Annotated in this window: 205 protein-coding genes, 1 tRNA gene, 1 rRNA gene and 1 pseudogene (1 of these 208 cut by a window edge); 112 read left to right on the forward strand and 96 right to left on the reverse strand. The window is 64.7% G+C overall.

The annotated features are described in order from the left end of the window. A 16S ribosomal RNA gene (locus tag L6D75_RS04835) occupies window positions 1-584 on the reverse strand; the annotation flags it as partial. A 459-nt stretch (window positions 585-1,043) separates the two neighbouring features. Between L6D75_RS04835 and L6D75_RS04840 the strand changes: the two genes are divergently transcribed. Beyond that, window positions 1,044-1,940, forward strand: coding sequence for a formate/nitrite transporter family protein (locus tag L6D75_RS04840; protein WP_176511545.1), 897 nt, complete (start codon window positions 1,044-1,046; stop codon window positions 1,938-1,940). A 3-nt stretch (window positions 1,941-1,943) separates the two neighbouring features. Here the strand turns inward: L6D75_RS04840 and L6D75_RS04845 are convergent, their stop codons facing one another. Next, window positions 1,944-3,038: an MBL fold metallo-hydrolase gene (locus tag L6D75_RS04845; RefSeq protein WP_176511544.1), complete on the reverse strand. Its 1,095-nt coding sequence runs from the start codon at window positions 3,036-3,038 to the stop codon at window positions 1,944-1,946. Window positions 3,039-3,165: 127 nt separating this feature from the next. Here L6D75_RS04845 and L6D75_RS04850 point away from each other — a divergent pair, with 127 nt between their 5' ends. After that, window positions 3,166-4,242: a diguanylate cyclase gene (locus L6D75_RS04850; protein ID WP_176511543.1), complete on the forward strand. Its 1,077-nt coding sequence runs from the start codon at window positions 3,166-3,168 to the stop codon at window positions 4,240-4,242. Window positions 4,243-4,297: 55 nt separating this feature from the next. After that, complete coding sequence (locus L6D75_RS04855; protein ID WP_176511542.1) at window positions 4,298-6,895, forward strand: bifunctional diguanylate cyclase/phosphodiesterase; 2,598 nt, start codon at window positions 4,298-4,300, stop codon at window positions 6,893-6,895. Window positions 6,896-6,904: 9 nt separating this feature from the next. Here L6D75_RS04855 and L6D75_RS04860 read toward each other — a convergent pair whose 3' ends face one another. Then, window positions 6,905-7,225: a DUF2025 family protein gene (locus L6D75_RS04860; protein ID WP_176511541.1), complete on the reverse strand. Its 321-nt coding sequence runs from the start codon at window positions 7,223-7,225 to the stop codon at window positions 6,905-6,907. Window positions 7,226-7,407: 182 nt separating this feature from the next. On the opposite strand from L6D75_RS04860, the gene L6D75_RS04865 reads away from it, so the two are divergent. Next, entirely contained in the window at window positions 7,408-8,634 is a 1,227-nt protein-coding gene (locus L6D75_RS04865; protein ID WP_176511540.1) for a GAF domain-containing sensor histidine kinase, read from the forward strand. On the opposite strand, the gene L6D75_RS04870 is transcribed toward L6D75_RS04865, so the two are convergent. Next, a complete protein-coding gene (locus L6D75_RS04870; RefSeq protein WP_176511539.1) occupies window positions 8,573-9,490 on the reverse strand; it encodes a LysR family transcriptional regulator in 918 nt (305 codons plus the stop codon). The two genes, L6D75_RS04865 and L6D75_RS04870, sit on opposite strands and share 62 nt — an antisense overlap. Window positions 9,491-9,602: 112 nt before the next feature. Between L6D75_RS04870 and L6D75_RS04875 the strand changes: the two genes are divergently transcribed. After that, window positions 9,603-10,361, forward strand: a complete 759-nt coding sequence (locus L6D75_RS04875) for an SDR family NAD(P)-dependent oxidoreductase (RefSeq protein WP_176511538.1) — start codon at window positions 9,603-9,605, stop codon at window positions 10,359-10,361. Between the two features lie 33 nt (window positions 10,362-10,394). On the opposite strand, the gene L6D75_RS04880 is transcribed toward L6D75_RS04875, so the two are convergent. From L6D75_RS04880 to L6D75_RS04910, 7 genes are all read right to left on the reverse strand, one after another. Then, window positions 10,395-11,264 carry an efflux RND transporter periplasmic adaptor subunit gene (locus L6D75_RS04880; protein ID WP_176511537.1) on the reverse strand — a complete coding sequence of 290 codons (870 nt, stop codon included), beginning with the start codon at window positions 11,262-11,264 and terminating at the stop codon, window positions 10,395-10,397. Window positions 11,265-11,275: 11 nt separating this feature from the next. Next, on the reverse strand, window positions 11,276-11,482 hold the full coding sequence (locus tag L6D75_RS04885; RefSeq protein ID WP_176511536.1) for a DUF1656 domain-containing protein: 207 nt from the start codon (window positions 11,480-11,482) through the stop codon (window positions 11,276-11,278). Next, window positions 11,469-13,457, reverse strand: coding sequence for an FUSC family protein (locus L6D75_RS04890; RefSeq protein ID WP_176511535.1), 1,989 nt, complete (start codon window positions 13,455-13,457; stop codon window positions 11,469-11,471). Before L6D75_RS04890 ends, L6D75_RS04885 begins: the two co-directional genes overlap by 14 nt. Window positions 13,458-13,642: 185 nt before the next feature. After that, window positions 13,643-13,759, reverse strand: coding sequence for a cytochrome c oxidase subunit CcoM (gene ccoM, locus L6D75_RS27295; RefSeq protein WP_008097462.1), 117 nt, complete (start codon window positions 13,757-13,759; stop codon window positions 13,643-13,645). A 138-nt stretch (window positions 13,760-13,897) separates the two neighbouring features. Then, window positions 13,898-14,059: a hypothetical protein gene (locus tag L6D75_RS04900; RefSeq protein WP_008097464.1), complete on the reverse strand. Its 162-nt coding sequence runs from the start codon at window positions 14,057-14,059 to the stop codon at window positions 13,898-13,900. A gap of 67 nt (window positions 14,060-14,126) precedes the next feature. Next, the gene (locus L6D75_RS04905) at window positions 14,127-14,456 is read right to left on the reverse strand and encodes an aspartate-semialdehyde dehydrogenase (protein ID WP_176511534.1); all 330 of its coding nucleotides are present in this window, start codon (window positions 14,454-14,456) and stop codon (window positions 14,127-14,129) included. Window positions 14,457-14,564: 108 nt separating this feature from the next. Continuing rightward, on the reverse strand, window positions 14,565-15,260 hold the full coding sequence (locus L6D75_RS04910; protein ID WP_176511533.1) for a M949_RS01915 family surface polysaccharide biosynthesis protein: 696 nt from the start codon (window positions 15,258-15,260) through the stop codon (window positions 14,565-14,567). A 132-nt stretch (window positions 15,261-15,392) separates the two neighbouring features. Here L6D75_RS04910 and rapA point away from each other — a divergent pair, with 132 nt between their 5' ends. After that, on the forward strand, window positions 15,393-18,239 hold the full coding sequence (gene rapA, locus L6D75_RS04915) for an RNA polymerase-associated protein RapA (protein WP_176511532.1): 2,847 nt from the start codon (window positions 15,393-15,395) through the stop codon (window positions 18,237-18,239). A gap of 169 nt (window positions 18,240-18,408) precedes the next feature. Then, window positions 18,409-20,673, forward strand: a complete 2,265-nt coding sequence (locus tag L6D75_RS04920; RefSeq protein WP_176511531.1) for a putative bifunctional diguanylate cyclase/phosphodiesterase — start codon at window positions 18,409-18,411, stop codon at window positions 20,671-20,673. On the opposite strand, the gene L6D75_RS04925 is transcribed toward L6D75_RS04920, so the two are convergent. Then, window positions 20,576-21,460 carry an NAD(P)-dependent oxidoreductase gene (locus L6D75_RS04925; protein WP_176511530.1) on the reverse strand — a complete coding sequence of 295 codons (885 nt, stop codon included), beginning with the start codon at window positions 21,458-21,460 and terminating at the stop codon, window positions 20,576-20,578. The genes L6D75_RS04920 and L6D75_RS04925 overlap by 98 nt on opposite strands. Before the next feature lie 168 nt (window positions 21,461-21,628). Beyond that, the gene (locus tag L6D75_RS04930) at window positions 21,629-21,934 is read right to left on the reverse strand and encodes a DUF2288 domain-containing protein (protein WP_176511529.1); all 306 of its coding nucleotides are present in this window, start codon (window positions 21,932-21,934) and stop codon (window positions 21,629-21,631) included. A gap of 359 nt (window positions 21,935-22,293) precedes the next feature. On the opposite strand from L6D75_RS04930, the gene L6D75_RS04935 reads away from it, so the two are divergent. From L6D75_RS04935 to L6D75_RS04965, 7 genes are all read left to right on the forward strand, one after another. After that, window positions 22,294-23,409, forward strand: a complete 1,116-nt coding sequence (locus L6D75_RS04935; RefSeq protein WP_176511528.1) for a branched-chain amino acid ABC transporter substrate-binding protein — start codon at window positions 22,294-22,296, stop codon at window positions 23,407-23,409. Window positions 23,410-23,596: 187 nt separating this feature from the next. Then, window positions 23,597-24,520 (forward strand): high-affinity branched-chain amino acid ABC transporter permease LivH, encoded by a 924-nt coding sequence (gene livH, locus L6D75_RS04940; protein WP_003254876.1) that lies wholly within the window; start codon window positions 23,597-23,599, stop codon window positions 24,518-24,520. Beyond that, window positions 24,517-25,773 (forward strand): high-affinity branched-chain amino acid ABC transporter permease LivM, encoded by a 1,257-nt coding sequence (locus L6D75_RS04945; RefSeq protein ID WP_176511527.1) that lies wholly within the window; start codon window positions 24,517-24,519, stop codon window positions 25,771-25,773. The genes livH and L6D75_RS04945 overlap by 4 nt, the downstream gene beginning before the upstream one ends. After that, the gene (livG, locus tag L6D75_RS04950) at window positions 25,770-26,537 is read left to right on the forward strand and encodes a high-affinity branched-chain amino acid ABC transporter ATP-binding protein LivG (RefSeq protein ID WP_003254878.1); all 768 of its coding nucleotides are present in this window, start codon (window positions 25,770-25,772) and stop codon (window positions 26,535-26,537) included. The genes L6D75_RS04945 and livG overlap by 4 nt, the downstream gene beginning before the upstream one ends. Continuing rightward, window positions 26,538-27,239: an ABC transporter ATP-binding protein gene (locus tag L6D75_RS04955; protein WP_176511526.1), complete on the forward strand. Its 702-nt coding sequence runs from the start codon at window positions 26,538-26,540 to the stop codon at window positions 27,237-27,239. A 191-nt stretch (window positions 27,240-27,430) separates the two neighbouring features. Beyond that, on the forward strand, window positions 27,431-28,105 hold the full coding sequence (locus L6D75_RS04960; RefSeq protein ID WP_236193438.1) for a COG3650 family protein: 675 nt from the start codon (window positions 27,431-27,433) through the stop codon (window positions 28,103-28,105). Window positions 28,106-28,208: 103 nt separating this feature from the next. After that, on the forward strand, window positions 28,209-29,816 hold the full coding sequence (locus tag L6D75_RS04965) for an NAD(P)/FAD-dependent oxidoreductase (RefSeq protein ID WP_176517957.1): 1,608 nt from the start codon (window positions 28,209-28,211) through the stop codon (window positions 29,814-29,816). An 84-nt stretch (window positions 29,817-29,900) separates the two neighbouring features. Here the strand turns inward: L6D75_RS04965 and L6D75_RS04970 are convergent, their stop codons facing one another. The 6 genes from L6D75_RS04970 to dinG all read right to left on the reverse strand — a co-directional run bounded on the left by L6D75_RS04970 (window position 29,901) and on the right by dinG (window position 38,092). Beyond that, on the reverse strand, window positions 29,901-30,365 hold the full coding sequence (locus tag L6D75_RS04970) for an outer membrane lipoprotein (protein ID WP_054899480.1): 465 nt from the start codon (window positions 30,363-30,365) through the stop codon (window positions 29,901-29,903). A 236-nt stretch (window positions 30,366-30,601) separates the two neighbouring features. Next, the gene (gene pdxH, locus L6D75_RS04975; RefSeq protein WP_176517956.1) at window positions 30,602-31,249 is read right to left on the reverse strand and encodes a pyridoxamine 5'-phosphate oxidase; all 648 of its coding nucleotides are present in this window, start codon (window positions 31,247-31,249) and stop codon (window positions 30,602-30,604) included. Window positions 31,250-31,268: 19 nt separating this feature from the next. Next, window positions 31,269-32,264 carry an OmpA family protein gene (locus tag L6D75_RS04980; RefSeq protein ID WP_176517955.1) on the reverse strand — a complete coding sequence of 332 codons (996 nt, stop codon included), beginning with the start codon at window positions 32,262-32,264 and terminating at the stop codon, window positions 31,269-31,271. A gap of 99 nt (window positions 32,265-32,363) precedes the next feature. Further along, on the reverse strand, window positions 32,364-33,509 hold the full coding sequence (locus L6D75_RS04985) for a serine hydrolase domain-containing protein (protein WP_176517954.1): 1,146 nt from the start codon (window positions 33,507-33,509) through the stop codon (window positions 32,364-32,366). A gap of 122 nt (window positions 33,510-33,631) precedes the next feature. Continuing rightward, the gene (locus L6D75_RS04990) at window positions 33,632-35,866 is read right to left on the reverse strand and encodes a beta-galactosidase (RefSeq protein WP_176517953.1); all 2,235 of its coding nucleotides are present in this window, start codon (window positions 35,864-35,866) and stop codon (window positions 33,632-33,634) included. 81 nt (window positions 35,867-35,947) lie between these two features. Continuing rightward, window positions 35,948-38,092, reverse strand: a complete 2,145-nt coding sequence (gene dinG, locus L6D75_RS04995; protein WP_176517952.1) for an ATP-dependent DNA helicase DinG — start codon at window positions 38,090-38,092, stop codon at window positions 35,948-35,950. Between the two features lie 98 nt (window positions 38,093-38,190). Between dinG and L6D75_RS05000 the strand changes: the two genes are divergently transcribed. Beyond that, the gene (locus tag L6D75_RS05000; RefSeq protein WP_176517951.1) at window positions 38,191-38,655 is read left to right on the forward strand and encodes a CopD family protein; all 465 of its coding nucleotides are present in this window, start codon (window positions 38,191-38,193) and stop codon (window positions 38,653-38,655) included. A 6-nt stretch (window positions 38,656-38,661) separates the two neighbouring features. On the opposite strand, the gene L6D75_RS05005 is transcribed toward L6D75_RS05000, so the two are convergent. The 3 genes from L6D75_RS05005 to L6D75_RS05015 all read right to left on the reverse strand — a co-directional run bounded on the left by L6D75_RS05005 (window position 38,662) and on the right by L6D75_RS05015 (window position 40,456). After that, window positions 38,662-38,937: a DUF1145 domain-containing protein gene (locus L6D75_RS05005; protein ID WP_176517950.1), complete on the reverse strand. Its 276-nt coding sequence runs from the start codon at window positions 38,935-38,937 to the stop codon at window positions 38,662-38,664. A gap of 19 nt (window positions 38,938-38,956) precedes the next feature. After that, the gene (locus tag L6D75_RS05010; protein ID WP_176517949.1) at window positions 38,957-39,676 is read right to left on the reverse strand and encodes a PA1041 family peptidoglycan-binding anchor lipoprotein; all 720 of its coding nucleotides are present in this window, start codon (window positions 39,674-39,676) and stop codon (window positions 38,957-38,959) included. An 87-nt stretch (window positions 39,677-39,763) separates the two neighbouring features. Continuing rightward, complete coding sequence (locus L6D75_RS05015; RefSeq protein ID WP_176517948.1) at window positions 39,764-40,456, reverse strand: PA1041 family peptidoglycan-binding anchor lipoprotein; 693 nt, start codon at window positions 40,454-40,456, stop codon at window positions 39,764-39,766. A gap of 158 nt (window positions 40,457-40,614) precedes the next feature. Here L6D75_RS05015 and L6D75_RS05020 point away from each other — a divergent pair, with 158 nt between their 5' ends. The 10 genes from L6D75_RS05020 (at window position 40,615) to pdeM (ending at window position 52,286) form a co-directional block, all read left to right on the forward strand. Further along, window positions 40,615-41,109 carry a DUF6231 family protein gene (locus L6D75_RS05020; protein WP_176517947.1) on the forward strand — a complete coding sequence of 165 codons (495 nt, stop codon included), beginning with the start codon at window positions 40,615-40,617 and terminating at the stop codon, window positions 41,107-41,109. A 2-nt stretch (window positions 41,110-41,111) separates the two neighbouring features. Continuing rightward, window positions 41,112-41,588 (forward strand): YchJ family protein, encoded by a 477-nt coding sequence (locus L6D75_RS05025; protein ID WP_176517946.1) that lies wholly within the window; start codon window positions 41,112-41,114, stop codon window positions 41,586-41,588. 2 nt (window positions 41,589-41,590) lie between these two features. Next, window positions 41,591-42,067, forward strand: a complete 477-nt coding sequence (locus L6D75_RS05030) for an LEA/WHy family protein (protein ID WP_176517945.1) — start codon at window positions 41,591-41,593, stop codon at window positions 42,065-42,067. 7 nt (window positions 42,068-42,074) lie between these two features. After that, the gene (locus L6D75_RS05035; protein WP_176517944.1) at window positions 42,075-42,278 is read left to right on the forward strand and encodes an SEC-C metal-binding domain-containing protein; all 204 of its coding nucleotides are present in this window, start codon (window positions 42,075-42,077) and stop codon (window positions 42,276-42,278) included. Window positions 42,279-42,424: 146 nt separating this feature from the next. Then, window positions 42,425-44,866, forward strand: a complete 2,442-nt coding sequence (locus tag L6D75_RS05040) for a penicillin acylase family protein (RefSeq protein ID WP_176517943.1) — start codon at window positions 42,425-42,427, stop codon at window positions 44,864-44,866. A 366-nt stretch (window positions 44,867-45,232) separates the two neighbouring features. Then, the gene (locus L6D75_RS05045) at window positions 45,233-46,249 is read left to right on the forward strand and encodes a ligase-associated DNA damage response exonuclease (RefSeq protein ID WP_176511081.1); all 1,017 of its coding nucleotides are present in this window, start codon (window positions 45,233-45,235) and stop codon (window positions 46,247-46,249) included. Beyond that, window positions 46,246-47,904, forward strand: coding sequence for an ATP-dependent DNA ligase (locus L6D75_RS05050; RefSeq protein ID WP_176511080.1), 1,659 nt, complete (start codon window positions 46,246-46,248; stop codon window positions 47,902-47,904). Before L6D75_RS05045 ends, L6D75_RS05050 begins: the two co-directional genes overlap by 4 nt. An 82-nt stretch (window positions 47,905-47,986) precedes the next feature. After that, the gene (locus tag L6D75_RS05055; RefSeq protein ID WP_176511079.1) at window positions 47,987-49,102 is read left to right on the forward strand and encodes a succinylglutamate desuccinylase/aspartoacylase family protein; all 1,116 of its coding nucleotides are present in this window, start codon (window positions 47,987-47,989) and stop codon (window positions 49,100-49,102) included. Between the two features lie 65 nt (window positions 49,103-49,167). After that, window positions 49,168-51,630: a ligase-associated DNA damage response DEXH box helicase gene (locus L6D75_RS05060; RefSeq protein ID WP_176511078.1), complete on the forward strand. Its 2,463-nt coding sequence runs from the start codon at window positions 49,168-49,170 to the stop codon at window positions 51,628-51,630. Beyond that, the gene (gene pdeM / locus L6D75_RS05065) at window positions 51,627-52,286 is read left to right on the forward strand and encodes a ligase-associated DNA damage response endonuclease PdeM (protein ID WP_176511077.1); all 660 of its coding nucleotides are present in this window, start codon (window positions 51,627-51,629) and stop codon (window positions 52,284-52,286) included. The genes L6D75_RS05060 and pdeM overlap by 4 nt, the downstream gene beginning before the upstream one ends. Here the strand turns inward: pdeM and L6D75_RS05070 are convergent, their stop codons facing one another. Together L6D75_RS05070 and dcd are read right to left on the reverse strand one after the other, a co-directional pair. After that, window positions 52,287-52,499 (reverse strand): hypothetical protein, encoded by a 213-nt coding sequence (locus L6D75_RS05070; protein WP_176511076.1) that lies wholly within the window; start codon window positions 52,497-52,499, stop codon window positions 52,287-52,289. A 96-nt stretch (window positions 52,500-52,595) separates the two neighbouring features. Next, complete coding sequence (gene dcd, locus L6D75_RS05075) at window positions 52,596-53,162, reverse strand: dCTP deaminase (RefSeq protein WP_012313046.1); 567 nt, start codon at window positions 53,160-53,162, stop codon at window positions 52,596-52,598. Window positions 53,163-53,490: 328 nt separating this feature from the next. Between dcd and L6D75_RS05080 the strand changes: the two genes are divergently transcribed. Beyond that, window positions 53,491-53,700, forward strand: a complete 210-nt coding sequence (locus tag L6D75_RS05080; RefSeq protein WP_003254922.1) for a cold-shock protein — start codon at window positions 53,491-53,493, stop codon at window positions 53,698-53,700. A gap of 107 nt (window positions 53,701-53,807) precedes the next feature. On the opposite strand, the gene apbC is transcribed toward L6D75_RS05080, so the two are convergent. Beyond that, complete coding sequence (gene apbC / locus L6D75_RS05085; RefSeq protein ID WP_176511075.1) at window positions 53,808-54,902, reverse strand: iron-sulfur cluster carrier protein ApbC; 1,095 nt, start codon at window positions 54,900-54,902, stop codon at window positions 53,808-53,810. A gap of 156 nt (window positions 54,903-55,058) precedes the next feature. Between apbC and metG the strand changes: the two genes are divergently transcribed. From metG to L6D75_RS05120, 7 genes are all read left to right on the forward strand, one after another. Next, window positions 55,059-57,098: a methionine--tRNA ligase gene (gene metG, locus L6D75_RS05090; protein ID WP_176511074.1), complete on the forward strand. Its 2,040-nt coding sequence runs from the start codon at window positions 55,059-55,061 to the stop codon at window positions 57,096-57,098. 89 nt (window positions 57,099-57,187) lie between these two features. Further along, entirely contained in the window at window positions 57,188-57,736 is a 549-nt protein-coding gene (locus L6D75_RS05095; protein ID WP_176511073.1) for an Rnf-Nqr domain containing protein, read from the forward strand. 11 nt (window positions 57,737-57,747) lie between these two features. After that, complete coding sequence (locus L6D75_RS05100) at window positions 57,748-58,719, forward strand: RnfABCDGE type electron transport complex subunit D (RefSeq protein ID WP_176511082.1); 972 nt, start codon at window positions 57,748-57,750, stop codon at window positions 58,717-58,719. Further along, complete coding sequence (locus tag L6D75_RS05105; protein WP_176511072.1) at window positions 58,716-59,318, forward strand: RnfABCDGE type electron transport complex subunit G; 603 nt, start codon at window positions 58,716-58,718, stop codon at window positions 59,316-59,318. Before L6D75_RS05100 ends, L6D75_RS05105 begins: the two co-directional genes overlap by 4 nt. Next, on the forward strand, window positions 59,311-59,835 hold the full coding sequence (locus L6D75_RS05110) for an Rnf-Nqr domain containing protein (RefSeq protein WP_176511071.1): 525 nt from the start codon (window positions 59,311-59,313) through the stop codon (window positions 59,833-59,835). The genes L6D75_RS05105 and L6D75_RS05110 overlap by 8 nt, the downstream gene beginning before the upstream one ends. Before the next feature lie 4 nt (window positions 59,836-59,839). Then, entirely contained in the window at window positions 59,840-60,478 is a 639-nt protein-coding gene (gene nth, locus L6D75_RS05115; protein ID WP_176511070.1) for an endonuclease III, read from the forward strand. A 104-nt stretch (window positions 60,479-60,582) separates the two neighbouring features. Continuing rightward, on the forward strand, window positions 60,583-60,759 hold the full coding sequence (locus L6D75_RS05120; RefSeq protein WP_176511069.1) for a PA3496 family putative envelope integrity protein: 177 nt from the start codon (window positions 60,583-60,585) through the stop codon (window positions 60,757-60,759). A 44-nt stretch (window positions 60,760-60,803) separates the two neighbouring features. On the opposite strand, the gene L6D75_RS05125 is transcribed toward L6D75_RS05120, so the two are convergent. Next, entirely contained in the window at window positions 60,804-61,430 is a 627-nt protein-coding gene (locus L6D75_RS05125; protein WP_176511068.1) for a response regulator transcription factor, read from the reverse strand. 261 nt (window positions 61,431-61,691) lie between these two features. Between L6D75_RS05125 and L6D75_RS05130 the strand changes: the two genes are divergently transcribed. After that, window positions 61,692-62,156 (forward strand): hypothetical protein, encoded by a 465-nt coding sequence (locus L6D75_RS05130; RefSeq protein ID WP_176511067.1) that lies wholly within the window; start codon window positions 61,692-61,694, stop codon window positions 62,154-62,156. Window positions 62,157-62,215: 59 nt separating this feature from the next. Here the strand turns inward: L6D75_RS05130 and L6D75_RS05135 are convergent, their stop codons facing one another. Beyond that, window positions 62,216-63,433 carry an argininosuccinate synthase gene (locus tag L6D75_RS05135; protein ID WP_176511066.1) on the reverse strand — a complete coding sequence of 406 codons (1,218 nt, stop codon included), beginning with the start codon at window positions 63,431-63,433 and terminating at the stop codon, window positions 62,216-62,218. Between the two features lie 130 nt (window positions 63,434-63,563). Continuing rightward, window positions 63,564-64,544, reverse strand: coding sequence for a flagellar protein MotY (locus tag L6D75_RS05140; RefSeq protein WP_176511065.1), 981 nt, complete (start codon window positions 64,542-64,544; stop codon window positions 63,564-63,566). A 130-nt stretch (window positions 64,545-64,674) separates the two neighbouring features. On the opposite strand from L6D75_RS05140, the gene pyrC reads away from it, so the two are divergent. Then, on the forward strand, window positions 64,675-65,721 hold the full coding sequence (gene pyrC / locus L6D75_RS05145) for a dihydroorotase (RefSeq protein ID WP_176511064.1): 1,047 nt from the start codon (window positions 64,675-64,677) through the stop codon (window positions 65,719-65,721). A 59-nt stretch (window positions 65,722-65,780) separates the two neighbouring features. Then, entirely contained in the window at window positions 65,781-66,392 is a 612-nt protein-coding gene (gene rnt, locus L6D75_RS05150; protein ID WP_236409926.1) for a ribonuclease T, read from the forward strand. Window positions 66,393-66,557: 165 nt separating this feature from the next. On the opposite strand, the gene L6D75_RS05155 is transcribed toward rnt, so the two are convergent. Next, window positions 66,558-67,160 carry a peroxiredoxin gene (locus L6D75_RS05155; RefSeq protein WP_023629028.1) on the reverse strand — a complete coding sequence of 201 codons (603 nt, stop codon included), beginning with the start codon at window positions 67,158-67,160 and terminating at the stop codon, window positions 66,558-66,560. 214 nt (window positions 67,161-67,374) lie between these two features. Between L6D75_RS05155 and L6D75_RS05160 the strand changes: the two genes are divergently transcribed. Continuing rightward, a complete protein-coding gene (locus L6D75_RS05160) occupies window positions 67,375-67,596 on the forward strand; it encodes a bacterioferritin-associated ferredoxin (protein WP_008099571.1) in 222 nt (73 codons plus the stop codon). 200 nt (window positions 67,597-67,796) lie between these two features. Then, window positions 67,797-68,270 (forward strand): bacterioferritin, encoded by a 474-nt coding sequence (gene bfr, locus L6D75_RS05165; RefSeq protein WP_054899445.1) that lies wholly within the window; start codon window positions 67,797-67,799, stop codon window positions 68,268-68,270. Between the two features lie 57 nt (window positions 68,271-68,327). Here bfr and grxD read toward each other — a convergent pair whose 3' ends face one another. Then, complete coding sequence (gene grxD, locus L6D75_RS05170) at window positions 68,328-68,663, reverse strand: Grx4 family monothiol glutaredoxin (protein WP_176511062.1); 336 nt, start codon at window positions 68,661-68,663, stop codon at window positions 68,328-68,330. 90 nt (window positions 68,664-68,753) lie between these two features. After that, the gene (locus tag L6D75_RS05175) at window positions 68,754-70,862 is read right to left on the reverse strand and encodes a molybdopterin oxidoreductase family protein (RefSeq protein WP_176511061.1); all 2,109 of its coding nucleotides are present in this window, start codon (window positions 70,860-70,862) and stop codon (window positions 68,754-68,756) included. 375 nt (window positions 70,863-71,237) lie between these two features. On the opposite strand from L6D75_RS05175, the gene argF reads away from it, so the two are divergent. Both argF and L6D75_RS05185 read left to right on the forward strand, forming a co-directional pair. Continuing rightward, window positions 71,238-72,158 carry an ornithine carbamoyltransferase gene (argF, locus tag L6D75_RS05180; RefSeq protein WP_176511060.1) on the forward strand — a complete coding sequence of 307 codons (921 nt, stop codon included), beginning with the start codon at window positions 71,238-71,240 and terminating at the stop codon, window positions 72,156-72,158. Further along, complete coding sequence (locus L6D75_RS05185; protein ID WP_176511059.1) at window positions 72,155-73,264, forward strand: ABC transporter ATP-binding protein; 1,110 nt, start codon at window positions 72,155-72,157, stop codon at window positions 73,262-73,264. Before argF ends, L6D75_RS05185 begins: the two co-directional genes overlap by 4 nt. Window positions 73,265-73,303: 39 nt before the next feature. Here the strand turns inward: L6D75_RS05185 and ybaK are convergent, their stop codons facing one another. After that, a complete protein-coding gene (gene ybaK / locus L6D75_RS05190; RefSeq protein ID WP_176511058.1) occupies window positions 73,304-73,774 on the reverse strand; it encodes a Cys-tRNA(Pro) deacylase in 471 nt (156 codons plus the stop codon). Window positions 73,775-74,076: 302 nt separating this feature from the next. On the opposite strand from ybaK, the gene L6D75_RS05195 reads away from it, so the two are divergent. The 10 genes from L6D75_RS05195 to aauR all read left to right on the forward strand — a co-directional run bounded on the left by L6D75_RS05195 (window position 74,077) and on the right by aauR (window position 85,966). Beyond that, window positions 74,077-74,928, forward strand: a complete 852-nt coding sequence (locus L6D75_RS05195; protein WP_176511057.1) for an MIP/aquaporin family protein — start codon at window positions 74,077-74,079, stop codon at window positions 74,926-74,928. 40 nt (window positions 74,929-74,968) lie between these two features. Then, on the forward strand, window positions 74,969-76,468 hold the full coding sequence (gene glpK, locus L6D75_RS05200; RefSeq protein WP_176511056.1) for a glycerol kinase GlpK: 1,500 nt from the start codon (window positions 74,969-74,971) through the stop codon (window positions 76,466-76,468). Between the two features lie 156 nt (window positions 76,469-76,624). Continuing rightward, window positions 76,625-77,380, forward strand: a complete 756-nt coding sequence (gene glpR, locus L6D75_RS05205) for a DNA-binding transcriptional repressor GlpR (RefSeq protein WP_176511055.1) — start codon at window positions 76,625-76,627, stop codon at window positions 77,378-77,380. Window positions 77,381-77,554: 174 nt separating this feature from the next. Continuing rightward, on the forward strand, window positions 77,555-79,081 hold the full coding sequence (gene glpD, locus L6D75_RS05210; RefSeq protein WP_176511054.1) for a glycerol-3-phosphate dehydrogenase: 1,527 nt from the start codon (window positions 77,555-77,557) through the stop codon (window positions 79,079-79,081). A 376-nt stretch (window positions 79,082-79,457) separates the two neighbouring features. Beyond that, window positions 79,458-80,375, forward strand: coding sequence for a glutamate/aspartate ABC transporter substrate-binding protein (locus L6D75_RS05215; RefSeq protein ID WP_176511053.1), 918 nt, complete (start codon window positions 79,458-79,460; stop codon window positions 80,373-80,375). A 142-nt stretch (window positions 80,376-80,517) separates the two neighbouring features. Continuing rightward, complete coding sequence (locus L6D75_RS05220; RefSeq protein WP_176511052.1) at window positions 80,518-81,264, forward strand: amino acid ABC transporter permease; 747 nt, start codon at window positions 80,518-80,520, stop codon at window positions 81,262-81,264. Beyond that, entirely contained in the window at window positions 81,265-81,936 is a 672-nt protein-coding gene (locus tag L6D75_RS05225; RefSeq protein ID WP_176511051.1) for an amino acid ABC transporter permease, read from the forward strand. Beyond that, on the forward strand, window positions 81,933-82,667 hold the full coding sequence (locus L6D75_RS05230) for an amino acid ABC transporter ATP-binding protein (protein ID WP_176511050.1): 735 nt from the start codon (window positions 81,933-81,935) through the stop codon (window positions 82,665-82,667). The genes L6D75_RS05225 and L6D75_RS05230 overlap by 4 nt, the downstream gene beginning before the upstream one ends. 69 nt (window positions 82,668-82,736) lie before the next feature. Beyond that, window positions 82,737-84,641, forward strand: a complete 1,905-nt coding sequence (gene aauS, locus L6D75_RS05235) for a two-component sensor histidine kinase AauS (protein ID WP_176511049.1) — start codon at window positions 82,737-82,739, stop codon at window positions 84,639-84,641. After that, window positions 84,638-85,966: a two-component response regulator AauR gene (gene aauR, locus L6D75_RS05240; RefSeq protein WP_176511048.1), complete on the forward strand. Its 1,329-nt coding sequence runs from the start codon at window positions 84,638-84,640 to the stop codon at window positions 85,964-85,966. Before aauS ends, aauR begins: the two co-directional genes overlap by 4 nt. A gap of 52 nt (window positions 85,967-86,018) precedes the next feature. Here the strand turns inward: aauR and L6D75_RS05245 are convergent, their stop codons facing one another. Next, window positions 86,019-87,014: an alpha/beta fold hydrolase gene (locus L6D75_RS05245; protein ID WP_176511047.1), complete on the reverse strand. Its 996-nt coding sequence runs from the start codon at window positions 87,012-87,014 to the stop codon at window positions 86,019-86,021. A 196-nt stretch (window positions 87,015-87,210) separates the two neighbouring features. Here L6D75_RS05245 and metR point away from each other — a divergent pair, with 196 nt between their 5' ends. Further along, on the forward strand, window positions 87,211-88,128 hold the full coding sequence (metR, locus tag L6D75_RS05250) for a transcriptional regulator MetR (protein ID WP_176511046.1): 918 nt from the start codon (window positions 87,211-87,213) through the stop codon (window positions 88,126-88,128). Here metR and L6D75_RS05255 read toward each other — a convergent pair. After that, window positions 88,112-88,525 carry an NUDIX hydrolase gene (locus L6D75_RS05255; protein ID WP_176511045.1) on the reverse strand — a complete coding sequence of 138 codons (414 nt, stop codon included), beginning with the start codon at window positions 88,523-88,525 and terminating at the stop codon, window positions 88,112-88,114. The genes metR and L6D75_RS05255 overlap by 17 nt on opposite strands. A 140-nt stretch (window positions 88,526-88,665) precedes the next feature. Here L6D75_RS05255 and L6D75_RS05260 point away from each other — a divergent pair, with 140 nt between their 5' ends. Together L6D75_RS05260 and L6D75_RS05265 are read left to right on the forward strand one after the other, a co-directional pair. Further along, entirely contained in the window at window positions 88,666-92,934 is a 4,269-nt protein-coding gene (locus tag L6D75_RS05260) for a DEAD/DEAH box helicase (RefSeq protein ID WP_176511044.1), read from the forward strand. Between the two features lie 101 nt (window positions 92,935-93,035). Beyond that, on the forward strand, window positions 93,036-94,646 hold the full coding sequence (locus L6D75_RS05265; RefSeq protein WP_176511043.1) for an FMN-binding glutamate synthase family protein: 1,611 nt from the start codon (window positions 93,036-93,038) through the stop codon (window positions 94,644-94,646). Window positions 94,647-94,653: 7 nt separating this feature from the next. Here L6D75_RS05265 and L6D75_RS05270 read toward each other — a convergent pair whose 3' ends face one another. The 4 genes from L6D75_RS05270 to L6D75_RS05285 form a co-directional block, all read right to left on the reverse strand. Continuing rightward, entirely contained in the window at window positions 94,654-96,018 is a 1,365-nt protein-coding gene (locus L6D75_RS05270) for a glycosyltransferase family 39 protein (RefSeq protein WP_176511042.1), read from the reverse strand. 143 nt (window positions 96,019-96,161) lie between these two features. After that, entirely contained in the window at window positions 96,162-97,127 is a 966-nt protein-coding gene (locus L6D75_RS05275) for a glycosyltransferase family 2 protein (RefSeq protein WP_176511041.1), read from the reverse strand. Next, window positions 97,112-97,495: a GtrA family protein gene (locus tag L6D75_RS05280; protein ID WP_176511040.1), complete on the reverse strand. Its 384-nt coding sequence runs from the start codon at window positions 97,493-97,495 to the stop codon at window positions 97,112-97,114. The genes L6D75_RS05275 and L6D75_RS05280 overlap by 16 nt, the downstream gene beginning before the upstream one ends. 147 nt (window positions 97,496-97,642) lie before the next feature. Continuing rightward, entirely contained in the window at window positions 97,643-99,061 is a 1,419-nt protein-coding gene (locus tag L6D75_RS05285; RefSeq protein ID WP_176511039.1) for an amino acid permease, read from the reverse strand. A gap of 390 nt (window positions 99,062-99,451) precedes the next feature. On the opposite strand from L6D75_RS05285, the gene L6D75_RS05290 reads away from it, so the two are divergent. The 3 genes from L6D75_RS05290 (at window position 99,452) to L6D75_RS05300 (ending at window position 103,974) form a co-directional block, all read left to right on the forward strand. Further along, the gene (locus L6D75_RS05290; protein WP_176511038.1) at window positions 99,452-102,589 is read left to right on the forward strand and encodes a transglycosylase domain-containing protein; all 3,138 of its coding nucleotides are present in this window, start codon (window positions 99,452-99,454) and stop codon (window positions 102,587-102,589) included. An 88-nt stretch (window positions 102,590-102,677) separates the two neighbouring features. After that, window positions 102,678-103,223 (forward strand): PadR family transcriptional regulator, encoded by a 546-nt coding sequence (locus L6D75_RS05295; RefSeq protein WP_176511037.1) that lies wholly within the window; start codon window positions 102,678-102,680, stop codon window positions 103,221-103,223. Then, window positions 103,216-103,974 carry a siderophore-interacting protein gene (locus tag L6D75_RS05300; protein WP_176511036.1) on the forward strand — a complete coding sequence of 253 codons (759 nt, stop codon included), beginning with the start codon at window positions 103,216-103,218 and terminating at the stop codon, window positions 103,972-103,974. The genes L6D75_RS05295 and L6D75_RS05300 overlap by 8 nt, the downstream gene beginning before the upstream one ends. Before the next feature lie 118 nt (window positions 103,975-104,092). Here L6D75_RS05300 and L6D75_RS05305 read toward each other — a convergent pair whose 3' ends face one another. Together L6D75_RS05305 and L6D75_RS05310 are read right to left on the reverse strand one after the other, a co-directional pair. After that, window positions 104,093-104,734 carry a Pr6Pr family membrane protein gene (locus L6D75_RS05305; protein WP_176511035.1) on the reverse strand — a complete coding sequence of 214 codons (642 nt, stop codon included), beginning with the start codon at window positions 104,732-104,734 and terminating at the stop codon, window positions 104,093-104,095. A 1-nt stretch (window position 104,735) separates the two neighbouring features. Further along, window positions 104,736-104,957: a VF530 family protein gene (locus L6D75_RS05310; RefSeq protein WP_176511034.1), complete on the reverse strand. Its 222-nt coding sequence runs from the start codon at window positions 104,955-104,957 to the stop codon at window positions 104,736-104,738. Window positions 104,958-105,125: 168 nt separating this feature from the next. Here L6D75_RS05310 and L6D75_RS05315 point away from each other — a divergent pair, with 168 nt between their 5' ends. From L6D75_RS05315 to L6D75_RS05335, 5 genes are all read left to right on the forward strand, one after another. Continuing rightward, entirely contained in the window at window positions 105,126-107,177 is a 2,052-nt protein-coding gene (locus L6D75_RS05315) for a TonB-dependent receptor (protein WP_176511033.1), read from the forward strand. Between the two features lie 277 nt (window positions 107,178-107,454). Continuing rightward, the gene (locus L6D75_RS05320; protein ID WP_176511032.1) at window positions 107,455-108,789 is read left to right on the forward strand and encodes a carbohydrate porin; all 1,335 of its coding nucleotides are present in this window, start codon (window positions 107,455-107,457) and stop codon (window positions 108,787-108,789) included. Between the two features lie 28 nt (window positions 108,790-108,817). Then, window positions 108,818-111,229: a glucose/quinate/shikimate family membrane-bound PQQ-dependent dehydrogenase gene (locus L6D75_RS05325; protein ID WP_176511031.1), complete on the forward strand. Its 2,412-nt coding sequence runs from the start codon at window positions 108,818-108,820 to the stop codon at window positions 111,227-111,229. A 182-nt stretch (window positions 111,230-111,411) separates the two neighbouring features. Next, window positions 111,412-113,832: an endopeptidase La gene (gene lon / locus L6D75_RS05330; RefSeq protein WP_176511030.1), complete on the forward strand. Its 2,421-nt coding sequence runs from the start codon at window positions 111,412-111,414 to the stop codon at window positions 113,830-113,832. 151 nt (window positions 113,833-113,983) lie between these two features. Next, window positions 113,984-114,376, forward strand: coding sequence for a protease inhibitor I42 family protein (locus L6D75_RS05335; RefSeq protein WP_176511029.1), 393 nt, complete (start codon window positions 113,984-113,986; stop codon window positions 114,374-114,376). 7 nt (window positions 114,377-114,383) lie between these two features. Here L6D75_RS05335 and L6D75_RS05340 read toward each other — a convergent pair whose 3' ends face one another. Both L6D75_RS05340 and L6D75_RS05345 read right to left on the reverse strand, forming a co-directional pair. Continuing rightward, entirely contained in the window at window positions 114,384-115,304 is a 921-nt protein-coding gene (locus L6D75_RS05340) for an alpha-xenorhabdolysin family binary toxin subunit B (RefSeq protein WP_176511028.1), read from the reverse strand. Between the two features lie 14 nt (window positions 115,305-115,318). Then, on the reverse strand, window positions 115,319-116,506 hold the full coding sequence (locus L6D75_RS05345; protein WP_176511027.1) for an alpha-xenorhabdolysin family binary toxin subunit A: 1,188 nt from the start codon (window positions 116,504-116,506) through the stop codon (window positions 115,319-115,321). Between the two features lie 258 nt (window positions 116,507-116,764). On the opposite strand from L6D75_RS05345, the gene cmoA reads away from it, so the two are divergent. Continuing rightward, window positions 116,765-117,508 (forward strand): carboxy-S-adenosyl-L-methionine synthase CmoA, encoded by a 744-nt coding sequence (gene cmoA / locus L6D75_RS05350; protein WP_176511026.1) that lies wholly within the window; start codon window positions 116,765-116,767, stop codon window positions 117,506-117,508. Next, complete coding sequence (cmoB, locus tag L6D75_RS05355; RefSeq protein WP_176511025.1) at window positions 117,505-118,461, forward strand: tRNA 5-methoxyuridine(34)/uridine 5-oxyacetic acid(34) synthase CmoB; 957 nt, start codon at window positions 117,505-117,507, stop codon at window positions 118,459-118,461. Before cmoA ends, cmoB begins: the two co-directional genes overlap by 4 nt. A 71-nt stretch (window positions 118,462-118,532) precedes the next feature. Here cmoB and L6D75_RS05360 read toward each other — a convergent pair whose 3' ends face one another. Continuing rightward, window positions 118,533-118,739 (reverse strand): hypothetical protein, encoded by a 207-nt coding sequence (locus L6D75_RS05360; RefSeq protein ID WP_176511024.1) that lies wholly within the window; start codon window positions 118,737-118,739, stop codon window positions 118,533-118,535. 334 nt (window positions 118,740-119,073) lie between these two features. Here L6D75_RS05360 and L6D75_RS05365 point away from each other — a divergent pair, with 334 nt between their 5' ends. Continuing rightward, window positions 119,074-119,745, forward strand: a complete 672-nt coding sequence (locus L6D75_RS05365; RefSeq protein ID WP_176511023.1) for a heavy metal response regulator transcription factor — start codon at window positions 119,074-119,076, stop codon at window positions 119,743-119,745. Further along, window positions 119,745-121,127, forward strand: coding sequence for a heavy metal sensor histidine kinase (locus L6D75_RS05370; RefSeq protein WP_176511022.1), 1,383 nt, complete (start codon window positions 119,745-119,747; stop codon window positions 121,125-121,127). The genes L6D75_RS05365 and L6D75_RS05370 overlap by 1 nt, the downstream gene beginning before the upstream one ends. A 113-nt stretch (window positions 121,128-121,240) precedes the next feature. Here the strand turns inward: L6D75_RS05370 and pdxJ are convergent, their stop codons facing one another. From pdxJ to rpoE, 10 genes are all read right to left on the reverse strand, one after another. Beyond that, window positions 121,241-121,963: a pyridoxine 5'-phosphate synthase gene (gene pdxJ, locus L6D75_RS05375; RefSeq protein ID WP_371871918.1), complete on the reverse strand. Its 723-nt coding sequence runs from the start codon at window positions 121,961-121,963 to the stop codon at window positions 121,241-121,243. Window positions 121,964-122,024: 61 nt separating this feature from the next. After that, on the reverse strand, window positions 122,025-122,708 hold the full coding sequence (recO, locus tag L6D75_RS05380; protein ID WP_176511020.1) for a DNA repair protein RecO: 684 nt from the start codon (window positions 122,706-122,708) through the stop codon (window positions 122,025-122,027). A 53-nt stretch (window positions 122,709-122,761) separates the two neighbouring features. Further along, window positions 122,762-123,664 carry a GTPase Era gene (gene era / locus L6D75_RS05385; protein ID WP_176511019.1) on the reverse strand — a complete coding sequence of 301 codons (903 nt, stop codon included), beginning with the start codon at window positions 123,662-123,664 and terminating at the stop codon, window positions 122,762-122,764. Beyond that, on the reverse strand, window positions 123,657-124,346 hold the full coding sequence (rnc, locus tag L6D75_RS05390; RefSeq protein WP_016395642.1) for a ribonuclease III: 690 nt from the start codon (window positions 124,344-124,346) through the stop codon (window positions 123,657-123,659). Before rnc ends, era begins: the two co-directional genes overlap by 8 nt. 162 nt (window positions 124,347-124,508) lie before the next feature. Beyond that, window positions 124,509-125,363 (reverse strand): signal peptidase I, encoded by an 855-nt coding sequence (gene lepB / locus L6D75_RS05395; protein WP_176511018.1) that lies wholly within the window; start codon window positions 125,361-125,363, stop codon window positions 124,509-124,511. A gap of 5 nt (window positions 125,364-125,368) precedes the next feature. Then, complete coding sequence (gene lepA, locus L6D75_RS05400; RefSeq protein WP_176511017.1) at window positions 125,369-127,168, reverse strand: translation elongation factor 4; 1,800 nt, start codon at window positions 127,166-127,168, stop codon at window positions 125,369-125,371. 183 nt (window positions 127,169-127,351) lie between these two features. Further along, complete coding sequence (locus L6D75_RS05405; RefSeq protein WP_371871917.1) at window positions 127,352-128,758, reverse strand: DegQ family serine endoprotease; 1,407 nt, start codon at window positions 128,756-128,758, stop codon at window positions 127,352-127,354. Window positions 128,759-128,966: 208 nt separating this feature from the next. Continuing rightward, window positions 128,967-129,932 (reverse strand): MucB/RseB C-terminal domain-containing protein, encoded by a 966-nt coding sequence (locus L6D75_RS05410; protein ID WP_176511015.1) that lies wholly within the window; start codon window positions 129,930-129,932, stop codon window positions 128,967-128,969. A 12-nt stretch (window positions 129,933-129,944) separates the two neighbouring features. Then, complete coding sequence (locus L6D75_RS05415) at window positions 129,945-130,538, reverse strand: sigma-E factor negative regulatory protein (protein ID WP_176511014.1); 594 nt, start codon at window positions 130,536-130,538, stop codon at window positions 129,945-129,947. Window positions 130,539-130,569: 31 nt separating this feature from the next. Continuing rightward, on the reverse strand, window positions 130,570-131,151 hold the full coding sequence (gene rpoE, locus L6D75_RS05420) for an RNA polymerase sigma factor RpoE/AlgU (protein WP_003252049.1): 582 nt from the start codon (window positions 131,149-131,151) through the stop codon (window positions 130,570-130,572). A 435-nt stretch (window positions 131,152-131,586) separates the two neighbouring features. On the opposite strand from rpoE, the gene nadB reads away from it, so the two are divergent. Beyond that, window positions 131,587-133,191 (forward strand): L-aspartate oxidase, encoded by a 1,605-nt coding sequence (nadB, locus tag L6D75_RS05425; RefSeq protein WP_176511013.1) that lies wholly within the window; start codon window positions 131,587-131,589, stop codon window positions 133,189-133,191. A gap of 107 nt (window positions 133,192-133,298) precedes the next feature. Here the strand turns inward: nadB and L6D75_RS05430 are convergent, their stop codons facing one another. Beyond that, a complete protein-coding gene (locus tag L6D75_RS05430) occupies window positions 133,299-133,757 on the reverse strand; it encodes a protein YgfX (RefSeq protein ID WP_176511012.1) in 459 nt (152 codons plus the stop codon). Further along, window positions 133,741-133,995, reverse strand: a complete 255-nt coding sequence (locus L6D75_RS05435) for an FAD assembly factor SdhE (protein WP_008094993.1) — start codon at window positions 133,993-133,995, stop codon at window positions 133,741-133,743. The genes L6D75_RS05430 and L6D75_RS05435 overlap by 17 nt, the downstream gene beginning before the upstream one ends. A gap of 133 nt (window positions 133,996-134,128) precedes the next feature. On the opposite strand from L6D75_RS05435, the gene ygfZ reads away from it, so the two are divergent. Further along, window positions 134,129-135,070 (forward strand): CAF17-like 4Fe-4S cluster assembly/insertion protein YgfZ, encoded by a 942-nt coding sequence (ygfZ, locus tag L6D75_RS05440; protein WP_176511011.1) that lies wholly within the window; start codon window positions 134,129-134,131, stop codon window positions 135,068-135,070. A 31-nt stretch (window positions 135,071-135,101) separates the two neighbouring features. Next, window positions 135,102-135,908, forward strand: coding sequence for an HDOD domain-containing protein (locus L6D75_RS05445; RefSeq protein ID WP_176511010.1), 807 nt, complete (start codon window positions 135,102-135,104; stop codon window positions 135,906-135,908). A gap of 50 nt (window positions 135,909-135,958) precedes the next feature. On the opposite strand, the gene L6D75_RS05450 is transcribed toward L6D75_RS05445, so the two are convergent. After that, window positions 135,959-137,338: a sensor histidine kinase gene (locus L6D75_RS05450; protein ID WP_176511009.1), complete on the reverse strand. Its 1,380-nt coding sequence runs from the start codon at window positions 137,336-137,338 to the stop codon at window positions 135,959-135,961. After that, window positions 137,331-138,002: a response regulator gene (locus L6D75_RS05455; protein WP_176511008.1), complete on the reverse strand. Its 672-nt coding sequence runs from the start codon at window positions 138,000-138,002 to the stop codon at window positions 137,331-137,333. The genes L6D75_RS05450 and L6D75_RS05455 overlap by 8 nt, the downstream gene beginning before the upstream one ends. A 199-nt stretch (window positions 138,003-138,201) precedes the next feature. Here L6D75_RS05455 and L6D75_RS05460 point away from each other — a divergent pair, with 199 nt between their 5' ends. The 5 genes from L6D75_RS05460 (at window position 138,202) to L6D75_RS05480 (ending at window position 143,651) form a co-directional block, all read left to right on the forward strand. Beyond that, window positions 138,202-139,491: an OprD family porin gene (locus tag L6D75_RS05460; protein ID WP_176511007.1), complete on the forward strand. Its 1,290-nt coding sequence runs from the start codon at window positions 138,202-138,204 to the stop codon at window positions 139,489-139,491. A 45-nt stretch (window positions 139,492-139,536) separates the two neighbouring features. Continuing rightward, window positions 139,537-140,517 carry a Bug family tripartite tricarboxylate transporter substrate binding protein gene (locus L6D75_RS05465; RefSeq protein WP_176511006.1) on the forward strand — a complete coding sequence of 327 codons (981 nt, stop codon included), beginning with the start codon at window positions 139,537-139,539 and terminating at the stop codon, window positions 140,515-140,517. A gap of 133 nt (window positions 140,518-140,650) precedes the next feature. Continuing rightward, window positions 140,651-141,109: a tripartite tricarboxylate transporter TctB family protein gene (locus L6D75_RS05470; protein WP_176511005.1), complete on the forward strand. Its 459-nt coding sequence runs from the start codon at window positions 140,651-140,653 to the stop codon at window positions 141,107-141,109. Window positions 141,110-141,112: 3 nt separating this feature from the next. After that, complete coding sequence (locus L6D75_RS05475; protein ID WP_176511004.1) at window positions 141,113-142,627, forward strand: tripartite tricarboxylate transporter permease; 1,515 nt, start codon at window positions 141,113-141,115, stop codon at window positions 142,625-142,627. Then, on the forward strand, window positions 142,620-143,651 hold the full coding sequence (locus L6D75_RS05480) for an AbrB family transcriptional regulator (RefSeq protein WP_176511003.1): 1,032 nt from the start codon (window positions 142,620-142,622) through the stop codon (window positions 143,649-143,651). Before L6D75_RS05475 ends, L6D75_RS05480 begins: the two co-directional genes overlap by 8 nt. A gap of 77 nt (window positions 143,652-143,728) precedes the next feature. Here the strand turns inward: L6D75_RS05480 and ung are convergent, their stop codons facing one another. Next, entirely contained in the window at window positions 143,729-144,421 is a 693-nt protein-coding gene (gene ung, locus L6D75_RS05485) for a uracil-DNA glycosylase (RefSeq protein WP_176511002.1), read from the reverse strand. A 127-nt stretch (window positions 144,422-144,548) separates the two neighbouring features. On the opposite strand from ung, the gene L6D75_RS05490 reads away from it, so the two are divergent. Next, window positions 144,549-145,655, forward strand: coding sequence for an enoyl-CoA hydratase/isomerase family protein (locus L6D75_RS05490; protein WP_176511001.1), 1,107 nt, complete (start codon window positions 144,549-144,551; stop codon window positions 145,653-145,655). Window positions 145,656-145,699: 44 nt separating this feature from the next. Here the strand turns inward: L6D75_RS05490 and L6D75_RS05495 are convergent, their stop codons facing one another. Further along, window positions 145,700-146,128, reverse strand: a complete 429-nt coding sequence (locus L6D75_RS05495; RefSeq protein WP_176511000.1) for a hypothetical protein — start codon at window positions 146,126-146,128, stop codon at window positions 145,700-145,702. A gap of 211 nt (window positions 146,129-146,339) precedes the next feature. On the opposite strand from L6D75_RS05495, the gene L6D75_RS05500 reads away from it, so the two are divergent. From L6D75_RS05500 to L6D75_RS05525, 6 genes are all read left to right on the forward strand, one after another. Continuing rightward, window positions 146,340-147,830 (forward strand): sensor domain-containing diguanylate cyclase, encoded by a 1,491-nt coding sequence (locus L6D75_RS05500; protein ID WP_176510999.1) that lies wholly within the window; start codon window positions 146,340-146,342, stop codon window positions 147,828-147,830. After that, window positions 147,823-148,071: a cysteine-rich CWC family protein gene (locus tag L6D75_RS05505; protein WP_176510998.1), complete on the forward strand. Its 249-nt coding sequence runs from the start codon at window positions 147,823-147,825 to the stop codon at window positions 148,069-148,071. Before L6D75_RS05500 ends, L6D75_RS05505 begins: the two co-directional genes overlap by 8 nt. A 34-nt stretch (window positions 148,072-148,105) precedes the next feature. Then, on the forward strand, window positions 148,106-148,798 hold the full coding sequence (locus L6D75_RS05510; RefSeq protein ID WP_176510997.1) for a pseudouridine synthase: 693 nt from the start codon (window positions 148,106-148,108) through the stop codon (window positions 148,796-148,798). A 448-nt stretch (window positions 148,799-149,246) separates the two neighbouring features. Beyond that, window positions 149,247-150,134 carry an alpha/beta fold hydrolase gene (locus L6D75_RS05515; protein ID WP_176510996.1) on the forward strand — a complete coding sequence of 296 codons (888 nt, stop codon included), beginning with the start codon at window positions 149,247-149,249 and terminating at the stop codon, window positions 150,132-150,134. Between the two features lie 107 nt (window positions 150,135-150,241). After that, a tRNA-Gly gene (locus L6D75_RS05520) sits at window positions 150,242-150,315 on the forward strand. A 153-nt stretch (window positions 150,316-150,468) separates the two neighbouring features. Beyond that, window positions 150,469-152,199 carry a SulP family inorganic anion transporter gene (locus L6D75_RS05525; RefSeq protein ID WP_176510995.1) on the forward strand — a complete coding sequence of 577 codons (1,731 nt, stop codon included), beginning with the start codon at window positions 150,469-150,471 and terminating at the stop codon, window positions 152,197-152,199. On the opposite strand, the gene L6D75_RS05530 is transcribed toward L6D75_RS05525, so the two are convergent. Next, complete coding sequence (locus L6D75_RS05530) at window positions 152,193-153,263, reverse strand: glycerophosphodiester phosphodiesterase (protein ID WP_176510994.1); 1,071 nt, start codon at window positions 153,261-153,263, stop codon at window positions 152,193-152,195. The genes L6D75_RS05525 and L6D75_RS05530 overlap by 7 nt on opposite strands. A gap of 125 nt (window positions 153,264-153,388) precedes the next feature. Here L6D75_RS05530 and L6D75_RS05535 point away from each other — a divergent pair, with 125 nt between their 5' ends. Further along, window positions 153,389-154,399 (forward strand): DUF4917 family protein, encoded by a 1,011-nt coding sequence (locus L6D75_RS05535; RefSeq protein ID WP_176510993.1) that lies wholly within the window; start codon window positions 153,389-153,391, stop codon window positions 154,397-154,399. A gap of 66 nt (window positions 154,400-154,465) precedes the next feature. Here L6D75_RS05535 and L6D75_RS05540 read toward each other — a convergent pair whose 3' ends face one another. Next, window positions 154,466-155,686, reverse strand: a complete 1,221-nt coding sequence (locus L6D75_RS05540) for a class I SAM-dependent methyltransferase (RefSeq protein ID WP_176510992.1) — start codon at window positions 155,684-155,686, stop codon at window positions 154,466-154,468. A 73-nt stretch (window positions 155,687-155,759) separates the two neighbouring features. Next, window positions 155,760-156,377, reverse strand: coding sequence for a TPM domain-containing protein (locus L6D75_RS05545; protein WP_176510991.1), 618 nt, complete (start codon window positions 156,375-156,377; stop codon window positions 155,760-155,762). Window positions 156,378-156,564: 187 nt separating this feature from the next. Between L6D75_RS05545 and bglX the strand changes: the two genes are divergently transcribed. The 4 genes from bglX (at window position 156,565) to L6D75_RS05565 (ending at window position 163,469) form a co-directional block, all read left to right on the forward strand. Continuing rightward, window positions 156,565-158,856 (forward strand): beta-glucosidase BglX, encoded by a 2,292-nt coding sequence (bglX, locus tag L6D75_RS05550; RefSeq protein WP_176510990.1) that lies wholly within the window; start codon window positions 156,565-156,567, stop codon window positions 158,854-158,856. 5 nt (window positions 158,857-158,861) lie between these two features. Continuing rightward, window positions 158,862-160,589: a sensor histidine kinase gene (locus L6D75_RS05555; RefSeq protein WP_373876239.1), complete on the forward strand. Its 1,728-nt coding sequence runs from the start codon at window positions 158,862-158,864 to the stop codon at window positions 160,587-160,589. Next, window positions 160,583-161,917: a sigma-54-dependent transcriptional regulator gene (locus tag L6D75_RS05560; RefSeq protein ID WP_176517270.1), complete on the forward strand. Its 1,335-nt coding sequence runs from the start codon at window positions 160,583-160,585 to the stop codon at window positions 161,915-161,917. The genes L6D75_RS05555 and L6D75_RS05560 overlap by 7 nt, the downstream gene beginning before the upstream one ends. Before the next feature lie 232 nt (window positions 161,918-162,149). Then, entirely contained in the window at window positions 162,150-163,469 is a 1,320-nt protein-coding gene (locus L6D75_RS05565) for an MFS transporter (protein ID WP_176517269.1), read from the forward strand. Between the two features lie 157 nt (window positions 163,470-163,626). Here L6D75_RS05565 and L6D75_RS05570 read toward each other — a convergent pair whose 3' ends face one another. Continuing rightward, window positions 163,627-164,379 carry a COG4705 family protein gene (locus L6D75_RS05570; RefSeq protein ID WP_176517268.1) on the reverse strand — a complete coding sequence of 251 codons (753 nt, stop codon included), beginning with the start codon at window positions 164,377-164,379 and terminating at the stop codon, window positions 163,627-163,629. 342 nt (window positions 164,380-164,721) lie between these two features. On the opposite strand from L6D75_RS05570, the gene L6D75_RS05575 reads away from it, so the two are divergent. Next, window positions 164,722-165,048 (forward strand): hypothetical protein, encoded by a 327-nt coding sequence (locus L6D75_RS05575; protein WP_176517267.1) that lies wholly within the window; start codon window positions 164,722-164,724, stop codon window positions 165,046-165,048. Window positions 165,049-165,164: 116 nt separating this feature from the next. Continuing rightward, on the forward strand, window positions 165,165-165,770 hold the full coding sequence (locus tag L6D75_RS05580; protein WP_176517266.1) for a flavin reductase family protein: 606 nt from the start codon (window positions 165,165-165,167) through the stop codon (window positions 165,768-165,770). Here L6D75_RS05580 and L6D75_RS05585 read toward each other — a convergent pair whose 3' ends face one another. Beyond that, entirely contained in the window at window positions 165,771-166,004 is a 234-nt protein-coding gene (locus tag L6D75_RS05585) for a hypothetical protein (protein WP_176517265.1), read from the reverse strand. A gap of 56 nt (window positions 166,005-166,060) precedes the next feature. Then, on the reverse strand, window positions 166,061-166,354 hold the full coding sequence (locus tag L6D75_RS05590) for a putative quinol monooxygenase (RefSeq protein ID WP_176517264.1): 294 nt from the start codon (window positions 166,352-166,354) through the stop codon (window positions 166,061-166,063). A 202-nt stretch (window positions 166,355-166,556) separates the two neighbouring features. Here L6D75_RS05590 and L6D75_RS05595 point away from each other — a divergent pair, with 202 nt between their 5' ends. Continuing rightward, a complete protein-coding gene (locus L6D75_RS05595) occupies window positions 166,557-167,477 on the forward strand; it encodes an AraC family transcriptional regulator (protein WP_176517263.1) in 921 nt (306 codons plus the stop codon). Here the strand turns inward: L6D75_RS05595 and L6D75_RS05600 are convergent, their stop codons facing one another. After that, the gene (locus L6D75_RS05600) at window positions 167,478-169,115 is read right to left on the reverse strand and encodes a 5-guanidino-2-oxopentanoate decarboxylase (RefSeq protein WP_176517262.1); all 1,638 of its coding nucleotides are present in this window, start codon (window positions 169,113-169,115) and stop codon (window positions 167,478-167,480) included. A 114-nt stretch (window positions 169,116-169,229) separates the two neighbouring features. On the opposite strand from L6D75_RS05600, the gene L6D75_RS05605 reads away from it, so the two are divergent. Further along, window positions 169,230-170,105, forward strand: a complete 876-nt coding sequence (locus tag L6D75_RS05605; RefSeq protein ID WP_176517261.1) for a LysR substrate-binding domain-containing protein — start codon at window positions 169,230-169,232, stop codon at window positions 170,103-170,105. Window positions 170,106-170,233: 128 nt separating this feature from the next. Here L6D75_RS05605 and L6D75_RS05610 read toward each other — a convergent pair whose 3' ends face one another. Together L6D75_RS05610 and L6D75_RS05615 are read right to left on the reverse strand one after the other, a co-directional pair. Further along, on the reverse strand, window positions 170,234-170,848 hold the full coding sequence (locus L6D75_RS05610; protein ID WP_176517260.1) for an NAD(P)-dependent oxidoreductase: 615 nt from the start codon (window positions 170,846-170,848) through the stop codon (window positions 170,234-170,236). Between the two features lie 27 nt (window positions 170,849-170,875). Next, the gene (locus L6D75_RS05615; protein WP_176517259.1) at window positions 170,876-171,751 is read right to left on the reverse strand and encodes an MBL fold metallo-hydrolase; all 876 of its coding nucleotides are present in this window, start codon (window positions 171,749-171,751) and stop codon (window positions 170,876-170,878) included. Window positions 171,752-171,854: 103 nt separating this feature from the next. Between L6D75_RS05615 and L6D75_RS05620 the strand changes: the two genes are divergently transcribed. Continuing rightward, entirely contained in the window at window positions 171,855-172,754 is a 900-nt protein-coding gene (locus L6D75_RS05620; RefSeq protein ID WP_176517258.1) for a LysR family transcriptional regulator, read from the forward strand. Window positions 172,755-172,767: 13 nt separating this feature from the next. Here the strand turns inward: L6D75_RS05620 and L6D75_RS05625 are convergent, their stop codons facing one another. Next, a complete protein-coding gene (locus tag L6D75_RS05625; RefSeq protein ID WP_176517257.1) occupies window positions 172,768-173,637 on the reverse strand; it encodes an isocitrate lyase/PEP mutase family protein in 870 nt (289 codons plus the stop codon). Between the two features lie 452 nt (window positions 173,638-174,089). Here L6D75_RS05625 and L6D75_RS05630 point away from each other — a divergent pair, with 452 nt between their 5' ends. Next, window positions 174,090-175,541, forward strand: a complete 1,452-nt coding sequence (locus L6D75_RS05630; protein WP_176517256.1) for an MDR family MFS transporter — start codon at window positions 174,090-174,092, stop codon at window positions 175,539-175,541. Between the two features lie 58 nt (window positions 175,542-175,599). Here the strand turns inward: L6D75_RS05630 and ttgR are convergent, their stop codons facing one another. Beyond that, window positions 175,600-176,232, reverse strand: a complete 633-nt coding sequence (gene ttgR, locus L6D75_RS05635; protein ID WP_176517255.1) for an efflux transport transcriptional regulator TtgR — start codon at window positions 176,230-176,232, stop codon at window positions 175,600-175,602. Window positions 176,233-176,488: 256 nt separating this feature from the next. Between ttgR and ttgA the strand changes: the two genes are divergently transcribed. From ttgA to L6D75_RS05665, 6 genes are all read left to right on the forward strand, one after another. After that, complete coding sequence (gene ttgA, locus L6D75_RS05640) at window positions 176,489-177,655, forward strand: toluene efflux RND transporter periplasmic adaptor subunit TtgA (RefSeq protein ID WP_176517254.1); 1,167 nt, start codon at window positions 176,489-176,491, stop codon at window positions 177,653-177,655. Between the two features lie 3 nt (window positions 177,656-177,658). After that, window positions 177,659-180,811 carry a multidrug efflux RND transporter permease subunit TtgB gene (ttgB, locus tag L6D75_RS05645; RefSeq protein ID WP_176517253.1) on the forward strand — a complete coding sequence of 1,051 codons (3,153 nt, stop codon included), beginning with the start codon at window positions 177,659-177,661 and terminating at the stop codon, window positions 180,809-180,811. Then, the gene (locus L6D75_RS05650; protein ID WP_236193441.1) at window positions 180,808-182,262 is read left to right on the forward strand and encodes an AdeC/AdeK/OprM family multidrug efflux complex outer membrane factor; all 1,455 of its coding nucleotides are present in this window, start codon (window positions 180,808-180,810) and stop codon (window positions 182,260-182,262) included. The genes ttgB and L6D75_RS05650 overlap by 4 nt, the downstream gene beginning before the upstream one ends. A gap of 263 nt (window positions 182,263-182,525) precedes the next feature. Next, window positions 182,526-183,779, forward strand: a complete 1,254-nt coding sequence (locus L6D75_RS05655; RefSeq protein WP_236193443.1) for an OprD family porin — start codon at window positions 182,526-182,528, stop codon at window positions 183,777-183,779. Between the two features lie 190 nt (window positions 183,780-183,969). Beyond that, window positions 183,970-184,893: a LysR family transcriptional regulator gene (locus L6D75_RS05660; RefSeq protein WP_176511866.1), complete on the forward strand. Its 924-nt coding sequence runs from the start codon at window positions 183,970-183,972 to the stop codon at window positions 184,891-184,893. 70 nt (window positions 184,894-184,963) lie between these two features. Next, window positions 184,964-185,476: an Mpo1 family 2-hydroxy fatty acid dioxygenase gene (locus L6D75_RS05665; protein WP_176511867.1), complete on the forward strand. Its 513-nt coding sequence runs from the start codon at window positions 184,964-184,966 to the stop codon at window positions 185,474-185,476. Window positions 185,477-185,608: 132 nt separating this feature from the next. Here L6D75_RS05665 and pcaC read toward each other — a convergent pair whose 3' ends face one another. The 9 genes from pcaC to pcaR form a co-directional block, all read right to left on the reverse strand. Next, window positions 185,609-186,001, reverse strand: coding sequence for a 4-carboxymuconolactone decarboxylase (gene pcaC / locus L6D75_RS05670; protein WP_176511868.1), 393 nt, complete (start codon window positions 185,999-186,001; stop codon window positions 185,609-185,611). Between the two features lie 8 nt (window positions 186,002-186,009). Beyond that, window positions 186,010-186,801: a 3-oxoadipate enol-lactonase gene (pcaD, locus tag L6D75_RS05675; protein ID WP_176511869.1), complete on the reverse strand. Its 792-nt coding sequence runs from the start codon at window positions 186,799-186,801 to the stop codon at window positions 186,010-186,012. 11 nt (window positions 186,802-186,812) lie between these two features. Next, window positions 186,813-188,165 carry a 3-carboxy-cis,cis-muconate cycloisomerase gene (locus L6D75_RS05680; RefSeq protein WP_176511870.1) on the reverse strand — a complete coding sequence of 451 codons (1,353 nt, stop codon included), beginning with the start codon at window positions 188,163-188,165 and terminating at the stop codon, window positions 186,813-186,815. Between the two features lie 9 nt (window positions 188,166-188,174). Then, the gene (locus tag L6D75_RS05685; protein WP_176511871.1) at window positions 188,175-189,464 is read right to left on the reverse strand and encodes an MFS family transporter; all 1,290 of its coding nucleotides are present in this window, start codon (window positions 189,462-189,464) and stop codon (window positions 188,175-188,177) included. Between the two features lie 187 nt (window positions 189,465-189,651). Further along, window positions 189,652-190,857 (reverse strand): 3-oxoadipyl-CoA thiolase, encoded by a 1,206-nt coding sequence (pcaF, locus tag L6D75_RS05690; protein ID WP_176511908.1) that lies wholly within the window; start codon window positions 190,855-190,857, stop codon window positions 189,652-189,654. After that, complete coding sequence (locus tag L6D75_RS05695; protein WP_176511872.1) at window positions 190,854-191,633, reverse strand: CoA-transferase subunit beta; 780 nt, start codon at window positions 191,631-191,633, stop codon at window positions 190,854-190,856. Before L6D75_RS05695 ends, pcaF begins: the two co-directional genes overlap by 4 nt. Beyond that, window positions 191,630-192,490, reverse strand: a complete 861-nt coding sequence (locus L6D75_RS05700; protein WP_176511873.1) for a CoA transferase subunit A — start codon at window positions 192,488-192,490, stop codon at window positions 191,630-191,632. Before L6D75_RS05700 ends, L6D75_RS05695 begins: the two co-directional genes overlap by 4 nt. Window positions 192,491-192,625: 135 nt before the next feature. Continuing rightward, window positions 192,626-193,969 (reverse strand): 4-hydroxybenzoate transporter PcaK, encoded by a 1,344-nt coding sequence (gene pcaK / locus L6D75_RS05705; protein ID WP_176511874.1) that lies wholly within the window; start codon window positions 193,967-193,969, stop codon window positions 192,626-192,628. A gap of 304 nt (window positions 193,970-194,273) precedes the next feature. Then, window positions 194,274-195,149, reverse strand: coding sequence for a pca regulon transcriptional regulator PcaR (pcaR, locus tag L6D75_RS05710; protein ID WP_236193445.1), 876 nt, complete (start codon window positions 195,147-195,149; stop codon window positions 194,274-194,276). 458 nt (window positions 195,150-195,607) lie between these two features. On the opposite strand from pcaR, the gene L6D75_RS05715 reads away from it, so the two are divergent. Together L6D75_RS05715 and L6D75_RS05720 are read left to right on the forward strand one after the other, a co-directional pair. Further along, window positions 195,608-195,808 (forward strand): hypothetical protein, encoded by a 201-nt coding sequence (locus L6D75_RS05715; RefSeq protein WP_176511875.1) that lies wholly within the window; start codon window positions 195,608-195,610, stop codon window positions 195,806-195,808. Window positions 195,809-196,098: 290 nt separating this feature from the next. After that, window positions 196,099-197,571, forward strand: coding sequence for an inorganic phosphate transporter (locus L6D75_RS05720; RefSeq protein ID WP_176511876.1), 1,473 nt, complete (start codon window positions 196,099-196,101; stop codon window positions 197,569-197,571). Window positions 197,572-197,684: 113 nt separating this feature from the next. Here the strand turns inward: L6D75_RS05720 and L6D75_RS05725 are convergent, their stop codons facing one another. Further along, window positions 197,685-199,160 (reverse strand): helicase HerA-like domain-containing protein, encoded by a 1,476-nt coding sequence (locus tag L6D75_RS05725; RefSeq protein WP_176511877.1) that lies wholly within the window; start codon window positions 199,158-199,160, stop codon window positions 197,685-197,687. A gap of 223 nt (window positions 199,161-199,383) precedes the next feature. Here L6D75_RS05725 and L6D75_RS27415 point away from each other — a divergent pair. The 5 genes and pseudogenes from L6D75_RS27415 to L6D75_RS05745 form a co-directional block, all read left to right on the forward strand. Continuing rightward, window positions 199,384-200,343: pseudogene (locus L6D75_RS27415) on the forward strand (cache domain-containing protein); the annotation flags it as partial. A gap of 93 nt (window positions 200,344-200,436) precedes the next feature. Further along, window positions 200,437-201,201, forward strand: a complete 765-nt coding sequence (locus L6D75_RS27420; protein ID WP_371871925.1) for a methyl-accepting chemotaxis protein — start codon at window positions 200,437-200,439, stop codon at window positions 201,199-201,201. Window positions 201,202-201,389: 188 nt separating this feature from the next. Continuing rightward, a complete protein-coding gene (locus L6D75_RS05735) occupies window positions 201,390-202,511 on the forward strand; it encodes an N-acetylglucosaminyl phosphatidylglycerol synthase (RefSeq protein WP_176511879.1) in 1,122 nt (373 codons plus the stop codon). Next, window positions 202,504-203,268 (forward strand): N-acetylglucosaminyl phosphatidylglycerol deacetylase, encoded by a 765-nt coding sequence (locus L6D75_RS05740; protein WP_176511880.1) that lies wholly within the window; start codon window positions 202,504-202,506, stop codon window positions 203,266-203,268. Before L6D75_RS05735 ends, L6D75_RS05740 begins: the two co-directional genes overlap by 8 nt. Next, window positions 203,265-204,257, forward strand: a complete 993-nt coding sequence (locus L6D75_RS05745; protein ID WP_176511881.1) for a glucosaminyl phosphatidylglycerol flippase — start codon at window positions 203,265-203,267, stop codon at window positions 204,255-204,257. The genes L6D75_RS05740 and L6D75_RS05745 overlap by 4 nt, the downstream gene beginning before the upstream one ends. Window positions 204,258-204,521: 264 nt before the next feature. Here the strand turns inward: L6D75_RS05745 and purU are convergent, their stop codons facing one another. After that, a complete protein-coding gene (gene purU / locus L6D75_RS05755; RefSeq protein WP_008097675.1) occupies window positions 204,522-205,373 on the reverse strand; it encodes a formyltetrahydrofolate deformylase in 852 nt (283 codons plus the stop codon). Between the two features lie 297 nt (window positions 205,374-205,670). Between purU and mvaT the strand changes: the two genes are divergently transcribed. Further along, complete coding sequence (gene mvaT, locus L6D75_RS05760) at window positions 205,671-206,048, forward strand: histone-like nucleoid-structuring protein MvaT (RefSeq protein ID WP_176511882.1); 378 nt, start codon at window positions 205,671-205,673, stop codon at window positions 206,046-206,048. Window positions 206,049-206,117: 69 nt separating this feature from the next. Here the strand turns inward: mvaT and sbcB are convergent, their stop codons facing one another. The 3 genes from sbcB to L6D75_RS05775 form a co-directional block, all read right to left on the reverse strand. Next, window positions 206,118-207,554, reverse strand: coding sequence for an exodeoxyribonuclease I (sbcB, locus tag L6D75_RS05765; protein ID WP_176511883.1), 1,437 nt, complete (start codon window positions 207,552-207,554; stop codon window positions 206,118-206,120). 46 nt (window positions 207,555-207,600) lie between these two features. Continuing rightward, window positions 207,601-207,960 carry a PilZ domain-containing protein gene (locus L6D75_RS05770; protein WP_176511909.1) on the reverse strand — a complete coding sequence of 120 codons (360 nt, stop codon included), beginning with the start codon at window positions 207,958-207,960 and terminating at the stop codon, window positions 207,601-207,603. Between the two features lie 123 nt (window positions 207,961-208,083). Beyond that, a complete protein-coding gene (locus L6D75_RS05775; protein ID WP_176511884.1) occupies window positions 208,084-208,473 on the reverse strand; it encodes a tetratricopeptide repeat protein in 390 nt (129 codons plus the stop codon). Between the two features lie 180 nt (window positions 208,474-208,653). Here L6D75_RS05775 and pyk point away from each other — a divergent pair, with 180 nt between their 5' ends. Continuing rightward, window positions 208,654-210,108, forward strand: coding sequence for a pyruvate kinase (gene pyk, locus L6D75_RS05780; RefSeq protein WP_176511885.1), 1,455 nt, complete (start codon window positions 208,654-208,656; stop codon window positions 210,106-210,108). Window positions 210,109-210,227: 119 nt separating this feature from the next. Here the strand turns inward: pyk and L6D75_RS05785 are convergent, their stop codons facing one another. Next, the gene (locus tag L6D75_RS05785) at window positions 210,228-211,148 is read right to left on the reverse strand and encodes an iron-sulfur-binding ferredoxin reductase (RefSeq protein WP_176511886.1); all 921 of its coding nucleotides are present in this window, start codon (window positions 211,146-211,148) and stop codon (window positions 210,228-210,230) included. 249 nt (window positions 211,149-211,397) lie between these two features. Between L6D75_RS05785 and L6D75_RS05790 the strand changes: the two genes are divergently transcribed. Beyond that, window positions 211,398-212,921, forward strand: coding sequence for a fumarate hydratase (locus L6D75_RS05790; protein ID WP_176511887.1), 1,524 nt, complete (start codon window positions 211,398-211,400; stop codon window positions 212,919-212,921). Window positions 212,922-213,034: 113 nt separating this feature from the next. Here L6D75_RS05790 and L6D75_RS05795 read toward each other — a convergent pair whose 3' ends face one another. The 7 genes from L6D75_RS05795 to L6D75_RS05825 form a co-directional block, all read right to left on the reverse strand. Then, complete coding sequence (locus L6D75_RS05795) at window positions 213,035-213,625, reverse strand: GNAT family acetyltransferase (RefSeq protein ID WP_176511888.1); 591 nt, start codon at window positions 213,623-213,625, stop codon at window positions 213,035-213,037. A gap of 156 nt (window positions 213,626-213,781) precedes the next feature. Beyond that, window positions 213,782-214,360, reverse strand: coding sequence for a DJ-1/PfpI family protein (locus L6D75_RS05800; protein WP_176511889.1), 579 nt, complete (start codon window positions 214,358-214,360; stop codon window positions 213,782-213,784). A gap of 50 nt (window positions 214,361-214,410) precedes the next feature. Continuing rightward, window positions 214,411-215,568, reverse strand: coding sequence for a phospholipase D-like domain-containing protein (locus L6D75_RS05805; protein ID WP_176511890.1), 1,158 nt, complete (start codon window positions 215,566-215,568; stop codon window positions 214,411-214,413). Between the two features lies 1 nt (window position 215,569). Continuing rightward, entirely contained in the window at window positions 215,570-216,151 is a 582-nt protein-coding gene (locus tag L6D75_RS05810; RefSeq protein ID WP_176511891.1) for a YceI family protein, read from the reverse strand. Between the two features lie 44 nt (window positions 216,152-216,195). After that, window positions 216,196-216,492 carry an amidase gene (locus L6D75_RS05815; RefSeq protein WP_176511892.1) on the reverse strand — a complete coding sequence of 99 codons (297 nt, stop codon included), beginning with the start codon at window positions 216,490-216,492 and terminating at the stop codon, window positions 216,196-216,198. Further along, on the reverse strand, window positions 216,489-217,574 hold the full coding sequence (locus tag L6D75_RS05820; protein ID WP_176511893.1) for a serine hydrolase domain-containing protein: 1,086 nt from the start codon (window positions 217,572-217,574) through the stop codon (window positions 216,489-216,491). The genes L6D75_RS05815 and L6D75_RS05820 overlap by 4 nt, the downstream gene beginning before the upstream one ends. 65 nt (window positions 217,575-217,639) lie before the next feature. Continuing rightward, window positions 217,640-218,527, reverse strand: coding sequence for an acyl-CoA dehydrogenase middle domain-containing protein (locus L6D75_RS05825; protein WP_176511894.1), 888 nt, complete (start codon window positions 218,525-218,527; stop codon window positions 217,640-217,642). A 144-nt stretch (window positions 218,528-218,671) separates the two neighbouring features. Between L6D75_RS05825 and olsB the strand changes: the two genes are divergently transcribed. Together olsB and L6D75_RS05835 are read left to right on the forward strand one after the other, a co-directional pair. Further along, window positions 218,672-219,427: an L-ornithine N(alpha)-acyltransferase gene (gene olsB, locus L6D75_RS05830; protein WP_176511895.1), complete on the forward strand. Its 756-nt coding sequence runs from the start codon at window positions 218,672-218,674 to the stop codon at window positions 219,425-219,427. Further along, window positions 219,427-220,215: a lysophospholipid acyltransferase family protein gene (locus L6D75_RS05835; protein WP_176511896.1), complete on the forward strand. Its 789-nt coding sequence runs from the start codon at window positions 219,427-219,429 to the stop codon at window positions 220,213-220,215. The genes olsB and L6D75_RS05835 overlap by 1 nt, the downstream gene beginning before the upstream one ends. A gap of 108 nt (window positions 220,216-220,323) precedes the next feature. On the opposite strand, the gene L6D75_RS05840 is transcribed toward L6D75_RS05835, so the two are convergent. Continuing rightward, window positions 220,324-220,908, reverse strand: a complete 585-nt coding sequence (locus tag L6D75_RS05840; RefSeq protein WP_176511897.1) for an acyl carrier protein phosphodiesterase — start codon at window positions 220,906-220,908, stop codon at window positions 220,324-220,326. A 151-nt stretch (window positions 220,909-221,059) separates the two neighbouring features. Between L6D75_RS05840 and L6D75_RS05845 the strand changes: the two genes are divergently transcribed. Continuing rightward, window positions 221,060-221,362 (forward strand): ArsR/SmtB family transcription factor, encoded by a 303-nt coding sequence (locus L6D75_RS05845; RefSeq protein ID WP_176511898.1) that lies wholly within the window; start codon window positions 221,060-221,062, stop codon window positions 221,360-221,362. Between the two features lie 17 nt (window positions 221,363-221,379). Beyond that, a complete protein-coding gene (locus tag L6D75_RS05850) occupies window positions 221,380-222,429 on the forward strand; it encodes an alkene reductase (protein ID WP_176511899.1) in 1,050 nt (349 codons plus the stop codon). 96 nt (window positions 222,430-222,525) lie between these two features. Here the strand turns inward: L6D75_RS05850 and L6D75_RS05855 are convergent, their stop codons facing one another. The 3 genes from L6D75_RS05855 to L6D75_RS05865 all read right to left on the reverse strand — a co-directional run bounded on the left by L6D75_RS05855 (window position 222,526) and on the right by L6D75_RS05865 (window position 225,369). Continuing rightward, window positions 222,526-223,350: an ATPase gene (locus tag L6D75_RS05855; RefSeq protein WP_176511900.1), complete on the reverse strand. Its 825-nt coding sequence runs from the start codon at window positions 223,348-223,350 to the stop codon at window positions 222,526-222,528. An 87-nt stretch (window positions 223,351-223,437) separates the two neighbouring features. Beyond that, a complete protein-coding gene (locus tag L6D75_RS05860) occupies window positions 223,438-224,433 on the reverse strand; it encodes an NAD-dependent epimerase/dehydratase family protein (protein WP_176511901.1) in 996 nt (331 codons plus the stop codon). Between the two features lie 45 nt (window positions 224,434-224,478). Beyond that, window positions 224,479-225,369, reverse strand: a complete 891-nt coding sequence (locus tag L6D75_RS05865; protein ID WP_176511902.1) for a LysR family transcriptional regulator ArgP — start codon at window positions 225,367-225,369, stop codon at window positions 224,479-224,481. Window positions 225,370-225,458: 89 nt separating this feature from the next. Between L6D75_RS05865 and L6D75_RS05870 the strand changes: the two genes are divergently transcribed. Beyond that, a protein-coding gene (locus tag L6D75_RS05870) for a LysE/ArgO family amino acid transporter (protein ID WP_176511903.1) crosses the window boundary here: on the forward strand, window positions 225,459-226,003 show its 5' portion. Its footprint extends 55 nt past the window's final position; only the first 545 of its 600 coding nucleotides appear in the window; it begins with the start codon at window positions 225,459-225,461; its stop codon lies beyond the right edge, outside the window.

The raw sequence follows: 226,003 nt of genomic DNA on the forward strand, positions 1-226,003 counted from the left end.
AACCACCTACGCGCGCTTTACGCCCAGTAATTCCGATTAACGCTTGCACCCTCTGTATTACCGCGGCTGCTGGCACAGAGTTAGCCGGTGCTTATTCTGTCGGTAACGTCAAAACAGCAAGGTATTAGCTTACTGCCCTTCCTCCCAACTTAAAGTGCTTTACAATCCGAAGACCTTCTTCACACACGCGGCATGGCTGGATCAGGCTTTCGCCCATTGTCCAATATTCCCCACTGCTGCCTCCCGTAGGAGTCTGGACCGTGTCTCAGTTCCAGTGTGACTGATCATCCTCTCAGACCAGTTACGGATCGTCGCCTTGGTGAGCCTTTACCCCACCAACTAGCTAATCCGACCTAGGCTCATCTGATAGCGCAAGGCCCGAAGGTCCCCTGCTTTCTCCCGTAGGACGTATGCGGTATTAGCGTTCCTTTCGAAACGTTGTCCCCCACTACCAGGCAGATTCCTAGGCATTACTCACCCGTCCGCCGCTGAATCCAGGAGCAAGCTCCCATCATCCGCTCGACTTGCATGTGTTAGGCCTGCCGCCAGCGTTCAATCTGAGCCATGATCAAACTCTTCAGTTCAATACTGCTTGGGTTTTTAAGAAACCCTAAACTTGGCTCAGCAATCTCAAATGACTATGTGATTTCTCGCATGGCCACTTGTGATGCTGATAATCTTTTTGACTATCAGTCCGTACCCACAAGCACCCACACGAATTGCTTGATTCAATTTGTTAAAGAGCGTTTGGTTAAGAGCTTTTCGTCTCAACCGAGGCGCGCATTCTACGCTTTCCTCATTTGCTGTCAAGCGTTTGTTTTGAAGTTCTTCTGAAGCGACTTTCTTTCAAAAGCCTTTCACCTCAACAACTTACCGCTTGCCTCGTTGCGTTCAACGCTGCGAGGAGGCGAATAATACGCGCTTTGAAATCAGAGTCAACACCTTGATCTGAAAAAACTTTCGATCTTCATTTACTGCCCCTCTGGCAACTAAATGCACCCGTCATCGCTCTCTAGAGAAATACCCCGTGGAGCTTAACGGCCATGAGCGATGCGCAAAGCGACAAGACCCCCGGCCTGTCGGCGGACGAGGAACAGGAAGTCAGCCATAACCAGCCCCCGCGGGCAGCGGTGCTGCACGAGATCATCCGCACCCAAGGCGACCAGGAACTGGAGCGCACCCTGGCAGCGCTGTGGTGGTCGGCGCTGGCAGCGGGCCTGACCATGGGCCTTTCTTTCATGGCCATGGGGCTCTTGTATTCCCGCCTGCCAGATGGCGAAAGCGCCCAGGTGATCGCCAGCCTGGGCTACAGCGCCGGCTTCCTCGCCGTGATCCTGGCGCGCCAGCAACTGTTTACCGAAAACACCCTGACAGCCGTGCTGCCGGTCATGACCACCCCTACCCTCGCCAACCTTGGCCGCCTGCTAAGGCTGTGGGGCGTGGTGCTGCTGGGTAACCTGGCAGGCACGTTGCTGGTCGCCTGGGTGATGCTCGAGCTGCCGATCTTCGACAGCAAGACCGACGTCGCCTTCCTCGAAGTCGGCCGCAAGGTGATGAAGAACGACCTCAGCCAGATGTTCGCCAAGGGCATCGTCTCGGGCTGGATGATCGCCACCATGGTCTGGATGATCCCCTCCATGGAGCAGGCCAAGATCTGGATCATCCTGATGATCACCTACCTCATGGCACTCGGCGACTTCACCCACATCGTCGTCGGTTCGGTGGAAGTGTCCTATCTGGTGTGGGCCGGCGAGCAGACCTGGCAAAGCTTCTGGCTGCATTTCGCGTTGCCGACCCTGGCCGGCAACATCATCGGTGGCAGCTTCATCTTCGCCTTGATCAGCCATGCCCAGGTACGTAGCGACAGCGGCAAGCCGCCCTCGCAGCTATTAAAGGAGGAAAAACCCGCATCACGCGGACCGGACAAAACCCGCAAGTGACCTTCACTGCCCCGCCAGCGCGCGCTCAGGCCCCCTGCCCCGCTCGCGCGCCGGCCGCGGTTGCCACCAGTTCTGCCCTTCATGGGGCGAGTCGAGGCTCACCCGCTCGCCCATCTGCGGCGTACTCAGGCGTACCTGCGCCGCGCCGGCCAGGGCGACGATGCGCTCGAATGGCTCCTGCCAGCCGTGCAACGACAAGTCGAAGGTGCCGTTGTGAATCGGCAGCATCCAGCGCCCGCGCAGATCCAGGTGCGCCTGCAAGCTCTGCTCCGGCTGCATGTGCACATTTGGCCACGCCAGGTTGTAGGCACCGGTTTCGACCAGGGTCAGGTCGAACGGCCCGAAACGCTCGCCGATCTGCCGAAAGCCGTCGAAGTAGCCGGTGTCGCCACTGAAGAACACGCGCAACTGATCATCGATCACAACCCACGACGCCCACAGGGTCCGGTTGCTGTCGAACAACCCGCGCCCGGAGAAGTGCTGGGCCGGCGTGGCGATGAAACGCACACCTTCCACTTCCGTTTCCTGCCACCAGTCCAGCTGCGTGACCTTGCTCGCCGGCACGCCCCATTCGATCAGCAGATCACCCACCCCCAGCGGTGCCAGAAAGCGCTCGCTGCGTGATGCCAACTGGCGAATGGCCTGTTCGTCAAGGTGATCGAAATGATCGTGGGAGAGGATCACCGCCGCCAGCGGGGGCAGTTCCGCCAACGGCAGTGGCGGCGCATGAAAGCGCAGCGGCCCCGCCCACTGCACCGGCGAGGCGCGTTCGGCGAACACCGGGTCGGTGATGAAGAAGCGCCCGCGCAGCTTGAGCAATACTGTTGAATGGCCCAGCCGCCACAGGCTGTGGTCCGGTGCGTCGAGCACCTGCTGGCGGGTCATGGGCTGTACGCTGATCGCCGTCGCCGGCCGGGTTTCCGGCGGTTTGCGCAGGAACAGGTATTTAAGGCCGATGCGCAGCTTTTTAAGCACGCCATCCTGGGGCAGGCTGGCCTGGTTGTGAAAACGTCCGTCCCGCTGCGGCGCCGACTCGCCGGCGGGGTTAGCCATGGGCATCATGAGCAGCAGCACTCCAAGCAAGAGGAAAGCCTTCATGTTACTCCACAGTGGTCGCACTAACCGTGAATTGGCTTGTAAGGTCATTTTTCGACGATGAAACACTGTTCAACAATATTCACGCGACTTATGCGATAAACGGTGCTTCAACAGAAGAACGAAAACCATGAAGGACAACCGTAGCGGCAAGGGACTTTCTTTCGTCAGGCGCATCTACCTGCCGCGCATCGTCGGCCTGGGCATCGGCCTGTTCAGCGTGGCCGCCGCTATCGCGCCGCTGTCGCCGCCTCTGTGGGCCTGGGTGCTGCTGCTGTTCAACGGCCTGCTGTGGCCGCATGTGGCCTATCAGTGGGCGGCACGCTCCACGGCGCCTTACCAGGCAGAGCAGCGCAACCTGCTGCTGGACTCGCTGATGGGCGGCTTCTGGACCGCGGCCATGCACTTCAACCCGCTGCCCACGGTCACCGTGCTGTCGATGATGACCATGAACAATGTAGCCGCCGGGGGCAAACGGATGGTCGTGCGCGGCGCCTTGGCGCAACTTGCGGGCATGCTGCTGGCCAGCGCGCTGCTGGGCACCGGCTTGCAATTGACCACCTCGCCGCTGCAGGTCTACGCTTGCCTGCCGATGCTGACCCTCTATCCGCTGGCCCTGGGCTGGGTCTGCTACCGCCTGGCGATCAAGCTCGCCGAGCACAAGCGCCGCCTCAGCGCCCTGAGCCTGACCGACAGCCTCACCGGCCTGCTCAACCACGGCGCCTGGAAAGACGCGCTGCTGTTGCAGTTCCAGACCTGCCAGCAGCAACAGCAGCCCGCCGTGATCGCCCTGATCGACATCGACCACTTCAAGACCATCAACGACACCTTCGGCCACGTGGTCGGCGACTGTGTGCTGCGCCAGTTGAGCGATGAACTCAAGCGCAACCTGCGCGAGAGCGACCTGGCCGGGCGCTACGGCGGCGATGAGTTCTGCGTGATTCTCCCGGGCGCCAGCGAGGCCCAGGCCTGCCAGGCCATGGAACGCCTGCGCCAGCAGGTGGCCAGCTACCGCAACCCGCAGCTTCCGCACCTGAAGATCAGCCTGAGTATCGGCCTGTCGGCCTTCCAGGCAGGCCTGCCATGCCCCGAACGCTGGCTGGAGCTGGCCGACCAGGCGCTCTACAGCGCCAAGCGCCAGGGCCGCGACCAGGTCAATTTCGCCACCGGCGAAGGCACGCCGCTCAGGCTCGCCTATCCTGACTGAACCCCTCGCCGATTGACCGACGCGGGGCGGCAGCTCAAGAAGGAGTCGCTCGCGTATGGCCAGGATCGCCGACGTCACGCCCACCAGCCCCACCCCCCGTGTTCAGGTCCGGCGCCTGATCGCAGGCTTTTGCGCGGTCTTCGGCCTCGCCTGCCTGGTAACCCTCGGTGCCCTGTTCAACATCGCCGCCACCCTCGACAACCAGGAGCAGGCACGCAGTGCCTTCCACGCCTCCCAGGCGCTGCAGCAACGCCTACAGGCCTCACGCCAGTTCCTCTCCAGCTACGCCGTGTGGGACAGCGCCTACCAGCACCTGACGCCCCAGGTGGATTGGCAGTGGGCCTACGAGCAGAAGAACATCGGCGAGTCGCTGTACAGCGCCAGCGGCTACGAAGGCGTGTTCGTGGTGGACGACCAGCGCACCAGCTACGCGCTGTTCAAGGGCAAGCCCACCCAGGCCCCGGCCAGCAGTTTTGTCGACAGCCCCCTCCCAGCGATCATTGCCCAGGCCCGTGCTGCAGCCAGCGCACGCGAGCAGGTCACTCACTTCGTGCTGTTCAATGGCTGGCCGGCAGTGCTCAGCGCTGCCGCCGTGCGCCCTGACCGGGAAGTGACCGATGCCGAAGTGAGCCAGGCGCCGGTGATGCTGTTCGTCGACCAGCTCACCGAAGAAAAGCTCGGCCAACTGGGTGCCGGCGCAGGCCTTGCGCACATGCATATCGAAAAGAACCGCGGCAACCCCGGCGAGCATCAGATAGCCCTGGGCGACAGCGGCTACCACCTGGCCTGGACCAGCCCCCTGCCCGGCCGGCAACTGCTCTGGGCGGTGCTGCCGCCATTGCTCGGCGCATTGCTGGTACTGGGCCTGGTGATGCTCTACCTGTTCCGCCATGCCCTGCACAGCTCGCGGGCCATCGACCTGAGCCTGGAGCGCCTGCAACAGAGCAACCATGCACTGGAGGCCAGCGAGCAGCGTTTTCGCGCCGTGGCCGAGGCCGCTTCCGACTGGATCTGGGAAACCGACCGGCAGCAGCGGCTGACTTATCTGTCGCAGCGTTTCGTCAAAGTGACCGGCGACCCGGTGGAGGTCTGGCTCGGGCAACCGCTCAACCAACTGCTCAGTTGCGACACCACGCCCCTGTCACCCTGGCTGGACGCCCAGGTCGAGGCCGACTCGGAACAACCGGCCAACCTGCGCTGTGCCTACCGTGACCACAATGGCCAGAGCCGTTTTTGCCGGATCTCGGCACGGGCGATCGTGTACGACGGCAAGCTGGCAGGCTTTCGTGGCACCGCCAGCGACATTACCGACGAAGTGGCAGCCCACGCACGCATCCAACACCTGTCGCTGCACGACCCGCTGACGGGCCTTGCCAACCGCAACAAGCTCGCCCGGCACCTGGAGCAGGCGTTATTGCGCGGTAGCGACTCGGCACCCTTGACCTTGCTGCTGCTCGACCTCGACAACTTCAAGCCGATCAACGATTCCCTTGGGCATCCCGCCGGTGATGCAGTGCTGCAGGAGGTGGCCGCGCGCCTGCGCGACACCACCCGCGATGTCGACCTGGTCGCACGCTTGGGCGGCGACGAATTCGTGCTGGTGTTGGCAGGCGTGGACAACCGCCACGAGGTCGACCGGCTGTGCCAGCGGCTGATCGAGTTGCTGCGACAACCCATCCCCTTCGAGGACCAAGCGCTGCACGTGGGCGCCAGCATCGGCATCGCCCAGACCCGCACCCAGGGCTTTGATGCCGGCGAGCTGATACGCTGCGCCGATATCGCCCTGTACCAGGCCAAGGCCGACGGCAAGAATACCTGGCGCTACTTTGCCGCCGAAATGAACCAGCAGATCCAGTACCGCCGGCAACTGGAAAACGACTTGCGCCGCGCCCTGCGCAACAACGAGTTCGTCCTTCATTACCAACCGCGCTACCGCCTGGGCGACCTGCGCATCGTCTCGGTCGAAGCCCTGCTGCGCTGGCAGCATCCGCAGGAAGGCCTGCTTGGCCCGGACACCTTCATCGCGCTGGCCGAACAGAGCGAGCTGATCGTCAGCCTCGGCCGCTGGGTGCTGCGCGAGGCCTGCCGCAATGCCCAGGGCTGGCCCGAGCAGCTGCTGGTCTCGGTAAACCTGTCGCCGGCACAGTTCCTGCGCAGCGATGTGGTGGCCGATGTGCGCGACATTCTCGTGGAAACCGGCTTCCCCGCCCAACGCCTGGAGCTGGAGATCACCGAAAACGTGATGCTCAACGACATCGAAGGCGCGCTGGCGACCATGCAGGCACTCAAGGAGCTGGGCGTGCGCCTGAACATGGATGATTTCGGCACCGGCTATTCATCGCTCGGTTACCTGCGCACCTACCCGTTCGACAGCATCAAGATCGACAAACGCTTCATTGCCGGGCTGAGCAACGCCGGCAGCAGCGACCGGGCGGTGGTGCAGGCGATCATCAACCTGGGCGAAGCCATGGGCTTGACGGTAACCGCCGAAGGGGTCGAGACCGAACAGCAATTGCGCGCGCTGGAAGGTGACCGCTGCCATGAAGTGCAGGGCTATTATCTGAGCCGGCCGCTGGACAAGGCAGGCTTCGAGCAGTTGCTGGAACAATTGCCCGCATCGCCCGCCGATGCCAGTGCAAGCCGGCGCAGTTGAATTCGGCACTCAACGCAGGGCACGGTCCGCGACGATTTCCGGCAAGTCACTGCGACGCAGGTAGACGCGCAGCGGCTCAGCGATGTTCAGGCGGTCGTCCACATGCTGCTGCAACAGCAACCCCAGCCGCTCGCGGCACAAGGCCATGCGCTGGCCCTGTTGCGGCCGCCAGACGAATTCGCTGCACGGGGTGATGCTGTCATCCGCCACGTCCATGCCGAACGCGTCCTCGGAAAACCGCACGATGTGGACCCCGCGCTTGCCATGAAAACCGACGAAGCCCTTGAGCTGGTCGGCGGCGCTGCAGATGTCCAGGGAAGTGATGGCCATGACGTAACCTCGCAATAAAGACGGAAGTGACGCACGCCAGGCGGGCAGCGGTTGCCTCTGCTGGGCAACGCGCTCGCCCAGCCTAGCGCAGGTGGCCGTTGTTTCGCCAAGGTTTTTCGTCATCTGCCGGCAGGCCCGCTAGAATGAATGCTGCCCCTCCGTCGCCAATACCGGGACCGTTCATGACAGACGCCATCAGCGCCGATATCAGCGCCGATATCGCTACCATCGCCCGCATCAACGCGGTGCCCGCCATTCTCCAGGTCATCTGTGAAACCACCGGCATGCGTTTTGCCGCCGTGGCACGGGTCACCGAAAACCACTGGGTCGCCTGTGCCGTGCTCGACACCCTGGATTTCGGCCTGGATGCCGGCGGCGAACTCGACGTGGCCACCACGCTGTGCCATGAGATCCGCAGCACCCACCAGACCATCGTGATCGACAAGGCCAGCGAGGACAAACAGTACTGCGGCCACCACACCCCCAAGCTGTATCGCTTCGAAAGCTACATTTCCGTGCCGGTGTTTCGCACCGATGGCAGCTTTTTCGGCACCATCTGTGCGCTCGACCCCAACCCGGCGGCGCTCAAGGGCAGCGCGATCCAGCCGATGATGGAGTCGTTCGCCCGCCTGCTGGCGATCCAGATCGAGAGCGAGGAAAACGCCCAGCGCACCGAGCGGGCGCTGCTTCAGGAACGGGCCATGGCCGAACTGCGCGAGCAGTTCATTGCCGTGCTCGGCCACGACCTGCGCAACCCGCTGTTCGCCATCACCGCGGGGGCCGAACTGCTGGCCCAGCGCCTGGAGGACGAGAAGAACCGCGTCATCGCCCAGCACATCCATACCTGCGGCCGGCGTGCCTCGCAGCTGGTGCGTGACGTGCTGGACTTCGCCCGTGGCCGGCTCGGCACCGGCATCCCGTTGAACCAGCAGCCCTGCCCTGACCTGGCCGAAGGCCTCAGGCATGTGGCCTCGGAGCTGCAAGGGGTGCATCCGCTGCGCCAGATCGTGCTCGACATCGGCGTGCTCGGCGACCTGCGTTGCGACCGCGAGCGGGTCACCCAGCTGCTGTCCAACCTCATTGCCAATGCCCTGGTGCATGGCGACCCGCACGGGCCGGTGACGGTCAAGGCCGCCATCGCCGACGATGAGTTCGTGCTCAGCGTGCACAACCGCGGGCGCCCGATTGCCGCGCAGACCCTGAGCCAGCTGTTCCAGCCCTTCACCCGGCCATTGGCCGACGAGCCGCAGCAAGGCCTGGGTCTGGGGCTGTACATCGCCAACCAGATTGCCCTCTCCCATGGCGGGCGCATGGAGGTGGTGTCCGACGCCCTGCAAGGCACCTTGTTCAGCTTCCACCTGCCGCTGGGTCGACCTGAGTTGCAAGCAGCCCCGCCAGCCAGTTCATGAAAGCCTGCACCCGGCGCGGCACATGCCGTTGCCGGGCGTACAGCAACGACACCGGCATGGCCTCGGCCTGCCAGGCTGGCAGCACCGCCACCAGTTCACCCCGCAGCAAGTGCTCCGCCACCCCCACCGCCGGCACCTGGATCAACCCCAGCCCCGCCAGGCAGGCCGCCGAATAGGCTTCGGCATTGTTCACCGTTACCCCGCCCGCCATGGCCTGGTAGTGCACCTGGCCTGCGTGCTGGTATTCAAACCCTGCACTGCGCCCGCCGAGGTTGCGCACGTAGTGCACCAGGCGGTGCCCGGCCAGGTCCTCGAGGCGCTGCGGCACGCCATGGTGGGCCAGGTAGGCGGGGCTGGCGCAATTGCACATGCTCAACTGGCCGATCGGCCGCGCCACCACGTCCAGGTCGCTGAGCGCGCCGATGCGCATCACACAGTCGAAACCTTCGCGCAGCAGGTCGACCTGGCGGTCGGTGCAACTGATCTCCACTTCCAGGCGCGGGAAGCGCTCCAGAAACTGCGGCAAGGCCGGGATGATGACGCGCCGCGCCATCATGGTCGGCATGTCGACCCGCAGGCAGCCGGCAAGCTCGGCATCATCGGCGCGGAACAGGTTTTCGATCTCGTCCATGCCCGACAACAGGTCCTTGCTGCGCTCGTACAGCAACGCGCCATCCTGGGTTGCCTGCACGCGCCGCGTGGTACGGTTGAACAGGCGTGTGCCAAGCATCTGCTCGAGGGCCCTGACCTGCTCCGACACCGTCGAGCGCGGCAGGCCCAGGCTTTCGGCCGCCAAGGTGAAACTGCTCACTTCACTCACCCGGACGAAGGTGCGCAACAACTCCAACTTGTTCATACCGGCTTCCGATTGTTCGGTTAATGCGAACAGTATTTCCATATTTGCTGGATTTAACAGCCCACGCGCGACCAATAACCTGTTTCCCATCCACCCCAATGAGGAAACCGCCATGACCCGCAAGATTGCTCTGATCACCGGCGCCAGCCGCGGCCTGGGCCGCAACGCCGCCGAACACCTGGCCGCACGCGGCATCGACATCATCGGCACCTACCACAGCCAGGCCGACGAAGCCCACACCGTGGCCGAGCGCCTGCAACAGGCCGGGGCAAAGGCGGCGATGCTGCAACTGGATGTCGGCGACAGCAGCAGCTTCGCAGCCTTCGCCGAGCGCCTGGGCGAAACCCTGCGCAGCCAGTTTGGCCGCGAGCGCTTCGACTTCCTGGTGAACAACGCCGGCATCGGCCTCAACGCGCCATTCAGCGAAACCAGCGAGGCGCAGTTCGACCAGTTGCTGAACATCCACCTCAAGGGGCCGTTCTTCCTCACCCAGCGCATGCTGGCGCTGCTGGAGGATGGCGGGCGCATCGTCAACATTTCCTCGGGCCTTGCGCGCTTTTCGTTGCCGGGCCACGCGGCCTACGCCGCCATGAAGGGCGCGATGGAGGTGCTGACCCGCTACCAGGCCAGGGAGCTGGGCGCCCGAGGCATCCGCGTCAACATTCTCGCCCCGGGGGCGATCGAGACCGATTTCAGCGGCGGCGCGGTGCGTGACAACCCGCAGCTCAATGACTACGTCGCCGGGAACACGGCCCTGGGCCGCGCCGGCCTGCCGGATGACATCGGTGCGGCGATCGCCTTGTTGCTGGAGGAAGGCAACGGCTGGATCACCGGGCAGCGGCTGGAGGTTTCCGGGGGCATGTTCCTGTGAATGCCTGGGGGCCGCCGTGCAGCCCCTTGGCCCTTACCGGTCGACGATGTCTTCATGGACCTGGACGCTGGCCGTCATCCCGGCACTGAGGTTCACGCCCTGGGGGATCTCGTCCAGCTTGATCCGCACCGGGATGCGCTGCGCCAGCCGCACCCAGTTGAAGGTCGGCTCGACCTCCGGCAACAGTTGGCTGTCGGGGTTGCTGTTGCGGTCGGTGATGCCGCGGCTGATGCTCTGCACATGCCCTTGCATCGCCTCCCCCGCGCCCATCAGCCAGACCTTCACCGAGTCGCCCACGCGAATGCGCGGCAGCTTGGTTTCCTCGAAATAGGCCTGGATATAGAAGGTCGAATCATCCACCAGGGCCATCACGGCCTGGCCGGTGTTCACATAGTTGCCCTGGGCCAGGCGCAGGTTGGTGATATGCCCGTCGCGCGGGGCGCGCACTTCGCTGCGCGCCAGGTTGATTTTCGCCACCTGCAACTGGGCTTGGGCTTCATGCAGCTCGCCACGGGCGATAGCCGCGTTGATCTGGGCGTTTTCCCGCAGCTCGGCGCTGATGGCCTCCGGGCCCAGCGCCGTGCGCCGCGCCGCTTCGCGTTCGCGCAGGTGCAACTGCTGGGTGCGCGTCTCGGCCACGGCGCTGGCCTGGTCGAAGGCCGCCTGGAAGCGCTCGCGGTCGATGGTCATCAGCAGCTCGCCAGCCTTGACCTGCTGGTTGTCCTGCACCTTGAGCTCGCGCACCCAGCCGGACACATCGGGGGCGATCACCACCACATCGGCGCGCACCCGGGCATCCCGTGTCCACGGGGTGAGCATGTAGTACTGCCAGAGCTGGTAGCCGGCCAGAACGGCGATGGCGACCACGCAAAGGGTCACCAGGGTACGGACGACAGCACGCATCGAATCACTCCTTACAAAGGCCCCAGCAGGCGAACCACCAGGTACAACACACACACGAACATGGCCGCATCGAACAAGGCTTCATGCCAGATCCAGCGCGCCAGCGGGGTGGCCTGGACCACCAGGCGCAAGGCGCCGGTGAGCACCAGGGCCATCAACACGTAGATTAGAAAAGGGCTGAGCAGCACGCCGCCCAAGGCCCATTCACGCAAGCCCATGGGCTTCCTCCTGCCAGCGGCACCATTTACGCCAACTCTTCTGCAACTGCAGCACGGCGCCTTCGGCCAGGCGCAACGGGTCACTGGACGGCTGGCGCTGCAGCGCGGCGATGAACTGCTCGCTGGCGGCATCCAGGCGCTCGCCGCGCCCGGCTGCCGGCCCCTGGGCCAGCACCGCTTGCAATTGCTCCAGATACTGCCGCTCAGCCGCGCCCAGCGGCGCCTGGGCCACCGCCAGGCACATGCGCAGGTGCACCAGCTCATCGCCGATATCCAGGCCATGCAGGCCATCGTCCCAGCGCTTGCGCTCGGCCTCGGGCAATTCGTTGGCCTGGCGGGCAAGCTGCATCAGGCGGTCGGCCATGCGCCCGCCAAACCAGGTATCGGCGCCGCGCAGGTCACGCCGGGTCAGGCGTACCAGGTCACTTTGCGTCGCGGCCCGCAGTCGGCGGCCGAGCCAGGCCGGGTGACGAAACACCAGCAAGCGGAACGCCAGCACCGCGGCGCTCACCCCCACCAGCATGGCCAAGGCGCTGTTGAGCATGCTCGCCACGCCAAACTGCATGGCATTGAGCGGCGCCACCAGGACGATGCAATGCAGGCAATAGGAAGTGGCCGTAGCGCCGGTACGCGGATGCGCCATGCCCAGCGCCCCGAGAAACAGCGGCACGCCCAGGCCCAGGCAGAGCATGGCGAAGCTGCTCCACTGCGGCAGGATGATTTGCCCGACCAGAAACGCTACCGGGATCGCCAGCAAGATGCCGCGCAAGAAACTCAGGCCGATCTGCGCGCCGTTTTCACGGCTGGCGAACAAGCTGCAGACCACGCACGTCAACACCAGGCCACCCGGTGCCGAAGGCCAGGCGGTGGCCAGCCAGAAGCTGCTCATGACCAGGAGCGCCAGGGCACTGCGCGAGCCGAACAGCAGCGCCAGCGACCAATCGCGGTGCGCGGCCAGGCCCTGGCCGTCCGCCTTGGGCGTGCGCCCCGCCTCGACATCGTCCAGCGCCTGGGTGGCGGCCATGGCGTAGTCGAGCAGCAAGGCCATGCGGGCCAGGCAGAAGTGCTCGGCCGAGCTGATCTGCTCGGCGTGGGCGGCATCCCAGATGCGCTGGCGCAACAGCAGCAGGGTGGGTTGGTCTGGGTTGGCCAACCCGGCGCGCACTTCTTCCATCCAGGGGCCAAGGGCAATGGCTTGCTGCTCATCGAGCTGGCGCCATTGCCGGCGCACCGAGCGCGAAATGCGCAGCAACACCATCAGTTTCTGGCTCAGCCCGCGAATCGCCCTGGCCCGCTGGCGCCCGCGCGGCCCTTCGAACCAGGCATGTTCGCGCTGGGTATCGATGGCAACGATACGCCCGAGAATCTCCAGCAACCCTTTGCGCGCCTCATCCTCGCCGCCGAGCATGGCGCTGGCCGCCTGCAGGCCGTTCTGCCAGGCCTGGCGCGCCTGCACGGCAAGCTGCTGCTCGACGCGCATGGGCCAGAGCAAGGCGCTGGTGGCGGTGGCGCAGAAAATGCCCAGGCAGATTTCGGTACAGCGCGCCACGGCCTGGTCGAACACCTGCAACGGGTGGTCGATCGCCGGCAGGGCGATGATGGCGGCGGTGTAGCCGGCCAGCACGAAGGCATAGGCCCAGGCGCTGCGCAGTTGCGTGGAAGCGGCCGTGCACAGCGCCAGCCACAGCGCCAGGGCAATCAGGAACAGCCAGGGGGTCTGGGCGAACAGGCCAATGAACACCACCGACATGAAGGTGCCGACCAGCGTCCCGGCCAGCCGAGCCAGGCCCTTCTGCACCACCATCCCGGACAGCGGCTGGGCGACGATGAACGCGGTCATCAAGGCCCAGGCCGGCTGCTCCAGCCCCCAGCGCATCGCCAGCCACAAGGCCAGGCCGCCGCCGAGCAAGGTCTTGATGGCGAACTTGAGGGCCAGGCGGGTGGGTGCGAACAGGGCCTGTAGGGTGATGGGCACGAATCGGACCTTGCGGGGGGATGGTTGAGGTAAACGATAGACAACGCAGCGCAGGATAATGCCGAAACGATTAATTAGCTAGCTAATCATCTTTGTAGGGCAAAGGTTGGCGCAGCAAATTGCAGGCAAAAAAATAGGCGACCGAAGTCGCCCTAAATGCCTTGCGTGCTCGTGAATCGGGAAGGTCAGCGCGGCTTGCGCTTGTTCGAGTCCTTCCAGATGAAAATGCCCAGACCGGCAAAGAAGGCGAACATCAACCCGACCGTTACCACACCCGCGATAACCACATTGTCGAAGAACATGTCATGGGCCTCCTGATTCGTTTGCCGTTGTCCGATGGATGCAAGGTAACGAATGCCGGGGCGGGGGAAATTGATCGAGGTCAATGCTGCCCGGGACCGGGCAGGCGAGGCGGGCGCAGGGTTGACCTGCGTCAAGTTTCAGCGCTTCTTGGGCTTGCCCTTGGGCTTTTTCTTCTTCGCCTTGCCCAGTGGCATGGCTTGCTCGAACGCCTGGCGCACTTCGTTCAGGCGTTTTTCCTTGAGGTCGTGGACGCGCTTGGCGCGTTCGGCATCGAAGTCGATGAGGTTGTCTTGGCTCATGGGCAGGCTCGACGGTCAACAGAGACGTGCATGATGAAGCCAGGCGCCGGCCATGGCCAGCCCTGGCTCAGACTTCGATGTCGACCAGCAGCCCCTGGCGTGGGTGCTCGCCCATCAGCGGGGCCACCGGCACGGTGTTGTCGGCGTTGACTTCATCACCGGGCAGCGCGCTGTAGCGCTCTTCATCGCCCTTGCTGTTGCGCCGTTGCTGGCGGCGCTGCTCGTCACGCAGCAACAGCGCCTGCTCTTGCGGGTCGCGCTGGTGCTTGAGGTCGATGGCGCTTTCGCCGGACGAGGGCTGCGCGGGGACCACCGGCTTGATGTCAGGGGTCGGCTTGACCGGGTCCTGTTGCGAGGTCACGGGTGCGGCACTGAGCGGAATGATCGGCGGCAGCATGAATGTTCTCCTGTGCCCACTGTATCGGCCAGCCAGCCACCACCTTGAGCAGCGCCAGGCGAGAATGTGCGGCCGGTCACGGCCGCACCCTGCCTGTATGGACAGCGATTATTCGGCTTCGTCGTCCGGGTCGTCGTCGACCGGCGGGCTGGCCTCGCTCCAGGGGCGCTTGTAGACCTGCTGCCAGACGGCGTCCATGTGGTCACGCAAAACCTGCGGGGCGTTTTTCAGCGATGCGCTGTCTTCACGCTCGCCGCCCACCGGCTCTTCGCCAGCCGGGGTGATCAGCGACTGGCCGGTGATGGTGTAGCTGGCCTGGCCTTCGCGCATCTCGATGGCGATGTCGTGGGGGTCGATGCCGCCGCCGCAGAACGAATGGCTGGCCACCGTCACTTCGGCGACGCCATCCTTGTTCAGGTCGCTGACATCACTGACGTCGGTATAGAAGTCGACATCCAGGTCCAGGCCGGAGCAGGTGGTTTCCTGCTCGATCTGCCAGCGCGCCTTGAACGCGTCGCTGGCCGCGCCGCGCCCGTACAAGGTGGCCTTGAGCACCACCTTGTCCACTTCCTGCTCGGACTCGGCATCCACCGCCTGGCCGTCGCTGCGGCTGAGCACCAGCAGGCCCTCGCCGTCGCGGTCGCGAAAATGCACGCTCTTGATCGGCGTCTGCACGCCCAGCACTTCGAGCTGCTCGACGGGAATCGGCGGCAAGGTTTCGAAATTTTTCTGATCACAGGCGCTGAGCAGCAACACGCTGCCCAGGGCCATGGAGGCGTTCAACCAGCGGTGCTTGAGCGGCATGTGAGTACGAAGCCCTCGTCAGCAATACGGTTTTCTGTGATGAAACAGCTAGACTGATGGTCTTTCAAGTCTATGGTCAGCCCGGCCTATCCGTTAACATAGCCGGCTTTTCATCGCGGGAGTTCAGGCAGTATGGCGCAGCAGTATCAACCGGGGCAACGCTGGATCAGCGACAGCGAAGCAGAGCTCGGCCTGGGGACCATCCTGGCACAGGATGGCCGCCTGTTGACCGTGCTCTACCCGGCCACTGGCGACACCCGCCAGTATTCCCTGCGCAATGCGCCGCTGACCCGCGTGCGCTTCTCGCCAGGTGACCAGATCACCCACTTCGAAGGCTGGAAGCTGACCGTGCGCGAGGTCGAGGACATCGACGGGCTGATGGTCTACCACGGCCTCGACGGCCAGAACCAGGCGCGCACCCTGCCGGAAACCCAGCTGTCGAACTTCATCCAGTTCCGCCTGGCCAGCGACCGCCTGTTCGCCGGCCAGATCGACCCGCTGTCATGGTTCAGCCTGCGCTACAACACCCTGCATCACACCAGCAAGCAGATGCAGTCGTCGCTGTGGGGCCTGGGCGGCTGCCGCGCGCAGCCGATCGCCCACCAGTTGCACATCGCCCGTGAAGTGGCCGACCGCAGCGCGCCACGCGTTTTGCTGGCCGACGAAGTGGGCCTGGGCAAGACCATCGAGGCGGGCCTGGTGATTCACCGCCAACTGCTGTCCGGCCGCGCCAGCCGCGTGCTGATCCTGGTGCCGGAAAACCTCCAGCACCAGTGGCTGGTGGAAATGCGCCGGCGCTTCAACCTGCAGGTGGCGCTGTTCGACGCCGAACGCTTCATCGAGAGCGATGCCAGCAACCCGTTCGAGGATGCCCAGCTGGCGCTGGTCGCCCTGGAGTGGCTGGTCGATGACGAAAAGGCCCAGGACGCGCTGTTCGCCGCCGGCTGGGACATGCTGGTGGTCGACGAAGCCCACCACCTGGTCTGGCACGAAGAGCAGGCCAGCGCCGAGTACAATTTGGTCGAGCAACTGGCCCAGGTCATCCCTGGCGTGCTGCTGCTCACCGCCACCCCCGAGCAACTCGGCCAGGACAGCCACTTTGCCCGCCTGCGCCTGCTCGACCCCAACCGTTTCCACGACCTGGCCGCCTTCCGCGCCGAGAGCGAGCACTATCGCCCGGTGGCCGAAGCGGTGCAGGAACTGCTCGACGAAGGCCGCCTGTCGCCCAAGGCCCACGCCACCATCCAGGGTTTCCTGGGCAGCGAAGGCGAAGCCCTGCTGGCAGCCGTCAGCGATGGCGACAGCCAGGCCAGCGCGCGGCTGATCCGCGAGCTGCTCGATCGCCACGGCACCGGCCGCGTGCTGTTTCGCAACACCCGTGCGGCGATCCAGGGTTTCCCCGAGCGCCAACTGCACCCCTACCCGCTGGCCAACCCCGAGCAATACCGCGACCTGCCGGCCGGCGAGCATGCCGAGCTGTACCCGGAAGTCGCCTTCCAGGCCCAGGGCGAAACCAGCGATGAAGAACGCTGGTGGCGCTTCGACCCGCGGGTCGACTGGCTGATCGACACCCTGAAGATGCTCAAGCGCACCAAGGTCCTGGTGATCTGCGCCCACGCCGAAACCGCCATGGACCTGGAAGACGCCCTGCGCGTGCGCTCCGGCATCCCGGCCACGGTGTTCCACGAAGGCATGAGCATCCTCGAACGGGACCGCGCGGCCGCCTACTTCGCCGACGAGGAATTTGGCGCCCAGGTGCTGATCTGCTCCGAGATCGGCAGCGAAGGCCGCAACTTCCAGTTCGCCCATCACCTGGTGATGTTCGACCTGCCGGCCCACCCCGACCTGCTCGAGCAGCGCATCGGCCGCCTCGACCGCATCGGCCAGAAGCACACCATCCAACTGCACATCCCGTACCTGCAGGACAGCCCGCAAGAGCGCCTGTTCCAGTGGTACCACGAAGGCCTCAACGCCTTCCTCAACACCTGCCCGACCGGCAACGCCCTGCAGCATCAGTTTGGCCCGCGCCTGCTGCCGATGCTCGAAGGGGGCGAGGCCACGGCCTGGACCGCGCTGGTGGCCGAAGCCCGTGGCGAGCGCGAGCGCCTGGAAGCCGAGCTGCACAGCGGCCGCGACCGCCTGCTGGAGCTCAACTCCGGCGGCGCCGGCGAAGGCCAGGCGCTGGTGGAGGCGATCCTCGAGCAGGACGACCAGTTCGCCCTGCCGATCTACATGGAAACCCTGTTCGACGCCTTCGGCATCGACAGCGAGGACCATTCGGAAAACGCCCTGATCCTCAAGCCGAGCGAGAAGATGCTCGACGCCAGCTTCCCGCTGGGCGACGACGAAGGCGTGACCATCACCTACGACCGCGCCCAGGCGCTGTCGCGCGAAGACATGCAGTTCCTGACCTGGGAGCACCCGATGGTGCAGGGCGGCATGGACCTGGTGCTGTCCGGCTCGATGGGCAACACCGCCGTCGCGCTGATCAAGAACAAGGCACTCAAGCCAGGCACCGTGCTGCTCGAGCTATTGTTCGTCAGTGAAGTGGTGGCGCCGCGCAGCCTGCAACTGGGCCGTTACCTGCCGCCTGCGGCGCTGCGCTGCCTGCTCGATGCCAACGGCAACGACCTGGCCTCGCGCGTGGCCTTCGAAACCCTCAACGACCAGCTTGAAAGCGTGCCGCGGGCCAGCGCCAACAAGTTCATCCAGGCCCAGCGCGACGTGCTGGCCAAGCGCATCAGCGGTGGCGAAGAGAAGATCCTGCCGACCCACGTCGAGCGCGTGGCCGAAGCCCAGCGCCGCCTGGCCGCCGAGGCCGACGAAGAGCTGGCGCGCCTGACAGCCCTCAAGGCCGTCAACCCAAGCGTGCGCGACAGCGAGATCGACACCCTGCGCAAGCAGCGTGAAGACGGCCTGGCGATGCTGGAAAAAGCCGCGTTGCGCCTGGAGGCGATCCGCGTACTGGTTGCAGGCTGATTCAGTGTTACCCCGGGGGCGTGCAAGCGCCCCCACCCTCCCCTCGCTTTATTTCCCCACGCTATTGATCCGATAACCAAATCGTAGAGATCAATATGCCATTATTCCGGAAGGCTTAATCACCCCTTTCTATACTGCCTCGAGTGCCCACTCGAAGATGAGGCAAGCAATGGAATGGTTGGGTCTGCAATTGTTCGCCGAACTGCCCGTTTCGGGCCGCATCGTCATGGACTGCCGGCATGAACCGCTGTTGATCCTGATCGCGTTCGCGGTGGCCAGTGCAGCCTGCTTCGCCACCTTGGACATGGCCGAACGCCAGTCCCACAGCGAACACGCCACCGCCCAACGGCAATGGCGCGTGCTTGGCGCGTGCTGCCTGGCCGGCGGGATCTGGGCCATGCACTTCATCAGCATGCTGGCATTCCAGGCGCCGGTGGAAATGCACTATGACGTGCCACTGACCGGCCTCTCGCTGCTGATTGCCCTGGTGGTGGCGTGGCTGGCGATGAACAGCCTCGACCGCACCCACATGCGCCCACAGCATTACCTGCAGAGCGCCTTGCTGATCGGCCTGGGCATCATCCTCATGCATTTCGTCGGCATGGCCGCGCTGCAAACCGGCGCGCAGCAGTTCTACAAGACCGGCCCGCTGCTGGGCAGCGCCGGCATCGCCCTGCTGACCAGCCTCGGCGCCTTGCTGCTGGCGCGCTACTTTCGCAACGGCAGCGGCCGCCAGCACCAGCTGCTGAAAACCGGCGCCGCGCTGCTGATGGCCGGCGGCATCGTCGCCACCCACTTCACGGCCATGGCCGCCATGACCCTGGTCATCGCCCCGGACACCGCCCTGCGCCTGCCCTCCGGCGACAACAGCCTGCAACTGGGCCTGACCATCGCCTTCATCACCCTGTTGATCAGCGGCAGCAGCATCAGCGCCGCCCTCGCCGACAAGAAGCTGCAGAGCAAGGAACACGACCTGCGCCGGGTCAGCAACCTGCTCAGCCAGCTCGACCAGGCGCGCGCGTCGCTGCAACAGGCCGCGCACTACGATGCGCTGACCAACCTGGTCAACCGCCGCGGCTTCAACCAGGTGTTCGCCGAGCGGCTGGCGGAGCACAGCGCCAGCGAAGACCTGCTGGCGGTGATGTTCCTCGACATCGACCATTTCAAGCGCATCAACGACAGCCTGGGCCACGCGGCAGGCGATGAACTGCTCAAAGGCATCGCCAGCCACATCAAGGCTGCCACCCGCCACCAGGACCTGGTCGCGCGTTTCGGCGGCGATGAGTTCTGCGTGGTCACCAGCCTCAGCAACCGTGACGAGGCCCGCCACCTGGCCCAGCGCATCATGCAGCGCATGAAGGAGCCGATCGACCTGGGCGGCCGGCGCATGGTGATGACCACCAGCATCGGCATCAGCGTCTTCCCCGACGATGGCCAGACTGCCGAAGAACTGCTCAAGCATGCCGACCTGGCCCTCTACCAATCCAAGGGCAGCGGGCGCAACAGCCTGCATTTCTTCAACAGCAGCCTGAAAAGCCGCGCCACCCTGGAACTGCAACTGGAAGAAGAGCTGCGCGTCGCCCTGCTCGAAGAGCGCGGGCTGTGCGTGCATTACCAGCCGATCTTCGACCTGCACAATGGCCAGGTGGCCAAGCTCGAGGCGCTGGTGCGCTGGCAGCACCCGCAGCATGGCCTGCTCGGGCCAGACCGCTTCATCGGCATTGCCGAAGCCAATGGGCTGATCGTCGACCTCGACCTGTGGGTGCTGCGCCATGCCTGCGCCGACCTGGCCCAGCTGCAGCGCCACGGCTACGGCAACCTGCAGGTCACGGTCAATTGCTCGGCACTGACCCTGGGCCACGAGGCGCTGGCGCAGGAGGTGGAAATGGCCCTGTTCCAGGCGGGCCTGGCGCCACGCCACCTGGAGCTGGAAGTCACCGAAAACGCCCTGGTCGGCGATATCCAGCGTACCGTCAGCCTGCTCAAGCGCATTCGCAGCCAGGGCGTGAGCCTGTCGATCGACGATTTCGGCACCGGCTATTCATCACTGGCCTACCTCAAGCGCCTGCCGCTGGATGTGCTGAAGATCGACCGCTCCTTCCTGCAGGAGGTACCCGGCAGCCTGAAGGACCGCGAGATCGTCCAGGCCATCATCGCCATGGCCCATACCCTGCACCTGCAGGTGGTCAGCGAAGGGGTGGAAACCGCCGAGCAGTATGCGTTCCTGGCCAGCAACGGCTGCGATTTCCTGCAGGGCTACCTGCTCAGCCGCCCCGTGGCCCTGGCAGACCTGCGGCCGATCCTCGACCGGCTCGACCGCCAGGACTTCGCCCCCATCACTTTTTGCGATACAGCTCTACCAGGGTCGCCGGATCTTTTTGCAGATAGCCCTGGCTACCGTGCAAACGCATCAATTGCGCGGCAAGGCCACTGAGCGGCGTCGCCGAGCCCTGCTCGCGGGACAGCTTGACCGCACCATCGAGGTCCTTGAGCAGCGTGCGCACATGCCACTTGATCGGTTCGTAATCACTGGCGGCCATTTGCGGCGCAAGGATCTGCAGCGGCTTGGAATCGGCAAAACCACCCGCCAGGGCCTCGGCGATGAGGCTGGCATCGACCCCGGACTGTTCGGCCAGGGCCACCACCTCGGCAATCACCAGGGCGTTGCAGGCCACGATCATCTGGTTGCAGGCCTTGGTCACCTGCCCTGCCCCCACGCCGCCCATGTGCGTCACGCGCTGGCCGAGCACCTGCAGGACCGGGCGCGCCCGCTCCAGATGCGCCGCCTCGCCGCCGACCATGATCGCCAACGTACCCGCCTCGGCGCCAGGGGTGCCGCCAGACACCGGCGTATCCAGCCAGGCCATGCCGCACAGCGCTGCCAGCTCGGCAGCCATCTCGCGGGTGGCGGTCGGCTCCAGGCTGGAGAAATCGACCAGCAGTTGCCCGCTGCGCCCGCCCATGGCGATGCCGTGCTCGCCGAACACCACCTCACGGACCACAGCGGTGTCGGCCAGGCACAGCAGCACCATGTCGTTGTCGCGGCACAACTCGGCGGGGCTTGCCGCCAGGCGCGCGCCTGCGGCAACCAGCTCGGCGCATTTCTCCGGGCTGCGGTTCCAGACGGTCAACGGGAAGCCCGCGGCCAGCAGGCGCCGGCACATGGGCAGGCCCATCAGGCCGATTCCGGCGAATCCAAGTGAAGGAAGTTCTGAACGCATCGAGCACTCCTGGCAAATTCGAAAATCAGCGGGCCGCAGCGCGGCCCATTACGCATTCCGTAAACTGTTACCGCCACGCCAAATTGTTACCTACCTCTACCCGCCTGCACGCCTTCAAGCACCAAGGCGAGGCAGCTGTGCATTTTCACGCACCAAAACGGCGCGCGATCACACCGGGCTCTTCACCTGGATCACGATGAACGGCGATACCACCACCGCCCAGATCTCTGGATCGCGGCTTTGCAGGTCGAGCGCCTGCTCGGTCGTGACCGGGCCGACAGTGCCATCACTGCGCCACTTGGCGAAGATTTCGCCGCGATTCTCGGCCATTGCCGTGGCAACCTCGATCAGGTCCAGGCCAGGGTCGACCCAAATCAGGTCACCCTTGGCCCAAAAACGCTCCAAGGCTTTCCACTCGATGGTCGCGGTCTCGCCAAGCAATTTGGCATAGAGGGTGCTTGTTTGATCAGTCATGGGTTTGTACCCGCAAAAACGGCCTATAAAAAAGGCCTGCATTTTTGCAGAAAAACCCGGTTTCAAAACAGTAATTTGGTCGATTGGCCCCGAACGTGTGGGGTGGGGCCGCAGATACGGGCAATTTGATGGCGCCTTTTTGTATCTTTGTGTCGACCATGCGACAACCCTCGAATTAGGCACTTTTCGCCCGCTTTTCAAGCGCTCGAACAGCGCTCTACACTGTACCGGTACAGTTTCCGGGACATGTTCCGGGGGAAGGTGGGCATGCAGTGTGGCGTGGCCATGCTGCAATCCCGCCCGGTCTGTAGCCCTGGCCGCCAGGACTATAAGAATTACAACAGAATGAGTGGAGCACTATGATCAAGATTTCCAAGCTGTTCGCCGCAATGGTTCTGGCAGGGGTAGCCAGCCATTCGTTTGCCGCCGATACCATCAAGATCGGCATCGCCGGTCCCAAGACGGGCCCTGTGACCCAGTACGGCGACATGCAGTTCATCGGCGCCAAACAGGCCATCAAGGACATCAACGCCAAGGGCGGCGTCGATGGCAAAAAACTTGAAGCCGTGGAATACGACGACGCCTGCGACCCTAAACAGGCCGTGGCAGTCGCCAACAAAGTGGTCAACGACGGCGTCAAGTTCGTCATCGGCCACCTGTGCTCCAGCTCGACTCAGCCTGCGTCCGACATCTACGAAGACGAAGGCGTGATCATGATCACCCCGGCTGCCACCAGCCCGGAAATCACTTCCCGTGGTTACAAACTGATCTTCCGCACCATCGGCCTGGACAGCGCCCAGGGCCCGGCCGCCGGCAACTACATCGCCGACCACGTCAAACCGAAAGTGGTGGCCGTGCTGCACGACAAGCAGCAATACGGTGAAGGCATCGCCACCGCGGTCAAGCAGACCCTGGAGAAGAAAGGCGTCAAGGTTGCCGTGTTCGAAGGCCTGAACGCCGGTGACAAGGACTTCTCCTCGATCATCCAGAAGCTCAAGCAGAACAACGTCGACTTCGTCTACTACGGCGGCTACCACCCAGAGCTGGGCCTGATCCTGCGCCAGGCTCAGGAAAAGGGCCTGAAAGCCAAGTTCATGGGCCCAGAAGGCGTGGGTAACGACTCGATCTCGCAGATTGCCCAGGGCGCTTCCGAAGGCCTGCTGGTCACCCTGCCGAAATCGTTCGACGCCGACCCGGAAAACAAGGCCATCGTCGAGGCCATCAAGGCTGACGGCAAGGACCCAAGCGGCCCGTTCGTGTTCCCGGCCTACTCGGCTGTCGAGCTGATCGCCAAGGGTATCGAAGCGGCCAAGTCCGAAGACACCGCCAAGGTGGCCGAAGCCATCCACGCCGGTACCTTCAAGACCCCGACCGGCGAGCTCTCCTACGACGCCAAGGGCGACCTGAAAGACTTCAAGTTCGTGGTCTACGAATGGCACTTCGGCAAACCGAAGACTGAAGTCTCCCCTCAGTAACTGCGTGACTAAATAGCTGACCGTAAAAGCCCACTGTGCGAGCAGTGGGCTTTGTTTTACGAGGTTCATGGGCCTGGTTGCCGCGATCCGGCAGCGGGCCCACCTGAAAATCTTAAAACCGTCACCCGCGGTTTCCTGGCCGTCACCCGGCCGGCGAAATGCAAATCAGGTTTTTAGGAGCGCTGTAATGCCTGAGATCTACCATTTCTTCCAACAACTGGTTAATGGATTGACCATCGGCAGCACCTATGCCTTGATCGCCATCGGCTACACGATGGTGTACGGCATCATTGGCATGATCAACTTCGCCCACGGCGAGGTTTACATGATCGGATCCTACGTGGCCTTCATCGCCCTGGCGGGCCTGGCCATGATGGGTATCCACTCGCTGCCGATCCTGATGACCGTTGCCTTCGTCGCGACGATCTTCGTCACCAGTGCCTATGGCTACAGCATCGAACGGGTTGCCTACCGCCCCCTGCGCAACAGCAACCGTCTGATCCCGCTGATTTCCGCCATCGGCATGTCGATCTTCCTGCAGAACACTGTCTTGCTGTCGCAGGACTCCAAGGACAAATCCATCCCCAACCTGATCCCCGGGAGCTTCTCCTTCGGGCCAGGCGGTGCTGAAGAAGTACTGATCAGCTACATGCAAGTCCTGGTGTTCGTGGTCACCCTGGTGGCCATGACCCTGCTCACCCTGTTCATCTCCCGTTCCCGCCTGGGGCGCGCCTGCCGCGCCTGCGCCGAGGACATCAAGATGGCCAACCTGCTGGGCATCAACACCAACAACATCATCGCCCTGACCTTCGTCATCGGTGCTGCCCTGGCAGCCGTGGCGGCCGTGCTGCTGAGCATGCAGTACGGGGTCATCAACCCCAACGCCGGTTTCCTGGTGGGCCTGAAGGCCTTCACCGCGGCGGTGCTGGGTGGCATCGGCAGCATCCCGGGCGCGATGCTCGGCGGGCTGGTGCTGGGCGTGGCCGAGGCCTTCGGCGCCGACATCTTCGGCGACCAGTACAAGGACGTGGTGGCATTCGGCCTGTTGGTTCTTGTCTTGCTGTTCCGGCCGACCGGCATCCTCGGCCGCCCGGAGGTTGAAAAAGTATGAACAGAAATCTCAAACAGGCGTTTTTCGCCGCCTTGCTGGTATGGGCCGTGGCCTTCCCGGTGCTGGGCCTGAAACTGAGCATCGACGGCATCAGCCTGTCGGTCCACAGCCAGGGTTCGTTCACCATCAGCATCATCGCCGTGTGTTCGGTGCTGATGTTCCTGCGCGTGCTGTTCGACAAGCAGTGGAGTTCGGTGATGGGCCGCCGTTCGGATCGCAAGCTGATCCCGCCGGCAGTCAGCAACTACCTCACCCTGCCCAAGACCCAGCGCTACATCATCATCGGCCTGATCGCCGCTGCCCTGGTGTGGCCGTTCTTCGGCTCGCGCGGGGCGGTCGACATCGCCACGCTGATCCTGATCTACGTGCTGCTGGGCCTTGGCCTGAACATCGTGGTGGGCCTGGCCGGCCTGCTCGACCTGGGGTATGTGGGCTTCTATGCGGTCGGTGCCTACAGCTATGCGATGCTCTCGCACTACCTGGGCTGGAGCTTCTGGGTCTGCCTGCCGATCGCCGGCCTGATGGCCGCCACCTTCGGCTTCTTGCTCGGCTTCCCGGTGCTGCGCCTGCGCGGTGACTACCTGGCGATCGTGACGCTCGGCTTCGGCGAGATCATCCGCCTGTTCCTGCGTAACCTCACCGACTGGACCGGCGGCCCGAACGGCATCAGCAACATCCCCAAGCCGGAGTTCTTCGGCCTGACCTTCGAACGCCGTGCGGCCGAGGGGATGCAGACCTTCCATGAGTTCTTCGGGCTGGAATACAACTCGATCAACAAGGTCATCTTCCTCTACCTGGTAGCCCTGCTGCTGGCCCTGCTGGCGCTGTTCGTCATCAACCGCCTGCTGCGCATGCCGATCGGCCGCGCCTGGGAAGCCCTGCGCGAAGACGAGATCGCCTGCCGCGCGCTGGGCCTGAACCCGACCGTGATCAAGCTATCGGCCTTCACCCTGGGCGCCTGCTTCGCGGGCTTCGCCGGCAGCTTCTTCGCCGCGCGCCAGGGCCTGGTGACACCGGAGTCGTTCACCTTCATCGAGTCGGCGATCATCCTCGCCATCGTCGTGCTCGGCGGCATGGGCTCACAACTGGGCGTGATTCTCGCGGCCATCGTGATGATCCTGCTGCCCGAGCTGATGCGTGAGTTCAGCGAATACCGGATGCTGATGTTCGGTGCGCTGATGGTGTTGATGATGATCTGGCGTCCGCAAGGCCTGCTGCCTATGCAACGTCCACACATGGAGCTGCGTCGATGAGCCGCGAAATTCTGCAAGTCAGCGGCCTGAGCATGCGCTTCGGCGGCTTGTTGGCGGTCAACGGCGTGGCCCTGACCGTCAAGGAAAAACAGGTGGTGGCGCTGATCGGCCCGAACGGCGCCGGCAAGACCACGGTGTTCAACTGCCTCACCGGCTTCTACAAGCCCAGCGGCGGCACCATCCTGCTCGACGGCCAGCCGATCCAGGGCCTGGCCGGCCACCAGATCGCCCGCAAGGGCGTGGTGCGGACCTTCCAGAACGTGCGCCTGTTCAAGGAAATGACCGCGCTGGAGAACCTGCTGATCGCCCAGCACCGCCACCTCAACACCAACTTCTTCGCCGGCCTGTTCAAGACCCCGAGCTTCCGCCGCAGCGAGAAGGAGGCCATGGAGCGTGCGCAGTACTGGCTGGAGAAGGTCAACCTGACCGAGTTCGCCAACCGCACCGCCGGCACCCTCGCCTACGGCCAGCAGCGCCGCCTGGAAATCGCCCGCTGCATGATGACCCAGCCGCGCATCATCATGCTCGACGAACCGGCTGCCGGCCTGAACCCCAAGGAGACCGAAGACCTCAAGGCGCTGATCGCCTACCTGCGCGAGTCGCACAACGTCACCGTGCTGCTGATCGAGCACGACATGAAGCTGGTGATGAGCATTTCCGACCACATCGTCGTGATCAACCAGGGCACGCCCCTGGCCCACGGCACGCCGGAGGAGATCCGCGACAACCCTGACGTGATCAAAGCCTACCTGGGGGAAGCGTAAATGCTGAAGTTCGAGAACGTTTCCACCTTCTACGGCAAGATCCAGGCGCTGCACAGCGTCAACGTGGAAATCAACCAGGGCGAGATCGTCACCCTGATCGGTGCCAACGGCGCCGGCAAGTCGACCCTGCTGATGACCCTGTGCGGCTCGCCGCAGGCGCACAGTGGCAGCATCAAGTACCTGGGTGAAGAGCTGGTCGGCCAGCCTTCCTCGCACATCATGCGCAAGAGCATCGCGGTGGTGCCGGAAGGCCGCCGCGTGTTCGCCCGCCTGACCGTCGAGGAAAACCTGGCCATGGGTGGCTTCTTCACCGACAAGGGCGACTATCAGGCGCAGCTGGACAAGGTGCTGCAGCTGTTTCCGCGCCTGAAGGAGCGTTACATCCAGCGTGGCGGCACCATGTCCGGCGGCGAGCAGCAGATGCTGGCCATCGGCCGGGCGCTGATGAGCAAGCCCAAGCTGTTGCTGCTCGACGAGCCTTCGCTGGGGCTGGCGCCGATCATCATCCAGCAGATCTTCGATATCATCGAACAGCTGCGCCGCGATGGCGTGACGGTGTTCCTGGTGGAGCAGAACGCCAACCAGGCGCTGAAGATCGCCGACCGGGCCTATGTGCTGGAGAACGGACGGGTGGTGATGCAGGGCACGGGCGAGGCCTTGCTGACCGACCCGAAAGTGCGCGACGCCTACCTGGGCGGTTGATTGGGAAAAGGGCCTTCGGGCCCTTTTTTCTGCCTGTACCGGCCCCATCGCTGGCAAGCCAGCGCACGCCTCCTGTGGGAGCTGGCTTGCCAGCGATGGGGCCGGTACAGGCACTACGCAGCTCTTGTTAACCTCGCCCAGCCTGAGTAACGTGGCCAGCTCTTTGGCAAACGATTCCCGGAGCCCGCCCGATGCGCCTCACCCCCACCCTGCTGCTCACCGCCCTGCTGCCCCTGTTCGCCGGTTGCCAGCTGCTGGCCGAGCAACCTCGCGACCCGAACATCGGCACCACGCGCATGCAGGGCGAACTCAGTGCAGGCGGCGGCCAGCTGCTGTTCAAGCCCTGCGGCGAGGCCCGCCACTTCGTCGTGCGCGACGCCAGCGGCACCGCCATCCTGCAGGAAGCCTCGAACCTGGCCCGCGACGCCAACGACAAACTGTTCGCCGACGTGCGCGGCCGCCTCACCGGCAGCAAGCAGGCCAACAACGATGGCCAGCTCGAAGTCAGCCGCCTGTACCGCCTGGAGCCTTCCACCCGCGCCTGCGATGACCCCAACTTCAAGCAGCTGACCCTGCGCGCCAGCGGCCACGAGCCGGAGTGGGATATCAAGGCCAGCGGCAAGGGCATGGTGCTCAACCGCATCGGCAAAGAGCCGCTGCCGCTGCCGTTTCTCGAAGAAGAAGTGCCTGGCGGCGGCCTGACCCTGACCAGCGAAGCCAACGGCCAGCACGTGGAACTGTGGGTCGCACCGCAGCGTTGCACCGACAGCGCCACCGGCGCCGTGCGCCACCTGCGCGCCGAATTGCGCATCGATGGCCAGACCCTCAACGGTTGCGGCTACTACGGCGGCGCGCGCGACAACTGATCGCCGGGTGCTTTTATCCTGCCAGTCGGGGCGGCTAACAGCTTATACTTGGCGGTTTGTGTAAAGCCGCCGGCCGCCCATGGCCGGGATACTGGACCCTGCCATGCTACGAATCACCGAACTCAAGCTGCCCCTGGACCACCCCGATGAAGCGCTGCGCGAGGCCATCGTCGAGCGCCTGGGCATCCGCGACGAGCAATTGCTCAGCTTCAACCTGTTCAAGCGCAGCTACGATGCGCGCAAGAAGAACAGCGAGCTGCTGTTCATCTACACCATCGACCTTGAAGCGAGCAACGAAGCCGAACTGCTGAGCAAGTTCGCCGACGACCGCAACATCGGTGTCGCGCCAGACGTCAGCTACAAGTTCGTCGGCCACGCCCCGCAAGGCCTCCAAGAGCGTCCGATCGTGGTCGGCTTCGGCCCCTGCGGCATCTTCGCTGGCCTCTTGCTGGCGCAGATGGGCTTCAAGCCGATCATCCTCGAGCGCGGCAAGGAAGTGCGCCAGCGCACCAAGGACACCTGGGGCCTGTGGCGCAAGAGCGTGCTCAACCCCGAGTCCAACGTGCAGTTCGGCGAAGGCGGCGCCGGGACCTTCTCCGACGGCAAGCTCTATAGCCAGATCAAGGACCCTCAGCACCACGGCCGCAAGGTCCTGGAAGAGTTCGTCAAGGCCGGCGCGCCGGACGAAATCCTCTACATCAACAAACCGCACATCGGCACCTTCCGCCTGACCGGCATGGTCGAGCAGATGCGCCAGGACATGATCGCCATGGGCGCCGAAGTGCGCTTCCAGGAGAAGGTCAGCGACCTGCTGATCGAAGATGGCCAGCTGACCGGCGTGGTGCTCGAGAGCGGCGAACAGCTGCACTCGCGCCATGTGGTCCTGGCCCTGGGCCACAGTGCCCGCGACACCTTCCGCATGCTCCACGCCAAGGGCGTGTACATGGAGGCCAAGCCGTTCTCCGTCGGTTTCCGCATCGAACACCCGCAGACGCTGATCGACAAGGCGCGCCTGGGCAAGTACGCCGGCCACCCGAAACTGGGCGCGGCCGACTACAAGCTGGTGTACCACGCCAAGAACGGCCGCTCGGTGTACAGCTTCTGCATGTGCCCGGGGGGCACGGTGGTCGCGGCCACCAGCGAACCGGGCCGGGTGGTGACCAACGGCATGAGCCAGTACTCGCGCAACGAGCGCAACGCCAACTCCGGCATCGTGGTGGGGATCGACCCCGAGCGCGACTACCCGGGTGGCCCGCTGGCCGGGATCGAGCTGCAGGAGCGCCTGGAAGCCCACGCCTATGTGATGGGCGGCAGCAACTACCAGGCACCGGCGCAGCTGGTCGGCGACTTCGTCGCTGGCAAGCCATCCACGGCCCTGGGCAGCGTCGAGCCTTCGTACAAGCCGGGCGTGACCCTGGGCGACCTCGCCCCGAGCCTGCCGGACTTCGCCATCGAAGCGATCCGCGAGGCGCTGCCGGCGTTCGATCGGCAGATCAAGGGCTACAACCTGCATGACGCGGTGCTGACCGGCATCGAGACGCGCACCTCTTCACCGCTGCGCATCACCCGTGGCGAGGATTACCAGAGCCTGAACCTCAAGGGGCTGTTCCCGGCGGGTGAAGGTGCGGGGTATGCCGGCGGGATTCTTTCGGCGGGTGTCGACGGTATCCGCATTGCCGAGGCAGTCGCGCGCGACATGCTCGGGTTGTAACTGCACCGCCGATGGGCCGTGACAGGCCCAACAAAAAACCCCGAACAGGCCAGGCCCGTTCGGGGTTTTGCTTTTCTGCAGCGATCAGTGAGTGACGCGGCTGGTACCGTCGACAGTCATGATGCGCACGCGCTCGCCAACGCGGAAGATTTCGTTCTGCTGCACGGCCTGCACATAGGCGCGCATGCTGCCGTCGTCTTCACGCACGGTGATTTCCACACCCTGGGTGCGGGTCAGGCCTTCTTCGGCGGCGGAACCGGCCAGGCCACCGGCCACGGCACCGATCACCGCGGCGACGATGCTGCCACGGCCACCACCCACGGCGCTGCCGGCGACGCCGCCGACGATGGCGCCAGCACCACCGCCGATTGGCGTCTTGGTGCCTTCGATCTTGACCGGGCGCAGGGATTCGATGGTACCCATGCGCACGGTCTGCACGCGGCGGGCCTCATCACGGGAGTAGCTGTCGCCAGTCAGGCTCGAGGCACAGCCCCCCAGCAACAGCGACATGGTGGTGAAGGTCGCCACCAGCAAAGCGGATTTACGCATGGGTAAGTCTCCATAAATTTCAGGTGTCCATTAGACGCCGCACCCAGGCAACTGTCACGACACTGAGGTAACAAATTTATTTTCATTCAGCACCGGTACAGCTAGCACAGGCTATCCCCCAGGCCTTGAATGTCAGACCAAGAATAGCCATGGATTACTGCATCGTCGTGCGCGAGGCCAGTGCGGCCCTGGACGGGTAAGGTATGAAAAGGGCCGCAATGCGGCCCCCAGAGGTTTCAGGGTGCCAGCCGCTCGCGCAGCCATTGCCCATCGACCAGGCGATAGTTCAAGCGGTCATGCAGCCGGCTGGCGCGGCCTTGCCAGAACTCGATGCGCTCGGGCAGCAGGCGGTAGCCCCCCCAATGCTCGGGGCAATGGGGTTGGCTGTCGGAGAAACGCGCCTCGGTCGCCTTCACCAACCCTTCCAGCTCTTCGCGGCCGGCAATCACCCGGCTCTGTGGCGACGCCCAGGCGCCCAGGCGGCTGCCCAGTGGGCGCACCTGGTAGTAGTCGTCCGACTCCTTGGCCGTGACCTTCTCCACCCGCCCCTCGATCCGCACCTGGCGCTCCAGCGCCGGCCAGAAGAAGGTCATGGCGGCGAAAGGGTTGGCCAGCAGCTGCTGGCCCTTGGCACTTTCGTAGTTGGTGAAGAAGGTGAACCCGCGCTCATCGAGCCCCTTGAGCAGCAGTACGCGGCAATGGGGGCGGCCTTCGCCATCGACAGTGGCGATGGTCATGGCATTGGCCTCCACCGGTGGCTGCTCGGTTTTCACCGCATCGGCAAACCACTGGTGAAACAGAGCGAACGGCTCACCCGGCGCCTGGGCTTCGGCCAGGCCATCACGGGTGTAGTCGCGGCGCATATCGGCCAGGGATTGGGTCATGGCTGCGTTTCCTTGACGATCAGTTGGTCTTCGCAGGGCTGTTGGCGGCTACCTTCTTGTCATCGGCAGCTTTCTTGGCGACGGGCTTGGCAGCAGGCTTGGCCGGCGCGGCTTTCTTCTTCGCGGTGGCCTTGGCTGCAGGCTTGGCTGCGGCTTTCTTCGAGGCTGGCTTGGCAGCGGCCTTGGCGGCGGGTTTGCTTTCCACAGCCTTGGCAGCCGGCGCCTTGGCATCCTGCACGGCAACCATGGCGGCCGGGCTCGGTGCCGGCGCGGCCTGCTGGTACTTGGCCAGCAGCGCGACCATGGTGTTCTGCGGGGTCAGCAGCATTTCAACGCGGCGGTTGAGGGCACGGCCTTCCGGGCTGTCGTTGGCGGCGCGGGGCATTTCTGCGCCCATGCCTTTGAGGGTCAGGCGGTCACGCTGCAGGCCGCTCAGGCGGAAAATCGCCGAAACCGAGGCGGCGCGCTCCAGGCTCAGCTTCTGGTTGGCAGCTGCCACGCCACTGCTGTCGGCATGGCCGAGTACCAGCACTGCAGTCTTGGTGTCGCCTTCGACGGTCTTGGCCACCCGGGTGATCGGGCCCAGGCTCATCGGCAGCAGCATGTTCGGGCGATCCGGGTTGTACGAACCGTCGACAGGGATGGTCACCGCCAGCACGTTGTCGCGGCGCTCCAGTTGCAGTTTGCTGTCCTTGATGGCTTCGCGCAGCTTCGGCTCGTACTCGTCGAGCCAGGCCTGGGTGGCCTTCTGGTCGATCTTCGGTACCACCGGGCCCTTGGCCTGCTTGTCGTCACCACCGAATGGCCACCACCAGCGGCTGGCGCTTTCCGATTTGGCATCGGCCTTGGCGACATTCTCGTTGACGGCCTGCTTCACTTCCTGCTCGGCAACCTTGTCCGAACCGAAGGGCCACCAGCTGCTGGTCTCGCCCATGGAGGTATCCTGGGAGTGGCTGGCGCAGCCGGTCATGGCGGCCATGCACAGGGCGAGTGCTAAGGTTTTATGTGAAGACATCAGCGATACACCATGAATTAGAAAGAGTTTTTGCCAACGCACTACAGGCATTGGCATTCAGGATAGACAAAGGGTGCGAGCAATACCCGCGTTACCCGATCAAAGGCACGTACCCAGCACCCGGACCAGCTGCTGGGCCCTTGGGTCCATGAGCACGTATGGGCCCAGGGTGTTGACCACGAAACCGAAGGCCACATCGTGCTCGGGGTCGGCGAAACCGACCGAGCCGCCAGCGCCTGGGTGGCCGAAGGCACGGGCGCCGAGGCCGAAGGTGGCGTTGGCCACATCGGGCTGGTCGAGCATGCAACCCAGGCCGAAACGGGTCTGCGTGAGCAGGGTACGGTCCTCGCCCAGGCTGTGTTCGCGGGTCAGCTCGTCGAGCAGTTCGGATTCCAGCAGGCTGCCGTCCAGCAGGCCGGCATAGAAGCCGGCCAGGCTGCGGGCATTGCCGTGGCCGTTGGCCGCAGGCTGTTGCATGCGCCGCCACTCGGGTTTGTTGGTGCTGGTGAGGATCGCCGGCGGATTGGTGAAGGCGCGGGTAGACAGCGCTTGCGGCTCACGCATGGTCACCTGCAGCAGGCGCTGGGCCGCCGCATCGCCGGCATTGCCCTTGCCACGGGCGATATGCGCCACGCGATGGAATTCTTCGTCCGCCAGGCCGACATGGAAGTCCAGCCCCAGCGGGCGGGCGGTGCGGGCGACAATCGATTCACCCGGGCCACGGCCATCGGCGCGGCGGATCAGCTCGCCAATCAGCCAGCCGTAGGTGATGGCGGCGTAGCCATGCTCGGTACCCGGCGTCCACCAGGGCGTTTCGGCGGCCAGGGCATCGACCATCGCTTGCCAGTCGTACAACGCCTCTGCCGGCAGCAACTCGCGGATGGCCGGCAAGCCGGCGCGGTGGCTGAGCAACTGGCGCAGGGTGATGTTCTGCTTGCCGGCCTGGGCAAACTCGGGCCAGTAACGCGCCACCGGAACATCCAGGGCCAGCTTGCCCTCGCCCACCAGTTGCAGGGCGGTTACGGCCGTGAAGGTCTTGGTGCAGGAAAACAGGTTGGCGATGGTGTCGCTGTGCCAGGCCTGCTGGCCGTCCTTGTCGGCGCTGCCTGCCCACAGGTCGATCACGGTTTCGCCACCGACCTGGATGCACAGCGCCGCACCGCGCTCCTGGGGATCATCGAACAATGCCGCGAATGCTTCGCGCACCGCCTCGAACTTCAGCTCATAGTGACCCTGGATCTGCACCCGCCTGTTCTCCGTACGACCTGGCTGGAAAAGGCGTGCATTGTTTCAGTAGTTAAGGGTTTTGCCTACTGGGCAGGGCCAGATGGTATTGCGGAATATTTTCCTCAATAGGGCGCGCCGGCTCATGGCGCCGGGTTCTCAAGCTGGCTGCGCAACTGGGCCACGGCTGCCTGGTTGCTCTTGCGCACGGCCTCGACAAACCCGGCATAAGGCACGTCGGTGATCGCCACCAGCCCCAGGTGGCCATTTTCGCCATCGAGCAAGCGGCCGCTGGCCGGCTGGTCGAGGTACTGGAACCAATGCGCGCCGACGATCATCGGCTGGGCCAGCGCCGCCTTGAGGAAGGTGCCGTAGGCCGGCCCGCGGTCTTCCTCGCGCGCCACTTCCACTGGCCCTGGCCAGAATGGCCCGCGATCGCGGGAGCCGAACTGGAATTCGGACACCAGCACCGGTTTGTCCAGCTCGGCCAGGCGGCTGAAGTCGTAGCCATCTTCTGGCTTGAGGGTATAGAAGTTGAAGCTCAGCACATCGCAGAACTCCGCGCAGGCCTTGACCGCCTCGGGCGTGCTGACGGCGTAGCGGCCACCCAGCAGCAGGTGGTTGGGGGCATGCCACTTCAGCGAGTCGGCAATGGTCTTGAAGTAGGTTTGCGCGAACACCTGCTGGAAATACTGGTAATCCCGTTCGATTTCCGGGTGTTCGGGGCTCGGCAGCGGCGCCTCGAAGCCCGGGTCTTCCATCAGTTCCCAGGCCTGCAGGTCGATGCCCCAGGCCTTGGACAAGCCTTCCTGGTTGCGGTACTTGTCGCGCAACTGCTTGAGGAACGCGCGCTTGGCCGGTACGTCGGTGGTCAGGCGCAGGGTGCCGTAGGCCAGGCCATAGCGCGCCTTGGGGTCGTTGCCCGGCGCCGCCCAGGCCAGTTCGTTGTCGGCGAAGTAGCCAATCAGCCAGGGGTCGTCACGGTGGTCGCGGGCGGCGATGGCCACGGCGCGCTCGGTGGCCATGGCAAAGCGTGGGTCGAACGGGTCAGGCATGCGGCCCCACCAGTCCATGCCCGTGCTGATGCTGGCATAGTCGCCGACGATCGACAGCGGCAAGGTGTAGGGCACGCGCTTGGCCTGGGCCAACGCCGGGTCACTCCAGTTGCCCAGGGTGTTGAAGCCCCAGGCCTGCAGGCGATCGAGGGTGTGGGCCTGCCAGCGGCTGTTGTCCAGTGCCAGTGGCGGGCATTCGGCAGTCGGCTGCCCCTCCACCGGCGCGCACGGCTTGCCGTAGGTACGCTGGATATTGGCGGCATAGAAGTCGAACCAACGCCCCTGCTTGAAGCCGCGCCCCTGTGACGATGCGTTGCCATCGTCGTTGTTGCCCTCGCCATAGAAGGCTGCCAGCGCCTCGCCCTGCCCTGGCAAGGCCGCGAACATGCCCTCGCGACCGGCAACGTAGGTACGCCCGCCATCGGCGGCCACGGCATTCACGCCCAGGGAATAGAACGGGTGCCCTTCCGGCGTCACCAGGTACCAGCGGCCATCACGTTTTTCGGTGCGGAAGAAGCCCTTGGCTTCGAACCCAGGCCCTGCCAGCACACCACCGTAGGTATCCAGCCCTTGCTTGGCGCGTTCGGCCAGCCAGCCCTTGAGTTGCTGCTGCTCGCGGGTGTCGGCGGCCTTGAGCTGATCGTCGCTGACGATTCTCTCGGGCCAGCGGCCACGGGTGGACTGGCCGTAGGCATCGATCAGCTCGTGGTAGGCCGCCTTGTAGGCCAGGTCGTCATCCTGGATACCGACCTTCTCGATCAGCAAGTTCTGCGCAACCTTCGGCGCCGGAATGCTCAGGCTGACGGACACCACCTGCTTGAGGTCGATCTCGCCCGCACTGCTGGTCAACAACAGCCGCTGGCCCTGATACACCCAGGGCATCGGCGGCCCGGCACGCATGCCCTGGCTCAGCGGCGAGGTGGCCTTGAGCGGCACCATGACGGTTTGCGCAGGCCCTGCCGGCAGGTCGATGCGGCTGGTCAGGGTACGGCCGTCGCTGCCCAGCACGGTGACATCGACGGTCAACGCCCAATCCATGGCACTTTGCAGGCGCAAGGTGAGGAACTGCCCGGCAGACCAGTCCCACACCCCCGCCTGCGGGCTCAGGCGCAGGGTTGGCCGTTCGACCGGGTTGAACACCACACGCCGCAACACCTCGCCTTCACTGGTTTGCTCCGCATTGTACTGGGGCATGCCAGTGCCATCGGTGGCCACCGCGACCACCGAGGCCGGGCGCACGAAGCTGAACAGCGTCTGCTGGCCAGCCAGCAGCGGCGTGCTGAGCAACAGGGTAAGGACTGCGGGCAAGGTGCGACGGATCATAGGGCTCAGGCTCTCCTTTCAGGCCCGCTCGGGCCCGCGACTGAGGGGTGGACAACGGGCCGCAGCAGCATGCTCCGGCCGTCAGGAAATCTCCCGCCGGAAGGGCGGCAGCGCATTGAGAATAGCCTTGCCGTAGCGCTGGGTGACCAGGCGCCGATCGAGCAAGGTGATGACGCCACGGTCCTGCTCGGTACGCAGCAGGCGGCCACAGGCCTGGATCAGCTTGAGCGAGGCATCGGGCACGGCAATTTCCATGAACGGGTTGCCGCCACGGGCTTCGATCCACTCGGCCAGGGCCGCCTCGACCGGGTCGTCCGGCACCGAGAACGGGATCTTGGCGATCACCACGTGCTCGCAGTAGGCGCCCGGCAAGTCGACACCTTCGGCGAAGCTGGCCAGGCCGAACAGCACGCTGTGCTGGCCATCGTCGACCCGCGCCTTGTGCTTGTTCAAGGTTTCCTGCTTGGACAGGTTGCCCTGGATCAGCACCAGCTTGCGCCAATCGCGGTCCAGGCCGTCGAACACGTCCTGCATCTGCTTGCGCGAGGAGAACAGCACCAGGGCGCCGCGGGCATCTTCGACGATGGCGGGCAGTTCGCGGATGATCGCCGCGGTGTGCCCGGCAGCATCGCGCGGGTCGGCCTTGAGGTCGGGCACCCGCAGCAGGCCGGCGTCGCCGTGCACGAACGGGCTGGGCACTACGCAGGTGACGGCATCGCGCGGCAAGCCTGAGCGCATGCGGAAGCGGTCGAACTTGCCCAGGGCGGTGAGCGTGGCCGAGGTCACCAGGGCGCCATGGGCCACGTTCCACAAGCTGCGGCGCAGCATCTCGGCGGCCAGGATGGGGCTGGCGTTGACTTCGATGTCGAACAGCGCGCCGCTTTCGGCCAACGTCAGCCAGCGCGCCATGGGCGGGCTGTCCTGCGGGTCTTCGGCGGTGAAGGCGGTCCACAGTTCCCAGTTGCCCTGGGCACGGGTGACCAGGCTGCCGAACAGCGGGTACCACTCCTCGGCCTGGTGGCTGGCGATGCCGATGTTGACCTCGCCATCCATGCCTTCCTTGAGCAGGTCGGCCAGGCGCGTGAACAGGTCATTGAGACGGGAGAAACCCTTTTTCAGCTCGATGCCCACTTCACGGATCTGCTCCGGCACCACGCCGCCTTCGAACCGGTAGCGTGGGCGCTCGCGCCCTTCGGTGTCCTCGCTGGGGCGAAAATCGGCGATCTGCTCGCACAGGGTGAACATGAACTGCTGCTGGGTACGGATTTCCCGCGCCAGCTCCGGCACCTGCTCGATCAGCTTGCCCAGGTCGCCCGGCAGCGGGTGCTGGGCCAGCAGCTTGGTCAGGTTCTTGGCGGTCTGCTCCAGCCAGTCGGCGGTGGAACGCAGGCGAGAATAGTGGGCGAAATGGCCGATGGCCTTGTCTGGCAGGTGGTGGCCTTCGTCGAACACGTACACGGTGTCGCGCGGGTCGGGTAGCACCGCCCCCCCGCCCAGGGCCAGGTCGGCCAGGACCATGTCGTGGTTGGTGACGATCACATCGACCTTGCCCATGCCTTCGCGCGCCTTGTAGAACACGCACTGCTGGAAGTTCGGGCAATGGCGGCCGGTGCACTGGCTGTGGTCGGTGGTCAGGCGCGCCCAATCCTGGTCTTCCAGGGCCTCGGGCCAGCTGTCGCGGTCGCCGTCCCAACGGTTGCCGGCAAGCTTCTCGATCATGCTGTTGAACAGCTTCTGGCTGCGCTCGTCCACTTCGATGTGGAAGCCCTCCTCCTCGAACAGCTGGGCGGTGGCCGACTGCGCGTGGCCCTCCTGCAGCAGGACGTCGAGCTTGGACAGGCACAGGTAGCGGCCACGGCCCTTGGCCAGGGCGAAGCTGAAGTTCAAGCCGCTGTTGCGCATCAGGTCGGGCAGGTCCTTGAAGACGATCTGCTCCTGCAGCGCCACGGTCGCGGTGGCGATCACCAGGCGTTTGCCGGCGGCCTTGGCAGCCGGAATCGCGGCCAGGCTGTAGGCCACCGTCTTGCCGGTACCGGTGCCCGCCTCCACGGCCACGACGGCAGGCTCGCCGGCACGGCGGCCTTCATCGTCGCAGGCGATGTCGCCGAGCACCTTGGCCACTTCGGCGATCATCAGGCGCTGGCCGTAACGCGGCTTGAGGCTCTTGGCTTCGAGAAAACGCGAATAGGCGCCCTGGATGGTGGCTTTGAGTTCGTTGCTGATCATGGTCTGCAGGCGCCCGAAGGGCTGGATATATTTTCAGTGTTTCGCATGGGGCGGCTATCATACCCCGCTATTGCCCTTTGTGCCGCATGGAGATCCAGATGCTCGCCTTTGCCCTGCCCTATACATTGCATGTCCTGGCCGCCCTGGTGTGGGTCGGTGGCATGTTCTTCGCCTGGCTGGTGCTGCGCCCGGCAACGGTTGCAGCCCTTGAAGGGCCGGCCCGGCTGCGGCTCTGGGTGGAAGTTTTCCGACGCTTTTTCACTTGGGTCTGGCTGGCGGTGGTGATCCTGGCGATAAGTGGTATCGGCATGTTGCACATGCGTTTCAATGGTTTCGAGACAGCGCCCAAGTACATTCACGTGATGATCGGCGGCGGCATCGCCATGTTCGCCCTGTTCATGCGCATCCAGGCGTTGCTGCTGCCGGAGCTGAAAACTGCGGTGCAGGCCGAGGACTGGGCCGCCGGGGCCGCCGTGCTCGGGCGGATCCGGCGGATGGTCGGGGTCAACCTGCTGCTGGGGCTGGCCGTCGTCGCCGTGGCCAGCTCGCGCCTGCTGATGTAGGGCGCTTCAGCCCGCCCGCGGCGGCTCGGGCGGCCGCGGGATCGACATGACATGGAAGATGCCGGTCAGCAGGATCTGCAACCGATCGAACCAGCGATGGCTGCGCCCGCGCAGGCTGCCATTGAAAAACAGCACCTCTAGCATATGCAGGCCCAGCACGGCGATACCGGTTGCGTTGATCAGCAGGTTCAGCGGCAGCGGCTGCGGCATCAGCTGGTTGAACAGCACCACGCCCCAGAACGCCACGGTCAGGACCTTGCCAAGGCCAAGGATGAACTTCATCTGCCGCCCCTTGTGCGTGTCAGTTCAGGTGCAGGTCGACCCGGCGGTTGTGCGCGCGGCCTTCCTCGGTGTCGTTTTCCGCCACCGGCTCGCGCGCCCCGCGCCCTTCGCTGGTGACCTTCTGCGGCGCCAGGCCCTGGCTGATCAGGTACTCGGCCACACTGGCGGCACGCCGTTCGGAAAGTGTCTGGTTGTAGCTGTCGGAGCCGACATTGTCGGTATGGCCAACCACCTTGATGCGCGTCACGCCCAACTCGTTGAGCCTCGGCAGCAGGCTTTGCAGCCGTTGCTGGCTGCCCGTGGTGAGGTCGGCGGAGTTGAAGGCGAACATCACCTGGCCCTGGTCGTCGAGGGAGATCACCTCGGCCTTGGCCTCGGGCTCAGCCGCAGGCTGGCTCGGCGGGTACTGCGGCAGCGGGCAGCCCATGTGGTCGACCGGGGTATTGGCCGGCGTGTCCGGGCAGCGGTCTCGGCGGTCGAATACGCCATCCCCGTCCTCGTCGCCGTCCTGGGCATAGCAGATCAGCCCACCGGCGATGGCGCCCAGGGCTCCGCCGCCGGCGGCCCAGCTCGAACTCTCGATGGCCCCCAGGCCACCGCCCACCAGGCCACCCAGCAGGCTGCAGAGCGGCCAGGTCCGTTGATTGAGGGGCGCACTGCCATCACTGTGGGTGGCGCAGCCTGAAAGCAGGCTGGTGACCACCAGCAACGGCAGCGCCGCCTTTGACATGACACTCATCATGAATGCTCCTGTGTCCTTGGCCGCAACCGGCCTGCAGGCGTAAAGACGCGCCCGCGCCACTGCTCCCGGCGCGGGCGCAGGCCGTCAGCGCTGGATCTTGATCTCGGTGCGACGGTTCATCGAACGCCCATCGGCCGTGGCGTTGTCTGCCACTGGCTGGGTTTCGCCGGCACCGACCACCGAAACGAAGCTGGCGCGAGGCACACCGCTCTCGATCAGGTATTCGGTCACCGAATGGGCACGGCGCTCGGACAGTTTCTGGTTGTACTTGTCGGAGCCGACGCTGTCGGTGTGGCCGGTCACGCTCAGGCGAGCGCTGGGCGCTTCCTGTTTCAGGCGGGTCGCGATGGTGTTCAGGCGCTCTTTGTCGGCCGCGGTCAGGCGGGCGGAGTCGAATTCGAAGTGCACGTCACGGATGACGATGACTTCTTCTTTCTGCACCACCACTTCCTCGACCACCGGTGCCGGCTCCGGCGGGCAGCCATTGGCATCGACCTGCACGCCGCGCGGGGTGCCTGGGCACTTGTCGCGGCTATCCGGCACACCATCGCCGTCCTCGTCGCCATCACCATGGGCCCAGCAGTAGCCCGCCGCCAGGCCACCGCCGAGCAGCGCGCCCCAGCCAGCCCACGAGGAGCTTTCGAAAGCGCCCAGGGCGGCGCCGCCCACGCCCCCGACGGCAGCACACTTCGGCCAGTCGGTTTTTTGCAAACCTGCACAACCAGTCAACACACTGGTGAGCAGTACCAGGGGTATCGCTGTGCGTACTATGCTCATTTTGTAGCTTCTCCTAGGGGGAATCGGCATAAGACCGATCTCTGGGAGTAAAGACCGCGCAATCAATCCCTGCCAGCAATAAGCCACACCCCGGCACATGCCCCTTTGCCCGCAGGCGATGGCCCGCTAGTCTTGGGCAACCCGAACGAGGATTGGCAATGACCGACGGTTTTTCCCAACGCACCCCGCAGCAGGCCCTGGCGGCCCTGCTCGAACGCTTCACCCCGCAGCGGCTGCTGCTGGTGGGCACGCGCTTTCCGGCCCTGGAAGCATTCGCCCAGGCTCACCCGCAAGTGACCATCGAAACCACCGCGCCCGGCCCGCTGCCGGCAGCACTGGCGGCCCAGCGCTTCGACCTGGCCGTGCTGGTGGACTGCCTGGAGCATCTGCCCAAACGCACCGGCCTGGAGCTGCTGGGGGGCATCCGCAACCTCAATGCCAGCCGCGTGGCAGTGCTGGCCGACCTAGCGGCCTGTGGCTGGCACGACACCGACTTTTTCGCCCTGGCGCTGTCGGCCAGCGAGAAATTCCGCCGCGACCAGCAGGTGCTCAGCTTGTTCACCTATGATCTACATGATTACAAGCAGGTCCCGGACTGGCTCAACGCCAGGTTCTGGGCCAACCCTGAAAACTTTGGCAAGTATTGGTGGTGATGATGAGTGTCTCGGTCTGCCCTTGTGGCAGCGGCAACCTGCTCGACGCCTGCTGCGGGCACTACCATGCCGGCACCCCGGCGCCAGATGCGCAGACGCTGATGCGCTCGCGCTACAGTGCCTACGTGCTGGGCCTGATCGACTACCTGGTGGCCACCACCCTGCCGGCCCAGCAGGCCGGGCTCGACCGCGACGCCATGGCCGCCTGGAGTGCCCAGAGCACCTGGCTGGGCCTGGACGTGGCAGGCGCCGAGGTGCTCGGCGGCCAGCCCGAGCATGCCTTCGTCACCTTCACCGCGCGCTGGCACGACCAGGAGGGCGACCACCAGCACCGCGAGCGTTCGGCCTTCGTGCAGCACGAGGGGCGCTGGTACTTCATCGACCCGACCGTCGAGCTCAAGGCCGGGCGCAACGACCCCTGCCCCTGCGCCAGCGGGCAGAAGTTCAAGAAATGCTGCGCCAGCTACGTCGGTAACTGAGCATGATTGCCCAAGCCCGCCTGCTGCTGCTCGCCACCCTGCTGGCATTGCTGGCGGGCTGCGCGAGCTGGGGTGACGACGACTGGCGCGAGCCCGAGGTGCACCTGGTCAAGGTCGAGACCGTCAAGGCGCGTCTGCTGGAACAGGAGTTCATCCTGCACCTGCGCATCGACAACCCCAACGACAGCCGCCTGTTCATTCGCAACCTGAGCTACTCGCTGTGGCTCAACGACCTGCTGCTGGCAGAGGATGAAGCGAGCATCTGGCGCAGCGTCGGCGGGCATGCCCGGCGCACCTTCAAGATCAGCGTGCGGACCAACCTCTGGCAGCACCTCAAGCCGCTGGTCAAGCTGCTCAAGAGCGATAACCAGCTGCATTACAAGTTGCGCGGCGAACTGGCCACCGGGCTGATCATCCACCAGGACCTGCACTTGTCGCGCAGTGGTGAGATAATCCCCGGCGATTTCCTACCGGAGTAACCCTGCAATGACCCAGCAACCCCATGTCCATGGCCCCGACTGCAACCACGATCACGATCATCAGCACGATCACGATCACGGCCATGTGCACGGCCCGCACTGCAACCACGGCCACCAGGAGCCGGTGCGCAACGCCCTGAAGGACGTTGGCCGCAACGATCCCTGCCCGTGCGGCAGCCAGAAGAAATTCAAGAAGTGCCACGGCGCCTGACCAGGTTCCAGGCCGCCAGCTGCAGGCTCGCTGCCTGAAGCTGGCGACCGCTGGTAAATAAAGCTTCAACGCACCTTGCACGGCGACTGCGCGCTCACTACCTTAGCGCCTTTCCAACCCCGCCACGCCTTGCAGGAGCCCTTGTCATGGCCGCCCCCGTCCTTCCTCCCTTCCGTCCGCGGTTCGCCAGCGCTGCCACGCTGCTTGGCATGCTCGGGCTAGCCGGCTGCCAGATGGGTGGCTACCAGGACAGCGTGCCCCCGACCAGCGGCGTGCAGCCGCTCAAGGGCCTGGCACAGAACGTGTCGGTACGGCGCAATGCCATGGGCGCACCGCTGATCGAAAGCAGCAGCTTCCACGACGCCCTGTTCAGCCTTGGCTACGTGCATGCCGGTGACCGCATCGAGCAGATGCTCGCCATGCGCCTGCTGGCCCAGGGCCGCCTGGCGGAAATGGCCGGCAGCGAGGCACTGGACATCGACCGCCTGATGCGTGCCGCCAACCTCAAGCAGAACGCCACCCAGCTTTATGCCGATGCCTCGCCACGCCTGAAGCGCTTCTTCGAGGTGTACGCCCGTGGCGTCAACGCCTACCTGTTCCGCTACCGCGACAAGCTGCCGGCCAGCCTCGCCAGCAGCGGCTACCGCGCGGAATACTGGAAGCCCGAAGACTCGGCGCTGATCTTCAGCCTGTATGCCTTCAGCCAGTCGGTGAACCTGCAGGAAGAACTCAGCGCCCTGACCCTGGCGCAGAAGGTCGGCAGCGACAAGCTCGCCTGGCTGCTGCCCGGCGCGCCGGACGAGCCGCTGGCAGACGCCGAGGTGGAAAAACTCAAGGGCCTGAACCTCAACAGCCAACTGCCTGGGCTTGCCAGCGTGGCCGCAGCCAGCCAGAAGCTCGCCGACCTGGGCCTGCTCGGCAGCCCGGGCTCGGCCAACCTGGCCTTGGGGCCGCAGCGCAGCCGCAGCGGCAAGAGCCTGCTGGCCAGCGACACCCGCGCCGCCTGGGCCCTGGCGCCAGTACAGATCCACACCGCCAAGTACCAGGTCGCCGGCCTGTCGCTGCCGGGGCTGCCCATCGTCCTGGCCGGCTACAACGGCAAGCTGGCCTGGAGCAGCAGCGCGGTGATGGCCGACAACCAGGACCTGTTCCTCGAGCAGCTGCGCCACCAGGGCAGCCAGGTCAGCTACCTGGCCGATGGCAAGTGGCAACCGGCCCGGGCCCGCAGCGAAACCTTCTTCGTGCGCGGCCAGCGTCCGCTGCGTGAAGTGATGTACGACACCCGCCACGGCACCCTGCTCGCCCAGCCTGGCAACGCCAGCCTGGGCCTGGCGCTGAACCTGCCGCAGATCAAGGGCGACCGCAGCCTCGATGCGCTGTTCGACCTGACCCGCGCGCAAACGGTGGAACGTGCCTTCGACAGCACCCGTGAAGTCGCCGCGGCGGCCCTGAACTTCGTGTTCGCCGAGCCCGAGCACATCGGCTGGCAAGTCAGCGGCCGCTACCCCAACCGCCGGGAAGGCCAGGGCCTGCTGCCATCGCCGGGCTGGGACGGGCGCTACGACTGGGATGGCTACGCCGACCCGATGCTCCACCCCTACGACCAGGACCCGCCAGAAGGCTGGATCGGCCACGCCAACCAGCGCAGCCTGCCACGCGGCTATGGCATGCAGTTGTCCAACACCTGGTACTACCCCGAACGCGCCGAGCGCCTGGCCCAGCTGGCCGGCAACGGCCGCCACGACAGCCGCAGCCTGATGGCCCTGCAGAACGACCAGGTGACCTTGCTGGCCGGCAAGCTCAAGCAGATGTTCGACGCCCCCGGCATGGCCCAGCCGCTCAAGCAGGCCATCGACGCCCTGCCACCCGCCCAGGGCGACAAGGCCCGCGAGGCCCTGGCCCGGCTTAAGGCCTTCGATGGCCGCCTGAGCCCGGTGTCGGCGGATGCTGCGCTGTATGAACTGTTCCTGCAGGAAGTCGCGCGGCAGACCTTCCTCGACGACCTCGGCCCCGAGTCCGGCCCGGCCTGGCAGGCGTTCGTCAGCAATGCCCAGCTGTCCTACTCGGCCCAGGCCGACCACCTGCTCGGCCGCGAGGACAGCCCGTTCTGGGATGACCGCAACACGCCGCAAAAGGAAGACAAGCCAGCCATTCTCGCCCGCAGCCTGGCCGCGGCGGTGGACGCCGGCACCGCGCAGCTGGGCGCCGACCGCCGCGCCTGGCAGTGGGGCAAGCTGCACCAGTATCGCTGGCCTGCACCGGCCTACCACGGCCTGGGCGAGGCCCAGCGCCGTTCGCCGCTGGCCGCCGGCGGCGACTTCAGCACCCTGGCGCTGACGCCGTATGCCTGGGGGAGTGATTTCAACACGCACTTGCCGGCGTCGGCGCGGATGATCGTCGACTTTGGCCAAGCCGAACCACTGCAGGTGCTGACCAGCAACGGGCAGTCCGGCAACCCGGCCAGCGGGCATTACAGTGATGGGCTGGATGCGTGGTTCAAGGGGCGCTTCATGAGCTTGCCGCTGCAGCCGCAGAACTTTGCGCGGGCTTATGGGAGCCAGCGGTTGAGTTTGGTGCCGGGTAGGTAACAGGCGCTTGGTTTTCGATCTGTAGGGGTTTCGAGATCGCGCGCCGCCCGCGCGGCGCATCGCGGATAAATCCGCTCCTACATTTGTTGCAACGTGCCACGGTCTGTCAGGCCATGGTTGTCCGCCTTTGGTGCCCGCCGAGACATCGTGTCGTACCACCCAGGCTGACAACCATGGCCTATCAGGCATAGGTACGTTGCAACAAATGTGGGAGCGGATTTATCCGCGATGCGCCGCGCGGGCGGCGCTCGATTTCAAAACCGCTAAAAAACCCACGACAAGCACCTCTCCCCGACCCAACCCAAACGAACTTCCCAACCCTGGCCCCGCTCCTAACTGGTAACCCCAGCTACCAGCGCCCACGCCATGGACCTCGTCATCGCCCGCCCCGAAGGCCTGTACTGCCCGCCCGGTGATTTCTACATCGACCCCTGGCGCCCGGTGGCACGCGCGATCATCACCCACGGCCATGGCGACCACGCCCGCAGCGGCAATCGCCATTACCTGACGGCCGCCCCCGGCGCCGGCATCCTGCGTAGCCGCCTCGGCCAGGACATCGACCTGCAGACCCTGGCCTACGGCGAGCGCATCCAGCACCACGGCGTCACCCTCAGCCTGCACCCGGCCGGGCATGTGCTGGGCTCGGCGCAAGTGCGCCTGGAGCACCAGGGCGAGGTGTGGGTGGCTTCCGGCGACTACAAGGTCGAACCCGACGGCACCTGCACCCCTTTCGAGCCGGTGCGCTGCCACACCTTCATCACCGAATCGACCTTCGGCCTGCCCATCTACCGCTGGCCCGAGCAGGCGCAAATTTTCGCCGGCATCAACAGCTGGTGGCGCAGCAACCGCGACCAGGGCAAGGCCAGCGTGCTGTTCTGCTACGCCTTCGGCAAGGCGCAGCGGATTCTCCATGGCCTGGACCCAAGCATCGGCCCGATCCTGGTGCACGGCGCAGTCGAACCGCTGAACCGGGTGTACCGCGAAGCAGGCGTGCACCTGCCCTCAACACGCTATGCAGGCGACATTCCACGTAACGACCCGCTGATGCGCCAGGCCCTGGTGCTGGCGCCGCCCTCCGCGGCCGGCAGCAGCTGGATGCGCCGCTTCGGTGACTACAGCGACGCCTTCGCCAGCGGCTGGATGCTGCTGCGCGGCACTCGCCGCCGGCGCGGCGTGGACCGCGGCTTCGTGCTCTCCGACCACGCCGACTGGCCCGGGCTGCTGTGGGCCATCGGCCAGACCGGCGCCGAACGGGTGATGGTCACCCACGGCTCGGTCAACGTGCTGGTGCGCTACCTCAATGAACAGGGCCTGGATGCTCGGTCATTCGTCACCGAATACGGCGACGAAGACGACGCACCTGCCACGGAGCCCGAGCCATGAAAGCCTTTGCGGCGCTGTATCTGCGCCTGGATGCGACCACCTCCAGCAACGCCAAGCTCGAGGCCCTGCGCGACTACTTCGCCAGCGCACCGGCCGAAGATGCCGCCTGGGCGGTGTACTTCCTGTCCGGCGGCCGGCCTCGGCAACTGGTGCCAACCCGTCTGTTGCGCGAGCTGACCACAGAACTGGCCGGCCTGCCGGAGTGGCTGTTCGAAGAGAGCTATCAAGCGGTGGGCGACCTGGCAGAAACCATCTCCCTGGTGTTGCCAGAAACCCATCCAGGCAACGACGAGGGCCTGGCCCATTGGGTCGAGGCGCACCTGCTGCCGCTGCGCGGGTTGGCCCCGGAACGCATACGTGAACGCCTGCCCCCGCTCTGGGCGCAGCTCGACCGGGCGAGCCTGATGCTCTGCCTGAAGCTGATCACCGGCAGCTTTCGCGTCGGCGTGTCGAAACTGCTGGTCACCCGCGCCTTGGCGCAGTTGGCCGGCCTGGACAGCAAACGGGTGGCACAGCGCCTGGTCGGCTATACCGACATCGGCCACCGCCCCACGGCGCAGGCCTACCACAAGCTGATTGCCGCCGAATCGGCCGATGAACACCTGCAGCGTGGCGGCCAGCCTTACCCCTTCTTTCTGGCACACGCCCTGCAAGCGCCCACCGAGCAATTCGACGCCTTGCTCGGCCCGCCCAGCGACTGGCAGGTCGAATGGAAGTGGGACGGCATCCGCGCCCAGGTGGTCAAGCGCGAAGGCACGCTGTGGGTCTGGTCGCGCGGCGAAGAACTGGTCACCGAGCGCTTCCCCGAGCTGCACAGCCTGGCCCAGAGCCTGCCGGACGGCGTCGTGCTCGATGGCGAGATCCTGGTCTGGAAACCCGGCGCCAGCAACGACGCGCTGGCCGTGCAGCCCTTTGCCTTGCTCCAGCAACGGCTGGGGCGCAAGACCCTGGGCAAGAAGCTGCTGGCCGACGCGCCGGTGATCCTGCAGGCCTACGACTTGCTGGAATGGCAAGGCGAGGACTGGCGCAACCGCCCGCAGCATGAACGCCGCCGGCAACTGCAATGGCTGGTCGATAACCACTCGCTGGGCCCGGTACGGCTCTCGCCGCTGCTGCAAGGCGACAGCTGGGAAGCGCTCGCCGAGCAGCGCGAGCAGTCACGCAGCCTGGGCGTCGAAGGGCTGATGCTCAAGCAGCGCGAGGCGCTGTACGGCGTGGGGCGGACCAAGGACATGGGCCTGTGGTGGAAATGGAAGATCGACCCGTTCAGCGTCGATGCCGTGCTGATCTACGCGCAACGCGGCCATGGCCGGCGCGCCAGCCTCTACAGCGACTACACCTTTGCCGTGTGGGACGCCCCGGCCGGTACCCCGGAGCGCGCCCTGGTGCCCTTCGCCAAGGCCTATTCGGGGCTCAGCGACGAAGAAATGCGCAAGGTCGATGCCATCATCCGCAAGACCACGGTGGAAACCTTCGGCCCGGTGCGCAGCGTCACCCCGACGCTGGTGTTCGAGCTCGGTTTCGAAGGCATTGCCTTGTCCAAGCGGCACAAGAGCGGGATTGCCGTGCGTTTTCCGCGCATGTTGCGCTGGCGCCTGGACAAACCGGTGGAAGAAGCCGACGACCTGGCCACCTTGCAGGCACTGCTGGCCTGATCGCCACGCGGTGAGGCGCACTGGCCAAATTTATGCTTCTATCTTTGTCGCAGATTGTTTTCGCCACGCCGCCAGGACCACCATGCACCATACGACCCACGACCTACTCTCCCCCGTACCCGGCATCAGCCGCCAGCTGCACAGCTTCCACTTCGGCCCGCGCGGTGGCGCCAAGGTATATATCCAGGCCTCGCTGCATGCCGACGAACTGCCCGGCATGCTGGTTGCCTGGCACCTCAAGCGCCGGTTCGCCGAACTGGAGCAGCAAGGGCGCCTGCGCCGCGAGATCATCCTGGTGCCGGTGGCCAACCCGGTGGGCCTGGAACAGGTGGTGCTCGACGCGCCGCTGGGGCGTTTCGAGCTGCAGAGCGGCGAGAACTTCAACCGCAAATTCGTCGACCTTTCCGACAGCATCGGCGACCAGATCGACGGCCACCTGACCCAGGACCCCGCGCACAACCTGGCGCTGATTCGCGAGTACCTGCGCCGTGGCCTCGACGCCCACCCGGCCCGCACGCCCCTGCAATCGCAACGCCTGACCTTGCAGCGGCTGGCCTGCGACGCCGACCTGGTGCTGGACCTGCATTGCGACTTCGAAGCCGTCGAACACCTCTACACCACGCCCGAGGCCTGGCCCCAGGTCGAGCCGCTGGCGCGCTACCTGGGCGCCCAGGCCAGCCTGCTGGCCACCGATTCCGGCGGGCAGTCGTTCGACGAATGCTTCAGCCTGGTGTGGTGGCAGCTGCAGCAACGCTTCGGCAAGCGCTACCCGATCCCCCTGGGCAGCGTCGCGGTGACCGTCGAACTGCGGGGCCAGGCCGACGTCAGCCATGACCTGGCCACCCAGGACTGCCAGGCCATCCTCGACTACCTGACCCATGCCGGGGTCATCGAAGGCAGCCCCGCGCCGCTGCCGCCACTGCCACGCCCGGCCACGCCGCTGGCGGCGGTGGAGCCGGTGTCGGCGCCGCTGGGCGGCTTGCTGGTGTATCACGTGCGCCCTGGCCAGCAGGTCGAGGCTGGGCAACTGATCGCCGAGGTCATCGACCCGATCAGCGACCGCGTCACTGCCGTGCGCGCCGAGCAGCCCGGGCTGCTCTACGCCCGCAGCGTGCGCCGCATGGCCACCGCAGGCATGGTCATCGCCCATCTCGCCGGCGAACAGGTATGCCGCAGCGGCTACCTGCTGGCCAACTGATTCGGTAAAACCAATAGCGCTGGCCAGCGGTCTGTAGAAGCACAGCCCTGCAAGGACCCCCGCGCATGCCTGCTTCTACCGACCTTGCCAGCGCCTGGTTCACTGCCCGCGGCTGGAAGCCCTTCGCCTTCCAGCGGCAAGTGTGGGCCGCCATCGGCCGTGGCGAATCCGGGCTGCTGCACGCCAGCACCGGGGCCGGCAAGACCTACGCCGTGTGGCTGGGCGCCCTGCGCGCCTTTGCCGACGCTGCCCCTGCCCGCCAACCCGCTGCGCTGCAGGTGCTGTGGATCACCCCCATGCGTGCACTGGCGGCCGACACCGCCCGTGCCTTGCAAGCCCCGCTGGGCGACCTGGGCCTGAACTGGACCGTCGGGGTCCGCAGCGGCGATACCGGCAGCGCGGAACGCGCCCGCCAGGCCCGGCGCCTGCCGAGCACGCTGATCACCACACCCGAGAGCCTGACCTTGCTGCTGACCCGCGCCCAGGCCGAAAACGACTTCGCCAGCCTGCGCCTGGTGGTGGTCGATGAATGGCACGAACTGCTCGGCAACAAGCGTGGCGTGCAACTGCAGCTCGCCCTCGCCCGCCTGCGCCGCTGGCAGCCCGGCCTGGTGACCTGGGGCCTGTCGGCCACCTTGGGTAACCTGACTCACGCCCTGCAAGTGCTGCTGCCCCACGGCGGCCAGCTGATACGCGGTCGCCAGGACAAACGCCTGGTGGTCGATACCCTGCTGCCGCCGGCCATCGAGCGCTTCCCCTGGGCCGGCCACATGGGCCTGAAGATGCTCGGCCAGGTCGCCCATGAACTCGATGACTGTGCCAGCAGCCTGGTGTTCACCAATACCCGTGCCCAGGCCGAACTGTGGTACCAGGCCTTGCTCGATGCGCGCCCTGATTGGGCCGGCCAGATTGCCTTGCACCATGCCTCGTTGGCGCGGGCGACCCGCGACTGGGTGGAGCTGAACCTCAAGCAAGGCACGCTCAAGGCGGTGGTCTGCACCTCCAGCCTCGACCTGGGCGTGGATTTTCTGCCCGTGGAGCGGGTGCTGCAGATCGGCTCGGCCAAGGGCATCGCACGCCTGATGCAGCGCGCCGGGCGCTCCGGGCATGCGCCGGGGCGGCGCTCGCGCATCACCCTGGTGCCCACCCACAGCCTGGAGCTGGTGGAAGCCGCCGCAGCGCGCGAGGCGCTGGCGGCGGGGCATATCGAGGCGCGCAACTCGCCGCGCCTGTGCATGGACGTGCTGGTCCAGCACCTGGTCAGCATGGCCCTGGGCGCCGGCTTTCGCCCGCCCGAACTGCTGGCCGAGGTGCGTGATACCTGGGCATTTCACGACTTGCGCGACAGCCAGTGGCAGTGGGCGCTGGATTTCGTCAGCCATGGCGGCAGCTCGCTCAGCGCCTACCCCGACTACCAGCGCGTCGAAGCCCACCCCGACGGCATCTGGCGGGTGGCCAGCGAGCGCCTGGCGCGGCGCCACCGCATGGGCATCGGCACCATCGTCAGTGACGCCAGCCTGCAGCTCAAGTATTGGAGCAAGGGGGGTGGCGGCAAGCACCTGGGCAGCGTCGAGGAGGCCTTCATCGCCCGCCTGCGGCCAGGCGATACGCTGGTTTTCGCCGGGCGCGTGCTGGAGCTGGTGAGGGTCGAGAACATGACGGCCTATGTCCGCCGCAGCACCGCCCGCAAAGCTGCCGTAGCCCGCTGGAATGGCGGGCGCATGCCGCTGTCCAGCGAACTGGCCGATGCGCTGGTCGAGCAACTCGATGGCGCCGCCCATGGCCGCTACGCCAGCCCGGAAATGCGCGCGGTGCGCCCACTGCTGGCGCTGCAGGCTCGCTGGTCGGCCTTGCCCACCACGCAGACGCTGCTGGCCGAGACCTTGGCATCGCGCCAGGGCTCGCACCTGTTTCTCTACCCCTTCGCCGGGCGCATGGCCAACCTTGGGCTGGCCACCCTCATCGCCTGGCGCGTCAGCCGCAATCAACCGCTGTCGGTGTCGATCGCGGTGAGCGACTACGGCTTCGAGCTGCTCAGCCCGAGCCCCGTGGATTGGGCCGCGCACCTGCCTGGCGCGCTATCCAGCGAGAACTTGCTGGAGGATGTGTTGGCCAGCCTGAACGCCGGGGAAATGGCCCTGCGGCGTTTTCGCGAAATTGCCCAGATCGCCGGGCTGGTGTTCGGCGGCTACCCTGCGGCGCAAAAAAGCACCCGGCAGATCCAGGCCTCCAGCGGGCTGTTTTTCGAGGTATTTCGCAAACACGACGCCAGCAACCTGCTGCTTGGCCAGGCACGCGATGAAGTGCTGCGCGAAGAGCTGGAAATCGAGCGGCTGCAGCGCCAGCTGCACAAGATGAGCCAGCTGCGGCTGGACCTGCAGGCGCTGCAAAGACCAGGGCCGCTGGCCTTCACTTTGCTGGTGGAGGGCATGCGCGAAACCTTGAGCACGGAGAAGCTGGCGGATCGCATCGCGCGGATGGTGGCGGACCTTGAAAAAGCAGCCTCACGCGGCAGCGGCGCGCAATGAACGGTCATCTAGTTGTCGAGCATTGCGGCCAGACCCTATGGCTGCTCGCCGACAAGGCCATCTACTGGCCTGCCCGCCACACATTGCTGGTGGCCGACGTGCATATCGGCAAGGCCGCGAGCTACCGGGCGTTGCACCAGCCGGTGCCGCGGGGCACCACCGAGGCGACCCTGGCGCGCCTGGACGCCCTGCTGGCGGCATACGACTGCAGGCAATTGGTGATCCTTGGCGATTTTATCCATGCACGCACGGCGCGGGCACCTAACACACTGGCCAGGCTTCGGGAGTGGCGTAGTCGACACGATGGGCTGCAGATCGTGCTCATTCGCGGCAATCACGATCGCCACGCGGGCGACCCGCCAGCCGAACTGAGCATCGAGGTAATCGACCAACCCTGGCTGCTGGCGCCGTTCGCCTTGCAGCACGAGCCGACCGCTCACCCCGAGCACCCGGTGCTGGCAGGCCATGTGCATCCGGTGTACCTGCTGCGCGGGCGAGCACGCCAGAAACTGCGCCTGCCGTGCTTCGTGCTCGATACTCAGCTCAGCCTGCTGCCGGCTTTCGGCGAATTCACCGGGGGCTACACGGTCGCCCCCGGCGACGAAACGCGGGTTTTCGTCACCGGCGACGGGCAGGTCTGGGCGCTGGGAGGTTGATCACGCCACAGGCGCGGGAGGCGGCTCGTCGGGCCGGATGGGGTCGCCTGGCTCGCTGGGCTCGGGCGGCTGTGGGGTGTCGGGTTCGGGCTGGTGCGGCACGCCCCCGGCCTGCATCGGCAGCGGGTGGGCCAGCAACGACCAAGGCAGCATGCCGACCTGGTTGGGTTGCAGCACCGCGAGTTTCGCGCTGATTGCGGGATGGAGTTTCATTGGCTGCTCCTGACGAGAGCCGATGCGCTTCATGCACATCGGCACGGTTACCCGTTGGAGTGCCAAAGGCGCAGGGAATTCCCCGCGCTCGTCGGCTCAGGTACGCGGCAGGGTGACGCCGCGCTGGCCCTGGTACTTGCCGCCACGGTCTTTGTAGGACACTTCGCACTCTTCATCGGACTCGAGGAAGAGCATCTGTGCCACACCTTCGTTGGCGTAGATTTTCGCCGGCAGCGTGGTGGTGTTGGAGAACTCCAGGGTCACGTGGCCTTCCCACTCGGGCTCGAGTGGCGTCACGTTGACGATGATGCCGCAACGCGCATAGGTGCTCTTGCCCAGGCAGATGGTCAGCACATTGCGCGGAATACGGAAGTATTCGACGGTACGGGCCAGGGCGAAGGAGTTCGGCGGGATGATGCAGACATCGCTTTTGACATCGACGAAGCTGCCGGCGTCGAAGTTCTTCGGGTCGACGGTGGCCGAATTGATGTTGGTGAACACCTTGAATTCGTCGGCGCAACGCACGTCGTAGCCGTAGCTGGAGACGCCGAAGGAGATGACCCGGCTATCGTGCTCGCCGCGCACCTGGCGCTCGACGAACGGTTCGATCATGCCGTGTTCCTGCGCCATGCGGCGAATCCACTTGTCCGATTTGATGCTCATGGCGGGGTGTCCTGAAGGGTTGCGAGGTGAAAAACAAGACGCGCATCTTACCGGTCCCGGCGCCCAAGTTGAAGTTCCGCGCCGTATCCCGCGCCGGACGGGGGTTGCGGCCGCCGCCGATCTGAATTTCATCAAAGGCCATCTTGGAGATTGGCAGGCTGCGGAAAGTGGGTTAAGGTGGCGCCACTGTGCTGCACGTGACACCGAGAATCTCTAGTTTGATGCACGATCCTGATCGGCCCATCGCTGAATTTTCTGCTCTCTTTGCGCTCAGTCCCGGCCAGGGATTTTCCTGACCGTTTTCAACTTTGTCCAAGGAGACAGAAAAATGTCCAACCGTCAATCCGGTGTTGTTAAGTGGTTCAACGATGAGAAGGGCTACGGCTTCATCACCCCTCAGTCGGGCGACGACCTGTTCGTGCACTTCAAAGCCATCCAAGCTGACGGCTTCAAAACCCTGAAAGAAGGCCAGGCTGTTACTTTCGTCGCTACCCGCGGCCAGAAAGGCATGCAGGCTGAAGAAGTTCAAATCGCCTAAGTCGATTTAGCTTCCTAGCTTTCAAAAAAACCCGCCTTCTGGCGGGTTTTTTTATGCCTGGCTGAAACCCGTGTCGCTGCCTGCCAGGCAACGACACGGTGCGCCGATCAATCTTCGCTGATGGTAATGCTCGGCATCGCCGGCGCCGCCGCTTCCTGCAGCACGATCCGCGCCCCGACCTGGCGGGCCAGTTCCTGGTAGACCATGGCAATCTGGCTTTCCGGTTCGGCGATCGCCGTCGGCTTGCCGCTGTCGGCCTGCTCGCGGATCAGCATCGACAATGGCAACGAGGCCAGCAGTTCGACGCCGTACTGCGCCGCCAGCTTCTCGCCACCGCCTTCACCGAACAGGTGCTCGGCATGGCCGCAGTTCGAGCAGATGTGCACCGCCATGTTCTCCACCACGCCAAGCACCGGAATGTTGACCTTGCGGAACATTTCCACGCCCTTCTTGGCATCGAGCAAGGCCAGGTCCTGAGGGGTGGTGACGATCACCGAGCCGGCCACCGGCACTTTCTGCGCCAGGGTCAGCTGGATGTCACCGGTGCCTGGCGGCATGTCGATCACCAGGTAATCGAGGTCGTCCCAGGCGGTCTGGGTCACCAGTTGCAGCAGCGCCCCCGACACCATCGGGCCGCGCCAGACCATGGGCGTGTTGTCGTCGGTGAGAAACGCCATGGACATCACTTCCACGCCATGGGCCTTGATCGGCACGAACCACTTCTGCTCGCGGATCTGCGGGCGCGTGCCTTCGGCGATACCGAACATCACGCCCTGGCTGGGCCCATAGATGTCGGCGTCGAGAATGCCGACCCGGGCACCTTCGCGGGCCAGGGCCAGGGCCAGGTTGGCTGCGGTGGTCGACTTGCCGACACCGCCCTTGCCCGAGGCCACCGCGACGATGTTCTTGACGTTGGCCATGGCCGGCACCTGGGCCTGGGCCTTGTGCGCGGCGACCACGCAATCGATCGACACCTGCGCCGAGGTGACGCCTTCGAGGTTCTCGATCGCGGTCTGCAGCACCTGGGCCCAGCCGTTCTTGAACAGGCCGGCAGCGTAGCCGAGCTGCAACTGCACAGCGACCTGCCCGCCCTGGATATCGATGGCGCGCACGCAACCGGCGCTCACCGGGTCCAGGTTCAGGTAGGGGTCGGTGTACTGGCGAAGCGCGCCTTCGACGGCGGCACGGGTGACGACACTCATGGACACTCCCATTGGCAAACTGAATGTGAAACAGGCGCCTATCCTAACCCGTCAATCGTCAGCAGATGCGTGCGCGGGGTGAAATATATTCGCGAGCCCTTTATAGTGGCCGATCACCCTCAATTTTACCCGAGCCGAATAAGTAGCCGAGCCACTATGTCCGAGCCACGTCAGATTCTCGTTACCAGCGCCCTGCCCTATGCCAATGGATCCATCCACCTTGGCCATATGCTCGAGTACATCCAGACGGACATGTGGGTTCGCTTCCAGAAACTACGCGGCAACCAGTGCATCTACGTCTGCGCCGACGACGCCCACGGCTCGGCCATCATGCTGCGCGCCGAAAAGGAAGGCATCACCCCCGAGCAGCTGATTGCCAACGTGCAAGCCGAGCACAGCGGCGACTTCGCCGATTTCCTGGTGGACTTCGACAACTTCCACTCGACCCACAGCGAAGAAAACCGCGAGCTGTCGAGCCTGATCTACACGCGCCTGCGTGACGCCGGGCACATCGCCACCCGTTCGGTGACCCAGTATTTCGACCCGGAAAAGGGCATGTTCCTGGCCGACCGCTTCATCAAGGGCACCTGCCCCAAGTGCGCGGCCGAAGACCAGTACGGCGACAACTGCGAAAAGTGCGGCGCCACCTATGCCCCAACCGAGCTGAAGAACCCGAAGTCGGCGATTTCCGGTGCCACCCCGGTACTGCGTGACTCCCAGCACTTCTTCTTCAAGCTGCCGGACTTCCAGGCCATGCTGCAGCAGTGGACCCGCAGCGGCACCCTGCAGGACGCCGTGGCCAACAAGCTCGCCGAATGGCTGGACTCGGGCCTGCAGGAGTGGGACATCTCGCGCGATGCGCCGTACTTCGGCTTCGAGATCCCGGGCGAGCCTGGCAAGTACTTCTACGTCTGGCTGGATGCGCCCATCGGCTACATGGCCAGCTTCAAGAACCTCTGCGCACGCCGCCCGGAGCTCGACTTCGACGCCTTCTGGAACGAAGGCTCCAAGGCCGAGCTGTACCACTTCATCGGCAAGGACATCGTCAACTTCCACGCCCTGTTCTGGCCAGCCATGCTCGAGGGTTCGGGCTTCCGCAAGCCGACCGCGGTCAACGTGCACGGCTACCTGACCGTCAACGGCGCCAAGATGTCCAAGTCGCGCGGCACCTTCATCAAGGCCCGCACCTACCTGGACCACCTGCAGCCGGAGTACCTGCGCTACTACTACGCCGCCAAACTCGGCCGTGGCGTCGACGACCTCGACCTGAACCTCGAGGACTTCGTGCAGAAGGTCAACTCGGACCTGGTCGGCAAGGTGGTGAACATTGCCAGCCGCTGCGCAGGCTTCATCCACAAGGGCAATGACGGCGTCATGGTTGCCGGCGATGCCGCACCGGAGCTGACCGAAGCCTTCCTCACAGCCGCCCCGTCGATTGCCGAGGCTTACGAAGGCCGTGACTTTGGCCGCGCCATGCGTGAAATCATGGCCCTGGCCGACCGCGCCAACGCCTGGATCGCCGACAAGGCCCCGTGGTCGCTGGCCAAGCAGGAAGGCAAGCAGGACGAAGTGCAGGCAATCTGCGCCCAGGGCGTCAACCTGTTCCGCCAGCTGGTGATCTTCCTCAAGCCGGTATTGCCGGTGCTGGCTGCCGACGCCGAGGCCTTCCTCAACGTCGCGCCGCTGACCTGGAACGACCACCAGTCGCGCCTGGAAAACCACCAACTCAACCCGTTCAAGGCGCTGATGAGCCGCATCGAGCCGGCCAAGGTCGAAGCCATTGTCGCCGCCAGCAAGGAAGACCTGCTGGCCGCCGAAGCCAAGGCCCCGGCCGGCAACGGCGAACTGGCCAAGGACCCGCTGTCGGCGGAAATCGAGTTCGACACCTTCGCCGCCGTCGACCTGCGCGTGGCGCTGATCGTCAAGGCCGAAGCGGTGCCCGGCGCCGACAAGCTGCTGCACCTGACCCTGGACATCGGCGACGAGCGTCGCAATGTGTTCTCCGGCATCAAGTCGGCCTACCCGGACCCTTCCAAGCTCGAAGGCCGGCTGACCATGATGGTGGCCAACCTCAAGCCACGCAAAATGCGCTTTGGCGTGTCCGAGGGCATGGTCATGGCCGCCGGCCCAGGCGGCGAAGAGATCTACCTGCTCAGCCCTGACAGCGGTGCCAAGCCAGGCCAGCGCATCAAGTAACGCCCCCTGCCCCGGCCTTCGTGCCGGGGCATTCTTATCCACTCCTGCATGGCCGCACGCGCAGGCGAAACGCGGCTATCTTCATCTACATGAACGATCATGTCCTGGTTCTGGTCAGCGCTGCGCTGGTCAGCCACCTCTTCCTGCAACAACAGCCCTTGTCACGCCTGCGGGTGCATGTGTGCGGCTTGGCGTGCGCGCTGACCATCGCCCTGGGCATCTGTGGCGGCCAGCTGCTGGAGCACTGGGTGATAGCGCCTTGGCAGCTCGAAGACCTGCGCCTGTTCCTGCTCCTGCCCTGGCTGGGGCTGCTGGCGTGGGGCGTGACGCAAGCGCTGGCAAGGTTACGCCCGCAGTGGCCCAGCGCCGGGCTCATGCTGCCTTTGCTGGGCAATGCCACAGCGCTTGGCCTGGCCCTGCAGGGCATGGCCGAACAGCCCGGGTGGCTTGCAACGCTGGGCTGCAGCGTGGTGGCCGGGCTTGGTTTCTGGCTGGCCCTGGCACTGTTCGACGACCTGCTGCAACGCAGCGAACACGCCGAGATTCCGACAGCATTGCGCGGTTTGCCCATCACTCTGCTCGGTGCCGGCGTGATGGCCATGGCGTTCTCGGGACTCAACGGATTATTCGCACAATGAGCGGATCGAGCATCGCCGCACCTGACCCGCGCTTGCGCACTGCCATGGGCCTGGTGCTGCTGGCCTGCATCCCTGGGCTGCTGGCAGCGTTCTGGCTGCAAGGCTGGGGGCTGCTGCTGAGCCTCGCCCTATGCGCCGCCAGCGCGCTGTGCTGCGAAGCCGCCCTGCTGGCCCTGCGCGGCCAGCCGCTGGCCGCCAACTTGAACGACGGCAGTGCCTTGGTGACTGCGGTGCTGCTGGCCATCGCCCTGCCCACTCAGGCGCCCTGGTGGCTGCCAATGACGGCGGCGGCCATCGCCATCGGCCTGGGCAAGCAGGCATTCGGCGGGGTGGGCCGCAATTTGTTCAACCCGGCGATGCTGGGGTATGCGTTCGCCCTGCTGAGTTTCCCGCTGCAGATGAACCATTGGCCTGGGCAACCCCCCGGGTTCGTCGACAGCTTGCACCTGGTGTTTGGCGGTGGCGAGCAGATCGACGCCTGGGCCAGCCCGACCATTCTCGATGGCCTGCGCCACAACCGCAGCCTGACCGTCGATGAACTGTTCGCCAGCCACCCGGGCTTCGGCAGCATCGGCGGCCGCGGCGGCGAGTGGATTAACCTGGCTTTGCTGCTCGGCGGGATGTTTCTGTTGCAGCGCAAGGTGTACAGCTGGCACGCACCGGTGGGCCTGCTGGGCGGGCTGGTGCTGTTCAGCCTGCTGGCCTGGAATGGCTCCGGCTCGGATTCCAATGGCTCGCCTTTGCTGCACCTGTTCTCCGGCTCGACCATGCTGGCGGCCTTTTTCATTGCCACGGAACCGGTGTCCGGGCCAAAGGCCGGCTTGGCCAGGCTGCTGTTCGGGTTTGGCGCCGGGGTGCTGATCTACCTGATCCGCACCTGGGGCAACTACCCGGATGGCACGGCGTTCGCCATCTTGCTGATGAATTTGATGGTTCCGGCCCTCGACCGGCTCGCCTTGCGACGCCAGCAGGCGGCGCCATGAACGCGCGCATGCTCGGCGCCGCCTTGCTGCTGGTGGTGGCCGGGATCACGGTGACGGCCACACTGGCATGGCGCCAATGGACCCGCGCGCCCATCCTCGAAGCCGAACAGCAGTTGCACGCGCAGCAGTTTCTCGCTGTATTGCCTGAACAACGCTATGACAACCAGCCCCTGAGCCAGCCGCTGCCGCTTCCAGGCGAGCAGCCCGCGCACAGCCATATCAGCGCCGCCTACCGCGCTACGCTGGGCGCAGTGCCAACAGCGGTGGTGCTGCTGACCCAGGTGCAAGGCTATGGCGGGCCAATCCGGCTGGTCATCGCCATCAGCGCCGATGGGCGCCTGATTGGCACGCAAGTGATCGAGCACCAGGAAAGCCCAGGGCTGGGAGGCCGCATCAGCGATACACAGGTGAACTGGTTGGGGCAATTTGCCAACCGTGGCCTGGATGACCACTGGGCGCTCAAGCGCGATCAGGGTGACTTCGATCAGCTGGCCGGGGCGACGGTTACCTCGCGTGCCGTGATCACTGCGCAGCAGGAGGCGCTGGTCTATTTTGACCAGCATCGCACGCTGTTGCTGGGAAGCCCCGCCCATGAATAGGTATTGCCTGCTGGTGGCCGGCCTGGCGCCGCTGCTTGGCGCAACCGGCACGTTCATCCTAGCCGCTACCCTGGGTACCGGCATGCTGCTGGTGAGCATCCTGCACCAGGCGCTGTTGGCGCCATTGCGCACCAGGCTCAGCGGTGCAATGTACTGGCTGGCCAGCCTGTTGCTGATTGCAGCCCTGGTCAGTTGCCTGCAACTGGCGCTGCGCGCCTGGGCATTGCCGCAGGCCTTGGCACTCGGTCACTTCCCGGCGCTGCTCTGCCTGCAGTGCCTGGTTGCTGATGGGCTGCTGCCAGCCGCCGGGCGCTGGCGGCAATTGCTCACGCAGCTGGCGGGCCTGCTGCTGCTCTACCTGCTGCTCGGTGCCAGCCGTCAATGGCTCGAACAAGGCCTGGGCTGGCATGGGGCCAGTCTCGGCTTCGGCGCACTGCTACTGCTCGGCAGCCTGTTGGCCTTGTACAATCGCCTACGCCTGGGGCACGCCCCCTCTCGCCGTCAAGGAACTCGTTGACCCCATGAATGCTGCCAAACGCCTGGAGATCTTTCGCAGGCTGCACGAAGACAATCCCGACCCGAAGACAGAACTGGCCTACACCACGCCCTTCGAACTGCTGGTCGCCGTGACCCTTTCGGCGCAATCCACCGACGTCGGGGTCAACAAGGCCACCGCCCGCCTGTTCCCGGTCGCCAATACCCCGCAAGCCATCTACGCGCTGGGCGTCGAAGGCTTGAGCCAATACATCAAGACCATCGGCCTCTACAACAGCAAGGCCAAGAATGTCATCGAAGCCTGCCGCCTGCTGATCGAACGCCATGGCGGTGAGGTACCGCAAACCCGTGAAGCGCTCGAGGCCCTTCCGGGCGTAGGGCGCAAGACTGCCAACGTGGTCCTCAACACGGCCTTCCGCCAGCCGACCATGGCGGTGGACACACACATCTTCAGGGTCAGCAATCGCACCGGCATCGCGCCAGGCAAGACCGTACTCGAGGTGGAAAAGAAGCTGGTGAAGTTCGTGCCCAAGGACTACCTGCTCGATGCGCACCATTGGCTGATCCTGCACGGGCGCTATGTGTGCCAGGCACGCAAGCCCCGCTGTGGCAGTTGCCGCATCGAAGATTTGTGCGAGTACAAGCAGAAGACGTCCGACGATTGATTCGATAGCGAAAAGGCATGGGTTTCGATTGAAAAAATCTTTTTTACCAGGCTTCGCTTTCTGGTTATAAGGACGGCCAATGGCCCATTGGCTTGGAGCGACCCATGAGTACCGATAAAGACGACCTGTCGATCGAAGATGACTTTGCCACCGCTGACGACGAAGCGGAGCCGCAGGTGGAACCCGCGAAGACCAACCTGAGCAAGCGCCGGACCATTGACAACCTGCTGGAAGAACGCCGCCTGAAGCGGCAACTCGCCGATTTCGACTACGATTTGTAGTCCAGACAGAAAGCCTCCCTGCGGAGGCTTTCTGCATTGTGGCCTCACGAAAGGCCGTGCCGCCGGGCCAGCTCGATCAGGTCTACCAGCGAGTGGGCGTTGAGCTTCAGCAGCAAGCGGGTCTTGTAGGTACTGACCGTCTTGTTGCTGAGGTACATGCTCTCGGCGATTTCCTTGTTCGACCTGCCCCGCGCCAATTGCTGCAACACCATCATTTCCCTTGCCGACAGGCGATCGACCATCTCCATCTCACTCACCGCCCCTACCCGCCCTCGCGACTTGTGCAAGGCCTGGTTGGGGAAGTAACTGTAACCAGACAGCACCGCCTTGATCGCGCTCAGCAACTCCGTGAGCTCCTGCTGCTTGCACACGTAACCAGACGCGCCCGCCTGCATGCAACGCATGGAGAAGTGCCCAGGTGCCTGCGAGGTCAATACCAGCACGCGACTTCCGGGGCTGGCAGATGACAGACGGGCAATTACCTCCAACCCGTCAAGTTTGGGAATACCGATATCCAGCACCACGATATCGGGGAGGTATTCCCGCGTAAGCTGCAAGGCTGCCACTCCGTTGTCGGTTTCCGCGACCACATCGTAGCCATGCCGCTCCATCAGCATGCGCACTGCCAGGCGTATGACCGGATGGTCATCCACGATTAGGACTTTATTCATGCGATATCCATTCATTCATTATTTTCTTTGAGACGGCTCACCTTAACCGAGCCGCACGTTCAATGGCGCGCCAAACACCAGAGCAAATACATGAATAGATGAGCCTTACGTCGCTTTAGGAATTTTCCTACAAGTAGGAATTTTCATCGTCCCTGAAAACCGCTCGAAAAATGCAGGATTACTTCATGGCCCGGAAACAGTCCAGCATTCGCTTGCACGACATACTCGGCTATAGATGGGCAAAAGCGCAGGAGGCGCACGATGACAAGCCAGCCCGCAGCCCCATTGACCATTATCGCCATCTTCGCCGGGATCATCGAATCCTCGGCGCTGGCGACACTCCCTTTCTTGAGCGATGAGAGCCAGAATCTGTACACCTGGTTCCTGGTGGGTTTTCCGTTTTTTCTCACAGCGCTGTTTTTTCTTACGCTCAACTTCAACTACAAATCACTCTACAAACCCGAAGTTGCCGGCGCCGGAACCGTGAACGCCGCAAGCACCTTGGCAAACAATGGCAAACCTCTCACTTGCAGCGAGGAGGAGCCTATTACCATCATGCTGTCTGGCCCAAGTGCACAATCGATGATTACCCAACACATACTCCACACCCTGGCCCAACCTCAGGCGCTGGGCCGCACTTGGGTTTTCTGCGACCTGGATAAACAACAATGCGTTCGCCTTTGCGTGAGCGAGCTGCCAGAGAACACAACACCGTTCATGAAATAGACGCATAAAAAAACCCCGACAGGTGTCGGGGTTCTTCATGCGCGTTGCCTAACTTGAAGTTAGAGCATGCCGCGGCCTTTGTTAGCTGCAATGCGCATGCGCAGCGCGTTGAGCTTGATGAAGCCAGCGGCATCGGCCTGGTTGTAGGCGCCGCCATCTTCCTCGAAGGTCGCGATGTTGGCATCGAACAGCGAGTCGTCCGACTTGCGGCCGACCACGGTCACGTTGCCCTTGTACAGCTTCAGGCGCACTACGCCATTCACGTTGACCTGCGAAGCATCGATCATCTTCTGCAGCATCAGACGCTCCGGGCTCCACCAGTAGCCGGTGTAGATCAGGCTGGCGTACTTGGGCATCAGCTCATCTTTAAGGTGAGCGACTTCGCGGTCCAGGGTGATCGACTCGATGGCACGGTGGGCCTTGAGCATGATGGTGCCGCCAGGGGTTTCGTAGCAGCCGCGCGACTTCATGCCCACGTAGCGGTTTTCGACGATGTCCAGGCGACCGATGCCGTTGGCCCCGCCAATGCGGTTCAGGTCGGCCAGCACGGTGGCTGGGGACTTCTCGACACCGTCGATGGCGACGATGTCACCGTTGCGGTAGGTAAGCTCGATGTAGGTGGCCTGGTCCGGTGCATTTTCCGGCGAGACGCTCCAGCGCCACATGTCTTCCTCGTGCTCGGTCCAGGTATCTTCCAGGACACCGCCTTCGTAGGAGATGTGCAGCAGGTTGGCGTCCATCGAGTAGGGCGACTTCTTCTTGCCGTGGCGCTCGATCGGGATGCCGTGCTTCTCGGCGTAGTCCATCAGCTTCTCGCGGGACAGCAGGTCCCACTCACGCCATGGCGCGATGACCTTGACGCCGGGCTTGAGTGCGTAGGCACCCAGCTCGAAACGCACCTGGTCGTTACCTTTGCCGGTAGCGCCGTGGGAAATGGCGTCAGCGCCGGTTTCGTTGGCGATCTCGATCAGGCGCTTGGCGATCAGCGGACGGGCGATGGACGTACCCAGCAGGTACTCGCCTTCGTAAACGGTGTTGGCGCGGAACATCGGGAAGACGAAATCACGCACGAATTCTTCGCGCAGGTCGTCGATGTAGATCTCTTTGACGCCCATAGCCTGGGCTTTGGCGCGAGCCGGCTCGACTTCTTCGCCCTGACCCAGGTCAGCGGTGAAGGTCACCACTTCGCAGTCATAGGTATCCTGCAGCCACTTGAGAATCACCGAAGTATCAAGGCCGCCGGAATACGCCAGTACGACCTTTTTTACGTCCGCCATGCCATCACTCCACGGGGTTGTACGGAAAAGGCCCGATTCTACCGGCGTTACGGATAAATTTACAGTGGGGCGACAGCTTCTGACGACAAAGCGACAGGAACTGTCGTGGGCGCGACGCCCTGTCGCACGCTCAGGATGCTTTGGCAGCAGGCGTGGCAGGGGCGTTGCCAGGGGCGCTGGTGGCAGGCGCCGCCGCCGGCGCTGCAGCAGGCGCGGGAACGGGCTGCTGGGCCGGCTGCTGGGCCGGCTTTTCGACCGGCGTGACGCGGTCCAGCTCGATGTTCACGCGGCGGTTGCGGGCGCGGTTGGCGGCGCTGTTGTTCTTCACCAGCGGGTAGCGCTCGCCATGGAAGCGCACGGTGATCTGGTCTTCGGCGATGCCATGGGCCACCAGGTAATCGGCGACTGCCAGCGCGCGGCGGCGCGAGGTGTCGCGGTTGGTCAGGCGGTTGCCGCTGTTGTCGGAGTGGCCGTTGAGTTCGATGTGGTTGACCGTCGGGTCTGCCTTCAGGTACTCGACGACCAGGTCCAGGCGCGCCCGGGCCGCGGCATCCAGGTCGATACCTGCCCCCGGGAAGCCGATCTGGGTCTGGCGCACCTGGTCGTAGTTCATCGCCAGCATCTTGCCGGCACAGACCTGGTAATCGCTGTAGGCCTTGGCAAAGCTCACCGGCAGCACCCGCACTTCCATCGGCCGCCCGCCTTCGCTGGCGTAGCTGCGCACCACGGTGCTGCGGCCATCGAGCAGGCCATTGATCAGGCGGCTGGCCTGGCCCTGGGAGGTGGTGAACAGCACACCGTTGCGGGCCATGCGCACGGCGCCGAGGTTGATGTCGCCACGCCCTGGCTGCCAGGGCGCGGCCGCTGCCAGCAAGGTCGCCGAACCGGCGCCGAGCACATTGCTGCTGGAGCGAAGCTGGAACACCGGCTGCTCACCCGCCCTGCGCACGAACTCGCCACTGCCAAAGCCGTCGATCGGCTGAATCAGGCGGCATTCGAACTGGTCACCCTCGACCTTCCAGGCAATGTTCTCCATGCGGGTCTGGAAAGTCAGTGCGCCGGCCGGCAGGCTGGCGAACAGGGTCAACAGGGCTAGGTAACGCTGGCGCACAGGCGGCTCCACTATTTCTGACGGCTTACCTGCAGGCTATCGGACGCCGATCGGAAAACTTGATAGCCGTGCTCAGCCCAGGGATTTCCGGTAGCATTGGCGCTTGAGTTCGACCCGCCTGGAATCCCCAATGTCCGATCGCCTGACCCTCCTGCGTCCCGACGACTGGCACATCCATCTGCGCGATGGTGCCGTCCTGCCCCATACCGTTGGCGATGTGGCGCGTACCTTCGCCCGTGCCATCATCATGCCCAACCTGGTTCCGCCGGTACGCAATGCCGTCGAAGCCAGTGCCTACCGCGAGCGCATCCTCGCCGCCCGCCCGGCCGGCAGCCGTTTCGAGCCGCTGATGGTGCTGTACCTCACCGACCGCACCAGCCCCGAGGACATCCGCGCGGCCAAGGCCAGCGGCATCGTGTACGCCGCCAAGCTGTACCCGGCCGGCGCGACCACCAACTCCGATTCGGGCGTGACCAGCATCGACAACATCTTCCCGGCCATCGAGGCACTGGCAGAAGTCGGCATGCCATTGCTGGTGCACGGTGAAGTGACGCGCAGCGAGATCGACGTGTTCGACCGCGAAAAGCGCTTCATCGATGAGCACATGCGCCGCCTGGTCGAACGCTTCCCGACCCTGAAAGTGGTGTTCGAGCACATCACCACCGCCGATGCCGCGCAGTTCGTCAGCGAAGCGCCGGCCAACGTCGGCGCCACCATCACCGCCCAGCACCTGCTGTACAACCGCAACCACATGCTGGTCGGCGGCATTCGCCCGCACTTCTATTGCCTGCCGATCCTCAAGCGCAACACCCACCAGGTGGCGCTGCTGGACGCGGCCACCAGCGGCAACCCGAAGTTCTTCCTCGGTACCGACTCGGCGCCCCACGCCCGCCACGCCAAGGAAGCGGCCTGCGGTTGTGCCGGCTGCTACACCGCCTACGCGGCGATCGAGATGTACGCCGAGGCCTTCGAGCAGCGCAACGCCCTGGACAAACTGGAAGGTTTCGCCAGCCTGCATGGCCCGGCCTTCTATGGCCTGCCGGCAAACACCGACAGCATCACCCTGGTCCGCGAAGAGTGGACCGCCCCGGACAGCCTGCCCTTCGGCGAGCAGACCGTGATCCCGCTGCGCGCCGGTGAGAAACTGCGCTGGCGCCTGCTGGAGGGCAACGCGTGAGCGAAGACCTCTACGAAGACGACCAGGACGGCCAGGCCGGCGGCGGCTCGCGCCACCCGATGGCCGAGCGTTTCCGTGGCTACCTGCCGGTAGTGGTGGATGTCGAGACCGGCGGCTTCAACAGCGCCACCGACGCCCTGCTGGAAATCGCCGCCGTGACCATCGGCATGGACGAGAAAGGCTTCCTGTTCCCCGAGCACACCTACTTCTTCCGGGTAGAGCCGTTCGAGGGCGCCAACATCGAGCCTGCTGCCCTGGAGTTCACCGGCATCAAGCTGGACCACCCGCTGCGCATGGCAGTGAGCGAAGAAAGCGCGCTCACGGACATCTTCCGTGGCGTGCGCAAGGCGCTCAAGGCCAATGGCTGCAAGCGGGCGATCCTGGTCGGCCACAACAGCAGCTTCGACCTGGGTTTCCTCAATGCCGCCGTGGCGCGCAACGACCTGAAACGCAACCCGTTCCACCCGTTCTCGAGCTTCGATACCGCCACCCTCGCGGGCCTGGCCTACGGCCAGACCGTACTGGCGCGGGCCTGCCAGAGCGCCGACATCGACTTCGACGGGCGCGAGGCGCACTCGGCGCGGTATGACACCGAGAAGACCGCCGAGCTGTTCTGCGGCATCGTCAACCGCTGGAAGGAAATGGGCGGCTGGCGCGACTTCAACGACTGAGTCGGGCCCCCATCGCCGGCAAGCCGGCTCCCACAGTCACCAGCCTGTGGTGCCCCCTGTGGGAGCCGGCTTGCCGGCGATGGGGCCAGAACAGGCACTGCAAGCCTTGAATGCCAAGCATAAAAAAACCGGCCACCAGGGCCGGTTTTTTTATGCACGCGGCAATTACAGCTTGCCAGCGTTCTCGCTCAGGTAGGCAGCAACGCCTTCTGGCGAAGCGTTCATGCCCTTGTCGCCTTTCTTCCAGTTGGCCGGGCAGACTTCGCCGTGCTCTTCGTGGAATTGCAGGGCGTCGACCAGACGCAGCAGCTCGTCCATGTTGCGGCCCAGTGGCAGGTCGTTGACGATCTGCGAACGCACGACACCGTTGGTGTCGATCAGGAAGGCGCCACGGAAGGCCACACCGCCTTCGGACTCGACGTCGTAGGCCTTGCAGATTTCGTGGGTCATGTCGGCCGCCAGGGTGTACTTGACCTGGCCGATGCCGCCGTTGTTGACCGGGGTGTTACGCCAGGCGTTGTGGGTGAAGTGCGAGTCGATCGACACGCCGATCACTTCCACGTTGCGCGCCTGGAAGTCAGGAATGCGGTTGTCCAGGGCGATCAGCTCGGACGGGCAGACGAAGGTGAAGTCCAGTGGGTAGAAGAACACCAGGCCGTACTTGCCCTTGATGGCCGAGGCCAGGTTGAAGCTGTCGACGATCTCGCCGTTGCCCAGCACAGCTGGAACGGTGAAGTCGGGGGCTTGTTTGCCAACGAGTACGCTCATTGTAATCTCCTGATGAGGGTGAAGAACCGTTTGCCGGGCCAAGGCAGGCTTGCCCGACATCCAACAAAGGCCGACCATCATACACGGCTTCTGATGACAGGCCGAATCCAACCGCCGGTCGCTCAAGCGCGGCCCTTTCAGAAAGCCCTTTGACAAGCATTCTCATTAACATTAAGCTCCAACCCATCGACTCAACCCGCGATGGTCAGCCCTTATGTATGTGTGTCTTTGTGTCGGCGTTACCGACGGACAGATCCGCGATGCGATCTATGAAGGATGCTGCAGTTACAAGGAAGTCCGGGCTGCGACCAACGTCGCCAGCCAATGTGGCAAATGCGCCTGCCTGGCCAAGCAAGTGGTCCGCGAAACGATCACCGAGCTGCAGGTAAGCCAGCAAGCCGCCCTGCCCTACCCGGTGGAATTTACCGCCGCTTGATCCAACAGAATTCGAAGAACCGGACCTCGTGTCCGGTTTTTTTATGCCCATAATTCAATAAGTTAGCGTTCCAACGCGGTTCACAAACATTCTTATTCCTATTAATTTTCACTTATTATTCAATAACTTAGGTTTGACAGCCCTAAGTATCGGGCTCAAACTTCCCTGTATTGGCACACTTATCAGGGCAGGAACCCGAAATGAAAGGCGACGTAAGCGTCATCCAGCATCTCAACAAGATCCTCGGAAACGAGCTGGTCGCGATCAACCAGTACTTCCTGCACGCCCGCATGTACGAAGATTGGGGCCTGAACAAACTCGGCAAGCACGAGTACAAGGAATCGATCGACGAGATGAAGCACGCTGACAAACTGATCAAGCGTATTCTCTTCCTCGAAGGCATCCCCAACGTCCAGGACCTGGGCAAGCTGCTGATCGGCGAACACACCAAGGAAATGCTCGAGTGTGACCTGAAGATCGAACAGAAAGGCCTGATCGACCTGAAAGCCGCCATCGCCCATTGCGAAACCGTCGGCGACTTCGGCTCGCGCGATCTGCTCGAAGACATCCTCGAATCCGAGGAAGAGCACATCGACTGGCTGGAAACCCAATTGAGCCTGATCGACAAGATCACCATCGAGAACTACCTGCAGTCGCAGATGGGCGAAGAGTAATTTTCGCAGGCAATAAAAAACCCGCCTTGAGCGGGTTTTTTATTGCCTGCGTGTTGCTCAGGCTTCGGAAGCCTTGGCCTTGGCGGCCGCTTCCTTGATCAGGGTCTGCAGATCACCCTTCTCGAACATTTCCAGCATGATGTCGCTGCCGCCGACCAGCTCGCCCGCTACCCACAGCTGCGGGAAGGTTGGCCAGTTGGCGTACTTGGGCAGGTTGGCGCGGATTTCCGGGTTCTGCAGGATGTCGACGTAGGCGAACTTCTCGCCACAACCCATCACGGCCTGCGAGGCACGCGCAGAAAAGCCACACTGTGGGGCATTCGGCGAGCCTTTCATGTAAAGCAGAACGGTGTTGTTGGCAATCTGCTCTTTGATCGTTTCGATGATATCCATGTAGCACCTCGGCTGAACTTTGCGACGCTGTCGTCGGACGGTGACGCATTGTAACGGAATCCCAAGCGGCGCGCTCGGCCTCTCCATCGCTCAAGCGGCCTCCACCTGCACAGGCACGCCATTGAGCGCCGCGTTGCCGGACACTTGGTCGCGCAGGCGCTCGTCGGTCAGGTCGTTGGCACTCACGCCAGGCTGCGCCTGGGCGATCTCCAGCTGCACGCCCAGGCGCGAATGGCCGAAGCCATGGGGCAGGCTGACCACACCGGGCATCATGTCCTCGCTGGCCTGCACCTCGACTTCCAAAGTGCCGGTGCGCGAACGGATGCGCACCTGCTGGCCATCCTGCAAGTGCCGTTGCTGCAGGTCCTGCGGGTGCATCAACAGCTGATGGCGCGGCTTGCCTTTGACCAGACGATGGAAGTTGTGCATCCAGGAGTTGTTGCTGCGGATGTGGCGGCGGCCAATCAGCAGCAGCTCGCCAGCCCTCGGCGGCGCCTGCCGGGCAAGGCGCTGCAGGTCGTCCAGCAGCACCTGGGGCGCGGCCTCGACGGCCTTGCTGGCGGTGCCCAGGCGCCCCGCGAGGTTGGCCCGCAGCGGGCCAAGGTCCAGGCCGTGGGGATGTTGGGCCAGGGTTTCCAGCGAGAGTTTCAGGGTAGAAGTATCGCCATAGCGCCCCTTGCGCAGCGCATGGTCGATCATCTGTGCCGGCGCCAGAGTGGGTTTGAGCACCAGCTCGGCACGCTCGGCAAACGCCCGTGCCAGGCCGACGAAGATCTCCCAGTCATGCAGCGCCCCCTCAGGCTTGGCCAGGATCGCTCGGTTGAAGCGCGTGACATTACGCACCGCCAGCAGGTTGAAGGTGCTGTCGTAGTGGTCGTTTTCCAATGCCGAGGTGGACGGCAGGATCAGGTCGGCGTGGCGCGTGCTCTCGTTGATGTAGAGGTCGATGCTGAGCATGAACTCCAGGCCCTGCAGCGCGCGGTCCAGTTGCCGGCCATTGGGGGTCGACAGCACCGGGTTGCCAGCCACGGTCACCAGTGCGCGAACCTGGCCCTCGCCAGGGGTGAGCATTTCTTCGGCCAGGGCCGCAACAGGCAGCTCTCCGCCATATTCGGGCAAGCCCGACACGCGGCTTTGCCAGGCGTTGAAATGCCCACCTGAGGTGCTCGCCACCAGGTCCACGGCAGGTTCGGTGCACAGCGCCCCGCCCTCGCGGTCAAGATTGCCGGTGACCAAATTGATCAGTTGCACCAGCCAATGGCAGACGCTGCCGAAGGCTTGGGTCGAAACGCCCATGCGGCCATAGCACACGGCCTTGTCGGCCGCTGCGAAATCCCGTGCCAGCTGGCGAATGTCTGCCGCGTCGATGCCGCAGTGCGCGCTCATGGCCTCGGCACTGAACGGCGCGATGGCCTCGCGCACCTGCTGCAGGCCGTTCACCGGCAAGTGCGTGCCACGTGCCAGGTCTTCGTCGAACAAGGTGTGCAAAAGGCCGCCGAGCAGGGCCGCATCGCCCCCGGGGCGCACGAACAGGTGCTGGTCGGCCATCGCGGCAGTTTCGCTGCGCCGCGGGTCTACCACCACCAAGCGCCCGCCCCGGGCACGCAGGGCCTTCAGGCGCTTTTCCACGTCTGGCACGGTCATGATGCTGCCGTTGGAGGCCAAAGGGTTGCCGCCGAGGATCAGCATGAACTGGGTCTGGTCGATATCAGGGATCGGCAGCAGCAGGCCGTGGCCGTACATCAGGTGGCTGGTCAGGTGCTGGGGCAGTTGGTCCACCGAGGTGGCGGAGAAGCGGTTGCGGGTCTTGAGCAGGCCAAGAAAGTAGTTGCTATGGGTCATCAACCCGTAGTTGTGCACGCTGGGGTTGCCTTGATAGACCGCCACGGCGTTGCGCCCGTGGGCCTGCTGTATCGCCCAGAGCTTGTCGGCGGCCAGGGCGAAGGCTTCGTCCCAGCCAATGGCCTGCCACTGCTCGCCGACCCGCTTGTGCGGTTGGCGCAGGCGGTCGGGGTCGTGCTGGATGTCCTGCAATGCCACGGCCTTGGGGCAGATATGGCCGCGGCTGAACGGGTCGTCAGGGTCGCCCTTGATCGAGCTGATGCGCGCAGCACCATCAGGCTCATGGCTGATTTCGATGTTCAGCCCGCAGATGGCTTCGCACAGGTGACAGGCACGGTGATGCAGGGTCTTGGTCATGGCCGCCTCTGCCTTGTTGTTGTCCAAGGGTGACTATGCGCCCCGCCCCGGCCCCCTTCCAGCCGGCTTCGTGGCGTGAATCCTGCGACATCAGGCAGACGATTCGCGCCAGCGCCGGGCAAAGCCATTTGCCAAATTGCCAGCAAGCCGTGTACAAACCCTGTAGCAAATAAAAAACAGCACGGGCTCAACGGGTAAATACACCCTTTGCAACAGAGCCGCTGTTTCCCCTCTTGGTTTCAGGCGACATTTAATTATAGTATTGCGCCTTTCCCTATTTCGTCCGCCCCGTGCGGCTTACGCCGCAGGTCACTCCCGTTGTCAAAAAAAACCATACGGTCGACCTGCATTTCGTTGCAGATAAGGTAGTCAATCATGAGCGCTAGGCACTTTCTCTCCCTGCTGGACTTCACCACCGACGAATTGCTCGGGGTGATCCGCCGCGGCATCGAGCTGAAGGACCTGCGCAAGCGAGGCGTGCTGTTCGAGCCGCTGAAGAACCGCGTGCTGGGCATGATCTTCGAGAAATCCTCGACCCGTACCCGCGTGTCGTTCGAGGCCGGCATGATCCAGCTCGGCGGCCAGGCCATCTTCCTGTCGCCGCGCGACACCCAGCTGGGCCGCGGCGAGCCGATCAGCGACAGCGCCATCGTGCTGTCGAGCATGCTCGATGCGGTGATGATCCGCACCCATGCCCACAGCACCCTCACCGAATTCGCCGCCAACTCGCGGGTGCCGGTGATCAACGGCCTGTCGGACGAATCGCACCCCTGCCAACTGCTGGCCGACATGCAGACCTTCCTCGAGCACCGTGGCTCGATCCAGGGCAAGACCGTGGCCTGGATCGGTGATGGCTTCAACATGTGCAACTCGTACATCGAGGCTGCCCGGCAGTTCGACTTCCAGCTGCGCATCGCCTGCCCGCAAGGCTACGAGCCGGACCCACGCTTCATGGCCCTGGGCGGTGACCGCGTGCAGATCATCCGCGACCCGCAGGAAGCAGTGCGTGGTGCCCACCTGGTGACCACCGACGTCTGGACTTCCATGGGTCAGGAGGAGGAAACTGCACGGCGCCTGGCGCACTTCGCGCCTTACCAGGTCACCCGCGAAATGCTCGACCTGGCGGCACCCGATGCCCTGTTCATGCATTGCCTGCCCGCCCACCGTGGTGAGGAAATCAGCCAGGACCTGCTCGACGACCCGCGTTCGGTCGCCTGGGACCAGGCTGAAAACCGGCTGCATGCGCAGAAGGCCCTTCTCGAATTCCTTGTCGAACCGGCTTACCACCACGCATGAGTCAACCCCTACTGCTCAACCTGCGCAACCTCGCCTGCGGCTATGGCGACCAGCGCATCGTCCAGAACCTCAACCTGCACCTCAACGCAGGCGACATCGGTTGCCTGCTGGGGTCTTCGGGGTGCGGCAAGACCACCACGCTGCGCGCCATCGCCGGCTTCGAGCCGGTCCACGAGGGTGAAATCCAGCTGGCCGGCGAAGTCATTTCCCGCGCAGGCTTCACTCAGGCACCGGAAAAGCGCCGCATCGGCATGGTGTTCCAGGACTACGCGCTGTTCCCGCACCTGACCGTGGCGCAGAACATTGCCTTTGGTATCGCCAAGCACCCGCGCCAGGCGCAGGTAGTCGAAGAAATGCTCGAGCTGGTCAAGCTCGGCGGCCTCGGCGGGCGCTACCCGCACGAGCTGTCAGGCGGCCAGCAACAGCGCGTGGCCCTGGCCCGCGCGCTGGCCCCCGAGCCGCAATTGCTGCTGCTCGACGAGCCGTTTTCCAACCTCGACGTGGAACTGCGCCGGCGCCTGAGCCATGAAGTCCGCGACATCCTCAAAAGCCGTGGCACCAGCGCGATCCTGGTCACCCATGACCAGGAAGAAGCCTTCGCGGTCAGCGACCACGTGGGCGTGTTCAAGGAAGGCCGCCTGGAGCAGTGGGATACCCCCTACAACCTCTACCACGAGCCGCAGACGCCATTCGTTGCCAGTTTCATCGGCCAGGGCTACTTCATCCGTGGCCAGATGAGCAGCCATGAGGCGGTCAACACCGAACTGGGCGAGTTGCGTGGCAACCGCGCCTACACCATGGCCCCGGGCAGCTCGGTGGACGTGCTGCTGCGCCCCGATGACATCGTCCATGCGCCCGACAGCGCATTGCGCGCGGCCATCGTTGGCAAGAGCTTCCTTGGCGCATCGACGCTGTATCGCCTGCAACTGCCGACCGGCAGCCAGCTGGAAGCGATCTTCCCAAGCCATGTCGACCATCAGGTGGGTGAGGATGTGGGGATTGCGGTGAAGGCCGACCACCTGGTGCTGTTCCCGGTGCCCGGCAGTGTCGCGGCGCAGCTGCCGCGACAAGAGAATGGGGTTCGCCGCTACAGTTCGGCGACCTGACCACCACACCCGGGGCTGCAGTGCAGCCCCGGGTGCTTTCTAGCCCCGGCCAATTCCGGCGAACGTGCCCTGGGTATGCTCCGCCAGCACCTTCGCTGCCAACTCGACTTCCAGCCCTCGCCGTCCAGCACTGACATGGATGGTTGCAAAGTTTTGCGCGGAATCATCGATGAAGGTGCGCAGGCGCTTCTTCTGCCCCAATGGGCTGATGCCTCCCACCAGGTAGCCGGTGGCGCGCTGCGCGGCAGCCGGGTCGGCCATCTCGCACTTCTTAACGCCCGCGGCATGGGCCAGCGCCTTGAGGTCCAGGGTGCCCACCACCGGCACCACCGCCACCAGCAACTCGCCCTTCTCACTGCTCGCAAGCAACGTCTTGAACACTTGTTGCGGGTCGAGCGCCAGCTTTTCTGCCGCCTCCAGCCCGTAGGACGCCGATTTCGGGTCATGTTCATAACTGTGCACGCGGTGTTCGGCACGGGCTTTTTTCAGCAGGTCGAGGGCGGGGGTCATGCAAGGCTCCGGTCTGGGACAGGTCGGCGGCTACTTTAGGATAAATCCCACATCCCAGCCAGCTTATGGCCTACGGGACTGTCTAGCCTGCGGATTCGGCCCGGCATGGGGCGTTCAGAACGTGACCGATGGTTCACTTTCGACCTTTGACATAAGCGTTTCTTGTCTATATTTTTTCGTTTCTGAATAAATGGTGCACTTTTTAGGTGCATTCCTGTATCCGTCCGGGGTCAATGGGGATAGGCCCCGGGCATTGCTGTCGAGCGCCACGCGCCTCACAACAAAAAAAACCGAGGTCATACATGACGACTGCTCTGCGCGAACCCACATTGTCCAGCCAATGCCTGGCCGAATTTCTCGGCACGGCACTGCTGATCTTCTTCGGTACCGGCTGTGTCGCCGCCCTCAAGGTCGCCGGCGCCAGCTTCGGCCTGTGGGAAATCAGCATCATCTGGGGGGGCGGCGTGAGCATGGCGATCTACCTCACCGCCGGCATTTCCGGCGCGCACCTGAACCCCGCCGTGAGCATTGCGCTCGCCGTGTTCGCCGGTTTCGACAAACGCAAGCTGCCGTTCTACATGCTTGCCCAGGTGTGCGGAGCGTTCTGCGGCGCCGCGCTGGTCTACACCCTGTACAGCAACCTGTTCTTCGATTTCGAACAGGCCCATGCCATGTTGCGCGGCAGCCGCGAGAGCCTGGAGCTGGCCTCGGTGTTTTCCACCTATCCGCACCCACTGCTTTCCACTGGCCAGGCATTTCTGGTCGAAGTGGTGATCACGGCCATCCTGATGGCGGTGATCATGGCCCTTACCGACGACAACAACGGCCTGCCACGCGGGGCCATGGCACCGCTGCTGATCGGCCTGCTGATCGCCGTGATCGGCAGCGCCATGGGCCCGCTGACCGGCTTCGCGATGAACCCCGCGCGCGATTTCGGGCCAAAACTGATGACTTTCCTGGCTGGCTGGGGCGAAATCGCCTTCACTGGCGGTCGGGACATCCCCTATTTCCTGGTTCCGGTGTTCGCACCGATCCTCGGCGCCTGCCTCGGTGCCGCGACCTATCGCGGCCTGATCGCCCGCAACCTGCCGGAGGCGGCAAGCGCGAACCCAGAGACAAACGACAATCGCCAGGGCGATACTCAAGCCAACTGATGCGGCGCCCTGACCCCCTCATTTTGCAAGGCCTACGACCATGACAGACACCCAGGATAAGCACTACATCATTGCCCTGGACCAGGGCACGACCAGTTCGCGGGCCATCATTTTCGACCGCGACGCCAATGTGGTCGGCACCTCCCAGCGCGAGTTCGCCCAGCACTACCCGCAAGCGGGCTGGGTCGAGCACGACCCGATGGAAATCTTCGCCACCCAGAGCGCAACCATGGTCGAAGCCCTGGCCCAGGCCGGCATCAGCCACGCCCAGGTGGCTGCGCTGGGCATCACCAACCAGCGCGAAACCACGGTGGTATGGGACAAGGAAACCGGCCGCCCGGTGTACAACGCCATTGTCTGGCAGTGCCGGCGCAGCACCGAAATCTGCGCCCAGCTCAAGCGAGACGGGCATGAGCAGTACATCCGCGAGACCACCGGCCTGGTCACCGACCCGTACTTCTCGGGCACCAAGCTCAAGTGGATCCTGGACAATGTCGAGGGCGCCCGCGAGCGCGCCGAGCGTGGCGAGCTGCTGTTCGGCACCATCGATACCTGGCTGATCTGGAAGTTCTCCGGTGGCAAGGTGCATGTCACCGACTACACCAACGCCTCGCGCACGCTGATGTTCAACATCCACGACCTGCAGTGGGACGACAAGCTGCTGGAAATCCTCGGCATCCCGCGCCAGATGCTGCCGCAGGTGCGCCCGTCCTCCGAAGTCTATGGCCACACCAAGAGCGGCATCGCCATCGCCGGTATCGCCGGCGACCAGCAGTCCGCGCTGTTCGGCCAGATGTGCGTGGAGCCGGGCCAGGCCAAGAACACCTATGGCACCGGCTGCTTCCTGCTGATGAACACCGGGGACAAGGCAGTGAAGTCGTCCCATGGCCTGCTCACCACCATTGCCTGTGGCCCACGGGGCGAAGTGGCCTATGCACTGGAAGGCGCCGTATTCAACGGTGGCTCGACCGTGCAATGGCTGCGCGATGAGCTGAAGATCGTCAACGACGCCCTCGATACCGAGTACTTCGCCAGCAAGGTCAAGGACAGCAACGGCGTGTACCTGGTGCCGGCCTTCACCGGCCTCGGCGCGCCGTACTGGGACCCGTATGCACGCGGTGCGCTGTTCGGCCTGACCCGTGGGGTGAAGGTCGATCACATCATCCGCGCCGCGCTGGAGTCGATCGCCTACCAGACCCGCGACGTGCTCGACGCCATGCAGCAGGACTGCGGCCAGCGCCTGTCCGAGCTGCGCGTGGACGGTGGCGCGGTGGCCAACAACTTCCTCATGCAGTTCCAGGCCGACATTCTCGGCACCTGCGTCGAGCGCCCGCAAATGCGCGAAACCACGGCCCTGGGTGCGGCATACCTGGCGGGCCTGGCCTGTGGTTTCTGGAGTGGCCTGGAGGAGTTGCGCGGCAAGGCGATCATCGAGCGCGAGTTCAGCCCGCAGCTGGATGAAGCGCAGAAGGAGAAGCTGTACGCCGGCTGGCGTAAAGCGGTCGATCGTACCCGTGACTGGGAAGACCACGAGGCCTGATGTGATGTGATTGTGGCCTCATCGCCGGCAAGCGCTGCTCCTGTGGCAGCCGGCTTGCCGGCGATGAGGCCGCCTGGCGGCCCATCGTCTACTGGCCGTGATCCCCTTCCTACGGCATCATTGCAGAATTTGTCCGGCTGCCCCAAAGGACCGCCCATGAATCTGCCCCCACGCCAACAACAAATTCTCGAGCTGGTTCGCGAACGCGGCTATGTCAGCATCGAGGAAATGGCGCAGCTTTTCATCGTCACCCCGCAAACCATCCGCCGCGATATCAACCAGCTGGCCGAGCTCAACCTGCTACGCCGTTACCACGGCGGTGCGGCCTACGACTCGAGCATCGAGAACACCGCCTACGCCATGCGCGCCGACCAGATGCGCGATGAGAAGCAGCGCATCGCCGAAGCCGTGGCCCGGCAGATTCCCGACCATGCCTCGCTGTTCATCAACATCGGCACCACCACCGAGTCGATCGCCCGCGCCCTGCTCAACCACAACCACCTCAAGGTCATCACCAACAACCTGCACGTGGCCGCGATCCTGGCCGCCAAGGACGACTTCGAAGTCCTGGTCGCCGGCGGCACGGTGCGCCGCGACGGCGGCGTGGTCGGCCAGGCCAGCGTCGACTTCATCAGCCAGTTCAAGGTCGACTTCGCCCTGGTCGGCATCAGCGGCATCGATGAAGACGGCAGCCTGCTGGATTTCGACTACCAGGAAGTACGTGTTTCCCAGGCGATCATCGCCAACGCCCGGCAGGTAATCCTCGCCGCCGACTCCAGCAAGTTCGGGCGTAACGCCATGGTGCGCCTGGGCTCGATCAGCCTGGTCGACTGCCTGGTCACCGACCAGCCGCCCACCCCGGCGCTGGGCGAGCTGCTCAACCAGCACAAGATCCGCCTCGAGGTGGTCTGAACCCATGGCGGGCCATTTCGCGGCCCGCCATTTTCGTTAATGTTCACTTTATTGTCATTTGATCAGTTTTTTCTATGAAGACTGACTGGCGACCGGCTTTCTCTTGCGCTAGTATTTTCGGAAACGAACATCAATGTTCATATTCGATGTGAACAGCTCCAGGAGGCCTTGCCCGTGTCCCAACCCGTTTCGTCCCAGCCCCCCCTCGCCGACTGCTATGACCTCGCCGTGATCGGCGGTGGCATCAATGGCGTGGGCGTTGCTGCCGACGCCGCCGGGCGTGGCCTCAGCGTGTTTCTCTGTGAGAAGGACGACCTTGCGCAACACACCTCCTCGGCCAGCAGCAAGCTCATCCACGGTGGCCTGCGTTACCTGGAACACTACGAATTCCGCCTGGTGCGCGAGGCCCTGGCAGAGCGCGAAGTGCTGTTGGCCAAGGCGCCGCACATCGTCAAGCCGATGCGTTTCGTGCTGCCCCATCGCCCGCACCTGCGCCCGGCCTGGATGATCCGTGCCGGCCTGTTCCTGTACGACCACCTGGGCAAGCGCAAGCGCCTGGGCGCCTCGCGCAGCCTGCGCTTCGGCGCCGACTCGCCGCTCAAGCCTGCAATCAGCCGTGGCTTCGAATACGCCGACTGCGCCGTCGACGACGCCCGCCTGGTGGTGCTCAATGCCATGGCCGCCCGCGAACACGGCGCGCACATCCACACCCGCACCCGTTGCCTGCGCGCCGAACGTACCGATGGCGTGTGGGAAGTCGAACTGCAGGTCGCCGACGGCAGCGTGCGCACGATCCGCGCCCGTGCCCTGGTCAACGCCGCCGGGCCTTGGGTCGCCAGCTTCATCAAGGACGACCTCAAGCTCGATGCGCCCTACGGCATCCGCCTGATCCAGGGCAGCCACCTGATCGTGCCGCGCCTGTACGAGGGCGAACATGCCTACATCCTGCAGAACGAAGATCAGCGCATCGTCTTCTGCATCCCTTACCTGGACCGCTTCACCCTGATCGGCACGACCGACCGCGAGTACAGCGGCGACCCGGCCAAGGTAGCGATTACCGAGCAGGAAACCGACTACCTGCTGAACATCGTCAACGCCCACTTCAAGCGCCCGCTGAGCCGCGAAGACATCCTGCACACCTACTCCGGTGTACGGCCACTGTGCAATGACGAATCGGACAACCCTTCGGCAGTCACTCGCGACTACACCCTGGCGCTGTCGGCCGAGCAGGGCCAGGCACCGCTGCTGTCGGTGTTCGGTGGCAAGCTGACCACCTACCGCAAGCTGGCGGAATCGGCCATGGCCGAACTCAAGCCCTTCTTCAACCAGATGCGTGGCAGCTGGACGGCCGAAGCGGCCCTGCCCGGTGGCGAACAGATGTCCAGCGTGCAGGCGCTGGTCGATGCCCTGCTGGCACGTCACAGCTGGCTACCAGTGGATATCGCCAAGCGTTGGGCCTTGACCTACGGCACCCGCGCCTGGCAACTGCTCGATGGCGTACAGGGCCCGGAAGACCTGGGCCAGGCCATCGGCGGCGGGCTGTTCAGCCGCGAGGTGGACTACCTGCGCAGTGCCGAATGGGCAATCAGTGCCGACGATATCCTCTGGCGCCGGACCAAGCTCGGCCTGTTCACCACCGCCGCAGAGCAGCAGGCGCTGGTTACCTACCTCGCGCTTGCACAGCAGCAGCGCGCCGCCTGACCCACCCCTCCTCCTCCTCCACTGCAGCGGCCACGGCCGCTGCAGCTGTTTTTACACCCTTGCCCCGCGGTAAAGGGCACGCGCCAACCACCCACCTTTCACCCAGCTGTGGTAGATAGATCACAACCCCCTTCGTTCGGCTTTCCGAACAAGTGGCCGCATTGCATTCGGCCAGCCGTACAAAAGGCCAGCCGAGCGCCTCGTACCAAAGGTGTAATACCTAGTATTTTCAATGCGTAAGGTTGAAAGTGGCAGCTTGGCACGACTCATGCTCTACACTTCAAACCCGAATGCACACCGCTTCATGCTGTATTCGTTGAACGAAAGAGTCCGCCAACGGCTCCATAAAAAAAACAAACACGTCGAGGAAAATTTGATGCGTATCGTTCGTCAATTGCTGGGCGCCGCCATCGCGGCTGCAGTCATCGCTTCGCCGGCCATGGCCGAGGAGCTGACCGGCACCCTGAAGAAGATCAAGGACTCGGGCACCATCACCCTGGGGCACCGCGACTCCTCCATTCCATTTTCCTACCTGGCCGGCAAGCCCGAGCCCGTGGGCTACTCGCATGACATCCAGCTGGCTGTCGTCGACGCCCTGAAGAAGCAACTGGGTACGGACATCAAGGTCCGTTACAACCTGGTCACCTCGCAAACCCGCATCCCGCTGGTGCAGAACGGCACCGTCGACCTGGAGTGCGGCTCCACCACCAACAACGTCGAGCGCCAGCAGCAGGTCGGCTTCTCGGTGGGCATCTTCGAAGTCGGTACGCGCCTGCTGACCAAGGTCAAGGACGGTCAGCCTTCCTACAAGGACTTCCCGGACCTGGCCGGCAAGAACGTGGTGACCACCGCCGGCACCACCTCCGAGCGCATCCTCAAGGCGATGAACGCCGACAAGCAGATGAAGATGAACGTGATTTCCGCCAAGGACCACGGTGAAGCCTTCAACATGCTCGAAAGCGGCCGCGCCGTGGCCTTCATGATGGACGACGCCCTGCTCGCCGGTGAAATGGCCAAGGCCCGCAACCCGAAAGACTGGGTCATCACCGGTACCCCACAGTCGTACGAAATCTACGGCTGCATGGTGCGCAAGGACGATGCGGCGTTCAAGAAAGCGGTCGACGACGCCATCGTGGCCTACTTCAAGTCGGGCGAAGTCAACAAGAGCTACGACAAGTGGTTCACTCAGCCAATCCCACCGAAGGGGCTGAACCTGAACTTCCAGATGAGCGACGAGCTGAAGAAACTGATCGCCGAGCCGACCGACAAGGCCGCGGACGAGAAGAAGTCCTGATCCTCAGATAGTGGCCTGGTGCTCAACGGCACGAATCAACTCTGCAGGCCACCCATTAGTGTCTAACCTTTCATCCGAGGGCGCCCTGCGCCCCCGGATGCTCGAAGGTGCCCGTGAAACAACCGTCTGAGGGGAAATCCCGATGAATTACAACTGGGACTGGGGCGTGTTCTTCAAGTCCACCGGCGTGGGCAGCGAAACCTATCTGGACTGGTACATCACCGGCCTGGGCTGGACCATCGCCATCTCCATCACCGCCTGGATCATTGCCCTGTTGCTGGGGTCGGTGCTCGGTGTCATGCGCACCGTGCCCAATCGCCTGGTATCAGGCATCGCCACCGCCTATGTGGAATTGTTCCGCAACGTGCCGCTGCTGGTGCAGCTGTTCGTCTGGTACTTCCTGGTACCAGATTTGCTGCCCGAAGGCCTGCAGGAATGGTTCAAGCAAGACCTCAACCCGACGACTTCGGCGTTGATCAGCGTGGTCATCTGCCTGGGCCTGTTCACCGCCGCACGTGTCTGCGAGCAGGTGCGCACCGGTATCCAGGCACTGCCCAAGGGCCAGGAGGCCGCCGCTCGCGCCATGGGCTTCAGCCTGCCGCAGATCTACAACAACGTGCTGCTGCCGCAGGCCTACCGGATCATCATCCCGCCGCTCACCTCCGAGTTTCTCAACGTGTTCAAGAACTCCTCGGTGGCGTCGCTGATCGGCCTGATGGAGCTGCTCGCGCAGACCAAGCAGACCGCCGAGTTTTCCGCCAACCTGTTCGAGGCATTCACCCTGGCCACGCTGATCTACTTCACCCTGAACATGGGCCTGATGCTGATCATGCGCATGGTCGAGAAGAAAGTCGCCGTGCCTGGCCTGATTTCCGTGGGAGGCAAGTAAATGGACATGGATTTCAGCCAGATCATCCCCGCCCTGCCCGCCCTCTGGGAAGGCATGGTCATGACCCTCAAGCTGATGGTCATGGGCATCGTCGGCGGTATCGCCCTGGGTACCATCTTGGCGTTGATGCGCCTGTCGTCGAGCAAGCTGCTGTCGCGCCTGGCCGGCGCCTACGTCAACTACTTCCGCTCGATCCCGCTGCTGCTGGTGATCACCTGGTTCTACCTGGCGGTGCCCTTCGTGCTGCGCTGGATCACCGGCGAAGACACCCCGATCGGCGCCTTCACCTCGTGCGTCGTGGCCTTCATGATGTTCGAGGCCGCGTACTTCTGCGAAATCGTCCGTGCCGGCGTGCAGTCGATCTCCAAAGGCCAGATGGGCGCCGCGCAGGCGTTGGGCATGAACTACGCGCAGACCATGCGCCTGATCATCCTGCCCCAGGCCTTTCGCAAGATGACCCCGCTGCTGCTGCAGCAGAGCATCATCCTGTTCCAGGACACCTCGCTGGTGTACACCGTGGGCCTGGTGGACTTCCTCAACTCGGCACGTTCCAACGGCGACATCATCGGGCGCTCCCATGAGTTCCTGATCTTCGCCGGGGTCGTCTACTTCCTCATCAGCTTCTCCGCTTCGTGGCTGGTCAAGCGCCTGCAAAAAAGGATCACCGTATGATTTCCATCAAGAACGTCAACAAGTGGTACGGCGACTTCCAGGTACTGACCGACTGCAGCACCGAGGTCAAGAAAGGTGAAGTGGTGGTGGTCTGCGGCCCGTCCGGCTCGGGCAAGTCCACCCTGATCAAGTGCGTCAACGCGCTGGAGCCGTTCCAGAAGGGCGACATCGTGGTCGATGGCACCTCGATCGCCGACCCCAAGACCAACCTGCCGAAGCTGCGCTCGCGGGTGGGCATGGTGTTCCAGCATTTCGAGCTGTTCCCGCACCTGACCATCACCGAGAACCTGACCATTGCCCAGCGCAAGGTCCTGGGCCGCAGCGAGGCGGAAGCCAGCAAGAAGGGCCTGGCCCTGCTTGATCGTGTCGGCTTGAGCGCCCACGCCAAGAAGCACCCAGGCCAGCTCTCCGGCGGCCAGCAGCAGCGCGTGGCGATCGCCCGCGCGCTGGCCATGGACCCGATCGTCATGCTGTTCGACGAACCCACCTCGGCGCTGGACCCGGAAATGGTCAGCGAGGTGCTCGACGTGATGGTGCAACTGGCCCACGAAGGCATGACCATGATGTGCGTGACCCACGAGATGGGCTTTGCCCGCAAGGTTGCCAACCGGGTCATCTTCATGGACAAGGGCAGCATCATCGAAGACTGCACCAAGGAAGAGTTCTTCGGCGACCAGAGCGCCCGCGACCAACGCACCCAGCACTTCCTCAGCAAGATCCTGCAACACTAAGTCGGCCACAGTCTCCGCTGCCCCTGGCTACCGGGGGCAGCGGATGCTGGCCGTGACAAGGCCACTGTGATGAAATGCGACCCCTCGCTTCTTCGCCCTGCCAAGCCCGCCGTGAAATCCCGCCTGATCCGTCAATTGCTGCTGCCGCCCCTGGTCATCCTGCTGATGGTCGGCCTGGGCCTGGCCGGTTTCCTGATCAGCGAAAGCAACGGCATCCGCACCCTCAGCGAAAACGGTGAACGCCAGCTGGAGCTGCACGCGCGCACGGTGGAAAGCGAAATCAGCAAGTACACCTACCTGCCAAGCCTGCTGGAGCTCGAAGACAGCGTCTCGCTGCTGCTCACCGACCCCGACGGCGCCAACCGGCAAACCGTCAACGAATACCTCGAAGGCCTCAACCGCCGCAGCCGCAGCCGGGCGATCTTCGTGCTCGACACCAACGGCCGGGTACAGGCCAGCAGCAACTGGCGCGATGCCGACTCGTTCCTCGGCGAGGACCTCTCGTTCCGCGCCTACTTCCAGAACGCCGTGCGCGGCGAGCCGGGGCGTTTCTACGGCATCGGCAGCACCACCGGCGAAGCGGGCTACTACCTGGCCCACGGCCTGGAAGAACACGGCAAGATCATCGGCGTGGCGGTGATCAAGGTGCGCCTGGACACCCTGGAAGAGCGCTGGCAGCGGGCGCGCCTGGAAGCCTTCGTCAGCGACGAGAACGGCATCATCATCCTCTCCAGCGACCCCGCCCGGCGGCTCAAGTCGGTGCGCCCGCTGACGCCGCAGATCAAGGAGCGCCTGGCGCGCAGCCTGCAATACTACTGGTGGCCGCTCAACGAGCTGCAACCGCTGGCCCGCGAAACCCTGGCCGATGGCGTGGAAAAACTCACCTTCCCGGCCAACAGCGAAACCGCCCAGGGCAAGCCCCACGAAGTGGCCTACCTGGCACAGACCCGGCGCCTGGTCGACACCCCCTGGCACTTCACCCTGCTCACCCCGCTGCAGGACCTGCGCCGCGAATCGATGGTGCAAGGCATCCTGGTGGCCGTGGCATTCGCCTTGCTGGCGATCCTCGGCATCGCCTGGAACGAGCGGCGCAAGGTGATTGCCACGCGCCTGGCCGCCCGTGAAGCGCTGGAGGAAGCCAACAGCCAGCTGGAGCGGCGCATCGCCGACCGCACCGCCGACCTGCGCGCCAGCAACGAACGCCTCAAGGGCCAGATCCGCGAACGCCGGCATGCCGAACAGACCCTGCGCCACGCCCAGGACGAGCTGGTGCAGGCCGGCAAGCTGGCGGCCATCGGCCAGATGTCCACCAGCATCGCCCACGAACTCAACCAGCCGCTGGCGGCGCTGCGCACCTTGTCCGGCAACACCGTGCGCTTCCTCGAACGCGGCGCGCTGGAAACCGCCAGCACCAACCTGCGCACCATGAACGACCTGATCGACCGCATGGGCCGCATCACCGCCAGCCTGCGCTCCTTCGCCCGGCGCGGCGACGACCGCGGCCAGGCTTCGCTGGCCAAGGCGGTGGAGGCCACGCTGCAGGTACTGGGCAACCGCATCAGCGCCTGCCACTTGCAGTTGCACAGCCAGTTCGACGACCATCAACTGGCCATCGACCAGACGCGCCTGGAGCAGATCCTGGTCAACCTGATCGGCAACGCCCTCGACGCCATGGCCACGCAGCCGCTGCCTGAGCTGTGGCTCGAAGGCGAGCTGCAAGGCGACAAGTACCGCCTGCGGGTACGCGACAATGGCCACGGCATCGACGCCGAAGCGCGCAAGCACCTGTTCGAACCTTTCTTCACCACCAAACCCGGCGAACACGGCCTGGGCCTGGGCCTGACCTTGTCGGCGAGCCTCGCCGCCGCCGCCAAGGGCAGCCTGAACGTCGAGCACCCCGCCAGTGGCGGTACCGCCTTCGTCCTTGCCCTGCCCCTGGTCACGCCCCCTAGCGAAACGGCAGAGCAACCATGAACCCAGCGCCTCTTACCGTCCTGATTGTCGAAGACGACCCGCATGTGCTGCTCGGCTGCCAGCAAGCCCTGGCCCTGGAAGACATCGCCTGCGAAGGCGTGGGCAGCGCCGAACAGGCCCTGGAACGCATCGGTGATGACTTCGCCGGCATCGTCGTCAGCGACATCCGCCTGCCAGGCATCGATGGCCTGGAACTGCTCAACCGCCTCAAGGCGCGTGACCGCAGCCTGCCCGTGGTACTGATTACCGGCCACGGCGATATCGACATGGCCGTGGGCGCCATGCGCAACGGCGCCTACGACTTCATGGAAAAACCGTTCTCGCCCGAGCGCCTGGTCGAGGTGGTCAGGCGCGCCCTGGAGCAACGCGGGCTGTCACGCGAGGTGTTCGCCCTGCGCCGCCAGCTGGCCGAGCAGAACAGCCTGGAGGGGCGCATCATCGGCCACTCGCCGGCCATGGAGCACCTGCGCGAGCTGATCGCCAACGTGGCCGACACCTCCGCCAACGTTCTGATCGAAGGCGAAACCGGCACCGGCAAGGAGCTGGTTGCCCGTTGCCTGCACGACTTCAGCCGGCGCCAGGGCCAGCCCTTCGTGGCGCTGAACTGCGGCGGCCTGCCAGAGAACCTGTTCGAGAGCGAAATCTTCGGCCACGAGGCCAACGCCTTCACCGGCGCCGGCAAGCGGCGCATCGGCAAGATCGAGCATGCCAATGGCGGCACGCTGTTTCTCGATGAGGTCGAGAGCATGCCGATCAACCTGCAGATCAAGCTGCTGCGCGTGTTGCAGGAACGTACCTTGGAGCGCCTGGGCTCGAACCAGAGCATCCCGGTGGACTGCCGGGTGATCGCTGCAACCAAGGCCGACCTGGCCACCCTCGGCCAGAGCGGCCAGTTCCGCAGCGACCTGTACTACCGGCTGAACGTGGTCACCCTGGAATTGCCGCCGCTGCGCGAGCGCCGCGAAGACATCCGCCAATTGTTCGAGCACTTCCTCCAGCAATCGGCGCTGCGTTTCGACCGCGAGCTGCCGCCGCTCGACAGCCAGACCCTGTCACGGCTGATGTCCCACGACTGGCCGGGTAACGTGCGCGAGCTGCGCAACGTTGCCGAACGCTTCGCCCTGGGCTTGCCGGCCTTCAAGAAAGGGCCCAGTGGCGGCGCCAGCCAGGGGCTGGGCTTTGCCGAAGCGGTGGAGGCGTTCGAACGCAACCTGCTCAGCGACGCGCTGCAGCGCACCGGCGGCAACCTCAGCCAGGCCAGCCAGGAGCTGGGCATGGCCAAGACCACGCTGTTCGACAAGGTGAAGAAGTACGGGCTCGGCTGAGATCGGCAAGGAACCTGTGGGAGCCGGCTTGCCGGCTCCCACATGCGCTTTGCTACAGGCCGGCGATATGCGTCACGTCCTGGCGGTGTGACTGCAGGTAGGGCAATACCGCCCCGAGCAACGGCGCCTTGAACGGCTCCTGGAAGCGATGCGCCAGCCCCGGGATCAACTTCAGCTGGCTCCCCTGGATATGCGCCGCCAGGTGCACCCCATGCATCACCGGCAACAGCGGGTCGGCCGTGCCGTGCACCACCAGGGTCGGCACGCGCAGTTTGTTGAGCAGCTCGACCCGGCTGGGCTCGGCCAGGATCGCCATGATCTGGCGCTTGGCGCCGTCGGGGTTGAACGCCCGGTCATAGGCCACCGCCGCCTGCTGCAACAACACCGCCCGATCGTCACGCACCTGCGGGCTGCCCAATGCCGCCAGCAAGTCGGCCTGCTGTTCGATGGCAACCTCCCGATTCGGCGCGCTGCGCCGGGCCAGCAACTGCACCAGGGCAGGGGCCGGCGCCGGCAGGCCTGCCGCGCCCGAGCTGGACATCACCAGCGTCAGGCTACGCACCCGCTGCGGCGCCATCGCCGCCAGGTGCTGGGCGATCATCCCGCCCATGCTCACGCCCAGCACATGAAATTGGCGGATGCCCAGCGAGTCCATCAGCTGCAGGCCATCGCCGGCCATGTCGGTCAGCGTGTAGGGCGCGGCAACTGGCAGGCCCAGCTTGTAGCGCAGCAGCTCGACCGTCAGGTTGGCACTGGGCGGCAGCTGGTTCCAGCGCGACAGGCCGACATCGCGGTTGTCATAGCGAATGACCCGAAAACCCTGCAGGCACAACGCCTCGACCACGTCGTCGGGCCAGTGGATGAGCTGCCCGCCAAGGCCCATGACCAGCAGCAACGCAGGGTCGCGCGGCGCGCCCACGCTCTGGTACACCAGGCTCAGCTCGCCCAGCTCGGCCCGTTGCACCGGCACATGTGGGTCACAGCGCTGCTCGGCGAAGCTCGCCGGCACGCTGACAAGGAAGAAGAAAAACAGCAGAAAAGCCCGCATGAAAGAAACACCAGAATGCAGATCCCCAGTAGAGCGCGAGTCTGATGACTTTCATTCAAGCGCGCTGCCACAGTTCGGTGACAGTTTGATGAACGCTGCCGAGCGGTTGGGCGAAGGTCCAGTCGACAGTCGGGGGCAACATGAGAGAAACTCAACTAATTCCCTGTTTCCTCAAATTTTCCTCTCGGAGTCAGCTGTGCTGGAGATCCGCCACCTGAAAACCCTTCATGCCCTGCGCGAGGCTGACAGCCTGGTGGAGGCCGCCGAACGCCTGCACCTGACGCAATCGGCGCTGTCGCACCAGTTCAAGGAGCTCGAAGAGCGCCTGGGGTTGCCGTTGTTCGTGCGCAAGACCAAGCCCATCCGCTTCACCAGCGCCGGCCTGCGCCTGCTGCAACTGGCCGATGCCACCCTGCCGCTGCTGCGCGGCGCCGAGCGCGACATCGCCCGCCTGGCCGGTGGCACGGCCGGGCGCCTGCACATGGCCATCGAATGCCACAGCTGCTTTCAGTGGCTGATGCCGACCATCGACCAGTTCCGCGACGCCTGGCCGGAAGTGGAGCTGGACCTGGCCTCGGGCTTCGCCTTCGCCCCGCTGCCGGCCCTGGCCCGGGGCGACCTCGACCTGGTGGTGACGTCCGACCCGCTCGACCTTGCCGGCATCACCTACGTGCCGCTGTTCACCTACGAAGCCATGCTGGCGGTGGCCAACCAGCACCCGCTGGCGAGCAAACCCTACATGGTGCCCCAGGACCTGATCGACCAGACGCTGATCACCTACCCGGTGGAGCGCGACCGCCTGGACATCTTCACCCGCTTCCTGGAGCCGGCCGACATCGAACCTGCGGCCGTGCGCACCTCGGAGCTGACGGTGATGATGATGCAGCTGGTGGCCAGCGGCCGCGGCGTCTGCGGCATGCCCCACTGGGCCCTGCACGAATACAGCTCGCGCGGCTACGTGAAGGGCAAGCGCCTGGGCGAGAAAGGCCTGTTCGCCACGCTCTATGCGGCCGTGCGCACCGACATGCTCGATGCGCCGTACATGCGCGACTTCCTGCTGACCGCCAAGGACACCTCGTTCGCCACCCTCGATGGGGTCAGCGCGGTACGCTGAGCGCCTGGCGATACAGCGGCAGGATCAGGTCGCGGGTCAGCGGCGCCAGTTGCAGCGCGGGCAGTTGATCAGCGGCCAGCCACACCACTTCTTCGATTTCCGCCGCTGGGACCACCTGCCCGGCGCAATCGACCCTGAACAACTGCGCCTGCACTTCGAAGCCCGGCTCGTTGGCCGCAGGGGCACTGAACTGGCCCAGCGGGATGGCCTGCGCCGGGTCGATGCGCAGGCCCAGCTCTTCGTGCAGTTCGCGCACCAGGGCTTGCACCGGCGTTTCCCCCGCGTCGATCTTGCCGCCTGGCTGCATGAAGGCCTGGGTGCCGCGCTTGCGCACCAGCAGGGTGCGGCCCTGGGGGTCGATGAGCAGGGCGGCGGCGATGCGGATGACGTTGGGCATGGGCTAGGCTCCCGGGCAAAGGCACGGAGGATCCCATGGCCGCCCTTGGCTGACAAGGACAGTGCGGCCTGCCCCGCGAAAGGGCCAGAACAGACGAACGGCCCCTTGCCAAGCCACCGCGCACCCTCCATAACCAACACATGAACCTGCCCGCCCATCAGCACCCGGTGCTGGAGCTTTTCCACCCTGCCGTCGGCACCTGGTTCCGTCGCCATTTCGCCACGGTCACCGACGCCCAGGCGCGTGCCTGGCCGTTGATCCATGCCGGTCAATCGATGCTGCTGGCCGCCCCCACCGGCTCGGGCAAGACCCTCAGCGCCTTCCTTGCCGTACTCGACGAACTGTTCCGCCAGGGCCTGGAGCATGGCGGCGAGCTGCCAGCGCAAACCCAGGTCATCTACGTATCGCCACTCAAAGCGCTGTCCAACGACATCCGCCTGAACCTGCAGGCCCCGCTCGAAGGCATCAGCCAGGGCCTCGCGGAACAGGGCCTGAAGGCGCCACGCATCACCACCGCCGTGCGCACCGGCGATACGCCGCAGAAGGAGCGTGCGGCCATGCGCAAACTGGCGCCGCATATCCTGGTGACCACCCCCGAATCGCTGTACGTGCTGATGGGCTCGGCCTCCGGGCGCGCGGGGCTGGCCGGCGTACACACGGTAATCGTCGACGAGATCCACGCCCTGGCCGGCAACAAGCGCGGCGCCCACCTGGCGCTGACGCTGGAACGCCTGCAAGCCCTGTGCGGGCGGCCGCTGCGGCGTATCGGCCTGTCTGCCACCCAGCGCCCGGTAGAACGTGTGGCGCAGTTTCTGGTCGGCCACCGGCGCCCTTGCGCGATCGTCGACATCGGCCACGCCCGCCAGCGCGACCTGGCCATCGAGGTGCCGCCGGTGCCGCTGGGCGCGGTGATGGCCACCGATGTCTGGGGCCTGGTCTACGACCGCCTGGCCGCCCTGGCCCGGCAACATCGCACCACGCTGGTGTTCGTCAACACCCGGCGCCTGGCCGAGCGCCTGACCCGCCACCTCAGCGACCGCCTGGGCAAGCAAGCGGTGGCGGCGCACCACGGCAGCCTGGCCAAGGAGCTGCGCCTGGATGCCGAGCAACGCCTGAAGAACGGGCAATTGCAGGTGCTGGTCGCCACCGCTTCGCTGGAGCTTGGCATCGACATCGGCGATGTCGACCTGGTCTGCCAAATTGCCTCGCCGGGCTCGATCGCCGCCTTCCTGCAGCGTGTCGGGCGCTCCGGGCACCAGGTCGATGGCGTGCCCAAGGGGCGCTTGTTCGCCACTTCGCGCGACGACCTGATCGAATGCGTGGCCCTGCTCGACTGCGTTCGCCAGGGCGAGCTCGATGAACTGCACATCCCCAAGGCGCCGCTGGACGTGCTGGCGCAACAGATCGTCGCCGAAGCCAGCAACCAGCCCTGGCAGGAGCAGGCGCTGTTCGACTGCCTGCGCCAGGCAACGCCCTATGCCGAACTCGACGTGAACCATTATCAGGCGCTGCTGCGCATGCTCGCCGAAGGCTACAACGGCCGCCTCGGCGTGCGCAGCGCCTACCTGCACCGCGATGCGGTCAGCGGCACATTGCGCGGGCGCCGGGGCAGCCAGCTGACCGCGCTGACCAGCGGCGGCACCATCCCCGAGACCGCCGACTACAGCGTGCTGCTCGAACCCCAGGCATTGAACATCGGCAGCGTCAACGAAGACTTCGCGGTGGAGAGCATTGCCGGTGACATCTTCCAGCTGGGCAATGCCTCCTACCGTATTTTGCGGGTCGAGCCCGGCCGGGTGCGGGTCGAAGATGCCCAGGGCCTGCCGCCGACCATACCGTTCTGGCTCGGCGAGGCGCCGGGGCGCAGTGACGAATTGTCGGCCGCGGTGGCCCGCCTGCAGGCGCGCATCGACGAGCAGCTGGGGCGCTGCAAGGGTGATCTCGCTGAGGTATTGCAGTGGCTGCAAAGTACCTTCGCGCTGGACGAAGCCTGTGCCAGCCAGTTGCTCGATTACCTGGGCCGCACCCGGGAAGCCTTGGGCGCCCTGCCCTCGCAGCAAACCCTGGTGATGGAGCGTTTTTTCGACGAGGCCGGCGGCACCCAGCTGATCATCCATTCGCCCTATGGCAGCCGCATCAACCGGGCCTGGGGCCTGGCATTGCGCAAGCGCTTCTGCCGCACGTTCAATTTCGAGCTGCAGGCGGCGGCCAGCGAAGACGCCATCGTGCTGTCGCTGTCCACCAGCCACAGCTTCGCGCTCGACGAAGTCTGGCGTTACCTGCCCAGCCGCACTGCCGAGCAGGTGCTCATCCAGGCCCTGCTCGACGCCCCGCTGTTCGGTGTGCGCTGGCGCTGGAACGCCGCCGTGGCCATGGCCCTGCCGCGTTATGTCGGCGGGCGCAAGGTAGCCCCGCAGATCCAGCGCATGAAGAGCGAAGACCTGATCGCCGCCGTGTTTCCCGACCAGATCGCTTGCCTGGAGAACATCGCCGGCGAACGGCAGATTCCCGACCATCCGCTGGTCGAGCAGACCCTCGACGACTGCCTGCACGAGGCCATGGACAGCGAAGGCTGGCTGGCCCTGCTCAGGCGCATGGAGCGCGGCGAGATACAGCTGCTGTGCCGCGACCTGCCCGCGCCCTCGCCGTTGGCCTCGGCCATCCTCAATGCCCGGCCCTATGCCTTCCTCGACGATGCCCCGCTGGAGGAACGGCGCACCCAGGCGGTGCTCAACCGGCGCTGGAACCCGGTACAGAGCAGCGACGACCTGGGCGCGCTGGACGCCGATGCCATCGCTGCCGTCGAAGCCGAGGCATGGCCTCAACCGCGCAACGCCGACGAGATGCACGAAACCTTGATGAGCCTGGGCGCCATCAGCCAGCAAGAGGTGCACGCCAACCCCAGCTGGGACTTGCTGCTGCGCCAGCTGGCCAAGGCCGGGCGCGCCTTGCAGATGCCGGCCCAACAACTCTGGCTGGCGCGCGAGCGCCTCAGCCTGCTGCAGGCGCTGTACCCGCAAGCCACCCTGACCCCTGCGCTTGGCGTGTTGCCGGGGTTCGACCAGGCCATCGACCCGGACAGCGCCCTCAGCGAGCTGCTGCGCGCCCGCCTGAGCGGCCACGGGCCCTTGACCCTGGCGCAGATCGCCAGCCCGCTGGGCAAGCCGGATGCAGCTGTCGAGCAGGCCCTGGCGCGGCTGGAGGCCGAAGGCTATGTCCTGCGCGGCCACTTCAGCCCCGGCCAGCCCGCGCTGCAGTGGTGCGAACGCCACCTGCTGGCGCGCATCCACCGCTACACGGTCAAGCGCCTGCGCCGGGAGATCGAACCGGTCAGCCTGCAGGACTTCATGCGCTTTCTGTTCGACTGGCAGCACCTGGCGCCAGGCGAGCGCTTGCGTGGCCCGCTGGCCGTGGCCGAGGTGCTGGGCCAGCTGCAGGGCTTCCCCAGCGCTGCCGGGGCATGGGAGGCGGAGCTGCTGCCAGCGCGGATCGAGGACTACAGCCCGCACTGGCTCGACGATGCCTGCCGCAGCGGTCAGTTCGCCTGGAGCCGCCTGGCAGCGACCGCGGCCAGCAGTACCTTGGCCAGCACGCCGCTGGTGCTGCTGCCGCGCGAGCACCTGGGCACCTGGCGCAGCCTGGCCCCGGCGGTTGCCGTGGATGCCCTGGGCCTGCGCGCGCAACGGGTGCACGAGGTGCTGCAAACCCAAGGGGCGTTGTTTTTCGATGAACTGGCCCACGATGCCCACTTGCTGCCCAGCGAGCTGGAAACCGCGCTGCAGGCGCTGGTGGGCGCCGGGCTGGTGGGTGCCGACAGCTTCATCGGCCTGCGCAGCCTGATCACCCCGGCGGCCAAGCGCACCGTGCGCCACAGCCGGCGTGGCCACCCGCCGCTGTCCAGCAGCATGGCCCATGCAGGGCGCTGGGCCTTGCTGCGCCAGGGCAGCGCCGATGACAGCGAACGCCTGGAGCAGATCGCCCGCGCCCTGCTGCGCCGGTATGGGGTGATGTGCTGGCGGCTGCTGGAGCGCGAGAGCGATGTCTTGCCGCCCTGGCGCGAGCTGTTGCGCTGCTATCACCGCCTGGAGGCACGTGGCGAGATCCGTGGCGGGCGTTTCATTGCCGGGCTGGCGGGCGAGCAGTTCGCCTTGCCCGAAGCGGTCGGCCTGCTCCGCCAGGTACGCCGACAGGCGCTGGACGGGGCGCTGGTCGTGGTCAGCGCCAGCGACCCGTTGAACCTGGTGGGTTCGCTGCTACCTGGGGCGAAAGTGCCGGCCGTGAGCGGCAACCGCCTGCTGTACCGCGATGGCGTGCCCGTGGCGGTGCGCATTGCCGGGCGCTACGGCTACCTGGTCGAAACATCGGGGGCTGAACAGCAAGCCTGGCGGCAAAAACTCTTGCGCGAATGATTTTCGATACCCCAATTTTCATTTCCAGCACCGCGCAACCGGGCTATGGTCGGGGTTTGTTCCAGGCCCTGAGCCTGACCGAGCCATCGTAAGGACCCCGTATGAGCCTGTCACTTCTCAGTCGCTACGCCTTTTTCGCCGCTTGTGTACTGTTCACCCTGGCGAGCCTGCCGTTGCTCCACCATGAATGGCTGTGGCCATTCACCCTGGCCACCGCGCTGCTCAGCCTGCTCGGCCTGTTCGACCTGCTGCAGCAACGCCACGCGGTGCGCCGCAACTACCCGATCCTGGGCAACATCCGCTACCTGGTCGAAGCCATCCGCCCGGAAATCCGCCAGTACCTGCTGGAATCCGACAGCGATGCCCTGCCCTTCTCCCGCGCCCAGCGCTCGCTGGTGTATTCCCGGGCCAAGAACGAAGCGTCGGACAAGCCCTTCGGTACCCTGATCGACGTGTACGAATCGGGCTTCGAGTTCATCGGCCACTCCATGCGCCCGGCGCCGCTGGCCGACCCTGCGAGCTTTCGCATCATCATCGGCGGCCCGCAGTGCAGCCAGCCGTACTCGGCTTCGATCTTCAACATCTCCGCCATGAGCTTCGGCTCGCTCAGCGCCAACGCCATCCGCGCGCTGAACCAGGGCGCCAAGCTGGGCAACTTCCACCACGACACCGGCGAAGGCAGCATCAGCCCCTACCACCGCGAACATGGCGGCGACCTGGTCTGGGAGCTGGGCAGCGGCTACTTCGGTTGCCGCACCGCAGACGGGCGCTTCGACCCCGAACGCTTCGCCGCCCAGGCGCGCACCCCGCAGGTGCGGATGATCGAAATCAAGATGAGCCAGGGCGCCAAGCCCGGCCATGGCGGCATCCTGCCCAAGCACAAGGTGACCCAGGAAATTGCCGACACCCGCGGCGTGCTGATGGGCGAGGACTGCATCTCGCCGTCACGCCACAGCGCCTTCTCCACGCCCATCGAGATGATGCAGTTCATCGCCCAGTTGCGTGAGCTGTCCGGCGGCAAGCCGGTGGGCTTCAAGTTCTGCCTCGGCCACCCATGGGAGTTCATGGGCATCGCCAAGGCCATGCTGGAAACCGGCATCCTGCCCGACTTCATCGTCGTCGACGGCAAGGAAGGCGGTACCGGCGCCGCGCCGGTGGAATTCACCGACCACATCGGCGTGCCGCTGCGCGAGGGCCTGCTGTTCGTGCACAACACCCTGGTGGGCCTGAACCTGCGCGACAAGATCAAGCTCGGCGCCAGCGGCAAGATCGTCAGCGCCTTCGATATCGCCAGCGTGCTGGCCATCGGCGCCGACTGGGCCAACTCCGCGCGTGGCTTCATGTTCGCCATCGGCTGCATCCAGTCGCAAAGCTGCCACACCAACAAGTGCCCGACCGGCGTGGCCACCCAGGACCCGCTGCGCCAGCGGGCGCTGGTGGTGCCGGACAAGGCCCAGCGGGTGCTGAACTTCCACCACAACACCCTGCGCGCGCTGGCCGAGATGCTGGCCGCGGCGGGCCTGGAACACCCGGCGCAACTGGAGGCCAAGCACCTGGTGCGGCGTGTGTCGGCCACCGAGATCAAACTGTTCTCGCAGATGCATGTGTTCCTCAAGCCGGGTGAGTTGCTCACCGGCGAAGTGGATGGGCAGTTCTATTCGCGCATGTGGCAGATGGCCCGGGCGGACAGCTTCGAGCCGCAAGCGGCCTGACGGTCGATCAGGGTTGGCGAGCGGCTTGCTCAGGCACTGTGAACAGCAGCGCCTTGATCGGGCCCTCGGCCAACTCGCCGGTTTTCATCCAGCCGCCGACGGGCACGATCGGCGTGTACACCGACGAGGGGTCGGTGATCAGCCAGAGCCGCTTGTAGTGTTTGGCAAGATCCTCCGGGTTTGCCACGTACAGCACATCCGACCGCTCATAGAACAAGGTCAAGGTCCCGTAGGTGGTGGGCGACGTGCCGCTGGTATCGGGCCGGATGTAGGTGAAGAGAAAGGCCGGCTGCCCGGTAGCGTTGTAGTACTGGATCGACAGGTAGGTTCTCTTGCGATCGCCCAGCAGCGCATCCCCCGGCCGCCACTGCGCATTGACCTGCGCCATGATCGTGGCCAGGTCGCCGCCTGGCTTGGCCTTGTAATCGTAGAAACCCGCCAGCCCCGCCACTTCCATGAACAGACAGCCCATCACCGCCAACAGCAGGGTTCGCCTTGGCGATACATCTGCAGCGATGGCGACCACCAGCGGCAACGCCAGAAGCGCAAACAGCAGGTACCGGTTGATGTACATCGGCATGGCATAGGACACCAGCCACACCACCAGCACCGGGATGAAGCAGTAGCCCAGCAGCAGCACGCTGGGCTGGCCTGGCTTGGAAACCCGCAGCAGCACCCGCAGTGATGCCAATAGCAGGAACATCGTGAACAGCACGGCAAGCACGCCTGGGGCGCTGCCGTTGAGGGTGAAGGCCTTCCAGAATGTCGACGGCATGCTCATGGCAGAGGGCGGAAAGCGCTCGATCCAGCCAACCAGCTCGCGATGGTCGAGCTGGCGATACAACACCGGCAACCAGGGCAGATAGGCAATCGCGATGGCCGCATTTCCCAGCCACCAGGGGCGAGTGAGCGCCAGCACCCTGCCTTGCGCATCCCTCGTCAGCAGCAGATAGACCCAGTTGGCCAATGCCCCCAGCACGGCAAAGTAATGGGTGTAGAGGGCCGCGACCATCAACAGGCAGTAGGCGGCCAGATAGGCTTTTTTCTGCCGGCTGACCCACAGCCACAGCATGTACACGGCGGTCAGCAGCAGCAGGCCCAGCAACGCATACATCCGCGCTTCCTGGCTGAAACGTATGCCCATCGGAAAGAACGCCATCAATACCCCCGCCATGACTGCGGCGCGCCAGGACGCCAGTTGGCGTGCCAGCAGCATGCCCACGCCTACGGTCGCGATGCCCGCGCAAACGCTCAGGCTTCGAACCGCCAGGGCGTCACTGCCGAACCCTTGCATCCAGTAATGCAGGGTCAGGTAATAGAGCGGTGGGTGAACGTCCCTGGCGGTATGAAAGAGGATCTGCGCAGGCTCCAAGCGGCTGAGCAACACACTGAATGCTTCATCCAGCCAGATGCCCGGTATCGACACCTGGTGCAAGCGCAACGCAGCACTGGCGAGCAGGATGGCCAGTACCACACCGGCTCTGGACCAGCGCCCCTGCCATCGCCGCGAGCCGCTCACCGTTGCTCCTTGAACACGCCCCGGCCAGGCCGCGCGGCCTTGCGCCCTGCCAGGCCCTTCACGACGTAACGCGGGCGGTGCTTGGACTCCAGGTAGATACGGCCGATGTATTCGCCCAGCACGCCGATCCCGATCAGCTGCACCCCACCGAGAAACAACATGGCCGTCATCAGCGAGGGGTACCCCGGCACGGGGTTGCCGAAGATCAACTTGTCTGCAACCAGCACTGCCGCATAGGCAAACGCTGCGAAGGCAATGCTGCCGCCCAGGTAAGTCCACAGCCGCAGCGGCACCGTGCTGAACGAGGTGATGCCATCGAGTGCCAGGTTCCACAGTTTCCAGGCATTGAAACGGCTGCCACCCTGCGCCCGCGAAGCGCGCTGGTACTCCACCACCGTGGTGCTGAACCCTGCCCAGGACAGCATGCCTTTCATGAACAACTGCTGCTCCGGCATCGACTTGATCACCTCCACGACCTTGCGGTCGAGCAGGCGAAAGTCGCCGACGTTTTTCTCGATGCGTATCTGCGAGATGCGGTTGAGCAGGAAGTAGAACGCGGCGGCGCTCAGGCGCTTCGGGTAACCCTCGCTGGAACGGTCTCGGCGCTTGGCCAGCACCACATCGAAACCGGCGCGCCACTGTTCGATGAGCAAGGGGATGACATCCACTGGGTCCTGCAGGTCGACATCGATTGGAATGACCGCGTCGCCCCCCGCCATTTCCAGGCCGGCGAACAGCGCCGCTTCCTTGCCGAAGTTGCGCGACAGATCGACCAGCATGACGTCCGGGTCGCCCGCGATCAGTTGGCGGATCTGCAGTTCGGTGCCGTCCTCGCTGCCATCGTTGACGAAAATCAGCTCGATGCGCGCCGTACAGCCACGCATCGCCTGGCGAACCGCGTCATAGAACGGCCGGATCGCCAGCGCCTCATTGAACACCGGCACGATCAGCGAAATATCCATTTGCGCCGTACCGTGAAGAGCCACCGCCAAAGCAAAAAGCCAAGCAGCAGACTGATGGCCGAGTACAGCAGGACGGTGAGCGCCGGATGCCAGCCCTGCTCATCTGCAAGTGCTCCCAGGGCCACGCTGAAGCTGCCCATGCACACCACCAACGACAAGTAGCGCGCAAGCGACAGGGGCACCCTGAAGGTGTACCGGGAGTTGGCCACAAAGGAGAACGACAGCGCCACGAAGAAGGCCGTCAGGTTGCTGGTCGCCTGGTCGGTGCCGGCGATCAGCTGCATTGCAGTGAACGCTGCAACATGGATGGCGCTATTGAAGACGCCGACGATCAGGTATTTGAGAAACGCGGGTGCACTGCGCTGCATGGTCGGTCACGCCTTCCTTGCCTGCCCTGAACGCCACGTTAGGCGATAGGTGCAAGGTGTTCTACTGACAAAAATGCCAGTAGACGGCTGCAGCGACCGAAGATATCTGCCTGCAAAAGGGCCGCCCGAAGGCGGCCCCCAAGCCTGTCATGCAGCTGGGCTGACCACGCCCTGCGCCTGCTTGGGCGCCAGGCGGAAGGTGTAGTACAACGCCGTCAGCAGCACCAGGAACGCCGGGCCGATGTACAGCGCCACGCGGGTGTCCTCGAAGTAGGCCATCAGGCCTACCACCAGTACCAGGAACGCCAGGGCCAGGTAGGAACTCAGCGGCCACAGCCACATGCGGTACTTCAGGGCCTTGCGCTCGGCGCTCGACAGCCCGGCGCGGAATTTCAGCTGGGCCAGCAGGATCATCACCCAGGTCCAGATCGCGCCGAAGGTGGCGATCGACGTTACCCAGACGAACACCTTCTCAGGCACCAGGTAGTTGGCCAGCACGCCCAGCAGCAAGGCTGCGATCGACAGCAGCAGCGCATTGCGCGGCACGCCGCTTTTCGAGGTGCGGGCGAAAGCCGCCGGGGCCTGGCCGTTCTGCGCCAGGCTGTAGAGCATGCGCCCGGTGCTGAAGATGCCGCCGTTGCACGACGACAGCGCCGCGGTGATGACCACGAAGTTGATGATGCCGGCGGCGGTCTTGATGCCCAGGCGCTCGAAGGTCATGACGAACGGGCTGCCCTGGCTGCCGATTTCGTTCCACGGGTAGATCGACAGGATCACGAACAACGCGCCCACATAGAACAGCAGGATGCGCCAGAACACCGAGCCGATGGCCTGCGGAATGGTTTTTTGCGGGTTGCGTGCTTCGCCGGCAGTCAGGCCGATCATTTCCACGCCCAGGTAGGCGAACATCACCATCTGCAGCGACATCAGCACACCGGTCACGCCATTGGGCATGAAGCCGCCGTTGCTCCACAGGTTGGAAATACCCACAGCCACGCCGTCATTGCCGAAGCCGAAGGCAATGATGCCGATGCCGCCCAGCACCATGGCAATGATGGTGACGATCTTGATCAGGGCGAACCAGAACTCGAACTCACCGAACGCCTTGACCGCGATCAGGTTGACCGCGCCCATGCTGCCCAGCGCCATCAAGGCCCAGATCCAGCGGGGCACGTCAGGGAACCAGATGCCCATGTAGATGGCCACTGCGGTGATTTCCGCAACACAGGTCACCAGCCACAGGAACCAGTAGTTCCAGCCGGTGAGAAAGCCCGCGAGTGGGCCAAGGTAGTCCTGCGCATAGCTGCTGAACGAACCGGCGACCGGGTTGTGCACGGCCATTTCGCCGAGCGCACGCATGATCACCAGGATCGCCAGGCCGCCAATGATGTAGGAAAGCATGATGGCAGGCCCGGCCATTTCAATGGCTTTGGCCGAACCGAGGAAGAGACCGACACCGATACAGGCGCCCAGCGCCATCAGACGGATGTGCCGTTCGCCCAGTTCACGCTTGAGAGGGCCGCCCTGGGCGGTCTCTGCATGGGCAGGGTGGTTGCCGACTGGCATAGCAATACAACCTCATTTTGTTATTGGATTTGACCTTCGTGCAGCCGCAACCTGCCGATAGGCATGGTGTTGGCTCGCCAGGCTGGCCTTGTGGGCCGGCCCGTATGCCGGAATAGAGCGCCCGGCAGGGCGAAGGGGCCGAGCAGTATAGGAAGCCCGACGTAGGGCTTTTCACTGTAAATATCCAGAAATTTGGCGAGAAGTCGGGGGATTAAGGCTTACCCCCCACGCCATGCAGCCACCCTAGCAATATCGCCGTCGGAAGAAACCAACACCAAAGCCGCATATCCCACATCAGTTTTCTACTCTTCCTACAATTTTTTCACCGCCTGCTGTCACCGTCTAAGCTTCAGGCAAGTAACGAGAAATAACCTGGCCGGATTGAAGACTATGGGCGCACTGTGGCAATCGGAACCAACCAGAACGGAAGCACCCGAACCACCTCTGGCCGAGACGCCACCGCCGAAGCCCACTCGCAAGCGTCGGCTGTGGTGGCGGCTGATTGTGTTGATCCTGCTGGTGGCGATCGTGGCCATCGGCTTTGCCGCCTATGATGAATTTCGCACCTCCGAGCTGCAGTCGCGCGAATTCAGCAAGCTGGCCACCACCCTCACCTACTCGCTGCAGCCTGGCCCCAGCGACGCCATCGTCTACCCCGGTGACGGGCCGTTCGACAAGCGCCTGGGCTACAGCGCGCTGGGCGAATTCCTGCCACGCCTGCTCAAGCGCGACTACCTGATCAGCGAACAGGTGAAGTTCTCCCCGGCCCTGATGAACTACGTCGACCACGGCCTGTTCGCCCCCTACATCGAGAAAATCCAGGCGGGCCTGGCGATCACCGACTGCCGTGGCGACACCCTCTACCAGTACAACTATCCCCAGCACCTGTACCCCAGTTTCGCGGCCATCCCGCCGGTGATGGTCAACAGCCTGCTGTTCATCGAAAACCGCGACCTGCTCGACCCGCAAGACCCGAAGAACAACCCGGCCGTGGACTGGCCGCGCTTTGCCAAGGCCGCCTACAGCCAGATCGCCAAGTACCTGGCCCTGCCAGGCCAGTCGGCCGGTGGCAGTACCCTGGCGACCCAGCTGGAAAAGTACCGCCACTCGCCCGACGGCCTGACCGTGTCTGGCGCAGAGAAGATCCGCCAGATGATTTCCGCCAGCGTGCGCGCCTACCAGGGCGGCACCGACACCACCGAAGCCCGCCAGCGCATCGTGCGTGACTACCTCAACAGCGTGCCGCTGTCAGCAGTGCCCGGGCATGGCGAGGTGCATGGCATGGCCGAGGGCCTGCGGGTGTGGTACGGCGCCGATTTCGACCAGGTCAACCAGGCCCTCACCTCCACCGCCACCGACCCCGACAGCATGGCCGCGCGCGGCCTGGCCCTGCGCCAGGTGCTGTCGCTGATGATCGCCCAGCGGCGCCCCTCGCATTACCTGTCCAAAGGCCGGGTGGAGCTGGCCGACCTTACCGATTCGCACATCCGCGTGCTGGCCGCCAGCAATGTCATCGACCGCCCCCTGGCCGACGCGGCGCTGGCCAGCAAGGCGGTGTACCGCGACTGGGTGGCGCAACCGACCATCGTGCCGATCATCACCAACAAGGGCATCAGCCTGGCGCGCAACCGCCTGGCCGCCATGCTCAACCGCCCGCTGTACGACCTCGACCGCCTCGACGTGTCGGCCACCAGCACCTTGCAGGCCGACCTGCAGATGCAGGCCAGCCAGTACCTGAAAAACCTCTCCGACCCGGTGTTCGCCGCACAGATGGGCCTGATCGGCGAGCGCCTGCTGACCGCCAAGACCACCGACCAGGTGCGCTACAGCTTCACCCTGTTCGAACGCACCGCCGATGGCTCGCGGGTGCGGGTGCAGACCGACAGCACCGACCAGCCCTTCGACATCAACGAAGGCAGCAAGCTGGAGCTGGGCTCCACCGCCAAGCTGCGGGTGCTCACCACCTACCTGGAAATCATCGCCGAGCTGCACGACAAGTACGCCGGCAAACCCGCCGCCGAGCTCAAGAAAGTGGAAGTCGCCGAGCTCGACCGCATCACCCAGTGGTCGCTGGAGTGGCTGGCGCAGAACAGCAAGAACCAGAGCCTGGACGCCATGCTCGACGCCGCCCTTGAGCGCAAGTATTCGGCCAACACCGGCGAGGCGTTCTTCACCGGCGGCGGCATGCACGTGTTCAACAACTTCCGCAAGGAAGACAACAACCGCAACCCAACCCTCAAGGAAGCCCTGCGCGAGTCGATCAACCTGCCGTTCATTCGCCTGATGCGCGACCTGGTGCGCTACGTGACCTACCAGCAGCCGTTCAACCGGGTGCCGCTGCTCAAGGACGATTCCGACCCGCGCCGCCAGGAATACCTGGCGCGCTTCGCCGACAAGGAAGGCACCAACTACCTGATGCGCTTCTGGAAGAAGTACCAGCGCAAGACCTCGCAGCAACGCCTGGACACCTTCATCGACAGCATGCGCGTGACCCCGCAGCGCCTGGCGGCGGTGCACCGCTACCTGTTCCCCGAAGCCGGCCAGGAAACCTTCAACGCCTTCGTCCGCGCCCACAGCAAGGACGACAAGATTGCCCTGGGCAAGCTCACCGACGGCCGCCTGGCGGAGATGTACGAAGCCTACGGCCCCGGCAAGTACGACCTGCCCGACCAGGGCTACATCGCCAAGGTGCACCCGCTGGACCTGTGGCTGCTCGGCTACCTGCTGAAGAACCCGAGCGCGACCCTGACCGAAATGGTCAATGCCAGCCGTTTCGAGCGCCAGGAGGTGTATGGCTGGCTGTTCAAGAGCCGCTACCCGGGCGCCCGTGACAGCCGCATTCGCACCATGGTCGAGATCGAGGCCTTCACCGACATCCACCAGCGCTGGAAGCGCGTGGGCTACCCCTTCGACCACCTGGTGCCGTCGCTGGCGACCGCCATCGGCAGCTCGGGCGACCGCCCGGCGGCCTTGTCGGAGCTGGTCGGGATCATCCAGAACGACGGCATCCGCCTGCCGACCCTGCGCATCGACACCCTGCACTTCGCCGCCAACACGCCCTACGAAACCAAGCTGGTCAGCGACCCCGACCGCGGCCAGCGGATCCTGCCGGTGGAAGTGGCCCGCGCGCTCAAGGGCGCGATGTCGCAAGTGGTCGATGCCGGTACCGCGCGGCGCATCTCCGGCAGCTTCAAGCTGCATGACGGCACGCCGCTGGTGATGGGCGGCAAGACCGGCACCGGCGACAACCGCATCGAGAGCTTCGGCGCGGGCGGGCGGCTGATCGGCTCGCGCTCGCTGAACCGCACCGCCACCTTCGTGTTCTTCCTCGGCGACAACCACTTCGGCACCCTGACCGCGTTCGTCCCGGGGCGCTCGGCGGAGGCGTTCAAGTTCACCTCGGCGCTGCCCGTGCAAGTGCTCAAGGGCATGGCGCCGATCCTCATGCCCTACCTGGAGCCGGGCAACCCCAACGAATGCAAGGCGCCGCAAGTGGCCATGCACGAAAAGGACTCATCGAATATTTAGATGATAATCATCCGCATTTAGAGGCTTGTCTTTAGATATATCTTGAGTAATATCTTGCGATATATCTAAACGACGGAGCCTCACCTTCATGCGCGACCCTTACGCCCATGACCCCTTCGAACGCCGCCCCGGCCGCGGTGAGCGCGGCCCTCGGGTATTCGCCCCCGGCGACCTGAAACTGCTGATGCTGTCGCTGCTGGCCGAACAGCCCGGGCACGGCTACGACCTGATCCGCCAGATCGAAAACCTCTTCGACGGCAGCTACACACCCAGCCCCGGGGTCATCTACCCCACCCTCAATTTCCTCGAGGAAGCCGAATTGATCAGCGGCCAGGTGCAGGGCAGCAAACGCCTGTACGCCATCACCGACGCCGGCCGCAGCGCCCTCGGTGAACAGGCTGTGGCCCTTGACGGCGTGCGCATGCGCATCGAAGTCAGCAAGCGCGCCCTGCGTGGTCACGACCGCCCGCCACAGATCCATGAAGCGGTCGGCAACCTGCGCCATGCCCTGCACATGCACAGCGGCCACTGGAGCCCCGATGAAATCCAGCGGGTGCGCAACCTGCTCAACGAAACCGCCAAGGCCATCGCCGCCGGGCCGGCCGACACCGCTACGGAGATTCCCCATGAGTGACAGCATCCACCGCGTCAACCACGAAATCCGCCAGCGCAGCCTGCAGGTGCTGCGGGTCACCGAACTGACCCCGCGCATGCGCCGCATCACCTTGGGTGGCGCGCAGCTGCAAGGCTTCACCAGCCTGGGCAGCGACGACCACATCAAGCTGCTGTTTGCCGAAACGCCCGAGCAGCAGCAGGCCATCGACGCCGGCAACCTGGGGCGCGACGGCGCCGTGCGGCCGACCATGCGCGAATACACGCCGCGGCGCATCGACCTGGCCAACCTCGAACTGGACATCGACTTCGTGCTGCACGGCGATGGCCCGGCCTCGACCTGGGCAGCCCAGGCGGCGCCCGGGCAGACGCTGAACATTGCCGGGCCGCGCGCCTCGATGGTGGTACCGGATATCTTCGACAGCTACCTGCTGATTGGCGACGAGACGGCCATCCCGGCCATCGGCCGACGCCTGGAGGAACTGCCGGCAGGGCGCCGGGTGCTGGCGGTGGTGCAGATCGAGGATGAGCAGGAGCGCCAGCCGTTGCCGAGCCGGGCGCAGGTCGAGGTGCTCTGGGTGAGGCGCGATGAGGATTTGCTGGCGTTGCTGGAGGGGCTGAGCTTGCCCGAAGGCAAGCTGTACAGCTGGGTAGCCCTGGAGAAGTCGCTGACCCGGCAGGCCAAGGCCTTGTTGCTGGAGAAGGGGGTTGCCGAAGATGCGCTCAAGGCGGCGGCCTACTGGCGAGCGGAAGGTTCTGCTGACGACGAGTGATCGGCTTGGTCTTCACCGGCCCCATCGCCGGCAAGCCGGCTCCCACAGGTACCCCCACAGTTTCAATCATGTGGGGAACCCGTGGGAGCCGGCTTGCCGGCGATAGGGCCGCTACAGGCTAAGCAAATGTACGCACCCGCCGCCCTTTCCAGCGATCAAGCCCCAACAGCACCAGCCCAATCCCCCAGAACCCCGCCAGCACCCCCAGCGCATTGAGCATCACCTGCCCAAAACCCAGGCTCGCCACATCGATGAACGGATACGCATACAGCCCGATCTCGCTGCCCCGCCACAGCGCATAGGCAAAGTACACCGCCGGGTACAACGCCCACGCCGCCAGGTGCCAGAGCCGCAAGTGGCCCTTGGGCACGGCAAACCACCAGTACAGCGCGTACAGCGCCGGCATCACATCGTGCAGCAGCTCGTCCGCCAGCCACTGCCACCCCTGCGGGTGCCACAGATGGCGCAGCAACAGGCTGTAGGCCAGCGCCACCAGGATGATGCTGGCGGCCACGGCCGAGCTCACCGCTGGCGACAGGAAAAAGCGCTTGGCGCCGCCTTCGCGGCCGAACGCCGCGTAGCTCACCACCGTCGCCACCAAGGTATTGGTCAGCACCGTGAAATAGCCGAACAGGTTGATCAGCCCACCGATGAGGCTGGCCTGCTCCTGCCAGCGCGCCAGCAGCACCAGGTACACCTGCACCGCGAGCCCCAGCCAGCCCAGCACGGCCATCGCGGTCAGCCAGGGATGGCGCGGCATGTCAGGCCTTGCGCTGCAGTTTCACGTAGAGCTGCTCGACCTTCTCCCGCGCCCAGGGCGTCTTGCGCAGGAAGGTCAGGCTCGACTTGATGCTCGGGTTGCTCTTGAAACAGCGCACGTCCACGCGCTCGGCCAGCCCCTCCCATTGGTAGTGCGCCACCAGCTCGGTGAGGATCTGTTCGAGGGTCTTGCCGTGCAGCGCGTTGTGTTGGGCCGTGCTCATGCCAGTGCTCCAGCGGGGAAAAGATGCGCACCTTACACGAGTGTAGTGGCGGGTGGGACCTGCGGTGGCCGGTGAAAAAGCGCTGGCCAGGGGTAAATCCTCTGTGCTGAAATAGTGATGTTATATTGTAACAACACAAAAGCATCTGCCAAGGAACGTCACAGCCCCATGCTGCACATCCCGCTCCGCCTCTCCCCCCTCACCCTCGCCCTGTGGTTCGCCGCCTCGCCCAGCCAGGCCGTGGAACTCGAACCCCAGGTCATCACCGCCAACCCGCTGGGCAACCACCAGCTCGCGGCGCCGAGCTCGGTGCTCGCCGGTGACGACCTGCTGCAACAGCAACACGGCAGCCTCGGCGAGACCCTCAACAAACAGCCTGGCGTGGCCTCGACCTGGTTCGGCCCGGGCGCCAGCCGCCCGGTCATCCGTGGCCTGGACGGCGACCGCATCCGCATCCTGCGTAACGGGGTCGGCGCCCTGGACGCCTCGTCGCTGTCCTACGACCACGCCGTGCCACTTGACCCCGTCACCGTCGAGCGCGTGGAAATCGTCCGCGGCCCCGCCGCCCTGCTGTATGGCGGCAACGCCATCGGCGGCGTGGTCAACACCTTCGACAACCGCATCCCGGACGCGCCGATCGAAGGCATCCACGGCGCCGGTGAGCTGCGTTACGGCGGCGCCGACACCACCCGCAGCAGCGCCGGCAAGCTCGAGGCCGGCGACGGCGCCTTCGCCCTGCACCTGGACGCCAACAGCCGCCAGTTCAACGACCTGCGCATCCCCGGCTACGCGCGCAGCTCGAACGTGCGCAGCGCCGACGACACCGGCAGCAAGCACCGCCTGGACAACAGCGACGGCCGCCAGGATGGCGGGGCGATCGGCGGCGCCTACCACTGGGACCACGGCTACACCGGCCTGTCCTACAGCCGCTACGACAGCAACTACGGCTCGGTCGCCGAGCCCGGCGTGCGCCTGGACATGCAGCAGGACCACTACGGTTTCGCCTCCGAGCTGCGCGACCTGGACGGCCCGTTCAGTTCGGTCAAGGTCGATGCCGGCTATACCGACTACCAGCACCGTGAAATCGAAAGCGGCGAGGTGCACACCACCTTCAAGAACAAGGGCTACGAGGCGCGCGTCGAGGCTCGCCACCAAACCCTGGGGCCCATCGAAGGCGTGGTCGGCGCCCAGGTCAGCCGCAACGAGTTCTCGGCACTGGGCGAAGAAGCCTTCGTGCCGCACACCGACACCGACAGCCTGGCGCTGTTCATGCTCGAGCAATGGCAAGCCACCGAACGCTTGAACCTGAGCCTGGGCGCGCGCCTGGAACATACCCGCGTGGACCCGGACGCCAAGGGCAACGACACCTTCGCCGACGCCGACAGCACCAGCAGCTTCAACGCCTACAGCCTGTCTTCCGGGGCGCTGTACCAGCTCGACCCGGTCTGGTCGCTGGCGGCCAACCTCGGCTACACCGAACGGGCCCCGACGTTCTACGAGCTGTACGCCAACGGCGCCCACGTCGCCACCGGGGCCTACGAGGTCGGCGATGCGAGCCTGAACAAGGAAAAGGCCATTTCCGCCGACCTGGCCCTGCGCTTCGACAACGGCACCCACAAAGGCAGCGTCGGGGTCTTTTATAGCCACTTTCGCAACTACATCGGGCTGATCGGCACCGGCAACCTGCGCGAAGGCCACGACCATGACCATGGCGACGAGGACCATGACCACGACCACGATCACGACCATGGCGACTTCCCCGAATACCAGTACCAGGGCGTGCGGGCGCGGTTCTATGGCATCGAGGCCCAGGACCGCTGGCAACTGCTGCACAACCAATATGGCAACTTTGCCCTGGAGCTGTCGGGCGATTACACCCGGGCGAAGAACCTCGACAGTGGCGAGCCGTTGCCGCGCATTGCACCGCTGCGCCTGAACAGCGGCCTGGTGTGGGAACTGGAGCGCTGGCAGGCGCGGGTGGATGTGCAACATGCCGCCTCGCAGCACCGCACGCCGGCCAATGAAACCAGCACCGACGGCTATACCACGCTGGGGGCGAGCGTCGGTTACCGCTTCGACATCGGCCAGAGCCAGTGGCTGGCCTTCGTGCGCGGCGAGAACCTGACGGACCAGACCGTGCGCTATGCCAGCTCGATCCTGCGCGACATTGCACCGGCACCTGGGCGTAGCGTTGAGTTGGGTTTACGCACGACCTTCTGATCCGCTGCACCTTCATCGCCGGCAAGCCGGCTCCTACAGAGCGGGGAATACCTGTGGGAGCCGGCTTGCCGGCGATGGGGCTGCAAGGCAGCCCACTATTACCCGTTCAGCAACAATCCACTGCGACAATTTGTCTTTTTTTCTTACAAATTCCCCTATATCCTCCCCACCGCAAGCTGAATCGCTTCATCTAACCCCTTTGTTGCCCTATTCGTTGAAGGTCCACACCTTCGATGCGCTTGCGGTTTTTTCAATAATCAGAAGATAGCGCTATCTCATGCTCCAACTGCCCAAACCCTGCTACATCGGCCTCGCCCTCGGCGCCCTGGCCACCCCTGCCAGCGCCAGCGAACCCTTCGCCAGCGATTCCCCCTGGATGCTCGGTGACTGGGGCGGCACCCGCAGCGAGCTGCTGGAAAAAGGCTACGCATTCACCCTCGGCTACACCGGCGAAATGGGCAGCAACCTGCACGGCGGCTACGACCATGACCGCACCGCGCGCTACAGCGACCAGTTCACCTTTGGCAGCCACCTGGACCTGGAGAAGATCCTCGGCTGGCAAGCCACCGAACTGCAGCTGACGGTCACCGAACGCCACGGCGACAACATCAGCAACGACCGCATCAACGACCCGCGTGTCGGCGGCTTCACCTCCGCCCAGGAGGTCTGGGGCCGGGGCGAAACCTGGCGGCTGACGCAGATGTGGATCAAGCAGAAGTACTTCGACGGCGCCCTGGACGTGAAATTCGGCCGCTTCGGCCAAGGCGAGGACTTCAACAGCTTCCCCTGCGACTTCCAGAACCTGGCCTTCTGCGGCTCGCAGGTGGGCAACTGGGCCGGCAGCATCTGGTACAACTGGCCGGTCAGCCAGTGGGCCCTGCGCGTGCGCTACAACCTCAGCGACGCCCTCTACGCCCAGGTCGGCGTGTTCGAGCAGAACCCCTCCAACCTCGAGTCAGGCAATGGCTTCAAGCTCAGCGGCAGCGGCACCCAAGGCGCCGTGATGCCGGTCGAACTGGTGTGGAGCCCGGCGGTCAATGGCCTGAAAGGGGAATATCGCGCCGGCTACTACTACAGTAATGCCAAGGCACAGAATGTTCTCAAGGACAGCAACGGCCAGCCGGCCGCCATCAGTGGCGCCGCCTACCGCAGCAGTTCGAGCAAGCACGGCCTGTGGATCGGTGCCCAGCAGCAGATCACTGCGCAGGCATCCGACCAGTCGCGCGGCCTGAGCCTGTTCGCCAACGCCACGGTGCACGACAAGAAGACCAATGCCATCGACAACTATGTTCAGGCAGGACTGCTATTCAAGGGCCCCTTCGACGCCCGCAGCCAGGACGACATCGGTTTCGCCCTGGCCCGCGTGCACGTCAATCCCGCCTACCGCAAGAACGCCCGCCTGGCCAACCAGGCCGCCGGGCTCGACGACTACGACAATCCCGGCTACCTGCCCGTGCAGGACACCGAGTACAGCGCCGAACTCTATTACGGCATTCACCTGGCCGACTGGCTCACCGTGCGCCCGAACCTGCAGTACATCCGCCATCCGGGCGGGGTGTCGCAGGTCGACGACGCGGTGATCGCCGGCCTGAAGATCCAGAGCACGTTCTGACAACTTTCAACCTAACGGAGAACATACGATGAGCACTGACGGTGCCAAGAATGGAAGCCGCTGGCTACCGCGCCTCGTGGGCGTACTGCTGTTGCTGATGGGCCTGGCCCTGTTGGCCGGCGGGATCAAGCTGAGCCAGCTCGGCGGGTCGCTTTACTACGTGATTGCCGGTATCGGCTTTGCCCTCTCGGGCGCCCTGCTGCTGGCTCGCCGGCGCATCGCCCTGGGCCTGTATGGCCTGGTGCTGCTGGGCAGTACAGTGTGGGCCTTGCTCGAAGTGGGCCTGGACTGGTGGCAGCTGGTGCCGCGCCTTTCCCTGTGGTTCGCCATCGGCGTGGTGCTGCTGCTGCCGTGGGCACGCCGCCCGCTGATCGGCCCGGCGGCCAAGGCCAACACCGCGCTGCTCGGCGTTGCCGTGCTGGCCTCGGGCGCCTGTGCCCTGGGCAGCCAGTTCACCCACCCAGGTGAGGTGTTTGGCGAACTCGGCCGCGACAACAGCGAAATGGGCAGTGCCGCCCCGGCCATGCCCGACGGCGACTGGCAGGCCTATGGCCGCACCGAGCATGGCGACCGTTATTCGCCGCTGCGCCAGATCACCCCGCAGAACGCCTATCGCCTGGAAGAAGCCTGGCGCATCCGCACCGGCGACCTGCCAACCGACAAGGACCCGGTCGAGCTGACCAACGAGAACACCCCGCTCAAGGCCAACGGCATGCTCTATGCCTGCACGCCGCACAGCAAGGTGCTGGCCCTGGACCCGGACACCGGTGCCGAGATCTGGCGCTTCGACCCGCAGATCAAGACCCCGGTCGGCACCTTCAAGGGCTTTGCCCACATGACCTGCCGCGGCGTCTCGTACTATGACGAAAATGCCTACGTCAGCCGTGACGGCAGCCCCGCGCCGAAAGTCTCCGACGCCGGCCAAGCCGTGGCCCAGGCCTGCCCGCGCCGCCTCTACCTGCCCACCGCCGACGCCCGCCTGATCGCCATCAATGCCGACAACGGCAAGGTCTGCGAAGGCTTCGCCAACCAGGGCGCGATCGACCTGACCACCGGCATCGGCCCGTTCACCGCCGGCGGCTACTACTCCACCTCGCCGGTGGCGATTACCCGCAGCCTGGTGATCATCGGCGGCCACGTCACCGACAACGAGTCGACCAACGAGCCGTCCGGCGTCATCCGCGCCTACGACGTGCACGACGGGCGCCTGGTGTGGAACTGGGACAGCAACAACCCCGACGACACCAAGCCCCTGGCCCCCGGCAAGCAGTACAGCCGCAACTCGGCCAACATGTGGTCGCTGGCCAGCGTCGATGAAGAACTGGGCATGGTCTACCTGCCCCTGGGCAACCAGACCCCTGACCAGTGGGGCGCCGACCGCACCCCGGGCGCCGAGAAGTACAGCGCCGGCGTGGTCGCCCTGGACCTGGCCACCGGCAAGGCCCGCTGGAACTACCAGTTCACCCACCACGACCTGTGGGACATGGACGTTGGCAGCCAGCCGACCCTGGTGCACCTGAAGACCAAGGACGACGTGAAGCCGGCGATCATCGTGCCGACCAAGCAGGGCAGCCTGTACGTGCTGGACCGCCGCGACGGCACCCCGATCGTGCCGATCCGCGAGATCCCGGTGCCGCAGGGCGCCGTCAAGGGTGACCACACCGCACCGACCCAGGCCCGCTCCGACCTCAACCTGCTCGGCCCCGAGCTGACCGAACAGGCCATGTGGGGCGCCACGCCGTTCGACCAGATGCTGTGCCGCATCCAGTTCCGCGAACTGCGCTACGAAGGCCAGTACACCCCGCCGTCCGAACAGGGCAGCCTGGTGTACCCGGGCAACGTGGGCGTGTTCAACTGGGGCAGCGTGTCGGTCGACCCAGTGCGCCAGCTGCTGTTCACCTCGCCCAACTACATGGCCTTCGTGTCGAAGATGGTGCCGCGTGAACAAGTGGCCGCCGGCAGCAAGCGCGAAAGCGAGACCAGCGGCGTGCAGCCCAACACCGGCGCACCCTATGCTGTGACCATGCACCCGTTCATGTCGCCGCTGGGCGTGCCGTGCCAGGCACCGGCCTGGGGCTACGTGGCCGCCATCGACCTGTTCACCAACAAGGTGGTGTGGAAGCGCAAGAACGGCACCACCCGTGACAGCACCCCGGTGCCGATCGGCCTGCCGGTGGGCGTGCCGAGCATGGGCGGCTCGATCGTCACCGCAGGTGGCGTGGGCTTCCTCAGCGGTACCCTGGACCAGTACCTGCGCGCCTACGACGTGAACAACGGCAAGGAGCTGTGGAAATCGCGCCTGCCAGCGGGTGGCCAGGCCACGCCGATGACCTACACCGGCAAGGACGGCAAGCAGTACGTGCTGATCGTCGCCGGCGGCCACGGCTCGCTGGGCACCAAGATGGGCGATTACATCATCGCTTACAAATTGGCTGAGTAAGCCACCGCCACATCGCCGGCAAGCCGGCTCCCACAGGGGCTCTACCTGTGGGAGCCGGCTTGCCGGCGATGTGGCCGGTACAGGCGCGAAGATGAAAGCGCTCCCCTGCTGCCTTCGTCTACCATTGAAACCCTTCCCCCCGCGCCCCATCTAAGCACCATAGTCATTCACGCAGGTGCCCCATGAGCGACCAGCAGGATTTCCCGGAACAACCCGACGAACACCGCGAAGCCGAACACCTCGATACCCAGGCCGAAGCCGGCCACGCCCTCGCCCTGCCCGGCCAGCAACTGCCGGACAAGGTCTACGTGATCCCGATCCACAACCGCCCGTTCTTCCCGGCCCAGGTGCTGCCGGTGATCGTCAACGAAGAACCGTGGGCCGAAACCCTCGACCTGGTGGCCAAGACCCCGCACCACTCGCTGGCGTTGTTCTTCATGGACACCCCACCTGAAGACCACCGCCACTTCGACACCTCGGCGCTGCCGGAGTACGGCACCCTGGTCAAGGTGCATCACGCCAGCCGCGAGAACGGCAAGCTGCAGTTCGTTGCCCAGGGCCTGACCCGGGTACGCATCCGCACCTGGCTCAAGCACCATCGCCCGCCGTACCTGGTCGAGGTCGAATACCCGCGCCAGCTGGCCGAGCCGACCGACGAGGTCAAGGCCTATGGCATGGCCCTGATCAATGCGATCAAGGAACTGCTGCCGCTCAACCCGCTGTACAGCGAAGAGCTGAAGAACTACCTCAACCGCTTCAGCCCCAACGACCCGTCGCCGCTCACCGACTTCGCCGCGGCGCTGACCTCGGCCACCGGCAACCAGCTGCAGGAAGTGCTCGACTGTGTGCCCATGCTCAAGCGCATGGAAAAGGTCCTGCCGATGCTGCGCAAGGAAGTCGAGGTGGCGCGCCTGCAGAACGAGATTTCCGCCGAGGTCAACCGGCAGATCGGCGAGCACCAGCGCGAGTTCTTCCTCAAGGAGCAGCTCAAGGTCATCCAGCAGGAGCTGGGCCTGACCAAAGACGACCGCAGCGCCGACCTCGAACAGTTCGAGCAGCGCCTGCAAGGCAAGACCCTGCCCGAACAGGCCAAGAAGCGTATCGACGAAGAGATGGGCAAGCTGGCCATCCTGGAAACCGGCTCGCCCGAATACGCCGTTACCCGCAACTACCTGGAATGGGCCACCGCCCTGCCCTGGGGCGTGTATGGCAAGGACAAGCTCGACCTCAAGCATGCGCGCAAGGTGCTCGACCAGCACCATGCCGGCCTTGACGACATCAAGGAACGCATCCTCGAATTCCTCGCCGTGGGCGCCTGGAAGGGCGAAATCAGCGGCTCCATCGTGCTCTTGGTCGGCCCGCCTGGGGTGGGCAAGACCAGCATCGGCAAGTCCATCGCCGAATCCCTTGGCCGGCCGTTCTACCGCTTCAGTGTCGGCGGCATGCGCGACGAGGCGGAGATCAAGGGCCACCGCCGCACCTACATCGGCGCCCAGCCGGGCAAGCTGGTGCAGGCGTTGAAGGATGTCGAGGTGATGAACCCGGTGATCATGCTCGACGAAATCGACAAGATGGGCCAGAGCTACCAGGGCGACCCCGCCTCGGCGCTGCTCGAAACCCTCGACCCCGAGCAGAACGTCGATTTCCTCGACCACTACCTGGACCTGCGCCTGGACCTGTCCAAGGTGCTGTTCGTGTGCACCGCCAACACCCTGGACTCGATCCCCGGGCCGCTGCTCGACCGCATGGAAGTCATCCGCCTCTCGGGCTACATCACCGAAGAGAAGCTGGCCATCGCCAAGCGCCACTTGTGGCCCAAGCAACTGGACAAGGCCGGCGTCGCCAAGGCCAGCCTGAGCATCAGCGACAGCGCCCTGCGCATGGTGATCGAGGGCTATGCCCGCGAAGCCGGCGTGCGGCAGCTGGAAAAACAGCTGGGCAAGCTGGTGCGCAAGGCCGTGCTCAAGCTGCTGGAAGACCCGGATGCCAAGCTCAAGATCGGCACCAAGGACCTTGAAGCCGCACTGGGCATGCCGGTGTTTCGCAGCGAACAGGTGCTGGCCGGCAAGGGCGTCATCACGGGCCTGGCCTGGACCAGCATGGGCGGCGCCACGCTGCCGATCGAGGCGACCCGGATCCACACCCTCAACCGTGGCTTCAAGCTCACCGGCAAGCTGGGTGACGTGATGAAGGAGTCCGCTGAAATCGCCTACAGCTACGTCAGCTCCAACCTCAAGCAGTTCGGCGGGGATCCGGCCTTCTTCAATGAGGCCTTCATCCACCTGCACGTCCCCGAGGGCGCCACGCCCAAGGACGGCCCGAGTGCTGGCATCACCATGGCCAGCGCCCTGCTGTCGCTGGCCCGCGACCAGGCGCCGAAAAAAGGCGTGGCGATGACCGGCGAGCTGACGCTCACCGGCCAGGTGCTGCCGATTGGCGGCGTGCGCGAGAAGGTGATTGCGGCGCGGCGGCAGAAGATTTTCGAGCTGATTCTGCCCGAGCCCAACCGTGGCGACTTTGAAGAACTGCCGGAGTACCTGCGTGAAGGGCTGACGGTGCATTTCGCCAAACGCTTTGCCGACGTGGCCAAAGTGCTGTTCTGAGCAGCACTGGCCTGATCGCCGGCAAGCCGGCTCCCACGGGATTTCGCCAAACCTGTGGGAGCCGGCTTGCCGGCGATGAGGCCTCAAGCACCAGCACAAATTCTCATCGGCTTCGGTTATCCTCAGGCCCTCGCCAGCCTTCGGAGCCACCATGACCGCCCCTCGTCTGCTCGTTCCCCTGAGCCTCGCCCTGCTCACCGCCTGCGCCCAGCAGCCCAAACAAGCTGTGGAGCTGGACGCCGAAAGCGAGTGCCCCAAGCGCCTGCAAGTTGGCCAGGCGCTGACCCTGACCCTCCCCAGCAACCCCACCACCGGCTACCGCTGGCTGGTGCAGAACCCCGCCTCGAACGTGCTGCGCAGCCTCGGCCCCGAGGTCTACAGCGCCCCCGAGGACGCCGGTATCGTTGGCAGCTCGGGTATTTCCAGCTGGCGCTTCGAAGCCCGCGCAGCCGGTGAGGGGCATCTGGTGTTGGTGTATCAGCAGCCGTGGGCGCCGGAAGTACGCCCTGTGCAAACGTTCGATTGTGCCATCAAGGTAAACTGAAGGCCGTTCAGGCCGCTTCGAAACGCCGGCGCAAGGCAAGCAAGTAATCACGTGCTTGCCTTAATGCAGACTCCAGCGCCTGCGTAGTGGAAGCATTCAATGCACGCTCATGAACTTGCCATGCATCGCTGAACTTGCTGGCTTCCTCCACCCAGGGTGTACGTTTTTCTAGCAGTTCCTGGACACTGTAGAACTGGCCGGCGGTCTGCTGGGCCTTTTCCTGTTGCTCTTGAAGCTGCTTCAAGGTTCTTTCCTGGTCAGCCCGGGCAGCGCTGAGCCGCTTTCTGGCCGCTACGACATCGGCGAACGTTCGTCCTTCCTCCAGCAGGTCCAGGTGTTTGTTGAGTTTGTTCAAGGCCGCCTTGACCAGCTCTGGGCTTAGCGTTGGGTCTTTGAACGTCTTCAGCAGCGCGTCTATGTCGCTTTCATCCGGAATGGTGTTGCGCAAGGCCTTGCGTACCGAAGGTCGATCGAGCGTCTCCAGTAGAGCATCGACCTCTTCGAGTTTTGCCGCCTTGTCGGCGAGCAACTTTTCGACCTCTGTAATGTTCTTGCGCAGCGCCACGGCAGCGGCCTCATGCTCTTGTTGAAGTTCCTGAACATGCGGTGAGCGATACCGGCGCACTCGCTCTATCGCTTCGATAATATCGCTGACCGCCGCACACACATCCTGTCGGGTGCGCAGCAGCTCTGGCTCATCCAATTGCGACAGCGTGTCTTTAAGATCCAGGTTCAATTCGACCAAACTGGCCACTGCTTTTTCCCGAAGGGCGTCATTGCCGGCCTTGACCAGATTGATCAGGTCCAGCAAGCGCTCACGCACGGCCGGCAGCATGGCTGTAGAGTCGCTGTAGTAAAGATGATGCATCCGTGCCTCGACCTGCAGCATCACACCAACATCGGGCAGTTCATCTATTTTTATTTCCATGACAGCAGCGCTCCTTAAAGACCAACGGATTCATTGAACAGTTTAGAGATGTGACCGGTAATACCTACGATTTCCGTCCACGGAGAGATAACCCGCTGGAAGCCTCTGACAAAGCGCTTAAACTCCAATTGCGTCGACAGGCCTTCAACCTTCTTCAGCGAACTGTTCGCATAGGCTTCCAATAGTACCCAAACATCTTCCAGGTTTTTGGCCGCCGTACTGACTTCGACCAACCTGAATTGCATATCTCGTAAAAGACTCTTGATGCTTTCGAATTGGTCCACTCCTCCCCCCAGCAACGCATTTTTACGCGCTGAAAGCTGCACATGTTTATCGATTAATTCATTTTTATCAGCCCGTACCGCTTCAGCTTTAGCACCATAGATCCCGCCCGTAATGGCGAGCCCGATAGGCCCGAAAAGCAGGCCAAAGAATGCTGAGCCGACAAGCCCACTGTACTCTGAGAGTTTTTGCTCAATGGCTTCACTCAGTGAGGCCAGTTCCGTTTCTATTTCCAGCAATTTTTTTGCCGCATCGTGGCCGTCGAACCTGCCATACAAGCCTCTGGCCTCCGGCTCCAAGCTATCGGTAATCATGTCGCCAAAGCGATCGATGAGTTTTCTGACGTGCCGGATACTCTCGAGCCTGTGGGCGATATCTTCGGCGATGTTCCGTAAGTAAGTATCCACACTGTCATTGAATATTTTACTATCGCCTTCAGAAAGCTTGACAGCCTCGTGAACAGCTAAGTCTTCAGCGACTACTTTCCAGGAATCGCTTTTTTCAACAGCCTTTAAAAATTGCTCACCATCATCGATGAGGCCCTCCGCAAACACATGAAGTTCAGCGCCTATGTCTTTGCAGGCGTCTTCAACTTCACCCCAGAATCTTACGTGCGCACGCAGGTTATCAAAAAGATGGTTAACATCCGTTGCGTCAAGCCCAAGGATAGCCAGTGCCCCCTCGCCTACCACTTTTTCATGCCCTGGCAAACGATTAACCTGCGTCGTGTAACGCTTGATCGTTGTCAGGTTTTCTTGGCTGAAGATAAAGGCTGGTGCTTCCCTCTTGAAGTTAAATATCTGGCTCGGAATCAATATGGCCCGCTGCTCTTCCGTCAGCTGATCAAATGGCTTTTTCTCATCAGGCTTTGCGTCGCCACCTTGCGATAGAGGTAAATCTTCCACACTGCCGCTGCTCATACAACACCTCCACGGTGGGTCTAAAATATTCAAAGCAGAAATGAAACCGCTCAAATAAAGTAGCGCTGGCCGTTGATTACTGAAGTCAGGGTATTGTCGATAACGTGCCTGAAAATTCACCGGGCGTGGCAAGACCCGGGAGTAGCGGAACCCTCTCCTCCCCATGGCGGCCTTGTGTCACTTCGGTCTGATAAATAGGCAGCCACGGCCGCTTTTGGCTAGAATATTGCCCCCTCATCACCCACGCTTGAGCCTGCCGTGAGCCAAAACCCCGACCGCCTCTTCTCTCAACCTCTGGAACAGGTGCCCGACTTCGCCTTCAACGAAGACGTGGTGCGCGTGTTCCCGGACATGATCAAGCGCTCGGTGCCCGGCTACCCGACCATCGTCGAGAACCTCGGCGTGCTCGCGGCGCGTTTTGCCCAGCCGAATACCAGGCTGTACGACCTCGGCGCCTCATTGGGTGCCGTCACCCAGTCGCTGCGCCGCCATGTGCGCAGCGAGGGCTGCCAGGTGATTGCCGTGGACAACTCGGCAGCCATGGTCGACCGCTGCCGGCAATACCTCACTGCGCAAGACTCGATGTTCCAGGAACTGCTGCCGGTGCAGGTGCTGGAGGCCGACATCCTGGCCTTGCCCTTCGAGCCTGCCTCGGTGGTGGCGATGAACTTCACCCTGCAGTTCATCGCCCCCGATCAGCGCCTGGCGCTGCTGGGCCGCATCCGCCAAGCCCTGCTCCCCGGCGGCGCACTGATCCTCTCGGAGAAACTGCGTTTTGCCGACGACGAGGAACAGGCCCTGCTCAATGAACTGCACCTGGACTTCAAACGCGCCAATGGCTATAGCGAACTGGAAATCGCCCAGAAACGCAGTGCCATCGAGAACGTGATGAAGCCCGACACCCTGCAGGCCCACACCGAGCGCTTGCGTGCGGCAGGCTTCAGCAAGGTGGTGCCGTGGTTCCAATGCCTTAACTTTGCCTCGTTGATAGCCCTGCCATGATCGATCTGTCTCCCCTCGTCCGCCGCCTGGCGGGCACGCCCCTGGCTTCCTGGTCGCAAGGCCTGCAAGCGCAACTGGATGCCAAGCTGGAAAAAGGCCACGGCGACCTCGACCGCTGGCGCGGCGCGCTGGACGCCTTGCCAGCCCTGCAACCGAGCGTGGTCGACCTGGCCGAAGGCCTGCGCCTGGATTGCGACTGCGACGACGCCACCCGCGCCCAAGTGCGCGATGCGCTGATGGGGCTGTCGCCCTGGCGCAAAGGGCCGTTCGACCTGTTCGGCGTGCACGTGGACACCGAATGGCGCTCGGACTGGAAGTGGTCGCGGGTCGGCCCGCACCTGGACCTCAAGGGCAAGCGCGTGCTCGACGTGGGCTGTGGCAATGGCTACTACCAGTGGCGGATGCTCGGCGCCGGTGCCGACATGGTCATCGGCGTCGACCCCAACTGGCTGTTCTTCTGCCAGTTCCAGGCCGTGCAGCAGTACCTGCCCGAGCTGCCCGCCTGGCACCTGCCCTTCGCCCTGGAAGACCTGCCGGCCAACCTCGAAGGGTTCGACACGGTGTTCTCCATGGGCGTGTTCTACCACCGCCGCGCGCCCATCGAGCACTTGCTGGCGCTCAAGGACTGCCTGGTCAAGGGCGGCGAGCTGGTGCTGGAGACGCTGGTGATCGAAGGTGACGAGCAGCAAGTGCTGGTGCCCGAGGACCGCTACGCGCAGATGCGCAACGTCTGGTACCTGCCCTCGGTGCCGGCGCTGGAGCGCTGGCTGCGGCGTGCCGGTTTCAGCGACGTGCGCTGCGTGGATGTGAGCGTGACCAGCGTCGAGGAACAACGCAGCACCGAGTGGATGCGCTACCAGTCGCTGGGCGACTTCCTCGACCCGCACGACCACAGCAAGACCGTCGAAGGCCTGCCGGCCCCGCGCCGCGCCACGTTGCTGGCGCGCAAATAAAAAAAGCGCCCCGTGGGGGCGCCCAAATCACACCTGTGCCGAGGAGCTGTTTCGGCGCAGGTGCCGTTGCCTCAGTCCTGCGCCACCTTGCGCGCGGTTTCCTGGGCCTTGCGCTCACGCTCGGCGAGCGCCTGCTGCTTGTCGTCGCCGTGCAGGCGCTGCTGGTCCTGGCGGAAGGCTTCCCAGAATTGCCGGGAGCGCTCCGCGCCCCCTTCGGCATAGACGCTGGCGCTGCCCAGGGCGAGGGTCGCCAGCAACAGGTATTTGCTCAGGTTCATCGTGCTTGCCTCGTGATAACCGATCAGACAGGGCCATCCTAGCCACGCGCAGCTAACGCCAAGGTGAGGGGGGGATTACAGTCTTGCAATGTGGCGTCAGCGCTGACCCTATCGCCGGCAAGCCGGCTCCCACAGGGGTCTTTGCTGGTTTCATCGATCTTTGTGGGAGCCGGCTTGCCGGCGATAAGGCCCTGGCAGACAGCCAGATAACACCAGGATTACAAATCCGTTATCTGCCCCGTTTCCGCTTTCGCATGCCGTAACATCCTGCCGCTTGACCCTGATCCAGCTACAGGGTCGAGAATCGCCCCCCTTCCATTGCCCCGAGCCCCCCATGCGCCTACTCATCATCGAGGACGAACTGCGAACCGCCGATTACCTGCAGCAGGGCCTGCGCGAGAACGGCTACGTGGTCGATTGCGCCCACACCGGCACCGACGGCCTGCACATGGCTCGCCAGCAGCCTTATGACCTGGTCATCCTCGACGTCAACCTGCCCGAACTCGATGGCTGGACCGTGCTGCAGCGCCTGCGCGCCGAGTCGCCCACGCGCATCATGATGCTCACCGCCCACGGCCGCCTGGCCGACCGGGTCAAGGGCCTGGACCTGGGCGCCGATGACTACCTGCTCAAGCCGTTCGAGTTTCCCGAGCTGCTGGCGCGCATCCGCAGCCTGCTGCGCCGCAACGACCAGCAGATGCAGCCCAGCACCTTGCGCGTTGCCGACCTGGAACTGGACCCCGGCCGCCACCGCGCCTACCGGGGCGGGCAGCGCATCGACCTGACCGCCAAGGAGTTCGCCCTGCTGCACCTGCTGATGCGCCAGAGCGGCGAAGTGCTGTCGCGCACGCAGATCATCTCCTTGGTGTGGGACATGAACTTCGACTGCGACACCAACGTGGTCGAGGTGTCGATCCGCCGCTTGCGCGCCAAGATCGACGACCCGTTCGAAGACAAGCTGATCCACACCCTGCGCGGCGTGGGCTACGTGTTGGAGGCGCGCTGATGCGCCAGGCCAGCCTGTCGCTGCGCCTGGGCCTGGGCGTGACCCTGATGGGCGCCGCGCTGGTGCTGTTGCTGGCCTGCCTGGCGGTGTTCGCCCTCGAGCATGAGCTCGACAGCCGCGCCCGCAAGGACCTGGCGCGCAAGATGCTGCAAGTCGAGCACAACCTGCGGGTCGACCTGCGCAGCGAAGACCTGGGCAGCCGCGCCCACCCGCTGCTCGACCTGGTGATGGGCCACGACAACCTGAGCCTCAGCGTGCTCGCCCTCGATGGCCGCCACCCGCACCTGCTGAGCCTCGGCCCGGCCCTGGAGTCGCGGGTGGGCGAGCTGTACACCGACAACCAGCTGCGCTTTCACCAATGGCGCGACAGCAGCGGCCAGCAGTTGCTCACCGCCAGCCGGCAGATGCGCTTGCGCGACGACACCCCGGTGCGGGTGATGATGTCGCTCAACCGCGCAGACGACAACGACCTGCTGCAGGCCTACCTGCACTCGACCTTGCTGGCCCTGCCGCTGCTGTTGCTGCTGATCGGCGCCGGCGCCTGGTGGCTGGTGCAACGCGGCTTGAAACCGCTGCGCCACTTCCGCCGCATCGCCGGCAGGGTATCGGCCCAGGACCTGCAGCACCGGCTGCCCGACCATGGCTTGCCGCCAGAGCTGGCCGAACTGGCCACCAGCATCAATGTCATGCTCGACCGCCTGGACCAGGGCGTGCGCCAGCTGTCGCAGTTTTCCGACGACCTGGCCCATGAGCTGCGCACGCCCTTGAGCAACCTGATGGGCAAGGCCCAGGTGACCCTGGCCCGCGAGCGCGACAGCGAGCAGTACCGGGAAGTGCTGGCCGACAGCATCGATGAGCTGACTCGCCTGAGCCGCATCATCAACGACATGCTGTTTCTCGCCCAGGTCAGCCAACCTCAGATGCAAGTGGCGCTCAAGCCCTTGGCCTTGGCTGACGAGGCGCAGCAGGTGCTGGAACTGTTTGCCTTCAGCGCCGAGCACAAGGGGCTGACACTGCGGTTGCAGGGCTGGGGCACGGCCCTGGGCGACCGGCTGATGTTCCAGCGCGCGCTGTCGAACCTGCTGAGCAATGCGATTCGCCATAGCCCGCAAGGCTGTGAAGTCAGCCTGGGCATCGAACGGCATGGCAACGAGGTGTGGCTGTGGGTGGCGAACGAGGGGCCGGGGATTGCCGATGAACATCTGCCGCGCTTGTTCGAGCGGTTCTACCGAGCGGGGTCGGGGCGCTCGCGGCTGGAGGGTGGCACGGGGCTGGGGCTGGCGATCGTGGAGTCGATCATGCAGCTGCATGGGGGGCGGGTCGAAGTCGCCAGCAAGTCAGCGGGGCCGACGCGGTTTTCCTTGGTGTTTTGCGCCGAATAGGTCATTGCCAGTACTGGCCCCATCGCCGGCAAGCCGGCTCCCACCATTGGAACAGTGACATCCCTGTGGGAGCCGGCTTGCCGGCGATGAGGCCAGTACAGACAACCCACAAATCAGCGCGAAGCCTGAACGATCAGCGCCTTCATCTCCGCCACCGCCGCCTTGAAGCCGACGAACAGCGCATGCGCCACCAGCGCATGGCCGATGTTCAGTTCATTGATGCCCTTGATCGCCGCCACCGCCTCTACGTTGTGGTAGTGCAGGCCATGGCCGGCGTTGACGATCAAGCCTTGGCCAACACCAAACGCGACGCCATCGACGATGCGTTTGAGCTCTTCGGCCACTTCGCTGGGCGTATGCGCATCGGCATAGCGGCCAGTGTGCAGTTCGATGGCCGGCGCGCCGACCCGGCGCGAGGCCTCGATCTGCCGCTCGTCGGCATCGATGAACAGCGACACCTCGGCGCCCGTGCGCGACAGGCGCTCGACCGCAGCCTTGATCCGTGCCTCCTGGCCGGCCACGTCCAGGCCGCCCTCGGTGGTCAGCTCCTGGCGCGTCTCCGGCACCAGGCAGATGTGCGCCGGGCGGATCTTCTCGGCGAACAGCATCATCTCTTCGGTCACGCCCATCTCGAAGTTCATGCGCGTCTGCAGCACGTCCTTGAGCACCAGCACATCGCGCTCCTGGATGTGCCGGCGGTCTTCGCGCAGGTGCACGGTGATGCCGTCGGCGCCGGCCTCTTCGGCGTCCAGCGCGGCTTTGACCGGGTCCGGGTAGCGGGTGCCGCGGGCCTGGCGCAAGGTCGCCACGTGGTCGATGTTGACGCCCAGAAGCATGCGGTTGCTGTGAGTCACGGAAGGCTCTCCTGAAGATTTAGCCCCACAGCATACGACGTGCTCAGCGCTTGCGAAACAGTTCCCGGCTGACCAGTGGTTTTGCCCCCAGGTGCACCGCCAATGCCTGGCGCATCAAGCGCTTGGCCGCAAGCAAGGCGCCAGGTGCCTGCCAGTCGGCCTGGCCCAGGGCCAGCAGCTCGGTGCCGTGAAACAGGCCGGGCTGCACCAGGTACACCCGCTCAAGGCCAGCGTCGACCCGCAGACGATAGAGGCCATCGGCCGCGATGGGGTCGTCGTTGATGTCGTGGCTGAGCGAAAAGGCATAGCCCAGGTCATCCAGCAGGCGCCATTCGAAGGCGCGCAGCAGCGGCTCCAGCGGCCTTCCTGCGGCCAGCGCCTGCAAGGTCAGGGCATAGTGCTCGAACAGCTCCGGCTGAGGCGCCTCGGCGGGCAGCAGGCGCATCAGCAGCTCATTGAGGTACAGGCCACTGAACAGCGCATCGCCATGCAGCCAGGCGGCGATGCCGACGCTGTCCAGGCGCCCGACATTCTTCAGCTCGCCGCGCCCGCGCAACTCCACTTCCAGCGGCACGAACGGCCGAACCAGGCTGCCGCCCTTGCCGCGCGCGCGGCGCAACACCGCGCGCATGCGGCCCTGGGGGGTGAAGAAATCCACCAGCGCGCTGGTTTCCTTGTAGGCACGGCTATGCAGCACGTAGGCCGGCTGGGCGACGGGTTGTTCCATGGAAAATCGCCTGGAAAGGCAGAGGCCCGGAGAAATCCGGGCCTCTGGAGGGGTTACAAGTCGCCGTAGCCCAGCGAACGCAAGGCGCGCTCGTCATCGGACCAGCCGCCTTTGACCTTGACCCACAGGTTGAGCATGACCTTGGCGTCGAACAGGGTTTCCATGTCCTTGCGCGCATCGGAGCCGATACGCTTGATGCGCTCGCCCTTGTCGCCAATGATGATCTTCTTCTGGCCGTCCCGCTCGACCAGGATCAGGGCATGGATGTGCAGCACGTGGCCTTGCTGCTTGAACTCTTCGATTTCCACGGTGATCTGGTACGGCAGCTCTGCACCCAGCTGGCGCATGATCTTCTCGCGCACCAGTTCGGCGGCCAGGAAGCGGCTGCTGCGGTCGGTGATCTGGTCTTCCGGGAAGAAGTGCTCGTTTTCCGGCAGGTGCTTGGCGATCAGCGCTTCCAGCGACTCCAGGTTGTGCCCCTGCTGGGCCGAAATCGGCACGATCTCGGCATTGGGCAGTTGCTCCTGCAGCCACTTGAGGTGCGGGATCAGCTCGGCCTTCTCGTCCATGCGGTCGGTCTTGTTCACTGCCAGGATCACCGGGCCGGTCACGTACTGGATGCGCTCGAGCACCAGTTGGTCCTCGTCGGTCCAGCGCGTGCGGTCGACCACGAAGATCACCACATCGACGTCCTTCAGGGCCGCCGAGGCGTTGCGGTTCATGTAGCGGTTCAAGGCCTTGTCGTTGGCCTTGTGCATGCCGGGGGTGTCGACATAGATCGCCTGCACGTCACCCTCGGTCTTGATGCCGAGCATGTTGTGGCGGGTGGTCTGCGGCTTGCGCGAGGTGATCGCCAGCTTCTGCCCGAGGATGTGGTTGAGCAGGGTCGACTTGCCCACGTTGGGGCGGCCAACGATGGCCACATAGCCGCAGCGGGTCGGGTTGTTCTCAGTCATTGCCATTCTCCACGCCCAGGGCGATCAATGCGGCGGCGGCGGCGACTTGCTCGGCAATACGCCGGCTCACGCCCTGGCCACGGCTCTTGTTGTTCAGCAGCACCACTTCGCATTCGACGAAGAAGGTGCGGCAGTGCGGTTCGCCCTGGATGTCCACCACCTCGTAACGTGGCAGCTCGCAGCTACGCGACTGCAGAAACTCCTGCAGGCGGGTTTTCGGGTCCTTGTTGGTATCGACCAGCGTCAGGCTGTCGAATTCGTCGGTCAGCCAGGCCAGGATGCGCTCGCGCGCCGTCTGCATGTCGGCGTCCAGATAGATGGCACCAATCAGTGCTTCCAGGGCATCGGCCAGGATCGACTCGCGGCGAAAGCCACCACTCTTGAGCTCTCCCGAGCCCAGGCGCAGGTATTCACCCAGGTCGAAACCACGGGCCAGGCGGGCCAGGGTCTCGCCCTTCACCAGGCGGGCACGCAGGCGCGACAGTTGGCCTTCGCGGGCCTGCGGGAAGCGCTCGAACAGCGCCTCGGCAGCGACGAAGTTGAGAATGGAGTCACCGAGAAACTCCAGGCGCTCGTTGTTGCGCCCGGCGTAGCTGCGGTGGGTCAGGGCCAGCAACATCTGGTCCTGGTTCTTGAAGGTGTAGCCGAGCTTGCGCTCGAGACGGGCAAGGGGAGCAGTCATGCAGCCACCCGTGGGTTATTCAACGCGTTGTTCAAATCAACATCCTGGAAGACTGTTGGGCTGTGGTCCGTCGCGGCGAGCGGCGAAACTCTCGATCCTTGAGAACACAGCCTATGTCAGAAATGCATTCGGCGCTGTCTTCAGGACAGCGCCGATGGGGTATCAATGGATCAGGCCAACCCGCGACAAGTTGGGCAGGTGGCTGAGTTTCGGCTCTGGCCAGCTCATCCACACCGCGAAGGCCTTGCCGACGATGTTCCGGTCCGGAACCATGCCGTGCAGCTCCTTGGGAATGTTCGGGTCATCCCAGTAGCGGCTGTCGTTGGAGTTGTCGCGGTTGTCGCCCATCATGAAGTAATGGCCGGCCGGCACGGTCCATTGCTGGTCCGGCGGCATGCGATAACGGGTCATCTCCTTGCGGATCAGGTGCTCGGCGGCGCCGAGTTTTTCCTTGTACAGCTCGGCGCTGCCCAGGGTGCCTGGCTCGGCGCCAACCAGCTGCTCGGCAATCGGCTGGCCATTGACGAACAGCCGCTTGTCGCTGGTGTAGCGCACCTGGTCGCCCGGCAGGCCGACCACACGCTTGATGTAGTTGACGTTCGGGTCGCTTGGGTAGCGGAACACCATCACATCGCCGCGCTGCGGGTCACCGACCTCGATGACCTTCTTGTCGATCACCGGCAGGCGAATGCCATAGGAGAACTTGTTCACCAGGATGAAGTCGCCCACTTCCAGGGTCGGTTTCATCGACCCCGACGGAATCTGGAACGGCTCGACCAGGAACGAACGCAACACCAGCACGATGAACAGCACCGGGAAGAACGACTTGCCGTACTCCACCAGCAGCGGTTCCTTGTTCAGGCGCTCGACCACCGCCATTTCTGGCTGGTTGACGCTACCCTGGTAGTTGGCGACCGCCGCCCGCCGGCGCGGGGCCAGGAACAGCAGGTCGATCAAGCCCAACAGGCCGCAGACGGCTACGGCGATGACTAGCAACAGCGGGAAATTTAGCGACATAGGACCTAGCTATCCAACCTGAGCACGGCGAGGAAGGCTTCTTGTGGAATTTCCACGTTGCCGACCTGTTTCATGCGTTTCTTACCGGCCTTCTGCTTCTCCAGCAGCTTCTTCTTACGGCTGACGTCGCCACCGTAGCACTTGGCCAGTACGTTCTTTCTGAGTGCCTTGACCGTCGTCCGCGCGATGATCTGGCCGCCAATGGCTGCCTGGATCGCCACGTCGAACATCTGCCGAGGGATCAGTTCCTTCATCTTTTCGGTCAACGCACGGCCTTTGTAGGCCGCGTTGTCGCGGTGCACGATCAATGCCAGGGCATCGACCTTGTCGCCGTTGATCAGTACATCCAGCTTGACCAGGTTGGCCGACTGGTAGCGATCGAAATGATAGTCCAGCGAAGCATAGCCGCGGCTGGTCGACTTCAGGCGGTCGAAGAAGTCCAGTACCACTTCGTTCATCGGCATGTCGTAGCGCACCTGCACCTGGCTGCCGAGGAACTGCATGTCGCGCTGTACGCCACGCTTCTCGATGCACAGGGTGATGACGTTGCCCAGGTGCTCTTGAGGCACGAGGATGGTCGCGGTGACGATCGGCTCGCGGAAGTCGGCGACTGCCGATACGTCCGGCAGCTTCGACGGGTTGTCGACGATGATGGTTTCGCCGGTCTTGAGCTCGAGCTCGTAGATCACGCTCGGTGCGGTGGTGATCAGGTCCAGGTCGTACTCGCGCTCCAGGCGCTCCTGGATGATCTCCATGTGCAGCATGCCGAGGAAGCCGCAACGGAAGCCGAAGCCCAGGGCGTCGGAGCTCTCTGGCATGTACTGCAGCGACGAGTCGTTGAGGGTCAGCTTCTGCAGCGCATCGCGGAAGTCTTCGAAGTCATCGGAGCTGACCGGGAACAGGCCGGCATAGACCTGCGGCTGGATCTTCTTGAAGCCTGGCAGCACTTCCACTTCAGGGGTGGTGGACAGGGTCAGGGTGTCACCGACCGGTGCACCGTGGATGTCCTTGATGCTGCCGATGATGAAGCCTACTTCACCGGCCTTGAGGTCAGCGGTCTGGGTGTGCTTGGGGGTGAATACGCCCACGCTGTCGACCAGGTGCGTCTTGCCGGTCGACTTGACCAGGATCTTGTCGCCCTTCTTGACGCGGCCCTGGCGCACACGCACCAGCGAGACCACGCCCAGGTAGTTGTCGAACCAGGAGTCGATGATCAGCGCCTGCAACGGCGCGTCGATGTCGCCTTCCGGCGCCGGGATGGTCTGCACCAGGCGCTCGAGCACCTCGTCGACGCCCATGCCGCTCTTGGCGCTGCAGGCCACGGCATCGGTGGCGTCGATGCCGATGATCTTCTCGATCTCGTCCTTGACGCGGTCCGGGTCGGCTTGCGGCAGGTCCATCTTGTTCAGGACCGGCATCACCTCCAGGCCCTGCTCGATGGCGGTGTAGCAGTTGGCCACGGACTGGGCTTCGACGCCCTGGCCGGCGTCCACCACTAGCAAGGCACCTTCGCAGGCCGCCAGCGAGCGCGAGACTTCATAGGTGAAGTCGACGTGGCCGGGGGTGTCGATGAAGTTGAGCTGGTAGACCTTGCCGTCCTGCGCCTTGTAGTTCAGCGTGACGCTGTGGGCCTTGATGGTGATACCGCGTTCACGCTCAAGGTCCATGGAATCGAGAACCTGGGCTTCCATTTCGCGCGCCGACAGGCCACCGCACATCTGGATGAAACGGTCGGCCAGCGTCGACTTGCCATGGTCGATGTGGGCGATGATGGAGAAATTGCGGATATGACTCAAATCACTCACGGGTCAACACTCGAAAAGGCTGCGAGCCGGAACGCCCGCCGAAAAATAGCCGGGAATTGTACCTGAAGCCGCAGGGATATGGGAGATTCCTCTGTCGCACAGTGTCCGCGCATTTTCGCCAAGAATTGTGAAATCTCATGAAAAAGGGCAGCCGAAGCTGCCCTTTCCTCCTTCAGGCCCGGCTTATTCCGCCAGCTTGAAGGTGATGAAGCTGGCGCGCCCCTGGCGCAGTACGCGCATGGACACCGAACGGTTCTTCGGCAGGTCCTTGGCAATTTCGGTGAACTGCTTGGCCGAAGCGATCGCCTGGTTGTTCAGGTGGCTGATGACATCACCCGGACGCAGGCCGATCATCGCTGCCGGGCCGTCCTGTACTTCCTTGATGACCACGCCGCCCTTGAGCTCCAGCGACTTCTTCTGCTCGGCGGTCAGGTCGGAGACGGAGACGCCCAGGCGGTTGCTGCTGCGCTCGGCACTGCCTTCTGCGCCGCTGCCGGTGCCGATGTCGGCGTCGTCATCGGGCATCGCGCCAATGGTCACATCCAGGGTCTGGCGCTTGCCGTTGCGGATGATCTCCAGCTTGGCCTTCTCGTCGGCCTTGAGGGTACCGACCAGGTGCGGCAGGTCAGCCGACATGACGATCGGCTGGCCGTTCATGCTCAGGATCACGTCGCCCACCTGCAGGCCGCTCTTGGCTGCCGGGCCATCTTCCAGCACCTGGGCCACCAGGGCACCGGCCGGCTTGTCGAGGCCGAAGGACTCGGCGAGGTCCTTGTTGACCTCCTGGATCACCACGCCCAGCCAGCCGCGGCTGACCTTGCCGTCTTTCTTCAGCTGGTTGGACACATCGATCGCCACGTCGATCGGGATGGCGAAGGACAGGCCCATGAAGCCACCCGAACGGGTGAAGATCTGCGAGTTGATACCCACCACCTCGCCCTTCATGTTGAACAGCGGCCCGCCGGAGTTGCCCGGGTTGATGGCAACGTCGGTCTGGATGAAGGGTACATAGGTGTCGTTGGGCAGGGTACGGCCCTTGGCGCTGACGATACCTTTGGTCACCGAGTGGTCGAAACCGAATGGCGAACCGATGGCCAGCACCCACTCACCGACCTTGAGCTTCTCGGAGTCACCCAGCTTGACGGTCGGCAGGTCCTTGCCCTCGACCTTGAGCAACGCCACGTCGGTGCGCGGGTCGGTGCCGACCAGCTTGGCCTGCAGCTCGCTGCGGTCCGACAGGCGCACGATGATTTCGTCGGCATCGGCAACCACGTGGTTGTTGGTCAGCACGTAGCCATCGCTGGAAATGATGAAGCCAGAGCCCAGCGACTGCGCCTCACGCTGGCGATCACCACGCGGCGAACGCGGCTGCTGCGGCATGTTACGCTCGAAGAACTCGCGGAACATCGGCGGCAGGCCTTCGAGGTCCGGCATCTGCCCGGAAGCGACGCGCCGGTCTGGCAGCTTCTGCTTGGTACTGATGTTGACCACCGCCGGCGAGGCCTGCTCGACCAGGGTGGTGAAGTCCGGCAGGGCTTCTTCGGCCTGGGCGCTGAGCACCTGGCCGAGCATCAGCACGGCGGCGAACATCGTTAGGTAGGATTTCAAGCGTGGTATTGACATACGGCTCCCGTCACAACGAGCGTAGTTAGCGTAAGGCCCCTGCAGAAGCAGGAAAGGCCAGGCTCCAAGAAGCCTGACCTATAGGAAATTTGCCGATGGATTGCAAATGACAATGCTTTAATTTCATTTCAGCCGCAGCATCGCAAGGTTTGGCACGACCAGAAAAAACGCGCCATCACTGGCGCGCCTGAGCATCCTGGGGCCGCATCGACAGCGCGATGCGCTCTGCGGTACCCAGTGGAATCTCGCCGACAACGGTCACCATCACCTTGCCCTTGGGCGTATTCAAACGGCGCGATACCGCCACGGTCGGGCCGAGCTGAGTACGTACATCGGCGCCGGAATCGTCCTTCACAGGCTCCAGGAACACCGAAAAACGGGCCAGGCCATCGTCGTACATCAGGCTGCTGATGGTGCTGTCGCGTGCCGGGTCGCGGCGAACGGTGCTGTTGATGAGCTCGAAGCCGTCGGGGAGCCAATCCGAACGCCAGCCGGCCACCGCATCGGTCTTGGTGCTGGCCACACGCTCTACCGGCTTGCACGCCGCGCTCGGGTGCAGGTCCTGGTCAGTGGGCAGGTTGTCGGTTTCCAGGCGGGTCATCTGGAAGCGCTCGAGCAACTGCCCCTTGTCATTGAGCATCAATGAACGCAGGGGCAGGCCTGTCTGGCGATCCAGGTGCAACTCGAAGGCGTAGCGGTGCTGGTCCCGCGGGGTCAGGGTAACGATCACGGCATCGCGCCCGGCGACGCGCGCCTTGCCTGCAAGACGCAGGTCGTACCAGCTCATGAGCTTGAGAGGATCGAGCACTCGCGTACCCGCATCAGGCGGCGTACCTACGCCGCTGACCAGGGCACCACTGACGCACTGCACCTTGCCATCCACACGCACGATTTCCTGGGCGGCGCCATCGAGCTGCAGCAGCCGCTCGCTGACCTTGCCGTCCTGAACCCGGTGCCAGATATCGTGGGAAGAGAAGCTGCCGTTACGCTCGTAGACGAAGGAGCCCTGGTAACTCTGTTTTTGCTCGGCCTGTGCCAGCTTGTTCAACCATTCGTTCGCCTCGGGCGAAGAGTTGGCCGCCAACGCTGGCACCATCACGCAGCTGCCTATCAGCAGCGACAGAAGAGGTAGCGCGCGCATGATCCTCCTTACTTAGCGGTTTTCCAGGCTGGCAGCGCGAGCATAAGGCAGTGCGGTTTCAGTGCCCTTGAGCGCAGATTCCTGGGCATGCTGGCGCAGGTAGCCTGGCAGACGCTGATCCCAGCCGGCCTGGTTCTGCAGCACACCGTTGGCCATTGGCCCGGTCGGTTGCTCACTGCTCTCACTATAGCCTGCCAGAACGGCCGGGCCCTGAGTTTGTGGCATGCTCAGGCCTTGTTGCGCAGGCTGCTGGGAAGAAGCCAGCTCGGCACCGGTGATTTCGTCCTGGTTGTACATGCGCACACCCGCCAGCACCGCAACGGTCACCGATGCTGCAACGGCCAGGCGGCCGATGCTGCGCCAAGGGCCTTGCTTGACCTTGGCAGGCACGGCTTCGTCAGCCAGTGCGGCAGACACCGCCGAGGCGATATCCAGCTTGGGCAGCAGCAGCTCCTTGTGCATCGCTGCGCGGGCTACCTGGTAACGCGACCAGGTGGCACGGGTTTCGGCATCGTCGACGGCATTCAGCACCCGACGCAATTCCAGTTCGTCCGCTTCGTTATCCATCACCGCGGACAGCGATTCCTGCAAAGCTTCACGACTCATGGCGGTTCCTCTCTTGGCTGTCGCCGCTGTCTCAGGTTTCCTGCAACAACGGCTGCAGGGCTTTATCTATGGCCTCCCGAGCGCGGAAGATTCGAGAGCGCACGGTACCCACCGGACATTGCATGACACTGGCAATGTCTTCGTAACTCAACCCGTCGAATTCACGCAGGGTCAATGCCGTGCGCAGATCTTCGGGCAGTTGCTGGATGGTGCGATGGACAGTGCCTTCGATTTCATCCCGCAACAACGAGCGCTCTGGGGACTCGAGATCCTTGAGACCATGATCGCCGTCGTAAAACTCCGCATCCTCGGAGCTCACATCACTGTCTGGAGGCCGTCTTCCACGGGACACCAGGTAATTCTTCGCCGTGTTGATGGCGATGCGGTACAGCCAGGTGTAAAACGCACTGTCTCCGCGGAAATTGCCAAGCGCACGGTAGGCCTTGATAAAGGCTTCCTGCGCCACATCCTGGGCTTCGTGGGTATCGTGAACGAACCGCACGATCAACCCGAGAATCTTGTGCTGATACTTCAGCACCAACAGATCGAACGCTCGCCTGTCGCCGCGCTGCACGCGCTCGACAAGCTGCTGATCCTCTTCCTGGGTTAGCATGAACACTCCTCAGTGAACTTGAAGGAGCGTTGCAAAAGCCATCGTTCAGGCTTGCAAACATAGACTCGGGCTTTTCGCAAAAGTTCTCTCCTCCAAGCAAGTTTCCTGCGGCCCTTGGTCGGCTCGCACGGAAGACGCGGCGCGGGCACGGCCGGCTGCGTCGATAATCAGGTTTCGGATACGCAGGTGTCAGCCCGGATAGAGCTGCCGCCACGCGTCGCCGCGCGAAATTCTGGCGCACGGGCAGCCTTCATAGGATTTCCAGGCGTACAGGAAAGTTCCCCCGAAGATCGCCGTAACGTCGCAGGTGGCATGGAAATTGTCTACCGCAGGCTGCTATAAAGGCAGCCCGGCCTGCGTTCACGATAGTTTCACAATGCCATCTGCGCGTGACTATTGTGCCGCGCCCCTTTCCAAGATTACTAGTGTCCCGACATGAGCCAACAATTCCAACATGATGTCCTGGTGATCGGCAGCGGCGCCGCCGGTCTCAGCTTGGCACTTAACCTTCCCGGCCATTTGCGCATTGCCGTGCTGAGCAAGGGCGACCTGGCCAACGGTTCGACCTTCTGGGCCCAGGGCGGCGTCGCCGCGGTGCTGGACGATACCGACACCGTGCAGTCCCATGTCGAGGACACGCTCAATGCCGGCGGTGGCCTGTGCGACGAAGCCGCGGTGCGCTTCACCGTCGAGCACAGCCGCGAAGCCATCGAGTGGCTGATCGAACAAGGCGTGCCGTTTACCCGTGACGAGCATTCCAGCATCGACGACGGCGGTTTCGAGTTCCACCTGACCCGCGAAGGCGGCCACAGCCATCGGCGCATCATCCATGCCGCCGATGCCACCGGCGCGGCCATCTTCACCACGCTGCTGGCCCAGGCGCGCCAGCGTCCGAACATCGAGCTGCTCGAACAGCGCGTGGCGGTGGACCTGATCACCGAACGGCGGCTGGGCCAGGCCGGTGACCGCTGCCTGGGGGCCTACGTGCTGAACCGCAACAGCGGTGAAGTGGACACCTTTGGCGCGCGCTTCACCGTGCTGGCGACCGGCGGCGCGGCCAAGGTCTACCTCTACACCAGCAACCCCGACGGCGCCTGTGGCGACGGCATAGCCATGGCCTGGCGCGCAGGTTGCCGGGTCGCGAACCTGGAATTCAATCAGTTCCACCCGACCTGCCTGTATCACCCGCAAGCCAAGAGCTTCCTGATCACCGAAGCCCTGCGCGGCGAAGGCGCCCTGTTGCGCCTGCCCAATGGCGAGCGCTTCATGCCGCGCTTCGACCCGCGCGAGGAACTGGCCCCACGCGATATCGTCGCCCGCGCCATCGACCACGAGATGAAGCGCCTGGGCGTGGACTGCGTCTACCTGGACATCACCCACAAGCCAGCCGATTTCATCAAGAGCCACTTCCCCACCGTCTACGAGCGCTGCCTGACCTTCGGCATCGACATCACCCGCCAGCCGATCCCGGTGGTGCCAGCGGCCCACTACACCTGCGGCGGGGTGGTGGTCGACGATCGCGGGCACACCGACGTGCCCGGCCTGTACGCCATCGGCGAAACCAGCTGCACCGGCCTGCACGGCGCCAACCGCATGGCCAGCAACTCGCTGCTCGAATGCTTCGTCTATGGCCGCGCCGCTGCTGCGGACATCCAGGCGCACCTGGCGCAGATCAAGATGCCCAGCGCCCTGCCCGGCTGGGATGCCAGCCAGGTGACCGACTCGGACGAAGACGTGATCATCGCGCACAACTGGGACGAATTGCGCCGCTTCATGTGGGACTACGTGGGCATCGTGCGCACCAGCAAGCGCCTGCAACGCGCCGAACACCGCGTGCGCCTGCTGCTCGACGAGATCGACGAGTTCTACAGCAACTACAAGGTCAGCCGCGACCTGATCGAACTGCGCAACCTGGCCCAGGTGGCGGAGCTGATGATCCGCTCGGCGATGCAGCGCAAGGAAAGCCGTGGGCTGCACTACACCCTGGATTACCCGGGGATGCTGCCCGAGGCCAAGGACACCATCCTCAGCCCGGTTTGAAAGTCCGCGGTGCTTCCATCGCCGGCAAGCCGGCTCCCACAGGAACAGTACAGGCCAAGATCCCTGTGGGAGCCGGCTTGCCGGCGATGGAACGGCTCACAACCTGTTCATTGCCCCAATGCCTCTGCCCACCTGCGCCGACTGAACTTGAGCCTGACCCGCAGCCGGCGATGCTGATCGGCCGCCAGCGCATCGCGAGGCACGCACTGGCTCTGGCCAAACCACCGCCCTGCCCTGACGAACCGCAACACCACCAGCCCCGGCAGCGCCACGCTGTCTCGGCACAAGCGCACCGGCTGCCAACCTTGTGCACGGCTGAACACCCGCCAGCCAAGCGCGTCTCGGCGCACACCGGTGATGGCGTGGTTATCGTTCAGCAGGATTCGTCGGGGAATGGCCCAGCACGCGTGGGCGATACAGGCAGCCAGAACGGCAAGGCAGCACCACCAGGGCAGCGCACTCGGCCACAAGGCCATCTGCGCCAGCACCTGGCAGGTCAGGTAGGCCGTCAGCAGCAGGCGCGAGCCCTGCCAACGGCACTCGAAGGATTCACTTGGGCTGGACACGGTCCAGGATGATGCGGACCATGCGCTGCAGCTCCGGGTCTTCGGACTCGGTACGCTCCATGAACCAGCCGAACATGTCCTGGTCCTCGCAGCTCAACAGGCGAACGTAGAGCTCGCGGTCGGCTTCGCTGAGGGTCGGATAGACTTCCTGGGTGAATGGCACCAGCAGCACGTCCAGTTCCAGCATGCCGCGGCGGCTGTGCCAGAAAAGCCGGTTGAGTTCAGTTTGTTCGACCATGGGGCCCTCCTCGAATGGTCGCGCAGTATACCGCGCCAAACCGCGCGCGACACCGGGCGTTGGTCTAGTCACCTACCTATTTTGTTACCGGCGTTCTATGATGGCCGCCAGACTTTAGCCACCGCGATGACCCATGGCCGATTCCGCTTTCTTCAGCCCCCTGTCCCACGAGGGCATCCTCGCCGTCCGCGGCTCCGACGCCGGCAAGTTCCTGCAGGGCCAGCTGACCTGCAACATCAACTACCTGAGCCTCGAGCACGCCGGCCTCGGCGCCCGCTGCATGGTCAAGGGGCGGATGCAGTCGAGCTTTCGCATCCTTCCCGAGGGCAATGGCTACCTGCTGGCGATGGCCAGCGACCTGCTCGAGGCGCAACTGGCCGACCTGAAGAAATACGCGGTGTTTTCCAAAGCCACGCTCAGCGACGAAAGCGCGGCCTGGGTGCGCTTCGGCCTGCAGCAAGGCGATGCCGCGCTGCAAGCCCTGGGTTTGAGCGTGCCGGCCAGCGCCGGCGCCACCGTGCGCCATGACGGCCTGATCGCCATCACCGCCTCCGTCGGCCGTGTCGAGCTGTGGGTACCGGCCGACAGCGCCGCCCGCGTGCGCGAAACATTGGCCGCCACCTTGCCTGAAGGCAGCCTCAACGACTGGTTGCTGGGGCAGATCCGCGCCGGTATCGGCCAGGTCATGGGCCCGACCCGCGAGCTGTTCATCCCGCAGATGATCAACCTGCAGGCGGTCGACGGCGTCAGCTTCAAGAAAGGCTGCTACACCGGCCAGGAAATCGTCGCGCGCATGCAGTACCTGGGCAAGCTCAAGCGCCGCCAGTATCGCCTGGCCCTGGCCGAGCAGCAGGTCCCTGCGCCGGGCACGGAAATCTTCTCGCCCACCCACGGCTCCTCGGTTGGCGAAGTGGTGCTTGCGGCCAGCACCGGCCAGGGCTGCGAGCTGCTGGCAGTGCTGAGCGCCGATGCGGTGGAAGATGACAACTTGCACCTGGGCAGCCTGCAAGGGCCGCGCCTGGCGCTGTTGAGCCTGCCTTACGAACTGGACCGCGACCGGGAAATCCAGCGCTGACCAGCACGCCACCACTGCGGTAGAGAAGTTCATGAACAAGCTGGCCGAGACGGTTCAAGCACAGTTGCTCGCTGCCATCGACAACGATGACCTGGTCCTGCCGACCTTGCCGGAAGTCGCCCTGAGCATCCGCGAGGCCGCCGAAGACACGGAAATCAGCGTTGCCGCGCTGAGCAAGGTGATCGGCCGCGACGCGGCGCTTTCGGCACGCCTGATCAAGGTGGTCAACAGCCCGCTGCTGCGTGCGGCGGTCGAAGTCACCGACCTGCACACCGCCATCACCCGCCTGGGTATCAACTACAGCTGCAACCTGGCCATCGGCCTGGTGATCGAGCAGATTTTCCATGCCCGGTCTTCGGCTGTAGAGCAGAAACTTCGCGATATCTGGGCCAATAGCCTGGAAGTGGCAGGCATCAGCTATGAACTGTGCCGACGCTACACCCAGCTCAAACCCGACCAGGCGACCCTGGGCGGGTTGGTCCACCAGATTGGCGCGCTGCCGGTGCTGATCTACGCCGAAGAGCACAACGAGCTGCTTTCCGACCCGGTCTGCCTGCACTATGTGATCGAGCAGATCCAGCCGGTACTGGGCGACAAGATCCTGTCTTCCTGGGAGTTTCCCGAGCAGCTGGTCAACCTGCCGAGCCAGGTCCAGGACCTGGACCGCAGCACCGACAAGGTCGACTACATCGACGTGGTGCAGATTGCCCGCTGCCTGAGCCAGCGCGCGCGCAGCCGGCCGCTGGCGGCGCTGCCGGCCTATCGTCACCTGGGCTTGCCGTATGGCACCGAGCTGGAAATCGCCGAGCTGCTCGAAGCGCGGAGCATGTTGCGCTGAACAGCGGATGACCGCTCTGGCCCCGCGAAGGGGCCGGCATTGCCAACCCTTCAATCGGCGATGAAACTCACCCGCACCTTCAGCCCACCCTGCTCGCCATCATGCAGGCTGATCTGCGCCAGGTGCGCCCGGCAGATCTCGCCGACGATGGCCAGCCCCAGGCCGCTGCCCTGGGCACCGCGCCGATAGAAGCGCTCGAACACCCGCTCGCGCTCATCCTCGGGAATCCCTGGCCCATCGTCCTCGACCTCCAGCACCGCGGGCGCCAGCACCCGCAGGATCACATTGCCGCCTGCCGGGGTATGCGCCAGGGCATTGTCCACCAGGTTGCTCAGCAACTCGTTGAGCAAGGTCGGTTCGCCCTTGAGCCACACCGGCGCCTCGGCTTCCAGCGCCAATGCCACGCCGCGGTTATGCGCCAGTGGCGCCATGGCCATGCCCAGCTCGCGCGCCAGCTGGCTCAGGTCCAGGCGCTGCGCGCCGCCTTCGGCAATCGCCCGGGCGCCGTTTTCCACGCGCGCCAGCGACAGCAACTGGTTGGCCAGGTGCGTCAGGCGATCGGTACCCTGGGCGGCCGATTCCAGGGTCTGGCGCCACTGCTCGGGCTGCTGTGAGCGCAGGCCCAGTTCGACCCGCGCCTTGAGCGCGGCCAGCGGCGTGCGCAATTCGTGGGCGGCCTCGGCGATGAACTGCGCCTGGCGCTCGAACTGCCCGCGCAAGCGCTCGGTGAAGTGGTTCAGGGCATGCACCAGTGGCCCGAGTTCGCGCTGCACCTGCACCACCGGCAGCGCCCGCAGGTCGTCCGGCTGGCGCTCTTCCACCGCCGTGCGCAGGCGCTCCAGGGGCCGCAGCGCGGCGCTCACGGCAAACCACACCATCACCAGCGCACCCAGCGCCAGCAAGCCCAGGCGCAGCAAGGTGTCGGCCATCAGCCCGCGGGCCATGCGCACCCGCGCCTCTTCGGTCTCGGCCACGCGGATTTCCGCCATGCCGTTCATGTTCGGCTCGCTCACCGCCTTGAGCAGGCTGACCACGCGTACATCCTGGCCCAGGTAGGAGGCGTCGTAGAAACGCGCCAGCGCTGGGTAGTCGTCGGTGCGCGGGGTGCCGGGCGGCGGCGGCGGCAGCTTTTCATAGCCCGAGATCAGCTTCTGGTTGATGTCCAGCACCTGGTAGTAGATGCGCCCGGCGCTGTCGTAGGCGAAGGTGTCCAGCGCCACGTAGGGCACATCCGCGCTCAGGGTGCCGTCGCGCTGGGACAGCCCGGCGGCGATGGTCCTGGCCGAGGCCAGCAAGGTGCGGTCGTAGGCGGTGTCGGCAGCTTCGCGGCCATTCCAGTAGGCGCTAAGGCCACTGGCCAGCATCAGCACCACCAGCAACAACGCCAGGTTGCCCAGGAGCCGCCCGCGCAGGCTGCCGTTGTCACGCATCGCGATGCTCGAGCAAATAGCCCAGGCCACGGAAGGTGACGATGGCCACCGGCTGGCCATCGAGTTTCTTGCGCAGCCGGTGGATGTAGATTTCGATGGCATCGGGGCTGGCTTCCTCATCCAGGCCGAACACCTGGGCGGCCAGTTGCTCCTTGCTCATCACCCGGCCCGGGCGGGCGATCAGCGCCTCCAGCACACTCTGCTCGCGCGAGGTCAGGGTCAGGTTGTCTTCACCCAGGGTAAAGCGGCGGGTGTCCAGGTCATACACCAGCGGCCCGCAACGCTGCTGGCGCTCGCCACCGAGCACGCTTCGGCGCAGCAACGCCTTGACCCGCGCCTCCAGCTCGGTGAGCTCGAAGGGTTTGGCCAGGTAGTCGTCGGCGCCAAGGTTCAGGCCGTGCACGCGGTCCTTCACATCGCTGCGCGCGGTGAGCATCAACACCGGCAGGGTCTTGCCCCGGCTGCGCAGGCGCGCCAGCACCTCGAAACCGTCCATGCGCGGCAAGCCCACGTCGAGCACGGCAACGGCATATTCCTCGCTGGCCAAGGCCAGGTCGGCGGCCACGCCATCGTGCAATACATCCACGGTCAGGCCATGGCTTTTCAGGGCCTGGGCCACGCTTTCGGCCAGTTGCAGGTGGTCTTCGACCAGCAGCACACGCATCGGATTCTCCCTGCTCGGGTGGGGCGGTGGCGCGGAGTGTACCGCTGTCGCCCGGCCTGTGAAGCCCTTTGTGACAAACCTTTCGCGCTGAAAGGTTAGCGAAAGGTTGGTTGCCTAGCATCGCACCACGGTCGCCCCATGCGCCGAAAAAAGCACCAGCAAGGTGCAACGAATAAGAACAATAAACGGAGCCATCCCGATGCTGTCATCGCAGCCGCAGGCATTCGCACCTGCCCGTTCCCTGTCCGCACGCCCCTCGGCCATCGCCAGTGCCCTGGCCCTCGCCGGTGTCGCCCCAATGAGCCAGGCCGCCTTCTTCGAAGACAGCACGGCGACCTTCGAAACCCGCAACATGTACTTCAACCGCGACTTCCGCGACGGCACCAGCGCGCAGCAATCCAAGCGCGACGAATGGGCCCAGGGTTTCATGCTCAACTTCGAGTCCGGCTATACCGAAGGCCCGGTCGGTTTCGGCCTGGATGCGCTGGGGATGATGGGCATCAAGCTCGACTCCAGCCCCGACCGCACCGACACCGGCCTGCTGCCGACCCACGACGACGGCAAGGCCGCCGACGAATACTCCAAGCTCGGCCTGACCGGCAAGGTGAAGGTGTCCAAGACCGAACTGAAGATCGGCACCCTGATCCCTGAACTGCCGACCCTGCAGCCCAACGACGGCCGCATCCTGCCGCAAACCTTCGAAGGTGGCCTGCTCACCTCCCAGGAAATCAAGGGCCTGACCTTCACCGGCGGGCGCCTGGACAAGGCCAAGGACCGCAACGACACCAACTGGGAAGACCTGGCGCTCAACAACAAGAACGGGCGCTTCGGTGGCACCTTCACGGCCGACAACCTCGACCTGGCCGGCCTGGACTACACGTTCACCGACCGCATCACCGGCAGCTACCACTTCGCCCAGCTCGACGACATCTACCGCCAGCACTTCATCGGCCTGCTCGCCACCCAGCCCTGGGGCCCGGGCACCTTCGGCGCCGACCTGCGCCTGGCGCTGAGCGACGACGCCGGCGCCGCCAAGGCCGGGCGCATCGACAACACCACCTTCAACGGCATGCTCAGCTACAGCCTGGGCGGGCACAAGGTCAGCGCCGCCTGGCAGCAGCTGTCGGGCGACAGCGCCTTCCCCTACGTCGACGGTGCCGACCCCTACCTGGTCAACTTCGTCCAGATCAACGACTTCGCCGGCGCCGACGAGCGCTCCTGGCAGGCGCGCTACGACTACAACTTCGCCGCCCTGGGCATCCCCGGCCTGACCTTCATGACCCGCTACCTCAGCGGTGACAACGTCAGCCGCGCCGCCGGTGGCGAGGGCAAGGAGTGGGAGCGCAACACCGAGTTCAAGTACGTGGTACAAAGCGGCCCGTTGAAAGACGTCGCCGTGCGCCTGCGCAACGCCACCTTCCGTTCCAACTTCGCCCGCGATGCCGACGAAGTGCGGCTGTTGGTGAGCTACAGCGTGGCCCTTTGGTAAGCCAGTAGCGGTAACCCATAACAACAATGCTCACGGAGATAGACGATGACCTTTTCACTGCGCCACCTCGTTCTGGCTACCGGTTGCCTGCTGTTGGCCGGCAATGCCCTGGCCGCTGAACCGAAACGCCCCGAATGCATCGCCCCGGCCTCGCCCGGCGGCGGTTTCGACCTGACTTGCAAGCTGGTGCAGAGCGCCCTGGTGCAGGAAAAGATCCTCAGCAAGCCGATGCGCGTGACCTACATGCCAGGCGGTGTCGGCGCCGTGGCCTACAACGCCGTGGTCGCCCAGCGCCCGGCCGATGCCGGCACCCTGGTGGCCTGGTCCAGCGGCTCGCTGCTGAACCTGGCCCAGGGCAAGTTCGGCCGCTTCGATGAGAACGCGGTGAAGTGGCTGGCAGCGGTGGGCACCAGCTACGGCGCCATCGCGGTGAAAAGCGATTCGCCCTACAAAACCCTCGACGACCTGGTCGCGGCGCTGAAGAAGGACCCGAGCAAGGTGGTGATCGGCTCCGGCGGCACCGTCGGCAGCCAGGACTGGATGCAGACCGCACTGATCGCCAAGGCCGCCGGCATCAACCCGCGCGACCTGCGCTACGTGGCCCTGGAAGGCGGCGGCGAAATTGCCACCGCGCTGCTCGGTGGCCACATCCAGGTAGGCTCCACCGACATTTCCGACTCCATGCCGCATATCCAGAGCGGCAACATGCGCATCCTCGCGGTGTTCTCGGAAAACCGCCTGGACGAGCCGGAAATGAAGAACATCCCCACCGCCAAGGAGCAGGGCTACGACATCGTCTGGCCGGTGGTGCGCGGCTTCTACCTGGGGCCGAAGGTCAGCGACGAAGACTACGCCTGGTGGAAGCAGTCGTTCGACAAGATGCTCGCCTCCGAGGACTTCGCCCAGCTGCGTGACCAGCGCGAGCTGTTCCCGTTCGCCATGACCGGTGAAGAGCTGGACGGCTATGTGAAGAAGCAGGTGGCCGACTACAAGGCGCTGGCCAAGGAATTCGGCCTGATCCAGTAAGCCCGGATGGCCGGTACTGGCCTCATCGCTGGCAAGCCAGCTCCCACAGCTACAGCCGTGCTCCCTCTGTGGGAGCCGGCTTGCCGGCGATGAGGCCAGCACTGCCTCTACCTGCCCCCACGAGGATTCCCCGATGATCCTGCAACGTATCTTCGCCCTGGCCCTGCTGGCGGTCTGCGCCGCGCTGGCCGTGATGGCCTGGCCCTACCAGGCCGCGTTTTCCTATGAACCGGTGGGCCCGCGCGCCTACCCGCTGCTGATGCTCGGCCTGATGGGCCTGGGCCTGCTGTACCTGGCCATCCGCCCGACGCCGATCGTGCGCAAGGACGACGAGCCGGCGCTGGACCGCGAAACCCTGACCAAGATCGGTTTCTGCGTCGGCCTGCTGATCGTCTTCGCCGCCACCTTCGAAGCCCTGGGCTTCATCCTCAGCGCCATCCTGGTCGGCATCCCCATGGCCCGCCTGTACGGCGGCCGCTGGCTGCACAGCGCCATCGTGGTGGTGGGCATGAGCCTGTTCCTCTACTGGCTGTTCGACCGCGTGATGGATGTGCCCCTGCCCCTTGGCCTGCTGAGCGTACTGGAGAACTGACACATGGATACCTTGAGCTACCTGGGCCAGGGCTTCGGCGTCGCCCTGAGCCCGTACAACCTGGTCACCGCCCTGTCGGGCACGCTGATCGGCACCGTGGTCGGCCTGCTGCCGGGCCTGGGCCCGATCAACGGCGTGGCCTTGCTGATCCCGATCGCCTTCGCCCTCGGCCTGCCGCCCGAATCGGCGCTGATCCTGCTGGCTGCGGTGTACCTGGGTTGTGAGTACGGCGGGCGGATCAGTTCGATCCTGCTGAACATCCCCGGCGAAGCCTCGACCGTGATGACCACCCTCGACGGCTACCCGATGGCGCGCAACGGCCTGGCCGGCGTGGCCCTGTCGCTGTCGGCGTGGAGTTCGTTCATCGGCGCCTTCATCGCCACCTGCGGCATGGTGCTGTTCGCCCCGCTGCTGGCGAAATGGGCGATCGCCTTCGGCCCGGCGGAGTACTTCGTGCTGATGGTGTTCGCCATCGTCGCGCTCGGCGGCATGGCCGGCGACAAGCCGCTGAAGACCTTCATTGCCGCCCTGATCGGCCTGTTCCTCTCGGCGGTCGGCATCGATGCCAACAGCGGCGTGTACCGCTTCACCGGTGACAGCGTGCACCTGGCCGATGGCATCCAGTTCGTGGTGCTGGTACTGGGCCTGTTCTCCATCAGCGAAATCCTCCTGCTGCTGGAGAAGACCCACCATGGCCACCAGGCGGTCAAGGCCACCGGGCGCATGCTGTTCAACTTCAAGGAAGCGGCCTCGGTGTTCGTGGTCAACCTGCGCTGCGGCCTGCTCGGCTTCATCATGGGCGTGCTGCCGGGGGCCGGCGCTACCCTGGCCAGTGCCGTTGCCTACATGACCGAGAAACGCATCGCCGGCGAAAGCGGCAAGTTCGGCAAGGGCGACGCCCGCGGCCTGGCCGCGCCGGAAACCGCCATCGGTGCCTCCTGCTGCGGCGCCCTGGTGCCGATGCTGACCCTGGGCGTACCAGGCTCGGGCACCACGGCGGTGATGATCGGCGCGCTGACCCTGTACAACATCACCCCCGGCCCGCTGCTGTTCGAACAGCAGCCGGACATCGTCTGGGGCCTGATCGCTTCGCTGTTCATCGCCAACATCATGCTGGTGATCCTGAACATCCCGATGATCCGCATCTTCACCCGCATCCTGGCCGTGCCGAACTGGGCCCTGGTGCCGGTGATCGCGATCATCACCGCGATCGGTGTGTACGCCGTGCATGCCACCACCTTCGACCTGTTCCTGATGGTCGGCATCGGCATCATGGGCTACATCCTGCGCAAGCTGGACTTCCCCCTGTCGCCGATCCTGCTCGGCTTCATCCTCGGCGGGCTGATGGAGCAGAACCTGCGCCGGGCGCTGTCGATCTCCAACGGCGAGCTGGGCATCCTCTGGTCGAGCCCGATCAGCATGGGCGTGTGGGTGCTGGTGGTGTGCATGCTTGGCCTGCCGCTGCTGCGCATCTGGCGCAAACGCAGCCTGCAGCGCCGGGCCATGGCCGATGCCTGATCGGTCGCTGCCGCTGTTCGTTGCGACCGGGCTGGTCGGCCTTGCGGGCGGGTATCTCGCCAGCAAGGTCGGCTGGCCTTTGCCGTGGATGGTCGGCTCGTTGCTGGCGATCATCCTGGTGCGCTGCCTGACGCCCTGGCAGTTGTCGGAAATCCCCCATGGCCGCAAATGCGGCCAGTGCATCATCGGCCTGGGCATTGGCCTGCACTTCACCCCGGCGGTGATCGAGCAGGTGGCCAGCCATTTCCTGCTGATCTTCTTTGCCGCGCTGTTCACCACGGTGTCCAGCGGGGTTGGCGTGTGGCTGCTGCGGCGCACCGGTGAAGACCGCGCCACGGCGTTTTTCGCCAGCATGCCTGGCGGGTCGGGGGAGATGGTCAACCTGGGCGCGCGCAACGGCGCGGTGCTCAGCCAGGTGGCGGCGGCGCAGAGCTTGCGCGTGCTGGCGGTGGTGCTGTGCGTGCCGGCGCTGTTCAAGTTGCTGATTGGGGATGGCGTGGCGCTCAATCACGCCGGCAGTGTCAGCTGGGGCTGGCTGGCGTTGATCGTGCCACTGGGGGTGGCGGTCGGTTTCCTCTGGCAGCGCCTGCGCCAGCCCAACCCCTGGCTGTTCGGGCCGTTGCTGGTGGCGGCGACGCTGAGCCTGGCGGCCAACCTGCAGATTGCCCTGCCCAATGGCGCCAGCCAGGTCGGCCAATGGCTGATCGGCAGCGGCCTGGCCTGCCACTTCAACCGCGCGTTCTTCCGCCGGGCGCCGTCGTTTCTGGGGCGCACACTGGTGGCCACGGGGTTGTGCATGCTGATTGCCGGCGCTGCGGCCTGGGGTTTGAGCCTGATGACGGCGCTGGACTTGCGCTCGCTGACCTTGGGCATGATGCCCGGGGGGATTGCCGAAATGAGCCTGACGGCGGAGACCTTGCAGTTGTCGGTGCCACTGGTGACGGCGCTGCAGGTGATGCGCTTGCTGTTCGTGCTGTTTCTGGCGGAGCCGTTGTTCAGGCTGTGGAATGCTGACCCGCAGTAGAAAGAAGCGCTTTCATCGCCGGCAAGCCGGCTCTCACATGACCTGTGGGAGCCGGCTTGCCGGCGATGGGCCCACCGCTACAGCGGCGGCAACACCCAGTTGATCGGCGCCAACCCACGCTGCTCGAGAAAACCATTGGTGCGGCTGAAGTGCCCACACCCCAGGAACCCGCGGTAAGCCGACAACGGCGACGGGTGCACCGATTTCAGCACCAGGTGCTTGGTGCCATCGATCAGCTTCTGCTTGCTCTGGGCATGGGCACCCCACAGCAGGAACACCACGTTCGGGCACTGCTCGCTGACCACCTGGATGACCCGGTCGGTAAAGAACTCCCAGCCTTTCTTGGCATGCGAAGCCGCATTGGCGCGCTCGACGGTCATGGTCGTGTTGAGCAGCAGCACCCCCTGCTCGGCCCAGCTCTGCAGGTAGCCGTGGCTGGCGATGGGGATGTTCAGGTCACGCTGCAGCTCTTTGTAGATGTTCACCAGCGACGGCGGCGTCGGCACGCCCGGCTGCACCGAAAAGCACAGGCCGTGGGCCTGGCCCGGGCCGTGGTACGGGTCCTGGCCGAGGATCACCACCTTCACCTGCTCCAGCGGCGTGGAGTTGAGCGCATTGAAGATCATCGGCCCCGGCGGGTAGATCTCCTTGCCGGCCGCATATTCCTGGCGCAGGAATTCGCGCAGCTGGTGCATGTAGGGCTGGTCGAACTCGGCGCGCAGTGCAGCCTTCCAACCGGGTTCGAGTTTGATGCGATCGTCGTCAGTCATGGGGCCATCCGTAAACAATGGGCGCGACACTAGGTAAGCCACCCGCCCTTGTCAATCGATCCGACCGCCGACCGGCATGATCGGCCACGCAGGCCATACTAGGGTGATGACCTGTGCGAGGTAGTCCATGTCCATTCATTGCGAGGTACTCACCGGCGTCGATGGCGCCCGCATCGGCGTTGCCACCCTGGATGCGCCCAAGGCGCTCAACGCCCTCAACCTGCCGATGATCGAAGTGCTCGGCGAACAGCTGCACGAATGGGCCCGCGACCCGGGCGTGGTCTGCGTGCTGCTGCGCGGCAACGGCGCCAAGGCGTTCTGCGCCGGGGGCGATGTGCGGGCGCTGGCCCAGGCCTGCCGCGACCACCCAGGCAGCGTACCACCGCTGGCCGCCACCTTCTTTGCGGCCGAATATCGCCTCGACTACTTGCTGCACACCTACCCAAAGCCGCTGCTGTGCTGGGGCCACGGGCATGTGCTGGGTGGCGGCATGGGGCTGCTGCAGGGCGCCAACGTGCGGATCGTCACACCCAGCAGCCGCCTGGCGATGCCGGAGATCAGCATTGGCCTGTACCCCGATGTCGGTGCGAGCTGGTTCCTCGCCCGGCTGCCGGGCAAGCTGGGGCTGTTCCTGGGCCTGACCGGCGCACCAATGAATGCGCGCGATGCCCTAGACCTGGGCCTTGCCGACCGCTTCTTCGGTGAGCACCAGCAGGAGGAATTGATCGATGAGCTGCTGCAGCTGAACTGGCAGGAACAGACCGAGCTGCAGCTCAACAGCCTGCTCAAGGCCGAGCAGCACCGCGCCTGCGAGCAACTGCCCCAGGCGCAATGGCTGCCCCGGCGCCAGGTGATCGACCAATTGCTCGATGTCGCCGACCCCGCCGCTGCATGGCATGCCCTGCAAGGCCTGAAGCACCACAGCGACCCGCTGCTGGCCGAAGCGGGTAACCGCCTGCACGAGGGTTGCCCGCTGACTGCGCACCTGGTGTGGGAGCAGATCCGCCGGGCCCGGCACCTGTCGCTGGCGCAGGTGTTCCAGATGGAGTACGGCATGAGCCTCAATTGCTGCCGTCATCCGGAATTCAGCGAGGGCGTGCGCGCGCGCCTGCTGGACAAGGACAACCAGCCCCGCTGGCACTGGCCGGATGTGGCGCAGGTGCCGGCGGCGGTGGTCGAGGCGCACTTCGTGAAGGTGTGGGAGGGGCGCCATCCATTGGCTGACCTGGCCTGATGGGGCTGCCCCGCGAATGGGCCGCAGCGCGGCCCCTGTGTGCATTATCTCTGCCAGTTGCGCCCACCATCGGGCTGATGATCACGATTGCCCCAGCCGTTGGAGTGCGAGTGGTCATTCTGATAACGCTGGCTACCATTTCGGTAGTCGTTGCGATCACGATCCCGGCCATAGTCATCCCGCTGGCGATTGCCATAGTCATAGCGCGGGTTGCCATGCCACTGGTTCATGCCCGGCTGCGGATAGGGCCGGTATTGCGGCACCGGCGCCGGGTGGTAGTAACGCGGCGCGGGCTGGTAGTAGTAGCGCGGCTGCGGCGCTACATAGTAGCGGTCATACCGGTAGTAGCCCGGCACCACATAGCGATCGGTGGTGTAGTAATCCGAACGGTAATAGCTGCCACTCCCGTAATAGGGCGCACAGGCGCTGGTCAAAAGGGCCAACACGGCAATCAGCAATATTCGATAGGACATGGCGGCCTCCTGGACCGCAGGGGTGCCCGAACAGCGGCGCTGGCGAGCGTCGATCGAAAAGCGTTCATCGACATTGAATAAGACCGTTGCGCCAAGGTGCAGTGCCATTTCTGCAACAATTGGAAACAGCTCCGATAACCCCAAAAAAGCTGCAGTCTTTTTCCGGTCATATCACTAGAATGAGCGCCTCGGCACACATCACGGGACGATCATGCCTTCACGCACTGCCCTGTTCTCACAGCGCTCGCTGATTTTCGCCCTGCTGATGCTGCTGGCCTGCGGCTTTCTCGCCACTTCGCTGCTCAGCTACTTCGCCTCGCGCAGCGCGATCCGCGATGGCATCGTCAATACCGAGCTGCCGCTGACCTCAGACACGGTCTATTCGGAAATCCAGAAGGACCTGATCCGCCCGGTGCTGATCGCCTCGATGATGGCCCAGGACACTTTCCTGCGCGACTGGCTGCTGGCCGGCGAGCAAGACCCGCTGCGCATCACCCGCTACCTGGGCGAGGTGATGGCCAAGCAGGCCACGGTCACCTCGTTCGTCGTCTCCAACCGCAGCCTCACCTACTACCAGGCCAAGGGCGTGCTCAAGCGGGTCGAGCCCGGCACCTGGCGTGATGCCTGGTACTTTCGTTTGCGCGAACTCAACGCGCCCTATGAAATCAACGTCGACCTGGACATGGCCAACCAGGACAGCCTGACGGTGTTCATCAACTACCGGGTACTGGACTACCAGCACCGCTTCATCGGCGCGGCCGGGGTCGGCCTGAGCGTGGATGCGGTGGTCAAGCTGATCGACAACTACCAGCGGCGCTACCAGCGCTCGGTGTTCTTTACCGACGCCCAGGGCAAGGTCCTGCTCACCGGCTCCGATGGCGGGCCGCATGGCCTGCGGGTGGGCCAGGTGTTGCAGGGCAACGCCGACCTGGCCGAGCTGCTGGCAGAGCAAGCGGTGCCCGGCGAGGGCAGCCACGAATACCGCGACAGCACCGGCCACAGCCATTTCCTCAATGTGCGCCAGCTGCCGGAACTTGGCTGGTACCTGCTGGTGGACAAGCGCGAAACCGGCACCCTCGACCGCATCCGCCATTCGCTTTACCTGAACCTGGCCATCTGCGCCATGATCACCCTGGTGGTGCTGTCGTTGCTGCATGCCATGCTCAGGCGCCACCAGGCCAGCATCGAGGCCCTGGCCACCCTCGACAGCCTCACCGGCCTGCCCAACCGGCGCAGTTTCGACCTGCTGGCGGCGCAGGCGCTGCAACAGGCCCAGCGCGATTGTGCGCCACTGGTGGCATTGCTGATCGACCTGGACCACTTCAAGGTCCTCAACGACACCCACGGCCACCTGGCCGGCGACGAAGTGCTGCGCCAGTTCGCCAATGTGCTGCAGGGCAGCCTGCGCCAGTCGGATATACTGTGCCGCTGGGGCGGCGAGGAATTCATCGTACTGCTGCGCGAAACCCAGGGCCGGCAAGCCATCGACGTTGCGCAAAAGATCCGCCGGCGCACCGAGCAGTTGACCTTCAGCTACGACGACCAACCCCTGCGCCTGACCACCAGCATCGGCCTGAGCAGCCTGCAGCCAGGCGACACCCTGCATGCCCTGCTCAGCCGCGCCGACCGTGCGCTTTATCGTGCCAAGCAGGCCGGCCGCAACCGCGTCTGCAGTGAAACTCCCGGAACCGAGCATGAATGACCCCCAGCATTGCCCCGCCTGCGGCGCCCTCAACCAGTGCGCCCTGGCCGACCCGCGCAGCGCCACGCAAGCCTGCTGGTGCTATGCCGTGACCATCGACCCTGCGGTGCTCCAGGCCCTGCCCGCCGAGCTGCGGAACAAGGCCTGCCTGTGCCCGCGCTGCGCCCAGGTGCTGGAGCAACTGGCGGAACAAGGCAAGCAGACGACCAAGCCCGCCCCGATCAACCCGGAAAACCGCTAGACTGCGCGCCCACCCACACCCCTGCCCTGCCGCCATGCGCCTCGACCGCTTCCTCGCCAACCTGCCCTGCTACAACCGCCAGCAAGTGCGCCTGCTGCTGGTGCAGCGCCGTGTGCGCGTGGATGCCGAGGTGGTCACCGACCCGCAGGCCGACGTGCGCGAGTTCAGCCGCGTCGAAGTGGACGACCAGCTGCTGCAGGCTGGCCGCCCGGCGCGCTACCTGATGCTGCACAAGCCAGCGGGGTGCGTGAGCGCCACCCAGGACCCGCAACACCGCACCGTGCTGGACTTGCTGCCCGCCGAGCTGCGCGGCGACCTGCACATTGCCGGGCGCCTGGACTTCAACACCACCGGCCTGCTGATCCTGACCAACGATGGCCAATGGTCACGGCGCCTGACCCAGCCCGCCACCAAGCTGCCCAAGCATTACCTGGTCGAGACCGAGGACGAAATCGGCGCGCATTACGTCGACAAATTCCGCCAGGGCTTCTACTTCGCCTTCGAAGACCTCACCACCCAACCCGCCCAGCTCGACATCCTCGGCCCGCGCCAGGCGCGGCTGGCGATCGTCGAGGGGCGATATCACCAGGTCAAGCGCATGTTCGGGCACTTCGACAACAAGGTGGTGGGGCTGCATCGGGAAAGCATGGGGGCGATCCGGCTGGATCCGCAGTTGGCGCCGGGGGCGTTCAGGGCGCTGACGTGCGAGGAAATCGCCACGGTCTAGGTTGCCTGCTGCGGCCCCATCGCCGGCAAGCCGGCTCCCACAGGTATGCCACCAGCCCGAGGCATCGTGGGCTTTTGTGGGAGCCGGCTTGCCGGCGATAGGGCCGCAACAGACGGCCCGCGCTCGCCATACGACCGCCCAGCGGCAAAAGTCACATATTTGCGCAAACGGCACTTGCGAGAACCGCAACCCACTGCTTGAATCCTAACTCGTCAGTCTGCCCGTGACCAACCAGTCACAACCGCAGTCGAAGACACCTTTTCGCCGGCTACCCAAGGCCTAGATGCCTTGGGGCACGGTGAATTGCCCGCCTAAAACAATACCGTCGACACGTGTACGAAGGATCGACACAGGGCCCCGGTTTTATCTTCAGGCAAATGCCTACCTGTCATAAAGAACGTGCACCCTAGGTGACGCGAATACCCTTTTTGCGCCAGGAGTCGATGACATGAGGCCAGAAATCGCTGTACTTGATATCCAAGGTCAGTATCGGGTTTACACGGAGTTCCATCGCGCGGATGCGGCTGAAAAAACGATCATCCTGATCAACGGCTCGCTGGCCACCACGGCCTCGTTCGCCCAGACGGTGCGCAACCTGCACCCGCAATTCAACGTCGTGCTCTACGACCAGCCCTACGCCGGCAAGTCCAAGCCGCACAACCGCCAGGAACGCCTGATCAGCAAGGAGACCGAGGCGCACATCCTGCTGGAGCTGATCGAGCACTTCCAGGCCGACCACGTGATGTCGTTCTCCTGGGGCGGGGCCTGCACCCTGCTGGCGCTGGCGCACCAGCCGCGGCAGGTGAAGAAGGCCGTGGTCAGTTCGTTCTCGCCGGTCATCAACGCACCGATGCGCGACTACCTCGACCGGGGCTGCCAATACCTGGCCGCCTGCGATCGCTACCAGGTCGGCAACCTGGTCAACGACACCATCGGCAAGCACCTGCCCTCGCTGTTCAAACGCTTCAACTACCGCCACGTCAGCGGGCTGGACAGCCACGAATACGCGCAGATGCACTTCCACATCAACCAGGTGCTCGAGCATGACCTGGAGCGTGCATTGAACGGCGCGCGCAACATCGACATCCCGGTGCTGTTCATCAATGGCGACCGTGACGAGTACACCACCGCCGAAGACGCCCGCCAGTTCGGCCGGCATGTGGACCAGAGCCACTTCACGGTGATCCGCGATGCCGGGCACTTCCTCGACATGGAGAACAAGGCCGCCTGCGAAGACACCCGCAGCGCCCTGCTCGGCTTCCTCAAGCCGACCATGCGCGAAACCCGCGCGCGCAACCCATACGCCTCACAAGGGCAGCATGCATGGGCCATCTGAGTGAATCGGCGCCCCGTGGCCACCACCCGCAGGCTGTGGGCGCCGTCAATTTTTATAACTTGGGCTTCTAATTCGCTGAAGGTTCTGGTAAAAAGTCGAGCGCAGATGCGGGTATAGTTTAATGGTAGAACAGTAGCTTCCCAAGCTTCCGACGAGGGTTCGATTCCCTCTACCCGCTCCACACCGCATTCCCGCATGGCGTTCCAGCAACGTCATCGCTGTCAAAAGGAGCCTTGGCTCCTTTTTTCGTTTCTGCCCGCCTGCCACTTGCCAGCAGCCCGTCTTGTAGCGCATATGCTCTGTGCATTAGCGAAACATTTCGAAAGGACTGCGCATGTTTCTGTCACGCTGGCTTCCCGGCCTTGCCAACCTCCTGCACTACCGCCGCGAGTGGTTCCATGCCGACCTGCAGGCCGGCTTGTCGGTGGCCGCCATCCAGATCCCGATTGCCATCGCCTACGCCCAGATCGTCGGCCTGCCGCCGCAGTACGGCCTGTACGCCTGCGTGCTGCCGATGATGATCTACGCCCTGGTGGGCAGTTCACGGCAACTGATGGTCGGCCCGGACGCCGCCACCTGCGCGATGATCGCCGGTGCCGTGGCGCCGCTGGCCATGGGTGACCCGCAGCGCACCGCCGAGCTTGCGGTGATCGTCACCGTGCTGGTGGGGGTGATGCTGATTGGTGCCGGGCTGGCCCGGGCCGGCTTCATCGCCAGCTTCTTCTCGCGGCCGATCCTGATCGGCTACCTCAACGGCATCGGCCTGAGCCTGATCGCCGGGCAGCTGTCCAAGGTGGTGGGGTTCAAGATCGAGGGTGACGGCTTCGTCCTCAGCCTGATCAACTTCATGCAGCGCCTGGGGGAAATCCACTGGCTGACCCTGGCCATCGGCGTGGCCGGGCTGGCCCTGTTGATCTGGCTGCCGCGGCGCTACCCGCGCCTGCCCGCCGCTTTGGTCACCGTGGCGGTGTTCACCGCGCTGGCAGGCCTGCTCGGGCTGGACCGCCTCGGCGTTGCCATCCTCGGCCCGGTGCCGGCCGGCATCCCGCAACTGGCCTGGCCGCAGAGCAACCTGGCAGAAACCAAGAGCCTGCTGCGCGATGCCCTGGGTATCGCCACTGTCAGCTTCTGCAGCGCCATGCTCACGGCGCGCAGCTTCGCCGCCCGGCACGGCTACGCGATCAATGCCAACCACGAATTCGTCGCCCTCGGCGTGAGCAACCTGGCGGCGGGTATTTCCCAGGGGTTTGCCATCAGCGGCGCCGACTCGCGCACGGCGGTCAACGACATGGTCGGTGGCAAGAGCCAGCTGGTGGGCATCATCGCCGCACTGGTGATCGCGCTGATCCTGCTGTTCTTCACCGCGCCCATGGCGTGGATCCCCCAGGCCGCGCTGGGCGCGGTACTGCTGATGGCTGGCTGGGGGCTGATCGACATCAAGTCGCTGGGGCGCATCCGCCGCCTGAGCCGTTTCGAGTTCTGGCTGTGCCTGCTGACCACGGCCGGCGTGCTCGGCCTGGGCGTGTTGCCGGGGATCGTGTTTGCCGTGACCCTGGCCATCCTGCGCTTGCTCTACAGCATCTACCAACCCACCGACGCGGTACTCGGCTGGCTGCCTGGCACCGAGGGCCAGGTGGACATTCGTAAGCACAAGGAGGCGCGCACGGTACCGGGCCTGGTGGTGTATCGCTTCGATGACGCGATCCTGTTCTTCAATGCCGACTACTTCAAGATGCGCCTGCTCGAAGCCGTGCAGAGCCAGGCCGAGCCCAAGGCGGTGCTGTTCGATGCCGAGGCCGTGAGCAGCATCGACGTCAGCGGCATTGCCGCCTTGCGCGAGGTGCGCGACACCCTGGCGGCGCAAGGGATCTTCTTCGCCATCGCCCGCGCCCGCGGCACCTTCCTGCGCATGCTGGTGCGCTCGGGGATGGCCCGGGAGATGGAGGAAAAACTGCTGTTCGGCTCGGTACGGGCGGGGATTCGGGCGTATCGGGTATGGCGCAACAGGAGCCGCCAGGCGCCAGTGGCCAATCAAAAGCCACTGGCAAGCCCCGAGGGTCAATAACCCAAGGTTTTCAGCAATTCGGATTCGGATCGCTTGACTGTTCGCTGCTGGAAGCGCAGTAGCTCTCCAGGCCGATTGGTGAAGATCCCGTCGACACCGGCCTTCATGGCTTTCTGGAAATCGACCCGGTCATCGAGGGTGTAGACGTGAACCAACAGGCCGCGCTCGTGGGTGGCCTGGTTCATCCAAGGCTGGATCAGGTCGCTGTAACTCTGCTCGCCCAGATGCGTACGGGTGGCCGAGGGGCCGGTGCCAATGGCGCCGCCCTGCTTTGCATGGTCGAGCCAGCGCAGGAACGCCGCCTTGTCCTTGGGCTGCTGACGTGCATAGAAGGTGGCTTTGTCCTGCTTGCCCGACGGGTCGTAAGTTTGCCCGGATGCCGATGGGATACCTCGGTTGCCCAGCCACAGGAGGAGGATCTTCGGCACCTGGGGCATCGCTTCATTCAGCAGCTTCAGGCTGTTGCGGTCGAAGGTCTGCAGTACCACTCGCCCTGGCCGATCGAGCCAGCCGCGGGCTTGGAGACGTGCCTTCAGGTCCTTCTCGATGCCGGGGAACTGGCCAGGTACCTTGGTCTCGATATACAGCCCTGGGTGGCGGTCATGGCTGCCTTCGGCGATATCGATGACTTCATCCAGCGTCAATACCGACAAATGCTTGAACGATGGCCGGGCACGTTCGGGATAAGCCCGGTTGAACCAGCTGCCGACATCCAGCGACTTCAGCTCGGCGAGGGTGAAAGCGCTCACTGGGCTCTTGCTGCGCTCGGGGAATCGTTCGGCGACATTGCTGGTGCGCGACAGCTCATCATCATGGACTACCACCAACACACCATCGCGGGTGCGCTGCAGATCCACTTCCAGATAATCGGCGCCCAGTTGGCGGGCCAGCAGATAGGCGGGTTTGGTGGATTCGGGAGCATCGTAGGAAGCGCCGCGGTGGGCGATCACGGCCGGGTAAGCAATACCTTGGGCGGCAGCCAAGGCCTGGCCGTCGCTGGCCGAAGCCAGTGAAGCAGAAAACAGCGTACCCATGGCCAAGGTACGCAGCAGCGGGTTGTGCATGGGGACATCCTCTTTCATCCTGCAGTAAATGCAGCGCAAGGCGGCAATGTAAGCAGCAACCCTCGCACCCCTTGCATGACATGCTACAGTCCCCGCCGTTTCCCGCACCACCGAACGGACCGCACATGCCAGCTCTCGACGCCCGCCTCGCCTCTTGGCCAGACCTCAACCAACGCCACCCCTGCAGTGCACTGCTGCTGGGCAACGGCGCCAGCCGGGCGCTGTGGAAGCCTTTCGGCTACTTCTCGCTGTTCGAAGAAGCCCAGCGTGCCGGGCGCAAGAAAGGCCTGGCGATCAGCGACCAGGCCTTGTTCAAGTCGCTGGGCACCGAGCTGTTCGAGCCGGTACTGAGCACGCTCAACCACACCGTGCGCGCCAACGCCGCCCTGGCCATCAACTCGACCGCGCCGCTGAACCGCTACTACTCGATCAAGGAAGGCCTGATCCACGCCGTGCGCACCGTGCACCTGCCCTGGCCACTGATGCCGGCGGCCACCCTGGCCTCGATCAACCAGGCCCTGCGCAGCTACCGCAGTGTCTACACCAGCAACTACGACCTGCTGCTGCCCTGGGCCATGCAGCATGCCCCGCAAGGCTTCGCCAAACTGTTCGACGAGCAGGGCTTCTTCGACGTGCGCCGCACCCACAGCGAAGGCACCCGGGTCATGCACCTGCATGGCGGCCTGCACCTGCTCAAGCTGCCCGATGGCACTACCCGCCAACGCAGCGCCGAGAGTGCAGAGCTGCTCGATGGTTTTGCCGTGAACATTCCCGGTGAAGTGCCTTTGTTCATCAACGAAGACCGCAGCGAAGAGAAGCTGCGGGCGATTCGCAGCTCGGATTACCTGGCTTGGTGCCTGGGTCAGCTGGCGCAGGAGAACAACGGGCTTTGCCTGTTCGGCCAGCATCTGGATGCCAGTGACCAGCACCTGCTCGAGGCCATTCGCCAGGCGCGGCCGGCGCATCTGTCGATTGCCATACGGCCGTTGGGCGAGGCTTCGGTGGTCAATCAGAAGCGGCATTTCGTCGAGCGGTTCGCTGATCTGACGGCATCCGAGCTGCATTTCTTCGACTCGAGTAGTCATCCGCTAGGCTTGGTGGCGGTTACCATCGACACGGCAAAGGGCAGGCCTTGAGTCATGCAGCGTTGTTGAAATCGAGCGCCATCCACCCTGGGCTCGATTTCAACAGCCCGGCCACACTCAAGCAGGAATCAACCCATCCCCCCGCAACAACGTCTCCAGGCAATGCTCCTGCACCCCGTAGAACGCCTTGAGCTGCGCGATCTTCTCCAGCAGCGCCCCCGGCGCCACCGGCTGCTTGCGCTTCACCGCAAGAATCATCTTGTTCTTGTTGGTGTGCTCCAGCGAGATGAACTCGAACACCTTGGTCTCGTAGCCGCAGGCTTCCAGGTACAGGGCACGCAAGCTGTCGGTCAGCATCTCGGCCTGCTGCCCCAGGTGCAGGCCGTATTGCAGCATCGGCTGCAGCAGCCCCGGGCTGTGCAGTTGCGGGCGGATCTGCTTGTGGCAGCACGGCGAGCACATGATGATCGCCGCGTTGCAGCGGATACCGGTGTGGATGGCGTAGTCGGTGGCGATGTCGCAGGCATGCAGGGCGATCATCACCTCGATGGCCTCGGGGACCACGCTGCGCACGTCGCCGCACTGGAATTCCAGGCCCGGGTGCTGCAGGCGCGCGGCGGCGGCGTTGCACAGGTCGACCATGTCCTGGCGCAGTTCCACACCGGTCACCTGTGCATCGCGGCCCAGGGTGTTGCGCAGGTAGTCATGCATGGCGAAGGTCAGGTAGCCCTTGCCCGAGCCGAAGTCGGCCACCCGCAGCGCCTGCTGCGCCGGCACCGGGGCATTGGCCAGGGCGTGGTCGAAGACTTCGATGAACTTGTTGATCTGCTTCCACTTGCGCGACATCGACGGGATCAGCGCGCCCTGTGCATCGGTCACGCCCAGGTCGCGCAGAAACGGCCGCGACAGCTCCAGGTAGCGTTTCTTCTCCCGATCATGGCCGGCATTGGCGCCAACCTCGCGGGGTGCCTGCGCGCCATGGCGCTGAAGCATCGGCTTGCCCTTCTTGCTGAAGGTCAGCTGCACTTCGCCATCGGCGTCGAACAGGTGGGCATTGCGAAAGCTCTCCGGCAGCAGCTCGGCGACCAGCGCCAAGGCCTGGTCCACCGGCAGGTTGCGGGTGATGTCGCGGGTCTGGTGGCGGTAGACCAGCGAAAGGTTGGCCTGCCCTTTCACCTGCAAGGGTTTGCCGATGATGCGCTGCAAGCTCTGGTCGGCGCCGACATGGCGCGCCAGCACCAGCTTGACCAGCGTATCGCCGTGCACAGCGGCACTGAGCAGGTCGAGGAACTGGGCGCGCGCATCCGGCGCGGGGGAAGCGGAAGGACTGGCGGACATGGAGAACGGGTGCCTCGGATAACAGGGGCGCGTTGCGCGATGCCGCGCATTCTACACCCTGCAACCTCTTGCTTCAGTCGAGAATCACCAGGCGGTTGGGCAGTTCATTGCGCGCATGGGTGCGCGGCACGTGCTCGCACAATAGCTCGCCGCACGCCTCGATGCACTCGACAAAGCCCTGCAAGGTCCGCCCTTGACGCACCTGTTCGGCGAAACGCGCAACCATCAAGGCCCGGGCCTGGGCATCGAGGTGGCGGTCGATGCCCCGGTCGACCAGGATCTCCACATGCCGCTCTGCCTCGGCGACGAAAATCAGCACCCCCGTGGCAGCCGCCGTGCCCTGCAGGTTCTGTTCGCGAAACTGCTGGCGCGCCAGGCTCGAAGCACGCCACCTGCGCAACGCGCCAGGGATCAGCCAGGCGGCCAGGCGCGGGCTGCGCAGCAGCAGGCACAGGCCGATGAACAACAGCACGTTGGCCACCAGCAGCCCGCGCACACCCGGCCAACCGAGCAGCCACTGCAGCAGCCCAGGCACGGCCAGCGCCAGCACGGCGGCCCAGAACAAGGGCAGGTAGGCGTAGTCATCGGCGCGCCGCGCCAGCACGGTCACCAGTTGCGCGTCGGTGCGCCGCTCAACGCGGGCGATGGCCTCGGCGACCTGGCGCCGCTCGTATTCATTCAGAGGGGTCATGCCTTCGGTCTCATCTGCATTCTTATTGTTGTTTTCCCGGCATTCGGGTGTTCCTCCGCGGGCAAGATATTCAGGCATAATCCGCCGCTGGAACTAATACCCGCGAATCGTACAACAATAGCCGCCTGAAAACTTCGGCCGCGCGCGTATCACCGTGGATACGGCACAGGCCTCGACAACGGAATTCATGATGAAACTGTCTTTGCTGGGCCTGGCCATGGGCCTTGCCAGTCAGGCGGCCCTCGCCGCCCCTACCGCCCCGCCCCTGCAGGACAAGCAGGCATTCATCGAACACCTGATCAGCCAGATGACCGAAGCCGAGAAGATCGGCCAGTTGCGCCTGATCAGCATCGGCCCGGAAATGCCACGCGACAAGATCCGCGAAGAAATCGCCGCCGGGCGCATCGGCGGCACCTTCAACTCGCGCACCGCTCCGGAAAACCGGCCGATGCAGGACGCTGCCATGCGCAGCCGCCTGAAAATTCCGATGTTCTTCGCCTACGACACCATCCACGGCGAACGCACCATCTTCCCGATCGGCCTGGGCCTGGCCGCCAGCTGGGACATGGACGCCATCGCCAAGGTCGGCCGTACCTCGGCCATCGAGGCGTCCGCCGACGCCCTGGACATGACCTTCGCGCCCATGGTCGACATCGCCCGCGACCCGCGCTGGGGCCGCACCAGCGAAGGCTTCGGTGAAGACACCTACCTGACCTCGAAGATCGGCCAGGTGATGGTCCGCTCGTTCCAGGGCAGCAGCCCGGCCAATGCCGACAGCATCATGGCCATCGTCAAGCACTTCGCCCTGTATGGCGCGGTCGAGGGCGGGCGCGACTACAACACCGTCGATATGAGCCTGCCGAAGATGTACAACGACTACCTGCCGCCCTACCGCGCCGCGCTCGACGCCGGTGCCGGCGGCGTGATGGTGGCGCTGAACTCGATCAACGGCGTGCCGGCCACCTCCAACACCTGGCTGATGAACGACCTGCTGCGCAAGGAATGGGGCTTCAAGGGCGTGACCATCAGCGACCACGGCGCCATTCAGGAGCTGATCCGCCACGGCGTCGCCCGCGATGGCCGTGAAGCGGCCAAGCTGGCGATCAAGGCCGGCATCGACATGAGCATGAACGACACCCTGTACGGCGAAGAGCTGCCAGGGCTGCTGAAGTCCGGCGAAGTGACCCAGCGCGAGCTGGACCAGGCCGTGCGCGAAGTGCTGGGGGCCAAGTACGACATGGGCCTGTTCAAGGACCCTTACGTGCGCATCGGCAAGGCCGAAACCGACCTCAAGGATTACTACGGCGACGACCGCCTGCACCGCGACGCCGCGCGCGACGTGGCGCGCCGCAGCCTGGTGCTGCTGGAAAACAAGCAGCAGACCCTGCCGCTGAAGAAGGCCGGCACCATCGCCCTGGTCGGCCCGCTGGCCGATGCACCGATCGACATGATGGGCAGCTGGGCCGCCGACGGCAAACCGATGCACTCGGTGACCGTGCGCGAAGGCCTGCGCCGCGCCGTCGAGGGCAAGGCGAAGCTGGTGTACGCCAAAGGCTCCAACGTCACCGGCGACAAGGCGATCCTCGACTACCTGAACTTCCTCAACTTCGACGCCCCGGAAATCGTCGACGACCCTCGCCCGGCCGCCGTGCTGATCGACGAAGCGGTCAAGGCTGCCCAGCAGTCTGACGTCGTGGTGGCCGTGGTCGGTGAGTCGCGCGGCATGTCCCACGAATCGTCCAGCCGCACCACCCTGGAAATTCCAGCCAGCCAGCGCGAACTGATCAAGGCCTTGAAAGCCACTGGCAAGCCGCTGGTGCTGGTGCTGATGAACGGCCGCCCGCTGTCGATCGCCTGGGAGCGCGAGCAGGCCGACGCCATCCTCGAAACCTGGTTCTCCGGCACCGAAGGCGGCAACGCCATCGCCGACGTGCTGTTCGGCGACTACAACCCGTCGGGCAAGCTGGCCATCACCTTCCCGCGCTCGGTCGGGCAGATCCCGATGTACTACAACCACACCCGCATCGGCCGCCCGTTCACCCCAGGCAAGCCGGGCAACTACACCTCGCAGTACTTCGAAGAGCCCAACGGCCCGCTGTACCCGTTCGGTTACGGCCTGAGCTACAGCAGCTTCGAGCTGTCCGGGCTGAGCCTGTCGAGCAGCACCCTCAAGCAGGGCGGCAAGCTGGAGGCCAAGGTGACGGTGAAGAACACCGGCAAGGTGGATGGCGAAACCGTGGTGCAGCTGTACCTGCAGGATGTGTCGGCGTCCATGAGCCGCCCGGTCAAGGAGCTGAAGAACTTCCAGAAACTGATGCTCAAGGCCGGTGAATCGCGGACCTTGACCTTCGGCATCAGCGAAGACGACCTGAAGTTCTACAATGGCCGCCTGCAGCATGTGGCCGAGCCTGGCGAGTTCAACGTCCAGGTCGGGTTGGATTCCGAGGCCGTGCAGCAACAGAGTTTCGAACTGCTGTAAGCGATTTGCAGGCAGTGCCGGCCCCCATCGCCGGCACCGCACTGAGCGCCGGCTGGGCCATGCACCAGGCCAAGCGCCAGGCCATGGAAGACGACGCCCGCCGCGCCAGCCAGCAGTTGGGGTTGTACGCCAATTCGCTGCACACCCTGATCGAACGCTACCGCGCATTGCCTGCGGTGCTGGCGCTGGACCCGGAGCTCATCGAAGCCTTGCGCGGCCCGGTCGGCGAAGCGGTGCAGGACGCCCTCAACCGCAAGCTCGAACGCATCAACGGCGCCGCCAACTCCTCCACCCTGGAGCTGCTCGACCGCACCGGCCTTGCGGTAGCGGCCAGCAACTGGCGCCTGCCGACCACCTACGTGGGTTCCAACTACGGCTTTCGCCCCTATTTCAAACAGACCCGCAGCCAGGGCAGCGGCCGCTTCTATGCGGTCGGCGTGACCAGTGGCGTGCCGGGCTACTTTCTTGCCAGCGCGGTCAATGACGAACACGGGCGCTTTCTCGGTGCCATGGTGGTCAAACTCGAATTCCCCGAGCTGGAACGCGAATGGCGCCAGGGCAGCGATATCCTTTTGGTCAGCGACGCACGCGGCATCACCTTCATCGCCAACCAGGACGGCTGGCGCTACCGCGAGCTGCAACCGCTCAGCGGCGCCGACCGCGCGGAACTTGCCGAAACCCGGCAGTACGACAAGCAGCCACTGGTACCCCTGCAGCATCAGGTGCTGACGCACTTTGCCAGCAACAGCCAGCTCACCCGCGTGCAAGGCCCCGACGGGCCTGCCGAGTACCTGTGGGAAAGCCTGCCGCTGGAGGGCGAAGGCTGGACCTTGCACCTGCTGCGCAAGCCGCAAGTGGCAGCCGATGGCCGCAACGCCGCCCTCGGCGCTGCCGCCGTGTGGTTGAGCCTGGTCTTCGCCGCGCTGTTCGTCAGCCAGCGCTGGCGCCTGGCCCGCCTGCGCCAGCGCAGCCGCGATGAACTCAAGCGCCAGGTCGAGGAACGTACCCGCGAGCTGCGCACCGCCCAGGAGGGCCTGGTGCAGTCGGCCAAGCTGGCGGCCCTGGGGCAGATGTCCGCGGCCATGGCCCACGAGATCAACCAGCCCCTGACCACCCAGCGCATGCAACTGGAAACCCTGCGTCTGCTGCTCGACCATGGCCGCTACGAAGAAGCGCGCAAGGCCCTGGAGCCGCTGGAGCAGATGCTCACGCGCATGGCCGCGCTGACCGGCCACCTGAAGACCTTCGCCCGCAACAGCCCAGGCGGCCTGCGCGAGCGGCTGGACCTGGCCACCGTGGTCGATCAGGCCCTGCAGTTGCTCGACACCCGCATCCGTGGCGACGGCGTCGAAGTGGCCCTGTACCTGGCGCGCCCGGCCTGGGTGCGCGGCGATGCCATCCGCCTGGAGCAGGTGCTGATCAACCTGCTGCGCAACGCCCTCGATGCCATGGCCGACAAGCGCTACAAGCGCCTGGAGATCCGCATCGAGCCCGACGGCACGCAGTGGCGCCTGAGCGTGCTCGATTCAGGCGGCGGCATCGCCGACGCCGACCTGGCCAAGGTCTTCGACCCGTTCTTCACCACCAAGCCGGTGGGCGAAGGCCTCGGCCTGGGCCTGGCCATTTCCTATGGCATCATCATCGATGCCGGCGGCCAGCTGCAGGCCGAGAACCTGCCCGGCGGCGCCCGCCTGAGCCTTGCCCTGCCCCGTGACCTGGAGCCTGTATGTTGAATTCGGTGATCGTCGTCGACGATGAAGCGAGCATCCGCAGCGCCGTCGAACAGTGGTTGAGCCTGTCCGGCTTCAGCGTGCAGCTGTACGCCCGCGCCGAGGAATGCCTGGCGCACCTGCCGCGGCATTTTCCCGGGGTGATCATCAGCGATGTGCGCATGCCCGGCATGGGCGGCCTGCAGTTGCTCGAACGCCTGCAGGCCGATGACCCGGACCTGCCGGTGATCCTGCTGACCGGCCATGGCGATGTGCCGATGGCGGTGGAGGCCATGCGCAACGGGGCCTACGACTTCCTGGAAAAACCCTTCACCCCGCAGCATCTGCTGGGCAGCCTGCGCCGGGCCCTGGAGAAACGCCAGCTGGTGCTGGAGAACCGCCGCTTGCATGAACAGGCCGACCTCAAGTCGCGCCTGGAAGCCACCCTGCTGGGGATGTCCCAGGGCCTGCAGCAGCTGCGCCGCCAGGTGCTGGACCTGGCCAACCTGCCGGTCAATGTGCTGATCCGGGGCGAGACCGGCAGCGGCAAGGAACGCGTCGCCCGCTGCCTGCACGACTTCGGCCCACGGGCCGGCAAGCCCTTCGTCGCGCTCAACTGCGCGGCGATCCCCGAGTCGCTGTTCGAGGCCGAGCTGTTCGGCCACGAGAGCGGCGCCTTCACCGGGGCGCAAGGCAAGCGCATCGGCAAGCTGGAATACGCCAATGGCGGCACGGTGTTTCTCGACGAGATCGAAAGCATGCCCTTGGCCCAGCAAGCCAAATTGCTGCGCGTGATCCAGGAACAGAAACTGGAGCGGCTGGGGGCCAACCAGAGCATCAGCGTCGATTTGCGGATCATCGCCGCCACCAAGCCCGACCTGCTCGAGGAGGCGCGCGCCGGGCGTTTTCGCGAAGACCTGGCCTATCGCCTGAACGTCGCCGAACTGCGCCTGGCGCCGCTGCGCGAACGGCGCGAGGACATCCCGTTGTTGTTCGAGCATTTCGCCCGGGCGGCAGCCGAAAAGCTCGGCCGCAGCGCACCGCCGCTGGCCGGGGCGCAACTGGCCCAGCTGCTGTCGCACGACTGGCCGGGCAATGTGCGCGAGCTGGCCAATGCGGCGGAGCGGCATGCCCTGGGCCTGGGTTCGCCGAGCCTGGAAGGCGCGCCTGCCAGCCAGTCACTGGCCGAACAGATCGAAGCCTTCGAGGCGCAATGCCTGCGCGCGGCGCTGCGTGCGCACAAGGGTGAGATCAAGGGCGTGATGGAAGCGCTGCAGCTGCCACGGCGGACATTGAACGAGAAGATGCAGCGCCATGGGCTGGTGCGCGAGGATTTCGTCTCGCGCGAATAAGCGGAAATCCGCCTATTGGGTGCATTCGATGAGCGGGAAACCGCTTATCCTCGGGTTTTTCGGGGCTGCTTTGCAGCCCATCGCGGCCAGGCCCGCGCCTACGCAGTACGCGCCACACGTGGGCTGATGCCCTCGAATGGATCGCTGTGCACCCAATTGGCACAGCTCGTGCAAAACCCTTCTCAAGCTGCGCCCAGGCGCGCTCCACAAAAACAACGAGAAGGTATCCCTGATGGATAACGCCACCTCCCTGCCCGCCGGGGCGGCCATCGCGCCCGCCGCAGAAAAAACCACCGCCAGCCGCCTCAAGTCGATCTTCAGTGGCTCCATCGGCAACATGGTCGAATGGTACGACTGGTACGTCTACGCCGCATTCTCGCTGTACTTCGCCAAGGCTTTCTTCCCCGCCGGCGACTCCACCGCGCAACTGCTCAACACCGCCGCGATCTTCGCCGTGGGCTTCCTCATGCGCCCGATCGGTGGCTGGCTGATGGGCCTGTATGCCGACCGCAAGGGGCGCAAGGCCGCACTGATGGCCTCGGTATTGCTGATGTGCGCAGGCTCGCTGGTCATCGCCCTGACCCCCGGTTATGAAACCATCGGCGTGGCTGCCCCGGTGCTGCTGGTCATCGCCCGCCTGATGCAAGGCCTGTCGGTGGGTGGCGAATACGGCACCTCGGCCACCTACCTCAGCGAAATGGCCAGCAAGGACCGCCGCGGCTTCTTCTCCAGCTTCCAGTACGTGACGCTGATCTCCGGCCAGCTCATCGCCCTGGCGGTGCTGATCGTGCTGCAGCAGACCCTGACCACCGAGCAGCTGTATGCCTGGGGCTGGCGCGTACCCTTCGTGATCGGCGCGCTGTGCGCGGTGGTTGCCCTGTACCTGCGCCGCGGCATGGAAGAAACCGCCTCCTTCACCAAGAAGGAAAAGGCCAAGGAAAGCCTGATGCGCACCCTGATGCGCCACCCCAAGGAACTGATGACCGTGGTCGGCCTGACCATGGGCGGTACCCTGGCCTTCTACACCTACACCACCTACATGCAGAAGTACCTGGTCAACACCGTGGGCATGAGCATCAGCGACTCGACCACCATCTCGGCGGCCACGCTGTTCCTGTTCATGTGCCTGCAGCCGGTCATCGGCGGCCTCTCGGACAAGATCGGCCGGCGCCCGATCCTGATCGCCTTCGGCGTGCTCGGCACCCTGTTCACCGTGCCGATCCTCAGCACCCTGCACACCATCCAGACCTGGTGGGGCGCGTTCTTCCTGATCATGGCGGCGCTGATCATCGTCAGCGGCTACACCTCGATCAACGCCGTGGTCAAGGCCGAGCTGTTCCCCACCGAGATCCGCGCCCTGGGCGTCGGCCTGCCGTATGCGCTGACTGTCTCGATCTTCGGCGGCACCGCCGAGTACGTGGCCCTGTGGTTCAAGAGCGCGGGCATGGAAAGCGGCTTCTACTGGTATGTGACGGCGTGCATCGCCTGCTCGCTGCTGGTGTACGCGACCATGAAGGACACCAAGCAGCATTCGCGGATTACCACTGACTGACGGTGATTGCGGTTAAAAAAAGGCGCTCCGTATGAACGGGGCGCCTTTTTTTTGAAGCCTGAAAACCTCGATGCATGCGAATGAGCCGATTAAAAGCGCTATTCGGCTCATTTCGTGAGCCGAATAGCCGGCCTAATCGGCTCATCCGCTCGTTTACTCAGGACATCTCCAACGCCTGACGTGGCTCACGGCGCTGGTACCAGGTCGCCATCAGCACCAGCACCAGCAGCACGCCGCCCAATACGGCGGAAGAACCGATGGTGCCGAAGTCCAGCCCGCCTTTCTCGTGCGGCTTGGTCAGGAAGTCGCCCAGGGTGGCGCCAAACGGGCGGGTCAGTACGAAGGCGACCCAGAACAGCACCACGCCGGGGATGCGCGTCCAGTAGCGGGCCAGCACCACCAGGGCGATGGCGCTGCCGATCAGCAGGGCACCGCCGGCAAAGCCCAGGCCCGAATCATCGGCCAGGTAGTCGCCCAGCGCCGTACCCAGGGTGTTGGAGAACAGGATCGCCACCCAGTAGAACAGCTCACCCGTGCGCGTCTTGATGCGGGTGACGTCCAGCGGGTTGCCGCTCAGGCGCCAGACCAGGAAGGTCAGCAAGAGGATGCCGATGAGGATCGCCGAACCCGCTGCATAACCCAGGCCCAGGGTGCGGTCCATGAAGTCGGACATGGTGGTGCCGGCGGTGCTGGTGGAGAGGATCACCAGCCAGTAGAGCATCGGGTGGTAGCGGCGCGAGTAGAGTTGGCCGAGCAAGGTCAGCAGGAACACGCTGATCAACAGCATCGAGCTGACGGCATAGCCAACGTTCAGGGTCATCGACAGCAGGTCGCCGGCCGTCTCGCCCAGGGTGGTTGCGCAGATCTTCATGACCCAGAAGGCCAGGGTGATTTGCGGAAGTTTGTTCATTGTTTGCCGCTCCGGGAAAAGGTGCGGCGATGGTGATGAGCGGTACCTGAAAAATCGGTTGGCGGTTTATGAAAAAAGCGTTGATCCCTTCGTTGCCAATTCATTTAGGCGCCTTAACCCCTGATTAATGCCACCACGGCATCCTGCCTGTGCTGACAAAAGCGAATTACTCCGTGGATACGCAACAGGCCACACCTGCTGCGAAATCACGATAGCGGCATCCTTAATAATCGATTTAATCGATCATTTAACGCCAATTTTTGCGCTTTTTAATCGATTTAATCGGCGTAGCATTAAACCCATAGAAACAAGCAACCTCTCGAACCCAACGGAGCAACGACCATGAAAAACAAACTGATCCTTACCCTGGCCTTCTCGGTTTTCGCCACTGGCGCCTTCGCCGAAGATGGCTTCGACCGCACCAACGCCCACAGCTTCGCAGCGGCCCAGAGCCAAGCGGCCACTTACGCTGAAGATGGTTTTGATCGCACTGGCGCACAACGTTTCGCCGAAGACGGCTTCGATCGCACCGGCGCTCAACGTTTCGCCGAAGACGGCTTCGATCGCACCGGCGCCCAGCGCTTCGCCGAAGACGGCTTCGACCGCACCGGCGCCCAGCGCTTTGCCGAAGCTGGCTTCGACCGCACCAACGCCCACCGCATCAGCTGATCCCTGATGCGAGCAACCAGCCCGGCCTCGGCCGGGCTTGATCATTTCCAGGCGGGCACAAGCTTGGCACACTAGGCGCCTCGTCCCCTCTGGAGGTAGGGCCACAAGCCCGACAGATGTACTACTACGAACCCGCCAAAGGCCACGGCCTGCCCCACGATCCGTTCAACGCCATTGTCGGCCCGCGCCCGATCGGCTGGATCTCCTCCCAGGACCGCGAAGGCCGCCTGAACCTTGCGCCCTACAGCTTCTTCAACGCCTTCAACTACATCCCACCGATCATCGGTTTCTGCAGCGTCGGGCGCAAAGACAGCCTGAACAACATCGAGCAGACCGGCGAGTTCGTCTGGAACCTGGCCACCCGCCCCCTGGCCGAAGCCATGAACCAGAGCTGCGCAGCCGTACCGGCAGAGGTGAACGAGTTCGACCTGAGCGGCTTGACCGCAACCCCGTCGAGCCTGGTCAAGGTGCCCCGCGTGGGCGAAACCCCGGTGGCCTTCGAATGCAAGGTGAGCCAGATCGTCCAGCTCAAGCGGGCCGACCAGGAGTTGGTGCCGAGCTGGCTGATCCTTGGCGAGGTGGTGGCCGTGCACATCGCCGAGCACCTGCTCAAGGACGGCATCTACGACACCGCGGCCGCCGAGCCGATCTTGCGCGGCGGTGGCCCGGCGGACTACTTCGAACTGGGCAACCTGTTCAAGATGCGCAGGCCGCAGGTGTGATCACCAGATCAGCTCGCCTTCTTCGCCCACGCCATTGAGGCGTTGCAGCTCAGCGCAGGCGGCCTCATCGGCCGCCATGGCGCTGCTGAACACCTGGCCATCGAGCACCTTGTGAAAGCGCGGCGCACCGCCCATGTTCAGGGCCTTGACCGCGATGGCGGCGTTGTAGCCACCGCCTTGCACCGGGACCATCGCCGAAACCGCTTCGAAATGCGGGAATTCTCTACGTGCCATGTCGCTATCCGCGTCGTTGATCGAGGGGCGGCATTCTACCCCGTGCAGCGGGGCATTCAATCGAAGGTATGCAGGTCGAGGCTGCTGACCACCTGGGCCTGCACCAGCTCGCCGAACACCTCCAGGGTTGGCGAGGCGAAGTAGCCGCTCATCGCCTGCTGGTCGCACCAGCTGCCGCTGAGCAGCCACAGGTCGGCGTCGGCCTGCGAGCGCTGCACGCTGAAGCTCAGGCAGCCCGGGGTGCGCAACGAGGGCTCGAGCAAGTCGCGCAGGCGCGCGCCGAGCTCTGCCGAACGGCCGTTGCTGGCGCGGATGAAAGCCAAGTGAGTGACCGGTTGTCGTAGGGCCATTGCACGATCTCCTTGAAGCACACGGACGGAAAAACCAGGCTGCCAAGGTTAGGGGCTGGCCCGCGCGGCGCGTTAGGCCATTACTGCACGTCGATTGCCTGATTCTGCCGCGCGGCAGGATCAGGCAATCGACGTGCAGCTTTCGACTAGCGCCGGCCATTGCCCAAACCTATGCTGCGTCGGTCAGCAGAGGAAAGCCATCATGACCACCGCCCCGTCCCTCGACCCGACCCTGGAAGTGCAACGCCAGGAGCTGGCCGAGCTGATCCGCCGACATGCCGGCGAACCCCATGGCCCGGCCTCGGCCATCGACGACTTGTACCTGGTGCGCTACACCGAAAACGTGCGGTCGGTGCCGACCCTGGCGCAACCGGCCCTGTGCATCCTCGCCCAGGGCAGCAAGAGCCTGTTCCTGGGCGATGAGCAATACGCCTACGACCCATTGCACTACATGGTGGTTTCGGTGACCTTGCCGTTAAGCGGCGTCAAGCTCGACGCCAGCCCGGAGCAGCCCAGCCTTGGCCTGCGCCTGGACCTCGACCCGGCCGAGATCAGCCAGCTGATTGCCGAAAGCGGGCCGATGCTGGTGCCCAGCCTGCCCTCGGGGCGCGGCCTGTACGTGGAAAGGACCGACCCGCAGATGCTCGATGCCCTGCTGCGCCTGATCCGACTGCTGGATACGCCGCGCGACATTGCCATGCTGGCACCGCTGTTTCGCCGGGAAATCCTCTACCGCCTGCTGCGTGGGCCGCAGGGCTACCGCCTGTATGAAATCGCCCTGGCCAACAGCCAGACGCACCGGGTGTGCCAGGCCATCACCTGGCTCAACCAGAACTTCCAGCAACCGCTGCGCATCGAGGACCTGGCACGGGAAGTCAACCTCAGCACCTCGACCTTGCACCACCGGTTCAAGGCCGTGACGTCGATGAGCCCGCTGCAGTATCAGAAGCAGCTGCGCCTGCAGGAGGCGCGGCGGCTGATGCTCAATGACGGGCTGGAAGCGGCGGTGGCGGGCTATCGGGTGGGGTATGAAAGCCCGTCGCAGTTCAGCCGGGAGTACAGCCGGCTGTACGGGGCGCCGCCGATTCGCGATGTGGCGCGGTTGCGCGCCAGTGCCGGCTGATCAGCCGGCTACCGCCGCCTGCCAGCGGTTCTGGTCCACCTCGATCAAGGTCGGCCCCTTGCGCTCTGCGGCGCGCCCAAGGGCAGCCTGCAATTGCTGCACGTCGGCAACCGCCTCGGCCTCGGCCCCCAGTGCCTTGGCCACGCCAATGAAGTCCGGCGTGTGGATGTCCACCCCGACCGGTTCGATGGCACGGTTGACCATGTACTTCTTGATCTCCTCATAGCCCTGGTTATTCCACAGCAGCACGATCAGCGGCACCTGCGCCTCCACCGCGCTGGCCAGCTCCGGCAGGGTGAACTGCAGGCCACCATCGCCAATCAGGCACACCGCAGGCGCGCGCTCGGGTAGCTGCTCGGCACTGCCCAGCCAGGCGCCCATCGCCGCAGGCAGCGCATAGCCCAGGGTGCCGTAGCCGGTCGAGGCGTTGAACCAGCGCCGGGGCGCGGGCATGTCCAGGGTCAAGTTGCCGGTGTACACCGGCTGGGTCGAATCCCCCACCAGGATGGCATTGGGCAGGCGCTCGAGGATGCTGGTCAGCAGGCGTGTCTGGCTCAGGGTCGGCTGGTCCCAGCTGGCCGCCAGGGTGTCGCGCAGCCGCTGTGCACGCGCCGCGCCCCACTGGCTGTCATGGCCTGGGGCTGGCAACACCTGCAAGGCGTCCAGCAACGCCTGCGCGGCCAGCTCGGCATCGGCGACCAAGGCCAGCTCCGGCAGGTAATTGCGCACGGTCTGGTCCGGGTCGATGTCGACCCGCAGCAGGCTGCCGGGGATCTCGAAGCCACCTTTGAACGTCACGTCGTAATCGGTTTCGGCAAGCTCGGTGCCGATCGCCAGCACCACGTCAGCTTCGGCCACCAGCGCGCGGGTGGCCACCAGCGACTGGGTCGAGCCGATCTGCAGCGGGTGCTCGGCCGGCAACAGGCCTTTGGCGTTGATGGTCAGGGCCACCGGCGCCTGCAGGTACTCGGCCAGGCGCGCCAGCGGCGCACCTGCGGCCAAGGCGCCGCCACCGGCGAGGATCAGCGGCTTGCGTGCCTTGGCCAGGCGTTCGGCCATCTGCGCCACGGCCTGCGGCGCCGCGCCTGCGCGGCTGCTGCGCACCGGGCGGCCCGGCAGCAGGTGGTCGGCGGGCTCGACCAGCACATCCAGCGGGATTTCGATGTGCACCGGGCGCGGGCGCGCGCCGTCGAACACGGCAAAGGCGCGAGCCAGCACCTGCGGCAGGTCGTCGGCGCTCATCAGCGTCTGCGAGAAGGCCGCCACACCGGCCACCAGCGCGCCCTGGTTGGGCAGCTCGTGCAGCTTGCCTCGGCCACCGCCCAGTTGATCACGCGACTGCACGCTGGAAATCACCAGCATGGGGATCGAGTCGGCATAGGCCTGGCCCATGGCAGTGGTGATGTTGGTCATGCCGGGGCCGGTGATGATGAAGCACACGCCGGGTTTGCCACGGGTACGTGCGTAGCCATCAGCCATGAAACCAGCGCCCTGCTCGTGGCGCGGGGTGATGTGGCGGATGGATGAAGCCGCCAGGCCTCGGTACAGCTCCACAGTGTGCACACCGGGGATGCCGAAGACATGGTCCACACCATAGCCTTCAAGGAGTTTGACCAGTACTTCGCCGCAGGTTGCCATGGGTTTCACCTTGCATCTTGTTGGAGATCTGCGCCCATTGGACCCAACCCGCGGCTATCGCCACAATGCAAAAAAACACATACTAGCCATGTCCTGTAATCATGGCTTATCGCAATGAAACGCCTACCACCCCTGCCCGCCCTGCATACGTTTCTGGTCACCGCCCAGCACTGCAATTTCACCCGCGCCGCCCAGCAGCTGCATATCACCCAGGGCGCGGTCAGCCGGCAGATTGCCGGGCTCGAAGAGCACCTGGGCTATGCCCTGTTCCAGCGCCAGGCGCGCGGCCTGAGCCTGACCCGCGAGGGGCAGGACTGGCTGCCGCGGGTGCAGCAGGTATTTGCATTGATCGAGCAAGGCGTGCGCGAGGTGGGTGGGCGCAGCGCCACCTTGCAACTCAAGGCGCCAACCTGCGTGATGCGCTGGCTGCTGCCGCGCCTGATGGAATGGCAGGCGCTGCGCCCGGACGTGCCGGTGGAGCTGACCACCACGGTGCAGCACGGCGTGGATTTTCGCCGCGAGGGCTTCGATGCGGCGGTGGTCTATGGCGACGCGCCGAATCATGGGCTGCACGTGCGCAAGCTGTTCGACGAGCAACTGACCCCGGTGTGTGCGCCCTCGTTGCTGGCGGGGCCTGTGCCGCTGAGGGAGGTCGCCGACCTCAAGCGCCATATGCTGCTGCACCCCTCGCGCGACGAGCATGACTGGCGGCTATGGCTGCAGGCCGCAGGTGCCGCCCTGGATGGCCAAGGGCGCAGGCAGCATTTCGAAACCCTGGACATGGCCATGGCGATGGCCTCGCAGGGGACCGGAGTGGCCATTGGTGATCGGGCGCTGATCGGCGACGACCTCAACAGCGGCAGGCTGTGCATGCCGTTCGGGCTAAAGGTGCTGACGGGCAAGGGCTATTACCTGGCGTGTCAGCCGAGGAACGTGCCGGCGGGGCTGGTCGAATTGATGGATTGGTTGCAGGGCCGGGCTGAGCAGTAAAGAGCCGTGCAGGCCCTTGTGGGAGCCGACATGCCGGCGATGAGGCCAGGGCAGGCAATGCCGGCTCGCCTGTGCGGGCCCTATCGCCGGCAAGCCGGCTCCCACAGAGAGGGTAGAGCAGCGCCGGCTCAGTAGCCGACGGTGAACCGCTGCCGCGAGTGCGCCGGCTTTTCCAGCTCATCGATCATGGCGATGGCGTAGTCGGCAAAGCTGATCCAGCTCTTGCCATCGGCGCCGATCAGCAAATGGTCCTTGCCCAAGGTGTAGTGCCCGGTGCGCTCGCCTTCGACGAACTCCGCCGACGGCGAGAGGAAGGTCCAGTCCAGGTTCTGCTCCTGGCGCAATTGCTCGAGGAACCTTGCCCCGGCACTCGCTTCTGCCTTGTAGGCCTCTGGAAAGTCCGGGCTGTCGATGACCCGGTGCCCGGAAGGCAGCAGCAGGCTGCCGGCGCCGCCCACCACCAGCAGGCGCTTGACCCCGGCCCGCTTGACCGGCTCGATGATCGCGTGCGGCTCGATGGTGGCGAAATGTGCCGCGCTCAGCACCGCGTCCACCCCTGCCAGCGCCTTTTGCAGCGCCGCGCTGTCGGTGACATCCAGCGCCTGTACCGTAACGCCATCGCGGCCCTGCAGCCGTGAAGGGTCACGGGCAATGGCCAGCACACTGTGCCCGCGGCGCAGGGCTTCTTCCAGCAGTTGGCTGCCAGCCCGGCCGGTAGCGCCGATGATTGCAATCTTGCTCATGGGAAACACTCCATCAAGTGAACGGAATTACCACTTCATCTCGCCCTTGGCGACCTTGGCGCTGAGCTCCAGCGAGCTTTCATCGGCAAGGCCCGGGTAACGCTTGCTCATGGCCGCGACCAACGCCCCGGCATCTTTTGCCTTGGCGGTTTCGGCATCGAAGTCACGAATGTAGTTCGCGGTGAAGCGCACTGCCTCCAGCGAACGGCTGCTTTGGCCCATGAAGTGGCCGGGGATGACCGTGCGCGGCGCCAGCTTTTCGATCTGCGCCAGCGTGCCGAGCCAGTCGGCATGGGACTTGGGCGACTGGGTGTCGGCCACCCACACATGGATGTTCTCTGCCACCACCACGCCACCAACCACGGCCTTGATCGACGGGATCCAGACGAAACTGCGGTCAGGTTGCGGGCCATCCAGGCCCATCACCTCAAGGGCCTGGCCTTCCAGCAACAGCCGGTTGCCATCGAGCACCTGCGGCACCACCAGCCGGGCGGGTTTGTCGGCGCCCATCTGCGGGCCCCAGTAGGCCAGCTTGGCGTCCTTGGTCTGGCGGATATGCGCCACCGTGGCCGCCGAGGCCAGGACCTTGGCATCCGGGAAGGCCTGGGTCAGGGTGTCGAGGCCGAAGTAGTAGTCCGGGTCGCCATGGCTGATGTAGATGGTCTTCAACTGCTTGCCGCTGGCCCGCAGGCGCTGCGCCAGCTGCTCGGCCTGGGCCTTGCCGAACTGGGCATCGACCAGGATCGCGTCCTTCTTGCCGGTCACGATCACCGAACTGACCGGGAAGATCGCCTCTTGCCCGGGGTTGTAGACTTCAAGGTGCAGCGGCTCGGCCGCCAGCACCGGGCCGGTCAGCGCAACACAGGCCAGCAACAGGCCGCGCAAAGGCGTGAAAAGAGACATCGCAAGCACTCACTCGTAGAAGAATGCCTCACAGCTTAGTTGCCCGATCCGTAACAAAAAATGCGATGCTCAGACATAGTTTGTTTCTGAAATCGGGCAAATCATGGACCGTCTCAACGCCATGCGCGTATTCGTCACCGTCGTCGACCTGGGCAGCCAATCGGCGGCGGCGGATCATCTGCAACTGTCACGGCCAGTGGTTTCACGCTATTTGGCCGAGCTGGAAGACTGGGTCGGCGCGCGGCTGATGCAGCGCACCACGCGCAAGCTGAGCCTGACCGCTGCCGGCCAGCAGACCCTGCCCCGCTGCCGCCAGCTGCTGGAGCTGGCCGGCGACCTGCAAACCGCCGTGCGCCAACCCGATGACGCGCCACGCGGGCAGTTGCGCATCAGCGTCAGCACCTCGTTCGGCCAGGCACAGTTGGTGGACGCAGTGGCCGAGTACGTGCGCCGCTATCCCGGCGTGAAGGTGGAGCTGCAGATGCTCGACCGCACCGTGAACCTGGTGGACGAGCGCATCGACCTGGCCATCCGCACCAGCAACGACCTGGACCCCAACCTGATCGCCCGGCGCCTGACCGTGTGCCGCTCGGTGGTGTGCGCGGCCCCGGCCTACCTGCGCGAGCACGGCACACCGCAGCGGGTCGAGGAGTTGAGCCAGCACAATTGCCTGACCCACGCCTACTTCGGCCACAGCCTCTGGCATTTCGAGGTGGACGGCCAGCAGGTCGCGGTGCCGGTGGACGGCAACATCAGCGCCAACGAAGCGATGACCTTGCAAAAGGCGGCGCTGGCCGGCGCGGGGGTCGCCATGCTGCCGACCTACCAGGCCGCAGCAGCCCTGCACAGCGGCGAGCTGGTGCGCCTGCTGCCCGAGGCGCGGCCACGGGAGCTGAACTTGAATGCGGTGTACACGTCCCGCAAGCACATGCCGGCAACCTTGCGCAGCATGCTGGACTTTCTCGCGCAGCGCTTCACCGCGGAGCCTGAGTGGGACCGCTAGCCGGCGGCGGCGGTCACTCCTCGACGCTCATGTATTCCTTGGCCCAGCGGATGTAGTCCTCAGGCTGGGTGTAGGTGTGCGAGAGCTCGGTGGCGCTGAGGTTCTCGGACTTGTTCTGCTGGCCACGCTGCAGGCGCAGGCAATCGTAGGTGGCCTTGATCGAGGCGAAGTAGGCGGCGTGGCCGTCGACCACGATGCGCACGCCCAGGCGCGCCAGGCGCTCGTCATCGCGCAGGTTGGGGTTGGCGTAGGTCACCAGCATCAGCGGCACGGTCAGGTGCTCGGCGATCTGCTCGAGCTGCTCGAAGTCCTTCACCCCCACCATGCAGATACCGTCGGCGCCGGCCTTCTGGTAGCTCTGGGTGCGCACGATGATCTCTTCGGTGCTGAGCACGCCGGCATTGGTGCGGGCGATGATCGACAGCGAGGAATCGACCCGCGCCTCCAGCGCTGCGCGAATCTTGCCCACGCCCTCGTCCACCGGGATCAGGTCGGTGGACTTGCGCCCGAACTGGGCCGGCAGCAGGGTGTCCTCGATGGTCAGCGCGGCCACGCCGGCACGCTCGAGCTCGATGACCGTGCGCATCACATTGAGCGCATTGCCGTAGCCGTGGTCGGCGTCGGCCAGCACCGGCAACTGGGCCACGCGGCCGATGCGGGTCGCCTGCTCGACGAATTCGCTGAGGGTGATCAGGGCGAAGTCCGGCGCTGCCAGTACCTGCAAGGATGCGACCGAACCGCCAAGAATGCCGACTTCGAAGCCCAGGTCGGCGGCAATGCGCGCCGACATCGGGTCGAACACCGAAGCGGTGTGGTAGCAGGCACCTGAAGCGAGCAGCTCGCGGAAGGCAAAACGCAGATCTTGATGGGAAGCCTTGGGCATGATCACTCCGCTAAATACGTGAAAATTGAACGGTTGCTACCGACCCCTGAATCGGGTCTACCTGACCTGTTCCAACCGTCGCCATCTGGGCGGTCATGCTCGACATGCAGGCAGAGGAATAAAAGGTGTGGGAGACAGCGACACGCAAACCGGCGGCTCTTGGTTGCACCAAGCTGGTGCGAGCCCCGGTTTTCAGCCTCTGCGGTACAGCCACGATATCACGCGGCCATGCAGCACTGGATGAATGCGCCAATGCCGATCTTGCATAGGGGATGCAGATAGTACATAGGAAGCTACCTAAGTCGGGTTACAATTCGATGGCCTCTTCGCGGGGCAAGCCCGCTCCCACAGTCATTGTGCCGTCTCAAGGGCAGTGCAGTACCTGTGGGAGCGGGCTTGCCCCGCGAAGAGGCCGCTACAGGCAACCCACAGCCTATGACAAGGTAATTCCCGTGACCGCCGCCCTGCCCCCAACCGCCCTGCGCAATGTGCTCACCGCCTTGATGCTGGCGATTTTTCTCGGAGCCCTCGACCAGACCATCGTCGCCGTCTCCCTGCCCGCCATCTCGGCCCAGTTCAACGACGTTGGCCTGCTGGCCTGGGTGATCTCCGGCTACATGGTGGCGATGACCGTGGCCGTGCCCATCTACGGCAAGCTGGGCGACCTGTATGGCCGGCGGCGCATGATCCTCACCGGCATCAGCCTGTTCACCCTGGCCTCGATCGCCTGCGCGCTGGCCCAGGACATGCAGCAACTGGTGCTGGCGCGGGTGCTGCAAGGCATTGGCGCGGGAGGCATGGTTTCGGTGAGCCAGGCGATCATCGGCGACTTCGTGCCGCCGCGCGAGCGCGGCCGCTACCAGGGCTATTTCAGCAGCATGTACGCGGTGGCCAGCGTCGCTGGGCCGGTGCTCGGCGGCTGGCTGACCGCCTACCTGTCGTGGCGCTGGGTGTTCTGGGTCAACTTGCCGCTGGGGCTGGTTGCCCTGTGGGCCATCCGCCGCGCCCTGGCCGGCATGCCGGTGCAGCGCCGCCAGGCGCGGGTGGACTATGTGGGTGCGCTGCTGCTGATCGTGGGCCTGGGCAGCCTGCTGCTGGGCATCACCCTGGTCGGCCAGGGCCATGCCTGGGCCGCGCCGCCGGTGCTGGCGCTGTTCGGCTGCGCCGGGCTTGGCCTGGTGCTGTTCATCCAGCATGAGCGGCGCTGCCAGGAACCCTTGCTGCCGCTGGGCCTGTTCGGCAATCGGGTCGCCGTGCTGTGCTGGGGGGTGATCTTCTTCGCCAGCTTCCAGTCGATCTCGCTGACCATGCTGATGCCCCTGCGCTACCAGGGCATCACCGGCGCCGGTGCCGACAGCGCCGCGCTGCACCTGCTGCCGCTGGCCATCGGGCTGCCCATTGGGGCCTTCACCGGCGGGCGCATGACCAGCTTCACCGGGCGTTACAAGCCACAGATTCTTGCCGGCGCGCTGATGATACCGGTCGCCATCTTCGCCATGGCCATCACCCCGCCGCAGTCGGCGCTGCTCAGCGGCGTGTTCATGCTGCTGACCGGTGTCGCCTGTGGCCTGCAGTTCCCCACATCGCTGGTAGGCACGCAGAGCGCGGTGGACATCAAGGACATCGGCGTGGCCACCAGTACCACCAACCTGTTCCGCTCGCTGGGCGGCGCCATGGGCGTGGCGTGCATGTCCAGCGTGCTGCTGGCGCTGCTGCACCAGGGTGGCCTGGAAATGCTGGGTAACCCGTTGCTGGGCAGCTTGCAGGCGGGCGCACCGGAACCTGCGACGCAGGCGCGGCTGCTGGAGAGCTTCCGCCACCTGCTAATGGGCAGCGCCGTGGTGTCGCTGCTCGGGTTGGTCGCGGCGTCGGTTTTGCCTGATAGGCAATTGCGAGGGCGATAGTGTTTAATTCCCCCTTAATCAATAAGGGAAACACTTCCTCACAATCCTTAACAAAGTGTCATTTGCGCAGTGCGGGGCTCAAGCGCAGCATATCCAGCCCGGTATCGACCCACTGTTCGGCACCACGCAGCAGGTCGAAGCTGTCCGGCAGCAGCAACCAGCGCCCGATCAGGCCATCGACATAGGCAAAAAGGGCAATCGCCGCGCGCTCGACATCCAGCTCGGCAGGCAACTGCCCACGGCGCACGGCATTGGCCAATGCCAAGGTAATGCCCTCGTGGCAATCCAGCACCGCACCTTGGCGCTGCTGGCGAATTTCACACATGTCATCGGTGAACTCGCACTTGTGATGCAGGATTTCATTGATACGCCGGGTTCGGGCATCGAGCACCAACTCGTTGAACACTTGCAGCAGCAGCTTGTGCATGCAGCCAAGCGGGTCCAGTTCGTCCTCGCTTTCGCTGGCGCGCGCCAGGTGGTCATGGGTTTCATGCAGGCTGTCGAGCAACGCCTGCACCAACTCCGCCTTGTTGTTGAAATGCCAGTAGATTGCCCCCCGGGTAACGCCCGCCAGCTCGGCGATGTCGGCCAGTGTGGTACGCGCAACCCCGCGCTTGTAGAAGGCCTTTTCCGCTGCCTCTATGATCTGGGCGCGGGTTTCCTGGGCTTCTTCTTTGGTTCGACGGACCATGGCAGTACAACCTCATCTGGGCCCGCAGGCACTGTGCGTGCGGGGAATCCGCCGGGGGCACCTCTGCAGGGTACCTACCGGATTGGCTAATCGACGGCTGGGGACGACATCTGGTAGCACCCAGCGCTATTTACAAACAACCGTGAATGTAAGTATATTCGTTAGTAAGCTATTTATCCACCGGATAGATTTTTTTCTGACAAGACTCTTCCATTACTCTTGAGCGTCTCCCAGCTCTAGCGACCCGAGGATCCTCATGCAATTCAAGCCAGCCGTTACCGCTCTGGTTTCCGCCGTCGCCCTGGCAACCCTGCTAAGTGGCTGTAAGAAAGAAGAAGCCGCGCCCGCAGCGCAGGCTCCTCTGGTCGGCGTCGTTACCTTGCAACCGCAAGCCTTCACCCTGACCTCGGAACTGCCGGGGCGCACCAGCGCCTTCCGCGTCGCCGAAGTGCGCCCGCAGGTCAATGGCATCATCCTCAAGCGCCTGTTCAAGGAAGGCAGCGACGTCAAGGAAGGGCAGCAGCTCTACCAGATCGACCCAGCCGTGTACGAGGCCAACCTGGCCAACGCCCAGGCCAACCTGCAGGCGACCCGCTCGCTGGCCGAGCGCTACAAGCAGCTGATCGACGAGCAAGCCGTTTCCAAGCAGGAATACGACGACGCCAATGCCAAACGATTGCAAGCCGACGCCTCGCTCAAGAGCGCCCAGATCGACCTGCGCTACACCAAGGTACTGGCACCGATCAGCGGCCGCATCGGCCGTTCCTCGTTCACCGAAGGTGCACTGGTGAGCAATGGCCAGACCAACGCCATGGCCACCATCCAGCAGCTCGACCCGATCTACGTCGACGTCACCCAGTCCACTGCCGAGCTGCTCAAGCTGCGCCGTGACCTGGAAAGCGGCCAGCTGCAGAAGGCTGGCGACAACGCCGCCTCGGTACAGCTGGTGCTCGAAGATGGCAGCCTGTTCAAGCAGGAAGGCCGCCTGGAGTTCTCCGAAGTCGCGGTCGACGAGACCACCGGCTCGGTGACCCTGCGCGCCATCTTCGCCAACCCCGACCACACCCTGCTGCCTGGCATGTTCGTGCATGCGCGGCTCAAGGCCGGGGTCAACAGCAATGCCATCCTGGCCCCGCAGCAAGGCGTGACCCGCGACCTCAAGGGCGCCCCCACCGCGCTGGTGGTCAACCAGGAAAACAAGGTCGAACTGCGCCAGCTCAAGGCCAGCCGTACCCTGGGCAGCGACTGGCTGATCGAAGAAGGCCTCAACCCGGGCGACCGCCTGATCACCGAAGGCCTGCAGTACGTGCGCCCTGGCGTCGAGGTCAAGGTCAGCGATGCCACCAACGTCAAGAAGCCGGGCGGCCCTGATCAGGCCAACGCGGCCAAAGCAGACGCAAAAGCAGACGCCAAAGCGGAGTAAACCATGTCGAAGTTCTTTATCGATCGCCCGATCTTCGCCTGGGTGATCGCCTTGGTGATCATGCTGGTCGGCGCCTTGTCGATCCTGAAGCTGCCGATCAACCAGTACCCGAGCATCGCGCCGCCGGCCATCGCCATCGCCGTGACCTACCCGGGCGCCTCGGCGCAAACCGTGCAGGACACCGTGGTACAGGTGATCGAGCAGCAGCTCAACGGTATCGACAACCTGCGTTATGTGTCCTCGGAGTCCAACTCCGACGGCAGCATGACCATCACCGCGACCTTCGAGCAGGGCACCAACCCTGACACCGCGCAGGTCCAGGTGCAGAACAAGCTGAACCTGGCCACCCCGCTGCTGCCCCAGGAAGTGCAGCAGCAAGGTATCCGCGTCACCAAGGCAGTGAAGAACTTCCTGCTGGTGATCGGCCTGGTGTCCGAAGACGGCAGCATGACCAAGGACGACCTGGCCAACTACATCGTCTCCAACATGCAGGACCCGATCTCGCGTACTGCCGGTGTCGGTGACTTCCAGGTGTTCGGTGCCCAGTACGCCATGCGTATCTGGCTGGATCCGGCCAAGCTGAACAAGTTCCAGCTGACCCCGGTCGACGTCAGGACCGCGGTCGCCGCGCAGAACGTGCAGGTGTCCTCCGGCCAGCTCGGCGGCCTGCCAGCCATGCCGGGTACCCAGCTCAACGCCACCATCATCGGCAAGACCCGCCTGCAGACTGCCGAGCAGTTCGAGAAGATCCTGCTCAAGGTCAACAAGGATGGCTCGCAGGTACGCCTGGGTGATGTTGCCGAGGTCGGCCTGGGTGGCGAGAACTACGCCGTCAGCGCCCAGTTCAACGGCAAGCCGGCCTCGGGCCTGGCGGTCAAGCTGGCCACCGGCGCCAACGCCCTGGACACCGCCAAGGCCCTGCGCCAGACCGTCAACGACCTGGAGCCGTTCTTCCCGCCTGGGGTGAAGGCAGTGTTCCCGTATGACACCACGCCGGTGGTCACCGAATCGATCAGCGGGGTAATCCACACCCTGATCGAAGCCGTGGTCCTGGTGTTCCTGGTGATGTACCTGTTCCTGCAGAACTTCCGCGCCACGATCATCACCACCATGACCGTACCGGTGGTATTGCTCGGTACCTTCGGCATCCTTGCCGCCGCCGGCTTCAGCATCAACACCCTGACCATGTTCGCCATGGTCCTGGCCATCGGCTTGCTGGTGGACGATGCCATCGTCGTGGTGGAGAACGTCGAGCGGGTCATGTCCGAGGAAGGCTTGCCGCCCAAGGAGGCGACCAAGCGTTCCATGGAGCAGATCCAGGGTGCGCTGGTCGGTATCGCCCTGGTGCTGTCGGCGGTACTGCTGCCCATGGCCTTCTTCGGCGGTTCCACCGGTGTGATCTACCGGCAGTTCTCCATCACCATCGTCTCGGCCATGGGCCTGTCGGTGCTGGTGGCGCTGATCTTCACCCCGGCCCTGTGCGCCACCATGCTCAAGCCGCTGAAGAAGGGCGAGCACCATGTGGCCAAGGGTGGTTTCTTCGGCTGGTTCAACCGCAACTTCGACCGCAGCGTGAACGGCTACGAGCGCAGCGTCGGTACCATCCTGCGCAACAAGGTGCCGTTCCTGCTCGCCTACGCGCTGATCGTGGTCGGCATGATCTGGCTGTTCGCCCGCATCCCTACCGCGTTCCTGCCAGAGGAAGACCAGGGCGTGCTGTTCGCCCAGGTGCAGACCCCGGCCGGCTCCAGTGCCGAACGCACCCAGGTGGTGGTCGACCAGATGCGCGAGTACCTGCTCAAGGACGAAGCCGATACCGTTGCCTCGGTGTTCACCGTCAACGGCTTCAACTTCGCCGGCCGTGGCCAGAGCTCAGGCATGGCGTTCATCATGCTCAAGCCGTGGGATGAGCGCTCCAAGGAGAATAGCGTGTTCGCCCTGGCCCAGCGCGCCCAGCAGCACTTCTTCGGCTTCCGCGATGCGATGGTGTTCGCCTTCGCCCCGCCTGCCGTACTCGAACTGGGTAACGCCACTGGCTTCGACGTATTCCTTCAGGACCGCGGCGGTGTCGGCCATGAAAAACTCATGGAAGCGCGCAACCAGTTCCTCGCCAAGGCCGCCCAGAGCAAGGTACTCAGTGCCGTGCGCCCCAACGGCCTGAACGATGAGCCGCAGTACCAGCTGACCATCGATGACGAACGTGCCAGCGCCCTGGGCGTGACCATCGCCGACATCAACAACACCCTGTCGATTGCCCTGGGTGCCAGCTACGTCAACGACTTCATCGACCGCGGCCGGGTCAAGAAGGTGTACATCCAGGGTGAAGCCAACTCGCGGATGAGCCCGGAAGACCTGCAGAAGTGGTACGTACGCAACGGCGCAGGCGAAATGGTGCCGTTCTCCTCCTTCGCCAAAGGCGAGTGGAGCTACGGTTCGCCGAAGCTGTCGCGCTACAACGGCGTCGAAGCGATGGAAATTCTCGGTGCGCCAGCCCCTGGCTACAGTACCGGTGAAGCCATGGCCGAGGTGGAACGCATCGCCGGCGAGCTGCCTGACGGCATCGGCTTCTCCTGGACCGGCATGTCCTACGAGGAAAAACTCTCCGGCTCGCAGATGCCGGCACTGTTCGCCCTCTCGGTCCTGTTCGTGTTCCTCTGCCTGGCAGCCCTGTACGAAAGCTGGTCGATCCCGATCGCGGTCGTGCTGGTAGTGCCACTGGGTATCATCGGTGCACTGATCGCCACCAGCCTGCGCGGGTTGTCGAACGACGTGTACTTCCTGGTCGGCCTGTTGACCACCATCGGCCTGGCGGCGAAGAACGCCATCCTGATCGTGGAATTCGCCAAGGAACTGCATGAGCAAGGCCGCAGCCTGTATGACGCGGCGATCGAGGCGTGCCGCATGCGTCTGCGCCCGATCATCATGACCTCGCTGGCGTTCATCCTCGGGGTGGTACCGTTGACCATCGCCAGCGGCGCCGGCGCCGGCAGCCAGCACGCCATCGGCACCGGCGTGATCGGCGGCATGATCAGTGCGACCATCCTGGCTATCTTCTGGGTACCGCTATTCTTCGTCGCAGTGTCGTCGGTGTTCGGCAGCAAAGAGCCGGAAAAAGACGCCACCCCTGAAACTCCACGTTATGAGGCTGGGCAATGACCAAGTCTTTGTTGTCCCTGGCGGTAACCGCTTTCATTCTTGGCGGCTGCTCGCTGATCCCTGATTACCAGACCCCGGAGTCGCCGGTGGCTGCGCAGTGGCCGCAAGGCCCTGCGTACTCCCCGGCCCAGTCGGCCGAGGTTGCTGCCGCCGAACAGGGCTGGCGCCAGTTCTTCCACGACCCGGCGCTGCAGCAGCTGATCCAGACCTCGCTGGTCAACAACCGTGACCTGCGCGTGGCTGCGTTGAACATCGACGCCTACCGCGCCCAGTACCGCATCCAGCGTGCCGACCTGTTCCCGGCGGTTTCCGCCACGGGCAGCGGCAGCCGCCAGCGGGTGCCGGCGAACATGTCGCAGACCGGCGAGTCGGGCATCACCAGCCAGTACTCGGCCACTTTGGGCGTCAGCGCCTATGAGCTGGACCTGTTCGGCCGGGTGCGCAGCCTCACCGAGCAGGCCCTGGAAACCTACCTGTCCAGCGAGCAGGCGCGCCGCTCCACGCAGATCGCCCTGGTGGCCAGCGTGGCCAACGCCTACTACACCTGGCAGGCCGACCAGGCGCTGTTCAAGCTGACCGAGGACACCCTCAAGACCTACGAGGAAAGCTACAACCTCACGCGTCGCAGCAATGAAGTGGGCGTCGCCTCGGCCCTCGACGTCAGCCAGGCGCGCACCGCCGTGGAAGGCGCGCGGGTCAAGTACTCGCAGTACCAGCGCCTGGTCGCCCAGGACGCCAACAGCCTGGCCGTGCTGATCGGCACCGGCATTCCTGCAGACTTGGCCAAGCCGCTCGAGCTCAATGCCGACCAGCTCGCCGACGTGCCGGCCGGCCTGTCGTCGGACGTGCTGCGCCGCCGCCCGGACATCCAGGAAGCCGAGCACTTGCTCAAGGCCGCCAACGCCAATATCGGTGCAGCCCGGGCCGCGTTCTTCCCGAGCATCAGCCTGACGGCCAACGCCGGCAGCCTGAGCCCCGACATGGGCCACCTGTTCTCGGGCGGGCAAGGCACCTGGCTGTTCCAGCCGCAGATCAACCTGCCGATCTTCAACGCCGGCAGCCTGAAGGCCAGCCTGGACTACTCGAAGATCCAGAAGGACATCAACGTCGCCAAGTACGAAAAGACCATCCAGACCGCCTTCCAGGAAGTCTCCGATGGCCTGGCGGCGCGCAAGACCTTCGAAGAGCAGCTGCAGGCGCAACGCGACCTGGTGCAGGCGAACCAGGATTACTACCGCCTGGCAGAGCGTCGCTACCGCATCGGTATCGACAGCAACCTGACCTTCCTCGACGCCCAGCGCAACCTGTTCAGCGCCCAGCAGTCGCTGATCACCGACCGCCTTTCGCAACTGACCAGCGAGGTCAACCTCTACAAGGCGCTCGGCGGTGGCTGGTACGAGCAGTCCGGGCAGGCCAATCAGCAGGTTTCGGTGGCTACGCCGAACAGCTGATTCGTTCTGGCAACAGCATCAAGCCCACCCTTGCGGTGGGCTTTTTGTTGATGCCGGCAAGGCCAGCACCCTCAACAATTAACCAGCTGGAACATACCGTTCGATTATCGCCCGATTCCGCTTGCGGCGAATTGCCCCATCCCCGCCCTGCCCCGCACCATCGCTCACGCAACGTTGCACCGGTTCATCAAACAGCCCCGCCCCTGCAGGCCCGCACCCTGCAGCGCACAGGCTCGCCAATAAAAACAAGAGATCCACCACCGATGAGCACTTTGCAACCCGCACGCCAGCTGCTGCCCGGCTTGTTGGCCATGTCCTGCGCCCTCCCCGTGTACGCCGCCGAAGGCGGTTTCATGGAAGACGCCAAGGCCAGCCTCAACCTGCGCAACTTCTACATCAACCGCAATTTCGTCGACCCGGCCCACCCCCAGGCCAAGGGCGAGGAATGGACCCAGAGCTTCATCCTCGATGCCCGCTCGGGCTTCACCCAGGGCACGCTAGGCTTCGGCGTCGACGTGCTGGGCCTGTACTCGGTCAAGCTCGATGGCGGCAAGGGCACCACCAATACCCACTTGCTGCCGGTACACGACGATGGCCGCCCCGCCGACGACTTCGGCCGCCTCGGCGTTGCCTTGAAGGCCAAACTCTCCGAGACCGAACTGAAGGTCGGCGAGTGGATGCCGGTGCTGCCGATCCTGCGTGCCGACGACGGCCGCTCGCTGCCGCAGACCTTCCGCGGCGGCCAGCTCACCTCTCGGGAAATCGCCGGCCTGACCTTGTACGCCGGCCAGTTGCGCGGCAACAGCCCGCGCAACGACGCCAGCATGGACGACATGTCGCTCAACGGCCGCGCAGCCTTTACCTCCGATCGCTTCAACTTCGCCGGCGGTGAATACAGCTTCAACGACAAACGCACCCTGGTCGGCCTGTGGGACGCCCAGCTCAAGGACATCTACCGCCAGCAGTACCTCAACCTGGTGCACAGCCAGCCACTGGGTGAATGGACCCTGGGCGCCAACCTGGGCTACTTCATCGGCAAGGAAGACGGCGCCGAGCGCGCAGGGCAACTGGACAACCGCACGGCTTCGGCGATGCTCTCGGCACGGTACAAGGGCAACACCTTCTATGTCGGCCTGCAGAAAGTCAGTGGCGACGACGCCTGGTTGAGGGTCAACGGCACCAGCGGCGGCACCCTGGCCAACGACAGCTACAACTCAAGCTTCGACAATGCCAAGGAGCGCTCCTGGCAGGTGCGCCATGACTTCAACTTCGTGACGCTGGGCTTCCCGGGGCTGACCTTGATGAACCGCTACATCAAGGGCGACAAGGTGACGGCAGGCGGGGTCGACGATGGCAAGGAATGGGCGCGTGAGACCGAGCTGGCCTACGTGGTGCAGTCGGGGTCGTTCAAGGATTTGTCGGTGAAGTGGCGCAACTCGACCATGCGGCGGGACTTCAGCACCAATTCGTTTGATGAGAACCGCTTGATTGTGAGTTATCCGTTGAATCTGCTTTGAGGTTGCGGCCCCATCGCGGATGAAGCCGCTCCTACAACGGCCGCGCTGCCCTCCGTAGGAGCGGATTCATCCGCGATGAAGCCCACACAAATAAATAACTAAAACGAATAAATAAACAATAAATCCTTCATTGACGACATATGAGGTAACCGTTTAAATCGGCCTCTCTCCCCCGCCGCAGAGCCTCGACATGGACCTTCGCCAACTGCGCTACTTCATCGCCCTCACCGAGTACCGCAGTTTCGTCCGTGCCGCCGAAGCCATGGGCATCACCCAGCCGGCCTTCAGCCGCGCCATCCAGGGCCTGGAGCAAAGTTTCGGCTGCCCCTTGGTCGACCGCGCCAGCAAAGCCCTGCCGCCCACCCCCGAAGGCCTGGTGGTGCTGCAGCACGCCCGCCGCCTGGTACAAGGCGCTGCGCAACTGAGCAACGACGTGCTGCAAATGACCAAGCTCGACGCCGGCGAGCTGCACTTCGGCAGCGGCCCGGCGCTGGCCGTGCGCCTGGTGCCGCAGGCCCTGCAGCAGTTCATCGCGCGCCACCCCGGCATCCGCACCTCGCTGACTGTCGACAACGGCGAACGCCTGGGCCAGGCGTTGCGCCGCGAGCAGATCGAGTTCTTCGTCGACGACATCCGCCCTTTCGAAGCCGACCCCAATTTTCACACCGAGCCGCTCAGCCCTCGCCCGGGCCTGTTCTTCTGCCGCCCCGGCCACCCACTGCTGGCCAAGGACAGCCTGTCGACCAACGACCTGTTCGCCTACCCCCTGGCCAGCGCTTTGCTCACCCCTGGGGTGCGCAAGCGCCTGGCCAACCTGAGCGGGCGCAGCGATTTCACCCCGCACCTGCAGACCGAACACCTGGCCGTGCTGCGCAGCGTGGTGCAGGCCAGCGATGCCATCGGCACCGCCAGCGAAGAAGCGGTGGCCGACGACCTGGCCGCGGGCAACCTGGTGCGCCTGCACTGGCGCAACCTGCCGCCGGCACTGGAGGTGCTGAGCGTGCGCTGCGGGGTGGTCAGCCGCAGCGGCTATCGCCTGTCGCCAGCGGCGCGGGCAATGATCGAGACCCTGGTGGGGCTGGATATGCCGGTGCGAGCTGCTGCCATTCGCTGAGCTGATGATGCTTCGACTGCGGGCTATTCTCAGCAATAGTGGGCCAATGGCTACCCAAGGAGGCACAACAATGAAAAACCTCGTCGAACACCTGAGCCAGTACGCCGCCTACCACCGCGACCCGCGCAACATCGCCACCCACTTCGTCGGCATTCCGTTGATCGTGGTGGCGGTGACCATCCTGCTGTCGCGCCCAGGCTGGGACGTGGCAGGCATCTGGCTGTCACCCGCGCTGCTTGCCGCGGCCGCTTCGGTGTGGTTCTACCTGCGCCTGGACCTGCGCTTGGGGCTGGTGATGGGCCTGCTGCTGGGGCTGTGCCTGTGGGTTGGCCAGGCACTGGCGGCGCAAGGCACGGCAGTGTGGCTCAGTGCGGGGGTGGGTGCGTTCGTGGTGGGCTGGATCATCCAGTTCGTCGGGCACTATTACGAAGGGCGCAAGCCAGCGTTCGTCGATGATGTCAGCGGGCTGATCATCGGGCCGTTGTTCGTGGTGGCGGAAGCGGGGTTCATGCTGGGGCTGTGCCCGAATCTGAAGCGTGCCGTGGAGGCCAATGCCGGGCCGGTGGCGCTGCGCTCTGTGTAGGAGCGGCCTTGTGTCGCGACAGGGCTGCGCAGCGGCCCGAGTTTTCAGCTTCGCCGCAATGATCGAAGGGGCCGCTTTGCGGCCCTTTCGCGACACAAGGCCGCTCCTACAGCGGTTGCGTGACGCCGAGGGTTACTTCCTCGACTCCACACCCAACTCATCCCACACCGACTCGGCCAGGTGGAAGGTGGCATTGGCCGCCGGAATCCCGCAGTAGATCGCGCTCTGCATCAGCACTTCCTTGATCTCCTCGCGGGTCACGCCGTTGTTGGCCGCCGCACGCAGGTGCAGCTTGAGCTCGTCGTTGCGGTTCATGCCGATCAGCATGGCAATGGTGACTAGGCTGCGGGTGTGCCGCGGCAGGCCCGGGCGGGTCCAGATATCACCCCAGGCGTGGCGGGTGATCATCTCCTGGAACTCGCCATTGAAGTCGTTGAGCTTCTCCAGGCTGCGGTCCACATGGGCATCGCCCAGTACCGCGCGGCGTACCTGCATGCCGGCGTCGTAACGTTGTTTCTCGTCCATCGGATACCTCAGCGGGCCAGCAAAAAATCGAGCACGCGGCGGCTGAAGGCCTCGCCGATCTCGACGTTGGACAGGTGCGCAGCCGGGAACTCGGCATAGGTGGCACCGACGATGTTGGCCTGCATGAAGCGGCCATGTTCCGGGGTGGTGACCACGTCCTCGGTGCCGGCGACGATCAGCGTCGGCACCTGGATGCGGCCCAGCTGCTCACGGAAATCGGCATCGCGCACCGCCGCGCAGTTGGCGGCATAGCCCTGGGGCGAGGTCTGCGCCAGCATCTGGCAAATGCGCTGCGCCTGCTCAGGCTGGGCCTTGGCAAACGCCGGGGTGAACCAGCGGGCGATGGAGGCGTCGCGCAAGTCGGCCATGGCTTGCTGGCCGCCCTTGAGCACGGTGTCGATGCGGGTGTTCCACACCTCGTCGTTGGCAATTTTCGCCGCTGTGTTGCACAGGGTCAGGCTGTGCAGGCGCTGGCCGGCATGGATGCCCAGCCACTGGCCGATCAGGCCGCCCATCGACAGGCCGACGAAGTGCGCGTGGGCGATATCCAGGGTATCGAGCAGCGCCAGCACATCGCGGCCCAGCTGCTCGATGCGGTAAGGGCCCTCGGTCACCAGCGAGGCGCCATGGCCGCGGGTGTCGTAGCGCAGCACGCGAAAATGCTCGCTCCACAGCGGGATCTGGCTGTCCCACATGCCAAGGTCGGTGCCCAGCGAGTTGGACAGCACCAGCACCGGGGCATCTTCCGGGCCATCGAATCGATAGTTCAGTACGCCATCGGCCAGTTGCAATTGCGCCACAGCGGTCTCCTTCAGGCAGTGAAACGTTGATGTTCAGCCACCGCTCGCGCCACCCAGACGCGGGCCTGGCCGAGGTAGTGGGCGGGGTCGAGCAGGCGGTCGAGTTCTTCTGCCGACAGCTCGGCGCTGACCTGCGGCTCATCCCCCAGCACGGCACGCAAGTGGCGCTGCTCGGCGACGGCACGCTGGCAGCATTGCTCCAGCAGATGGTGGGCGCGGTCACGGCCCAGGCGCTGGGCGAGGACGATGCTCACCGCCTCGGCCAGCACCAGGCCCTGGGTCAGGTCGAGGTTGCGGCGCATGCGTTCGGCGTCCACTTGCATGCCTTCGGCGATCACCTGTGCCTGGCGCAGGGCACCGGACACCAGGCAGCAGATATCCGGCAGCGTTTCCCACTCGGCATGCCACAGGCCCAGGCTGCGTTCGTGCTCCTGGGGCATGGCGGCATACAGCGTCGAAAGCAGGCCCGGCACGCGCGTGGCGGCGCCGATCAGCACCGCCGCGCCCACCGGGTTGCGCTTGTGCGGCATGGTCGACGAGCCGCCCTTGCCCGGCGCCGAAGGCTCGAACACCTCGCCCGCCTCGGTCTGCATCAACAGGCTGATGTCGCGGCCGAACTTGCCCAGGCTGCCGGCGATCAGGCCCAGCACCGAGGCAAACTCCACCAGGCGGTCTCGCTGGGTGTGCCAGGGTTGTTCCGGCAGGTTCAGCTTGAGGTGCGCGGCCAAGGCCTCGGCCACCGGCATGGCCTTGCTGCCCAGTGCGGCCAGGCTGCCGGAAGCCCCGCCGAACTGCAGCACCAGCAAGCGCGGGCGCAGCTCCTGCAGGCGTTGGCGGTGGCGCGTGAGGGCGCCGAGCACACCGGCCAGCTTCATGCCCAGGGTCACCGGCGTGGCATGTTGCAACCAGGTGCGCCCCACCAGCGGGGTGTCGGCATGCTGCAGGGCCTGCTGCGCCAGGGTGTCGGCCAGCTTGGCAAGGTCGGCTTCGATCAGCTCGAGCGCGGCGCGCAGCTGCAGCACCAGGCCTGTGTCCATGGCGTCCTGGCTGGTGGCGCCCAGGTGCACGTAACGCTCGGCTTCCGGCACGCCGCTGGCGATCACCTTGCCCAACGCCTTGACCAGCGGTATGGCCGAGTTGCCCGCCGTGGCGATGGCATCGGCCAGCGCACGGGTGTCGTAGCGCTCGGCCTGGCAGGCCGCTTCGATGGCCGCTACCGCGCTGTGCGGCACCAGCCCGGCGCTGGCCTGGGCACGGGCCAGGGCCGCTTCGAAGTCGAGCATGCCCTGCAGGCGGCCACGGTCGCAGAACACCTCGCGCATGGCCGGGGCGGTGAAGTAGGCGTCGAACAGTTGGTTGCTCATGCAGCGTCCTTAGTCGTCATGGTGCAGGTACGCCGCTTGTTTCGGCAGCCGCAGGCTGAACAGGAAGGCGATCGCCATCATGGCGGTCACGTACCAGTAGAAGGTGTTCTCCATGCCCATGGTTTTCAAGCCCAGCGCCACGTATTCGGCCGAGCCGCCAAATACCGCGTTGGCCACCGCATAGGCCAGGCCCACGCCCAGCGCACGCACTTGCGGCGGGAACATCTCGGCCTTCACCAGGCCACTGATCGAGGTGTAGAAACTGACGATGCACAGCGCCAGGGTCACCAGCACGAAGGCCATGAACGGGCTGCTGACGGTCTTCAGTGCCATCAGCAGCGGCACAGTGAACAGCGTGCCCAAAGCGCCGAACAGCAGCATCGAGTTACGCCGGCCGATGCGGTCGGAGAGCATGCCGAAGAACGGCTGCAGCACCATGAACAGGAACAGTGCGCCGGTCATCACGAAGCTGGCGTTCTTCGCCGTCATGCCGGCGGTATTGACCAGGTATTTCTGCATGTAGGTGGTGAAGGTGTAGAAGATCAGCGAGCCGCCGGCGGTGTAGCCGAGCACGGTGATGAAGGCCGCGGCGTGGTTGCGGAACAGGCCCTTGATCGAGCCTGCGTCCTTGTCCTTGCGGGTTTCGGCGCTGCTGGTCTCGTGCAGCGAACGGCGCAGCATCAGCGAGATCAGCGCGGCGATGGCGCCGACCACGAACGGAACGCGCCAGCCCCAGGCGCGCAGCTCGTCTTCGCTGAGCAACTGCTGCAGCACCACCACCACCAGCACGGCCAGCAACTGGCCGCCGATCAGGGTGACGTACTGAAACGAGGCAAAGAAGCCGCGCTGCCCACGCAGGGCCACTTCACTCATGTAGGTGGCGGTGGTGCCGTATTCGCCGCCCACCGACAGGCCCTGGATCAGGCGCGCCAGCAACAGCAGCGCCGGCGCCCAGGTGCCGATGGCGGAATAGGTGGGCAGGCAGGCGATCATCAGCGAGCCGAAACACATCATCAGCACCGAGATCATCAGCGAATTCTTGCGCCCGTGGCGGTCGGCCAGGCGGCCGAAGATCCAGCCGCCGATGGGGCGCATCAGAAAGCCTGCGGCGAACACCCCGGCCGTGTTGAGCAGCTGCACGGTGGGGTCGTCGGAGGGGAAGAAGGCCGGGGCGAAGTAGATCGCGCAGAAGGCATAGACGTAGAAGTCGAACCATTCCACCAGGTTGCCTGAAGAGGCGCCGACGATGGCGAAGATGCGCTTACTGCGTTCTTCGCCGGTGTAATAGGCTGAGGTCATGACGGTTTTACTCCTGGAGGGTCCTAGGTAAGTCTAGACATACCTAGTAACACACTCGTTCCGCTGTGGGGCTGGCCATTAGCCTTGTGTCGTAAGCACCGGCCTCATCGCCGGCAAGCCGGCTCCCACAGGGATAGGCGTGGTTTTCCCTGTGGGAGCCGGCTTGCCGGCGATGAGGCCGGGTAGATCAAACTCGCTCGATGGCCAACGCCAAGCCTTGGCCAACGCCCACGCACATGGTCGCCAGGCCCTTGCGCCCACCACGCTTCTCAAGCTGGTGCAACGCGGTCAGCACCAGGCGCGCCCCGCTCATGCCCAGCGGGTGCCCCAGGGCAATCGCGCCGCCATTGGGGTTCACCTGCGGCGCATCATCGGCCACACCCAGTTCACGCAGCACTGCCAGGCCTTGGCTGGCGAAGGCTTCGTTGAGCTCGATCACATCGAAATCACTCACCGCCACGCCCAGGCGCTCGGTCAGCTTGCGCACCGCCGGCACCGGGCCGATGCCCATCACGCGTGGCGCCACGCCGGCACTGGCCATGCCCAGCACGCGGGCCCGCGGGGTCAGGCCGTGCTTCTTCACCGCCTCGGCCGAGGCCAGGATCAAAGCTGCGGCGCCGTCGTTGACGCCCGAGGCGTTGCCGGCGGTGACCGTCTTGTCCGGGCCATTGACCGGCTTGAGCTTGGTCAGCGCTTCAAGGGTGGTGTCCGGGCGCAAATGTTCATCGCGTTCGACCACAGTCTCGCCCTTCTTGTGGGCAATGCGCACCGGCACGATCTCTTCGGCGAAAAAGCCTGCAGCCTGGGCCGCCGCGGCCTTCTGCTGGCTGCGCAGGGCGAAGGCGTCCTGGTCGGCGCGCGACACCTGGTAATCGTCGGCCACGTTGTCGGCGGTTTCCGGCATCGCGTCCACGCCGTACTGGCTTTTCATCAGCGGGTTGATGAAGCGCCAGCCGATGGTCGTGTCTTCGAGCTTCATGTTGCGCGAATAGCCACTCTCGGCCTTGCCCATGACGAACGGGGCGCGCGACATGGACTCCACGCCACCGGCGATGGCCAGCTCCATTTCACCACTGGCGATGGCACGGAACGCGGTGCCGATGGCATCCATGCCCGAGGCGCACAGGCGGTTGAGGGTCACCCCCGGCACGCTTTGCGGCAGGCCCGCCAGCAGCAGCGCCATGCGCGCCACGTTGCGGTTGTCTTCACCGGCCTGGTTGGCGCAGCCGAAGAACACTTCGTCGAGCTGGTCCCACTGCACGTTCGGGTTGCGCTCGATCAGCGCCTTGAGCGGTACCGCCGCCAGGTCGTCGGCACGCACACCGGCCAGGGCGCCACCGAAGCGGCCGATCGGGGTGCGGATGGCGTCACAGATGAATACGTCGCGCATCAGGCTTCTCCTGCCACCTGGCCATGGGCCGCGGCGGTACGGGCTTCGAGGTCGCGCAGCGCGCCCAGCTCGGTTTCCGTTGGCGCGGCGGTGGTCTGCACATCGTCGGCGAAACGGATGGCCCAGCCGGTGGCGGCGACGATCTGCTCACGGGTCACGCCTGGGTGGATGGCAGTGACGATGAATTCGTGGGTGCCGGCTTCCGGCTCCATGATGCACAGGTCGGTGATGATGCCGACCGGGCCTTCGCCTGGCAGGCCGAGGCGCTTGCGCGAATCGCCGCCTTCACCGTGGCCGACCGAGGTGATGAAGTCGAGCTTGTCGACGAAGGCCCGTGGCGACTGCTTGAGGATGATCAGCACCTGCTTGGCCGAGCCTGCGATCTCCGGCGCGCCGCCGGCACCTGGCAGGCGGGTCTTGGGCGCGTGGTAGTCACCGACCACGGTGGTGTTGATGTTGCCGAAGCGGTCGACCTGGGCGGCGCCAAGGAAGCCGACATCAATGCGCCCGCCTTGCAGCCAGTAGCGGAAGATCTCGCCGGTCGGCACCACGGTGTCGGCGGTTTCGGCCAGCTCGCCATCGCCGATCGACAGCGGCAGCACGCTCGGCTTGGCCCCGATCGGGCCGGACTCGTAGATCAGCACCACGTCGGGCGACGAGGTCAGGCGCGCCAGGTTGGCGGCCTTGGACGGCAGGCCGATGCCGACGAAGCATACAGCGCCATTGCGCAGGCGGCGGGCGGCGGCCACGGTCATCATTTCAGAGGTGGAGTAGCTCATTGTGCAGCCTCCGCGGTGCTGGCCAGCTTGGCCTTGAATGCGTTGAAGTCGGCGGTGCCACGGATGTAGGTGTCGATCCAGGCGGTGAACGTTTCGCGGTTGCGCGCGATCGGGTCCCATGCCTGGTAGAAGCGGTTGTCACGTTCGTAGTAGCCGTGGGCATAGGACGGGTGGGCGCCACCGGGCACCAGGCACACCGCGCTGAGGGCCCAGGTCGGCAGCACGCAGGCGTTCATCGGCGCCTGCAGGTCATCGACGATTTCCTCGACGGTGACGATGCAGCGCTTGGCCGCCAGGGCCGCTTCCTTCTGCACGCCGAGGATGCCCCAGAGCAGCACGTTGCCCTTGCGGTCGGCCTTCTGCGCGTGGATCACGGTGACGTCCGGGCGTACCGACGGCACCGCCGCCAGCACTTCGCCAGTGAACGGGCAGGTGACGCTCTTGATCAGTGGGTTGACCTTGGGCAGGTCGGAGCCGGCGTAGGCACGCAGCACCGCGAACGGCAGGCCGGAGGCACCGGCAACGTAGGCGTTGGCGAGGTCGGCGTGGCTGTGCTCCTCAATCTCGATGGCGTGCGGCCACTGCTTCTCGACGGCATCGCGCAGGCGGTGCAGCGAACCGACACCCGGGTTGCCGCCCCAGGAGAAGATCAGCTTGGAGGCGCAGCCGGCGCCGATCAGCTGGTCGTAGATCAGGTCCGGGGTCATGCGCACCAGGGTCAGGTCGCGCTTGCCCTGACGGATGATCTCGTGGCCGGCGGCAGTCGGGATCAGGTGGGTGAAGCCTTCGAGGGCGACGGTATCGCCATCCTGGATGAACTGCTTCACGGCTTCGTGAAGCGGGAGAATTGCAGCCATTTGGAGACTCCTGGTCAGGGTGCTACGTTGCGTTCAGATTAAGGAGAGAGGTGGGGGCCTTACAATCCGATAATCGACTATTCGTGCGATTATCGAACTGATTATTGCCCCCCTACCTATCTCCGCCTGGCCCACTCACGTGGCGTCGGCGTGGCTGACCAAGCCCTTCACGATCACCCCGACCGTCGCCAATGCCGCCGGCACCAGCAGCGCCGTCAGCACCTGTTCGAAGTTCCAACCAAGACCCAGCAACGTCGCCCCGCTCCATGCCCCCAGAATGGCGCCGAAGCGGCCGATGCCGAGCATCCAGGACACCCCGGTGGCACGCCCCTGGGTCGGGTAGAAGCGTGCCGCCAGCGAAGGCATGGCCGATTGCGCGCCGTTCACGCACATGCCGGCAACCAGCACCAACGTGGCCAGCACGGTGATGTTGCCCAGGCTCTGCCCCACCGCATAGGCGAACACCCCCGCCAGCAGGTAGAACACGCCAATGACCTTGTGCGGGTTGAAGCGGTCCATGGCCCAGCCCACCGCCACCGCGCTGAGCACGCCACCGAACTGGAACAACGCACCGATGAAGGCGGCCTGCTCCATGCTTGCGCCACTGTCGCGCATCAGCGTCGGCAGCCAGCTGGTCAGCAGGTAGACGATCACCAGGCCCATGAAGTAGGTCAGCCACAGCAGCAGCGTGCCCAGGCCGTAGGTGCCGGAGAAGATCACCGCGAACACGTTGCGCGCGGCCACCACCTTCTGCTCCGGCACGCTGAAGCTGCCCGCCTGGGCCACGATGGCCGGGGCGATCGGCGCCAGGGTCTTGCGCACCTTGTCATTGCCGCGGTTGCGCACCACCAGAAAGCGCGCCGACTCCGGCAGCCAGAACAGCAGCACCACCGCCAGCAGCAATGGCAACACCCCACCGACCACCAGCAAGCTGTGCCAGCCGTAAGCCGGGATCATCTTGGCGGAAATGAAACCACCCCCGGCCATGCCCAGGTTGAAGCCGCAGAACATGCTGGTGACCAGCAACGACTTGAGGCGCTCGGGGGTGTATTCGGAGAGCAGCGTGGTGGCATTGGGCATGCCGGCCCCCAGGCCCAGTCCGGTAAGAAAACGCAGCACCAACAATTGGTCGACGTTGCTGGCATAGGCCGAGGCCAGGCTGAAGCCACCGAACACCAGCACCGCTGCCACCAGCACGCCCTTGCGGCCGAAACGGTCGGCCAGCGGCCCCGAACCCAGGGCGCCGAACACCATGCCGATCAGCGCGGCGCTCATCACCGGGCCAAGGCTTGCGCGGTCGATGCCCCACTCCTGGGACAATGCAGGGGCGATGAAACCCATGGCCGCGGTGTCCAGGCCGTCGAGAAAGACGATAAGAAAGCAGAGCATCACCACCCGCCACTGATAACGCGACAGCGGTTGTTCATTAATGAAGGACTGTACGTCGAGGCAATGCCCGACTGCGTGGGGTTTGTTCATTGTTGTTATCCAGAAGTTGGGCACGGGCGGGCCACTGCAACAGTGCAGGGGCAAGTACGGGCAAGTGCGAGCTTGGGTCAGCCTGGAAACAACGGCACTGCAAGCGGGTGCGGCCGCGGCAGCGAAGGGACAGTGAGCATGAAGGTGCGCCTCTTATGTTTTTCTTGTTCGGTCGGCAAGGCCGACCGTTGCGAGAGACATTAATCAGCGAACGGAGGGGGTGCAATTCACCGGGAACGACACTGTGCGTTTATCGAACAGGAAACAGTGCCGGGGGGGCCGCAAAGCGACCCCATAGCGCATTTCAGCCAAACAGCTGATGGCAAAGATCGCGGCTGGCCGCCAGCAAAATCGGCAGGAAACGCTGCTCCAGTTCGCTGCGGCTCACCCGCCCGACATGGGTACTGACATTCAGCGCCGCCAGCACCTGGCCCGAAGCGTCGTAGATCGGCACCGCGATCGAGCGCAAGCCCTGCTCCAGCTCCTGGTCGACCACGCACCAGCCTTGCGCCCGTACCTGCTGGATGCAGGCGAACAGCGATTCGGCGTCATGCAGGGTGCGGCTGGTGCGGGCCTTGAGGTCGGCGCGATCGAGGTATTCGCGCAGGCTGGTGTCGTCCATCGCCGCCAGCAGGATGCGCCCCATCGACGTGCAATAGGCCGGCAAGCGCCCACCCACCGACAGGTCGACCGAGATCAGCCGCTCGACCGTGGCCGAGCGCGCTATATAAAGGATGTCGTCGCCTTCGAGGGTGGCCATGTTGGCCGCCTCGTGGAGTTGGTCGCTGATGCGGTCCAGGTAGGGCTGGGCCGATACCGCCAGCGGCGTCGAGGACAGATAGGCGTGGCCCAGGGTCAGCACCTTGGGCAGCAGCGAATAGGTGCGGCCATCGGTGGTGGCGTAGCCAAGCTTGATCAGCGTGTGCAGGCAGCGGCGCACGGCGGCCCGGGGGATTTCGGTGCGGTGGCTGATCTGGGCGATGGTCAGGTGGCGCTTGCGCTCCTGGAAGGCCTGGATCACCGCCAGCCCCCGCGCCAGCGAGGTCATGAAGTCGGGGTCGCCGGTAAAGGCCTGGATACGCTTGGCCGGCGAAGCCACGATCGGCGGCGCCAGTGCCGGCGAACTCGGGCGGGGCGCCTCGGGGTTGTCGGATTCGTTGGCCTGGGTTTGGTCGCTCATCGCTCACCTCAAAAAAATCGCTAGCTCGTGCGATTATCGAACGAACGGCCGATAATCGCAATTGACCGCTGACAAATTTACTTATACCTTTCTCCTGCCACTTGTGGCTTCTTTGGAGAGACTGGTCAGGTACCCACCGTAGAAGTCCCGGGCAGCGGCCTCGCCTAGTGCGAGGCCGTTTTTGTTTTCCCCGTCTGCCCTGCCTCACCATCGTGCTGAACTTTACCCCGCCTTGTTCGCTCAAAGTTTGCACACGCCGGCAACTTGCACACCGTGATGTCAACGGGACGTAAATAACCCTGTTTGGCACTTTATCGATTGCTATAATCGATTCTGCTGGCACCGATCGATACACCGGCACTGCAGGCATTACCGACATCGGCCATCCAGCACACTCAGTGCATGGGCAACTAGCGCCTGCATACAACATCAGCACTATTACGCATTCAGGTATTACTGTGACGAAAGAAGAACTGCGCGCGGAACTCGAGCGCCAGGCTGAACGTTACAAGGAAGTTTACGGTGGCGAAGTCACCACCTACGCCGCTCAACCCGACCCGGAACGCAAACCCTGGCGCAAACGTGCCACGGTTCAGGATCAGGTGTTCAGCCAGGAACTGGAAAAGATGGAAAAGGAACTGCGCAGCGACGAGCCCTGATCGCTGCCAGGCCCCTTGCGGCGCGCCGATCTTTACCGATCGGCCGCCGATGAAATGGAATTACACAAATTTCATACAAGCGTTTGAACAGTGGAACGCCCTGGCCGTTTTCGTAAATTTGGCGAAATTCATCTGATTTTGTGTTTTTTAGCGGAACTTTTTCCGTTTCAGCACGTCATTTCAGGCACTGAGAGGCGCTTCACAAGCCTGCCGCTGGTCTGCAGTGGGTGCATCGATTGCCAAGGTTTTCTGGCATAATCCCGCCCCCCTATGACCGCCAGACAACCTTCATGATCGATTTATTCAGCGGACTGGATGCCTGGGTATTGGTGAGCCTGCTGCTCGCCTTGACCTTCGTGCTCGCCTTCGAGTTCATCAATGGCTTTCATGACACCGCCAACGCGGTAGCCACCGTCATCTATACCAAAGCCATGCCACCGCACCTGGCCGTATTCTTCTCCGGGGTGTTCAACTTCCTCGGCGTTCTGCTCGGCGGTGTCGGCGTGGCCTATGCCATCGTCCACCTGTTGCCGGTGGAACTGCTGATCAACGTGAACACCGGCCATGGCCTGGCCATGGTCTTCTCGTTGCTGGCCGCGGCCATCACCTGGAACCTGGGCACCTGGTACTTCGGCATCCCCGCCTCCAGCTCGCACACCCTGATCGGCTCGATCCTCGGTGTGGGCCTGGCCAACGCCATGATCAACGACATCCCCCTGGGTGATGGCGTCAACTGGCAGAAGGCGATCGACATCGCCATGTCGCTGGTGGTCTCGCCCATGGCCGGCTTCGCTGTCGCAGCCCTGTTGCTGCTCGGCCTGAAGTGGTGGCGCCCGCTGTCGAAGATGCACAAGACCCCGGAGCAACGCCGCAAGCTCGACGACAAGAAGCACCCACCTTTCTGGAACCGCCTGGTACTGGTGATTTCGGCCATGGGCGTGAGCTTCGTGCACGGCTCCAACGATGGCCAGAAAGGCATCGGCCTGATCATGCTGGTGCTGATCGGTATCGTGCCGGCCAAGTTCGTCCTCGACCTGAACAGCACCACCTACCAGATCGAGCGCACCCGTGACGCCACCACCCACCTGAGCCAGTTCTACCAGCGCAACGCCGGCACCTTGGGCGAGTTCCTGGCACTGGGCAAGGCCCAGCCAAGCGACCTGCCGGAGCAGTTCAGCTGCAACCCGCAGCAGACCGAGCCGACCATCGCTGCGCTGCAGACCTCGCTGCAAGGTGTGACCGACTACCGCGCCCTCAGCGCCGACAAGCGCGTCGAAGTGCGCCGCTACCTGCTGTGCCTGGACGACACGGCGAAGAAGGTCGGCAAGCTGCCAGGCCTGGAAGCCCGTGAAAAGGCTGACCTGGAGAAGCTGCGCAAAGACCTCACCGCCACCACCGAATACGCCCCGTTCTGGGTGATCGTGGCCGTCGCCCTGGCCTTGGGCCTGGGCACCATGGTTGGCTGGAAGCGTGTGGTGCTGACCGTGGGCGAGAAGATCGGCAAGCAAGGCATGACTTATGCCCAGGGCATGTCGGCGCAGATCACCGCGGCCTGTGCCATCGGCCTGGCCAACGTGTTTGCCCTGCCCGTGTCGACCACCCATGTGTTGTCGTCCGGTGTGGCCGGCACCATGGTCGCCAACAAGAGCGGCCTGCAAGGCGGCACGGTGAAAACCATCCTGCTGGCCTGGGTGCTGACCCTGCCTGCCTCCATGGGCCTGGCTGCCGGCCTGTTCTGGCTGGCGTCCAAGGCGCTGGGCTAAGCAATACCGCTGCCATGAAAAAGGCGCCCTCGAGGCGCCTTTTTCATTGGCTTGCCTGGCCACCTCGCCCCCTGTGGGAGCCGGCTTGCCGGCGATGAGGCCAGCGCAGGCAGCTAGCGCTTCTTGCCCCCCAACAACGACCCCATCAACCCCCGCACCAACTGGCGCCCCAACTGGTTCGCCGCCTGGCGCACCGCCGACTTGATCGCCTGCCCCGCCGCACTCTGCAAAAACTCCCCAGCCTTGTCGGCCAGGCTTTCTTCATCCGCCTTGGGCACCGGCGCCGGCTCCACCGGCTCGCCCTTGCGCTGGGTGAGCATTTCATACGCCGACTCCCGATCGATCGGCTTGTCATAGCGCCCCAGCAACGGCGACCCGGCAATCAACGCGGCCCGCTCGGCCGCGCTCAATGGCCCGATACGCGACTGCGGCGGTGCAATCAGCACCCGCTGCACCATCGCCGGGGTGCCCTTTTCCTCCAGGGTGCCGACCAGCGCCTCGCCGATGCCAAGCTCGGTGAGCACCGCCAGGCTGTCGAACGCAGGGTTGGGGCGAAAACCATCGGCCACCGCGCGCAACGACTTCTGCTCCTTGGCAGTGAACGCACGCAGGCCATGCTGGATACGCAAGCCCAGCTGGGCCAGCACGGTATCGGGCAGGTCGCTCGGCGACTGGGTGACGAAATACACCCCCACGCCCTTGGAGCGAATCAGCCGCACCACCTGCTCCAGCCGGTCCTGCAGCGCCTTGGGCGTGCCATTGAACAGCAGGTGCGCCTCGTCGAAGAACAGTGCCAGCACAGGCTTTTCGGCATCGCCGCGTTCGGGCAACTGTTCGAACAGTTCGGCCAGCAACCACAGCAGGAAGGTGGCATAGACTTTGGGCGCGTCGTGCACCAGCCGGCTGGCATCGAGCAGGTGGATACGCCCGCGCCCATCGCCGTCGGGCCTGAGCAAGTCTTCCAGTTGCAGCGCCGGCTCGCCGAACAACGCCTCGGCGCCTTGCTGCTCCAGGGTTGCCAGGCGCCGCAAGAGGGCCTGGGTCGAGCCGCTGGTCATCAAGGCGCTGTCATCGCCGAGCAGTTGCGGGTTGTCCTTCAGGTGCGCGAGCAGCGCTTTGAGGTCTTTCAGGTCGAGCAGCAGCAGCCCTTCCCGGTCGGCCACCTTGAATGCCGCATAAAGAGCGGCCTGCTGGCTGTCGGTCAGCTCCAAGAGATTGCCGAGCAACAACGGCCCCATTTCGCTGAGGGTGGTGCGCAGCGGATGGCCGGATTGCCCGGCGATGTCCCACAAGGTGACCGGGTAGGCACGCGGCCCATAATCGAGCCAGGGCATCCCGGCTATGCGCTCGGCCACTTTGCCCTGCGGGGCGCCGGCGGCGCCAAGGCCACACAGGTCGCCTTTGACATCCGCCGCGAACACCGCCACGCCAGCATCGCTGAACACTTCCGCCAGGTGCTGCAAGGTCACGGTCTTGCCGGTACCGGTGGCACCCGCCACCAACCCATGGCGATTGGCCAGGCGCATGGCTTGCTTGACCGGCTCGCCATCCGTGCCTGCGCCGATAACTATGGTCGAAGAATCCGACATCTTTTTGATCCTCTTCTCAAGCTTTAACACTTAGTGGCCGATACCTCGGGGTGATATTCGCCATTGAAGACAGGAACAACCCAAAGGACTTCCCGGGATGTTGCACTGTTTTACTGCTGTATTCGTGCGAACGCCCGATAAAAACCTTAGCGGAACCGATTACGCCATGAACAAAAGCCTTCGTTTCAGCCACAAGATTCTTTTGGCGGCATCACTGATCGTGATGCTCGCCTTCAGCCTGTTTACCCTCTACAACGATTACCTCCAGCGTAATGCGATCCGCGAGAATCTGGAGAATTATCTGGCTGAAATGGGCGAGTCCACTTCGACCAACATTCGCAACCTGTTCGAAGGCCGCATCAAGTTGGTGGAAAACCTGGCGCAGAACATTGCCCAGCAACCCGACCAGGCCGAAACCCTGATGGGCCAGCGCGCACTGATCTCGAGTTTTCTGACGGTCTACCTGGGCAAGGTCGACGGTGGCTTCAGCGTGCGCCCCGACTCCAAGATGCCCGACGGCTACGACCCGCGCACCCGCCCCTGGTACAAGGACGGCATGAACGCCCAGGGCGTGACCCTCACCGAACCCTACATGGACATGACCACCAACAAGATGGTCATCGGCATCCTCAGCAAGGTTTCCTCCAGTGTTGGCGTGGTCGGCGGTGACCTGGCCCTCGACGGCCTGGTGCAGATCATCAACTCGCTGAACTTCGGCGGCATGGGCTACGCCTTCCTGGTCAACGACCAGGGCAAGGTGCTGGTTCACCCCGACCAGCAGATGGTCATGAAGTCGCTGTCGGACCTGTTCCCGCAGCACACGCCGAAACTGTCCGGCGAGCTGACCGAAGTGCAGGCCGACGGCCAGACCCGCCTGCTGACCTTCACCCCGATCAAGGGCCTGCCTTCGGCCAACTGGTACATCGGCCTGTCGGTGGACAAGGACAAGGCCTTCGCCATGCTCAGCACCTTCCGCACCTCGGCGGTGATCGCCACCGTGGTGGCGGTGGTGATCATCATCGGCCTGCTGGGCCTGCTGATCCGCGTGCTGATGCAACCGCTGCTGACCATGACCCGCGCCATGGAAGACATCGCCGAAGGCGAAGGCGACCTGACCAAGCGCCTGAGCATCCACAACCACGACGAGTTCGGCGTGCTGGGCACCGCCTTCAACCGCTTCGTCGAGCGGATCCACGGCTCGATCCGCGAAGTGTCCTCGGCCACCGAGCAGGTCAACGAAGTGGCCCTGCGGGTGATCAGCGCCTCCAACTCGTCGATGACCAACTCCGACGAGCAGTCCAACCGCACCAACAGTGTCGCCGCCGCCATCAACGAACTGGGCGCCGCCGCCCAGGAGATCGCCGGCAACGCCGCCCAGGCCTCGCAACACGCCACCTCTGCACGCCTGCTGGCCGAGGAAGGGCAGCAGGTGGTCGAGCGCAACATCGCGGCGATGAACCGCTTGTCCGACCTGATCGTCACCTCTAGCGCGCACATCGAGACGCTCAACAGCAAGACCGTCAATATCGGCCAGATTCTCGAGGTGATCACCAGCATTTCCCAGCAGACCAACCTGCTGGCGCTGAACGCCGCGATCGAAGCCGCACGTGCCGGTGAAGCCGGCCGCGGTTTCGCCGTGGTGGCCGATGAAGTGCGCAACCTGGCCCACCGCACCCAGGAATCGGCGCAGCAAGTGCAGAGCATGATCGAAGAGCTGCAGGTCGGCGCCCGCGAGTCGGTCGAGACCATGGGCCAGAGCCAGCGCCACAGCCAGGACAGCGTGCAGATCGCCAACCAGGCCGGTGAACGCCTGGACAGCGTCACCGTGCGCATCGGCGAGATCGACGGCATGAACCAGTCGGTGGCCACGGCCACCGAAGAGCAGACCGCCGTGGTCGACTCGATCAACATGGACATCAACGAAATCAACATGCTCAACCAGGAAGGCGTCGAGAACCTGCAGGCCACCCTGCGCGCGTGCTCCGACCTTGAACAGCAGGCCTCGCGCCTGAAGCAGCTGGTCGGCAGCTTCCGCATCTGACCCGCGCTCATCACCGCCAAGCCGGCTCCCCACCCAGCCCTGTGGGAGCCGGCTTGCCGGCGATGGCTGCCCCCTCCCCCCAACTCAACCCGATCGAACAAACTATCCTTCAGGAAGGTCAACCTTTAGGCGCGTCATCGTCGGCTTTATTACCGCCGCATGACAGACCCGAAGACGATCCCGGAGGGATGCTGATCGTGCACATCGCTGACATCACCATGTTCTATGCCCCCGCCAGCGGCGGCGTACGGACTTATCTTGATGCCAAACACCATCGCCTCGACGCCCTCCAGGGCGTGCGCCACAGCCTGCTGATCCCAGGCCCCAGTGCCCGCCACACCAATGGCGTGTACGAGGTACCGGCCCCGCCCCTGCCGTTTGGCAACGGCTACCGCTTTCCGGTGCGCCTGGGCCCCTGGTGCACGGTGCTGCGCCGCCTCAAGCCCGACCTGATCGAAGTCGGCGACCCCTACCTGACCGCCTGGGCCGCACTCGAAGCGCGCCGCCAGCTGGACGTGCCGGTGATCGGCTTCTACCACTCCGACTTGCCGCTGCTGGTCAGCAACCGCATGGGCAACTGGTTCACGCCCAATGTCGAAGCCTATGTCAGCAAGCTCTACGGCAATTTCGACCGGGTACTGGCGCCAAGCCAGGTGATGGCCGACAAGCTGCGCCGCCTGGGCGTGCGCGACGTGCATGTGCAGCGCCTGGGCGTGGACCTGGCCACCTTCAACCCGGCACGCCGCGACCCGCAGCTGCGCGCCCAGCTGGGCATCCCCGATACCAGCCGGCTGCTGGTGTTCGCCGGCCGTGGCTCGCGGGAAAAGAACCTGCCGGTGCTGCTCGACTGCATGCAGCACCTGGGGCGCCCCTACCACTTGCTGCTGGTGGGCTCGAACATGCCGGCCAGCGTGCCTGGCAACGTCAGTGTGATCGACCACTTCTGCCCGCTCGAGGAGGTCGCCCGGCTGGTGGCCAGCGCCGACCTGCTGGTGCATGCCGGCGACCAGGAAACCTTCGGCCTGGTGATCCTCGAGGCGATGGCCAGCGCCACGCCGGTGGTGGCGGTACGCGCCGGCGCCTTCAGCGAAATCGTCAACGAACAGTGCGGGCGCCTGTGCAACGCCAACGATGGCCGGGCCATGGCCACGGCGGTGCGCGAAGCGTTCGAAGAGGGGGTGCGCAAGCTCGGTGCCCAGGCTCGCCAGCATGTCGAGCAGCATTACTCGTGGGACAACGTGGTCAGCGGCCTGCTCCAGCATTACCAGGCCGTGCTCGGCCACCAGCCGCAGGTGCGCGCCCATGGCTGAGGCCGAAGGTTCGTCGCGCAGCCTGATGCTGGTGCTGCACGACATCGCCCCGGAAACCTGGCCGGACTACCAGCCATTCGTGCAGGCGGTCGACGAAATGGGCAACGTGCCGATGACCTGGCTGGTGGTGCCGGATTTTCACCACCGCAACCCTCTGGCACGCTCACCGACCTTCTGCCGGCTGCTCGAAAAGCGCCTGGCGCGCGGCGACGAGCTGGCCCTGCATGGCTTCTACCACGCCGACGACGGCCCCACGCCGCGCAGCCTCGGCGAGTACTTCATGCGCCGCCTCTACACCCACGAAGGCGAGTTCTATGCGCTGGACCAGGCCCAGGCGCTGCAGCGCCTGGAACAGGGCCTGGCGTTGTTCGCCCGGCAGGGCTGGCCGGTGGCAGGCTTCGTCGCCCCGGCCTGGCTGATGAGCCAGGGCACGCGCCAGGCCTTGTGCCAATTGCCGCTGCGCTACACCAGCACACCGCAGCATTTGTATCGCCTGCCCGACTTCACCGCCTTCGATGCCCCCGGGCTGGTCTGGAGCGCCCGCAGCGCCTGGCGCCGGGGCCTGTCACGGGTGGTCTGCAATTGGCAGCAGCAACGCTGGCGCGAAGCGGATACCTTGCGCCTCGGGCTGCACCCGGTGGACATGCGCCACCGCTCGTCGCGCAACTACTGGCTGACGACGCTCGAAACCTTGTTGCTGCAAGGCCGTGAACCCTTGACCAAATCGGCCTGGCTGGAGCGCCAGGTGCTCGCATGAATCGCCTGGCCTGGCTGGGCCTGGCCCTGCTCTGCGCCCTGCTGGTGCCGGCCTTGCTCGGCGGCAGCGAGCTGCTGCCAAGGCTGCAGGCCTTTGACCCCGGCCTGATGCTCACCCTGCTCGGGATGATCCTGCTGTGCTGGGTGATCAACGCCTTGCGCCTGCGCCTGCTGCTCGGCCAGCACGGGGCCAAACTTGGCCACGTGCGCAGCCTTGGCGTGGTGATGGCTACCGAATTCGCCATCTGCACCACGCCCGGTGGCAGCGGTGGGCCGTTGACGCTGATGGCCTTGCTCGCCCGCGACCGGATTGGCCCGGCCCGCAGTGGCGCGGTGTTCGCCATGGACCAGCTGAACGACTTGCTGTTCTTCTTCTGCGCGATGCTGGCCATCGCCGGCTATGCCCTGTTCCACAGCCTGGGGCGCAGCCAGGAGAGCCTGTTGCTGGGCAGCGCCTTGCTGCTGAGCTGCGCACTGGCGGTGGTAGTGGCGTTGCTGCGCTATCGGCGCCAGCTGATGCGTTTCAATGGCCGGCTGCTGCAGCGCCTGGGCATGGCCCCACGGCGCAAGCGGCGCTGGGCGCGCAAGTTCTTGCACTTCGTCGCCGCCCTGGCCCAGACCTGGCGGCTGCCCAAGCGCACCTTGGCGCTGGTGTTCACCCTCACCTGTGCGCACTGGAGCCTGCGCTACAGCGTGCTGTACCTGGTGTTGAGGGGGTTGGGCGTGGAGCTGTCGTGGGTGCCGAGCTTCCTGGTGCAGATGCTGTCGCTCAGCGCCGGGCAGTTCAGCCTGATGCCGGGCGGTGCCGGGGCTGCCGAACTGACGTCGGCGAGCCTGCTGGCGCCGATGGTCGGCAGCTCGACAGCCGCAGCGGCGATCCTGATCTGGCGGGCGGTTACTTACTATTTTTATCTGCTGGCGGGCGGGCCGGTGTTCGTCTACCTGCTGGCGCGTCCGCTGCTGGAGCGCTGGCGGGGTCAGGCGGGTTGAGCTGGCGCCAGAGTTCGGCGGCGCCTGGGAAGTCGGTGCCGTCGTCGTCATCGAGGGCGTCGGGGTCGTAGCGCGCGAGGCAGCCTTCACCGAGGGTGGGGGGAGGTGTGGCAGCGGGCTTGTTGCGGGAATTCGCCAAGGGGACTCCTCGGGGCGCTGTGCGCCCCAATCGCCGGCAAGCCGGCTCCCACAGAAATGCCTTGTGCAGTAACGTTGGGAGCCGGCTTGCCGGCGATTGGGCTGCGAAGCGGCCCTATGCTCGAATCAGTCGAACACCACGGTCTTGTTGCCGTGCACCAGCACGCGGTCTTCCAGGTGATAACGCAGGCCGCGGGCCAACACCATCTTCTCGACATCGCGGCCGAAGCGGACCATGTCCTCGATGCTATCGGCGTGGCTGACGCGCACCACGTCCTGCTCGATGATCGGGCCGGCATCCAGCTCTTCGGTCACGTAGTGGCAGGTGGCGCCGATCAGTTTCACGCCGCGCAGGGCAGCCTGGTGATAAGGCTTGGCGCCGACGAACGAAGGCAGGAAGCTGTGGTGGATGTTGATGACCTTTTCGGCGTAATCCTGGCACAGCTGCGGCGGCAGGATCTGCATGTAGCGCGCCAGCACCACCACATCGGCAGCATGCTCCTGGACCAGGCGCGACACTTCGGCAAACGCCGGCGCCTTGTCTTTGGGGTCGACCGGTACATGGAAGAACGGAATGCCATGCCACTCGACCATGCTGCGCAGGTCGTTGTGGTTGGAAATCACGCAAGGAATCTCGCAGTCCAGCTCGTCGGTGTGCCAGCGGTGCAGCAGGTCGGCCAGGCAATGCGATTCACGGCTGGCCATCAGCACCACGCGCTTCTTCTGCGCGGAATCGGTAACACGCCAAGTCATGGAGAACTCTTCGGCGATCGGCGCGAAGGCTTCGCGGAAGGCCTCGATACCGAACGGCAACGATTCGGCGCGAATTTCATGGCGCATGAAGAACCAACCACTCTGTTCATCGGAGTGGTGGCTGGCTTCGTTGATCCAGCCATTGTAAAGGGCCAGGAAATTACTGACTTTCGCCACGATGCCAACACGGTCGGGGCAGGCGATCACCAGACGATAGGTGCGCATGAATAAGACTCCAGAACTTCGCAAAGGCGCTCATTCTAGCGGCCCGGCCCAAAAAACGCAGTAAGCATTGCACCGACCGGTAACCCGGCTTGGCCGATGCGCCCCCTTGCGCCCGCTATCAAGTGGCTTGCGCACATGCCCGGGCAATTGACCAGGCTTATGTAAAAATTTCTTAATGTTGAGATAAATTGTCACAGGGTAATTAACAGTTCAGCCAGGTATTAATATGTTTACTTGAGTGTATGGCCTGTCTATTATTGCCCCACACATTTCTGAACACGCATTAAGGAACACTCCATGTCCCTGATCAACGAGTACCGCGCTACCGAAGAAGCCATCAAGGAACTTCAGGCCCGCCTGGCCAACCTGTCGCAGGATGACAAGCTGAAAAAAGAACTGGAGTTCGAAGGCAAACTGCGCACGCTGATGGGTGAATACTCCAAGTCGCTGCGTGATGTCATCGCCCTGCTCGACCCAGAGTCGAAACTGAGCAAAGCCCCGCGTGGCGCAGTCAAGACCACCGGCACCAAGCGTGCTCGCAAGGTCAAGCAATACAAGAACCCGCACAATGGTGAAGTGATCGAAACCAAAGGCGGCAACCACAAGACCCTGAAAGAATGGAAAGCCAAGTGGGGTGGTGATGTGGTTGAAGGCTGGGCAACCCTGCTGGACTGATAGTCCGCACTCGCCCCGTTTGTTGAAATGAAAAACGCCGGCACGCTGCCGGCGTTTTTCGTTTGTGCCTCAATGGTTGATGGCAAATTGTTCCGACAACCTGCGGGCATGCACTTGCCAGGCGTCCAGCACCCGGCGCCCGGCCTCGTCGGCATCGGCCCAGGCGCTCTGCCGGGCCTGCTCGAAGTCGCCCAGGGTATTGGGCGCGCCCCACACAGGGTCACTCAAGCGCTGCTGGCAGAACGCATGCCAACGCTGGCGCTCGTCGCTGTTCAAGGTCTCGGGGAAGTTTCGAGCGCGGTAACGGAACAGCAACTCAGGCAGGCGCGGGTCGTCGAACATCCAATGGCCATGCCCCAATTGTGCAGGGTCCAGTGTGCGAACTTGCTCGCACAGGCGCCGGTCCCGGTCGCCGAGAAATCCGTCATACAATTGCTGTTCAGGGTCTTCATTCGGGGCAAACTCTTCCTGCCCATAAATATGCGCCAGCTTGTCTTGCCACGCCTCTTGTTGATTGGCCAGCGCTTCACCACGTGCCTGCAACTGTGGCAAGTCGATGCCCAGCCGTTGCTGATCCACCGGGCGCAATACCGACAACGGCGCCAGCACCGGGCAACGGTTGATCTGCACCAACTTGAGCGGTACCGGTAATTGCCCTTCTGCCAATTGGTCATGCCGCGTATACAAGCGCTGACGAAGTACCTCAGCACTTTCCCTTAATAACGGTAGGGTTTCCTGATGCAGGTCGCACACAATCAGTGCATTGCGATTGCGCGGGTGCCAGGCCAGGGGCAAGACCACACCCAGGTAATGACGCGCCGCCGAAAAGCGCCCGGAAATATGCACCAGCGGTTGCAACAAACGCACCTGCTCCATCACTTTGTGTTTGCTGCGCAACTGGAACAACCATTCATACAGTTTGGGTTGTTTTTGCCGTATCAAGCGCGCCAGGGCGATGGTTGCCCGCACGTCGGAAAGCGCTTCGTGCGCATGCCCGTGGTCGATGCCGTTGGCCTTGCTCAGCAACTCCAGGCGCAGGCTGGTGCGGCCATCCTGTTGCGGCCACTCGATACCTTCCGGGCGAAGCGCATAGGCCGTGCGCACCACATCGATCAAATCCCAGCGGCTGTTGCCGCCCTGCCATTCGCGGGCATAGGGGTCGAAGAAGTTGCGATAGAGGCTGTAGCGGGTCACTTCGTCGTCGAAGCGCAAGGTGTTGTAACCCGCGCTGCAGGTGCCTGGGCGCGCCAGTTGCTCATGCACGCGGGTCATGAACTCGGCTTCGCACAAGCCTAGGGTAGCCAGTTGCTGAGGGGTGATGCCGGTCACCAGGCAAGCGGCCGGGTGCGGCAGGATGTCGTCGGAGGGGCGGCAATAAAGGTTGATCGGCGCCTCGATCTCGTTGAGGTCGAGGTCGGTGCGCACGCCAGCCACCTGCAGCGGCCGGTCGCAGCGCGGGTTGATGCCGGTGGTTTCGTAGTCGTGCCAGAAAATGCTGGAAGTCACGGGGTCATCCTGAAGCGAGGTTGACCCGATTCTAGCGGACCACGCCTCAGACGGAAGCGTTGGCCGGGAGGAAACTGAAATAGTCACGCAGCGAGCGCACGAAGTCATCGTACTCGCGCGGCGCCTGCAGCAGCATGAAGCCCGAATCGTAATGGCCCGGCGTCTGGTCTTCGCGGCACCACAGGCAACTGGCGGTCAGGTTGATGAACTGCAAGCCGCCACCGGCCAGCGGCACGCGCAGCTGCAGTTCGTAATCCGGCCCGACCAGCACAGGCAATTGGCTGATCACCATCAGCCCGTCTTCGGAGGCATTACCCAACTGGCCGATCGGCTGATCGGTGAAGCGATTGAACACCCTCAGCGCGCAGGGCAGTTGATGGCGTTCGATGTGGCGCTTGTTGAACATGGTCACAAGTGCAGTCCGTACCCGATGCCAGGAATGCAAGGTACTGGCGATTGTTGTAACAACTTAGTTACAGGTTAACGCAGCTCGCCGTGCAAATCCCATGAATTTATCGACACCTTGGTGTTAACGCCAAGGAGAGGTATTCACAGGGCTGGCCACCGCCGTCTGGCCGCTGCGGTAGTGGCCCAGCTTCTCCAGGGTCTGCAGGCGCGCCTTGGCGCGGAAGGCGTATTCGTTGTTCGGATACTGCTGGATCAGGTACTCGTAGGTCTGCGCAGCATCCACGTACAGCTGCTGGCGTTCCAGGCACTGGCCACGCAGCAGCGACACTTCCGGGTGGATGAACGGGCGGGCGCGGCTGGTGCGGTCGACCTGCGACAACTCCAGCATGACCTTCTGGCAATCGCCCCGGTCGTAGGCGCGGTAGGCGTTGTTCAGGTGATGGTCCATGGACCAGCGGGTGCAGCCGACGGTGCTGGCCGCCGCCAGGGCTAAAACGATGAGGGCTCGCATGGGGGATCTCCTTTGATGCCAGTGTATCGGCCTTTGCCCGCAAATCTTCACAGCCTTTTGCCAGGATACCTTGCCCGTTCATATGCCACCCTGCGTGCCTTGCAGGTAGTGCAACGGAACAATGACTACAGCGCGATTCAGGAGTAGCCTTTCGCTGCGCTTCACTATAGGAGTCTGTGCATGACCATCCGCCGTACCAAAATCGTCGCCACCCTTGGCCCCGCCAGCAATTCGCCGGAAGTGATCGAACAGCTGATCCTCGCCGGCCTGGACGTGGCACGCCTGAACTTTTCCCACGGCACTCCGGACGAGCACAAGGCGCGCGCCCGCCTGATCCGTGACATCGCCGCCAAGAACGGCCGCCATGTCGCGCTGCTGGGTGACCTGCAGGGTCCGAAGATCCGCATCGCCAAGTTCGCCAACAAGCGCATCGAATTGAAGATCGGTGACAAGTTCACCTTCTCCACCGCCCACCCGCTGACCGAAGGCAACCAGGACATCGTCGGTATCGACTACCCCGACCTGGTCAAGGACTGCGGCGTCGGTGACGAACTGCTGCTCGACGATGGCCGCGTGGTCATGCGCGTCGAGACCGCCACCGCAGATGCCCTGCACTGCGTGGTGATCATCGGTGGCCCGCTGTCGGACCACAAAGGCATCAACCGCAAAGGTGGCGGCCTGACCGCACCGGCCCTGACCGAAAAAGACAAGGCCGACATCAAGCTGGCCGCGGAAATGGACCTGGACTACCTGGCCGTGTCCTTCCCGCGTGACGCCAGCGACATGGAATACGCCCGCAAGCTGCGCGACGAGTCCGGCGGCAGCGCCTGGCTGGTGGCCAAGATCGAGCGCGCCGAAGCCGTTGCCGACGACGAGACCCTCGACAAGCTGATCGCCGCCTCCGACGCGGTGATGGTTGCCCGTGGCGACCTGGGTGTGGAAATCGGCGATGCCGAGCTGATCGCCATCCAGAAGAAGATCATCCAGCACGCCCGCCGCAACAACAAGGCGGTGATCGTGGCGACCCAGATGATGGAGTCGATGATCCAGAACCCGATGCCGACCCGCGCCGAAGTGTCCGACGTGGCCAACGCCGTCTTGGACAACACCGATGCGGTGATGCTGTCGGCCGAAAGCGCCGCCGGTTCCTACCCGATCGAAGCGGTTCAGGCCATGGCCCGCATCTGCCTGGGCGCCGAGAAGCACCCGACCAGCCAGAAGTCCAGCCACCGCCTGCACACCACCTTCGAGCGCTGCGACGAAAGCATCGCCCTGGCGGCCATGTACACCGCCAACCACTTCCCGGGCGTGAAGGCGATCATCGCCCTGACCGAAAGTGGCTACACCCCGCTGATCATGTCGCGCCTGCGTTCGCACGTGCCGATCTACGCGCTGTCGCCGCACCGCGCTACCCAGGCTCGCGCCTCGATGTTCCGCGGCGTCTACCCGATCGCCTTCGACCCGGCTTCGCTGCCGGCCGACAAGGTGAGCCAGGCGGCGGTCGACGAGCTGCTCAAGCGTGGGCTGGTGGAGCAAGGTGACTGGGTAATCCTGACCAAGGGTGACAGCTACCACACCATCGGTGGCACCAACGGCATGAAGATCCTGCATGTCGGTGACCCGCTGGTTGGGTGATAGCCCCGGGGGCCGCTTTGCGGCCCTTTCGCGACACAAGGCCGCTCCTACAGGAGATCGCATTCACCTGTAGGAGCGGCCTTGTGTCGCGAAAGGAGGGCAAAGCCCTCCCTGCTCACTCAAGCATGCTCCACGAACACATCGGCAAACACCTGCCCCCGCGGCACCCCCGCAATGAACAGCCGCCGCGCAAACCGCTCCACACTCCCCGGCGAGCCACACAGCAGCGCAACGGTCTGCCGTGATGACGGCCGCAACCCCGCCAGCGCATCTTCCAGCTGATCGACCAGCACCGGCTCGACCCTCACCCCTTCAATTTCCGCCAGCGGCCCGGCCAGATAATGCCCGGCGTGCTCGTGCGCCACATGCATCACCCTGATCTCGCCCTGATGCCCCTGGCGCAGCGCCTCGCGCAAGATGCCCCACAACGGCGCCAGCCCGGTGCCGGCCGCCAGCAGCCACAAGGGCCGCGCGTGCCAGTCCGGGTCGTAATGCAGCGCCCCGCCCCTGAGTTCGCCCAGGCGCAAGGTATCGCCCAGCTGCAACCCCCGCGCCTTGTCGCTGAAGGCACCGGGCCGGCGGCAGTCGATATGGAATTCGAGAAAGTCACCCTCGCCCGGCAGGCTCGCCAGGGAATAAGGCCGCGCCACCGACCCGCTCCACAGCACCAGGTGCTGGCCAGCCTGGTAACGCAGCGCACGCGCAGGCTGCAGGCGCAGGCGCAGCACATCGGCGTACCAGTCCAGTGCACGGACCTGGGCGGCGATGCCGTCCTGCAGCGGGTCGAACACCGCCACGCGCAAGTCGTCCACCACTCGGCACTGGCACGCCAGGCGCCAGCCCTGTGCGTGCTTTTCCAGGGCCAGGGCCTCGGGCAAGGCATCCGCCGGCTGCCCGTCCAGGCAATGCACCAAACAGGCATGGCAGCTGCCGGCGCGGCAACTGTAGGGCACGTTCAGCCCGGCCTCGTTCAGGGCATCGAGCAGGTTGCTGCCGGTGGGCACCGTCCAGCGGCGCTCGCCCACGCATAGTTCGGGCATGGTCGGTGTTTCTCCATATGACTGCGGCTCACTGTAAGCCAAGCGCTCGATGGCAGCAAAAAGGATGCCCGCCGGTGGCCGACCATGGTCCAGACCGGCCGCAGGTGTGCCCGGCACCGATGCGCGCTATACTGCCGCGCCTTTTTCCGTCGGCCTGACCTGCCGGCGCCTTGCAAGGCGCTTCGACACGCTGGTCGGCATTGTCGAGCGTCTTTTTGAATGTTCCCGTCTTTAAGAGGAGCGCGCTGCATGACCGTGATCAAGCAAGACGACCTGATTCAGAGCGTCGCCGACGCCCTGCAATTCATCTCGTACTACCACCCCGTCGATTTCATCCAGGCGATGCACGAGGCCTACCTGCGCGAAGAGTCGCCAGCGGCACGTGACTCGATCGCCCAGATCCTGATCAACTCGCGCATGTGCGCCACCGGCCACCGCCCGATCTGCCAGGACACCGGTATCGTCACCGTGTTCGTGCGCGTGGGCATGGACGTGCGCTGGGACGGCGCCACCCTGAGCGTCGACGACATGATCAACGAGGGTGTGCGTCGCGCCTACAACCTGCCTGAAAACGTCCTGCGTGCCTCGATCCTGGCCGACCCGGCCGGTGCCCGCAAGAACACCAAGGACAACACCCCGGCCGTCATCCACTACTCGATCGTCCCTGGCGACAAGGTCGAAGTCGATGTTGCAGCCAAGGGCGGCGGTTCCGAGAACAAGTCGAAGATGGCCATGCTCAACCCGTCCGACTCGATCGTCGACTGGGTGCTGAAGACCGTGCCGACCATGGGCGCTGGCTGGTGCCCGCCTGGCATGCTCGGCATCGGTATCGGCGGCACCGCCGAGAAGGCTGCGGTGATGGCCAAGGAAGTGTTGATGGAATCCATCGACATCCACGAGCTGAAGGCCCGCGGCCCGCAGAACCGCATCGAAGAGATCCGCCTGGAGCTGTTCGACAAGGTCAACCAGCTGGGCATCGGCGCCCAGGGCCTGGGCGGCCTGACCACCGTGCTCGACGTCAAGATCATGGACTACCCGACCCACGCCGCCTCGCTGCCGGTGTGCATGATCCCCAACTGCGCCGCCACCCGCCACGCGCACTTCGTGCTCGATGGCTCCGGCCCGGCTGAGCTGGAAGCGCCGTCGCTGGACGCCTACCCGGAAATCGTCTGGGAAGCCGGCCCGAGCGCCCGTCGCGTCAACCTCGACGCCATCACCCCGGAAGAAGTCGCCAGCTGGAAGCCGGGCGAGACCATCCTGCTCAACGGCAAGATGCTCACTGGCCGCGACGCTGCGCACAAGCGCATGGTCGAGATGCTCAACCGTGGCGAAGAACTGCCGGTCGACCTCAAGGGCCGCTTCATCTACTACGTCGGCCCGGTCGACCCGGTCGGTGACGAAGTGGTAGGCCCAGCCGGCCCGACCACCGCCACCCGCATGGACAAGTTCACCCGCCAGATCCTCGAGCAGACCGGCCTGCTGGGCATGATCGGCAAGTCCGAGCGTGGCCCGACCGCCATCGAGGCGATCAAGGACAACAAGGCCGTGTACCTGATGGCCGTCGGCGGCGCTGCCTACCTGGTGGCCCAGGCGATCCGCAAGTCCAAGGTCCTGGCCTTCGCCGAACTGGGCATGGAAGCGATCTACGAGTTCGAAGTGAAAGACATGCCGGTGACTGTCGCGGTCGACAGCAACGGTGAGTCGGTGCACATCACTGGCCCTGCTCTGTGGCAGAGCAAGATTGCCCAGAGCCTGGCAGTCGAAGTGAAGTAAACCTGATGTAACAGCGGCGGCCCCTTCGCGGGGCAAGCCCGCTCCCACAGGTACGACATCGAACCTGTGGGAGCGGGCTTGCCCCGCGAAGGGGCCGCCGTCGTTTCAGCGCATCAGATCGGCAACGCCTTGACCCAGAACGCCATGATCTTCTCCGAACTTTCCTGCTCCCCCAGGTCGCGCCAGGCGCTGTGGGTACGCAGTGACGGATCATGCAGGAAGCCACGGTTGCGCCAAAAGCCATGCAACGGCTTGTACTGCGCCGGCCGCAGCGGGTGCCCGCCGGGCCGCTCCACCGCACAGAACGCGCAGTAATCGAACTCGGCAAGCTTGTGGGCATAGGACTCGCGCTCGATGAAAAAGCGCACGCCCAGGCCCTGCCCCCGGTATGCCGGCAACAGCAGTGACTCACCGAAGTAATAGACGCAGGCGGGGTCGCGCCCCTGGGCCAGGAAGGGCTGCTGGAATTCAGGCGCCACGTCCAGCAGCGGCACAGCCGTGCTGGCACCCACCACCTGGCCTTGGTCCAGCGCCAGCACCACCAGGCTGCGCCCGGAGCGCACGTAGCTTGCCAGGTAGTTGGCTTCGCACTCCGGGGTACTGTCGTAGAGGTAGGGAAACTCGCGAAACACGGTCAGGCGCAGGCGAGCGAGGTCATCGAGGTAAGGCGCGATAGCGGCGCCGTGCAACAGGCGTATTTCCATGCTGGGCGGTCGTTCTGTCGAGGTGGATGACGCGTTCGGCTAAGCCGGGCTTGAGGGCAAACCCTATCATCCGAGCCAACGCCCCGCCTTTTCCCAACACGACAGGTACTGTTCCATCACCGCTACCAAGCAGGCCTGCCCCGCGCAGAGGCGCGGTCAGGAAATACGCGTGCCCAGCACCTTCAGAAACGCCGCCAACCAGGCCGGATGCGCAGGCCACGCCGGCGCCGTCACCAGGTTGCCGTCCACGTGCGCCTGGTCCACGGCGATGTCGATGAACTTGCCACCCGCCAGCCGCACCTCCGGCGCACAGGCCGGGTACGCACTGCACTCGCGCCCTTCCAGCACCCCGGCCGCCGCCAGCAGCTGCGCCCCGTGGCACACCGCGGCAATCGGCTTGCCGGCCTGGTCGAAGGCCTTGACCAGCGCCAGCACCTTCTCGTCCAGGCGCAGGTACTCCGGCGCACGCCCACCCGGAATCAGCAGCGCGTCGTAGCTCTCGGCACGCACCCGGACGAAGTCGTAGTTCAGGGCAAAGTTGTGCCCTGGCTTCTCGCTGTAGGTCTGCTCACCCTCGAAGTCGTGGATCGCCGTGCGCACGGTCTGGCCCGCGACCTTTTCCGGGCACACCGCATGCACCGTGTGGCCCACCATGGTCAATGCCTGGAACGGCACCATCGCCTCGTAATCCTCGACGTAGTCGCCCACCAGCATGAGAATCTTCTTCGCCGTCATTGCAGTCACCCTTGGATTACTTTTGGACAGTCACTGCACGATAGTCGCTGTCAGTCACGTCGGTCGAGCAAATTGACCACCAGCCGGTCCAGCCAGCCCCATATCCGCTGCTTGACCCGGCGCCAGAGCGGGCGGGCATTCCAGTGGTCGAGGTCGACCACCTCGCTCAAGGCGAAATCGCGCTCGAAGCTGGCCTGCACGGCGGCGGTCAGCGGCGGGTCGAGCGCCTCGATGTTGGCCTCCAGGTTGAAGCGCAGGTTCCAGTGGTCGAAGTTGCACGAGCCGATGCTGACCCAGTCGTCGATCAGCACCATCTTCAGGTGCAAGAAGCACGGCTGGTATTCGTAGATGCGCACCCCGGCGCGCAGCAGGCGCGGGTAATAGCGGTGCCCGGCGTAACGCACCGAAGGGTGATCGGTACGCGGCCCGGTCAGCAGCAGGCGCACATCGACCCCCTTGCTGGCGGCGCGGCGCAGGGAGCGGCGCACGCTCCAGGTCGGCAGGAAGTACGGCGTGGCCAGCCACACCCGCTGCTTGCCACTGTTCAGCCCGCGCACCAGCGAATGCAGGATGTCCTGGTGCTGACGGGCGTCGGCATAGGCCACCCGGCCCATGCCCTGGCCCTGCGCCGGCACCTTGGGCAGGCGCGGCAGGCCGAAGCCCTCGGCCGGGCGCCAGGCGGTGCGGCGGTTGTTGGCGTGCCACTGGCGGTCGAACAGCAACTGCCAGTCGCTGACCACCGCCCCCTGCATCTGCACCATCACTTCATGCCACTCGCTGGCCGCCTCGCCGGGCGTCCAGAACTCGTCGGTGACCCCGGTGCCGCCCACCACCGCCCAGCGCTCGTCGACCAGCAGCAGTTTGCGATGGTCGCGGTAGAGGTTGCGAAAGCCACGCTTCCAGCGCAGGCGGTTGTACCAGCGCAGCAGCACCCCGGCCTCCAGCAGGCGCTGGCGCAGCGCCGTGGTAAAGGCCAGCGAGCCATAGTCGTCGAACAGGCAGCGCACCCGCACGCCGCGCCGCGCCGCCTGCTCCAGCACCTCGACCACCGCCTCGGCGCAGGCCCCGGCCTCGACCAGGTACAACTCCAGGTCGACCTGGTACTGGGCCTGCGCAATCGCCTGGAGCATGCGCGGAAAGAACTCGGGGCCGTCGATCAGCAGTTCGAACTGGTTGCCATCGCGCCAGGGGAAGACCGGCCCCGGCATGTCAGCGGGCGTTGAAGATCAGCACCGCATTGACCGGTACCGTGGGGTTGATGGACTTGAGCTTGGCGAACTTGCGCAGGGTTTCCAGCCCTGGCAGCAAAGCGAAGTCGTTGGCATTGAGAATCAGCGGCTCCAGGGTCACCACCTGAAAGCGCCGCTCATCGAGGCGGGTCGCCAGCAGCAGTGCGTTGTAGCTGTGCGACTGGCCATGCAGGCTGACGGTGAGCGGCAGGCGCAACTCGATCTGCGCACCGTTGGCCAGGTCGTTGATCGGGCGCAGGTCGATCTGCGCCTTGATCGTGGCTTCGGCGAAACGCTCGACCTCGAACAGGTCATCACGCATGCGCTCGTCGCGCAGCGGGATGCCGCTGCTGACCGAGTCCATCTCGATGCGCAGCGCCGCCGCGCCCTTGCGGTCCACCGAGCCATGCAACACCAGGAAGCGATGCACCTCGGCGGTGTCGCCGTTCTTGCCGCTGATGAACGACAGGCGTGACGATTCACTATCGAGGTGCCAGTTGGCGTGGGCGGGCAGACACAGGGCCAGCAGCAGGGCCGGCAGAAGACGGGGCAGCTTGAACATGACAGATCTCGTGAAACTTGACCGCCAACCTTAACCGCCCACCGTCATGGCAGCAAGCGGCAACCCTGCTGCGCGCCCTGCCAGGCCGCGCGGCTGCGCTGGCCCAGCCCGGCGGCGCTGACCCTGCGCTGCTGGCTGTCTTCTTCCAGCTCGCTCAAGGGTAGCCACTGTTTCACGTAGGCGCGGCAATACGCCTGCTCGAAGCCCATGACGAAGCGGCACGAGCAGTACTCCTTGGCCGAATACGCCGAAAGGATGCCGGGGAAATCCGCCAGCGCCTGGCGCTCCAGCCAGGCCCAGCCAAGCAGTGCGACAAGCGCCAGTAACGCCAGACGCTTCATGCGCCCTCCCCGGCCAGCGCCGCCAGCACCCGTTTGAGCAACTCGTTGTGGCTGTAGCTGCCATCGCGGTCATCGCCGTAGCGCACGATCACCAGCTGCTGCGCGGGCAGTATGTAGAGCGCCTGGCCCCAGTGGCCGAGCGCCGCGTAGGTATCTGCCGGGGCGTCGGGCCATGGCCGTGCAGCGCCTTGTGCGAGCGGCTGGTTGAGCCACCAATGGCCGCCAGGGTTGGCTTCGCCGGGGATGGCCTGGGCCTGGGTGAACACGGCGCGGTTGAACGCCACCCAGCTTGCCGGCAACAGCTGGCGCGCCTGCCAACGCCCTTCGCGCTGCATCAACAGGCCGATGCGCGCCAGGTCGCGGGCACTGAGGTAGAGGTAGGACGAACCGACCAGCGTGCCCGCGCCATCGCGCTCCCAGACCGCGCTGTCGATGCCCAGCGGGGTGAACAGCGCCTGCCAGGGATAGTCGGCGTAGGCCCCGGCATCGAGCATGCCGCGCAAGGCGGCGGCCAGCAGGTTGCTGTCGCCGCTCGAATAGAGAAAGCGCTGGCCAGGTGGCTCGACGGCGGGGTGCGCAGCGGTATAGGCCGCCATGTCGCGGCGCCCTCGGGTATAGAGCATGGCCACCACCGAAGACTTCAACGGCGCATATTCATAGTCTTCCTGCCATTGCAGGCCGCTGGCCCAGTGCAGCAGGTCGGCCATGCGCACCTCGGGGTGCGCCTGCATCGGCGGGTAGTAGCGTGCCACCGGGTCCTGCAACTGGAAGCGCCCCTGGCCCTGGGCGACGCCCAGCACGGTGGCGAGCACGCTCTTGCTGACCGACCAGGTCAGGTGGGCGGTTTTGCCAGTGGTGGGTGCGCTGTAGCGCTCATGGAGAATGCGCCCATCGCGGATGATCAACAGCGCGTCGCTGCGGATGCCGCTGCGTTCATCGGCATTGCGCGCCGGGAAGGCGTAGGCATCCACCGCTTGCCAATCGATGACCGCATTGTCGAAGGGCCAGTCCGGGGCGGGCCAGTCTTCGGCCCAGGCGGGGACGATGGCCAGGGCGAAGAGCGCGAGCAGGGTCTTGAGCATGGGCTTGCCTGCAATGGGCTGCGCGGCAGCCCCATTATCAGAGGATCACCCAGCCTCTCAGCCTTTCATGACAGTCCTGCAGCCGCCCAGGCCTTGGCCAGGCGTTTTTCCCGCGCCGCAGCGGCCAATGCCAGCACGCCCTGGTCGCGCTGCCACAGCTGCGACCACTGCTCCGGGCCTGCCGCCAACGCCTGGTCGATGGCCCAGCGCAGCGCCTGGAACTGCTCGAACAAACCGCCCAGCAGCAGATGGCAACCCACGCTGTCGGCGCACTGCCGGCTCCCTTCGGCGCAGCCCGCCAACAGCCCCAGCAAACGCAGGCGCAGGTCCTGCGGCCAGCCGCACTCCTGGCCAACCCCATACAGCCAGGCCGTCAGGGCCGCCAGCACGTACAGATCTTCCAGCGAGCGGAAGGGTTTGACGTAGGCATCCCAGCCATCGCCCGCCAGCAACTCGCAGCCGGCTTGCTGCAAGCGCAGCCGCCCGTGGCCCACTTCAGGCATCAGCGGCAGGGTCGGCAGCGCCTCCAGTGTCACCCCAGGCTCGCCAGGGTAGACCACCGCCAGGTTCAACCGCGGCCCCTGCCCAGGCCCTTCGCTGCGCGCCGCCACCAGCAGCCATTCGGCATCCAGCCCGGCGGTGACGAAGTCCTTGTTGCCAGTCAGGCGCAGCCCCTCCAGGCGGGTGTTCATGTCGGCCGGGCGCACGCTGCGCCGCTCGGTGGCGCACAGCGCGCCGAGGCTGGCCGGGGCGCTGGGCCAGAGCACACGCAAGGCCGCCTGGTAGCCGATGAGAAAGGCCAGGCCAGGGGTGGCCATGGCGCGGCCACCGAGCACCGCCAGCTCGAACGGCGAAACCGGCCCCAGGTGCGCGAGCTGCGCGCCGTAAGTCTCGCCCAGGGTGCCGGCCAGCGGCTGGCGCAAAGGGTCGTTGAGTCGTTGCAACCAAGCCATCGCATGCTCCTTGTGGGCCTTCAGGGGCTGTCACGCAAGCATCACCAAAGGTTCACAGCCGTGACACCGCGCCTACCTAGGCTGACTTTGCACAACAAAGCCGACCGGCCGCAACCCTTCATGGCTGGCTTATGGAGACTCGCAATGACTCGGATCGCTCGCCCTGGCGACAACAGCACTGAACGCCGTCTGCAAGCCGAACGCCTGGTTGGAGCAGCCGCCCTGCAGGAAGCACAGGCGCTGCGCTACAAGGTGTTCAGCGCGGAATTCAAGGCCAAGCTCAAAGGCGCCGAACAGGGCCTGGACATGGACGACTACGACGTACATTGCCGCCACATCGGCGTGCGCGACCTGAGCACCGGCGAGCTGGTGGCCACCACCCGCCTGCTCGACCACCAGGCCGCCAGCAGCCTGGGGCGCTTCTACAGCGAAGAAGAATTCAGCCTGCACGGCCTGGTGCACCTGCAAGGCCCGATCCTGGAACTGGGGCGCACCTGCGTCGCCGCCGACTACCGCAACGGCGGCACCATCGCCGTGCTCTGGGGCGAGCTGGCCGAGGTCCTCAACGAAGGCCGCTACAGCTACCTGATGGGCTGCGCCAGCATCCCGATGCAGGACGGCGGCGTGCAGGCCCACGCCATCATGCAACGCCTGCGTGACCGCTACCTGTGCACCGAACACCTGCGCGCCGAACCGAAAAACCCGCTGCCCAGCCTGGCACTGCCCAGCAACGTCATCGCCGAAATGCCGCCGCTGCTCAAGGCCTACATGCGTCTGGGCGCGAAGATCTGCGGCGAGCCGTGCTGGGACGAGGATTTCCAGGTGGCCGATGTGTTCATCCTGCTCAAGCGCGACGACCTCTGCCCACGCTACGCCCGCCACTTCAAGGCGGCCGTCTGATGCCCAGGCTGCGGGTGCTCGCCCGCCTGTCGCGGCTGCTGCTGGTGCTGCTGCTGGGCATGCTCATGGCCAGCGTCATTGCCCTGGGCGAACGCCTGGGCTTCAAGGCGTCCCTTGAGCGCCGCCAACGCTGGGCCTGCCTGTTCATGAAACGCCTGGTGACCGCCCTGCCCTTCGATGTGCGGGTGGTGGGCGAGCTGCCGAAGCGGCCGATGCTGTGGGTCAGCAACCATGTGTCGTGGGCCGACATTCCCCTGCTTGGCATGCTGCTGCCGTTGTCGTTCCTGTCCAAGGCCGAAGTGCGCCAGTGGCCGCTGGCCGGCTGGCTGGCGGAAAAGGCCGGCACGCTGTTCATACGCCGCGGCGGTGGCGACGGCCAGCGCCTGCGCGAGCAGATCGGGGCACAGCTGGGCCAGGCGCGGCCGCTGCTGATCTTCCCTGAAGGCACCACCACCGACGGGCGCCAGTTGCGTACCTTCCACGGCCGCTTGCTGGCCGGTGCCATCGACCGGGGTGTGGCCGTGCAGCCGGTGGCCATCCAGTACCTGCGCAACGGTGAGGCGGACCCGATCGCGCCGTTCATTGGCGACGATGACCTGGTTTCGCACCTGATGCGGCTGTTTGCGGCGCCTCGGGGTGAGGTGTGCATTGAGTTGCTGGCGCCGATCAGCAGTATTGGCAAAGAGCGGGCGGCGTTGGCGTTTCAGGCGCAGCAGGCCATTCACATGGCGTTGTTCGGGGTCGAGGATGTCGAAGTGGCGCCCCGCCGGCAGGCGCGGGCTGCTTGATGGCGCTTGGCTGCACTGGCCTCATCGCCGGCAAGCCGGCTCCCACAGGGACCTTCACAGGTTTCGCTATGATGTGGGAGCCGGCTTGCCGGCGATGAGGCCAAAGGATCAGCGCTCGGATACCCGCCCCGCCGCCGCAAATACCTGCAACTGCGGATAGAACTCGCGAAAATCCGCCAGCAGCGGCTCGTACAACCGCTCCAGCTCCCCCATCACTCCGCTCATCCCCTCCGGCCGCGACAAGCGCCGGGCAATCCCGTTGAACACCTGCTCCAGGGTGTCGAAATCGCCATACGCCCCCAGCCAGTCATCCGCCGCCATGAACGGCGCAATCCGCGCCAACCGCCCCGGCAACTCAGGCTCTGCCAGCAGCACCCGGTAGAAGTCACCGGTGAACTGCGCCAGTGGCTGTTCGGCGTAATCACCCCAATGCCGCGCCAGGCAATGGTCGAAGAACACATCCAGAACGATCCCGGCAAAGCGTCGCCGCTCCCTGGGAAAGCGCGCGAGCGCGGCCAGTACCAGGGGGTGCCGGTCGGTGTAGCTGTCGATGTGCCGGTGCAGCCGAATCGCCGCTTCAAGCTCAGGCGCAAAGCGCCCTTCCAGGGAGCCTTTGACGAAATCGCCATACAGGCTGCCAAGCAGTTGTTGCGGCGCGGGGCCGCCCAGGTGCAGGTGTGCGAGGTAGTTCATGCCCGCAGTCTAGCACCGGCAGCGCCAATATCGTTATAACGCGATATAGCGATTCGCGCTCAGCTCAGAGCCTATCGGTATTTCAATATCGCGAAATACCGATTTATATTTCGACCCATCGCGATATACCGGTACAACACGAGTGACAACCATGCCCCTCGATCTCGACGAAATCATCAAAGCCCTGGCCCACCCGGTGCGGCGCGAAATCCTGCACTGGCTGAAAGACCCGGCCACGCAGTTTCCCGACCAGCACCACAGCACCGAACAGGGCGTGTGTGCCGGGCAGATCGATCAGCGCTGCGGCTTGTCGCAGTCGACCGTTTCCGCCCACCTGGCGACCTTGCAACGGGCTGGCCTGATCAGCAGCCAGAAGGTCGGCCAATGGCACTTCTTCAAACGTAACGAAACCACTATCCAGGCATTTCTCGAACAACTGCGCCAAGCACTCTGACAAGGCAGGTAACTTTCATGACCACGCTTTTCGATCCGATCACGCTGGGCGACGTGCAACTGCCCAACCGCATCATCATGGCGCCGCTGACCCGCTGCCGCGCCGACGAGGGCCGGGTGCCCAACGCGCTGATGGCCGAGTACTACGTGCAGCGCGCCAGCGCCGGGCTGATCCTCAGCGAAGCGACCTCGGTGTCGCCCATGGGTGTCGGCTACCCGGACACGCCCGGTATCTGGAACGACCAGCAGGTACGCGGCTGGAACAACGTGACCAAGGCCGTGCATGCCGCTGGCGGGCGCATCTTCCTGCAGCTGTGGCACGTTGGCCGCATCTCCCACCCCAGCTACCTGAACGGCGAGTTGCCGGTGGCGCCCAGCGCGATCCAGCCCAAGGGCCATGTCAGCCTGGTGCGCCCGATCACCGAGTACCCCACTCCACGTGCGCTGGAAACCGAAGAGATCGCCGACATCGTCGAGGCCTACCGCAGCGGCGCCGAAAACGCCAAGGCGGCGGGCTTTGACGGCGTGGAGATTCATGGCGCCAACGGCTACCTGCTCGACCAATTCCTGCAGAGCAGCACCAACCAGCGCAACGACCGTTACGGTGGCACGCTGGAAAACCGCGCGCGGCTGCTGCTGGAAGTGACCGATGCGGCCATCGAGGTATGGGGTGCCGGGCGTGTGGGCGTGCACCTGGCACCGCGTGCCGACTCGCATGACATGGGCGACGCCGACCGCGCCGAGACCTTCACCTACGTGGCGCGGGAGCTGGGCAAGCGTGGCATCGCCTTCATCTGCTCGCGGGAGAAGGAAGCCGATGACAGCATTGGCCCGCTGATCAAGCAAGCGTTCGGCGGCCCGTACATCGTCAACGAACGGTTCGACAAGGCCAGTGCCAATGCGGCGTTGGCCAGTGGCCGGGCCGATGCGGTGGCGTTTGGCGTGCCGTTCATTGCCAACCCGGACCTGCCGGCGCGGCTGGAGGCCGATGCGCCGTTGAACCAGGCGCATCCGGAGACGTTCTATGGGAAGGGGCCGGTGGGGTACATCGATTATCCACGGCTGTAATCGCGAACGCGGGGCCGCTTTGCGGCCCAATCGCCGGCAAGCCGGCTCCCACAGGTACACCGCCAGGCTTGCCGGGGATTCAGGGCTCAGCTGATCTCAATGGCGGGCATTGATCTGCTGTTGCAGGTTCTGGATCTGGCTCTGCAGGGTGTTGAGGTTGCGCGTGGTCTGCCCACGAAACGCATCGAACTCCTGCACCGACGCACCGCCCGAATTGGCAGCCGGCCGGTTGTCAGCCTGGCTCTTCAACACCAGCACATCCTGCTCCAGGCTCTCGATGGCGGCCTTCTGGTTACCCTGCTTCTTCAACGCCGCCACTTCATCGTTCAGGCTCTTGAGCTGGCCATCGAGCTTGCCGCCATCGACTTGCGCCGACTTCAGTGCCGCCAGCTCGCCGTTCACCGCTTTGAGTTGCGCCTGTAACTGCGTCTGCAGCTCGGTCACCACCTTCTGCTGTTCACGGGTATCGGCCAGCACCTGCTCCAGGCGCTTGCCCAAATCGCCCGTCTGCCCGGCCACGCCTTGCTGCTGGGCGCCCTGCTCGGCCAGGCTGGCCTGCAGCTGGCGAATCTGCAGTTTCAGCGCCTCGCTGCCGGTATTGACCGTCGACTCGCTGGCCTCGACCTTGCCGCTGATGGCCTGCAGGCGCCCGGCGGCTTCCTCGCTGATGCGCGCGAAGCTTTCCTGGGTGGCCACCAACTGCTGCTCCATCAACGAAATCTGCTGGAAGCTCCACCAGCCCAGCCCCGCCAGGGCGATGAACGAAGCCCCCAGCAGCGCCCACAGCGGCGCCGTGCTGGCGGGCTTGGCGGCTTTCTGACGGCTGCGCGACACGTGCGCTGGCAGCAGTTCGTCGTCATCGGGGGTACCGGCCCGCAAGGTGGGCACATCGTCGAAATCGTCGTGAGCATCGTTACGCATAGGTGGGGTCAACCGCGGTAGTAGCAAAGAGGCATGAGTATAAACCGCTCGCGCGGCGCTCAGATGACCATCATCAACCGGCCAGGTTCACTGGCCGAGCGGCTGGTGCTTCCACCAGGCGCAGAATTCATCCAGCGCCGTCCACAGGCTGACCTTGGGCTGGTAGCCCAGGTACTGGCGGGCACGGCTGATGTCCAGGGTGAAATCGCGGCTCATCACCTGCATCCCCAGGCGCGACAGGGTTGGCTGCGGGCGCCCGGGCCAGAGCATGCAGGCGCCCTCGTTCAGCGCCGCCAGGCTGTAGGCCAGGCCGTAGGAGCGGTAACGGGTCACCTGGGGCAGGTGCATCTGGCGCATCACGTAGTTCACCACATCCCACAGCGGCAACGGGTGGCCGTTGCTGATGTTGTAGGCCTGGCCCAGGGCGCGGTCCTCGGCGAACAGGGCACTGAGCAACGCGTCGTTGAGGTTGTGCACGCTGGTGAAGTCGACCTTGTTCAGGCCGTTGCCGATGATCGAGACACGGCCCTTGCGCTGCATCTGCATCAAGCGCGGGAAGATGCTCGCATCGCCCGCCCCGGTGACGAAGCGCGGGCGCAGCGCCAGCACCTCCAGGCCGAATTCCTGGGCACCGAAGACCTTCTGCTCGGCCAGGTGCTTGGTCAGCGCGTAGTGGTCGTGGAAGCGGCGCGGCACCTGGTCTTCGCGAATATCCAGGCGTGAGCGGCCGTTGAAATAGATCGACGGCGACGACAGGTGCACCAGGCGCCGCACATGCTCCTTCAGGCACCCCTCGACGACGTTTTCGGTGACCACCACGTTGCCCTGGTGGAAGTCCTGGTAGCGCCCCCAGCTGCCCACCGCGCCCGCGCAGTGCACCACCGCCTCGACGCCCTGGCACAGGCGCCGGGCCAGTTCGGCATCGCCCAGGTCGCCGGGGATGAACTGCGCGCCGCGCTTGACCAGGTGCTCGACCCCCTCGGCGCGACGGCCGCTGACCCGCACGTCCAGGCCCTGCTCCAGGGCAAAGCGCGCAAAGCGCCCGCCAATGAAGCCGCTCGCGCCGGTGACCAGAATTCGCATGTATGACTCCGCCTTGATTTCAGATGCAACAGACGCCGACCGCGGCTACAAGGGCACCAGCCAATGCCGTGCCGTGTGCCGCAGGTGCTCGGTCAGTTGCGCGAGCAGTTGCCCGCCGTTGCGCCAATGATGCCAGTACAACGGCACGTCGATGGGAGTATCGGCGCAGATTTCCACCAACTGCCCGTTCGCCAGCTGCTCGCGGGCCTGCAACTCGGGCACCAGGCCCCAGCCCAGGCCCGCCTCGGTCATGCGCAGGAAGCCTTCGGATGAGGGGCACAGGTGGTGCAAGAAACCGTCCTGTATCCCCAGCGACGCCAGGTAACGGTGCTGCAGGAAATCGTCCGGGCCATAGACGATGGCCGGGGTGCGCGCCAGGCGCTGCACCTCGAAGCCCCTGGGGAAGTAGCGCGCCATGAACCCTGGGCTTGCCAGCGCCCGATAGCGCATGGCCCCCAGCGGCAGGCTGCGTGCCCCGGCCACCGGCCGCTCGCTGCCGCACAGGCAGGCCGCCACATCGCCCGCGCGCATGCGCTTGAGGCCGACCTCCTGGTCTTCCACCACCAGGTCGGTCAACAGATGATGCTCGGCGCAGAACACGCCCACCGCACCGGCCCACCAGGTGGCCAGGCTGTCGGCGTTGAGGGCGATGCGCAGGCGCTCGGGCATGCCCTCCTCGTCCAGGGCCGGCACCTGGCGCTGCAGGTCGCGCTCCAGCAGGCGCACCTGCTGCACATGGTTGAGCAGCTGGCGGCCCACCTCGGTCGGGCTCGGCGGCGCGGCGCGCACCAGCACCGGTTGGCCGACCCGCGCCTCGAGCAGCTTGATGCGCTGCGAGATAGCCGATTGCGACAGCCCCAGCACCTGCGCGGCGCGCTCGAAACCGCCTTGCTCGATCACCGCCGCGAGGGCGGCCAGCAGCTTGTAGTCGAACATCGATTTTCCTAATGACGGATCAGCGTTATTTGTTTTTCTTATACAGCGCCGATCCGCACAATGGCCACATCTTCTTTGGAGTACCTGCCATGTGGCAAAGCTATTTGAACGGCATGTTGGTGGCCTTCGGCCTGATCATGGCCATCGGCGCGCAGAACGCCTTCGTCCTCGCCCAGAGTTTGCGGCGTGAACACCACCTGCCGGTGGCCTTGCTGTGCATCGTCTGCGATGCCCTGCTGGTGGCGGCCGGGGTATTCGGCCTGGCCACGGTGCTGGCGCACAACCCGACGCTGCTGGCCATCGCCCGCTGGGGCGGCGCGGTGTTCCTGATCTGGTACGGCGCCAAGGCGCTGCGCAGCGCCTGCTCCAAACAGAGCTTGCAGCACCAGCAAGGCCAGGGCGTGCGCTCGCGCCGCGCGGTGCTGCTCAGCGCCTTGGCGGTGACCCTGCTCAACCCCCATGTGTACCTGGACACGGTGCTGCTGATCGGCTCGCTCGGCGCCCAGCAAACCGTGCCTGGCGCCTATGTGGCCGGTGCCGCCAGTGCCTCGGCGCTGTGGTTCACCACCCTGGCATTAGGGGCTGCGTGGCTGGCGCCGTGGCTGGCCCGCCCGGCCACCTGGCGCATGCTCGA

The sequence above is a fragment of the Pseudomonas faucium genome (assembly GCF_021602585.1).
Lineage (GTDB): Bacteria > Pseudomonadota > Gammaproteobacteria > Pseudomonadales > Pseudomonadaceae > Aquipseudomonas > Aquipseudomonas faucium.

What these genes read in the sequence shown, in the direction of transcription:
- L6D75_RS04840 (WP_176511545.1), top strand. Translation starts at nt 1,044, where the DNA reads ATGAGCGATGCGCAAAGCGACAAGACCCCCGGCCTGTCGGCGGACGAG.
- L6D75_RS04845 (WP_176511544.1), bottom strand. Translation starts at nt 3,038, where the DNA reads ATGAAGGCTTTCCTCTTGCTTGGAGTGCTGCTGCTCATGATGCCCATG.
- L6D75_RS04850 (WP_176511543.1), top strand. Translation starts at nt 3,166, where the DNA reads ATGAAGGACAACCGTAGCGGCAAGGGACTTTCTTTCGTCAGGCGCATC.
- L6D75_RS04855 (WP_176511542.1), top strand. Translation starts at nt 4,298, where the DNA reads ATGGCCAGGATCGCCGACGTCACGCCCACCAGCCCCACCCCCCGTGTT.
- L6D75_RS04860 (WP_176511541.1), bottom strand. Translation starts at nt 7,225, where the DNA reads ATGGCCATCACTTCCCTGGACATCTGCAGCGCCGCCGACCAGCTCAAG.
- L6D75_RS04865 (WP_176511540.1), top strand. Translation starts at nt 7,408, where the DNA reads ATGACAGACGCCATCAGCGCCGATATCAGCGCCGATATCGCTACCATC.
- L6D75_RS04870 (WP_176511539.1), bottom strand. Translation starts at nt 9,490, where the DNA reads ATGAACAAGTTGGAGTTGTTGCGCACCTTCGTCCGGGTGAGTGAAGTG.
- L6D75_RS04875 (WP_176511538.1), top strand. Translation starts at nt 9,603, where the DNA reads ATGACCCGCAAGATTGCTCTGATCACCGGCGCCAGCCGCGGCCTGGGC.
- L6D75_RS04880 (WP_176511537.1), bottom strand. Translation starts at nt 11,264, where the DNA reads ATGCGTGCTGTCGTCCGTACCCTGGTGACCCTTTGCGTGGTCGCCATC.
- L6D75_RS04885 (WP_176511536.1), bottom strand. Translation starts at nt 11,482, where the DNA reads ATGGGCTTGCGTGAATGGGCCTTGGGCGGCGTGCTGCTCAGCCCTTTT.
- ccoM (WP_008097462.1), bottom strand. Translation starts at nt 13,759, where the DNA reads ATGTTCTTCGACAATGTGGTTATCGCGGGTGTGGTAACGGTCGGGTTG.
- L6D75_RS04900 (WP_008097464.1), bottom strand. Translation starts at nt 14,059, where the DNA reads ATGAGCCAAGACAACCTCATCGACTTCGATGCCGAACGCGCCAAGCGC.
- L6D75_RS04905 (WP_176511534.1), bottom strand. Translation starts at nt 14,456, where the DNA reads ATGCTGCCGCCGATCATTCCGCTCAGTGCCGCACCCGTGACCTCGCAA.
- L6D75_RS04910 (WP_176511533.1), bottom strand. Translation starts at nt 15,260, where the DNA reads ATGCCGCTCAAGCACCGCTGGTTGAACGCCTCCATGGCCCTGGGCAGC.
- rapA (WP_176511532.1), top strand. Translation starts at nt 15,393, where the DNA reads ATGGCGCAGCAGTATCAACCGGGGCAACGCTGGATCAGCGACAGCGAA.
- L6D75_RS04920 (WP_176511531.1), top strand. Translation starts at nt 18,409, where the DNA reads ATGGAATGGTTGGGTCTGCAATTGTTCGCCGAACTGCCCGTTTCGGGC.
- L6D75_RS04925 (WP_176511530.1), bottom strand. Translation starts at nt 21,460, where the DNA reads ATGCGTTCAGAACTTCCTTCACTTGGATTCGCCGGAATCGGCCTGATG.
- L6D75_RS04930 (WP_176511529.1), bottom strand. Translation starts at nt 21,934, where the DNA reads ATGACTGATCAAACAAGCACCCTCTATGCCAAATTGCTTGGCGAGACC.
- L6D75_RS04935 (WP_176511528.1), top strand. Translation starts at nt 22,294, where the DNA reads ATGATCAAGATTTCCAAGCTGTTCGCCGCAATGGTTCTGGCAGGGGTA.
- livH (WP_003254876.1), top strand. Translation starts at nt 23,597, where the DNA reads ATGCCTGAGATCTACCATTTCTTCCAACAACTGGTTAATGGATTGACC.
- L6D75_RS04945 (WP_176511527.1), top strand. Translation starts at nt 24,517, where the DNA reads ATGAACAGAAATCTCAAACAGGCGTTTTTCGCCGCCTTGCTGGTATGG.
- livG (WP_003254878.1), top strand. Translation starts at nt 25,770, where the DNA reads ATGAGCCGCGAAATTCTGCAAGTCAGCGGCCTGAGCATGCGCTTCGGC.
- L6D75_RS04955 (WP_176511526.1), top strand. Translation starts at nt 26,538, where the DNA reads ATGCTGAAGTTCGAGAACGTTTCCACCTTCTACGGCAAGATCCAGGCG.
- L6D75_RS04960 (WP_236193438.1), top strand. Translation starts at nt 27,431, where the DNA reads ATGCGCCTCACCCCCACCCTGCTGCTCACCGCCCTGCTGCCCCTGTTC.
- L6D75_RS04965 (WP_176517957.1), top strand. Translation starts at nt 28,209, where the DNA reads ATGCTACGAATCACCGAACTCAAGCTGCCCCTGGACCACCCCGATGAA.
- L6D75_RS04970 (WP_054899480.1), bottom strand. Translation starts at nt 30,365, where the DNA reads ATGCGTAAATCCGCTTTGCTGGTGGCGACCTTCACCACCATGTCGCTG.
- pdxH (WP_176517956.1), bottom strand. Translation starts at nt 31,249, where the DNA reads ATGACCCAATCCCTGGCCGATATGCGCCGCGACTACACCCGTGATGGC.
- L6D75_RS04980 (WP_176517955.1), bottom strand. Translation starts at nt 32,264, where the DNA reads ATGTCTTCACATAAAACCTTAGCACTCGCCCTGTGCATGGCCGCCATG.
- L6D75_RS04990 (WP_176517953.1), bottom strand. Translation starts at nt 35,866, where the DNA reads ATGATCCGTCGCACCTTGCCCGCAGTCCTTACCCTGTTGCTCAGCACG.
- dinG (WP_176517952.1), bottom strand. Translation starts at nt 38,092, where the DNA reads ATGATCAGCAACGAACTCAAAGCCACCATCCAGGGCGCCTATTCGCGT.
- L6D75_RS05000 (WP_176517951.1), top strand. Translation starts at nt 38,191, where the DNA reads ATGCTCGCCTTTGCCCTGCCCTATACATTGCATGTCCTGGCCGCCCTG.
- L6D75_RS05005 (WP_176517950.1), bottom strand. Translation starts at nt 38,937, where the DNA reads ATGAAGTTCATCCTTGGCCTTGGCAAGGTCCTGACCGTGGCGTTCTGG.
- L6D75_RS05010 (WP_176517949.1), bottom strand. Translation starts at nt 39,676, where the DNA reads ATGAGTGTCATGTCAAAGGCGGCGCTGCCGTTGCTGGTGGTCACCAGC.
- L6D75_RS05015 (WP_176517948.1), bottom strand. Translation starts at nt 40,456, where the DNA reads ATGAGCATAGTACGCACAGCGATACCCCTGGTACTGCTCACCAGTGTG.
- L6D75_RS05020 (WP_176517947.1), top strand. Translation starts at nt 40,615, where the DNA reads ATGACCGACGGTTTTTCCCAACGCACCCCGCAGCAGGCCCTGGCGGCC.
- L6D75_RS05025 (WP_176517946.1), top strand. Translation starts at nt 41,112, where the DNA reads ATGAGTGTCTCGGTCTGCCCTTGTGGCAGCGGCAACCTGCTCGACGCC.
- L6D75_RS05030 (WP_176517945.1), top strand. Translation starts at nt 41,591, where the DNA reads ATGATTGCCCAAGCCCGCCTGCTGCTGCTCGCCACCCTGCTGGCATTG.
- L6D75_RS05035 (WP_176517944.1), top strand. Translation starts at nt 42,075, where the DNA reads ATGACCCAGCAACCCCATGTCCATGGCCCCGACTGCAACCACGATCAC.
- L6D75_RS05040 (WP_176517943.1), top strand. Translation starts at nt 42,425, where the DNA reads ATGGCCGCCCCCGTCCTTCCTCCCTTCCGTCCGCGGTTCGCCAGCGCT.
- L6D75_RS05045 (WP_176511081.1), top strand. Translation starts at nt 45,233, where the DNA reads ATGGACCTCGTCATCGCCCGCCCCGAAGGCCTGTACTGCCCGCCCGGT.
- L6D75_RS05050 (WP_176511080.1), top strand. Translation starts at nt 46,246, where the DNA reads ATGAAAGCCTTTGCGGCGCTGTATCTGCGCCTGGATGCGACCACCTCC.
- L6D75_RS05055 (WP_176511079.1), top strand. Translation starts at nt 47,987, where the DNA reads ATGCACCATACGACCCACGACCTACTCTCCCCCGTACCCGGCATCAGC.
- L6D75_RS05060 (WP_176511078.1), top strand. Translation starts at nt 49,168, where the DNA reads ATGCCTGCTTCTACCGACCTTGCCAGCGCCTGGTTCACTGCCCGCGGC.
- pdeM (WP_176511077.1), top strand. Translation starts at nt 51,627, where the DNA reads ATGAACGGTCATCTAGTTGTCGAGCATTGCGGCCAGACCCTATGGCTG.
- L6D75_RS05070 (WP_176511076.1), bottom strand. Translation starts at nt 52,499, where the DNA reads ATGAAACTCCATCCCGCAATCAGCGCGAAACTCGCGGTGCTGCAACCC.
- dcd (WP_012313046.1), bottom strand. Translation starts at nt 53,162, where the DNA reads ATGAGCATCAAATCGGACAAGTGGATTCGCCGCATGGCGCAGGAACAC.
- L6D75_RS05080 (WP_003254922.1), top strand. Translation starts at nt 53,491, where the DNA reads ATGTCCAACCGTCAATCCGGTGTTGTTAAGTGGTTCAACGATGAGAAG.
- apbC (WP_176511075.1), bottom strand. Translation starts at nt 54,902, where the DNA reads ATGAGTGTCGTCACCCGTGCCGCCGTCGAAGGCGCGCTTCGCCAGTAC.
- metG (WP_176511074.1), top strand. Translation starts at nt 55,059, where the DNA reads ATGTCCGAGCCACGTCAGATTCTCGTTACCAGCGCCCTGCCCTATGCC.
- L6D75_RS05095 (WP_176511073.1), top strand. Translation starts at nt 57,188, where the DNA reads ATGAACGATCATGTCCTGGTTCTGGTCAGCGCTGCGCTGGTCAGCCAC.
- L6D75_RS05105 (WP_176511072.1), top strand. Translation starts at nt 58,716, where the DNA reads ATGAACGCGCGCATGCTCGGCGCCGCCTTGCTGCTGGTGGTGGCCGGG.
- L6D75_RS05110 (WP_176511071.1), top strand. Translation starts at nt 59,311, where the DNA reads ATGAATAGGTATTGCCTGCTGGTGGCCGGCCTGGCGCCGCTGCTTGGC.
- nth (WP_176511070.1), top strand. Translation starts at nt 59,840, where the DNA reads ATGAATGCTGCCAAACGCCTGGAGATCTTTCGCAGGCTGCACGAAGAC.
- L6D75_RS05120 (WP_176511069.1), top strand. Translation starts at nt 60,583, where the DNA reads ATGAGTACCGATAAAGACGACCTGTCGATCGAAGATGACTTTGCCACC.
- L6D75_RS05125 (WP_176511068.1), bottom strand. Translation starts at nt 61,430, where the DNA reads ATGAATAAAGTCCTAATCGTGGATGACCATCCGGTCATACGCCTGGCA.
- L6D75_RS05130 (WP_176511067.1), top strand. Translation starts at nt 61,692, where the DNA reads ATGACAAGCCAGCCCGCAGCCCCATTGACCATTATCGCCATCTTCGCC.
- L6D75_RS05135 (WP_176511066.1), bottom strand. Translation starts at nt 63,433, where the DNA reads ATGGCGGACGTAAAAAAGGTCGTACTGGCGTATTCCGGCGGCCTTGAT.
- pyrC (WP_176511064.1), top strand. Translation starts at nt 64,675, where the DNA reads ATGTCCGATCGCCTGACCCTCCTGCGTCCCGACGACTGGCACATCCAT.
- rnt (WP_236409926.1), top strand. Translation starts at nt 65,781, where the DNA reads ATGGCCGAGCGTTTCCGTGGCTACCTGCCGGTAGTGGTGGATGTCGAG.
- L6D75_RS05155 (WP_023629028.1), bottom strand. Translation starts at nt 67,160, where the DNA reads ATGAGCGTACTCGTTGGCAAACAAGCCCCCGACTTCACCGTTCCAGCT.
- L6D75_RS05160 (WP_008099571.1), top strand. Translation starts at nt 67,375, where the DNA reads ATGTATGTGTGTCTTTGTGTCGGCGTTACCGACGGACAGATCCGCGAT.
- bfr (WP_054899445.1), top strand. Translation starts at nt 67,797, where the DNA reads ATGAAAGGCGACGTAAGCGTCATCCAGCATCTCAACAAGATCCTCGGA.
- grxD (WP_176511062.1), bottom strand. Translation starts at nt 68,663, where the DNA reads ATGGATATCATCGAAACGATCAAAGAGCAGATTGCCAACAACACCGTT.
- L6D75_RS05175 (WP_176511061.1), bottom strand. Translation starts at nt 70,862, where the DNA reads ATGACCAAGACCCTGCATCACCGTGCCTGTCACCTGTGCGAAGCCATC.
- argF (WP_176511060.1), top strand. Translation starts at nt 71,238, where the DNA reads ATGAGCGCTAGGCACTTTCTCTCCCTGCTGGACTTCACCACCGACGAA.
- L6D75_RS05185 (WP_176511059.1), top strand. Translation starts at nt 72,155, where the DNA reads ATGAGTCAACCCCTACTGCTCAACCTGCGCAACCTCGCCTGCGGCTAT.
- ybaK (WP_176511058.1), bottom strand. Translation starts at nt 73,774, where the DNA reads ATGACCCCCGCCCTCGACCTGCTGAAAAAAGCCCGTGCCGAACACCGC.
- L6D75_RS05195 (WP_176511057.1), top strand. Translation starts at nt 74,077, where the DNA reads ATGACGACTGCTCTGCGCGAACCCACATTGTCCAGCCAATGCCTGGCC.
- glpK (WP_176511056.1), top strand. Translation starts at nt 74,969, where the DNA reads ATGACAGACACCCAGGATAAGCACTACATCATTGCCCTGGACCAGGGC.
- glpR (WP_176511055.1), top strand. Translation starts at nt 76,625, where the DNA reads ATGAATCTGCCCCCACGCCAACAACAAATTCTCGAGCTGGTTCGCGAA.
- L6D75_RS05215 (WP_176511053.1), top strand. Translation starts at nt 79,458, where the DNA reads ATGCGTATCGTTCGTCAATTGCTGGGCGCCGCCATCGCGGCTGCAGTC.
- L6D75_RS05220 (WP_176511052.1), top strand. Translation starts at nt 80,518, where the DNA reads ATGAATTACAACTGGGACTGGGGCGTGTTCTTCAAGTCCACCGGCGTG.
- L6D75_RS05225 (WP_176511051.1), top strand. Translation starts at nt 81,265, where the DNA reads ATGGACATGGATTTCAGCCAGATCATCCCCGCCCTGCCCGCCCTCTGG.
- L6D75_RS05230 (WP_176511050.1), top strand. Translation starts at nt 81,933, where the DNA reads ATGATTTCCATCAAGAACGTCAACAAGTGGTACGGCGACTTCCAGGTA.
- aauS (WP_176511049.1), top strand. Translation starts at nt 82,737, where the DNA reads ATGAAATGCGACCCCTCGCTTCTTCGCCCTGCCAAGCCCGCCGTGAAA.
- aauR (WP_176511048.1), top strand. Translation starts at nt 84,638, where the DNA reads ATGAACCCAGCGCCTCTTACCGTCCTGATTGTCGAAGACGACCCGCAT.
- L6D75_RS05245 (WP_176511047.1), bottom strand. Translation starts at nt 87,014, where the DNA reads ATGCGGGCTTTTCTGCTGTTTTTCTTCTTCCTTGTCAGCGTGCCGGCG.
- L6D75_RS05255 (WP_176511045.1), bottom strand. Translation starts at nt 88,525, where the DNA reads ATGCCCAACGTCATCCGCATCGCCGCCGCCCTGCTCATCGACCCCCAG.
- L6D75_RS05260 (WP_176511044.1), top strand. Translation starts at nt 88,666, where the DNA reads ATGAACCTGCCCGCCCATCAGCACCCGGTGCTGGAGCTTTTCCACCCT.
- L6D75_RS05265 (WP_176511043.1), top strand. Translation starts at nt 93,036, where the DNA reads ATGAGCCTGTCACTTCTCAGTCGCTACGCCTTTTTCGCCGCTTGTGTA.
- L6D75_RS05275 (WP_176511041.1), bottom strand. Translation starts at nt 97,127, where the DNA reads ATGGATATTTCGCTGATCGTGCCGGTGTTCAATGAGGCGCTGGCGATC.
- L6D75_RS05280 (WP_176511040.1), bottom strand. Translation starts at nt 97,495, where the DNA reads ATGCAGCGCAGTGCACCCGCGTTTCTCAAATACCTGATCGTCGGCGTC.
- L6D75_RS05285 (WP_176511039.1), bottom strand. Translation starts at nt 99,061, where the DNA reads ATGCCAGTCGGCAACCACCCTGCCCATGCAGAGACCGCCCAGGGCGGC.
- L6D75_RS05290 (WP_176511038.1), top strand. Translation starts at nt 99,452, where the DNA reads ATGGGCGCACTGTGGCAATCGGAACCAACCAGAACGGAAGCACCCGAA.
- L6D75_RS05295 (WP_176511037.1), top strand. Translation starts at nt 102,678, where the DNA reads ATGCGCGACCCTTACGCCCATGACCCCTTCGAACGCCGCCCCGGCCGC.
- L6D75_RS05300 (WP_176511036.1), top strand. Translation starts at nt 103,216, where the DNA reads ATGAGTGACAGCATCCACCGCGTCAACCACGAAATCCGCCAGCGCAGC.
- L6D75_RS05305 (WP_176511035.1), bottom strand. Translation starts at nt 104,734, where the DNA reads ATGCCGCGCCATCCCTGGCTGACCGCGATGGCCGTGCTGGGCTGGCTG.
- L6D75_RS05310 (WP_176511034.1), bottom strand. Translation starts at nt 104,957, where the DNA reads ATGAGCACGGCCCAACACAACGCGCTGCACGGCAAGACCCTCGAACAG.
- L6D75_RS05315 (WP_176511033.1), top strand. Translation starts at nt 105,126, where the DNA reads ATGCTGCACATCCCGCTCCGCCTCTCCCCCCTCACCCTCGCCCTGTGG.
- L6D75_RS05320 (WP_176511032.1), top strand. Translation starts at nt 107,455, where the DNA reads ATGCTCCAACTGCCCAAACCCTGCTACATCGGCCTCGCCCTCGGCGCC.
- L6D75_RS05325 (WP_176511031.1), top strand. Translation starts at nt 108,818, where the DNA reads ATGAGCACTGACGGTGCCAAGAATGGAAGCCGCTGGCTACCGCGCCTC.
- lon (WP_176511030.1), top strand. Translation starts at nt 111,412, where the DNA reads ATGAGCGACCAGCAGGATTTCCCGGAACAACCCGACGAACACCGCGAA.
- L6D75_RS05335 (WP_176511029.1), top strand. Translation starts at nt 113,984, where the DNA reads ATGACCGCCCCTCGTCTGCTCGTTCCCCTGAGCCTCGCCCTGCTCACC.
- L6D75_RS05340 (WP_176511028.1), bottom strand. Translation starts at nt 115,304, where the DNA reads ATGGAAATAAAAATAGATGAACTGCCCGATGTTGGTGTGATGCTGCAG.
- L6D75_RS05345 (WP_176511027.1), bottom strand. Translation starts at nt 116,506, where the DNA reads ATGAGCAGCGGCAGTGTGGAAGATTTACCTCTATCGCAAGGTGGCGAC.
- cmoB (WP_176511025.1), top strand. Translation starts at nt 117,505, where the DNA reads ATGATCGATCTGTCTCCCCTCGTCCGCCGCCTGGCGGGCACGCCCCTG.
- L6D75_RS05360 (WP_176511024.1), bottom strand. Translation starts at nt 118,739, where the DNA reads ATGAACCTGAGCAAATACCTGTTGCTGGCGACCCTCGCCCTGGGCAGC.
- L6D75_RS05365 (WP_176511023.1), top strand. Translation starts at nt 119,074, where the DNA reads ATGCGCCTACTCATCATCGAGGACGAACTGCGAACCGCCGATTACCTG.
- L6D75_RS05370 (WP_176511022.1), top strand. Translation starts at nt 119,745, where the DNA reads ATGCGCCAGGCCAGCCTGTCGCTGCGCCTGGGCCTGGGCGTGACCCTG.
- pdxJ (WP_371871918.1), bottom strand. Translation starts at nt 121,963, where the DNA reads ATGCTTCTGGGCGTCAACATCGACCACGTGGCGACCTTGCGCCAGGCC.
- recO (WP_176511020.1), bottom strand. Translation starts at nt 122,708, where the DNA reads ATGGAACAACCCGTCGCCCAGCCGGCCTACGTGCTGCATAGCCGTGCC.
- era (WP_176511019.1), bottom strand. Translation starts at nt 123,664, where the DNA reads ATGACTGAGAACAACCCGACCCGCTGCGGCTATGTGGCCATCGTTGGC.
- rnc (WP_016395642.1), bottom strand. Translation starts at nt 124,346, where the DNA reads ATGACTGCTCCCCTTGCCCGTCTCGAGCGCAAGCTCGGCTACACCTTC.
- lepB (WP_176511018.1), bottom strand. Translation starts at nt 125,363, where the DNA reads ATGTCGCTAAATTTCCCGCTGTTGCTAGTCATCGCCGTAGCCGTCTGC.
- L6D75_RS05405 (WP_371871917.1), bottom strand. Translation starts at nt 128,758, where the DNA reads ATGTTCGCCGCCGTGCTGATGCTCGGCCAGGTGCTCAGCGCCCAGGCC.
- L6D75_RS05410 (WP_176511015.1), bottom strand. Translation starts at nt 129,932, where the DNA reads ATGCGCGCGCTACCTCTTCTGTCGCTGCTGATAGGCAGCTGCGTGATG.
- L6D75_RS05415 (WP_176511014.1), bottom strand. Translation starts at nt 130,538, where the DNA reads ATGAGTCGTGAAGCTTTGCAGGAATCGCTGTCCGCGGTGATGGATAAC.
- rpoE (WP_003252049.1), bottom strand. Translation starts at nt 131,151, where the DNA reads ATGCTAACCCAGGAAGAGGATCAGCAGCTTGTCGAGCGCGTGCAGCGC.
- nadB (WP_176511013.1), top strand. Translation starts at nt 131,587, where the DNA reads ATGAGCCAACAATTCCAACATGATGTCCTGGTGATCGGCAGCGGCGCC.
- L6D75_RS05435 (WP_008094993.1), bottom strand. Translation starts at nt 133,995, where the DNA reads ATGGTCGAACAAACTGAACTCAACCGGCTTTTCTGGCACAGCCGCCGC.
- ygfZ (WP_176511011.1), top strand. Translation starts at nt 134,129, where the DNA reads ATGGCCGATTCCGCTTTCTTCAGCCCCCTGTCCCACGAGGGCATCCTC.
- L6D75_RS05445 (WP_176511010.1), top strand. Translation starts at nt 135,102, where the DNA reads ATGAACAAGCTGGCCGAGACGGTTCAAGCACAGTTGCTCGCTGCCATC.
- L6D75_RS05450 (WP_176511009.1), bottom strand. Translation starts at nt 137,338, where the DNA reads ATGCGTGACAACGGCAGCCTGCGCGGGCGGCTCCTGGGCAACCTGGCG.
- L6D75_RS05455 (WP_176511008.1), bottom strand. Translation starts at nt 138,002, where the DNA reads ATGCGTGTGCTGCTGGTCGAAGACCACCTGCAACTGGCCGAAAGCGTG.
- L6D75_RS05460 (WP_176511007.1), top strand. Translation starts at nt 138,202, where the DNA reads ATGCTGTCATCGCAGCCGCAGGCATTCGCACCTGCCCGTTCCCTGTCC.
- L6D75_RS05465 (WP_176511006.1), top strand. Translation starts at nt 139,537, where the DNA reads ATGACCTTTTCACTGCGCCACCTCGTTCTGGCTACCGGTTGCCTGCTG.
- L6D75_RS05470 (WP_176511005.1), top strand. Translation starts at nt 140,651, where the DNA reads ATGATCCTGCAACGTATCTTCGCCCTGGCCCTGCTGGCGGTCTGCGCC.
- L6D75_RS05475 (WP_176511004.1), top strand. Translation starts at nt 141,113, where the DNA reads ATGGATACCTTGAGCTACCTGGGCCAGGGCTTCGGCGTCGCCCTGAGC.
- L6D75_RS05480 (WP_176511003.1), top strand. Translation starts at nt 142,620, where the DNA reads ATGCCTGATCGGTCGCTGCCGCTGTTCGTTGCGACCGGGCTGGTCGGC.
- ung (WP_176511002.1), bottom strand. Translation starts at nt 144,421, where the DNA reads ATGACTGACGACGATCGCATCAAACTCGAACCCGGTTGGAAGGCTGCA.
- L6D75_RS05490 (WP_176511001.1), top strand. Translation starts at nt 144,549, where the DNA reads ATGTCCATTCATTGCGAGGTACTCACCGGCGTCGATGGCGCCCGCATC.
- L6D75_RS05495 (WP_176511000.1), bottom strand. Translation starts at nt 146,128, where the DNA reads ATGTCCTATCGAATATTGCTGATTGCCGTGTTGGCCCTTTTGACCAGC.
- L6D75_RS05500 (WP_176510999.1), top strand. Translation starts at nt 146,340, where the DNA reads ATGCCTTCACGCACTGCCCTGTTCTCACAGCGCTCGCTGATTTTCGCC.
- L6D75_RS05505 (WP_176510998.1), top strand. Translation starts at nt 147,823, where the DNA reads ATGAATGACCCCCAGCATTGCCCCGCCTGCGGCGCCCTCAACCAGTGC.
- L6D75_RS05510 (WP_176510997.1), top strand. Translation starts at nt 148,106, where the DNA reads ATGCGCCTCGACCGCTTCCTCGCCAACCTGCCCTGCTACAACCGCCAG.
- L6D75_RS05515 (WP_176510996.1), top strand. Translation starts at nt 149,247, where the DNA reads ATGAGGCCAGAAATCGCTGTACTTGATATCCAAGGTCAGTATCGGGTT.
- L6D75_RS05525 (WP_176510995.1), top strand. Translation starts at nt 150,469, where the DNA reads ATGTTTCTGTCACGCTGGCTTCCCGGCCTTGCCAACCTCCTGCACTAC.
- L6D75_RS05530 (WP_176510994.1), bottom strand. Translation starts at nt 153,263, where the DNA reads ATGCACAACCCGCTGCTGCGTACCTTGGCCATGGGTACGCTGTTTTCT.
- L6D75_RS05535 (WP_176510993.1), top strand. Translation starts at nt 153,389, where the DNA reads ATGCCAGCTCTCGACGCCCGCCTCGCCTCTTGGCCAGACCTCAACCAA.
- L6D75_RS05540 (WP_176510992.1), bottom strand. Translation starts at nt 155,686, where the DNA reads ATGTCCGCCAGTCCTTCCGCTTCCCCCGCGCCGGATGCGCGCGCCCAG.
- L6D75_RS05545 (WP_176510991.1), bottom strand. Translation starts at nt 156,377, where the DNA reads ATGACCCCTCTGAATGAATACGAGCGGCGCCAGGTCGCCGAGGCCATC.
- bglX (WP_176510990.1), top strand. Translation starts at nt 156,565, where the DNA reads ATGATGAAACTGTCTTTGCTGGGCCTGGCCATGGGCCTTGCCAGTCAG.
- L6D75_RS05560 (WP_176517270.1), top strand. Translation starts at nt 160,583, where the DNA reads ATGTTGAATTCGGTGATCGTCGTCGACGATGAAGCGAGCATCCGCAGC.
- L6D75_RS05565 (WP_176517269.1), top strand. Translation starts at nt 162,150, where the DNA reads ATGGATAACGCCACCTCCCTGCCCGCCGGGGCGGCCATCGCGCCCGCC.
- L6D75_RS05570 (WP_176517268.1), bottom strand. Translation starts at nt 164,379, where the DNA reads ATGAACAAACTTCCGCAAATCACCCTGGCCTTCTGGGTCATGAAGATC.
- L6D75_RS05575 (WP_176517267.1), top strand. Translation starts at nt 164,722, where the DNA reads ATGAAAAACAAACTGATCCTTACCCTGGCCTTCTCGGTTTTCGCCACT.
- L6D75_RS05580 (WP_176517266.1), top strand. Translation starts at nt 165,165, where the DNA reads ATGTACTACTACGAACCCGCCAAAGGCCACGGCCTGCCCCACGATCCG.
- L6D75_RS05585 (WP_176517265.1), bottom strand. Translation starts at nt 166,004, where the DNA reads ATGGCACGTAGAGAATTCCCGCATTTCGAAGCGGTTTCGGCGATGGTC.
- L6D75_RS05590 (WP_176517264.1), bottom strand. Translation starts at nt 166,354, where the DNA reads ATGGCCCTACGACAACCGGTCACTCACTTGGCTTTCATCCGCGCCAGC.
- L6D75_RS05595 (WP_176517263.1), top strand. Translation starts at nt 166,557, where the DNA reads ATGACCACCGCCCCGTCCCTCGACCCGACCCTGGAAGTGCAACGCCAG.
- L6D75_RS05600 (WP_176517262.1), bottom strand. Translation starts at nt 169,115, where the DNA reads ATGGCAACCTGCGGCGAAGTACTGGTCAAACTCCTTGAAGGCTATGGT.
- L6D75_RS05605 (WP_176517261.1), top strand. Translation starts at nt 169,230, where the DNA reads ATGAAACGCCTACCACCCCTGCCCGCCCTGCATACGTTTCTGGTCACC.
- L6D75_RS05610 (WP_176517260.1), bottom strand. Translation starts at nt 170,848, where the DNA reads ATGAGCAAGATTGCAATCATCGGCGCTACCGGCCGGGCTGGCAGCCAA.
- L6D75_RS05615 (WP_176517259.1), bottom strand. Translation starts at nt 171,751, where the DNA reads ATGTCTCTTTTCACGCCTTTGCGCGGCCTGTTGCTGGCCTGTGTTGCG.
- L6D75_RS05620 (WP_176517258.1), top strand. Translation starts at nt 171,855, where the DNA reads ATGGACCGTCTCAACGCCATGCGCGTATTCGTCACCGTCGTCGACCTG.
- L6D75_RS05625 (WP_176517257.1), bottom strand. Translation starts at nt 173,637, where the DNA reads ATGCCCAAGGCTTCCCATCAAGATCTGCGTTTTGCCTTCCGCGAGCTG.
- ttgR (WP_176517255.1), bottom strand. Translation starts at nt 176,232, where the DNA reads ATGGTCCGTCGAACCAAAGAAGAAGCCCAGGAAACCCGCGCCCAGATC.
- ttgA (WP_176517254.1), top strand. Translation starts at nt 176,489, where the DNA reads ATGCAATTCAAGCCAGCCGTTACCGCTCTGGTTTCCGCCGTCGCCCTG.
- ttgB (WP_176517253.1), top strand. Translation starts at nt 177,659, where the DNA reads ATGTCGAAGTTCTTTATCGATCGCCCGATCTTCGCCTGGGTGATCGCC.
- L6D75_RS05650 (WP_236193441.1), top strand. Translation starts at nt 180,808, where the DNA reads ATGACCAAGTCTTTGTTGTCCCTGGCGGTAACCGCTTTCATTCTTGGC.
- L6D75_RS05655 (WP_236193443.1), top strand. Translation starts at nt 182,526, where the DNA reads ATGAGCACTTTGCAACCCGCACGCCAGCTGCTGCCCGGCTTGTTGGCC.
- L6D75_RS05660 (WP_176511866.1), top strand. Translation starts at nt 183,970, where the DNA reads ATGGACCTTCGCCAACTGCGCTACTTCATCGCCCTCACCGAGTACCGC.
- L6D75_RS05665 (WP_176511867.1), top strand. Translation starts at nt 184,964, where the DNA reads ATGAAAAACCTCGTCGAACACCTGAGCCAGTACGCCGCCTACCACCGC.
- pcaC (WP_176511868.1), bottom strand. Translation starts at nt 186,001, where the DNA reads ATGGACGAGAAACAACGTTACGACGCCGGCATGCAGGTACGCCGCGCG.
- L6D75_RS05680 (WP_176511870.1), bottom strand. Translation starts at nt 188,165, where the DNA reads ATGAGCAACCAACTGTTCGACGCCTACTTCACCGCCCCGGCCATGCGC.
- L6D75_RS05685 (WP_176511871.1), bottom strand. Translation starts at nt 189,464, where the DNA reads ATGACCTCAGCCTATTACACCGGCGAAGAACGCAGTAAGCGCATCTTC.
- L6D75_RS05695 (WP_176511872.1), bottom strand. Translation starts at nt 191,633, where the DNA reads ATGAGCTACTCCACCTCTGAAATGATGACCGTGGCCGCCGCCCGCCGC.
- L6D75_RS05700 (WP_176511873.1), bottom strand. Translation starts at nt 192,490, where the DNA reads ATGGCTGCAATTCTCCCGCTTCACGAAGCCGTGAAGCAGTTCATCCAG.
- pcaK (WP_176511874.1), bottom strand. Translation starts at nt 193,969, where the DNA reads ATGAACAAACCCCACGCAGTCGGGCATTGCCTCGACGTACAGTCCTTC.
- pcaR (WP_236193445.1), bottom strand. Translation starts at nt 195,149, where the DNA reads ATGAGCGACCAAACCCAGGCCAACGAATCCGACAACCCCGAGGCGCCC.
- L6D75_RS05720 (WP_176511876.1), top strand. Translation starts at nt 196,099, where the DNA reads ATGATCGATTTATTCAGCGGACTGGATGCCTGGGTATTGGTGAGCCTG.
- L6D75_RS05725 (WP_176511877.1), bottom strand. Translation starts at nt 199,160, where the DNA reads ATGTCGGATTCTTCGACCATAGTTATCGGCGCAGGCACGGATGGCGAG.
- L6D75_RS27420 (WP_371871925.1), top strand. Translation starts at nt 200,437, where the DNA reads ATGACCAACTCCGACGAGCAGTCCAACCGCACCAACAGTGTCGCCGCC.
- L6D75_RS05735 (WP_176511879.1), top strand. Translation starts at nt 201,390, where the DNA reads ATGCTGATCGTGCACATCGCTGACATCACCATGTTCTATGCCCCCGCC.
- L6D75_RS05740 (WP_176511880.1), top strand. Translation starts at nt 202,504, where the DNA reads ATGGCTGAGGCCGAAGGTTCGTCGCGCAGCCTGATGCTGGTGCTGCAC.
- L6D75_RS05745 (WP_176511881.1), top strand. Translation starts at nt 203,265, where the DNA reads ATGAATCGCCTGGCCTGGCTGGGCCTGGCCCTGCTCTGCGCCCTGCTG.
- purU (WP_008097675.1), bottom strand. Translation starts at nt 205,373, where the DNA reads ATGCGCACCTATCGTCTGGTGATCGCCTGCCCCGACCGTGTTGGCATC.
- mvaT (WP_176511882.1), top strand. Translation starts at nt 205,671, where the DNA reads ATGTCCCTGATCAACGAGTACCGCGCTACCGAAGAAGCCATCAAGGAA.
- L6D75_RS05770 (WP_176511909.1), bottom strand. Translation starts at nt 207,960, where the DNA reads ATGTTCAACAAGCGCCACATCGAACGCCATCAACTGCCCTGCGCGCTG.
- L6D75_RS05775 (WP_176511884.1), bottom strand. Translation starts at nt 208,473, where the DNA reads ATGCGAGCCCTCATCGTTTTAGCCCTGGCGGCGGCCAGCACCGTCGGC.
- pyk (WP_176511885.1), top strand. Translation starts at nt 208,654, where the DNA reads ATGACCATCCGCCGTACCAAAATCGTCGCCACCCTTGGCCCCGCCAGC.
- L6D75_RS05785 (WP_176511886.1), bottom strand. Translation starts at nt 211,148, where the DNA reads ATGCCCGAACTATGCGTGGGCGAGCGCCGCTGGACGGTGCCCACCGGC.
- L6D75_RS05790 (WP_176511887.1), top strand. Translation starts at nt 211,398, where the DNA reads ATGACCGTGATCAAGCAAGACGACCTGATTCAGAGCGTCGCCGACGCC.
- L6D75_RS05795 (WP_176511888.1), bottom strand. Translation starts at nt 213,625, where the DNA reads ATGGAAATACGCCTGTTGCACGGCGCCGCTATCGCGCCTTACCTCGAT.
- L6D75_RS05800 (WP_176511889.1), bottom strand. Translation starts at nt 214,360, where the DNA reads ATGACGGCGAAGAAGATTCTCATGCTGGTGGGCGACTACGTCGAGGAT.
- L6D75_RS05805 (WP_176511890.1), bottom strand. Translation starts at nt 215,568, where the DNA reads ATGCCGGGGCCGGTCTTCCCCTGGCGCGATGGCAACCAGTTCGAACTG.
- L6D75_RS05810 (WP_176511891.1), bottom strand. Translation starts at nt 216,151, where the DNA reads ATGTTCAAGCTGCCCCGTCTTCTGCCGGCCCTGCTGCTGGCCCTGTGT.
- L6D75_RS05815 (WP_176511892.1), bottom strand. Translation starts at nt 216,492, where the DNA reads ATGAAGCGTCTGGCGTTACTGGCGCTTGTCGCACTGCTTGGCTGGGCC.
- L6D75_RS05820 (WP_176511893.1), bottom strand. Translation starts at nt 217,574, where the DNA reads ATGCTCAAGACCCTGCTCGCGCTCTTCGCCCTGGCCATCGTCCCCGCC.
- L6D75_RS05825 (WP_176511894.1), bottom strand. Translation starts at nt 218,527, where the DNA reads ATGGCTTGGTTGCAACGACTCAACGACCCTTTGCGCCAGCCGCTGGCC.
- olsB (WP_176511895.1), top strand. Translation starts at nt 218,672, where the DNA reads ATGACTCGGATCGCTCGCCCTGGCGACAACAGCACTGAACGCCGTCTG.
- L6D75_RS05835 (WP_176511896.1), top strand. Translation starts at nt 219,427, where the DNA reads ATGCCCAGGCTGCGGGTGCTCGCCCGCCTGTCGCGGCTGCTGCTGGTG.
- L6D75_RS05840 (WP_176511897.1), bottom strand. Translation starts at nt 220,908, where the DNA reads ATGAACTACCTCGCACACCTGCACCTGGGCGGCCCCGCGCCGCAACAA.
- L6D75_RS05845 (WP_176511898.1), top strand. Translation starts at nt 221,060, where the DNA reads ATGCCCCTCGATCTCGACGAAATCATCAAAGCCCTGGCCCACCCGGTG.
- L6D75_RS05850 (WP_176511899.1), top strand. Translation starts at nt 221,380, where the DNA reads ATGACCACGCTTTTCGATCCGATCACGCTGGGCGACGTGCAACTGCCC.
- L6D75_RS05855 (WP_176511900.1), bottom strand. Translation starts at nt 223,350, where the DNA reads ATGCGTAACGATGCTCACGACGATTTCGACGATGTGCCCACCTTGCGG.
- L6D75_RS05860 (WP_176511901.1), bottom strand. Translation starts at nt 224,433, where the DNA reads ATGCGAATTCTGGTCACCGGCGCGAGCGGCTTCATTGGCGGGCGCTTT.
- L6D75_RS05865 (WP_176511902.1), bottom strand. Translation starts at nt 225,369, where the DNA reads ATGTTCGACTACAAGCTGCTGGCCGCCCTCGCGGCGGTGATCGAGCAA.